This window comes from Paludibaculum fermentans, assembly GCF_015277775.1.
Lineage (GTDB): Bacteria > Acidobacteriota > Terriglobia > Bryobacterales > Bryobacteraceae > Paludibaculum > Paludibaculum fermentans.
Window position 1 is genome coordinate 2,074,543 of record NZ_CP063849.1, and the last position, 230,686, is coordinate 2,305,228.

General features: G+C 62.7%; 186 protein-coding genes, 1 tRNA gene and 2 pseudogenes (2 of these 189 running past the window's edge). 87 read left to right on the forward strand and 102 right to left on the reverse strand.

What is annotated here, in order from left to right:
• The 4 genes from IRI77_RS08235 to IRI77_RS08250 all read right to left on the reverse strand — a co-directional run.
• Positions 1-322, reverse strand: the beginning of a protein-coding gene (locus IRI77_RS08235) for a tetratricopeptide repeat protein (protein WP_194451593.1). The gene continues 458 nt to the left of window position 1, outside the view; only the first 322 of its 780 coding nucleotides appear in the window; its start codon is at positions 320-322; its stop codon lies beyond the left edge, outside the window.
• Positions 323-345: 23 nt separating this feature from the next.
• Positions 346-2,832: a transglycosylase domain-containing protein gene (locus tag IRI77_RS08240; RefSeq protein ID WP_194451594.1), complete on the reverse strand. Its 2,487-nt coding sequence runs from the start codon at positions 2,830-2,832 to the stop codon at positions 346-348.
• Positions 2,833-2,869: 37 nt separating this feature from the next.
• Positions 2,870-3,310, reverse strand: a complete 441-nt coding sequence (locus IRI77_RS08245) for a hypothetical protein (RefSeq protein WP_194451595.1) — start codon at positions 3,308-3,310, stop codon at positions 2,870-2,872.
• Between the two features lie 65 nt (positions 3,311-3,375).
• On the reverse strand, positions 3,376-4,287 hold the full coding sequence (locus tag IRI77_RS08250) for a proline dehydrogenase family protein (protein ID WP_194451596.1): 912 nt from the start codon (positions 4,285-4,287) through the stop codon (positions 3,376-3,378).
• Between the two features lie 159 nt (positions 4,288-4,446).
• Here IRI77_RS08250 and IRI77_RS08255 point away from each other — a divergent pair, with 159 nt between their 5' ends.
• Positions 4,447-4,737: a hypothetical protein gene (locus IRI77_RS08255; RefSeq protein WP_194451597.1), complete on the forward strand. Its 291-nt coding sequence runs from the start codon at positions 4,447-4,449 to the stop codon at positions 4,735-4,737.
• Here the strand turns inward: IRI77_RS08255 and IRI77_RS08260 are convergent, their stop codons facing one another.
• Complete coding sequence (locus IRI77_RS08260; RefSeq protein ID WP_194451598.1) at positions 4,738-7,008, reverse strand: heparinase II/III domain-containing protein; 2,271 nt, start codon at positions 7,006-7,008, stop codon at positions 4,738-4,740. It lies immediately after the preceding gene.
• Between the two features lie 121 nt (positions 7,009-7,129).
• Between IRI77_RS08260 and IRI77_RS08265 the strand changes: the two genes are divergently transcribed.
• Entirely contained in the window at positions 7,130-8,341 is a 1,212-nt protein-coding gene (locus IRI77_RS08265; protein ID WP_228486642.1) for an amidohydrolase/deacetylase family metallohydrolase, read from the forward strand.
• Between the two features lie 104 nt (positions 8,342-8,445).
• Here the strand turns inward: IRI77_RS08265 and IRI77_RS08270 are convergent, their stop codons facing one another.
• The 4 genes from IRI77_RS08270 to IRI77_RS08285 are packed head-to-tail and all read right to left on the reverse strand — an operon-like array spanning position 8,446 to position 10,714.
• A complete protein-coding gene (locus tag IRI77_RS08270; protein ID WP_194451600.1) occupies positions 8,446-8,976 on the reverse strand; it encodes a GNAT family N-acetyltransferase in 531 nt (176 codons plus the stop codon).
• Positions 8,973-9,251, reverse strand: a complete 279-nt coding sequence (locus IRI77_RS08275; protein ID WP_194451601.1) for a type II toxin-antitoxin system TacA family antitoxin — start codon at positions 9,249-9,251, stop codon at positions 8,973-8,975. The genes IRI77_RS08270 and IRI77_RS08275 overlap by 4 nt, the downstream gene beginning before the upstream one ends.
• A gap of 48 nt (positions 9,252-9,299) precedes the next feature.
• Positions 9,300-10,445, reverse strand: coding sequence for a YncE family protein (locus IRI77_RS08280; protein ID WP_194451602.1), 1,146 nt, complete (start codon positions 10,443-10,445; stop codon positions 9,300-9,302).
• Complete coding sequence (locus tag IRI77_RS08285; protein WP_194451603.1) at positions 10,442-10,714, reverse strand: hypothetical protein; 273 nt, start codon at positions 10,712-10,714, stop codon at positions 10,442-10,444. The genes IRI77_RS08280 and IRI77_RS08285 overlap by 4 nt, the downstream gene beginning before the upstream one ends.
• Positions 10,715-10,744: 30 nt before the next feature.
• Between IRI77_RS08285 and IRI77_RS08290 the strand changes: the two genes are divergently transcribed.
• The 9 genes from IRI77_RS08290 (at position 10,745) to IRI77_RS08330 (ending at position 21,337) form a co-directional block, all read left to right on the forward strand.
• Positions 10,745-11,578 carry a hypothetical protein gene (locus tag IRI77_RS08290; RefSeq protein WP_194451604.1) on the forward strand — a complete coding sequence of 278 codons (834 nt, stop codon included), beginning with the start codon at positions 10,745-10,747 and terminating at the stop codon, positions 11,576-11,578.
• Positions 11,579-11,619: 41 nt separating this feature from the next.
• Positions 11,620-12,645 (forward strand): rod shape-determining protein, encoded by a 1,026-nt coding sequence (locus IRI77_RS08295; protein WP_194451605.1) that lies wholly within the window; start codon positions 11,620-11,622, stop codon positions 12,643-12,645.
• A 33-nt stretch (positions 12,646-12,678) separates the two neighbouring features.
• Positions 12,679-13,854: a rod shape-determining protein MreC gene (locus tag IRI77_RS08300; RefSeq protein WP_194451606.1), complete on the forward strand. Its 1,176-nt coding sequence runs from the start codon at positions 12,679-12,681 to the stop codon at positions 13,852-13,854.
• Positions 13,851-14,387: a rod shape-determining protein MreD gene (mreD, locus tag IRI77_RS08305; protein ID WP_194451607.1), complete on the forward strand. Its 537-nt coding sequence runs from the start codon at positions 13,851-13,853 to the stop codon at positions 14,385-14,387. Before IRI77_RS08300 ends, mreD begins: the two co-directional genes overlap by 4 nt.
• Positions 14,388-14,396: 9 nt before the next feature.
• Complete coding sequence (gene mrdA, locus IRI77_RS08310; protein ID WP_194451608.1) at positions 14,397-16,298, forward strand: penicillin-binding protein 2; 1,902 nt, start codon at positions 14,397-14,399, stop codon at positions 16,296-16,298.
• Positions 16,298-17,389, forward strand: a complete 1,092-nt coding sequence (rodA, locus tag IRI77_RS08315) for a rod shape-determining protein RodA (RefSeq protein WP_194451609.1) — start codon at positions 16,298-16,300, stop codon at positions 17,387-17,389. Before mrdA ends, rodA begins: the two co-directional genes overlap by 1 nt.
• 293 nt (positions 17,390-17,682) lie before the next feature.
• On the forward strand, positions 17,683-20,310 hold the full coding sequence (locus tag IRI77_RS08320; RefSeq protein ID WP_194451610.1) for an Rne/Rng family ribonuclease: 2,628 nt from the start codon (positions 17,683-17,685) through the stop codon (positions 20,308-20,310).
• Positions 20,311-20,319: 9 nt separating this feature from the next.
• A complete protein-coding gene (locus tag IRI77_RS08325) occupies positions 20,320-21,162 on the forward strand; it encodes a hypothetical protein (protein ID WP_194451611.1) in 843 nt (280 codons plus the stop codon).
• 85 nt (positions 21,163-21,247) lie between these two features.
• Positions 21,248-21,337: transfer RNA gene (locus tag IRI77_RS08330), tRNA-Ser, on the forward strand.
• Between the two features lie 450 nt (positions 21,338-21,787).
• Here the strand turns inward: IRI77_RS08330 and IRI77_RS08335 are convergent.
• On the reverse strand, positions 21,788-24,958 hold the full coding sequence (locus IRI77_RS08335) for a TonB-dependent receptor (RefSeq protein WP_194451612.1): 3,171 nt from the start codon (positions 24,956-24,958) through the stop codon (positions 21,788-21,790).
• Between the two features lie 394 nt (positions 24,959-25,352).
• Here IRI77_RS08335 and IRI77_RS08340 point away from each other — a divergent pair, with 394 nt between their 5' ends.
• Complete coding sequence (locus IRI77_RS08340) at positions 25,353-26,630, forward strand: hypothetical protein (RefSeq protein WP_194451613.1); 1,278 nt, start codon at positions 25,353-25,355, stop codon at positions 26,628-26,630.
• Positions 26,631-26,647: 17 nt separating this feature from the next.
• Here the strand turns inward: IRI77_RS08340 and IRI77_RS08345 are convergent, their stop codons facing one another.
• Positions 26,648-27,250, reverse strand: a complete 603-nt coding sequence (locus tag IRI77_RS08345) for an FtsX-like permease family protein (protein WP_194451614.1) — start codon at positions 27,248-27,250, stop codon at positions 26,648-26,650.
• A gap of 52 nt (positions 27,251-27,302) precedes the next feature.
• On the opposite strand from IRI77_RS08345, the gene IRI77_RS08350 reads away from it, so the two are divergent.
• The 5 genes from IRI77_RS08350 (at position 27,303) to IRI77_RS08370 (ending at position 36,692) form a co-directional block, all read left to right on the forward strand.
• Positions 27,303-27,956, forward strand: coding sequence for a LysE family translocator (locus IRI77_RS08350; RefSeq protein WP_194451615.1), 654 nt, complete (start codon positions 27,303-27,305; stop codon positions 27,954-27,956).
• Between the two features lie 79 nt (positions 27,957-28,035).
• Positions 28,036-30,690: an ADOP family duplicated permease gene (locus IRI77_RS08355; protein WP_194451616.1), complete on the forward strand. Its 2,655-nt coding sequence runs from the start codon at positions 28,036-28,038 to the stop codon at positions 30,688-30,690.
• Positions 30,691-30,711: 21 nt separating this feature from the next.
• Positions 30,712-33,351: an ADOP family duplicated permease gene (locus tag IRI77_RS08360; protein ID WP_194451617.1), complete on the forward strand. Its 2,640-nt coding sequence runs from the start codon at positions 30,712-30,714 to the stop codon at positions 33,349-33,351.
• Between the two features lie 21 nt (positions 33,352-33,372).
• Positions 33,373-36,012, forward strand: a complete 2,640-nt coding sequence (locus IRI77_RS08365; protein WP_194451618.1) for an ADOP family duplicated permease — start codon at positions 33,373-33,375, stop codon at positions 36,010-36,012.
• 221 nt (positions 36,013-36,233) lie between these two features.
• Positions 36,234-36,692 carry an EF-hand domain-containing protein gene (locus tag IRI77_RS08370; RefSeq protein ID WP_267239391.1) on the forward strand — a complete coding sequence of 153 codons (459 nt, stop codon included), beginning with the start codon at positions 36,234-36,236 and terminating at the stop codon, positions 36,690-36,692.
• A gap of 11 nt (positions 36,693-36,703) precedes the next feature.
• Here the strand turns inward: IRI77_RS08370 and IRI77_RS08375 are convergent, their stop codons facing one another.
• A complete protein-coding gene (locus IRI77_RS08375) occupies positions 36,704-37,939 on the reverse strand; it encodes a mandelate racemase/muconate lactonizing enzyme family protein (RefSeq protein WP_194451620.1) in 1,236 nt (411 codons plus the stop codon).
• 89 nt (positions 37,940-38,028) lie between these two features.
• Positions 38,029-39,510 (reverse strand): UbiD family decarboxylase, encoded by a 1,482-nt coding sequence (locus IRI77_RS08380; protein ID WP_194451621.1) that lies wholly within the window; start codon positions 39,508-39,510, stop codon positions 38,029-38,031.
• A gap of 160 nt (positions 39,511-39,670) precedes the next feature.
• On the opposite strand from IRI77_RS08380, the gene IRI77_RS08385 reads away from it, so the two are divergent.
• A complete protein-coding gene (locus tag IRI77_RS08385) occupies positions 39,671-40,351 on the forward strand; it encodes a hypothetical protein (protein ID WP_194451622.1) in 681 nt (226 codons plus the stop codon).
• A gap of 70 nt (positions 40,352-40,421) precedes the next feature.
• On the opposite strand, the gene IRI77_RS08390 is transcribed toward IRI77_RS08385, so the two are convergent.
• The 7 genes from IRI77_RS08390 to IRI77_RS08420 form a co-directional block, all read right to left on the reverse strand.
• Positions 40,422-41,090 carry a BON domain-containing protein gene (locus IRI77_RS08390; RefSeq protein ID WP_194451623.1) on the reverse strand — a complete coding sequence of 223 codons (669 nt, stop codon included), beginning with the start codon at positions 41,088-41,090 and terminating at the stop codon, positions 40,422-40,424.
• Positions 41,091-41,302: 212 nt separating this feature from the next.
• The gene (locus tag IRI77_RS08395) at positions 41,303-42,040 is read right to left on the reverse strand and encodes a pseudouridine synthase (protein ID WP_228486643.1); all 738 of its coding nucleotides are present in this window, start codon (positions 42,038-42,040) and stop codon (positions 41,303-41,305) included.
• Entirely contained in the window at positions 42,040-42,855 is an 816-nt protein-coding gene (locus tag IRI77_RS08400) for an alpha/beta hydrolase (protein WP_194451624.1), read from the reverse strand. The genes IRI77_RS08395 and IRI77_RS08400 overlap by 1 nt, the downstream gene beginning before the upstream one ends.
• A gap of 50 nt (positions 42,856-42,905) precedes the next feature.
• Positions 42,906-44,222, reverse strand: coding sequence for a cytosine permease (locus IRI77_RS08405; RefSeq protein WP_194451625.1), 1,317 nt, complete (start codon positions 44,220-44,222; stop codon positions 42,906-42,908).
• Between the two features lie 60 nt (positions 44,223-44,282).
• Positions 44,283-44,669: a hypothetical protein gene (locus IRI77_RS08410; RefSeq protein WP_194451626.1), complete on the reverse strand. Its 387-nt coding sequence runs from the start codon at positions 44,667-44,669 to the stop codon at positions 44,283-44,285.
• Between the two features lie 28 nt (positions 44,670-44,697).
• Complete coding sequence (locus IRI77_RS08415; RefSeq protein WP_194451627.1) at positions 44,698-45,201, reverse strand: anti-sigma factor family protein; 504 nt, start codon at positions 45,199-45,201, stop codon at positions 44,698-44,700.
• A gap of 191 nt (positions 45,202-45,392) precedes the next feature.
• Positions 45,393-46,070: an RNA polymerase sigma factor gene (locus tag IRI77_RS08420; protein ID WP_194451628.1), complete on the reverse strand. Its 678-nt coding sequence runs from the start codon at positions 46,068-46,070 to the stop codon at positions 45,393-45,395.
• 224 nt (positions 46,071-46,294) lie between these two features.
• Here IRI77_RS08420 and IRI77_RS08425 point away from each other — a divergent pair, with 224 nt between their 5' ends.
• The 3 genes from IRI77_RS08425 to IRI77_RS08435 all read left to right on the forward strand — a co-directional run bounded on the left by IRI77_RS08425 (position 46,295) and on the right by IRI77_RS08435 (position 48,015).
• The gene (locus IRI77_RS08425; RefSeq protein ID WP_194451629.1) at positions 46,295-46,618 is read left to right on the forward strand and encodes a HesB/IscA family protein; all 324 of its coding nucleotides are present in this window, start codon (positions 46,295-46,297) and stop codon (positions 46,616-46,618) included.
• 101 nt (positions 46,619-46,719) lie between these two features.
• On the forward strand, positions 46,720-47,634 hold the full coding sequence (gene murQ, locus IRI77_RS08430) for an N-acetylmuramic acid 6-phosphate etherase (protein WP_194451630.1): 915 nt from the start codon (positions 46,720-46,722) through the stop codon (positions 47,632-47,634).
• Positions 47,635-47,646: 12 nt separating this feature from the next.
• The gene (locus IRI77_RS08435; protein ID WP_194451631.1) at positions 47,647-48,015 is read left to right on the forward strand and encodes a rhodanese-like domain-containing protein; all 369 of its coding nucleotides are present in this window, start codon (positions 47,647-47,649) and stop codon (positions 48,013-48,015) included.
• Positions 48,016-48,020: 5 nt separating this feature from the next.
• On the opposite strand, the gene IRI77_RS08440 is transcribed toward IRI77_RS08435, so the two are convergent.
• From IRI77_RS08440 to IRI77_RS08510, 15 genes are all read right to left on the reverse strand, one after another.
• Positions 48,021-48,254, reverse strand: a complete 234-nt coding sequence (locus IRI77_RS08440) for a hypothetical protein (RefSeq protein WP_194451632.1) — start codon at positions 48,252-48,254, stop codon at positions 48,021-48,023.
• A 97-nt stretch (positions 48,255-48,351) separates the two neighbouring features.
• Positions 48,352-50,325: a hypothetical protein gene (locus IRI77_RS08445; RefSeq protein WP_194451633.1), complete on the reverse strand. Its 1,974-nt coding sequence runs from the start codon at positions 50,323-50,325 to the stop codon at positions 48,352-48,354.
• Positions 50,322-51,254, reverse strand: coding sequence for a DmsE family decaheme c-type cytochrome (locus IRI77_RS08450; protein WP_194451634.1), 933 nt, complete (start codon positions 51,252-51,254; stop codon positions 50,322-50,324). Before IRI77_RS08450 ends, IRI77_RS08445 begins: the two co-directional genes overlap by 4 nt.
• Positions 51,255-51,354: 100 nt before the next feature.
• Positions 51,355-52,005: an outer membrane beta-barrel protein gene (locus IRI77_RS08455; RefSeq protein WP_194451635.1), complete on the reverse strand. Its 651-nt coding sequence runs from the start codon at positions 52,003-52,005 to the stop codon at positions 51,355-51,357.
• A 124-nt stretch (positions 52,006-52,129) separates the two neighbouring features.
• Entirely contained in the window at positions 52,130-55,138 is a 3,009-nt protein-coding gene (locus tag IRI77_RS08460) for a hypothetical protein (protein ID WP_194451636.1), read from the reverse strand.
• 353 nt (positions 55,139-55,491) lie between these two features.
• Positions 55,492-56,412 carry a type II secretion system F family protein gene (locus tag IRI77_RS08465; RefSeq protein ID WP_194451637.1) on the reverse strand — a complete coding sequence of 307 codons (921 nt, stop codon included), beginning with the start codon at positions 56,410-56,412 and terminating at the stop codon, positions 55,492-55,494.
• A gap of 3 nt (positions 56,413-56,415) precedes the next feature.
• Complete coding sequence (locus tag IRI77_RS08470) at positions 56,416-57,393, reverse strand: type II secretion system F family protein (RefSeq protein ID WP_194451638.1); 978 nt, start codon at positions 57,391-57,393, stop codon at positions 56,416-56,418.
• 5 nt (positions 57,394-57,398) lie between these two features.
• A complete protein-coding gene (locus IRI77_RS08475; protein ID WP_194451639.1) occupies positions 57,399-58,748 on the reverse strand; it encodes a CpaF family protein in 1,350 nt (449 codons plus the stop codon).
• A gap of 97 nt (positions 58,749-58,845) precedes the next feature.
• Complete coding sequence (locus IRI77_RS08480; protein ID WP_194451640.1) at positions 58,846-59,988, reverse strand: AAA family ATPase; 1,143 nt, start codon at positions 59,986-59,988, stop codon at positions 58,846-58,848.
• Positions 59,989-60,097: 109 nt separating this feature from the next.
• Entirely contained in the window at positions 60,098-61,504 is a 1,407-nt protein-coding gene (locus IRI77_RS08485) for a type II and III secretion system protein family protein (RefSeq protein ID WP_194451641.1), read from the reverse strand.
• Positions 61,505-61,509: 5 nt separating this feature from the next.
• Positions 61,510-62,448: a Flp pilus assembly protein CpaB gene (gene cpaB / locus IRI77_RS08490; protein WP_194451642.1), complete on the reverse strand. Its 939-nt coding sequence runs from the start codon at positions 62,446-62,448 to the stop codon at positions 61,510-61,512.
• Between the two features lie 217 nt (positions 62,449-62,665).
• Positions 62,666-62,932, reverse strand: a complete 267-nt coding sequence (locus IRI77_RS08495) for a hypothetical protein (RefSeq protein WP_194451643.1) — start codon at positions 62,930-62,932, stop codon at positions 62,666-62,668.
• Positions 62,929-64,569 (reverse strand): hypothetical protein, encoded by a 1,641-nt coding sequence (locus IRI77_RS08500; protein ID WP_194451644.1) that lies wholly within the window; start codon positions 64,567-64,569, stop codon positions 62,929-62,931. Before IRI77_RS08500 ends, IRI77_RS08495 begins: the two co-directional genes overlap by 4 nt.
• An 86-nt stretch (positions 64,570-64,655) precedes the next feature.
• Positions 64,656-66,215 carry a hypothetical protein gene (locus IRI77_RS08505; RefSeq protein WP_194451645.1) on the reverse strand — a complete coding sequence of 520 codons (1,560 nt, stop codon included), beginning with the start codon at positions 66,213-66,215 and terminating at the stop codon, positions 64,656-64,658.
• A gap of 85 nt (positions 66,216-66,300) precedes the next feature.
• A complete protein-coding gene (locus IRI77_RS08510; protein ID WP_194451646.1) occupies positions 66,301-67,551 on the reverse strand; it encodes an MgtC/SapB family protein in 1,251 nt (416 codons plus the stop codon).
• A 68-nt stretch (positions 67,552-67,619) separates the two neighbouring features.
• Between IRI77_RS08510 and IRI77_RS08515 the strand changes: the two genes are divergently transcribed.
• On the forward strand, positions 67,620-68,054 hold the full coding sequence (locus IRI77_RS08515; protein WP_407674038.1) for an LIC_13387 family protein: 435 nt from the start codon (positions 67,620-67,622) through the stop codon (positions 68,052-68,054).
• Positions 68,055-68,078: 24 nt separating this feature from the next.
• On the opposite strand, the gene IRI77_RS08520 is transcribed toward IRI77_RS08515, so the two are convergent.
• From IRI77_RS08520 to IRI77_RS08530, 3 genes are all read right to left on the reverse strand, one after another.
• Positions 68,079-68,453 carry a hypothetical protein gene (locus tag IRI77_RS08520; protein WP_194451648.1) on the reverse strand — a complete coding sequence of 125 codons (375 nt, stop codon included), beginning with the start codon at positions 68,451-68,453 and terminating at the stop codon, positions 68,079-68,081.
• A gap of 97 nt (positions 68,454-68,550) precedes the next feature.
• Entirely contained in the window at positions 68,551-71,805 is a 3,255-nt protein-coding gene (locus IRI77_RS08525) for an FtsX-like permease family protein (protein WP_194451649.1), read from the reverse strand.
• Entirely contained in the window at positions 71,802-72,458 is a 657-nt protein-coding gene (locus IRI77_RS08530) for an ABC transporter ATP-binding protein (RefSeq protein WP_194451650.1), read from the reverse strand. Before IRI77_RS08530 ends, IRI77_RS08525 begins: the two co-directional genes overlap by 4 nt.
• 552 nt (positions 72,459-73,010) lie before the next feature.
• Between IRI77_RS08530 and IRI77_RS08535 the strand changes: the two genes are divergently transcribed.
• Positions 73,011-73,166 carry a hypothetical protein gene (locus IRI77_RS08535; protein ID WP_194451651.1) on the forward strand — a complete coding sequence of 52 codons (156 nt, stop codon included), beginning with the start codon at positions 73,011-73,013 and terminating at the stop codon, positions 73,164-73,166.
• On the opposite strand, the gene IRI77_RS08540 is transcribed toward IRI77_RS08535, so the two are convergent.
• Complete coding sequence (locus tag IRI77_RS08540; protein WP_194451652.1) at positions 73,167-74,579, reverse strand: DUF1501 domain-containing protein; 1,413 nt, start codon at positions 74,577-74,579, stop codon at positions 73,167-73,169.
• The gene (locus tag IRI77_RS08545) at positions 74,576-77,635 is read right to left on the reverse strand and encodes a DUF1553 domain-containing protein (RefSeq protein WP_194451653.1); all 3,060 of its coding nucleotides are present in this window, start codon (positions 77,633-77,635) and stop codon (positions 74,576-74,578) included. Before IRI77_RS08545 ends, IRI77_RS08540 begins: the two co-directional genes overlap by 4 nt.
• Positions 77,636-77,788: 153 nt before the next feature.
• Between IRI77_RS08545 and rsgA the strand changes: the two genes are divergently transcribed.
• Positions 77,789-78,655 (forward strand): GTPase RsgA, encoded by an 867-nt coding sequence (gene rsgA, locus IRI77_RS08550; protein WP_194451654.1) that lies wholly within the window; start codon positions 77,789-77,791, stop codon positions 78,653-78,655.
• A gap of 15 nt (positions 78,656-78,670) precedes the next feature.
• Here rsgA and IRI77_RS08555 read toward each other — a convergent pair whose 3' ends face one another.
• The gene (locus IRI77_RS08555) at positions 78,671-80,374 is read right to left on the reverse strand and encodes an arylsulfatase (protein WP_194451655.1); all 1,704 of its coding nucleotides are present in this window, start codon (positions 80,372-80,374) and stop codon (positions 78,671-78,673) included.
• Positions 80,375-80,405: 31 nt separating this feature from the next.
• Here IRI77_RS08555 and IRI77_RS08560 point away from each other — a divergent pair, with 31 nt between their 5' ends.
• The 3 genes from IRI77_RS08560 to IRI77_RS08570 all read left to right on the forward strand — a co-directional run bounded on the left by IRI77_RS08560 (position 80,406) and on the right by IRI77_RS08570 (position 84,811).
• Positions 80,406-82,865 (forward strand): ABC transporter permease, encoded by a 2,460-nt coding sequence (locus IRI77_RS08560; RefSeq protein ID WP_194451656.1) that lies wholly within the window; start codon positions 80,406-80,408, stop codon positions 82,863-82,865.
• 66 nt (positions 82,866-82,931) lie between these two features.
• A complete protein-coding gene (locus IRI77_RS08565; protein ID WP_194451657.1) occupies positions 82,932-83,951 on the forward strand; it encodes an ROK family protein in 1,020 nt (339 codons plus the stop codon).
• Between the two features lie 251 nt (positions 83,952-84,202).
• Positions 84,203-84,811, forward strand: a complete 609-nt coding sequence (locus IRI77_RS08570; protein WP_194451658.1) for a hypothetical protein — start codon at positions 84,203-84,205, stop codon at positions 84,809-84,811.
• Positions 84,812-84,902: 91 nt separating this feature from the next.
• Here IRI77_RS08570 and IRI77_RS08575 read toward each other — a convergent pair whose 3' ends face one another.
• Positions 84,903-86,249 carry a serine hydrolase domain-containing protein gene (locus IRI77_RS08575; protein WP_194451659.1) on the reverse strand — a complete coding sequence of 449 codons (1,347 nt, stop codon included), beginning with the start codon at positions 86,247-86,249 and terminating at the stop codon, positions 84,903-84,905.
• Between the two features lie 194 nt (positions 86,250-86,443).
• On the opposite strand from IRI77_RS08575, the gene IRI77_RS08580 reads away from it, so the two are divergent.
• Positions 86,444-86,740 carry a hypothetical protein gene (locus IRI77_RS08580; protein WP_194451660.1) on the forward strand — a complete coding sequence of 99 codons (297 nt, stop codon included), beginning with the start codon at positions 86,444-86,446 and terminating at the stop codon, positions 86,738-86,740.
• Positions 86,741-86,758: 18 nt separating this feature from the next.
• On the opposite strand, the gene IRI77_RS38475 is transcribed toward IRI77_RS08580, so the two are convergent.
• Entirely contained in the window at positions 86,759-87,784 is a 1,026-nt protein-coding gene (locus tag IRI77_RS38475; protein ID WP_323745331.1) for a peptidoglycan-binding domain-containing protein, read from the reverse strand.
• Positions 87,785-87,877: 93 nt separating this feature from the next.
• Positions 87,878-88,357 (reverse strand): hypothetical protein, encoded by a 480-nt coding sequence (locus IRI77_RS08590; RefSeq protein ID WP_194451661.1) that lies wholly within the window; start codon positions 88,355-88,357, stop codon positions 87,878-87,880.
• Positions 88,358-88,489: 132 nt separating this feature from the next.
• On the opposite strand from IRI77_RS08590, the gene IRI77_RS08595 reads away from it, so the two are divergent.
• The gene (locus IRI77_RS08595; RefSeq protein WP_228486644.1) at positions 88,490-89,797 is read left to right on the forward strand and encodes a Gfo/Idh/MocA family protein; all 1,308 of its coding nucleotides are present in this window, start codon (positions 88,490-88,492) and stop codon (positions 89,795-89,797) included.
• Positions 89,798-89,801: 4 nt separating this feature from the next.
• A complete protein-coding gene (locus IRI77_RS08600; protein WP_228486645.1) occupies positions 89,802-91,232 on the forward strand; it encodes a glycoside hydrolase family 140 protein in 1,431 nt (476 codons plus the stop codon).
• A gap of 9 nt (positions 91,233-91,241) precedes the next feature.
• Here the strand turns inward: IRI77_RS08600 and IRI77_RS08605 are convergent, their stop codons facing one another.
• The gene (locus IRI77_RS08605; protein ID WP_194451662.1) at positions 91,242-92,402 is read right to left on the reverse strand and encodes an EF-hand domain-containing protein; all 1,161 of its coding nucleotides are present in this window, start codon (positions 92,400-92,402) and stop codon (positions 91,242-91,244) included.
• Positions 92,402-92,755 (reverse strand): PadR family transcriptional regulator, encoded by a 354-nt coding sequence (locus tag IRI77_RS08610; protein WP_194451663.1) that lies wholly within the window; start codon positions 92,753-92,755, stop codon positions 92,402-92,404. The genes IRI77_RS08605 and IRI77_RS08610 overlap by 1 nt, the downstream gene beginning before the upstream one ends.
• Before the next feature lie 244 nt (positions 92,756-92,999).
• Between IRI77_RS08610 and hisI the strand changes: the two genes are divergently transcribed.
• Genes hisI through IRI77_RS08660 form a run of 10 tightly spaced genes read left to right on the forward strand, consistent with a single transcriptional unit; the run spans position 93,000 to position 100,411 of the window.
• A complete protein-coding gene (gene hisI / locus IRI77_RS08615; protein ID WP_194451664.1) occupies positions 93,000-93,368 on the forward strand; it encodes a phosphoribosyl-AMP cyclohydrolase in 369 nt (122 codons plus the stop codon).
• Between the two features lie 22 nt (positions 93,369-93,390).
• Positions 93,391-94,260 (forward strand): ATP phosphoribosyltransferase, encoded by an 870-nt coding sequence (hisG, locus tag IRI77_RS08620; protein ID WP_194451665.1) that lies wholly within the window; start codon positions 93,391-93,393, stop codon positions 94,258-94,260.
• Between the two features lie 9 nt (positions 94,261-94,269).
• Positions 94,270-95,511 carry a histidinol dehydrogenase gene (gene hisD / locus IRI77_RS08625; protein ID WP_194451666.1) on the forward strand — a complete coding sequence of 414 codons (1,242 nt, stop codon included), beginning with the start codon at positions 94,270-94,272 and terminating at the stop codon, positions 95,509-95,511.
• On the forward strand, positions 95,504-96,553 hold the full coding sequence (gene hisC, locus IRI77_RS08630; protein WP_194451667.1) for a histidinol-phosphate transaminase: 1,050 nt from the start codon (positions 95,504-95,506) through the stop codon (positions 96,551-96,553). The genes hisD and hisC overlap by 8 nt, the downstream gene beginning before the upstream one ends.
• Positions 96,550-97,227, forward strand: a complete 678-nt coding sequence (locus IRI77_RS08635) for an HAD-IA family hydrolase (RefSeq protein ID WP_228486646.1) — start codon at positions 96,550-96,552, stop codon at positions 97,225-97,227. The genes hisC and IRI77_RS08635 overlap by 4 nt, the downstream gene beginning before the upstream one ends.
• Positions 97,224-97,814, forward strand: a complete 591-nt coding sequence (gene hisB / locus IRI77_RS08640) for an imidazoleglycerol-phosphate dehydratase HisB (RefSeq protein ID WP_194451668.1) — start codon at positions 97,224-97,226, stop codon at positions 97,812-97,814. The genes IRI77_RS08635 and hisB overlap by 4 nt, the downstream gene beginning before the upstream one ends.
• Positions 97,811-98,404 carry an imidazole glycerol phosphate synthase subunit HisH gene (gene hisH, locus IRI77_RS08645; protein WP_194451669.1) on the forward strand — a complete coding sequence of 198 codons (594 nt, stop codon included), beginning with the start codon at positions 97,811-97,813 and terminating at the stop codon, positions 98,402-98,404. The genes hisB and hisH overlap by 4 nt, the downstream gene beginning before the upstream one ends.
• Positions 98,405-98,406: 2 nt before the next feature.
• The gene (gene hisF, locus IRI77_RS08650; protein ID WP_194451670.1) at positions 98,407-99,171 is read left to right on the forward strand and encodes an imidazole glycerol phosphate synthase subunit HisF; all 765 of its coding nucleotides are present in this window, start codon (positions 98,407-98,409) and stop codon (positions 99,169-99,171) included.
• On the forward strand, positions 99,168-99,869 hold the full coding sequence (locus IRI77_RS08655; protein WP_194451671.1) for a 1-(5-phosphoribosyl)-5-[(5-phosphoribosylamino)methylideneamino]imidazole-4-carboxamide isomerase: 702 nt from the start codon (positions 99,168-99,170) through the stop codon (positions 99,867-99,869). The genes hisF and IRI77_RS08655 overlap by 4 nt, the downstream gene beginning before the upstream one ends.
• On the forward strand, positions 99,866-100,411 hold the full coding sequence (locus tag IRI77_RS08660) for an exonuclease domain-containing protein (RefSeq protein ID WP_194451672.1): 546 nt from the start codon (positions 99,866-99,868) through the stop codon (positions 100,409-100,411). The genes IRI77_RS08655 and IRI77_RS08660 overlap by 4 nt, the downstream gene beginning before the upstream one ends.
• A gap of 24 nt (positions 100,412-100,435) precedes the next feature.
• On the opposite strand, the gene IRI77_RS08665 is transcribed toward IRI77_RS08660, so the two are convergent.
• The 8 genes from IRI77_RS08665 to IRI77_RS08700 form a co-directional block, all read right to left on the reverse strand.
• A complete protein-coding gene (locus tag IRI77_RS08665) occupies positions 100,436-103,462 on the reverse strand; it encodes a lamin tail domain-containing protein (protein WP_194451673.1) in 3,027 nt (1,008 codons plus the stop codon).
• A gap of 96 nt (positions 103,463-103,558) precedes the next feature.
• On the reverse strand, positions 103,559-104,434 hold the full coding sequence (locus IRI77_RS08670; protein WP_194451674.1) for a sugar phosphate isomerase/epimerase family protein: 876 nt from the start codon (positions 104,432-104,434) through the stop codon (positions 103,559-103,561).
• Between the two features lie 19 nt (positions 104,435-104,453).
• Positions 104,454-105,086 carry an HAD family hydrolase gene (locus IRI77_RS08675; protein WP_194451675.1) on the reverse strand — a complete coding sequence of 211 codons (633 nt, stop codon included), beginning with the start codon at positions 105,084-105,086 and terminating at the stop codon, positions 104,454-104,456.
• Positions 105,083-106,987: an ATP-dependent zinc metalloprotease FtsH gene (gene ftsH, locus IRI77_RS08680; RefSeq protein ID WP_194451676.1), complete on the reverse strand. Its 1,905-nt coding sequence runs from the start codon at positions 106,985-106,987 to the stop codon at positions 105,083-105,085. Before ftsH ends, IRI77_RS08675 begins: the two co-directional genes overlap by 4 nt.
• Before the next feature lie 115 nt (positions 106,988-107,102).
• Complete coding sequence (gene tilS, locus IRI77_RS08685) at positions 107,103-108,491, reverse strand: tRNA lysidine(34) synthetase TilS (protein ID WP_194451677.1); 1,389 nt, start codon at positions 108,489-108,491, stop codon at positions 107,103-107,105.
• A 34-nt stretch (positions 108,492-108,525) separates the two neighbouring features.
• Positions 108,526-109,440, reverse strand: coding sequence for an MBL fold metallo-hydrolase (locus IRI77_RS08690; RefSeq protein ID WP_194451678.1), 915 nt, complete (start codon positions 109,438-109,440; stop codon positions 108,526-108,528).
• Between the two features lie 74 nt (positions 109,441-109,514).
• Positions 109,515-110,285: an SRPBCC family protein gene (locus IRI77_RS08695; protein WP_194451679.1), complete on the reverse strand. Its 771-nt coding sequence runs from the start codon at positions 110,283-110,285 to the stop codon at positions 109,515-109,517.
• Between the two features lie 11 nt (positions 110,286-110,296).
• Positions 110,297-110,923 (reverse strand): winged helix-turn-helix domain-containing protein, encoded by a 627-nt coding sequence (locus IRI77_RS08700; RefSeq protein WP_228486647.1) that lies wholly within the window; start codon positions 110,921-110,923, stop codon positions 110,297-110,299.
• A gap of 138 nt (positions 110,924-111,061) precedes the next feature.
• On the opposite strand from IRI77_RS08700, the gene IRI77_RS08705 reads away from it, so the two are divergent.
• The 6 genes from IRI77_RS08705 to IRI77_RS08725 all read left to right on the forward strand — a co-directional run bounded on the left by IRI77_RS08705 (position 111,062) and on the right by IRI77_RS08725 (position 119,177).
• Entirely contained in the window at positions 111,062-111,595 is a 534-nt protein-coding gene (locus IRI77_RS08705; RefSeq protein ID WP_194451680.1) for a hypothetical protein, read from the forward strand.
• 143 nt (positions 111,596-111,738) lie between these two features.
• Positions 111,739-112,872: a hypothetical protein gene (locus IRI77_RS37925; RefSeq protein ID WP_228486648.1), complete on the forward strand. Its 1,134-nt coding sequence runs from the start codon at positions 111,739-111,741 to the stop codon at positions 112,870-112,872.
• Complete coding sequence (locus IRI77_RS08710) at positions 112,869-114,095, forward strand: glycosyltransferase (protein WP_228486649.1); 1,227 nt, start codon at positions 112,869-112,871, stop codon at positions 114,093-114,095. The genes IRI77_RS37925 and IRI77_RS08710 overlap by 4 nt, the downstream gene beginning before the upstream one ends.
• A 384-nt stretch (positions 114,096-114,479) precedes the next feature.
• Positions 114,480-116,039: an ATPase domain-containing protein gene (locus IRI77_RS08715; RefSeq protein ID WP_194451682.1), complete on the forward strand. Its 1,560-nt coding sequence runs from the start codon at positions 114,480-114,482 to the stop codon at positions 116,037-116,039.
• A complete protein-coding gene (locus IRI77_RS08720) occupies positions 116,036-118,162 on the forward strand; it encodes an ATP-binding protein (protein ID WP_194451683.1) in 2,127 nt (708 codons plus the stop codon). The genes IRI77_RS08715 and IRI77_RS08720 overlap by 4 nt, the downstream gene beginning before the upstream one ends.
• Positions 118,163-118,493: 331 nt before the next feature.
• Entirely contained in the window at positions 118,494-119,177 is a 684-nt protein-coding gene (locus IRI77_RS08725) for a PEP-CTERM sorting domain-containing protein (protein WP_194451684.1), read from the forward strand.
• Between the two features lie 2,776 nt (positions 119,178-121,953).
• Here the strand turns inward: IRI77_RS08725 and IRI77_RS08730 are convergent.
• The 6 genes and pseudogenes from IRI77_RS08730 to IRI77_RS08755 all read right to left on the reverse strand — a co-directional run.
• A complete protein-coding gene (locus tag IRI77_RS08730) occupies positions 121,954-122,376 on the reverse strand; it encodes a hypothetical protein (RefSeq protein ID WP_194453948.1) in 423 nt (140 codons plus the stop codon).
• Positions 122,292-122,714, reverse strand: coding sequence for a transposase (locus tag IRI77_RS38595; RefSeq protein WP_194451685.1), 423 nt, complete (start codon positions 122,712-122,714; stop codon positions 122,292-122,294). The genes IRI77_RS08730 and IRI77_RS38595 overlap by 85 nt, the downstream gene beginning before the upstream one ends.
• Before the next feature lie 143 nt (positions 122,715-122,857).
• Positions 122,858-123,544, reverse strand: a complete 687-nt coding sequence (locus tag IRI77_RS08740; RefSeq protein WP_194451686.1) for a hypothetical protein — start codon at positions 123,542-123,544, stop codon at positions 122,858-122,860.
• Positions 123,532-126,801: an RHS repeat-associated core domain-containing protein gene (locus tag IRI77_RS08745; RefSeq protein ID WP_194451687.1), complete on the reverse strand. Its 3,270-nt coding sequence runs from the start codon at positions 126,799-126,801 to the stop codon at positions 123,532-123,534. The genes IRI77_RS08740 and IRI77_RS08745 overlap by 13 nt, the downstream gene beginning before the upstream one ends.
• A 90-nt stretch (positions 126,802-126,891) precedes the next feature.
• Positions 126,892-127,638, reverse strand: coding sequence for a hypothetical protein (locus tag IRI77_RS08750; RefSeq protein WP_194451688.1), 747 nt, complete (start codon positions 127,636-127,638; stop codon positions 126,892-126,894).
• Positions 127,629-128,408, reverse strand: a pseudogene (locus tag IRI77_RS08755) (RHS repeat-associated core domain-containing protein); the annotation flags it as partial. The gene IRI77_RS08750 and the pseudogene IRI77_RS08755, both read right to left, overlap by 10 nt.
• 201 nt (positions 128,409-128,609) lie before the next feature.
• On the opposite strand from IRI77_RS08755, the gene IRI77_RS38320 reads away from it, so the two are divergent.
• Positions 128,610-128,963 (forward strand): alpha/beta hydrolase, encoded by a 354-nt coding sequence (locus IRI77_RS38320; RefSeq protein ID WP_194451689.1) that lies wholly within the window; start codon positions 128,610-128,612, stop codon positions 128,961-128,963.
• The gene (locus tag IRI77_RS38325; protein ID WP_194451690.1) at positions 128,960-129,421 is read left to right on the forward strand and encodes an alpha/beta hydrolase; all 462 of its coding nucleotides are present in this window, start codon (positions 128,960-128,962) and stop codon (positions 129,419-129,421) included. Before IRI77_RS38320 ends, IRI77_RS38325 begins: the two co-directional genes overlap by 4 nt.
• Here the strand turns inward: IRI77_RS38325 and IRI77_RS08770 are convergent.
• The 4 genes from IRI77_RS08770 to IRI77_RS08785 all read right to left on the reverse strand — a co-directional run bounded on the left by IRI77_RS08770 (position 129,385) and on the right by IRI77_RS08785 (position 132,023).
• On the reverse strand, positions 129,385-129,651 hold the full coding sequence (locus tag IRI77_RS08770; protein WP_194451691.1) for a hypothetical protein: 267 nt from the start codon (positions 129,649-129,651) through the stop codon (positions 129,385-129,387). The two genes, IRI77_RS38325 and IRI77_RS08770, sit on opposite strands and share 37 nt — an antisense overlap.
• A gap of 79 nt (positions 129,652-129,730) precedes the next feature.
• A complete protein-coding gene (locus IRI77_RS08775; RefSeq protein ID WP_228486818.1) occupies positions 129,731-130,426 on the reverse strand; it encodes a transposase in 696 nt (231 codons plus the stop codon).
• Between the two features lie 356 nt (positions 130,427-130,782).
• Positions 130,783-131,631: an IS3 family transposase gene (locus IRI77_RS08780; RefSeq protein WP_267239392.1), complete on the reverse strand. Its 849-nt coding sequence runs from the start codon at positions 131,629-131,631 to the stop codon at positions 130,783-130,785.
• A gap of 23 nt (positions 131,632-131,654) precedes the next feature.
• Positions 131,655-132,023 carry a transposase gene (locus IRI77_RS08785; protein ID WP_194451694.1) on the reverse strand — a complete coding sequence of 123 codons (369 nt, stop codon included), beginning with the start codon at positions 132,021-132,023 and terminating at the stop codon, positions 131,655-131,657.
• A 294-nt stretch (positions 132,024-132,317) separates the two neighbouring features.
• On the opposite strand from IRI77_RS08785, the pseudogene IRI77_RS08790 reads away from it, so the two are divergent.
• Positions 132,318-134,042, forward strand: a pseudogene (locus IRI77_RS08790) (IS1634 family transposase).
• A gap of 124 nt (positions 134,043-134,166) precedes the next feature.
• Here IRI77_RS08790 and IRI77_RS08800 read toward each other — a convergent pair.
• The 7 genes from IRI77_RS08800 to tkt all read right to left on the reverse strand — a co-directional run bounded on the left by IRI77_RS08800 (position 134,167) and on the right by tkt (position 146,826).
• Positions 134,167-134,967 carry a hypothetical protein gene (locus IRI77_RS08800; RefSeq protein ID WP_194451697.1) on the reverse strand — a complete coding sequence of 267 codons (801 nt, stop codon included), beginning with the start codon at positions 134,965-134,967 and terminating at the stop codon, positions 134,167-134,169.
• An 11-nt stretch (positions 134,968-134,978) separates the two neighbouring features.
• A complete protein-coding gene (locus IRI77_RS08805; RefSeq protein WP_194451698.1) occupies positions 134,979-140,057 on the reverse strand; it encodes an RHS repeat domain-containing protein in 5,079 nt (1,692 codons plus the stop codon).
• A gap of 60 nt (positions 140,058-140,117) precedes the next feature.
• Positions 140,118-140,513 (reverse strand): hypothetical protein, encoded by a 396-nt coding sequence (locus tag IRI77_RS08810; protein WP_194448977.1) that lies wholly within the window; start codon positions 140,511-140,513, stop codon positions 140,118-140,120.
• Entirely contained in the window at positions 140,510-140,857 is a 348-nt protein-coding gene (locus IRI77_RS08815; protein WP_194451699.1) for a hypothetical protein, read from the reverse strand. The genes IRI77_RS08810 and IRI77_RS08815 overlap by 4 nt, the downstream gene beginning before the upstream one ends.
• Before the next feature lie 845 nt (positions 140,858-141,702).
• Positions 141,703-143,265, reverse strand: a complete 1,563-nt coding sequence (locus IRI77_RS08820; protein WP_194451700.1) for a carboxypeptidase regulatory-like domain-containing protein — start codon at positions 143,263-143,265, stop codon at positions 141,703-141,705.
• Positions 143,262-144,401, reverse strand: coding sequence for an MSCRAMM family protein (locus IRI77_RS08825; RefSeq protein WP_194451701.1), 1,140 nt, complete (start codon positions 144,399-144,401; stop codon positions 143,262-143,264). Before IRI77_RS08825 ends, IRI77_RS08820 begins: the two co-directional genes overlap by 4 nt.
• Positions 144,402-144,735: 334 nt before the next feature.
• A complete protein-coding gene (gene tkt, locus IRI77_RS08830) occupies positions 144,736-146,826 on the reverse strand; it encodes a transketolase (RefSeq protein WP_194451702.1) in 2,091 nt (696 codons plus the stop codon).
• Positions 146,827-147,712: 886 nt separating this feature from the next.
• On the opposite strand from tkt, the gene IRI77_RS08835 reads away from it, so the two are divergent.
• On the forward strand, positions 147,713-148,069 hold the full coding sequence (locus tag IRI77_RS08835) for a hypothetical protein (protein ID WP_194451703.1): 357 nt from the start codon (positions 147,713-147,715) through the stop codon (positions 148,067-148,069).
• Positions 148,070-148,557: 488 nt separating this feature from the next.
• Here the strand turns inward: IRI77_RS08835 and IRI77_RS08840 are convergent, their stop codons facing one another.
• Complete coding sequence (locus IRI77_RS08840) at positions 148,558-149,088, reverse strand: hypothetical protein (RefSeq protein WP_194451704.1); 531 nt, start codon at positions 149,086-149,088, stop codon at positions 148,558-148,560.
• A 715-nt stretch (positions 149,089-149,803) separates the two neighbouring features.
• Between IRI77_RS08840 and IRI77_RS08845 the strand changes: the two genes are divergently transcribed.
• The 3 genes from IRI77_RS08845 (at position 149,804) to IRI77_RS08855 (ending at position 154,879) form a co-directional block, all read left to right on the forward strand.
• Positions 149,804-151,555, forward strand: coding sequence for an ankyrin repeat domain-containing protein (locus IRI77_RS08845; protein WP_194451705.1), 1,752 nt, complete (start codon positions 149,804-149,806; stop codon positions 151,553-151,555).
• 278 nt (positions 151,556-151,833) lie between these two features.
• The gene (locus IRI77_RS08850; RefSeq protein WP_194451706.1) at positions 151,834-152,178 is read left to right on the forward strand and encodes a PadR family transcriptional regulator; all 345 of its coding nucleotides are present in this window, start codon (positions 151,834-151,836) and stop codon (positions 152,176-152,178) included.
• Positions 152,171-154,879 (forward strand): ABC transporter permease, encoded by a 2,709-nt coding sequence (locus tag IRI77_RS08855; RefSeq protein ID WP_194451707.1) that lies wholly within the window; start codon positions 152,171-152,173, stop codon positions 154,877-154,879. The genes IRI77_RS08850 and IRI77_RS08855 overlap by 8 nt, the downstream gene beginning before the upstream one ends.
• 102 nt (positions 154,880-154,981) lie before the next feature.
• Here IRI77_RS08855 and IRI77_RS08860 read toward each other — a convergent pair whose 3' ends face one another.
• Positions 154,982-156,442: a LamG domain-containing protein gene (locus tag IRI77_RS08860; RefSeq protein ID WP_194451708.1), complete on the reverse strand. Its 1,461-nt coding sequence runs from the start codon at positions 156,440-156,442 to the stop codon at positions 154,982-154,984.
• A 249-nt stretch (positions 156,443-156,691) separates the two neighbouring features.
• Between IRI77_RS08860 and IRI77_RS08865 the strand changes: the two genes are divergently transcribed.
• Positions 156,692-158,503: a winged helix-turn-helix domain-containing protein gene (locus IRI77_RS08865; protein ID WP_194451709.1), complete on the forward strand. Its 1,812-nt coding sequence runs from the start codon at positions 156,692-156,694 to the stop codon at positions 158,501-158,503.
• A 69-nt stretch (positions 158,504-158,572) separates the two neighbouring features.
• Here the strand turns inward: IRI77_RS08865 and IRI77_RS08870 are convergent, their stop codons facing one another.
• Positions 158,573-158,740, reverse strand: coding sequence for a hypothetical protein (locus IRI77_RS08870; RefSeq protein ID WP_194451710.1), 168 nt, complete (start codon positions 158,738-158,740; stop codon positions 158,573-158,575).
• A gap of 979 nt (positions 158,741-159,719) precedes the next feature.
• Between IRI77_RS08870 and IRI77_RS38600 the strand changes: the two genes are divergently transcribed.
• From IRI77_RS38600 to IRI77_RS08910, 8 genes are all read left to right on the forward strand, one after another.
• Complete coding sequence (locus IRI77_RS38600; protein WP_407674109.1) at positions 159,720-159,905, forward strand: DUF2934 domain-containing protein; 186 nt, start codon at positions 159,720-159,722, stop codon at positions 159,903-159,905.
• A gap of 16 nt (positions 159,906-159,921) precedes the next feature.
• A complete protein-coding gene (locus IRI77_RS08880; RefSeq protein WP_194451712.1) occupies positions 159,922-160,305 on the forward strand; it encodes a hypothetical protein in 384 nt (127 codons plus the stop codon).
• A gap of 219 nt (positions 160,306-160,524) precedes the next feature.
• On the forward strand, positions 160,525-160,971 hold the full coding sequence (locus IRI77_RS08885; protein WP_194451713.1) for a response regulator: 447 nt from the start codon (positions 160,525-160,527) through the stop codon (positions 160,969-160,971).
• 456 nt (positions 160,972-161,427) lie between these two features.
• The gene (locus IRI77_RS08890; RefSeq protein ID WP_194451714.1) at positions 161,428-164,697 is read left to right on the forward strand and encodes a CheR family methyltransferase; all 3,270 of its coding nucleotides are present in this window, start codon (positions 161,428-161,430) and stop codon (positions 164,695-164,697) included.
• Positions 164,694-165,314, forward strand: a complete 621-nt coding sequence (locus tag IRI77_RS08895; RefSeq protein WP_228486650.1) for a response regulator transcription factor — start codon at positions 164,694-164,696, stop codon at positions 165,312-165,314. The genes IRI77_RS08890 and IRI77_RS08895 overlap by 4 nt, the downstream gene beginning before the upstream one ends.
• Before the next feature lie 1,289 nt (positions 165,315-166,603).
• Positions 166,604-167,401: a nucleoside phosphorylase gene (locus tag IRI77_RS08900; protein ID WP_194451716.1), complete on the forward strand. Its 798-nt coding sequence runs from the start codon at positions 166,604-166,606 to the stop codon at positions 167,399-167,401.
• Positions 167,402-167,521: 120 nt separating this feature from the next.
• Entirely contained in the window at positions 167,522-168,115 is a 594-nt protein-coding gene (locus IRI77_RS08905) for a methyltransferase domain-containing protein (RefSeq protein WP_194451717.1), read from the forward strand.
• A gap of 311 nt (positions 168,116-168,426) precedes the next feature.
• Entirely contained in the window at positions 168,427-168,867 is a 441-nt protein-coding gene (locus tag IRI77_RS08910; RefSeq protein WP_194451718.1) for an ExbD/TolR family protein, read from the forward strand.
• A 166-nt stretch (positions 168,868-169,033) separates the two neighbouring features.
• Here IRI77_RS08910 and IRI77_RS08915 read toward each other — a convergent pair whose 3' ends face one another.
• On the reverse strand, positions 169,034-170,269 hold the full coding sequence (locus IRI77_RS08915; protein WP_194451719.1) for an alpha/beta hydrolase-fold protein: 1,236 nt from the start codon (positions 170,267-170,269) through the stop codon (positions 169,034-169,036).
• Positions 170,270-170,718: 449 nt separating this feature from the next.
• On the opposite strand from IRI77_RS08915, the gene IRI77_RS08920 reads away from it, so the two are divergent.
• Both IRI77_RS08920 and IRI77_RS08925 read left to right on the forward strand, forming a co-directional pair.
• On the forward strand, positions 170,719-171,303 hold the full coding sequence (locus IRI77_RS08920) for a hypothetical protein (RefSeq protein ID WP_194451720.1): 585 nt from the start codon (positions 170,719-170,721) through the stop codon (positions 171,301-171,303).
• A 133-nt stretch (positions 171,304-171,436) separates the two neighbouring features.
• Positions 171,437-171,817: a hypothetical protein gene (locus IRI77_RS08925; protein ID WP_194451721.1), complete on the forward strand. Its 381-nt coding sequence runs from the start codon at positions 171,437-171,439 to the stop codon at positions 171,815-171,817.
• A 111-nt stretch (positions 171,818-171,928) separates the two neighbouring features.
• On the opposite strand, the gene IRI77_RS08930 is transcribed toward IRI77_RS08925, so the two are convergent.
• The 3 genes from IRI77_RS08930 to IRI77_RS38605 form a co-directional block, all read right to left on the reverse strand.
• The gene (locus IRI77_RS08930) at positions 171,929-172,351 is read right to left on the reverse strand and encodes a putative toxin-antitoxin system toxin component, PIN family (protein ID WP_194451722.1); all 423 of its coding nucleotides are present in this window, start codon (positions 172,349-172,351) and stop codon (positions 171,929-171,931) included.
• Positions 172,348-172,647, reverse strand: coding sequence for a type II toxin-antitoxin system Phd/YefM family antitoxin (locus IRI77_RS08935; RefSeq protein WP_194451723.1), 300 nt, complete (start codon positions 172,645-172,647; stop codon positions 172,348-172,350). Before IRI77_RS08935 ends, IRI77_RS08930 begins: the two co-directional genes overlap by 4 nt.
• Before the next feature lie 322 nt (positions 172,648-172,969).
• Positions 172,970-173,107, reverse strand: a complete 138-nt coding sequence (locus IRI77_RS38605) for a DUF433 domain-containing protein (protein WP_194451724.1) — start codon at positions 173,105-173,107, stop codon at positions 172,970-172,972.
• Between the two features lie 568 nt (positions 173,108-173,675).
• On the opposite strand from IRI77_RS38605, the gene IRI77_RS08945 reads away from it, so the two are divergent.
• The 4 genes from IRI77_RS08945 (at position 173,676) to IRI77_RS08960 (ending at position 177,980) form a co-directional block, all read left to right on the forward strand.
• Complete coding sequence (locus IRI77_RS08945; RefSeq protein ID WP_194451725.1) at positions 173,676-174,113, forward strand: GntR family transcriptional regulator; 438 nt, start codon at positions 173,676-173,678, stop codon at positions 174,111-174,113.
• Complete coding sequence (locus IRI77_RS08950) at positions 174,106-175,002, forward strand: ABC transporter ATP-binding protein (RefSeq protein ID WP_194451726.1); 897 nt, start codon at positions 174,106-174,108, stop codon at positions 175,000-175,002. Before IRI77_RS08945 ends, IRI77_RS08950 begins: the two co-directional genes overlap by 8 nt.
• A 12-nt stretch (positions 175,003-175,014) precedes the next feature.
• Positions 175,015-176,583 (forward strand): hypothetical protein, encoded by a 1,569-nt coding sequence (locus tag IRI77_RS08955; RefSeq protein ID WP_194451727.1) that lies wholly within the window; start codon positions 175,015-175,017, stop codon positions 176,581-176,583.
• Positions 176,584-177,515: 932 nt separating this feature from the next.
• Positions 177,516-177,980, forward strand: coding sequence for a hypothetical protein (locus IRI77_RS08960; RefSeq protein WP_194451728.1), 465 nt, complete (start codon positions 177,516-177,518; stop codon positions 177,978-177,980).
• 11 nt (positions 177,981-177,991) lie between these two features.
• Here IRI77_RS08960 and IRI77_RS08965 read toward each other — a convergent pair whose 3' ends face one another.
• The gene (locus IRI77_RS08965) at positions 177,992-178,453 is read right to left on the reverse strand and encodes a hypothetical protein (protein ID WP_194451729.1); all 462 of its coding nucleotides are present in this window, start codon (positions 178,451-178,453) and stop codon (positions 177,992-177,994) included.
• Positions 178,454-178,926: 473 nt separating this feature from the next.
• On the opposite strand from IRI77_RS08965, the gene IRI77_RS08970 reads away from it, so the two are divergent.
• The 7 genes from IRI77_RS08970 (at position 178,927) to IRI77_RS09000 (ending at position 187,264) form a co-directional block, all read left to right on the forward strand.
• Complete coding sequence (locus IRI77_RS08970; protein ID WP_194451730.1) at positions 178,927-179,577, forward strand: hypothetical protein; 651 nt, start codon at positions 178,927-178,929, stop codon at positions 179,575-179,577.
• 22 nt (positions 179,578-179,599) lie between these two features.
• Positions 179,600-180,685 (forward strand): toll/interleukin-1 receptor domain-containing protein, encoded by a 1,086-nt coding sequence (locus IRI77_RS08975; RefSeq protein ID WP_194451731.1) that lies wholly within the window; start codon positions 179,600-179,602, stop codon positions 180,683-180,685.
• A 446-nt stretch (positions 180,686-181,131) separates the two neighbouring features.
• Positions 181,132-181,992 (forward strand): restriction endonuclease, encoded by an 861-nt coding sequence (locus IRI77_RS08980; protein WP_194451732.1) that lies wholly within the window; start codon positions 181,132-181,134, stop codon positions 181,990-181,992.
• Between the two features lie 1,308 nt (positions 181,993-183,300).
• Positions 183,301-184,758, forward strand: a complete 1,458-nt coding sequence (gene gnd, locus IRI77_RS08985; protein WP_194451733.1) for a decarboxylating NADP(+)-dependent phosphogluconate dehydrogenase — start codon at positions 183,301-183,303, stop codon at positions 184,756-184,758.
• A 25-nt stretch (positions 184,759-184,783) separates the two neighbouring features.
• Complete coding sequence (locus tag IRI77_RS08990) at positions 184,784-185,866, forward strand: sugar kinase (RefSeq protein WP_194451734.1); 1,083 nt, start codon at positions 184,784-184,786, stop codon at positions 185,864-185,866.
• A gap of 181 nt (positions 185,867-186,047) precedes the next feature.
• Entirely contained in the window at positions 186,048-186,605 is a 558-nt protein-coding gene (locus IRI77_RS08995) for a KdsC family phosphatase (protein ID WP_194451735.1), read from the forward strand.
• Positions 186,602-187,264, forward strand: a complete 663-nt coding sequence (locus tag IRI77_RS09000) for a DUF5612 domain-containing protein (protein ID WP_194451736.1) — start codon at positions 186,602-186,604, stop codon at positions 187,262-187,264. Before IRI77_RS08995 ends, IRI77_RS09000 begins: the two co-directional genes overlap by 4 nt.
• 88 nt (positions 187,265-187,352) lie before the next feature.
• On the opposite strand, the gene IRI77_RS09005 is transcribed toward IRI77_RS09000, so the two are convergent.
• The 9 genes from IRI77_RS09005 to IRI77_RS09045 form a co-directional block, all read right to left on the reverse strand.
• Complete coding sequence (locus IRI77_RS09005) at positions 187,353-187,499, reverse strand: hypothetical protein (protein ID WP_194451737.1); 147 nt, start codon at positions 187,497-187,499, stop codon at positions 187,353-187,355.
• A gap of 259 nt (positions 187,500-187,758) precedes the next feature.
• Positions 187,759-188,133, reverse strand: a complete 375-nt coding sequence (locus IRI77_RS09010) for a zf-HC2 domain-containing protein (RefSeq protein WP_194451738.1) — start codon at positions 188,131-188,133, stop codon at positions 187,759-187,761.
• A gap of 105 nt (positions 188,134-188,238) precedes the next feature.
• Complete coding sequence (locus IRI77_RS09015; RefSeq protein WP_228486651.1) at positions 188,239-188,958, reverse strand: RNA polymerase sigma factor; 720 nt, start codon at positions 188,956-188,958, stop codon at positions 188,239-188,241.
• A 1,071-nt stretch (positions 188,959-190,029) separates the two neighbouring features.
• Positions 190,030-190,863, reverse strand: a complete 834-nt coding sequence (locus IRI77_RS09020; protein WP_194451739.1) for a DUF4159 domain-containing protein — start codon at positions 190,861-190,863, stop codon at positions 190,030-190,032.
• A 76-nt stretch (positions 190,864-190,939) separates the two neighbouring features.
• Positions 190,940-191,563, reverse strand: coding sequence for a hypothetical protein (locus IRI77_RS09025; RefSeq protein ID WP_194451740.1), 624 nt, complete (start codon positions 191,561-191,563; stop codon positions 190,940-190,942).
• A 104-nt stretch (positions 191,564-191,667) separates the two neighbouring features.
• A complete protein-coding gene (locus IRI77_RS09030; protein ID WP_194451741.1) occupies positions 191,668-192,018 on the reverse strand; it encodes a hypothetical protein in 351 nt (116 codons plus the stop codon).
• Positions 192,019-192,083: 65 nt separating this feature from the next.
• Positions 192,084-193,625, reverse strand: a complete 1,542-nt coding sequence (locus IRI77_RS09035) for a hypothetical protein (RefSeq protein WP_228486652.1) — start codon at positions 193,623-193,625, stop codon at positions 192,084-192,086.
• 187 nt (positions 193,626-193,812) lie between these two features.
• Positions 193,813-195,006, reverse strand: coding sequence for a response regulator (locus IRI77_RS09040; protein WP_194451742.1), 1,194 nt, complete (start codon positions 195,004-195,006; stop codon positions 193,813-193,815).
• Between the two features lie 225 nt (positions 195,007-195,231).
• The gene (locus tag IRI77_RS09045; RefSeq protein WP_194451743.1) at positions 195,232-196,101 is read right to left on the reverse strand and encodes a TIGR00266 family protein; all 870 of its coding nucleotides are present in this window, start codon (positions 196,099-196,101) and stop codon (positions 195,232-195,234) included.
• Between the two features lie 143 nt (positions 196,102-196,244).
• Between IRI77_RS09045 and IRI77_RS09050 the strand changes: the two genes are divergently transcribed.
• Positions 196,245-198,491, forward strand: coding sequence for a hypothetical protein (locus IRI77_RS09050; RefSeq protein ID WP_194451744.1), 2,247 nt, complete (start codon positions 196,245-196,247; stop codon positions 198,489-198,491).
• On the opposite strand, the gene cas6 is transcribed toward IRI77_RS09050, so the two are convergent.
• Positions 198,403-198,849, reverse strand: coding sequence for a CRISPR system precrRNA processing endoribonuclease RAMP protein Cas6 (gene cas6 / locus IRI77_RS38610; RefSeq protein WP_407674111.1), 447 nt, complete (start codon positions 198,847-198,849; stop codon positions 198,403-198,405). The genes IRI77_RS09050 and cas6 overlap by 89 nt on opposite strands.
• 78 nt (positions 198,850-198,927) lie before the next feature.
• Between cas6 and IRI77_RS37935 the strand changes: the two genes are divergently transcribed.
• Entirely contained in the window at positions 198,928-199,323 is a 396-nt protein-coding gene (locus IRI77_RS37935; RefSeq protein WP_228486653.1) for a hypothetical protein, read from the forward strand.
• Here the strand turns inward: IRI77_RS37935 and IRI77_RS09060 are convergent.
• Complete coding sequence (locus IRI77_RS09060) at positions 199,290-202,403, reverse strand: hypothetical protein (RefSeq protein ID WP_194451746.1); 3,114 nt, start codon at positions 202,401-202,403, stop codon at positions 199,290-199,292. The genes IRI77_RS37935 and IRI77_RS09060 overlap by 34 nt on opposite strands.
• Before the next feature lie 234 nt (positions 202,404-202,637).
• Between IRI77_RS09060 and IRI77_RS09065 the strand changes: the two genes are divergently transcribed.
• Both IRI77_RS09065 and mqnC read left to right on the forward strand, forming a co-directional pair.
• Positions 202,638-203,492 carry a menaquinone biosynthetic enzyme MqnA/MqnD family protein gene (locus IRI77_RS09065; protein WP_194451747.1) on the forward strand — a complete coding sequence of 285 codons (855 nt, stop codon included), beginning with the start codon at positions 202,638-202,640 and terminating at the stop codon, positions 203,490-203,492.
• Positions 203,467-204,501: a cyclic dehypoxanthinyl futalosine synthase gene (gene mqnC / locus IRI77_RS09070; protein ID WP_194451748.1), complete on the forward strand. Its 1,035-nt coding sequence runs from the start codon at positions 203,467-203,469 to the stop codon at positions 204,499-204,501. Before IRI77_RS09065 ends, mqnC begins: the two co-directional genes overlap by 26 nt.
• 86 nt (positions 204,502-204,587) lie before the next feature.
• On the opposite strand, the gene IRI77_RS09075 is transcribed toward mqnC, so the two are convergent.
• The 4 genes from IRI77_RS09075 to IRI77_RS09090 form a co-directional block, all read right to left on the reverse strand.
• Positions 204,588-206,951, reverse strand: coding sequence for a hypothetical protein (locus IRI77_RS09075; RefSeq protein ID WP_194451750.1), 2,364 nt, complete (start codon positions 206,949-206,951; stop codon positions 204,588-204,590).
• Between the two features lie 127 nt (positions 206,952-207,078).
• Positions 207,079-207,306 carry a hypothetical protein gene (locus IRI77_RS09080; protein WP_194451751.1) on the reverse strand — a complete coding sequence of 76 codons (228 nt, stop codon included), beginning with the start codon at positions 207,304-207,306 and terminating at the stop codon, positions 207,079-207,081.
• Between the two features lie 285 nt (positions 207,307-207,591).
• The gene (locus tag IRI77_RS09085; protein ID WP_194451753.1) at positions 207,592-208,986 is read right to left on the reverse strand and encodes a M16 family metallopeptidase; all 1,395 of its coding nucleotides are present in this window, start codon (positions 208,984-208,986) and stop codon (positions 207,592-207,594) included.
• Positions 208,983-210,305, reverse strand: a complete 1,323-nt coding sequence (locus tag IRI77_RS09090) for a M16 family metallopeptidase (RefSeq protein ID WP_194451754.1) — start codon at positions 210,303-210,305, stop codon at positions 208,983-208,985. The genes IRI77_RS09085 and IRI77_RS09090 overlap by 4 nt, the downstream gene beginning before the upstream one ends.
• Positions 210,306-210,371: 66 nt before the next feature.
• On the opposite strand from IRI77_RS09090, the gene IRI77_RS09095 reads away from it, so the two are divergent.
• The 4 genes from IRI77_RS09095 (at position 210,372) to IRI77_RS09110 (ending at position 213,859) form a co-directional block, all read left to right on the forward strand.
• Positions 210,372-211,664, forward strand: a complete 1,293-nt coding sequence (locus tag IRI77_RS09095) for an amidohydrolase family protein (protein WP_194451755.1) — start codon at positions 210,372-210,374, stop codon at positions 211,662-211,664.
• The gene (locus IRI77_RS09100; protein WP_228486654.1) at positions 211,661-212,848 is read left to right on the forward strand and encodes an amidohydrolase family protein; all 1,188 of its coding nucleotides are present in this window, start codon (positions 211,661-211,663) and stop codon (positions 212,846-212,848) included. The genes IRI77_RS09095 and IRI77_RS09100 overlap by 4 nt, the downstream gene beginning before the upstream one ends.
• A 90-nt stretch (positions 212,849-212,938) precedes the next feature.
• Positions 212,939-213,568: a hypothetical protein gene (locus IRI77_RS09105; protein ID WP_194451757.1), complete on the forward strand. Its 630-nt coding sequence runs from the start codon at positions 212,939-212,941 to the stop codon at positions 213,566-213,568.
• Positions 213,569-213,859, forward strand: coding sequence for a winged helix-turn-helix domain-containing protein (locus IRI77_RS09110; RefSeq protein WP_194451758.1), 291 nt, complete (start codon positions 213,569-213,571; stop codon positions 213,857-213,859).
• A gap of 93 nt (positions 213,860-213,952) precedes the next feature.
• On the opposite strand, the gene IRI77_RS09115 is transcribed toward IRI77_RS09110, so the two are convergent.
• Both IRI77_RS09115 and IRI77_RS09120 read right to left on the reverse strand, forming a co-directional pair.
• Entirely contained in the window at positions 213,953-215,596 is a 1,644-nt protein-coding gene (locus IRI77_RS09115; protein ID WP_194451759.1) for a B12-binding domain-containing radical SAM protein, read from the reverse strand.
• A 124-nt stretch (positions 215,597-215,720) separates the two neighbouring features.
• Positions 215,721-217,085, reverse strand: a complete 1,365-nt coding sequence (locus tag IRI77_RS09120; RefSeq protein ID WP_194451760.1) for a TrpB-like pyridoxal phosphate-dependent enzyme — start codon at positions 217,083-217,085, stop codon at positions 215,721-215,723.
• Positions 217,086-217,277: 192 nt separating this feature from the next.
• On the opposite strand from IRI77_RS09120, the gene IRI77_RS09125 reads away from it, so the two are divergent.
• Entirely contained in the window at positions 217,278-218,609 is a 1,332-nt protein-coding gene (locus IRI77_RS09125) for a sulfatase family protein (RefSeq protein ID WP_194451761.1), read from the forward strand.
• 92 nt (positions 218,610-218,701) lie between these two features.
• On the opposite strand, the gene IRI77_RS09130 is transcribed toward IRI77_RS09125, so the two are convergent.
• Genes IRI77_RS09130 through IRI77_RS09140 form a run of 3 tightly spaced genes read right to left on the reverse strand, consistent with a single transcriptional unit; the run spans position 218,702 to position 222,235 of the window.
• Positions 218,702-220,060, reverse strand: a complete 1,359-nt coding sequence (locus tag IRI77_RS09130; RefSeq protein WP_194451762.1) for a sigma-54-dependent transcriptional regulator — start codon at positions 220,058-220,060, stop codon at positions 218,702-218,704.
• A gap of 1 nt (position 220,061) precedes the next feature.
• Positions 220,062-220,610 carry an archaemetzincin family Zn-dependent metalloprotease gene (locus IRI77_RS09135; protein WP_194451763.1) on the reverse strand — a complete coding sequence of 183 codons (549 nt, stop codon included), beginning with the start codon at positions 220,608-220,610 and terminating at the stop codon, positions 220,062-220,064.
• Positions 220,607-222,235 (reverse strand): sensor histidine kinase, encoded by a 1,629-nt coding sequence (locus IRI77_RS09140; protein WP_194451764.1) that lies wholly within the window; start codon positions 222,233-222,235, stop codon positions 220,607-220,609. The genes IRI77_RS09135 and IRI77_RS09140 overlap by 4 nt, the downstream gene beginning before the upstream one ends.
• 83 nt (positions 222,236-222,318) lie before the next feature.
• Here IRI77_RS09140 and IRI77_RS09145 point away from each other — a divergent pair, with 83 nt between their 5' ends.
• Positions 222,319-223,620 (forward strand): amidohydrolase family protein, encoded by a 1,302-nt coding sequence (locus IRI77_RS09145; RefSeq protein ID WP_194451766.1) that lies wholly within the window; start codon positions 222,319-222,321, stop codon positions 223,618-223,620.
• Between the two features lie 105 nt (positions 223,621-223,725).
• Positions 223,726-225,114, forward strand: a complete 1,389-nt coding sequence (locus IRI77_RS09150; RefSeq protein ID WP_194451767.1) for a VWA domain-containing protein — start codon at positions 223,726-223,728, stop codon at positions 225,112-225,114.
• A gap of 3 nt (positions 225,115-225,117) precedes the next feature.
• On the opposite strand, the gene IRI77_RS09155 is transcribed toward IRI77_RS09150, so the two are convergent.
• Together IRI77_RS09155 and IRI77_RS09160 are read right to left on the reverse strand one after the other, a co-directional pair.
• Positions 225,118-225,804 carry a response regulator transcription factor gene (locus tag IRI77_RS09155; protein ID WP_194451768.1) on the reverse strand — a complete coding sequence of 229 codons (687 nt, stop codon included), beginning with the start codon at positions 225,802-225,804 and terminating at the stop codon, positions 225,118-225,120.
• On the reverse strand, positions 225,779-227,329 hold the full coding sequence (locus tag IRI77_RS09160; protein WP_407674043.1) for a sensor histidine kinase: 1,551 nt from the start codon (positions 227,327-227,329) through the stop codon (positions 225,779-225,781). The genes IRI77_RS09155 and IRI77_RS09160 overlap by 26 nt, the downstream gene beginning before the upstream one ends.
• A gap of 767 nt (positions 227,330-228,096) precedes the next feature.
• Here IRI77_RS09160 and IRI77_RS09165 point away from each other — a divergent pair.
• On the forward strand, positions 228,097-230,502 hold the full coding sequence (locus IRI77_RS09165; protein WP_194451770.1) for a S8 family peptidase: 2,406 nt from the start codon (positions 228,097-228,099) through the stop codon (positions 230,500-230,502).
• Positions 230,503-230,575: 73 nt separating this feature from the next.
• Here the strand turns inward: IRI77_RS09165 and IRI77_RS09170 are convergent, their stop codons facing one another.
• Positions 230,576-230,686, reverse strand: partial view of a hypothetical protein gene (locus IRI77_RS09170; protein WP_194451771.1) — the end only. The gene runs 603 nt beyond the window's last position; the window shows 111 of its 714 coding nt (coding positions 604-714); the start codon falls outside the window, past its right edge; the stop codon is at positions 230,576-230,578.

Sequence of the window (230,686 nt, forward strand, 5' to 3'; positions counted from 1 at the left end):
ACTTCGAGTTCAGCTTCAGGGAACGCTCGTAGTATTTGCGCGCCGTGTCCAGGTCGGACATCTGGTGATACGCAATCCCGACTTTGTTGTAAACAACTGCATTCGGCGGCTTCGTTTCCAGGTAGGTCTCGACGGCCTCCCGGTACATCTTTCGCGCCATGAAGATGTCAGCCCGCGCCTCCGGCGTCAAAGGGGATGCAGCTTGTGGGGGAACCACCGGTTTGGTGTCGCGCACGCCCGCACGGATATCCTGGGCCGTGGCGGCTGCCGGCAGCGTCAAAGCGATGAATACAAAGGAACCGATCAGGCGGTTGGACCACATAAGGCCCTCCTCGATTCAATGGACTACTTAAATATAGCCCGAAACCAGCCGCCGATACCCTTCTTTTCAGGCTTTGGTTGCGGCTGGGCAGGTTTTGCATCTGCAACAGGTTCTTCCGCTTTGGGCCTCGACGGGCGGGATGAGGAGTGCGACCCGGAAGAAGCGGGTGCCTGGGCGGCCGCCGCCGGCTCCGGAGTGTCCCAACTGGCCACCTGGGTCCGGCCGCCGCCGCCGTGCAAATGGCACAAATCCACGGGTTGCGTGCCGGCGATAAAGACCTCGGGCCGCGGATTCGGGCAGGCGCCCGTGGCCAACTGTCCGCTCAACGGGTCGATATCCACCGTCGCAATTCCATCCGGAGCTTCGAACTGCTGGACGCCCCGGTACTCCCGGTAGCGGTGCCCCCGCTTCATGAACTCCGTCCAGATGGGCAGCGCCGCCTGCGCGCCTTCCAGCGGCAGTTCCTGGTTGTCGTCGAAGCCAACCCACACAATACAAAGCAGTTTCGAGGTGAATCCGGCAAACCACGCATCATGCGAGGTACCTGTCTTGCCGGCCGCCGGCAACCCGAAGCCGCGTGCCCGTGCGCCCGCGCCCGTGCCCGACCGCAGCACCTCTTCCATCAGGTTCACCACCATGTAGGCGACACGCGGATCCAACACCCCACGACGCACCGGCCGGTATTCGTGGATCAGCCCGCCCGAGGAGCTGCGGACTTCCTTGATCAGATTCTGCTTGGTGTACACGCCGCCGTTCGAGAAGATCGTATACGCACCGGCAATATCCAGCGGCGTCACTTCATACGAGCCCAGGGCCAGCGCCGGCGTCGCCCGGACGCCCTCCATCCCTGCCCTGCGCGCCAGGTTCGCCACGTTTCCATATCCGGCCATCTCGGCGAACTTCACCGTCGGAATGTTCATCGACTTCGACAGTGCCTGGCGCATGTTCACCAGGCCATAGAACGCTCCGTGATAGTTGCCGGGCTCATACTCCTGCCCGTCGTAGAAGAACGTCGTCGGCTCATCCACCACCTGGGTCACCGGCGTGACCGACGCATTCTGCCCTTCCAGCGTCGTGCTCAGCACGCTCGCGTAGACAAAGGGCTTGAACGCCGATCCCGGCTGCCGCTTCGACAACACCCGATTCAACTGGCTGGCTCCGTAGTTCCGCCCGCCGATCAGTGCCTTGATCTCCGCCGTGTGCGGATCCAGCACCAGCATGGCCACCTGCGCCTGCGGATACTTCTTCTTCCGCTTCGACAGCAGGCTGTCCACCTCGGCCATCCCGATGTTCACGGCTTCGACCGCGTCCCGCTGCAACTTCATGTCCAGCGTTGTATAGATCCTGTACGAACTCGTCTGGAAATCGATGTCCGAGAAGTTCTCCTGCAGGTCGTCGTTCACCAGGTCCACAAAGTACGGGGCATCCGTCGATTCCGCCCCACCCTCCACGACCTTCACCGGAGCCTTGGACGCCTCGATGAACTGCAGATCGGTGATGAACCCGTTCTCCCGCATCAGCTTGAGCACGATGTTCCGCCGCTGCATCGCCCGCTCAGGATGCCGGTAAGGATTGAAGTAGTTCGGGCGCTGGATCAGCCCGGCCAGCAGCGCCGCCTCTTCCAGGCGCAGTTCCCGGATGTCCTTGGAAAAATAGACCTGCGCCGCTTCGCCAAACCCGTGGACGGCGAAACTGCGGTGCTGCCCCAGATCCACCTGGTTCGAGTAGAACTCGAAGATCTGTTCCTTCGTCAGCTTCTGCTCAATCTGCAGCGTAATCAGGATCTCGGCCGCTTTTCTGGAGGCGGTCTTGTCCTGCGTCAGCCACAAATTGCGAGCCGTCTGCATGCTGATGGTCGACGCACCGTACCGCCGGTTCTGCGTCACATCCACCCAGGCCGTCCGGATGATGCGCAGCGGATCGAACCCGGAATGCTCGAAAAACCGCTTGTCCTCGATCGAGATCACCGCGTGCACCAGGATCTGCGGAATGTCCTCGTAGCGCACCAGCCGCCGCTTTTCCCGCTTGCGGTCGAACAGATTGGTGATCAGTTCCGGATCCAGGAAGTACCGCTGCCGCTCCGTGTTATCCCGGTTGGAGATAATCCGCGTCACTGTGCCGCCGCTCAGGAAAACGACGCCCGGTTCGCTGTTGATGTACGCATCGACGCCGGGGAAGATCTCCACGCCGTCCTGCCGCACGTGATACCAGCCCAGCCGGTTGCTGCGCGACTCAGTGTATCCGCGCCGCTTCAACGCGCCCACCAGCTCGTCCGCGGAGAGGCTGTCGCCCACCGCGATCGGTTCCGGCGTGGCAAACAGCTGCGCCGTCTCAGTGAACGGCCCCTCTTTCAGCTTCTGGTCGATCAACCGCGAGTACTTCACCCAGTAGTAGCTGAAAGCGCCGACGAAAACGATGAGGGCGAGGGCGCTGATGCCCAGCAGCGATTTTCCAACAGGATGTAGAAAGAAGCGGACGAGGAGGGCTTTGCGGGGGACCTGTATACGCACGGAAAGTGGATCTCGCCCCTATTGTCGCACGCCGTAATTACTTGCGGCGGCTGTCCAGTTCTTCCAGTTCCTGCCACATATCGCGATGAGCCTTCCACTCCGGAGGCCGTTTGCCCGAGGTGTGAACCTCCGGCTGCTCCAGCGTCCCATGGCCGTACGGGCAGATCGATTCCGTCCTGGGTGGATTAAACAGAGTGGCTTTGCTCCAACTGCCGGATTCCACCGGCATCCGCAAACGCCTGAGGCACGTCCGGCAGCGCCCCTTCTGGTCCCAGACGATCAGGTAGACGAAACTCGCGGCAATCAGCCAGAACAGGAACATCACGCTGGTCCACCGCAGATCCTGGGGAAATGCCTTGACCTGCTGACGCATGAAAGTCTCAGGCGGCGGCATGATCGCTGAGACGCCCCGCCACAGCAGATCCAGCACAGCGGCCCCGGCAACGAGCTTCGCGACGAAGTAAGTCCAGTACTTCATGCGCCTCCTGTCTTCACCCGTTAGACGCTGGCAGGTAGGCGGTAGTTCCGAAAAGACTTGCAAATTCAGGAGCGCAGCAGATTCCGGGCCACAAAGAACGCGTTGGCCGGCCGTTCCGCCAGCCGCCGCATGAAGTAGGGATACCAGGAATCACCGTAGGGCACGTAGAGCCGCAGCCGGAATCCCTGCTTCACCAGCATCTGCTGCAAGTCCCGCCGCACCCCGTACAGCATCTGGAACTCGAACTCGTGCGGCTTCCGGCCCGACCGCGCCGCATGCGCCAGAATCCCGTCGATCATCCGCGGATCGTGCGTGGCCATCGCCGGATAGGCGCCCTCGTCCAGCAGCATCACCGCCAGTTGCAGATACCGCGCATCCACATCCGACTTCTTCGGATACGCCACCTCCGGCGGTTCCTTGTAGGCGCCCTTGCACAACCGGATCGGCACGCCCAACGCGCACATCCGCCGGACATCTTCGTCCGTCCGGAACAGATAAGCCTGCAGCACGCTGCGCATGCAGCCGTACTCGCGCTGGAAGTGCTGCACCAGGTTCAGCGTCCGGTCGACGTACTCGCTGGCCTCCATATCGACCTCGACCCGGCTCCCCATCGCCTGAGCCTTCACCACCAGCGCATCCACATTCCGGCGGCACACGTCCTCGCCCAGATCCAAGCCCAACTGGGTCAATTTAATGGAGATCGTAGCCGGCAGCCCGGAGGCGGCGATGGCGTCCAGAGCCTCGTCGCAGAACCGCCGCGACGTCTCGGCCTCTTCCACCGTGGTCACATTCTCGCCCAGGTGATCCAGCGTCGACATCGTCCCGGCGTTCTGCAGTTCCTTCACCACCCGCATCACGTCGTCCAAAGTCTCCCCAGCCACAAACCGGCTGGTGAGCTGCTGCGCCCGGCTCGAAGTTTCAAACCAATGGCGCAGCTTCTGATGACGGGAGAGGAAGAGAAATGTCTGCCTTAGCATACCTGGAGGTCTCAATTCCAAGGTACACGAGATGAGCACCCACCGCCTCGGGGTGGTGCTCATTTAATCCAGTTTCAACCTCAACGGCAACCGGCCATTTCGGCGCTTTGCACCAAAACAGAGAACCCACCCCTCCGTTTCTCGTATCTTAGGAGTGAGATGATGCGTTTTCTCGGTCTGCTGCTCGCGTTCCTGTTCGTGGTGCCGCTCATCCGGAGCATCCTCGGCTTGCTGGCGCGCGCCTTCACTTCGTTCGCGTTCAAAAACACAAGCCAGCCGGCCGGAGCCAACCCCCAACCGCCCCGCGTCCCGTCCGGCGGAACCCTGCGCAAGGATCCCGTCTGCGGCACCTACGTCAGCGAAGCCCTCGCGCTCAAGCGCGTCTCTTCCGGCGAGACGTTCTACTACTGCTCGGAAGAGTGCAAGAAGAAGCACCTCGCCAAGGCCTGATCACTGGCACGGCTCCAGGTTCCCCAGATTCGGCAGGGACGCCCAGCGGTAAGGCCCGTTCGCCCGGCACTCGATCTTCTTACCGTTCAATCGGATCAGCTTCGCCGCCGGAGCCGTAATCCGCACCGCGCCTTCCAGCGTCCCTTCCATGAATAGATCCACCGTCGCCCCGTCCGCCGACCAGTCCACTTGAATGGGTGTAGTTTGTGACCGCTTCAGCAGCTCCGTCTCCGCGATCCCGGAGAGAAACAACTGCACCGGCTTCCCAAAGACCTGATGCAGCACGGAGAACCGCCCGGGCTCCACATGGATCCGGTCGTTCATCCCTGCCCCGTTCACCAGGAACTCGTTCGGCGCCGGGCTGGAAAACTGTAGGACATAGCCACCCTGGGTCATCGGCTCATAAAGCGCCGAGAACCGAGTCGACACCGCCTGCCTTCGCGCCATCAGAAACGGCACCGGCACCTGCAGGTCCGGTCCCAACCCGGTTCCGGCAATCACGATGCTCTCTGGAGACCCGATCATATGAACGACCGTGCCAAGCTGCTGCTGCCGGATGATCTCCGACCAGTCTGCATCTCCGCGGTTGGCGGCGGGATGGCTCAAATGCTGGTACCCGTTCAGTCGCGACAGCCCAATCGCCTGATCCCAGCGCAAATCTCCGAAGATCTGCCCATAGTTGTGGTACATCCAGTCGAAATGGTGCTGCTTTCCGTCAGCAGCCTTCACGTCGAACAGATCCAGTGTGTACCACGGCGTATGCACCAGCGTCCTTTCCAACTCCACGCCTGGATACGCATCACCCGCCGACACCCGGATCGCAGCCGCCGACGGCAACGCAATCCACTCCAACAGCTTGCCGGTCGCCGCCGCCTGCGGCTTCTCATCCACCGACACCGTGTTGTGCGCGATCGTCATCTTGTCCCAGGTGGCATGCGTCGGAGCCGCGTACGCCTGTGTCCCCGGATCGGCCGCCTGCTGGGCTCCATTCCAGTAACTGTTGATCGTCAGCTTGTCGAAATGCCCGTGACCGCCGCCGTGCGGGCCAAACTTGACGGCAATAACATGATCGTTCTCGCGCACCCGCAAGGTCGCCAAGCCCGCATCCGGCATCAGGTCGCTCACCGCCGCAACCGGCGCAACCTCCGGCAGCGCGTCCGCACCCCAAAGTACAGTTTCCAGGTCGGAACTTGCCTGCCGCGCCAGCGGAACATACCGGCTGTCGCCGAACATTCGATACCCGATGCTGTAGTGCTTGGCATAGGCCGCCAGCTTCACCAGCCCGGAGTCGTTGAAGTTCGGCAAGGTGCCATCCGGGAACACCGCCCGCAGCGGAGCATCCAGCATCTTCCGGAACGCCGCCGCCTCGGGCAACGCCAGCCCGGCCCGTTTCGCCATCTCGATGCTGAGCATCAGCGGCTCCACCGAAAAGAAGTGGTAGCCCCACGAGCCCTCGAACCACGGCCCGTCCGGAGTAATGCTCTCCCGCATCTGGAACTTGAAGCCGCCCGGCCCGTCCAGCGCCGCCCGCACCAGATCCTGATCCCCCACCGTCAACCCGATCGCCAGCAGCGCGCAGTTGTGCCAGCTCTGCCAGTTGCTCTTGCCCCGGTTGTTCCCGGTCAGAATCACCGCCGCATTCTTCAAAACTGAACGTTCGAACCCAATTCGCTCTTCCGCCGTCATCGTGTCCCGCACGAGGTCGTACCCGAACACGAGCGGCACCAGCCAGCTCGCCTCGGACAGCGTCTGCGACATCACTCGCGCGCCGGACTGCGTATTCAACTTGTTGTTGTTGTCATGAATCGGCAGCGTCGGATACAAAACCGTATAAGCGTTCACGATCCGCCGCGCCTTCGCCGCGAACTCCGCCCGCCCGGTAAGCACATATGCCAGCCCCAGATCCCGCACAGCGGCTGCATTGTCGCCATTCCGCTGCATGTAGACCACGTTGTCCACCGGCCAGCCGTGGTAGTCCTTCCCATCGACCGGGCATAGATTCTGCCCCCGAGTCTGCTTCAAGCGCGCACCATGCACCGGACAGACATAGGCGTGCGACCACCCCGCGCCTTCCGCCGGCAGGGCCCACTCCTTCAGCCCGTAGTTCTCGACATGCGCCGCCGGCCAGTTCTCCGCCCTTTGAATCAGCCGCTGCACCACCGGCTGGGCCGAGGCCTGCGCCTTGATGCGCGCCACGTCCGCCCGGTTCAGCAGAAACCGCGGCTCGGCCGCCGCCGGCAGCGTCATCAGAAACAGCAGGATCCAGGCCACGGGACTATCTTAATCCGCCCCAGCCAGCAGGCTACCCCCGGCACGTCTTATATTGGTCCCCATGAGACTCGCGTTGATAGTGTTGGTCGCCGCCTCAGCGTGGGCGCAAACGAGGTACGACATGCTTCTCAAAGGGGGTCGTGTCATCGACCCGAAAAACAACATCAATGCCCTCATGGACGTCGCCGTCAAGGATGGCCGCATCGCCGCCGTCGCCCCCAACCTCCCGGCCTCTGACGCCGCCAAGGTGCTCGACGTTTCGGGGCTGATCGTCACGCCCGGCCTGGTCGACATCCATGCCCACGTCTTCACCTCCACCGGCATCGCCGACGCCTGGGCCGGCGACAACAGCGTCCGGCCCGACGACTTCAGCTTCCGCACCGGAGTCACGGCCATGGCCGACGCGGGCAGCTCCGGCTGGCGCAACTTTGAGTTCTTCAAACTCACCGTCATCGACCGCGCCAAGACCAAGATCTTTGCCTTCATCAACATCGCCGGCCTGGGCATGATGACCAACATCGTCGAGCAGCACCCCGAGGACATGAAGCCCGAGGAGCTGGCCCGGCTCGCGAAGAAGTTCCCCGACGTCGTCGTCGGCGTCAAAACGGCTCACTGGGAATCGCCCGCCTGGACCGCTGTCGACAAAGCCCTCGAAGCTGGCCGCCTGATGAACAAACCCATCATGGTCGACTTCGGCTACTTCAAGCCCGAGCGCCCCTACTGGCAGCTCGTCACCCGGAAGCTGCGCCCTGGCGACATCTCCACTCATGCCTTCCGGGCCACCGTCCCGTGGATCGACGCCAACGGCAAGATCTTCGACTACTTCCAGCAGGCCCGCGCCCGCGGCGTCATCTTCGACACCGGCCATGGCGGCGGCAGCTTCGCCTGGCGCAATGCGGTTCCGGCAACCGCCCTGGGTTTCTATCCCGACACCATCTCCACTGACCTGCACACCGACAGCATGAACGGAGCCATGATGGACATGCCCACTACGATGTCCAAGTTCCTGGCCATGGGGATGCCGCTGAACGAGGTGATCCTGCGCTCCACCTGGCGTCCGGCCCAGGTCATCCATCACGAGGAAGAGGGTCACCTGACCGTCGGAGCCGAAGCGAACATCGCGGCCTTCGCCCTGAACGACGGAAAGTTCAATTTCATGGACTCCGACAAGGGCACCTTCCCCGGCAAGCAGCGCTTCCAGTGCGAACTCACCCTTCGAGCCGGCAAGGTCGTATGGGACTGGAACGCCCGCAGCGGAGTCGACTACCGCACTCTTGGCCCAGCCTATGGAGTGCGCGCCGGCGAGAGCATCGTCCTCCCGCCGCAGCATTAGGGAGAGTTAATTCGCTTCGGTAATCACGGCCGCCACGGGCCGTTCCCCTACCGGGATCATGGTGAAGAGCGGAGCCGATTTCGCCCGCCCCGGGGCAATCGCCCTCACTCCAGCCGGCCCGCCCCAATCAGCGCGGCCTTTATGGTCGCCAGCGGCAACAACAACACCAGCGGCGCCTCCGCCATCGGCACCGCCCCGTAACGGGCGTACCACGCGGCCACTCCTTCGTTTTTGGCGTCAATGAGAAGCGCTACCCCGCCGACCTCCGCAGCCGCCAGAACGCAACGCCGTCCCGCCGCCAATAGCAACTGGCCCCCCAAACCGATGTTCTGGAATCGGCGGTCCACCGCCAGCCGGCCCAATCGGAAACACGGGACGTCGTAGCGCGCCAATCCCCGGCGCACCACCTCCGGTGTCTGGGCATAGCGAACCGATGCGGGACTGACCGAGTAGAACCCCAGGATGGTCTTGTTGTCGCGATCGTCAATCGCCAGAAAGGTCTTGGCTCCGCTCAGTTCATGGCTCTTCCGGGCGTAGCGTTGCAGAAACTCGTCCAGCGCAGGCTCGCCGCACTGGAAACTGTCGCGATCGTGTCGCTTACCGATTGGCTCTTCGTGCCATGACGGAACCGTCATTTCCGGCGCGGCAGCGCCTTGGCCGCCGCCAGCAGCCTCTCGTTCGGCGCCGGCGGGTTCTCCAGAAGGTCCAAAACGCGTAGGCTGTCTCGCTCCGAGAGCTCCACCTGTTCCGCTTCCGCAATCACCGACTTCGCCGCCTTCAACGCATGTTGCAGAACGAACTCCGTCAGGTCGGTGTGCTTCAGCGCCACGGCGCGCAGCAAAGTAACCTTATCCCGCGGACGAATCCGCAGGGACATCCGGCTGTTGTCTTCCACTGGTGTCCTGGGCATGGCAGGCCTCTGTACGCATTCAAATTGTACGAATGCACTCGGCCGGGGTCAACCGACCCCCTCGGTAATCACGGCCGCCACAGGCCGTTCCCCTACCGGAATCATGGTGAAGAGCGGAGCCGATTTCGCCCGCCCCGGAGCAATCGCCGCAATGCGAATGACCGCCAGGTCGCCAGACGCCCGATTCAGCACCAATGCGTACTGCTGGTCGGGCGTCACTACGATGGTGCCCGGATCCATGCCCACGCCCGTCACCGCCACCACCTTCTGCGTGGCCACGTTGAAGACCGTGATCGAACCCGCCTCGGGGTTTGCCACAAACAGGTAGTTCGCCACCGAAGGAGCTTCCGGTTGTGAGGAGATCGCCATACTGCCCGGCCTGCGTCCGCTCAACGAAGTTTGAGCGATCTCGGTGCGGTAGACGTAGGCGATCACCACGGCGTCCCGGCCCGGTCCGGTCAGGAACAACTGCCCGCCGTCGGGCGTCATGCACATGTGCTCGGGACTCAGCGCCAGCGGCAACTGGGTCACAATCACACGGTTTGCGGTGTCGACGAAAGTCAGCCGGTGCGCCGCGCTCTCGGCCACAATCACGAGCTTGCCGTCGCTGCGGAAACGGACTCCGCCCAAGCCTGGTTCGAGCGCAACCGGCGGCAGCGCGCGCCCGGCGGCAAGGTCCACCAGAACGAGGGAGCCGTCCTCCAGCGTCACCGCGCCCAGGCCCGTCTGCTTGGACAGATCGAAAGCAACCGGAGGCGCCGGCAGCGCAATCGGCTTCCCTGCCCGGAAGGCCGTCAAGTCCAGCGGCGTCAATTGCGCCGGATCCTGCATGAGGCACCACAGCTTGCCGCCCTGGGCCAGGGCCGCCAAGGGCACGCCCGGCAGTTTCAAGCCCCGGGTTCGCTTCCTGGCCTTGGTGTCAATCTCTTCCAGGGTCTGGCTCTTCGGCGCCAAGGCGTAGATTAGGGCTTGCGCCGGATCCGGATGGCGTACCAGGGCGGAGGGGGGAGCCGGCAGTTCGATCCTCGACTTCACGGCGAAGGCCATCAGGTCGACCGCCGCCACGGCAGGGGTCCCTGCCGTCGCCACAAAGGCGAATCCGCGATAGCCGGAGCCGGGCTGCGTATTGCAGCCGGTGAACAGGGCCGCTGTGCCTGCAAGGCCGCCACCCAGGATGGTACGCCTGGAGATCACAGGAAGGCGGTCGTCTTGATGCCGGAGATGTCAAAAGTGCGGCGGCAGCGAGGCTGCTTGCACTGCGCCTTGTCGTCGAGCAAGACCATATAGCTCTGCGCTTTGGCGAACTTCGCCCGGTCCCGCTCATCGGCGCCGCCCGGCAGCCGGTCTTTCTTGGTTCGCACCAGCCAACGCAACGGATAGTCATCCATGACGCGGCAGTACGGACAGTTCAGACGCGCCGCTTTGGTCGCCTGGGATTCGGAGTAGAATAACCGCTCGTCCACAACCCTTGATCATCGCACAAAATAGAAGATGTGACAGCCTCTGCCATCGTTCTCACCGCCGCCTTACTTTCGTGGCGGGCCGACATCGAAGCCAAGTCCGGCACGCAGCTCTACGTCGCCGTGGTGGAACACGACGACGCGGCCAACACCTACACCCTGGACCGGGCTACGCCGAACCGGGCTCAGTTCGCTTCCTATCTCAAACAGGAGGGCTTCCTCGACCAGTTCAGCCGCATGTATTCCGTCATGATCCATCACAAAGAGGAGGGCCGGAACGCCTTCCTGGTGATGCTGAACGGAGCGCGCCGCAAGGAGTGGTCCGGCAACGAGGAGGCGCTGCTGGCGCACGAATTCGGCCATGCCTGGATCAAGGCGGAAGGCTATCCAACGCCTATCTTTGTCAACAATCGCTGGGCCTGTGTCGGCATCCACGCCGGCGACATCACCCAGCACGTCCTCATCCGGACCGAGATGGAGCGGCGCGGCATCGACCACAAAACGTTCTGGCTGAAATCGCTGGAAGAGGCGTCGAATCAATTGGAAGCCGGCCCGCCGCCGCCGGAAAGCGACCGTTGCCGGCGCGTCCAGCAGGTGGCCCAACTGGTCGACATCGCCCTGGGCCTGAAGCCCGGCGAATGGGTGGGCCAGGAGAAGTACGAGCAGCGCGTCCACAAGGCCATGCCCGAGGTGGAAGGCACCACCCGCGAGGTGGTCGAATACATGCGCAAGCACAACATGGTCAACCGGGATGAACACCGGGAAGCCCTTAAATTTGTGTTTGAAAAACTCAAGGATCTCGCTTACGCGCGAACGAACGACTATCGGGTCTATGTTACGCTCAAGAGGTACCCGCACGTCACGTGATGTGGTGCGCCCAACAGGGCGCCAGTAAATCATTCCACGACATGAACATCCGCTCGCTTTTCAGCCTTTTTTCTTCGGACCTTGCTATTGACCTGGGGACGGCCAACACTCTGGTTTTTGCCCGGGGCAAGGGGATTGTCGTTAACGAACCTTCGATCGTCGCCATCAACAAAACCAACGGCGAGGTCGAGGCGGTAGGTAAAGAAGCCAAGGACATGCTGGGCCGCACGCCCGGCAATATCGTGGCCATCCGCCCCATGAAGGACGGCGTCATCGCCGACTTCAAGGTCACTGAGCGGATGCTGAATTACTTCATTCAGAAGGCCCACGGCCGCAAGATGCTCGTCCACCCGCGCATCGTCATCGGCGTCCCCAGCGAAATCACACAGGTGGAAAAGCGGGCGGTCATCGACTCCGCATATCGCGCCAAAGCCAGTGAAGTCCACCTGGTGGAACAGGCCATGGTCGCCGCCATCGGCGCGGGCCTGCCCATCACGGAACCTTCCGGCAACATGGTGGTCGATATCGGCGGCGGTACCACCGACGTGGCCGTCATCTCCCTCTCGGGTATTGTGTACGCGCGCTCAGTGCGCGTGGCCGGCAACGAGATGGACGACGCCATCATGCAGTACTTGAAGAAGAAGTACAACTTGCTGGTCGGCGAGCGCACCGCGGAATCCGTCAAGGTTCAGGTCGGCAGCGCCTTCCCTCTGGACAAGCCGCTCACCATGGAGATCAAAGGGCGCAACCTGATTGAAGGCGTCCCGCGCACCATCCTCATCAACGATGAGGAGATCCGCGAAGCCCTGGGTGAATGCGTGGCCACCATCATGAACGCCATCCGCGTCGCCCTGGAACGCACTCCGCCCGAACTCAGCGCCGACATCAGCGACCGCGGCATCGTCCTCACGGGCGGCGGCGCCATGCTGAAGAATCTTGACCGCCGCATCCGCGAAGAGACCGGACTGCCCGTTTCCATCGCGGAAGATCCGCTGGCCAGCGTCGTGCTCGGCACAGGACGCATGCTGACCGATTTCAAACTCCTGCGCCGGATTGCGATCGAGTAGTTCCTGGGCGGGCCGCTCGCTCTGACTTAGGCTATGGAAACGTTCCTCAGCCGTTACCGCAACCTGAGCGTTTTGCTGGCGCTCATCGTGGGGCAGTTGTTGTTGCTCGCTTACCAGGTAAAAGCGCGCGAAGACGTGCGCCTCATCCGCCTGTGGGCGGTCACGGCGGTAACACCCCTGGCCCGTGGCATCGAGTGGGTGCGAGGCGGCACCGGCGGCTTCTTCACCGGCTACATCTTCCTGCGCGACGTCCAGGCGGAAAACCAGCGGTTACGGCAGGAAGTGGGCCAGATGAAACTGCGCAACCAGTTCCTGACGGCCGAACTGACCACCGCCGATCGCGCCAAGGCTTTGCTCGAATTCCGCAGCCGCATTCCTTCCAAGACCCTGCCCGCGCGCGTCATCGGTACCGGCACCGGAGCCAATTCCCGGGTCGTCTTTGTCGATCGCGGCTCCAACGATGGCGTGAAGCGCGGCATGGCCGCCATTACGCCGGACGGCATCGTCGGCAAGGTGGTTGCGGCCTATCCGATGGCTTCGCTGGTGCAGTTGATCACGGAGCAGGGTTCGGTTGCGGGCGTCGTCTCGCAAAAGAACCATGTCCGTGGCACCCTGAAAGGCCAGGGCACCACCAACTGCATCGTGGATTACGTCCAGAACGAGGACAAACTGGAGCCGGGTGAATGGTTCTACACCTCCGGCGCCGACCGGATCTTCCCGCGCGGCCTGCCCGTGGGCCAAGTCAAGATGGTGCGCGAAGGCCGCGGCGGCAAGGAAGTCGTCGTCACCCCCAGCGCCGTCACCGGGTCAGTGGAAGAGATGCTCATTGTGATCGATGGCGTGCAGGGCCTGATTCCGGAACCGGAGACGCCGGCCTCGCCGCAGATCAGTATCCTGCCCGCTCCGCCGCCGATGCCGGGTGAGGATCAGCGCGTCGCACCCAGTGCCGCCGGAGAAGCGGCCGGCGCCATGCAGACCGACGCCGACAAGCTCAGGGATAAATACCGCCGCATCGGCGAAAGCCAGGGGGTGGACATCGGGTCTCCCGGTCCGCTGGCCGACTTCAACCGCAACCCGCCGGCCCAATCCGCACAACCGGCACCGAATGCCGCCACCACTCCGGGCGCTCAGCCGCCGGCCGGTGCCCGCACGGCACCTGGCGCGCAGCCCCCTGCCGCTCCTAAACCGCAGGAGCCCCGTAAGCAATGACAGAGTACGATGACCGGATCCTCCAGGCAGGCCCGCGCAAAGCCAAGATCTCCCATTTCCGTCCGGCGGCATACATCATCATTCCGCTCATCGCGATCCTGTTTCAGGTGTACGTCCCGCGTTTCGTCGATTTCCTGTCCTATCTCGAGCTTCCGCTGCTGGTGGTGGTCTACTTCTCGCTGATGCGCCGCCAACCGGTGGCCGGCGCCGTGATCGGGACGGTGATCGGGCTGGTCCAGGACTCGCTGTCGCAGCACCCGCTAGGGATGTTCGGGATTGCCAAGACGCTGGTGGGCTACTTCTCGGCCTCCATCAGCATGCGCTTCGACGTGGAGAACAACGCGCTGCGGTTCATCCTCAGCTTCTTCTTCTTCCTCTTCCACCAGGTCGCCTTCTGGGTGTTCGCGCGCGGGTTGCTGGGCCAGAATCTCGAGCTCCAGATCCCGCAAAGCATCATCTTTGCTTTCCTCAATGCCGTAGTAGCCGTCCCTCTGTTCCTGATAATGGATAAACTGAGGGTTGAGGAACAGTAAGGAACTCACGTGAAACTGATTCCGCAGGAACGGCAGCCCGATGCGTCGGTCACCCGCCCACTGATCCGCGACGACACGAAATTCGCCGCCGGCAAGATCGCGGTATTCCAGTACTTCGCTGTCTGCGTTTTCGTCTTTCTGGCCCTGGGTTACTGGGACCTGCAGGTCCGCAACGAGGAGTTCTACCTCGAAAAGGCCTACCAGAACCAGATCAAGAGCCTGCCCATCCCTGCCCCGCGTGGAAAGATTGTCGATCGCGACGGCCGTGTCATCGTCGACAACCACTCCTCTTACCGGCTCATCCTCTCGCGCGACAGCCTGCGGGAAGAGCATGTCATTCCCATCGCCGCGGGCCTCAACCTGGACGCCAACGATCTCTCCGCCAAAATCCGCCGCTTCCGCCGCCAGCCGACCTACTTCACGATTCCGTTGAAGGAAGAGCTGACCGCCGACGAACTGACCTTTGTCGAAGCCCACAAGGGCGCCGACTCGTTCCCGGAGATGGAGCTGATCAAATCTCAGTTCCGGGTCTACCCCAGGGACGGCGTGGCCGCGCACCTGCTGGGGTATGTGGGTGAAATCAACGAACCCGAGCTGAACTCCCAGGAGTGGGCCAACCACAATCCCGGTGACGTCATCGGCAAGTCGGGCATCGAGCGCTTCTATAATGAGCAGCTCACCGGCGTGGACGGCCAGCGGCAGGTGCGTGTCGACAACCGCATGAACACCAGGGAGGTTTTAGGGATTACCGAGGCGCAGCCCGGCAAGGACCTGAAGCTGACCATCGACCTCGACCTGCAGGTGGTGGCCGAGCTCGCCATGCAGAACAAACGCGGCGCCGTGGTGGCTCTGGACCCGCGTACAGGTGAGGTACTGGCCTTCGTCTCCACGCCTGCGCCCGACCCCAACCACTTCGTCGGACGCATCGATGCCAAGGAGTGGGCCGCGCTGGCAACCGACCCGTATAAGCCGCTGTTCAACCGCGCGCTCGCGGCCCAGCAGGCGCCCGGATCGACATTCAAACCCATCATGGCGCTGGCCGCGCTCGAGGCCGGCATCATCGACGAGAACTTCACGGTTCAGTGCAACGGCGGCGCCAACTGGTATGGCCGCTGGTTCAAATGCCACAAAAAAACCGGCCACGGCACGGTAAATCTGAAAACCGCCATCGCGCAGAGCTGCGACGTCTTCTTCTATGCGGTGGGCAATAAACTGGGCATCGACAAGATCGCAGAGTATGCCGAGATGGCCGGCCTGGGCCACAAGACCGGCATCGACCTGCCGGGTGAGAAGGAAGGCGTCGTGCCCTCCTCAAAGTGGAAGATCCGCACGCAGCGGGAAAAATGGTACGCCGGTGAGACCATCTCCGTTTCGGTGGGCCAGGGCGCGCTGACCGTCACTCCGCTGCAACTCGCTCACGCCATTGGCGGAATTGCCACGGGCGGAGTCTGGATGCGGCCGCACGTGGTCAAGGAAGAGGCGGGCAAGGCAGGCAAGCTGGAACCGGCCCGCAAGGCGCAGCTCAATCTGGACAATGTAAACAAGGTGATCGCCGGCATGTATGCCGTGGTGAACGAGTGGGGTACGGGGTCCATGGCGCACATCCCGGGGATCGAGCTTTGCGGCAAGACCGGCACCGCCCAATTGGCTTCGAATGATCTGTTGAAGAGCCGCGACATGGGTGAAGCGTTCCGGGATAACGGCTGGTTTGTCGGCTTCGCCCCGCGCAACTCCCCAGAGATTGTGGTGGCTGCTTTGTATGAGAACGGCGCCCACGGCGACAGGGCTTCGTGGATTGTGCGCGACGTCGTAAAAGCGTATTTCGACAAGAAGGCACGGTTGAACAAACTGCAGCAGCCCACGCCCGGCGTGGCCAGCCTGCTCAGCCGGCCCGGGGAGATTGCCCGCTAGTGGCCAGCTACCGTTCGTTGCGTGATCTCGACTGGCCGCTGTTGGCCGTCACTCTCTCTATCTGCGGACTAGGGATACTCCAGATTTACAGCGCCACGCTCGACACGGCCTGGCGTTCCGCATGGTGGAAACAGCTGCTGTGGTTGGCCGTGGGCTTGCTCATGATGTGGTTGATGACCAAGATCGACTATCACACCTTACTTGGTCAGGTTCCACTGCTTTACGGCATCACTTTGACTTTATTAGTGGTTACTCCGTTGATTGGAAGGCTGGTGTGGGGTTCGAAGCGCTGGATCCCGGTCGCCTTCGGCTTTAAGTTTCAACCTTCGGAGTTTGCCAAACTAGTGATAGTATTACTGGTAGCCCGGTATCTGACCGAACTGAAGAGCGACCGGTTGGAGGTTCGGGATCTGCTGAAGCTAGGGGGACTGGTAGGACTTCCATTCACCCTGGTGGCAGCACAGCCGGATCTTGGCACGTCCCTGACGTATGTGCCGATCCTGTTGATTGGGCTGTATTTAGGTGGTGTCCGCTGGCAGCATGCGGCGACTGTTATCGCCCTTGCGGCCGTGCTGATGCCGGTTGGCTGGTTCTTCCTGAAGGACTACCAGCGAGCCCGTCTGGAGACGTTCATCGACCCGATGAAGGATCCGATGGGTAAGGGGTACCAGGTGATCCAGTCGAAGATTGCGGTGGGTCATGGAGGGATTTGGGGTTGGGGAGTCACACACGGCTCTCAGACTCAGCTTCGGTTCCTGCCTGTGGCTCATACTGATTTTTTGATTTCGGCTTTCGCCGAAGAGCATGGGTTTGTCGGCATTCTGGTCGTGTTGGGGCTGTATTTCCTGCTTCTGATGCAGATTGTGCAAAATGCACAAACGGCGCCAGACCGGGCTGGAATGTTCATCTGTATGGGAGTTTGCTCGCTGTTGCTGTTCCACCTTCTGGTGAATGTGGGGATGGCAGCGGGGCGGATGCCGGTCACTGGCATTCCGCTGCCCCTGATGAGCTACGGGGGATCGAGCATGTTGTCGGTGTTTATGATGCTGGGCCTCGTTAATAACGTACGGCTACGGCGATTTGTTTCGTGACGCGATATTGAGTGAGTGGGCCGGAAGGGACGTCCCTCCGGCGCCAGGTGACAATTCAGCATGTTTTCGAGAGCGGTTTTGTAGAAGCCGCCGCTGTGTATTCGTCTCCGGACGCGAATAGCTCTGGAATGATCGAGTTGCAGTCTTGGGAAGAGAAGAGTTTCTTGAATTGAACGGCGCGCACGGGGCCGATTTCGAACCCCGGGTTGTAGCGCTCCACCTGAGCCCGAAGGTTGGACCCAGTCTCTCGAGTTCCTCCACTCCCGTCGCGCACGGAGAGCGGAGGTTGTTTGATGTCATCGAAAGAGCTGGTGATCAGCCAGAACCGCCACGAGAGCAAGGTGGCGATTCTCGAAGACGGCCAGTTGGTTGAAGTTTTCTTCCAACGCGCCAACGAATATTCCCTGGCCGGCAGTATCCACAAAGGCAGGGTAACCCGCGTTCTTCCCGGCATGCAGTCGGCTTTTGTCGACCTGGGCCTGGACCGCGACTGTTTCCTCTACGTCTCGGACTTCTTTGAAGAGAATGCCGACGAGATCGACAAGGTTGGCGACGAGCGCCGAGGCGGCCGGGAACGGGAGCGCGAAGGCGACCGTGACCGCGATCGGGACCGTGATCGAGGCGGCCGAGGCCGCGATCGGGACCGGAACCGCAGCCGCGAACAGCATGCCCCCGCCCCGGTGGAAGCCGCGCCTGTCATTGAAGAGTTTGAACCCGCCGAGGTAGTGGAAGCCGTAGCCGCCGCTCCGGAAGCCGTGGCCGAGGCGCCTGCCGCCGAAGGCGACGCCGCCGCTGATAAGAACAATCAGGACCGTCGGGGCCGCCGCTCGCGCCGCCGCCGCCGTGGTGGACGGGGTTTCCCGGATTCCAAGTACGCCACCGCTGGTGAACCAGGCAACGAGCCGGTCGACGAAGTCGAGCCGGAGATTCCAGAACCGGTCGCGGCTGAGATCGAACACGAAGCGGAACCGGCGCAAGCCGCTCCCATTGAGGAAGTCGTCCTGCTGCCGGGTGAGTCGCTCGCCAAGTACCGTCGGGCCCCTCGTCCCGAACCGGCCCCCGTGCCGGTGGTGGCCGAAGCGGCGCCCGTGCAGGAAGCTACACCCGAACCCGAGCCGGAACCGGAACCCGAGCCCGAAATCATCCATGAGCCGATCGACCTGGACGAGTTGCAGGCCGCGGCCGAAGAAGCGGCCGACCAGGCAGCCGAACAGATCCTTGACCGGGTGGAAGAGATTGAGCACCGCGCCGAAGTAGCCGAAGAAGCGGTCAGCCAGGAAGCGGAAACGGTCGAGGAAGCGGAAGAAGAAGAGGACGACGAACCCGCCGCCTCCGATTCCGAAGAGACTGAGATCGAAGCGGTGGACGATCACGAAGACGCGATCGCCGCCTGCGAAACGGAAGCTATCGAGCCGGCCGAAGGCGAAGCAGCGGAAGTGGTGGAAGGCGAAGTCTCCACAGAAGAACCGCAGAATCAGAGTGCAACGGTCCGCGAACAGAGCGGCCGGGCTCCGCACCGCATTTCGCGCCGCATGCGCCGCCGTGGCCGTGGCGGCCGTGGCCAGGAAGCGCCGGGTACGGAAGCGCCGCTGGAAGCCGCGCCGGAAGCCCCGGTGGAGCGAGTTGTCGAGCGTCCGGTGGAGCGGTTTGAAGCCCGCCAGCAGCAGCAGGCGCCGCCGGAACGGCGCGATCGTGAACGCGAGCGCGAGCGTCCGCCCATCCCATCGATTGCCGACCTTCTACGCGAAGGTCAGGAAATCATCGTCCAGATTGCCAAGGAACCGTTGGGCCAGAAGGGTGCGCGCATCACTTCGCACATCGCCATGCCCGGCCGGTATGTCGTGTATATGCCGACGGTTGAACATCTTGGCGTTTCGCGCAAGATTTCCACCGACGAAGAGCGGCAGCGGCTGAAGCGCATCCTGCAGAAGCATCGCGAGGGTGTGGCCGGCGGTTTCATCATGCGTACGGCTGGTGAAGGCCGCAGCGAGGAAGAGATCGCGGCCGACATGCAGTTCCTGGCCGCCCTGTGGCTGGACATCAAGCAGAAGGCTGAAAAGCGGCGCGCTCCGGCCCTGCTCCACCATGACGTGGAAGTGGTGCAGCGGCTCATCCGCGACCAGCTCACCGACGGGTTCAAGGCCATCTGGGTCGACAACGAAGATCTGTACGAACAGGTGCTGCATTCCGTCGAACGGCTGGCTCCGGCCCTGCTCCCGCGGGTCAAGATGTACACCCGGCCCGAGCCGATCTTCGACGCCTTCGGCATCACGCAGGAGCTGGAAAAGGCCCTGCGGCCTAAGGTTTGGCTGAAGTCGGGCGGCTACATCGTCATCAACCAGACCGAGGCGCTGGTCGCCATCGACGTCAACACCGGCAAGTATGTCGGCAAGTCGAACCGGCTGGAAGACACCATCGTCAAGACGAACCTCGAAGCGGTGAAGGAAATCGTCCGCCAGATGCGGCTGCGCGATCTGGGCGGCATCATCGTGGTCGACTTCATCGACATGGACGAGCGCAAGAACCGAGCGAAGGTCATGCAGGCGCTGGAAGAGGTCATGCGGATGGATAAGGCTCCTTACAAGATCCTTCAATTCAATGACTTCGGCCTGGTCGCCATCACTCGCAAGCGCGTCAAGCAGTCGCTGGAACGGGCGCTCTGCTCGGCCTGCCCCACCTGCGAGGGCGCGGGCTATGTGAAGAGTGTCGATACGGTGATCAGCGAGATCCTCACCCAGGCGCAGAAGTACGCCAAGGTTGTGGATACCAAGGACGTCGTGCTGCGGGTGAACCCCGAAGTCGCGAAGGAGATGAAGTCGGTCTCCAACCAGTATCTGGAAGAGCTGGAAGAGATTCTGGGCCGTCCGGTGCTGGTGAGCGCCGATCCGTTATTGCACCAGGAGAAGTTCGACCTGGCGTAAGCTATCAGGGTGAAGAGATTCGCCTTTTGTGTGATCCTGCTGGCCGCTGCGAGCATCGCTCTCAGCGGCCAGCGGCTTTTGGTATACAGCGAGTTCCAACGGGTGAAGCCGGATGGCGAAGTGGTCGCGGCCGACCGCGTCGAGCACCGGCGCGAAATCCTCTCTCCTGCTGTCCTCCGCAACGCGTACACCACCTTGCGAGTGGTTGTCGAGTCGCCGCCCGGCCAGCCGTACCATCTCTATGTCGGGCAGAATCCTGACGATACGGTTCAATGCACGCTCTACCAGGAGGAGTACACCCGGGTCGGAGCGGAATGGGTGCCGGACAAGGTGCGGATGGTGATGCTGCCGCACAGCGCGGTGCTGGGGACTGACCAGAAGGTTCAGACCTACCTGCTGGACGTCTGGACGCCCGAGTCCACGCCCGCGGCCCGTTTCCGCCTGGAAGTGCAGTTGAATGTGGGGGACCGCTGGATCATCTACCCCATGGAAGTACGGGTGATGAAGGAGGCCGGTCCGGGCCACACGCTGCCACCGGAAGAACTGCCGCCCCTCTCGCCCCGTGTGGACGAGGCGGTGAAGGATTCGGCCTGCGATTTCCTGCAGGACACCCCGGCGCAGGGCGCCGGCGGCATGATGGGACGCACCATGGCGTTTCTCATCCGGAACGTGCGCCAGGACCTGCGGCTGGCCCAGTCGCGGCCCAAGGCGGATGTCCAGGAATTGTTCCTGCGCTTGTCGGGATTCCCGGCGGTCGACGCCCTCTGCAAGGGTAGCCAACCGGCTCCGGCGGGAGCCGAATGGTGGCTACGGGTTCGTGACAATTTCTACCAGGGACTACCGGTTCGGTAAGCCCGGCATGATACACTAGCAAAGAGCTCGCAATGATGCCTTGATGGCGCGGATAGCGCCTCCCGAAGGGCGTCAAAGCACCCCAGGAGAGGTGGCCGAGTGGTTGAAGGCGCACGCTTGGAAAGCGTGTATACGGGAAACTGTATCGAGGGTTCGAATCCCTCCCTCTCCGCCAGATAAGAAGTAAAGTTCGAAATCCTCACTCTAAAACTAAAGGCTCCCCGGTTCTTCCGAGGAGCCTTTCTTCTTTGCCCATTCTTCCCGACAAAACCCTCGAAGGCGGCCTCAATCCCGGTCCTTCTAAACTCAGCCTCCCATCCGTGTGTATCTGTGTCCATCTGTGGCCCAATGTCCGAGTTCCACGAACGAGAAGAACCTCTCACCTATTGGAGCGCAAATCTTAGCCACAGATGAACACAGATGTACACAGATTGCCAGAAGGAGGGAGTAACGGGAGAGGCCGGGTGACCCATGCTGAATGGCTTAAACTTTCGTACTCGTCCATCGCGGAACTTCTCCTTTCGTGTGCTTGGCGGCTCACGTATCGGAGTTTCCGCGATGGACTCCTTGAATTGTCAAACTGCTACTGCCTCCCCGGCAGAGCCGGGGGGCCTCTCAATTTTGGCTAGAACGTCAGGCGCGCACCAAACTGGACCACTCTGGAGCCGTTGCGCGAGGTGATGATGCCGACGCTGGCCGGAACGCTGATGTTCGTGCCGGGATTGCCCAGGTTGGCGTGGTTGAGGACGTTGAACGCCTCACCCCGCAGTTCCAGGTTGATCCGCTCGGTCAGCGAGGTCATCTTGAACAGGGCGGTATCCCAGTTCACCGAACCGGGTCCGGTGATGCTGTTCGGCGCCGAGTTGCCAAACGTGTAAGCAGCCGGCACCGCATAGGCTGCCGGGTTGAACCACTGCAGTTCGTTCTTGAGGGCGGCTCCGGGATCGCCGACAATGTCGGCGCGGCCGCTGGGCCAGCCGGTCTTGTTGCTGTTGAACGAGACGGAGAGGAAGTTGCCGCTGGCGAAAGTGGCAATGCCGGCTACCTGCCAGCCAGAAACCAGCTTGTTGGTGATGCCCGACACGTTGGACAGCCAGGGCTTGCCCTTGCCGACGGGCAACTCGTAGATGTAGTTGGCCACCAGGTAGTTCTTGACGTACTGGGAGCTGTTGCCGCGGTCCAGCCGGGTGTTGGTCCAGGTGGTGGGCAAGGCTCCATCGTAGGGTCCGCCCAGCGCGCGGGTGAACTGATACTCGGCTCCGAAGCTGAGGCCGGAAGCCGTGCGGCGGGTGGCGCCCAACTGGAGCTGATTCAGGGCCAGGTTGCGATCCGACTGGTAGTAGTAGATGTTGCCCCAGGGCTGGTAGGCGCGGCGGGGTTGGACGGCCAGCGAGGACGGCAGCGGATCGTTGATATTCACGGCCTGTACGAAATGGGTCGCTTTGCTGCCCACGTAGGAGGCGCGGACGGCGGTGTTGCGCACCGGTTCCCACTCCATCGTGTAGTTCCACTGCTGGGAGTAGCCGATGCGGAAGTTCTTGTCGACCGCGTACAGATTGGGCGGGCTGCTGGTGGAGGACGAACCGGTGCCGGCCCAGGGATCGGACCAGGTCAGGTTCGGCACGCCGGTGTTGCTGCCCAGGAAGGTCTGGGAAGCGCGGAAGGGCGGGTTCAAGCCGAGGTCGCGCAGGTCGACGGCGCCGTCGTATTCACCCATCACGTTGTAGTAGATGCCGTAGGCGGCGCGGATGACGAGCTTGGCGCTGCCGAGCGGGCGGAACGCCATGCCGATGCGCGGGGCGAAGTTGCGGCTGCCCAACTTCATGTAATTGGAGCGGTCGAGGCCGAGCTTGGCGGCGTCCACCACCGGGACGACTCCGGACCAGATGGGATCGGCCGTGCCACTGATGACCGCCAGGGCGTTGGAGCCGCGATCCCAGACGGCGAGGTCGTTGTTCTTTTCCCAGGGAGACTGGTAGTCGTAGCGGAGGCCGACGTTGACGGTCAGCCGGTTGGAGACGCGCCAGTCGTCCTGGGCATAGGCGGAGAAGCGGTAGTTCACGTCGTCGAGGACGAAGTTGCTGGTCGCCCGCGAGCTGGTGGAGATGTCGCCCAACAGATAGTCGCTGAAGGAGTTGCCGGTGTAGCGGCCGTCGAAGGCGAAGGAGCCGCGATAGGGCGAGGAGTTCTGGCGGTTGACCACATCGACGCGAGCGAAGTCGATGCCGAACTTCAGGCTGTGCTTGCCGCGCTCCCAGCTCAGGTTGTCGGAGAACTGGCGCTGGTGGTTGACGTCGCCGGAGCCGGGCTGATCGGAAAGCGTCTGGAAGCCCGTCATGGAGATGGTGGGCAGTCCGCCCAGGCCTTCCAGCGGAGGCGTGGCGCCGGGAATGATCTTGCTGGGATCCAGATCGTGATTCTGGGGCATGCGGTAGTCTTCCCAGTAGTTGAGACCGACGCGGGCGACATTGGCGATGGTGGGGGTGATGACGCGCGTGTATTGGGCGGCCAGGTTCTTGCTGCTGATGCCGAAGCCGTCCCAGTTACCGAAGGGGACTCCGCCGCCGGCCGTGCTGTAGGGTCCGTTCTTCGTCCAGAAGTAGCGGACAGAGACCATATCCCGATCGGTGATCTGGTAATCGCCGCGGGCGGAGTAGCGGTCGTTGGGCTGGTGCTGCGGGACATTGGCGACGAAGTTCGTGCCCAGGCCGGCAGTGCCCTGCCCCGGCTGGTTCGGATCCGGCATGTACTTCATGAACTGCTGGGAAACCGAACTGATGCGGTTGGAGGGGATGATGTTGCCGGCGAAGGGTGTGCCGCCATTGAGAGGATCCTTGATCACGGTGGTGGGCAGCAGGTTGCTTAGGTCGCCGGTCTTCATGGCCGCGCGCGGCATGGACATCTGGGTCGTGCTGGACTGGACCAGCCTGAGCCCTTCAAAGGATCCAAAGTAGAACAGTTTGTTCTTGATGGCCGGGCCCCCGACGGAGCCGCCGTATTCGTTGCGGTTAAAGGGCGGTTTGGCCAACAGTTGGGCCGAGTGGGTCTTGGCGGTGGCGACGGCGTTGCGATTGAATTCGAACAGGGTGCCGTGGACCACGTTGCCGCCGGACTTCGAGGCGATGACGACCTGCGCGCTCTTGCCGAACTCGGCCGGCGCGGCGTTGGCGATGACCTTGAACTCGGCTACGCCGTCAAGGGAGAGCATCTGGCCCAGCAGGCGTTCGCCGATGGCGTCGTCGTTCGAGACACCGTCAACGGTCTGGCCGGTGCCGCCGCGATAGGCGGCTCCCGCGATGGCCGGGTTCGAGCCCGCCTGCTGGACACCCGGAGCCATGGCCATCAGGCCGTTGATGCCGGTGCGGCCGTTCAAGGGCATGGAGCGGACCTGGTTGCTGTCGACCACGTTGCCGACGGAGGAGGTCTCGGACTGGACCATCGGCGCTGTGGCTTCGACATCGAGGGTGGAGGTGACGCTGCCCACTTCCAGTTGAAAGTCGATGCGCGCCGTCTGGTTCACCAGGAGGACGATGCCGCGCTTGGCCACACTCTTGAAGCCGCCGGCGCTGGCGGCCAGCCGGTAATTGCCGGGAATCAGCCGTTGAAATACGAAGTCGCCTTCGTCGCCCAGAGTGCGGACTTCGGTGATGCCGGTGCTTTCATTTGTTAATTCGACGCGGGCTTGCGGGATGGCGGCGAGGGTCGGATCCGTCACGCGTCCCACGATGGTGCCGGTTGTCTGGGCCCATAGGGTCGCCGATGCGAGATACACGCCCCAGAGCCATACCCTGCTCATGGATTTCATGGTGTAGTCCTTTCGTGGTGGTCGCAACTCGGGTGCTCTGCGAATGCGCGCGGGGCGATGCCGCACGGGACGAGCCGTCGATCAACCTGCAAAGACTGAGGGACCTGCTCCACGCGGGCACAAAGGAAAGACCCCGGCATAAACCGGCACTACTGCAATTCTGGGCCTTTTCCTACACCCGAGTTCAGTGGTTCACGGTGCATTTCACCGTCAAACGCATGCTATACTCTTGAAAGTAAAGACCCCCTTCGCGGCTATCCTGCCTCGGCGGGGTCCAGGTGAAGGTTACCAGTAACGGTCCCGTTAGCCCCTGGACAAGCGGTTCCGAGACGCGCTGAGGTGTGGACCGGGATGGTCCCGGCCGAAAGCTGCAAGGATTGGTTTGATGTCGACTTCCTCTGGCGCCCGAGATGCCCTCAATCCGACGGACCGGGCCAGAGTCGAGAGCGATCCCCGCTGGGCCGTCGTGCAGCGCATCCTCGCCTCCCCCGGATTCCAGAAGTCAGCCCGCCTTTCCGCCTTCCTGCTGTACGTCTGCGAGCGAGCCATCCTGGGCCGGGTGGACGAGGTGAGCGAGCAGCACGTCGGCAGCCACGTCTTCGAGCGGCCACCCGACTACAACGCCAGTGAGGACAACATTGTCCGCTCGCACGCGCGGCTGCTGCGGAAGAAGCTGGACGAATACTATGCCGACGAGGGCAGCCATGAGGCGATTCGGATCCAAATACCCAAGGGGGCCTATCTACCCGTCTTTGGTACAGTATCGGATCCGGTGCCGGAGGCGGCGCTGGAGATCGCGCCGGCGGTGCGCCCACGCCCTGACCTGCGCCGGTGGGCGGGCGTAGTCCTCCTGGTGGTGATCGCGGGCTACGCGCTTTACCGCTGGACCAGGCCGTCGCGCCCGCAGATCCTGGTGCGCCAGTTCTGGGGCCAGGTTTTTAGCGCGGAGCGGCCGACGATGGTGGTCTCTTCCGATACGGCGCTGGTCCTCTTCGAAGGCTATACGCACAGTTCGGTCACGCTGAGTGAATACCTCGCCCGGGATTTCTGGCAGAAGTTCCAACCTCAGCCGGACATTCAGGGGAACTGGATTTCCGGGCTGCGCGACCGTCCGTTCACGAACAACGTCGACCTGAGCTTCTGCTGGCGGCTGGCGCGGCAGCCGGACATCGATTTCCGGCGGGCGGTGGTCCGGCCGGCTCGCGAACTGGGGATGGCCGACCTAAAAGGATCCAATGCCGTCCTGATTGGAGCGCGCCGCGCCAATCCCTGGGTGGAGCTGTTCGACCAGAAGAACAACTTCCAGGGCCTCTTCACCGAAGAGATCCGGGACTACATCCAGAACCGGGCGCCGCACGGCTCGGAACTGCCGCTGTACCGGTGGAGCCGGGGGGCTAGCGCCACCCACTCCTACGCACTGATTGAGTTCAATCGCGGGCTGACCAGCAACGAACACGTCCTGATTCTCTCGGGGCTGAACACGCCGGGTACGGAAGGCGCGGCCGATTTCCTGCTGAACCCTTCGACCCTGGGCCGGTTCCTGGAGACCATCACGCTATCGGACGACCGCGTGCCGCATTTCGAGCTGCTGCTGGGCGTCGACAACATCAATGTCACGGCCCCGCGCGCGGAAGTCATGGCCTATCGGGTCCAGAAAGACTAAGCGGCCAGCCCGGAAGATTACTCGTGGCGAACGGCCAGTAGGGGGTCGATCCTCGTGGCCCGGTGGCCGGGCAGGAAGCTGGCCGCCAGCGAGACCAGCAGCATCAGCAGAGCCACGCAGGCAAAGGTGAGCGGATCGCGCGGGCTGATGCCGTAGATCAGGCTCGCAAACAGCGGTCCGGCCGCGAATCCGGCGGCAAATCCGGCGGCGATGCCGATGCCCGACAGGCGGAGGCCCTGCCCCAGGATGAGGCGCAAGGCGTCCCACCGCTGGGCGCCGATGGCCATGCGGATGCCGATCTCGCGGGTCCGGTGAACCATTGTGTAGGAGATGACACCGTACAATCCGACGGCGGCCAGGATCAGGGCAATCAGGCCGAGGCCGCCCACCACGGTGGCCGCCAACTGCTGTACATACATGTTTGAGCGGACGACCAGGCCGAGGGTGGAGAGGGTTAGCACGGGCGCCCGCCGCAGTTGCCGGAAGGCGTAGCGGGCGTCCTGGGCGATCACCTCCAGCGCGTGGCCACTCCCCATTTCGCGGCTCCTTTCCGCCAGCAAAGTCTGATTCCCGAACTGCCGTTGCGCCAGGTAGCGGGCTTCGTCAAGCGGCCGGTGCATGTTGTTACAGCGGACGATTACGTGCGAATTGGTCAACAATGGAAGGACGCCCATGCAACTGCTGCCTCCGCCCGCAGAACTGTTGATCTTCGTCACCGCCGCTGTCGTGCTGTTGGTGATTCCAGGACCGGCCGTGCTGTATATCGTCGCGCGCAGTGTGGACCAGGGGCGGCGGGCGGGCTTCGCTTCCTGCGCCGGGATCTCCTCGGGCGGGCTGGTGCATGTGCTGGCGGCGACCTTTGGCCTCTCTGCTCTGCTCGTCTCGTCCGCCATGGCGTACTCTGCCGTGAAGTATGCAGGGGCCGCGTATCTGATCTACCTCGGGATCCGCAAACTGCGGGAGAAGCCGGTGACCGGCGAGGTTGGCCATGCGGCACCGGCGAGCCTGCGCAGGATCTACGCGCAGGGGGTGGTGGTGCAGTTGTTGAACCCTAAGTCAGCGCTGTTCTTCTTCTCGTTCCTGCCGCAGTTTGTGAGCCCGGCGCGCGGTCCGGTGATGCCGCAACTGCTGGCTTTGGGCCTGCTGTTCGCCGCCATGGGGTTTGTGAGCGACTGCCTGTGGGCGTTCACGGCCGGAACGGCCTCGGGGTGGTTGCGCGGCAATCCGGCGTTCCTGAGGCACCAGCGGTATGTGTCGGGATCGGTCTATATCGGGCTGGGCCTGGCGACGGCGGTGAGCGGCTCGCGAGCGTCGATCCGCCACTGATCGGCGCAACTTGTTACAGCCCTCTTACTCAGACAGCTATATACTAGGACATCTGAGTATGAGGACAAGGTAACAGGGCATGTCATTCTGGACGCGCATCACGAATGTCTTCCGCGGAGAGCGGTTGAATCGAGACATCGACGAAGAGTTGGAAGCCCATGTGGCGGAGGCGGTGGTCGAGGGCCGGAATGAAGCCGAGGCCCGGCGGGCGTTGGGGGCCGCACTGCGGCTCCGCGAGGAGAGCCGCGATTTGCGGCTGCTGCCATGGCTCGATTCGCTGCGGGCGGATGCGGTGCTGGGGTGGCGGCAGTTGATGAAGCGCAAGGTCACTTCCGCTTCCGCGATCCTCTCGCTGGCGCTGGCCATCGGCGCCTGCACGGCGGCCTTCCGGCTGGTGGACGCCTTATTGTTGCGGCCGCTGCCGGTGGCCGAACCCGAACGCCTGTTTGCCGTCTCCTATGAGAAGCCGGGACGGGACGGACGGCCCGGTGTTTACGACAGTTGCTCGTATCCGATGTTCCAGCGCTGGCAATCCGCCCTGAATGGTCAGGCGGAACTGCTGGCGATCTCCTACCCCCAGCGGGTCGACCTGGCGTACGGTTCAGACCAGGAGATGGAGAAAGCCCACCGGCAGTACGTTTCAGGACGGCTGTTCCCTGCCTTCGGACTGCGCCCGGCGTTGGGCCGCCTGCTCTCAGAGGACGACGACCGGAAGCAGGGCGCGAGCCCCTACGTGGTGCTCTCATACGATTACTGGCAGCGGCGCTTTGGAGGGGACCCGGGCGTGATTGGCCGGAGCCTGCGCCTCGACGCCGGTTTCTTCACCATCGCCGGGGTCGCGGAGAAGCGTTTCACTGGGGTGGAGCCCGGCACGGTCACGGATGTCTTCGTGCCCATCACGATGAAGAACCCGGCCTCTCTGGGCAGCGCCAATTCATTCTGGTTCCACACGATGGTGAGATTGAAACAGGGCGGCGCGGCGGAACCCGTGCGCGACCTGCTTGCCGCTTCCTACAGAGCTTTTGAGGAGGAACGGCTGAAAGGTTCGTTCCAGGTGGCCAAAGCGGGCCCCGTGGTGGAGGCGACGCTGAACCTCGAACCGGCAGCGGCGGGCGCTTCGCGTATGCAGAGGGAATACCGGCGCCCGTTGACGGCGTTGAGTGTATTGGTGGCGCTGGTGCTGTTGATCGCCTGTGCGAACGTGGCGAATCTGATGACGGCGCAGGGGTGGGCACGAGGACGCGAGATGGCGCTACGCGTGGCCATCGGCGCGGGCCGTGGCCGGCTGGTGCAACTGGTCCTGGTGGAGGGCGCGTGGATCGCCGGGCTGGCGGCGGCAGCGGGTGGTGTATTCGCGGCGTGGTCGGCGCCGTTCGTTGTGAGCATGATCAATCCGCCGGACGATCCGGCCAGGCTGGTGCTGCCCGCGGATTGGCGGGTGTTCGGATTCAGCCTGCTGCTGACGCTCACGGTGACGATTCTGTTTGGAGCGATCCCAGCACTGCGGGCGGCGGCGGTGCACCCGGCCGGCGCGTTGAAGGGCGGCGCGGATCCGCACTCGCGACGCAGGGTGATGAATGCACTCATCGCCGCGCAAGTCACGTTCTGCTTCCTTGTCCTCTTCGTGGCCGGGCTGTTCGCGGCCACCTTCGACCGGCTGAACCGGCAGCCTGTCGGCTTCTCTCCTGATGGGTTGCTTGCGCTGGAAACAGTGGCATCGAGTCCGCAACTGCCGGCTTTTTGGAACCAGGTGGCCGACCGGCTGCGCTCAGTGCCTGGCGTGGAGTCCGTTGGAATTTCGGCCTGGCCGATGCTGACCGGCGAGATGCGGAACCACCGCATTTCCATAGGCGGCCACGCACCGGGGGACGCACTGGGCTTCACGCTGGCGGTTTCGCCCGGCTGGCTGGAAACGATGCGGATCACGATGCTGGGCGGCCGGGACTTCCGGCGCGAGGAGATGGACCCGAGCGTCGCGATCGTCAACGAGACGTTTGCCAGGCAGTTTTTCCAGGGCGAGAACGCGCTGGGCAAGTCGTTTGAAATGATCGAGGGCAAGGGCGTGCGGATCAGGGTACAGATTGTCGGCCTGGTGCGCGACGCAGCCTACCGCAACCTGCGGGAATCCATGCTGCCGGTGGCCTACCTGCCGTTCCAGACGACCGACCAGGAGGGCGCGCCGGCGCCGCTGACCCGGGGTACTTTCCTGGTGCGCAGCAGCCGCCGGGCGTTGATGGAGTTGGCTCCGGTACTGCGGCAAGCCGTTTCCAGCGAACGCAGCGAGTTCCGGGTCAGCAATCTGCGGACGCAGGCGGAGATCGTGCGGAGCCAGACCGTCAGAGAGCGGCTGCTCGCCATGCTGGCACTATTTTTCGCGGTGGTCGCCCTGGTGCTGGCGGGCGTCGGGTTGTACGGCGTGATGGACTACACGGCGCTGCAGCGGCGGCGCGAGATCAGCATCCGCATGGCGCTGGGCGCACGCGGAGGCGATATCGCGGTCCGGGTGACCTCGCAGATCTATTCGATGGTGGCGGTGGGCGCCACGGCCGGGCTCGCATTGGGCGTGGCGTCGGTCGGTTCCCTTGAATCGTTGTTCTACCAGGTGAAGGCCACTGATTTGCCGGTACTGGCCTTTCCGTCCATCGCACTGTTGGCCGCGGCGTTGCTGGCCTCGATGCCGGCTGTCGTCAGGGCGGTCCGCACCGATCCGGCCAGGACGCTGAGGGCGGATTAGGTAGCCGGGAAAGGAATCTCCATGTCGTTCTGGTTGCGGCTGTCGAACGTGTTCCGCGGAGAGCGGTTGAATCGCGAGATCGACGAAGAGTTGGAGGCGCACGTCGCCGACGCGGTGGCTGAGGGCCGGAATGTAGCCGACGCCCGGCGCGCGTTGGGGGCCGCACTGCGGCTCCGCGAGGAAAGCCGCGATCTGCGGCTGCTGCCATGGCTCGATTCGCTGCGGGCGGATGCTGTGCTGGGGTGGCGGCAGATCAGGAAGCGGAAGGTCGCTTCCGCGGCGGCGATTCTGTCACTAGGCTTAGCCATGGGGGCGTGCACGGCGGCGTTCCGGATCATCGACGCACTGCTGTTCAGGCCGCTGCCGGTGGCACATCCAGAGGAGTTGTACGCGCTCCAGCGCTCCGGCTTCGGGTTCACCGGCAAGTTCGAGACCGACGACGGCTGGGCGTATCCGGCATTCCGCCTGATGGCGGAGGCGGTGCGGGGCCGGGCGGAGTTGCTGGCGTTGGGCTCTGTCGAGCGGGTGGATGTGAGCTTTGCATCTGAGGACGACATCGAGAAGGCCAATGTGCAGTATGTCTCGGGGCGGATGTTTGTGTCGTTCGGGTTGCGGCCCGCGGTGGGGCGCCTGTTCGGCGGCGCCGAGGACGATCTGTCGCAGCCACAGCCCTATGCGGTGCTATCGCACCATTACTGGACGCAGCGCTTCGGAGGGGCCGCCGACGTGGTGGGCCGGAAGGTGCGGATCGGGACGAAGGTCTTCGAGATTGTAGGTGTGTCGGGTCAAGGGTTTACAGGTACCGAGCCGGGCTCGGAGGCCGGCATCTTCCTGCCGGTGACGATGCACACCGGAGCACGGGAGGCGGGCTGGACCTGGATGCGAACGCTGGTGCGGATTCCGCCCGGCACGGCGCCGGAGCAGATTGTTGCCCGGGTGGCCGCAGTGTCGCGGGCGTTCGAAGAGAATCGGGCGAAGGGCTACCGGGGCCTCACGCCGGCAAGCATCCAGCGGTTTCTAGACCGGAAGGTTGAGATAAGACCCGTGTGGGCTGGGGTGTCGTCGCTGCAGAAGGAGTACCGGCGGGCGCTGCAGGCGATGGCGGTGCTGGTGGCGCTGGTGTTGCTGATCGCCTGCGCGAATGTGGCAAATCTACTGGCGGCGCAGGCGGCGGCGCGCGCGCGGGAGATGGCGTTGCGGGTCTCCATCGGCGCCGGGCGCGGCCGGTTGGTGCAGCTTGTGCTGGTGGAGAGCGGCCTGATGGCAATATTGGCGGCGGCGGCGGGCGGCGCATTCGCGGCCTGGGCCGCGCCGTTTGTGGTCTCTCACATCAACCTGCCCGACGATCCGGCACAACTGGCGATGCCGGTGGACTGGCGGGTGACGGGGTTCGCCTTTGCGCTGACGGTGCTGGTGGCGTGCCTGTTCGGGCTGGCGCCGGCGCTGCGGGCATCGGGGGTGCAACCGGCCAGCGCGCTGAAGGGCGGCTCGGATCCGCACTCGCGGCGCCGGCTCATGTACGGCCTCATCGCGCTGCAGGTGACGTTCTGTTTCGTGGTGCTGTTTGTTTCCGGGCTGTTTGTGGAGACGTTCCACAAGCTGTCGGAACGGCCGATGGGCTTTGTGCCCGACGGGTTGCTGGTGGTGGATGCGACGCCGAAGCAGCCGCAGCTTCCGGTGGTGTGGGAGGAGCTGACCGGGCGGATCCGGGCGTTGCCGGGCGTAGAATCGGCGGCGACGTCCTGCTGGCCGCTGATCGGCGCCATTGGTTGGAACGGTTTCGTGTCGGTTCACAATGGGCCGCCAAGCTCCGTGCCGGCGTACATGCTGGCGGTGTCGCCGGGCTGGCTGGAGACGATGAAGATTCCGCTTCTCGACGGCTCGGACTTCCGGCCGGACGCCGTGGCGCCGGGCGTGGCGATCGTCAATGAGACATTTGTGAAGACCTTCTTCCCCGGCGAGCGGGCATTGGGCCAGACGTTCCGGCGAGTCAGCGATCAGTTCCAAATTGTGGGGATCGTGCGGGATACGCCGTACCAGGGGCTGCGCGCGCCGACGCCGCCGTTGGCCTTTTTCCCGCAGCATGAGCTCGACAAGAAGGGCGAGTTGCGGCCGGTGCGCAGCATGTCGTTCTTAGTGCGGGTGAAGGGGGATGCGCCGCTGGGCCTGGCGCCCGCGTTGCGTGCGGAGCTCGCCCGGGCGCGGCCGGATTTCCGCGTGACCAACGTCCGAACGTTCCAGGAGATACTCGACGGCCAGACGCTGCAGGAGCGGCTGCTGGCCCTGCTGGCGCTGTTCTTCACTGTGGTGGCGCTGCTGCTGGCGGGCGTGGGGCTGTATGGCGTGCTGGATTACTCGGTGCTGCAGCGGCGCAAGGAGATCGGCATCCGCATGGCGATCGGCGCGCGGGTGGGCGACATTGGGCGGCTGGTGACGGGGGCGACGCTGCGGATGGTGCTGGCCGGATCCGCGGCGGGCGTTGGGTTGGGTTTGGGCGCGGCGCGTTGGATTGAGTCGCTGCTGTTTGAGGTGAAGGCGTCGGATCCTCGGATGCTGGTGCTGCCGTGGCTGGTGATTGTCGTGACGGCGCTGGTGGCCTCGATGCCGGCTGTCGTGAGGGCGGTCCGCACCGATCCGGCCAAGACGCTGAGGGCGGATTAGGTAGCAGGGAAAGGAAACTCCATGTCGTTCTGGTTGCGTCTGTCGAACGTGTTCCGCGGAGAGCGGTTGAATCGCGAGATCGACGAAGAGTTGGAGGCGCACGTCGCCGACGCGGTGGCTGAGGGCCGGAACGAAGCCGAGGCCCGGCGGGCACTGGGGGCCGCACTGCGGCTCCGCGAGGAAAGCCGCGATCTGCGGCTGCTGCCATGGCTCGATTCGCTGCGGGCGGATGCGGTGCTGGGGTGGCGGCAGATCCGCAAGCGGAAGGTCGCTTCCGCGGCGGCGATTCTGTCACTGGGACTGGCGATCGGCTCGTGCACAGCTGCCTTCCGTATCATCGACGCGCTGCTGCTGCGGCCTCTGCCAGTGGAGCGTCCGGGCGAGTTGTACGCGTTGACGCGCACGGGCTTCGGCTTCGACGGGAAGTTCGACGTGTCCTACGCCTGGGCTTATCCCTCCTTCCAATTGATGTCGAAGGCGGTGCGGGGGCAGGCGGAGTTGCTGGCCCTCGGGTACGTCGAGCGCGTTGATCTCACTTATTCGACGGATGGGGAGATGGAAAAGGCCAATATCCAGTATGTCTCGGGGCGGATGTTCCCGTCGTACGGTCTGCGGCCGGCAGTGGGCCGCCTGTTCAGCGGCAATGAGGACAACATGGCGCAGCCGCAACCTTTCGCCGTGCTCTCCTACGATTACTGGTCGCGGCGTTTTGGGCGGGATCGCGGCGTGGTGGGCCGGCAGCTGCGCATCGGCGAGAAGGTTTACGAAATTGTGGGGGTATGCGGCGAGTCGTTCACCGGCACTGAACCGGGCAGGGTGACCGGTGTATTCCTGCCGGCGACGATGTATGCAGGCGCAAGAGAAGAGGGTTGGACCTGGCTGCGGACCATGGTCAGGATTCCTCCAGGCCAAGCGTTGGGACCGATCCGCGACAGGCTGGCCGCGTCATCGCGAGCCTTTGAGGAGAATCGGGCCAAAGGGTTCGAAGGAATAACGCGCGCAAACATCCAGCGGTATCTCGACCGGACGGTTGGGCTGCAGCCTGCCTGGGCCGGGCTGTCCAACCTTCAGTTGGAATACCGACGCGCCCTGGGCGCCATGGCCGTGCTGGTGTTGCTGGTGCTGCTGATCGCGTGTGCGAATGTCGCCAACCTGATGACCGCCCAGGCGGCGTCACGGGCGCGGGAGATGGCGCTACGCGTCTCGATTGGCGCGGGCCGCGGCCGCCTGGTGCAACTGGTGCTGGTGGAGAGCGGCCTGATCGCGGTGCTGGCGGCCCTGACCGGCGGAGCGTTCGCCACCTGGGCGGCTCCCTTTGTCGTCGGCAGAATCAATCGGGCGGACAACCCGGCCCGGCTGGACATGCCGGCGGACTGGCGGGTGATGGCCTTCGCCTTCGCACTGACACTGCTGGTGACCGGCCTGTTCGGACTCGCCCCGGCGCTGCGTGCTTCCGGCGTGAAACCGGCTGCCGTTCTGAAGGGCGGCTCGGATCCGCACTCACGGCGGCGGTTAATTCATGGTTTGATCGCGCTGCAAGTCACCTTCTGCTTTGTCGTGCTGTTTGTTTCCGGACTGTTCGTGGAAACCTTCCGGCTCCTTTCGGAGAGGCCGACAGGATTTGCAGCCGAGCGGCTGCTGGTGGTCTATGCAACGCCAAAGCAACCCCAGCCTCCCGCTGTGTGGGACGAACTGGCCCGGCAATTGAGGACAGTGCCGGGCATCGACGCCGTGGCGTCGTCTGCCTGGCCTCTGTTGGACGGCATGGCCTGGAACAACTTCGTGTCGGTGCATGGTGGTCCACCGAGTTCCGAGCTCGCCTACTTCCTGGCCGTCTCACCCGGCTGGATGGAGACGATGAAGATCGCATTCCTGGAAGGATCGGACTTCCGGCCGGATGCCGCGTCGCCTGGCACCGCGATCGTAAATGAGACGTTCGTCAAGACTTTTCTCCCGGGAGAACGGGCGCTGGGCCAGACATTCCTGAAATTCCGCGACCGATTTCAGATTGCCGGAATCGTGCGGGATACCCCCTACAAGGGACTGCGCGGTCCAGTGCTACCGCTGGTCTTTGTCCCGCAGCATGAACTGGACAAAGATGGCCAACTCATGCCGATCCGGCAGATGGCGTTTCTGGTCCGGACCCAGAGCGACCGGCCGTTTGCGCTGGCCGGGTCCCTGCGTTCGGAGATGCGGCGGCTGCGGCCGGATTTCCGTGTCACCAACATCCGCACGCAGCAGGAACTGATTGAGGGGCAAACCCTGCGGGAGCGGCTGTTGGCCCTGCTGGCGGTCTTCTTTACCGTGGTCGCGCTCTTGCTGGCCGGGGTGGGGCTGTACGGGGTGCTGGACTATTCGGTGCTGCAGAGGAGGAGGGAGATCGGGATCCGGATGGCGATTGGAGCTCAGGCGGCGGACATCGGCCGGCTGGTGACTTCGGTGTCGTCGAGGATGTTGCTGGCCGGTTCGGCGGCGGGCATCGTTCTAGGTCTGATATCGTCGCGGACGATGGAATCGCTGTTCTACGGAGTGAAGGCGACAGACCCGAGGATGCTGCTGCTGCCCTGGCTCGTGATTGCCGGGACTTCGATCATCGCGGCGGTACCCGCGGTGATCCGGGCGGTGCGCACCGATCCGGTGACGAGCCTGCGGATGGAGTAGGCGGCCAAAAAGCTGGCAGGTCGCTGACTTTACACGACTTAACAATACGAAGGGTCAATTCGGCTCGAACTCATCGGGGCCTCGTCGACAAGAAGGGTAGAGAAGCTCCGATCCAGACACGATCCGCCTTCTCGGAAAGATTGAGCAGTTCCATGATCAGTTTCGTTGGAAGCGCAAATTCAGCATACGATTCACTGTCCTCGACGGAGACGCGTTCGAAGATGGTCGATCAGATGTTCGAGAAAGTTGACGTGAACCGGGACGGCAAGATCACGAAGGACGAACTATCGAATTCGATCGAGTCCGACTCATCCGCCAGCAGCAAGAAACTCAGTGCAGACCAGATCTTCCAGGTCCTCGACTCGGGCGGCAAGGGCTACATCACTAAGCAGGATGCAGCCGACGGCCTGGAAAAGATGGCCCAGAAGATGGAGCAAGGAGGCGGAGCCCCGCCGGCCGACGGGGGGAAGCAGGGGTCCGGCGGCTCAGGATCCGGCGGCGGCAGCTCCAGCAGCACCACCTCCTCCTCTTCGAGTAGCGAAGTCTACGACCCGAAAGACACCAATCAGGATGGAAAGGTCTCGATGCAGGAAGAGGTCGCCTATGCCTTGAGCCAGTACACCAAGGCGGAGAAGCTCCAGACAGCCCCGCAGGAGACCTCGACGACGACCTACGCGTAGCCCGGGCCGTTCTACCAGTTGGTCACAGACCCATCCGGCCGCCGGTAGATCGGCGTCGGCTGGGTGTTCTCCGTGATCTCCGCCAGCAACGTGAGCTGTTTGGTGTCGACCTCCACGCCAAGACCGGGCCGGTCGTTCGGCCATAGCTTGCCGTCGCGGAAGTCGAATGCCTTGGGCAGGTAGGGCGTGCCGCTGATGGCCACGCGCGGCAGCATCTCCATCAGCGCGGGTCCCGAGAACGAGCCGCACAGGTGGACGAGGGCCGCTTCGGAGATGGGTCCTGTAAAGTGCGGGATCAGGCCGACGTAGTGCGTTTCGCACAGAGCGGCGATCTTGACGAACTCCGTAATGCCGCCGACATTGGGCACCGTGGCGCGGCAGTAATCGATGAGGTGGCCTTCGATCAGCTCGTTCATGTCCCAGCGGGAGCCGAACTGCTCGCCCACGGCGATGGGTACCTTGGTCAGCCCGCGCAGGGTCTTGTAGACCGCCGGGTCTTCCGAGCGCACCAGATCCTCGACGAAGTAGGCGCCTAGTCCTTCGATGAGCCCAGCCAGGCGCACGGCGTCGGTCATGTCGAAGCGAGTGTGGAAGTCCACCGCCCAGCCGCCGTCCTTCCCTGCCCCTTCGCGCGCATCGCGGCACATCTGGGCGGTGCGGTTCACCATCTCGAAACGGTCGTAGGGCTGGCTGTCGGCCGGGCCGACGCGGAAGGCGCGATAACCGTCCTTGATACAGGCGGCGGCGGTTTCCTTCAGCGTGGCTTTGGGCGGATAGCTGGTGGCATAGCACTCGATATGTTCGCGGGTGAGGCCGCCCAGCAACTGGTAGAGCGGCACGCCGAGAGCCTTGGCCTTGAGATCCCACAACGCCATGTCGATGGCGCCGAGGGCATGCAGCTTCTCGCGGCCGGCCGGATAGAAATAGCCACGAAACAGGACCTGCCAGATCTCCTGGATGCGGAAGGGGTCCATGCCGATGATGGCCGCCGCGCACTGCTCCAGCGTGTCCTTGGCGCCGCCTTCGCCGATGCCGGTGAGTCCGGCGTCGGTCTCGATCATCACCACGTTGGTGCTCTGGTTGAAGAGACCGGGCACCTTGCTCTTGCGCAGCGCCGCGTCGCCGCCGGTGCCGTAGTAGAGGACGCGTTTGATCTTCATGCCGGACTTGCGCGCTGGCGCCTGGGCGGCCGCGGCAAGGGACGAGGCTCCGGCGGCTGACGCGCTCAGGAACGATCTGCGTTTCATGGATTCAGCTCCTCCAACGGATGATGCGGACGAGGCACGGGGGCTCCGCGAACAGATCCGGCCTTATATATCTATCGCAAATCGTACAGCTATGGGAGGAAGCGTTTCAGGTCGACGTCAACGAACTCGGCGCGGCGGAAGCGCTCCTTCAAACGGTAAGGCACCGTGCAGTCGAAGATCGTCTTGCAGGAGGTGGCGTCGGCCGGAATGCTGGGGCTGAAGTCAGGCGACTGGGAAGGGTCCAGCGGATGGCAGCGCACACCGGGAATGAAGATGGTACTGACGTCGCCCTGGTAGCGCGTGGTCATCGCCCACAATACGTCGTTGGTGTCGTACAGATTCACGTCTTCGTCCACGAGGATGACGTGCTTGAGTTCGGGAAACGCCGCGAAGGCAGTGAGGGCGGCCTGCCGCTGGCGGCCTTCGTCGCTGGGCGCCGACTTCTTGAATTGCAGGATCGCCAGGTACTTTCCGCCTCCGGCGGAGTGGCAGTAAACACCCAGCAGTTTGCCCGGCATGCTGTCGTTCACCAGCTTCAGAATGCTGGCTTCGGTCGGAATGCCGGCCAGGTTCACGTGCTCTTCGCCCGGTCCGATGATGGTCTGCAGGATGGGATGAAGACGGTGCGTGATGGCTTTGATCCGGATCAAGGGCAGCGACGGCTGCGCCTTGCCCAGATAGCCCGGGAACTCGGGCATGCAGAAGCCGGTGTTCGTCTGCACATCTTCGCGGATCCGCTCATGCGGCAGGATCTCGCCTTCCAGGACGATCTCGGCCCGCGCGATGGCCTTGGCGTTGACCGAGACGCACTGCACCAGTTCCACCGGGCGGCGCCGTAACCCGCCGGCAATGGTCAACTCGTCGAAGCCGAGCGGCGTAGTGGGCGGTTCGAAACAGGCCGCGAGATAGACGGCCGGATCCAGCCCCATGCTGATGGAGACCGGCAATGCCTCGCCCCGCGCCTCAGCCTTGATGCGAAACGCGTCGATGTGGCGGCCGGGTACGAAGTAGACGCTCAACAGATCGGGTCCCTGCAGGCAGAGGCGGTGGATGGTGACGTCGGATTCGCCGGTCTCGGGATCCTCGGCGCGGATGAGGCCCATGTTGAAGTAGGGGCCGGCGTCCTTCAGGGTATTGGTGGGCGCGGGAATGAGGGTGCGGAGGTCGAAGGGCGGATGCAGGACCACCTGCTGGCAGGGCGCATCGGAGGCGGGAATGACGACGGGCGTGTGCGGATGATTCAGGGCGTCCAAGAGGTCAAAGGGCAGGCGCTCGACCGTGCTGTTCAGCAGCAGGGCGGTGCGCAGGCGGCTGGCCAGGACGCCGGTTACCACGGGCATGGTGTAGCCTTTCACCGATTCGAAGAGCATGGCGGGGCCGATGCGCGTGGGCGGCATGACGGGCGTGCCCGCGCCCACCAACCGGTAGACGCCGGCGAGTTCGGCAACGGGATCCACGGGTTCACGCGTCGAGACGAGTTGCCCCGGGATCGAGGCCAGGAACTCAAGGGCGGACCGAAGGTCCACAATATCGGTGGCCCGCGAAACGGATGGCGCAACGCTCGTCGGCATATGAGATTCTCCCGCCAGCTGGCGGCCCATCTGTTCCGGCCGCCCAGTCACTACCATCTTAAGGAAACGGAGCGCCACTGGAGCGCTCCGGCGGGCCTTTCAAAAAGTGCAACCCGGCGGGGCGGCGTTCGTCCTTCGATATGATAGTTTGTGAGCAGCAATGAGAATTGAACCCGCCGTCCGTGCCGGTGTTTGCGTCATCGGCGTCACCCTTACCGCGTTTTGTCTCGCCGCGCAGCCTCCCAGTGAAGTTGAGCAGCCGATGAAGTACGTTCTAAAAGAAGCCCAGCCTGTACCGCCCAGGGCGGCCCCAGCCGACTATTCGGCTGCGGGCAAAGCAGGCAAAGTCACCATCGCGGCCGACTTCACGGGCCACGGCTTCCCTGGCCCCAGCGGTGTGATGAATTCGGAAGAATACGTCATGGTGGAAGTAGGGTTGTACGGCGCGCCGGGCGACCAGTTGAACATTTCGATCGACCACTTCTCCCTGCGGATCAATGGGAAGAAAGTGCCGCTGCCCAGCCAGCCGTACGGCCTGGTGGTGAAGTCGCTGAAGGACCCGGATTACGAGCAGCCGAAGAAGCAGGAGTCGAAGTCGAGCATCGGCGGCAGCGGCGGCGGAGCCCAGGGCGACCCGCCCCCCATGCCAGCCAAACTGCCTATCGAGGTCGTGCGGTCCATCACGCAGCGTGCCCAGAAGGCGTCGCTGCTGGAAGGCGAACGGACCCTGCCGCAAGCCGGGCTCCTGTATTTCCAGTACCGGGGCAAGACCGAAAAGATTCAGACCGTCGAACTGCTGTACGACGGCCCGGCCGGCAAGGCCACGATCCCGCTGCAGTAGGCAGATCCGTCCAGATACAGGAAAGGCTCCCCGAGTCCACCGGGGAGCCTTTTCCGTTGTGTAGGCTGGATTACTTCTTGACCTTGACGGCCTTGGGCTTGCTGGGGTTCGTCACCTGGATGTGGTTTTCCACCGAGAAGACGCCAGGCACGCTGTTGGCCTGCATCACCGCCACCTGCTGATCGGCCGCATTGTCCACGACTCCATCCAGCGTGACATTGCCGTTGTTCACGATGATGTGAATCGGATGCCAGCCGATGGGCGGATCGTTGGTAATGCCGCCAGCCACGCGCGCCGGGCTGATCCACAGCGGGGTGCCGCGGCCGGGATTGTAACGGCTGAGAATCGGGTGATAGTAAATCGCCACATAGGTGCGAGCGCGAATCACGTCATCATTCGGAGACAGGGACAAGACTTTAATCTCGTTCATCACATTGGTGACGCCTTCAATCTTCTTCACCACGCGCTCCGCTGAATCTTTCAAGATCGGCCGGGACGCGAAACCTCGCAATGTTACCGTGTAGTCCTTAATCTGGTAAGTGATGCTGTCGAAGACACCGTAATCAGTGAGCGACAGAATCTCCTTCTCTACCTGGCGGGCCATCTGCAGTACCGACTGCGGAGTCTGCGTTTTCTGGGCCGCCGCGATGGGATCCTCATCCTGCTTCTGTGCAAAGGCAGGGGCGACCCACAGCATGGCAGTGAGGGCGCCGCCGATTAGAGCTTTCGTGCTTTTCATGCTTTCCTCCTCTGAGCCAGCCCAATGCTATCTGGTCTCACACCCTTGAGATGAACGCATTGATAACTAGGTTTCGATAAAGAGATCCGGATCCGCATCGATTAGGGAGGCGGCCGGGCGATGAAAACAGAAAGTTAGCAGAATCGCGGATGTAAGCGGTTTTATTCCGCCCGCACCGGAATAACCGGCTCCCGGATCAGGGTGGATTCAGATTATCCGCGGCGGAAGCGCCCGGGCGTCGAAGGGCCGCGCTTGACGGTGGCTGGATCCACAAGCCGGCGGCCCGGTACGCCCTCGATGAGGGGGGTGTTCCTGACGGTCGCCGCATTCCGGGCGGGCTTGGCCAGGGCAATCAACTCGGCGCCAGTGAGGTCGCGCCAGACGCCGGGCGCCAGGCCCTCGATGGTCAGCTTGCCGATGCCCACGCGGACCAGTCGCAGCGTCGGCAGGCCCGCGGCGGCTGTCATGCGGCGTACCTGGCGGTTGCGCCCTTCGGTGAGGATCAACTCGAGCCAGGCGGTCGGAATCAGGCGGCGGAAACGGATGGGCGGATCGCGCGGCGGCAGCGACGGCTCGCCCTCGAGCATTCGTACCTGGGCAGGACGGGTCTTGCGGCCCTGGATCTCGACGCCCTGGCACAAGGCGGCCACGGCTTCCGGAGTGGGCGTCCCCTCCACCTGGGCCCAGTACGTTCTGGGATGCTCAAAGCGCGGATCGGTCAGGCGATGTTGCAGCGCGCCATCGCTAGTGAGCAGTAGCAGTCCTTCGCTGTCCGCGTCCAACCGGCCGGCGGCAAACACGCCGGGCACGTCGATGAAGTCCTTCAACGTCGGACGGCCGGTGCCGCTCTCGTCGGTGAACTGGGTCAGCACCCCGTAAGGTTTGTAGAACAGCAGGTGGCGGTGCGGCTGAATGTCCTTGGAGTCCATTTCGGTCTTCCGTACGGGCATTAGCGCAGTTCCCGCTTCAGCCACTCGACAACCTTGGGCTTCCAGGTGTGCCAGGCGGGATCCTTCTCCATACCCTCCACGCCGTGCGGAGCGCCTTCGATCAGCAGCACCTCACAGCGCGCGCCCGCAGCCTTCATCTGGTCGCACATAGCGGGCGACTGCTGCCACGGGACAGCCTTGTCCGCCGTGCCGTGAATGAACAGGAAGGGCGGCATCTTCTTATGGATGTAAGTGGCCGGTGAGGCGGCCTTGTAGGTGGCGTCGCTGCCATCGGGCAGGAACTGCTCGAGGTTCTTCGATTTGCCGCGCTGCTGGTTGATGAGCGGCAGATCATTCAGACCATAGAAATCGACTACCGTCTTCACCTTGACCTTGCCGCGTGCGCCCGCCAACGCCACCAGGTGCCCGCCCGCCGATTCGCCCATGAGGGCGATGCGTTTGGGATCGATGTTCCACTTCTTCGCATTGGCCTGGACCCAAGTCACCGCGGCTTCCACATCTTCCACCGCCGCCGGGTATTTCCACTGCGGCGCCAGACGGTAGTTGATGGTGAACCAGGCGATGCCCGCGTCGGTCAGAGTGGGGAACCACGGATTGATGTACGTCCGCTTGGTGCCCGCGTTCCACCCTCCGCCGTGCACCAGGATGACGGCCGGCTGCGCCTTGGCGCTGGCCGGGATCCACGCATCGAGGGTGAGCGAGACCCCGGCCGGCTTGGCGAACTCGACATCCTTCAGGTCAGTGGCGGCTGGTGGCGGAGCGGCCCACAACGTAGAGCAAGCCAGCAGGACGAGGGCGGCGGCATGGAGTTTCATTTGGGTCCATTGTGCGCCGCCGGGCCCGGCCGGGTCCAGTCGGACCCGTGCTAGCGCGGCATCGCGACGGTCTTCGGCTCCAGGCCGGCCTTGGCCAGCGCCGCGTAGACCACGAAACCGGTGATGAAGCTGTAGAGCACCGCCGGCTGCGAGAACTCCTGCACTTCCTTGCTCACCGGCAGGAACGGGATGATGCCCACGAAGAAGCCCACGGCCCAGGCGCCGTAGCCGGCCCAGTTGATGCCTTCGCGCGGACCGGCCCACTTCTTGCCCGAGAGGAAGTAGTCGGCGGCCATGGCTCCGCAGATGGGGCCGAATGAGGCTCCGACGATGGTGAAGAAGCCGACGAGGTTCTCGGCCACGCCACTGACGGCCAGGATGATGGCAACGGTCATGCCCGCCATGGTCGAGCCCATGCGCGAGACGCCCGGCAGCATGGTGGAGAAGCTGTTGCCGGCGATGAACGACGAGAAGCAGGCGGGCGGGATCGAAGCCAGCGTGAACAGGAAGAACATGGCCGTGGCCAGCGGTCCGCCGATGCCGGAAACCACGGCGTCGTAGTTGTAGCCCTGGACGTTCGGCATCATCACGCGGGCCCCGGCGACCGAGACCAGCGGGAGTCCGCCGGCAATCATGATGGCGGCGACGATGCCCACCAGTCCGCCCCATTTCACATCGCTGGTGTTGCGGGCGTTGCTGCCGAAGTCTGTGCCGGCGGCTCCGGCTGTCGCGAAGAAGCCGATGACGATCTGCAGCAGCATCGTGAAGGCGACGAACGAGTTCGGCTCGGACGGCACGTGACCGGAGATGCCCGGCGAGACTTTCACGAAGACGACCAGGATCATCAGCAGCGGAATGAAGTTTAGGAACGTGGCGATGCGCGCGACGTACTGGATGCCCATCACCCCGATCCACGCCATCAGGTAGCCCCAGATGACGCCCGTCACAATGAACGGCATGGTCCCCGCCTTGGCCTCGATGCCCAGCGCCGTCAGGACGAACTTCGTGGCAAAGAACGTGCCCACCGCCAGCCAGCCCACCTGCAGCAGGCCCATCAGCAATCCGGGCATGGCGTAGCCGCCGCGCGTGCCGAACGTGGAGCTGCCGATCACGTACAGCGGGTACCCGGTCTTCATGCCGAGGATGGCCGGCACATAGTAGTACAGGGCGTAGCTCAGCAGGCCAGCCGCGGCCAGGGCCAGCAGGCAGACCGTCAGTGTGCCGCGCGTGATGGTTCCGGCGGCGATGGAGTTGTAGAAGGCGATCCAGAGGAAGACGCCTGCATAACTGGGAGCGGTGTTTTTGTACCACGGGGCCCGATTCGAGACGGGGTTGGGTACGGCTTTGGAGAGGTAGTCAGGCAGCATACAAGGCTGCCGAATCTTATCAGAACTTCGAGTGGAGTGCGCGGGTGATGCGCGGACAGGCTAATGGATGCGGGCCGAGAGATTAGTCATCATCTTCTCGAACTTCACGCGCTGCTCCGGCGTGAGCACATGCGTGATGCGCTGTTTGCCATCGGAGCGGAAGTCGTCCATCTGGCCCTGCAGGTTCTGGTAGTAGAGGACGAACTCGTCCAGCACGGTCTCAATCTGTACGGCCTGTTCCGGTGTGAGGTTGAGTTCCTTGCGCATCATCTCGAGCGTCAGCTCGCGGCCGCCCTCTTTCCAATATGGCCCGGAAGCGGGCCGGTTGGCTGTCAGGCGCACGGTCAGCGCACCGGCTGCCGCGCCGCACAGGAAGATGGTCAGCAACAACATCACGATCCTGGGGTTGTGCCAGGAGGGCCGGTTGTCGGCAAGACTGGATCGCACACTCACCTTGAAATAATACTCCCCGCGGCTAGTCGGACGAGACGGGCAGAGCCGAAGCGGTGGCGCCGGTACTGTAAGTCGCCAGGTTCACCAAAACCACTTCGCGATCGTGGCGAGGATCGTCGCCGCTGGCATGCGGCAAATCGTAGCCGGCCATGATCGTCATGGGATCGCTCTCGGTCGCTGTGGAGCTGGAATTCGTCTGGAACACAGCCGAGGTGAGGACTACGAACAGAGCCAGTGAGGCGTACATGAGCCGTTTGCCGAAGGCCGGCTCCAGGAAAATAGACCAGAACGAATTGCCGGTTTGGGCTTCGATGCGATCCATGACCCGGGCGTAGAAACCCGGTGCCGGCTCGGCATCCGCCGGGGCACGCAGCGTCCGGAGCAGGGTCACCTGTTCAACCAATTGACCCACTTCGTCCCGACACTCCGCGCACACGCTCAGATGACGTTCCAGACCCTGGTATCGATGCGAATCCACCTTACCGGAGAGGAAGTCTTCAAGTCCGTCCTCGATGGGCTGATGCATAACCGTCTTCCCTCAAAAGTATCCGTTGCTCGGACTCCTGCTTAGGCCGCTGGTCTCTTTCCCTGCACCGTCCGGCTCATGTCGCCCGGTCCGGCCGCCAACGTGCCGCCGCTTTCAACCCCGTGGGGAACTAAACCCCTTGGGATTATCATACCCGGACCACTCGTGGTTGCAAGTGGTTCCGGTGAATCCTATTCCGCTGTCAACCGGGCCCCTGAACCCCGGGTAAGCCTTTGCGCCGCCTTCAATAGCTTCTGGCGAGCGCGAAATAACTTCACTTTGATCGTATTCTCGTTCATACCAGTCATTGCCGCCAACTCCTCAACGGAATGACCTTCCACTTCTTTAAGCATCATCAGGTTCCGGTCTTCCTCGGAAACCTTCGATAAAAGCTTGAGCACCAGGTCGCGCTTGGCAAGGGTGTCATCGGCGGCGGGCGTACCATCGGGCTCGCTGCGCTCCATGCTCACCGCGTCGTCTTCGCTGAAATCGCTCTCGTATACCAGCTTCCGGACCTTCTTCTTGCGCAGGTAGTCATAGCATTCGTTGACCGTGATCTTGTAGACCCAGGTGAGCAGGCTGCTGCGGAAGTCGAAGCTGTTGATCGAGAAGTAGACTTTGGTGAATACTTGTTGAGCGATATCCTCGGCGTCGTTGCGATTGCGCAGTATGCCGAAGATGATGGAGAAGACCTTGGACTGGTAGCGTTCGACGATTTCGCCAAAGGCGAGTTGGTCGCGCGCCTGGACTCGTTTGACCAGTTCAGCTTCTTCGGTCTTGCGGTAATCCACTCGCGTTTTACCCTGACGGGAGGCCTTTGCCATTACCCCGGCATCGGGAAGCGGTAGCACGCCGGTGTAGCTGCTCATACGCCCTAACCGACGCACGCCATCCGAGTCCGGTTTCAATTGATTCCGTTACGTTTGAGTCACTTCGGCGCTCACACCGGCGCCGATGGAATCAGGATGTGTTTAACATAGCAGATCCACGCACCCTTTGGCTCGCCGGCCGCATCTTCTATAATGAAAACGTGCACCGGATCCCGTGCTACCATGAGGATTCCGGACTAAAGTGTAGGAGGTCGACTAACGCAATGATTACATTGACCCAGACGGCTGTCGGCAAGGTGAAGGAAATCCTCGACGCACAGGAACCGAAACCCGAAGGGCTCCGCATCTCGGTGGTCGGCGGCGGCTGCTCAGGCTTCAGCTACTCCATGGCCTTCGAGAACGCCCCCGGCATGCTCGACAAGACTTATAAGTACGGCGACCTGAAGGTGTTCGTCGACCAGGCCAGCATGCTCTACCTGGACGGCGCCGAGGTCGACTACGTGGAAAGCCTGGAAGGTTCGGGCTTTAAGTTCAATAACCCGCAGGTGAAGTCCACCTGTGGCTGCGGCTCCAGCTTCAGCGTCTAATCCGGCGCGGCGGGCCGTTTCAGTGAAGGATCCAAGGGCGTGCGGGACCAGTCAGGTTCCGTGCGCCCTTTTTCGCGTCCGCAGTGCTCCAGGAGTTGTTCATGCCCAACGCCCCCCAGCCCGGCCTTGATCTCGGCCACCTCATGACCGAACAGATCAATGCCGCCTCGGCCGGTCTCGATACGCTACCCACCGCTGAAATGCTGGCGGTCTTCAACCGCGAAGACCAGCGGGTCGCCCAGGCCGTGGAGCAGGAACTGCCCCACATCGCCCAGGCTGTCGACGCCATCGCCGGCGCAATCCGGACCGGTGGGCGGCTCTTCTACATCGGCGCCGGCACCAGTGGCCGGTTGGGCGTGCTGGATGCCTCGGAGTGTCCGCCCACCTTCAACGTCCCCGCCGGACTGGTGGTGGGACTGATTGCCGGCGGCGACACGGCCCTGCGCAACGCCGTGGAAGGCAGTGAGGATTCCGGGCCGGCCGGACGCGCCGACCTGCAGGCGCACGGCTTCACGAAAGCCGACGTCCTGGTTGGGATTGCCGCCAGCGGACGCACGCCCTATGTCCTGGGCGCCATGGCCCTGGCCAACGAACTCGGCGCCGTCACGGTTGCCATCGCGTGCTCCCCAAACTCCGCGATCGGCGCCGCGGCGAAGATCCCCATTGAAGTGCTTTCCGGACCCGAGGTGGTCACCGGCTCCACTCGCTTGAAGGCAGGCACCGCCACCAAGCTGGTACTGAACATGCTCTCTACCGGAGCCATGGTCAAGCTGGGCTACGTCTACTCAAACCTGATGGTGAACGTCCAGCCGACCAACGAGAAGTTGCAGGACCGCGCCATCCGCATCGTCATGGCGATCAGCGGCCTCGACCGCGAAGCGGCGGCATCAGCCTTGGCCGCCTCAGGGCGCGATGTCCGCCTGGCGATTGTCATGGGCAAGCTGGGCCTGTCGCGCGAGCAGGCAGCCGAAAAACTCAAAGCCAGTGGCGGGCGGGTGCGCGAAGCAATCGGTTAGAATCGGGGAGTCATGAAGCACGCCACTGGATTCCTCGCCATCGTGAACGATGCGAAAACGCGCGTCCGGGAGATCGACATCCCGGCCTACCTCGAGATGCAGCAGGCCGGCACGCCGCACATCCTGATCGACACCCGCGAGCAGAGTGAGTGGGCCGCCGGACACATCCCCGGGGCCATCCACCTGAGCAAGGGCATCATCGAGCGCGACATCGAGGCCCAGGTGCCCGACACCGGCGCCACGCTGGTTCTGTATTGCGGCGGCGGCTACCGCAGCGCCCTGGCCGCCGACAACCTGCAGAAGATGGGCTACACCAATTGCATCTCGATGGATGGCGGCTGGCGTGGCTGGACCGAGCGGTCCCTGCCCGTCGAAAAATAGCCGGCTCAGTACGCTTTGAGCAGCGTGATCAGCAGGCGGTAGCCGATGTGTGCCAGGGCGCCGACCTCCAGCACGCGCACGAAGAACACCACCCGCTCGTTCATGAACTCGAAGCGGATGAATAGCGCGCAGACAACTGCCACGTAAACGACGTAGGGATTCAGAACCAGCTCGTACGAGTTCAGGTACAGCACCAGCATGAGATAGAACAGCAGGGGCCAGCTGTTCTCCAGGCGCATTCTGAAACGGCTCGTGCCGATCCAGGTAGCACCCATTAACAGCCCGAAGGTCGCGAGCAGCCCAAAGTTCCCCATACGCCAAACCCAGCCACACCAGCTAGAAAGTCCATAATACGCTGGTGTAGCCTGTGTTTGCGCGGTAATTCTGCAACGGCAGGAGATCTTCCCGGTAGCGGTAATACTGATACCCGGCGTTCCACCGAAGCTTGGGAAGAATCTTTACTGAGATGCGGGCCAGGGGCGCATCAAACTCCATGGGGAACGTCTGGACGGAACGCAGCAGCGCCAGCGTCGACCCGCCCGGCGTATTCCCACCCGCATCCCGAGTGAGGCTGAGGCCGGCATACAGATCCACCCGGCTCCTGATCGAGAAATGGGCGCCCAGGTGCCCGGTGTGGAGATTGCTGAGGAACAAAGACTGGTCGCCATTGATCTGTGTCGAGGCCAGGAAGTAGGCCAGGCCGGTGGCCGTGTAGGAATGCAGCTTCGAGTAGCCCGCATCCACTGAGACCCAGTCGCGCGGCGTCCATGAGCCGTCAAACGAGTACTGCCGGGTGCGGGCGCTGTGCGCGAACAGGGATGTGGAGTTGTTGTTCGTGTACGACCGCGCCAGCGCCGAGAGCATCAGCGGTCCATGCCGGTACAGGGCTCGCGCCGAGACGGCATGGTAGTTCTTCTCGGAGGTCGGGAAGAACGGCCGGTCCTGCCGGCCCAACTCGCCATCCACCGCCACGGTGAACGGCTTCCAGGGTTTCAACCGGATGCCGGCCACGCCCGCATTCAGCTTGTTGGTCTGTTCCGTACGCACGGCAAACGGGAAGTTCTCGACCGTCACCTGCTCCACACTGCGGATCTGGCGGTTGGAGTACTGGTAGCCGCCGCGAAACGTGATCCACGGCTTCGCCTGGTATTGCGCGTCCGTGGCATTGGTGATGTTGCGGATGCCCAGGTAGTCGAAATTGACGTAGGTCGTGGTGAGGGAGGCGTTCTCCAGCTCAACGTAGGTCGAGTCGCCCTCCATGCGCGTGGAGTGGAACCCGGTGTGATTCGTGATCGTCAGCTTGGAGGTCGGAAACAGGCTGAGTGTCAGGTTTCCGGTGGCAATGGGGCGCCGCGCGTTGCCGCTCACCAGCACCTGCCGGTTGCGTGCGCCGCCAAAACGATCGGTCCCCAGAGCGGTCTCATCCAGCGCGAAATTGCGGCTGCCGGCCGACCATGAGAATCGCCCGTTCACCGCCCAATGCTCGCCCTTCTCACGGAACAGGTTCAACCGGAACGATGGCGTCGTGCCCTTGTAGGGGTTGGTGCGCTGAAAGTCTGTAAGTTTGGTGCGGTCCACCGGGTTATTGCCGGCCGAGGCGCCGTCCAACGAGACCGGCATCTCCTCCCGGTAGAGCTCCCACGACTGCATCCAGTTCACCTTCACTCCCAACAGCTTCAGCTCGTTCCCATAACGAAACTCGTTCTGCCGCCGGTGCACCTGGGCGAACAGCGGAAACTCGTCGCCCCGGACGTCGAACACGTTCACGGTTGTCAGCGCGGCGCCCTCCTGCAGGTTCCGGCTGAAACCGAGGAAGAAACGGACGCTACCCTGCGGGAATAGGGTGAAATCGTGATCCTGCATCTGGCGGTTCGTGTCGATGGCGTGCTGGCCGTTGGCCACAGCCAGCGCGGGATTGAAGTACTCGCTGGAGCGCCAGACGAGGTCGTATCGGTACAGTCCGTTCTTTGAGATGCGGAGGTTCGCGAACTGGTAAGGATCATTCCCCAGCCCTTGCGTGGACAGCACCAGTTCGTCCATCCAACCGCCGTGCCCGTCCCGCGAACGAAGCGCCAGGCGGCTGCCCAGCAACCGGATTCCGTTGCCGTAGTTCACGTCGCTGCGGTACTTGCCGAGATTCCCGTCGACGTCGCGGAACCGGTAGCCCAGTTCCCACGACTGCAGCAGGTTGTAGTTGCCGTAGTTCACGCCGCGCGCTTCCCCCACCTTTTCATCGGTGGGCGCGACCGGCGGCTGCGCCCACAGCAGGCAGCCGCAGCCCAAAACCATGCCCCAAAGCCGCGTTCTCATCGCAGGAACCTCTGATCGGCGTTGGAGCCGTGGATTCGAATGTGGCACGTCGTACAGTTCCGGAATCGCGGGTCGGCCATATTGTGGGTTGGCGGCGTCAGTTGCACGCCGTCGGCGTCGCGTCCAAACGAACCCGCTCCGTTGTGGCACTCCAGGCAGACGGTGAACATGACCGGCCGCTTCAGCATCCTGGCGTTGGCGGTGCCGTGCGGCACGTGGCACGATGCGCAGCCCTCCACCCTCACTGCCGGGTGCTCAAAGGCGAACGGCCCACGCTTGTCCGTATGGCACTTCAGGCAAGGCTCCTCGTTGTTGAGAGCCGTATCGACCATGCGCGGCCGGGCGCCCATGCTCCAGTTGGCGGCGTTGGCCCCGTGCGGATTGTGGCAATCCGTACAGTTCATGAAGCCTTCGTTGACGCGGTGCTTGAAAGGCTGCGAGAACTGCGCCCGCACGTTGCCGTGGCAGCCGTAGCACACCTCGCGCTGCTCCTTGGCCAGCAGGCCCTTCTGCGACTTGGATTTGTGAATCGAGTGGCAGGAGTTGCAGCCCACGGAGGCCAGCGAGTGCGACGAGCGCCGGATGTTGGCCCGGCCCAGGCTCTCGGCGTGACAGCGCAGGCAGGTATCCAGCACCTGCTTGGGCTGCATCACGGAGAAGGCCGAGATCTTCGACTTGTCGCCCTTCGCCGCGACGTGCTCGCTACCCGGACCATGGCAGCCCTCGCAGCCCGTCTTTTCGGGAGGTTCCTTGCCGCTGCTGATTGTCTTGTAATGCGGATTACGGTAGAAATCGACGGAGAGGCCCGGGTGGCACGTCTTGCACACCGCGCTGCCCACGTATTGGGAAGCCGCCAGCGTGGTCGCCGCCCCGAGAGAAATCTGTGCCGCCGTCGCCAGCAGCCTGATCCACCAACTGTTGCCCGCCATGCCTACCTCAATAGACAAGGCCGGATCGCGTGCGGAACACGATCCGGCCAAAGTCTCTTAAGTTGTACGCCAGTTCCAGCCGGCGAGCGCCGGGCTTCGCCTACCAGACGTAGGAGAGGGACACCGTGGGGACGATGTTGAATAGCCAACCGCCCAGGCTCCCGGTGACAGGAGTAATGACGTCCGTGGGCATCTCGTTGAAGTAGCCGCGAACTTCGCCACGCAACTGCATGTGGGGGCTGAGCGCCACGCGCACGCCGCCGCCGGCCGTCACAATAGGCTTCCACTGGCTGGTGTTCGTCAGCACAGCCAGGTTGCCCAGCGGCTGCAACGCCACAGCGGACCCGGTGCCCGTGAACTGCTTCATACCGCCGCCCACCAGAAAGTACGGCCGGAACTTGGCTTCCTTGTTCTTGTTCGTGTAGATGTGCACGTCGTAGTGAATCGCCTGCGAACGGCCGCCCATGGTGTAGCTTTTCCCCAGGCCTGCCAGTTCCATCTGATTCGACATGTACGAATACCGGACTTCACCGCCCAGCCGGCCGCCGATCTGGCCGACAAAGCCGCTGAAGCTGTATCCGGGCTTGAACTTGGCGCTGATATCGCCCGATGGCGTTGTCAGCGTCTTCGAGTTGTACAACGAGGCGCCACCACCCACCCCGACTTCAAAACGTTGTCCGTATGCCACTGACGACATTAGTGTAATCATGCCCGCGGCGATCATCAGCGAAACGATCCTGGAACGAAACATAGCGATCCTGCTTTTTTTCTTGTTTTAATGTTGATGCGAGCCAGGCCCGTCACCCGCTGTGAAGCCTGGCCGAAGTCCTGGCGGAAAGGGCAGTGGAGCGGCAACCCACTCCACTGCCACCGGTCTAGTCAATGACTCGGACGTTGACTGAGCTCGAATACCCACCCTGCTGGATCTGCATGGTCTGATTCATGCCCTTGGGCACCTTGAACGGCACCGTCACCTTGATTTCGTAGACACCCACCTGGCCCGATACCAGCTGTGAGGCGACCACCGGCAGTCTGTAGCCGTTGATCGTCACGCTCGGATCGGTCAGCACGACCGGCGCATCCGCCGGAGCCGGCGTACCGGCCGGAATCTCGGGATTCGTGATACCCATGCCGGTGAGGTAGATCACCAGCTCGTCGTTGCTGCGGATGGGATTCGAAGGAGTCACCACTTCGCCGTTCGAGGAACGAACCACGGTGGGCACTTCGTAGTCGGCGGCCAGGGTGGTGCGGAACACGCTCGGCGCGTTGGGCAGCACCGTCAGATTGTAGTTGTCGCTGACGCCGCCGGGCGTCCGCAGCACCATCGTCACATTGCCTTCCGCCTGGAAGGGCAGTTGAGCGTTGATCTGCGTAGGTGAAACCATCAGCATCGGGACAGAGAGCCCGTTGACCGACAGGCAGCTTTCGCCCAGCGCGGTCGGCAGCGGAATTTCCTTGGTCGCCAGGTTCGTGGCGCTCAGGTTGCTGCCCTGCACGATGATCAGGCCGCCCGGAGCCACCGCCGTGGTCCTGTCAGCAGCGTTCACCACACGATCGATCTGCGGAATCGCGACGGCTGAGTCGTAGTTCCAGGCCAGAATCGTGAAGCCGGAGGTCGTCAGGTTCACCAGGGCCGAGCGGTCTGGCAGGGTGGCCAGGGTGCGCGTAAAGACGGCGCCGGTCGAGCCCAGCACGGGAGCTTCCACCATCCGCGTGGAATTGCGGCCCATGCCGCTGGCCAGATCGACCCGCTGAATCACGCCAGGGCTGTAGGAATTCGCGGCGCCGGTCCGGTAACCGGTCTGATCGATGAACACGAAGCCGGAGGAACTGCCCACCGCGGTGTCAAACTCAGCTACGGGCACCAGCGAAGCGTTGAACAATGTGGTGCCGATGACGAACTGATTGAAGCTGGAAGCCGCGAACGCGCCGCTCAGGGCCGTGAAGTCCTGCCGCGAAACCGTAAACGCATCCGAGTTCGCGTTGTACAGCAGCACATGCCCGTCGGACATGGCCGCCATGATCGAACTCCCGTTGGCGGAGGCAACCAGTGCCGTGTTGAGGGCGATGCTGTTTTCGTAGACGCCCAGCGTCGGCAACTCGGTCGCCGTGCGGCTGAACAGATCCACGCGATCGATAGTGTGTTTGGGGCCGGCAACGCGCGTTGCCGCCAGAATCGCATTGGCCGAAGCCGCCAGCGTGCGGGGATAGTGCCCGAACGGGAAGCGGATGGGCGCCTGCTGCTCCAGCGTCTCCAGGTCGTAGACATTCGCATACTGCGAATTGTCGTTACCCACCAGCAGCAGCTTGCGGTCGAACGTCAGCGCCATTGACGTGGGCGTATTGCCCGTGCGCAACGTCGCGATCTGTGTGTAGTTGCTGCCATCGAACACCAGCACCTGGTTCGTGTCCTGGCGCAGGACGAAGAAGCGGTTGCGGAACGGATCGGCCACGATGTCCACCAGCTTGCCCGGAACATTCTGGAACGTGCCGCGCTGGTCGGGATCCTGCAGATTGATCAGCAGCCGGACGGACGAAGGGATGTTCACGGCCGTCGCCGATTTCACCGAGATGGTTGCCGTCAGCGTCCCGCGCTGATTCTGGAACGAGCTCGGGTCGATGGCCACTTTCACCGTCATCGGCGTTTTGCCGCGGCTGGGCGAAATGCTGACACCAGAAGAGTTGCTCGAAAGCGAAAAGTCGGTCTGCCCACCGCTGGGATCGACAATCGTGAGTTCCTTGGTAATCACACCCTGGCTGCAGAAGCTGTTGCGGAACACCAGGTCCGGCTGGGCCGCCACGACTCTCGGACTGCCGGCCAGATTGCCTACCGGCAGGATCATGACTCCACTCTGCGAGAGTGCGTACATGGTCGACCCGTCGGAGGACAGAATGCCCTTCCCGGCCAGATGCTCGGGCAGCTTGATCTTTTCGCGGACTGCGAGATTGTCGGCGTCGACGATGGTCAGAACCGGCGCGGGCAGGGTCGTGTCCGGCGTATTGTTGGTGTTGCCGGAACCGGTGCCCGTATCCGTGGTGGTCACGGCCTCCGGCACTTCGGCGTAAACGATGCCGCGATCGGAATCGATGGCGTGCGAACCAACGTCCAGCAGGCCTCTCGGATTCGCAAACTGGTTGGTCACGCTCACACGGTCGAACATCGCCCAGCCGGCCAGGTAATAGGAGCCGTCCCGGGAGACGCTGATGGCCCGGGGACCCAGCGGCGGAACCGCCACATATCCACCCGAGCTCACTGTGCGCGTCGAGACGTCATAGGTAAACAGAATTGTGTCCGTGACACCGTGAATCACCAGACCGTCGCCCGACGCCTGCACCGAGGCGCCCACAATCTCAGTCGGATAATTCGCCGGCGGCTGCGGCAATGTCTTCGCCGTCACACCCGCGATCGTGTCCAGCACACGCATGGTGCCCAACTCCGGATCGAACAGGAGGAACTGCGAGCTTGTCACAACTAGCGCCTGGCCGTCGATCCCGAAGGCGACGCCAAACGGCGGGTCAGCCAGGGAGAAGGTCTGCTTCGCCCGGCTGTCCAGCTCAATCACCGAGAGCGCATTGCGCGGAGTGCTCGGAGTCGTGAAATTGCCGTAGTGCCCTACCACCAGGTAGCGGCCATCCGGCGACAAGGACAGCGAACTCGGCTGCGAGGCCACATTGATCGACCGCGTCAGTTCGCCAGTCTGAGCCGAAACAACGTCAACCCGGTTCGCGGTGAAGTTCGCAACGTACAACAGGCCGCGAGGTTCATCGAGAACCAGGTCGGCGGAAGCACCTCCGAGCGCAACAACCTTCCCGAAAGTCTGGCCCCAGGCGCTCGTTGCCAGGACCATTCCGATTGCCGCGATCCACCATCTTGACGTACGCATCGTACTCTCCCTCACTCCACAAAAATCGAACAAATTTTATCCGGTCAAATCCAGCGGTCATGGCCCAGCCTCCGGCCTTCCGGCTCTCTCCCGGCCAGAGCCATGCCCCGCTGGATCGCATCCAAGTCTTTTGCCTCAAGTTCCGGGTGTACCCGGTTCGAGGCCCAGGCAGGAATCTACTCGTCGGATTCCTTGCCCTTGCGGCGCATGATAATGACGCCGAGAAATACAACGGCCAGAACGGCGCAGGCCACGCGAACGAGTGAAGTCGTTTCCATTTGAGATTTCTCCTTTTCCCTATCCCGCGAACAACCAAATTAAACTTCGTGAGGCTTCTCTTTGAAAGAGACCACTCACACGCCAGTCATCATGGGGATCAACTCCCGCATGATCTTGACAGCCACCGGTCCAACCGTCACCACGAACAATGACGGCAAAATGCAAAAGAAGATCGGGAACACCAGCTTGACGCCCAGCTTGGCCGCCTTCTCCTCGGCGATCTGGCGCGCCTGGACTCGCATGAAGTCCGAATGCGCGCGCAAGCTCTGCGCCACGCCCGTACCGAAGCGGTCCGCCTGAATCAGGACGGCGACCAGCTTCTTCAAATCGTCAACAGCCGTACGTTCCGCCAGGTTGCGCAACGCTTCCGGACGCCTCTTGCCGGCCTTCAGCTCCAGGTTCACCATGGCGAACTCTTCGCTGATCTCGGGGTGCGCGTGCTCCAGCTCCTTGGCTACCTGCAGAATGGCCTGATCCAAACCAAGTCCTGACTCCACGCAGACGACCATCAGGTCGAGCGAGTTCGCCAGGCCGCGGCGAATCTCTTTCTGCCTGCGCCGCGACATCAGCGACACATACTCGTTCGGCCCGAAGAAGCCCAACCCGGCAGCGGCCAGCACGGCCGCGCCTTTGTTGAAGCCCTCGGCCGAGGAATTCCAGACCACCGCGGTCATGATGAGCGGCAGGGCCACTCCCAGGACGACCTTTGCTCCGTAGAGCATCCGCAGCGAGTTCGGCCCTCGCATGCCAGCCCGCATCAGCCGGCGCTGCATCACCGAAACGTCCTTGGGTGACGCCGGCAACACCGTGCCCAGCCGGTTCAGCATGTCCCGGAACACCAGGCTGGGGTGCGTTGGAATCTCCTCTTCTGAGTTGATGCCGCCGCCCGTCACACGCTCAATCGCTTCCTTCGGCCGCAGCCAGAGCTTCATCCCCAGCAATGCGATCCCGATCGCCACCGCCAGAAAGACCACGAAACTGAGAATCATTGCCATGGACTAGACCTCGATATTCACGATCTTCTTGATGATGAGATAGCCGATAATCTGCAGCCCGACCGCGCCCAGCGCCATCATGTTGCCCACTTCCTCGCGCACAAAGAAGGTCACATAGTCGGGATTGACCAGGAACATGATTGCCGCCACCGCGCAAGGGATGGACGAGAGAGCCATGCCCGTCATGCGGCCGTGCGCGCTGATGGCACGGATCTTGCCGCGCAACTTGAACCGTTCGCGGATGACGTACGCCAGTTTGTCCAGAATCTCGGCCAGGTTGCCGCCGGTGCGCTTCTGCAGCAGCACCGCCGATACGAAAAAGTGAACGTCCAGCGAAGGCACCCGGACAGCCAGCTTCTGCAGCGCCGCATCCAGCGGCAGGCCAAGGTTGTGCTCCTCAAAAGTGCGCCGGAACTCGCCCGCCAGCGGCTCCTGAAACTCACGGTGCAGCATTTCCAGGGAAACCGAGAACGCGTGCCCGGCTCGCATCGAGCGGGCCACGAATTCCAGACTCTCCGGAAACAGTTCTTCGAACTTGTGCAGGCGCTGTTTGCGCTTGTGCGTGACGTACATCAACGGCAGGAATCCGGCGGCCAGCGCCGGCAACACGGCCAACGACTGGAAGCGGGCCGGCAGGAACAACCACCCCGCGGCGAAGCCGGCCAGGAACAGCGCCAGGCACATGTGGATCAGCCGCGCCACTTTCCATTTCAGGCCCGCCTGGTCCAGCAGCGTCTTCAACCGGTCCTGCAACTGGTAGCGATGCAAGACCCTCAGGACGTACTTGCCTGTGATCTTGTCCTCTTCCGTGATGAGGGGGATCGCCGACTTGTCGCCCTTCTTGCCGCGCCCCAGCCGGTTCGTGCCCAGCAGCCGGTTCTTAATCTTGTCCGCATCGGCGCTCTTGAAGGCGTTGGACAGGATCCACCAGCCGCCGGCGACAGCAGCCCAGATGACAAGAAGGATGAGGATGAAGTTCATGATCCTCAGATCTCCACTACTTCGTCGAACAGGTCAGGCCGCAGGCGAATGCCGGCCGCCAGCAGCTTCTCGTAGAACTTCGGCCGGATGCCGGTCGCCGCAAAGCGGCCCAGCACGCGTCCCTCGGGCGACAGTCCGCGTTTTTCAAAGACGAAGATGTCCTGCAGCGTCACGACTTCGCCTTCCATGCCCGTCACCTCGGTAATGTTCGTCACCCGGCGCGAACCATCGCTCAAGCGCGCCGCCTGCACCAGAACGTGCACGGCGCTGGCGATCTGCTGGCGGATGGAGAGCAGCTGCATGCTGGCGTTGGCCAGCGAAACCATCACTTCCAGACGGCTGATGCCGTCGCGAGGTGAATTGGCGTGGATGGTGGTCAACGATCCGTCGTGGCCCGTGTTCATGGCCTGCAACATGTCCAGCGCTTCCGCGCCGCGGACTTCGCCAACGACGATCCGGTCCGGACGCATACGCAAGCTGTTGATCAACAACTCGCGCTGGCGGACCGCGCCGTGGCCTTCCAGGTTCGGCGGACGCGTTTCGAGGCGGGCCACGTGCGGCTGCTTCAGCTGCAGTTCGGCCGCGTCCTCAATCGTAATGATGCGTTCCTTGGGATTGATGAAGAAAGAGAGCGCGTTGAGCAGGGTCGTCTTACCGGCGCCCGTACCACCAATGATGATGATGTTCAGGTGGGCCTTTACGGCCGCTTCCAGCAGCTCCATCATGCCGCGAGTCAGCGCCTTCTTCTCCACCAGGTCAGCCGGCATCAGCTTGTCCTGGGAAAAGCGGCGGATGGACATCAGCGGCCCGTCCAGTGCCAGCGGCGGAATAATCGCGTTGACGCGGCTGCCGTCCAGCAGGCGGGCGTCGACCATCGGCGTCGATTCGTCAACGCGGCGGCCCACCTGGCTGACAATCTTGTCAATGATGCGCAGCAGGTGCTGGTCGTCGCGGAAGGTGACGCTGGTCAACTCCAGCAGGCCCTTGCGTTCCACATAGACCTGCTTGCTGCCGTTCACCAGGATGTCCGAGATGGTCGGATCCTGCAGCAGCGGTTCCAGCGGGCCCAGTCCGAAAACTTCGTCCAGGACCTCTTCGCAGATCTGCTGCTTCTCCAGCGCGCTCAGCAGCGTCGGTTCGCTGTCGATCAGCGAGATCAGCGCCGAGCGAACCTCACCCCTCACCCGCTGGTTGTCGATTGTCGCCAGCGCTTCGAGGTTGATCTTGTCCAGCAGCTTCCGATGCAGGGTGAACTTGAGTTCCTGATACTCCGGCTTCAACGACGATTTGGGCTTCCCGGCATTCTTCAGAAGCCGTTGTTCCCAGGAGATCGGCTGAGCCGGTTTTTGATCCATCGTCGGAATCATGCTGGTCCTCTAAGATTCTTTCCGGGCAGCGTCTGCTGCCTACTCCTAATAGATCGGCCACCCTCGCAAAAAACTTGAGAGGCCATTACCCCTCCGACAGCGCCGGCTTCGTTTCCATTACTCCGGAGCCGGTCTTCTTGTCGCTCTGCCCCAGGCCCGCGATACGAGCCGAGAGCTGTTCAATGCTCCGGCCCAGGTCACAATCGGCCGGCAGCGGTTCAGCCCGCGTCACCACTTTGTGCAAAGCATAGTAGTCGTTCGGAAACGACGCGAACACCGAGCACGTGAAGATCTTCTCCATGTCCGCGGTCGAGATGTCGGCCTTCCGGTTCACCCGGTTGACCACCATCTGAAACCGGTCCTTGCCGTAGCCCAACTGGCCCAGCATGGCGACGGCGCGCCGGGCAAGGTGCAGGCTGGGCAGCTCCGAAGTCGAGACGAGATACGATTGATCCGCCTCCGACAGCACAAACAGGCTCAGCCGGTGGAATACCGTGGGCAAGTCCACCACCACCCAGTCGTAGAGCATGCGGGCATACTCCAGGACGTCGTGCAGACGGCTGAACTCGATCGAATCCGACATGGCCGTATCCGGCGCCGCCAACACATCCAACCCACCTGCGTTCACTACAAACGAGGACCAGAGACCCGGATCCAACTGCTCAGACCGTTCCAGGGCATCCATCAGCGAGTACGTCGGATTCACCTTCAACGCAAACGCAATCGACCCGCTCAGGATGTCGAAGTCCGCCAGCAGCACCCGCTTCCCGGTCATCCGCTTCAGGCAGTATGCCGTCTGCGTGGCCAGCGTCGAGGCCCCGGATCCAGGCTTCGCCGACGAGAACGTGATCACCTTTCCGAAGTCCTGCTTGGAGTGGCCCTCAGGCTCCCGCATGCGGCAGATCCGCGCCGTTGCTTCCTTCTGCGCCGCCACGTCGAACGGCTCATACAGGAACTCACAAGCCCCTGCCCGCAGGCTCTGAATCAGCACCTGGGGATCGTTGTCGTTGTGGACCCCGATCACCTGAATCGCCGGCTGGAAACCAGCGATGAACCGCATCAGCCGGAGCGCCACATTCAGATCTGTGGCGACATCCAGCAACACGACCTCAGGTTGTATCTGCCTCAACCGGATCTCCAGCGTCTGCTCCATCGGATAGCTCTTCAGCTCCGACAGAACCTCGAAAACCCTGGATTCGGCAAGCGACAACTGAAGGCGTCGGGCCATCTCGCGGTCCTCTGCTATGAGCAGAGCCGTCAATGATGGCTCTCGAACTGTGCCACGGCCCTTCATGCGATCTCCAACATGTGTGTTTGTACGCGTCTCGGCCGCGGTGTTACTTAACTGGTGCGGTCCGCTTCATCGCATCCTTCTGGATCTGGGCCGGATCACCCTTGATGATCTTCGCGCCCGAACCGGTGTTGGACGATTGCGGCATACCGTTCGGCAACATCATCGGATTCAGGAAGCCGCCCGGCAGGCTCGGCATCAGTTTCTGATCCGCCGCGTTAAGCGGTTCCACAAACTCAGGCGTCACCAGCACAATCAGTTCCGTCTTCTGGCGGTTCTCATTGCGGCTCTTGAACAGCTGCCCCAGCAGCGGGATGTTGGCCAGGCCCGGCATCTTGGCAAATACTTCATTGGTGCGGTCATCCACCAGCCCGCCAATGATGAAGCTCTGCCCGGGTCCGAGTTCGATCGTCGATTCCACACGGCGAGTCGCCAAGGCGGGAATCACGAATCCGCTCACCGACACGGCGTTCGCCAGGTCGATGGTGGAAACCTCAGGCTTCACGTACATCTTCAGCGTGCCGTTCTCGGTCAGCGTCGGATTGAACGTCAACCGGATGCCATACTCGCGGAACTGGATCGTCACCGCGCCCGAATTCGCGCCGCCCTGCAGCACCGGAACCGGGAACTCGCCGCCCACCAGGAAGCTGGCTTCCTTGCCGTTGCTCGTAATGAGATTGGGCTCGGCCAGGATCTGGAGCATGCCCTGCTGTTGCAGCAGTTTCACAAACGCGGCCAGGTTCAGGTCCGGCCGGAACGCGAAGACGTTGAGCGCGTCCGTAATGCTGAACGAATTCTCCCCACCGATCGAGTTCGCCTTGATTGAGCCAAACTGGCCCGTGCCGACGCTGCCCACCGTATTCAGGGCGCCCAGCGACGTAAGGTTCACCGCGAACTGATTGGAGTAGTTCCGGTTCAACTCGGCAAACTTCACCCGCAGCATCACCTGCTTCTCAATCGGCCCGGCCTTCACCCTCAAATTGTTCACCACGCTCTTGGCCATCGGGGTGATATAGGCCACAAGCCGGTCGACCACAAGCTGGCTCGACACTGTACCCGTGATCGAGATGGTGTCCTTGGCGCTGGCTACCTGGATGTCTTCCTTCGGGAACGCATCGCGGATCAGCTTTCGTGCCGGCTCCAGATTCTGCTCCACATTGATGTTGTAGAAGTTGCGCTGTCCCGACTTCGCCCAGATCACCAGCGTCGCGGCGCCAAGACCCTTGGCGTGCAGCAGGATCTCCCGCGTGGAAACAGGCACGTAGTCCACTACTTCCGGATTCGACGTCGAGATCCGGTTCACATCCTCCGGGTAGTCGATGACCACGCTCTTGCCCAACGTGACGCGGATGTCTTCCGCCCCACCCTGCGCGTGCAGAGCCTGTGCTCCGGATACCACGATAATGGCCAGCCCAACGGCCAGGCCAAGCGCGAGTTTGACGATTCGTTTCATGGCGCTTACTGGTTCCTTCCGGCGTCGTCGTTCGATTTCTTGCTGGCTACGTTCTCGACTCTCTTGTCGATGCCGCGAATCGTAATGATCTGGTCAGGCACAGGAGCCGGTGGCGGAGCGGCCACGGGCGTGGCGGCCACGGCCACGGGCTGCGGCCGGGGCCGGGGCCGCCTGGCCACCAGTCCATCCGGATCGTCCGAGTTCTGCCCATTCCCGCCACCTGTCATCCGGCTGTGGCTGCCATATAGGGTCGAAAGGCTCAGCCCTTCCGTCTTCTCGATGTTCTGGTCGCCGCCGTTGCGCAGCACCAGTTGGATGCGGCCTTCATTGCCGGCCAGCGTCAACAACTCAGCCTGCTGCGGCGTCACCAGCACGGTCACGTTCGGCGCGTCCACCGGCTTGCCCGACTGGTCGGTCTGCATCATCTGGCCCGATGACAGCACCAGGATGTTCTGCAGCACCGTCTTCGTCACCGTCGTCCCATTGCCCGGCGGATGGCCCGTGATCAGCACGTCCACGCGCATTCCAGGCAGCACGTAACCCGCCACGCCCACCACGTCGTTGACGCGAACCGTCACGGCTCGCATACCGACGGGGATGATCGGCGCCAGGCCTACGCCGCTGCCGCGCTGCGCCAGGCGGCCTTCGCTGATCGGCTCTTCAGCCAGGATCGAGGACACCACCGGACGGTCCAGCACGTCTTCCGGCTTGCTGAACGCACCCTTGGGGAACGCCTGCACTGGTACCTTGATCACCTTCACGTCCGCCGTCTTCACGGTGAGGCCCACCGGCAGCGGCCGCGCGGCGATTACCATATCTCGCAGGTCGCTGACCTCCTGCTTCTTTGGGCCGTTGGCCCGCGAGGTCATCTGGTAAAAGATGCTGCTGACAACCAGAGCAAACACCAGACTCACCCCGAGTACTGTTAGAAACCTGCGATCCATTTTCTTGCCTCCTGATCCATGGCCTTGACCGTCGCCGGTATAAGGCGCTTTGCCATCCAATTTCGATGTCCAGCCCCGTGGGCCGTGGATCGTGTCTCCACTCCACCGCGTTGCACCATCGATAGGCCCGCGGAGTTAAGCTGCCGGACTCCACTTCCGGCTCGCCTCCACAGTGCCAGCGGGCAGCCTGTACCACCGGCCGCCTCCATCGCCTTCATCACATACGCCTCCGGGAACGTCCGCTCCGCGCATACTCGGAGCGCCGCTCTCTGACAGGCTCCAGCGGTCCGGGCAACAATGGCCCCGCCGCAAAGCCCGTCGCCAGCGCGAAGGAGATCAAATCCTCGCCTGAGGGCAGCCGCCATTCGCAGTCCGCCGCCATGCCGCGAGCCACTACATTCGCCAGTGGTGCTTCCATCTCCAAACGGGATATCGCCGTGCCGGGGGTCATCAACGTCTCCTGTGCATCTTTCGGCTGTCTCAAGGATTTTCATTAGCCCCCGCATCCGTGTTTTCAATCCTGGCCCGGGCCTCTCCGACCCCCTCCGCCGCACGCCGCCGGAACACGATCGCCTTGCCGTCGTCTTCCACCACCTGCCACTCGCCCGATTCCTTCAAAACCGTCGCCAGCGGCGATTTCACCTTCAGCAGGGCCGCCGTGAAGCCGTACTTCCGCATCACGTCCCGCCAGCGGTATTCCCCGGCCATCATCTGCGCGTATTCCTTCGTCAGCGCCTCGCCGTAAAAGTCACTGCGCCCGTCGAAGAACACCTTTTGCTGCGGATAGAACTTGTAGATCAGGTAGTCCGCCCATTGGTCTTCCGTCGCCACCCGCGACGTCTTCAGCAGGTCCGCGTGCCGCGCCGCCATCTTGGTCGGAAACCGGAAGCTCGGAAAATCCGTCGGCCAAGGGATCGGCAGAATCGGCAAGGCAATCAAAATAAAGGGGATCACTGCCCAGACGCTGGTCCGTTGCAGGCCCGGCTGCGCCTCGCGCGCCAAACCCTGCAGAATCCCCAACGTCGACTTCTTCCCTGCTCCGCTGGTCCAGGCCATCCAGGCTCCCTGGATCTCATCGGCCAGAAACGGCAAAGCCAGGGCTACAAAAATGGGAATATGCCGGGCCGACACTAAGGAGGAGTGCGCCCAGAACAGGATCAGCAGCGGCCCGACGAACTGCTTCCGCCGTAAGGCCCACCCGGCCCCCACCAGCGAGGCCAGCATGATCAGCTCGAACTGCGACATGTTCTCTGACCGGAAGCTCGGCGACTGGAACTCGCTCACCATATCCTTGATCCAGCCGACGCTCAGGTACTCCGCCATGTGGGCATGCAGCCGCCACCCATACGGGTTCAGCAGCGACGCCCCCACACAGGCCGCAGCCAGCAGAAGATAGCGCTTTACCGTCGCCCATTGCGCCGTTCCGAACCACGCCTCCAGCGCCGTCCCCACCGCCACCAATCCCAGAATCGAGATCAGCGCCAGCCACCCGCCATGCAGATTCGTCCACACGGCCGTCACCGGCACCAGCGCCCAGATCCACTTCGTCGGCTTCTTCAGATCCGCCTGGATCAGCCAACTGCACCCTGCCACCAGCAGCAGCGTCCAAAGATGCGGACGCGCCAGCAGATGCACCGTGGCCGACCCGAAGCCCATCAAGGCAAGCGGTAATGCAATGAAAACATTAGCCCCACGCCACACCATGTGGCGGAAAATCAACCCGCAGAACAAAGCCGAACAGAGGATGCCGAACAGCAGCACGCCTTTCATCCCCGCCGCCGAATGCATCAGCGAGAACAGAATGTCCGACAGCCACTCCCACGCAAACCACGCCTGGCCCGGCTTTGTGAACGAGAAAATGTCGCCGCTGACAAACTGGCGGTGCTGCAGGATCCAATCCCCGGTCCGGATGTGCCAGCCCGTGTCGCCATCAAAGAGCAACAGGCCCGTGCCGCCGTCCGCCAACCCGAAGAACCAGAACGGCAGCGACACAAACAGCAGGTCGAACAGCGAGGGCCACAGCCACCGCGCCAGGCCGCCCTTTTCCATCGCACCGATCCCGGTTCCCGGCACGGGCAGCGCCGCGCTCTGTCCCGCCATGGGATTGCTGGAAGTGGCCATGTGACCGCGAGATCCTCCTGAGGCTGGGACCTGAGAGGTCCCTCAGGTTTAGATCGGCGCGGAGAGCGGAAACAATTAGCCCACGGCTACTTCCTGGGCAGAAAGAATAGGGCCTTCTTGTCCTCGTCCGCCAGCCGCCATTCCGGCGCCTGGTTCAGGACGCTCGCCAGCGGACTCCGCCGGTCCACTAGAAATGCCGTAAACCCATACTTCTGGGTGAGTTGCCTCCAGTTGTAAGGGGCATTCAGCAGATTGCAGTAATCCCGCGCCAGCTTCTCGCCATAGAAGTCGCCGCGCCCATCCACAAACACCTTCTGCCGCGGAGACGACCGGTAGATCAGATAGTCCGCCCATTGATCCGAGGTAAACACCCGCGCCCGCGCCAGCTCCTCCCGGTGCCGCTCCACCATCTGGATCGGGAACGACTCCGCCGTCAGGTTGTCCGGCCACCGGATGGGCGCCCACGGAACCGCCAGAAACGGCAGCACGGCCCATGCACTCGCCCGTGCGATCGCCGGCTGCGCATCGCTGGCCATCCCCCGCAGAATCCCCGCCATCGACTTCTTCCCCGCCCCGCTAGTCCAATCCCGCCACAGCCGGCCCAGTTCCTCCGCCACCGCGGGCAGCGCCAGCGTCAGGAACAGGGGAATATGCCGCGCCGAGACCAGGCTCGAGTGAGCCCAGAAGAGAATCAGTACGGGCCCCACCAGTTCCTTGCGCCGCACCATCCGGCTCACCGCCAGCAGCGAGCCCAGCAGCACCAGCTCGAACATCATCATGTTCTCTGAGCGGAACACCGGAGACTTGAACTCGTTCGTCAGCTCCTTCACCCACGCCGCGTTCAGGTACTCCAGGACATGCGCATGCAGGTGCCACGAGTACGGATTCACCAGCGACGCCGCCAGGCACGCGCCCGCCAGCCCGGTATACCGCCACACCGTCTTCCATTGCGCGGCACCCAGCAGGGTCTCGGCCGCCTTCGCCGCCGCCACCAGCCCCAACACTGCCACCAGGGCCAGCCAGCCGCCGTGCAGATTCGTCCAGAGCACGGTCAACGGCACCAGCAGCCAGATCCGCCGGCCCGGACTCTTCAGATCCCGCTGGATCAGCCACCCCGACAGTGCCAGCAGCACCATCGTCCAGACATGCGGACGCGCCAGCAGGTGGACGCTCGCCGCTCCAAAGCCCAGCATCGCCAGTGGAAACGCGATGAAGATGTTGGCGCCCCGCCACACCATCTGCCGGAACAGCAGCGCCAGGTACACGGACGACAGCGCAATCGTCAGCAGCACCAGCCCCTTCATCCCCAGGGCCGAGTGCAGCCCCGAATACAGCACGTCGCTCAGCCACTCCCACGCAAACCAGGGCTGCCCGGCCTTGCTGAACGAGAACAGGTCCTCGCGCACAAACTGCTTGTGTTGCAGGATCCAGTCGCCCGTGCGGATGTGCCAGCCCGTATCACCGTCCGACAGCAGGGACGACGCCACATCACCCGAGAGTCCGAAGAACCACAGCGGCAGCGCCACCACGATCACGTCGAACAGCGACGGCCAGAGCCAGCGCCGCCAGGCGGAGACCCTCGCGGCCGGCATCGGCGCGCTGAGCGTGCCCGAGTCATGACCAGGTGTCGAAATGTAAGTGGACATGGCGGGGCGCTCGTCTTCGCGGACCGCATCCGGCGCCCGCTATCTATCCAGATCGGCGCCCGGCCCGCAAACGTTTAGCCTGCCATCACCATTGCACCAGCCACACCGCCGCTCCGGTCACGTACATGGCGGCAAAGCCGATCGCCACGCGCAGCCCAAAGGCGCGTCCGCCGCTCGAATAGGCCACCACCGCCTTGAAGATCGCATTGGCCGTCAACGAGATCAGGACGCCCGCCACCGCCAGCCACGACGCCGTCTGTCCATCCCGCAGCAGGCCGCTCAAGGTGAAAGCGATCGCATCCACATCCACCGAACCGCCAATCGCGCTCGATGCCAGCAAGCCCGAAGTGCCAAACTCCGTCGTCATCCCCCGAGCCACCAGCCGCACCAGGGCAAACAGCACGCCGAACTGGATCGCCGGCAGCAGCCGCAGCGGGTTGCTCAGCTTCACCGCATCCGGAGCCGGCACCGACGGAGCCGTAATGCCCCGCCTCAACCAGTACGTCGCCGCCACTCCGGCCAGCGTCATCACGCTCAGCAGCGGGACACACGCCAGCGCCAGCGGACCTCCGGCCAGCCACAACAGCGCCGCCACTCGCGGAAACTGCACCGTATTCGCCAGTACCGTCGCCATGGCCAGGCTCCGGATTCTCTCCGGTTCCTCATGTGCCTGCCGAGCGAACGCAGTCGTCGCCGCCGTCGTCGACCCGATCCCGCCCAGCACCGCCGTCAGCGGCAGCCCCCGCTCCTCCCCCAGGAACTTCTGCAGGAAATACCCCAGGTAAGAGATCGAACAGACCAGAATGACGAAAATCCAAACCCGGCGCGGTTCAAAGAACGCGTACGGACCATAGCTCCCCTGAGGCAGCACCGGCAGGATCACGAAAATCACGGCCAGGAAGCGGAGTGTGTCGAAATACTCACCCTCCGTCAGCGATTCCAGGAAGAACTTGCGCAGCGGCTCCCGGGCATCCAGGAACAGCGCCAGGATCACGGTCAGCGCAATCGCCAGCTCAGACCCCCAACTCAGCCCCGGTGTCGCCGTCAGCACACACAACAGAAAGGTGACCACCGCCACGATCTCGGTCGTGATGCCCGTCCGGCCCGGGGTCTGGATCCGGAAAATCGCCACCAGCGCCGTAAACGCCAGCAGCGCCGTGCACGTCAGCCAAGGCACATTCAAGATGCCGCACACTCCGCCGGCCAACCCGATGCCGATGAAGTCCCGCAGCCCCGCGTGCCGCTCCTTCCGGTCAGTCTCCCGTTCGATGCCGACGATCAGTCCAATCAGCAGCGACTCCCCCATCGCGATCCAGGCCGGAGGTAGATGATCCATAGCTTCCGGCCCTATTCTGCCTCATCCTGGCTTGAAAATGCGACCCCTTCTGCTCTACCCTTGGTTCGATGCAAGCTCCACTGTCTCTTCGCGTTAGCGCCTGGGTACTGTTTGCCATGGGTTTGGCCCATACCCTTGGCCATATTGCGCTGCTCAAGCAGTGGCGCACACCGCCTGACCAGAAGACACACGTCCTGGTCACGACCATGAACACTTTCATGCTCGGCGACTATCCCATCGACCGCAGCATGACCAGTATTTATCTGGGCTTCAGCCTGTTCGTGGCCGCAACGCCGATGATGATGGCCGCGCTCGTCCTGGTGGCGTCCAAAGCGATGCAGGACGACCGCCCGAACCTCCGCCGCCTGACGCGCATCTATCTGTCCGGCCTGCTGGTGCTATCGGCCATCTCCATCAACTACTTCGTGTGGCCGCCCACCATCTTCCTGCTCACCGCTTTCGGCTTCGCCGCCTGGGCCATGGCCGGGCTGCGCAAGGCGTAGCCCAACGGAATCTCGTAACGGGACTTACTGTTCGCGAGGCAGCCTGCGCGCCTCTTCACTAGCCCGCCTGGCTTCTTCCCTGGCTCGACGCGCCGCTTCCCTCGTCTCCTGGCGCGCCTGCTGCGCGGCTTCCCGCACGGAATCCCGCACTTCCTTATGCGCCTTCTGCGCCTCGATCTTAGCCTCCCGCGCCGCCTTCGCCAGCTCTTCCTGTGCTTCCCGAGTCGACGAGTTCACTTCCCGCGCCGCGTCCCGCACTTCGTGCGCAGCCTCCCGCGCCGCCTGCCGAGCTTCCGTCGCAGCGTGCCGAAAATCTTCCCGCGCGTGCTGGCGGTCGTGCCGGGAGCAACCCCACACGCAGCCCAACAGCGGAACCATGAGGATAAGCAGGATCTTCACTCTCATCTCGCTCTTCTCTTTCATACGCACGGCCGGCCGGAATTGTTCGGCCCGAATTTACCCTAAACGCAATCCCAAAGGTACACTCCGGATTCTACTATTCCACCCGCAGCGAACCAACCATCGGCATCCGTACCGCCGCCCGCGCCGTCACCCACGCTCCGCCCAAACCGCCCCCAAAGACTACTACCAGCGCTCCAAACATTCCCAGCACCGGCCAGCCCGAGCCCTCCCCCGCCAGTGCCGGACCCACCGCCACCAGCGCACTCAGGAACCCCGCCAGCAAACCCGCCGCCAATACCGCACCCGTCTCCATCAGGATCATCCTCGACAACTGCCGCGGTTCATACCCCGCCGCCCGCAGCATCGCGAACTCCCGCCGCCGCTCCCACACATTGCGCATCATCACGACCCCCAATCCGGCCGTCCCAAGCAGCAAGCCCAGAGCCCCCAGCACCTGGAACGCGCTCAGGTACGTGTTCTCCACCCGGTGATACGCCGCCAGCCGCGCCCGCGCCGGTCGCACCGCAAAGCCATACCCGCTCAGCGCCTTCTCCAGCGGACCCGCCGCCTCCAGCGGACCCTGCAGCAGAAACACCCGCCAGCCCGTCACGTGCGGAAACAGCCTCACGAAGTTCTTCTCGCTGATCAACAACTCGCTCTGGAACACACTGCCCTGCAGCGCCGCCACCAGCCTCAACCTCAACGGAGGAGCCCCCTCCCGCGCCACCTCCACCTCATCCCCTACCTTCTTATGCAGCACGTACGCCAGCGAATTCTGGTCCACAATCGCCGGAATCGTCCCGCCATTCATCTGTGATTCCAGCAACAGCCAGGGATTCGCCTGCGTCTCGGCCGATTCGCCCGTCGACGCCGTAAACTGAAATCCGTTCGCTTGCAGGAAACTCACCGGCACGCCCAGGATCCGCGGATCCTTCGGAATGTACAGATTCAATCCGCTCACGTCATCGCCCGGCCGCAGCCGGAAGCGCGCCCACTTCAGCGGCCCCGCCGCCTGCAGCCCCAACTGCTGGACGCCCTGCCTCGTCCCCCCGTCGTACACCAGCGGAGCCTGCGACTCCGCATACAGCGCATACCCGCCCGTCCCCTCCAGCGTCTCTTTCTGCCGGAACGACTCCATCGCCACCAGCAGGAACGCACACGGCGCAATCAACGCCAGGCTCAGCACCGTCCGCCTGCGCCGCCACGACAGGTTCCGCAACGCCAGCCGGAACAACGCGCGCTTTCCGGGAATCGCCACCAACGACGGATAAGGCTGCCGCAGCAGCCAGTCCATCCAGATCACCAACGATGCCAGCAGGCTGGCGCCCGCCGCGAAAAACCCGGCCCGCGACGCAATCGTGCGCAATAGCGAGAGCCCGATCAGCCCGAATGCCAGCAGCAGCGTCGCCCAGCCCACCAGCCTCAGCCACCCCGGAGCGCCCTGCTCCGCCGTCTCCTCAATATGGAACGCCTTCGGAGCCAGGCCTTCCCAGTTGCGCATCGACATCCAGACACCCAGCGCCGCCGCCAGCGCCCCGGCCAGTGCGCCCTCCGTCAGCAGCCGCCCGTGCAGGCTCAAATGCAGAAACTGCGTGCCCACCGCGCCATTCCACCAGTTCCGCAAACCAATCAGGATCCCGGCCGCATAGAGGGGCGCCAGCACCACACCGGCCACCACGCCCGCCCCCACCACCACCAACCCTTCCACTTCGAACAGGCCCCGTAGCGAATCCGGCGGAAACCCCAGCGCCAGCAGCAGCCCGGTCTCCCGGTCCCGATGCTCCACCCCCAGCCGCAGGATCAGCACCATCACCAGAATCGCCGCGAACACTAGGAAGCAACTGAAATAGGCAAAATACTCGCCAAAGTCGGTCGACCCCGCCGCCGCCTCCAGGCTCTGGCGCCGCACCGCCTGAATCGTAAACAACCCGGCCAGCGGATCGATCTCCGACCGCAGCAGGTTCCGCAATTGCGGCTCGTCCTGCATAAACCGCACCGACGTGTACGACCCGAACCGCGTCCCCCACAACTTCCGCCCGGCCTCCAGCGGGATCCACGCCTTCGGTGTCGTCCGGAACAGATCCCAATACATCTGGTCGCGCGGCCGGATGCGCCGGACGTCCATCGCAAACGGGGCCGCCCACTTCGCCATCAGCTTCTGGTCGGTGAAGCCGGGCATCGGCGGCACAAAGTCCCTGTCCGCCGCCAGCCCCACCATCGGGACGATGCCGGCCAGCTCGAACTCCGCCTTCGTCTGCCTCGGAGCCCAATTCGACTCGCCGGCCGCGAACTCCAGCGTCACCGTGTCCCCCTGTTTCACCCCCAGGTCCACAGCCGCCCAATCGTTGATCAGGATCGCCGGCTTCTTCGTCTTTGGCAAAGGCTTATCGTGATGGATCTCCGCCATCGAGGCATCATCCAGGGCCGCCACCACCGAATAGGGAATCGAATGTCCGCCCGCCGCGATCGTCCTCACCCACGACACCAGCGACGGCCGCGCCAGCACACCCAGCTCCTTCGCCGTATCGATCGCCCGGTCCGCCATCCGGTCGTCCAGGATCGTGCTCTCGTTCTCCAGCACCATCTCGTCCGTCGACGCGCGATGCCGCAGCCGCAACCCCACATCCTCCATCTGGAAACGGGACTTCAACCGCGCGGCCAGTTCGGTGCCGCCGCCCGACCCGGCCAGCAGCACCAGGTTCACCTCGTTCGGAACCCCCAGTTCATATTGGAGCCAGCCCAGGGGCACGAACACCGCGCGCACGACGCCCTGCTCCGCCTGCAACGAGAAATCGCCCAGGCTCTCCGGCTGCACCGCCTGCGCCACCTTCACCTGCAGCACCGACGCGGTGACGTCCTTTGTACCCTGCGGAGCCTCCCGCGGAATCGTCACGGGCTTCTCCACCAGCAGGGAGATCCCGACACCCGCCGCCGCGCCCAACTCAGCGGCCAGCGCCGGGCTCAGATAGGCTTCACCGCCCGCCGGCGCATGTCCAGCCCGCCCGTGGAACTGGTAGAAAGAGTCGTCGACCCCATACACCATCACGTTCGCGCCGCGCCCGGAGAGGCCCATCGACGCCCGGCCTTCCGCCGCCACCAGCCCGCAACTCCGCCACTCCGGCCGGAACAGCCCGGCCACCTGATGCCGGAAGTACCCTCGGGAAGTCAGCGCGTACTCCGTCGCCCCCAGCCGGTGCGTCACCAACGCTCGCAGACTCTGGCGCACGGAATGGCCTGTCAGCAGCGCGCCCGTGATCACAGCCGTGGCCGCCGCCGCGCCCAGCGCCGCCGCCAGGTGCGACCTCCGGTAGAACACCATCGATCGCCACAGGTACTTCAGCCGCGTCACAATCGGCCATCCGTCAACAGCACCCGCCGCGACAGCTTCGACGCAATCACCTGGTTGTGCGTCGCCAGCACCAGCGAGACGCCATATTCCTGGCGCAGCTTCTCCAGCAGCTCCGCCACCTCGTTCGCCGGAGCGCTATCCAGGCTCCCGGTGGGTTCGTCGCACAGCAGCAGCTTCGGCCCGCGCACCATCGCCCGCGCCACCGCCGCCCGCTGCTTCTCGCCCGCTGAAAGCCGGGCCGGCATCTCATTCAGCCGCCCGGCCAGCCCCGCCTCTTCCAACAGCTTCCGCGCCCGCTGCGGACCCATCGTGTCCTCCGGCCCGATCATCAGAGGCACCATCACGTTTTCCAACACCGTCAACTGCGGCAGCAGACAGTGGTCCTGGAACACGAAGCCCACCTGCTCATTCCGGAACTTCGCCTGCCCGGCATCGTCCAGGGCAAACGGGTCCACTCCGCCCACCTTCACCGTGCCGCTCGTCGGGCGGTCCAGCGTGCCCAGGATCTGCAGCAGTGTCGACTTCCCGCTACCCCCCGGACCCACCACCGCCACCCCTTCGCCGTCCCCTAACTCCAACGTCACGCCGCGCAGCACCTGCACCGCTCCACCCGGACTTTCGAAGGTTTTGGTCAGCTCTCGCACTTCGAGCATGAAGATCCTCGCCGCGGAATGGCCGCGTCATTCTGGCCAATACGCCGATTCGCTCCGCTTATGTTAGCGAACCCCCGGCGTCGCGCGCAGCCGCTTCACCGCTCCTGCGGCAAAAAGATGTCGCTCTTCACCTCGCCCCGCTCGAATACAATCTTGTCCGATTTCGGCGACCACGTCGGATACCGCAATAATCCGCCAGCGAGCCGTTCTCCGTCAGCCGCCTCGACTTCTTACTGCGCCGTGAAGTCCAGAATAGATTCCACACGCCGTCGCACAACCCTGTGTACGCAACCCGGGGCCCAGCCCGCCGGCCAGGCGTGCCCACCCTCAGTCGCAAGCCCACCTGGTAGATACTCGCCGTGCCCTGGTCGCCCTGGCTCACAAAGTGCAGAGTCCGGCTGCGGGTCGAATAGGACATCGCGCCCCCTCGCCCTCGACCGACCACAACTCCGGCCAGACGATCCGCGTGGCGCTCATAAAGAGGATGCGGCCATCCTCCGTCCAGATTGATGGGCCTCAGCCTCTAGTCATACGGGCAGCAGTTCCGCCCGCTTGGCCAGAATCCCCTGGCTGCAAATTGGGTTCGTCCGTCTCAATCACCAGCAAGCGGGCATCCTGCCCGGCACTCGCCCGGAGGACGGCCTGCTGGCCACTCGCCACTTCAGCCGGGTGTACGTGCTGGGCGATCGCGTCGCGTTCGAGCCCTAGCTACTTCAGGATCCCGTTCACCACCGAGGCTTTCTCTACGCCGGTGAGGCGTTGGTCCAGGCCCTGGTACTTGTAAGTAAAGGTTTCATGATTGATCCCGAACTGATGCAATAACGTGGCTTGCAAATCACGCACATGCACCGGATCCCGCACGATGTTGTAGCTGAACTCGTCCGTCTCGCCGTGCACCGTGCCGCCCTTGATCCCGCCGCCGGCCAGCCACAGGCTGAAGCACCTGGGATGGTGGTCGCGGCCGTAGTCCTTGTCCGTCAGCTTGCCCTGGGAGTAAATGGTGCGCCCGAATTCCCCGCCCCAGATCACCAGCGTGTCGTCCAGCATCCCGCGCTGCTTCAGATCCTGTACCAACGCGTACGAGGGCTGGTCGACATCCTTGCACTGCGAAGGGAGGACCTCCGGCAGGTTTCCGTGGACGTCCCACCCGCGGTGATAGATCTGCACAAACCGCACTCCGCGCTCCATCAGGCGGCGAGCCATCAGGACGCTGTTGGCAAACGTCCCGGGCTTCTTCGCGTCGTCCCCGTACAGCTTGTAAGTCGCTTCGCTCTCTTTACTTAGGTCAGTTAGTTCAGGTACGGACGACTGCATCCGGAACGCCATCTCGTACTGTTCGATACGGACCCGCGTTTCCGGATCGTGCAGCCGGTCGAACTCCATCTGGTTTAGCTGGCCCAGCCCGTCCAGCATCTTGCGCCGGACCTCCGGCGGCACCCCGTCCGGGTTATTGATGTACAAAACCGGGTCGCCAGCCGCGCGCAACGCCACACCGGAATACTGGCCCGACAGGAACCCCGAACTCCACAGCCGCGCCGAGATCGCCTGGACGTTCGCCTTTGGATTGGAATGGGTTGCGTTCAAAACGACAAATGTTGGCAAGTCCCGATTCATGCTGCCCAGGCCGTAGGCGATCCATGATCCAATACAGGGCTTGCCGGCGATCATAAACCCGGTCTGGATGAACGTCATCGCCGGTTCATGGTTGATCGCTTCGGTGTGCATCGACCGGATGATGGCGATGTCGTCCGCCATCTTGCCCATATACGGCAGCAGCTCACTGACATAAGCGCCGGACTGCCCGCACTGCTTGAAGTTGAATACCGACGGCGCGATGGGGAACCGGCTCTGGTTCGAAGTCATCGTGGTCAACCGCTGGCCCTGCCGGATGGAGTCCGGTAAGTCCTTATCGAACCACGACTTCATCGTCGGCTTGTAATCGAAAGTCTCCTGCTGCGGCGGAGCCCCCACCATATGCAGGTAGATGGCCCGCTTCACCTTCGGCGGGAAGTTCGGCAACTGCGGCTTGGCGGCATCGGCGCTGAGAAGCTGCTGCAATGCCAGCGCACCGAAACCCCGCGCGCCGCCGGCCAGCAACCGCCGTCGAGTGATCTCGTTCATTTCGTCAGCACCTCGTCCAGATTCATCAACTGGTTGGTCACCATCGTCAACGCGGCCAGCTCCACAACCGGCACCGCCGGATCGGCTTTGCTTGCGCCGACATGCACCAGCTTCGTAGCGTCCGCCGGCTTGGTGTCGTAATACTTTAAGAATTCCTTGTAAGATGCTTTGACTACAGCTATTTCATTGTTGCTGAATGGCCTGTCGAGCAGGTTCAGGGCGACGTAGCTCAGCTGCCGGTCGACATCCGACTTGGCGCTCTCCATGGCTCGAGTGGCCAGCGCCCGGGCCGCCTCCACAAACTGCGGATCATTCATCGTGACCAGCGCTTGGAGCGGCGTATTCGTCCGCTCGCGCCGGACCGTGCAGGTCTCCCGCGTCGGCGCGTTGAAGATCTCCATCGACGCCGGCGGGGCGCTGCGCTTCCAGAACGTATAGAGGCTGCGGCGGTACAGCTTATCGCCGCTATCCTCCTTATAATTCCTGGTGTTACTGCCGTCCATCGCAACCGCTTCCCAAACCCCGGAGGGCTGGTAAGGCCGCACGCTCGGACCGCCGATGGTCGGCGTCAGCAGCCCACTGGCCGCCAGCGCGTAGTCGCGAATCATCTCGCCTTCCATGCGATAGCGCGACCCGCGGGAGAGTAACCGGTTCTCCGGGTCCTTCTCCAGTTTCTCGGGTGTCGTCACCGCCGCCTGGCGGTAAGTCGAAGAGGTCACCAGGAGCTTGAAGAACTTCTTCACATCCCAGCCATTGTCGCGGAACTCCACCGCCATCCAGTCCAGCAAGGCCTGGTTGACCGGACCCTCGCCCTGCGACCCGAAGTCCTCTGCTGTCTTCACGATACCGTCGCCAAACAACTGCTGCCAGAAGCGGTTGACCGTCACCCGGGCAGTTAGAGGATTCTCGGGCGACATCAGCCACTCAGCCAACCCCAGCCGGTTGTGCGGCATGCTGCTGAGCATGGGCGGCAGCACCGACGGAGTATTGGCATCCACCTTGGCCCGCGGCTGATCGTACATCCCTCGATACAGGACATGTGCGAAGGGCTTCTGGTCGTTGCGCTCCTCCATGACCAGTGAGATCGCGTCACGCTTCCGGATCGCCCGGCGTTCCATGTCCAAATCGTGAAGCTCTTTCGATGCAGCCTGATACACAGTGTCTTCATTCAGGCGGTTGAACAGAGCGAGGGAGGCGGGTTCGCCGGGGTTCAAGAGGGAGGCCTCCTGCAGCGACAGTGCCTGGTTGAAGATGCGGAAATCGGCGATCGCGCCATCTTCATCCCGCTTCGGATTGCCCAGTTTCAGTGGGACATCTGCCTTAAAGCTTCCGTTGATGGTCGCGCCTGCATCTCGCTGTGTACCAATCTCTTTCTGATTCAGAAAGAAGCGCACTCCCAGCGCCGCGCCGGTTCCGTCATAGGCCATCACAAGGTGGTTCCAGGTGCCCGGAATCACCTGATCCAGGTGGCCGCCGCGAACCTCCATCGACTTCCCTTCATCCCCATAGAACCGCATACCCACCACACGTCCACTGACAAACAGCATCCAGCCGCGGTTCTTCTCTTTGGTATCCAATTGAGCAGCAATGGTATAGGTACTCTCGCCTTGCGGGTAGTAGAACCACGCGCTCAAGGTGAACGGATCCTTGACGTCGAGGGGCACCGGCGACAGTTCGAGCTGCGAGTTCGGCCCAAAGTGCAGGGCCGTCCGCCCCGGCCAGGGTGATCCTCCGAGCGACAAACCCTTTGCAAATGGCATGTTAATCGCAGCTCCTTCAGACTGCACTTGAATTGCGCCATTTGGCTCCACGGCCAGTCTTGCCTTGGAGGGACCCGGCTGAGCACTACCCGTCAACGCCTGCCGCCGGTTCGTCAACTGCTCGACCAACTGGGCTTCACGGCCTCGGATGGCATCCCAGCGCGGCCGGTCCTCTTCCTTCGGCACCACCACAATCGGCGGCGTATCCGAGATGTTGCCATCCATGATGTTCTGGGTGGTATTGCGGAAGAACGCGCCCAGGGCATAGAAGTCCTTGGAAGGAATGGGGTCGAACTTATGGTCGTGGCAGGTCGCGCAACCTACGGTCAGGCCTAGGTATACGGCTCCGATCGTGTCGGCCCGATCCTTGGCATAGATGGCATCGTACTCGTCAATGATGATGCCGGCCTCGTTCGTCGTCACGTTGCAGCGCTGGAAGCCGGTGGCGATCTTCTGCTCCAGGGTCGGATTCGGGAGCAGGTCGCCCGCCAACTGCTCCTTCGTGAAGCGGTCGAACGGCATGTTGGCGTTGAACGCCTGAATCACCCAATCGCGGTACGGCCAGATCTCACGGTAGTTGTCGATGTGGATTCCGTGGGTGTCCCCGTAGCGCGCCGCGTCCAGCCAATAACGGGCCCGGTGCTCGCCCCAACGAGGGCTTCCCAGATACTTATCTACTAATTTTTCGTATGCGTTAGGCGATGAATCTTCAACAAACGCTTCGACCTCCTCCGGTTTCGGAGGCAAGCCGGTGAGATCCAGCGCCAACCGCCGGATGAGGGTTCGCTTGTTGGCCTCCTGAGCCGGAGCCAGCCCCTGTGCTTCCAGTTTCGCTAACACGAATTGATCGATAGGGTTACGGACCCACCCGGTATTTTTGACCGCAGGCAGATCCACCTTGACGGGCGCGGAATAGGCCCAATGCTCTTTCCACTCGGCCCCCTGCTCGATCCAACGCTGCAGCGTTTCTTTCTGCTCCGCGGTTAAAGTCTTATGCGAGTATTCCGGCGGCATCCTCTTTGCAGCAATCGGGTTATTGATTCGCTGCAGAAGTAAACTCGCCTTTGGGTTCTTCGGAACGATCACCGTGCCGTTTTTGCGCTGCGAAAACGCCCCTTCGCGGGTGTCCAGGCGCAGTCCCGCCATACGCGTGGTCCGGTCGTTGCCGTGACAGTGGAAGCACGCGTCCGACAGGATCGGCCGCACCTCCTTCTGGAAGTCGACCGGCTTCGGCGGCGTAGCAGCATGGGCGCCGGCCGCCCAGAGCAGAGCGATAACGCAAACAGTGCGTGTCATGGAAGATTGGGGTACGGATAGTATATCGCCACTCTCAGTGAAATGAGATATTCTGTGACTTGCCTTTGTCGGTCATTGTCCTCTAACTCGAAGCGGCTGAATCCCTCCCCGGATTCCTAACGAAGCCTGCGGTGTCTTTCGAGGACAACTCCATTGCTTTCCACATATGGCTGGTCGCCCGAGCGGGCTGACCAATTCGCAGAGTGGCATCTGCGCGGCTGCGTGCCCGGCCGCGTCCTGCGCCAGGAGTACGGCTCCTGGCTCATCCTGCTAAGTGATACAGAACATTGGGTCCGTCACGCCCGGAAGGGCTTGGCGCCGGTGACCGGCGACTGGACGGCCGTCCGCTCCACGCTCGACTGCGTGGAAGCGATCCTGCCCCGACAAAGCCTGATCGAACGCAAGGCGGCCGGCAAACGGCCCGAACCGCAACCCCTGGCGGCCAATGTCGACTTGGCCTTCATTGTCATGGGGTTAGACCATGACTACAACCTCGCCAGGCTCGAACGCTACCTCATCCTGGTCGAGACCAGCGGAGCCCGGGCCTGCATCGTGCTGAACAAAAGAGACCAGCACCCGGCTCCGGATGCCTGCGTCCACGCCACCCGCGCAGTAGCCCGCGGCGCTGAGGTGGTACGCCTCTCTGCCCTGCAAGACGATGTACCTGCCCTGCTCGGGGGCGTATTGGGGCTGGGTGAGACGGCCGCCCTGCTGGGCTCCTCCGGCGCAGGCAAGAGTACGATCACGAACCAGCTATTGGGTTCGAACGTTCAATTGACCCAAGCGGTGAGAGAGGACGACAGCCACGGCCGGCACACGACCACCCGGCGGGAGCTGCATCTGCTGCCACAAGGTTGGTTGCTGATGGACCTGCCCGGCCTGCGCGAGGTGATGCCCTGGACGGACGAACACGTCGAGGTGCGGTCGTCCAAGCTCAAAGCCGAGCTCGAGGAGCTGCGGGCGAAGCGGGCCATGAGGAAACGCTTCCTGCAGTACCGTGACACAAAAAGCCGGTGGTAGCGGTGCGGTTCACCGTCACTTTGCGGACGGTTTGCCGGTGCGAAGTTCGAGGTAGTGCGCTCCGATGCGGCGGCCGGCGAGCTGGAGGCTTCCCTCTATGTTCGCCGGCCCCTGGGGGAGGACCACTTTCGACAGGACGACCTGTGTCGCTCCGGCCGGCACGGGCACCTCCTGCCGGACCGAGCCGCAGGTGAGGATGGCGGTCGCATCCTGGGTCGTCGGGGGAAAGCGGAGCGTCACTTCGAACGTTGTAGTACTACGTACGTCGATTTCATAGTGACCCAAACCGTCCGCATTCCAGGAGGCCTGCGGTCCCCGCCAATCCTGACGCGAGAGGATCACCGGATTCTCGTGCGGCGTCCCGACAAAGATACGCGGCGGAGCGTAGCCGCGTTCGGCCGAGACGTCGGCGAACCAGGCGTCGTATTGATAGCGGAGCTTGCGGGCGATCGCGGGTTCCGCAGCGGCCAGGTTCTTCGATTCGCCCGGGTCGTTGGGCAGGTCGTAGAGCTCCGGCTCCCGCTTATCGGTGCCGACCAGCTTCCACCTGTCGGTCAGCACCGCGCAGTTGCGGAACGCCTCGGGAGCATCCCCGCGGTGCCATTGGAAGTAGAGCGACCGCTCGACCGGCGGCGCAAGCAGGGACCGGCCGTCGATCTTATGGTCCTTGGGCGGCGGCACTCCGCAGGCGTCGAGCACCGTCGGCAGGAAGTCGATGTGGGCGGCAATGCGCGCGTCCTTCGTACCCGGCTGGATCTTCGCGGGCCAGCGCAGGAAGCTGGGCACCCGGATTCCGCCTTCATAGGGCGTCGTTTTCAGGCCGCGCAGTCCGGCGTTGAACCGCGGCTGCTGGGGCCCGTTGTCGGTCATGAACCAGAGCAGCGTGTTCTGCTCCAGGTTCAGCCGGCGCAGGTGCTCCATCAGGCGGCCGATGTTCGAGTCCAGATTCGCGACCATGCCATAGATCCGGGCCGTCGTGTCGTCGAGGCCTGCTTTGCGGTAGGGCTCCGCCCACTCCTCCTTGATCTCAAGCGGGGTGTGCGGAGCGTTTGTGGAGATATAGGTAAAGAATGGCTTTCGCCGGTTCTTCTCAATGAACTGCAGCGCCTCGTCGAAGAAGATGTCGGAGCAGTAACCCTTGCGGATGGCGCGCCGGCCGTTGAGTTCCAGCGGCGGATCGAAGTAGCCGGTGTTGGGTGGCGAGGCGGGCTGGGCCAAGCCGCCGCCGCGCAGGGTGAGGGCGGTCTGGAAGCCCTGATCCATCGCGCGCAAGGGGTAGTTGTCGCCCAGGTGCCACTTGCCGAACAGGCCAGTCTGGTAGCCGGCCGCCGCCAGCGACTCAGCCACGGTGACTTCACTGGAGTGCATCATCGAGCGGCCGAGGTAGGTATCCACCACTCCGGTGCGGTAGTTGTAGCGGCCGGTCATGAGGCACGACCGCGTGGGCGAGCAGACCGGCATGACGTGAAACCGGGTGAACTGGACGCCCTGCTGCGCGATGGCGTCCATATTCGGCGTGCGCAGGTTCGGGTTGCCGTGCAGCGAGACGTCGCCGTAGCCCTGATCGTCGGTCAGGATGAAAATGACGTTCGGACGGGCAGGCGCGGCCTTGAGGACAGCCGGGGCGAAGGCGGAAGCGAGGGCGGCACGGCGGGTGAGCATTTTCGACAACGATACCACCGGGACGAGGCGGGTGTAGATATCCGCATTGTTTCGCATACTAACGACTTCCTGATACGTCTAAGCCGGAATGGAGAAGCTGATCAAAGACGTTCGCCATGCCCTGCGCATGCTGGCCCGCAGTCCTGGCTTCACGGCGGTGGCAGTGGCCGCGCTGGCCTTGGGGATTGGCGCGAATACCGCGATCTTCTCCGTGGTCAATGGGATCCTGCTGCAGCCGCTGCCCTACAGCGAACCCGACCGCATGGTGCGCCTGGCGATGAAGTTTCCGGACGGGAACGGCTACTCCATCTCCATCCCGAAGTACGTCACGTGGAAGGCCAACACGCCCGGCTTGGGCTCCATCTGCGCGTACAACAACACCGGCCCGGGGCTGAACCTGACGGGCGGCAGTACGCCTGAACAGGTGAAGGGGATTCACGTCTCGGCCGGCTATTTCCAGGTTTTCGATGCCGCTCCCGCGCTGGGCCGGGTCTTCTCGGCTGAGGAAGACCGGCCCAATGGGCCGATGCTGGCCGTGCTGAGCCACGGCCTCTGGCAACGGCGCTTTGGCGGCGACCCGTCGGTGATTGGACGCGTGCTCGTCATGAATGGCGAGGCCTACTCGGTGATCGGCGTGCTGCGCCCCTCGTTCCGAGCCTATCCTCCCGCCGAAATCTTCCTGCCGCTGCAGGCGGATCCGAACTCCACAAACCAGGGCCACTACCTTTCCGTGGCGGGCCGGCTCAAGCCGGGTGTGCAGATTGAGGCGGTGCAGGCCCAGATGGCGGCGGCGGCGGAGCGGTTTCGGGCCACGTTCCCGAAGTCGATCGGCAAACAGGAGTCAGCCACGGCCGAACCGCTGGGCGAGGCGATGGTGGGCGACGTGAAGAAGCCGCTGCTGATCCTGCTGGGGGCGGTGGCGCTGGTGCTGCTGATTGCGTGCGCGAATGTGGCCAATCTGCTGCTGGCGCGAGCGACGCACCGGTCCAGGGAGGTGGCGATCCGGGTGGCGCTGGGCGCGGGCCGCTGGCGCATCATCCAGCAACTGCTGACGGAGAGCATCCTGCTGGCCCTGATGGGCGGGGGAGCCGGGTTTGTACTCGGGGCGTGGGGGGTGCGCGGGCTGATCGCGTTGAGCCCAACCGGCCTGCCGAGAGCCGAGGAGTTCGCGCAGTCCACCGTACTGGACTGGCGGGTCCTGTTATTTTCGCTGGTGGTGGCCATGGGTACGGGCATCCTGTTTGGACTGTTCCCTGCCCTGCAGATCTCGCGGACCGACGTGCACGGAACCTTGAAGGAGGCTTCGTCGCGTGCGGGCACCGGCCGCCGGCACTGGGCCCGGAACACGCTGGTGGTGACCGAGATCGCGCTGGCGCTGATCCTGCTGGTGGGCGCGGCGCTGCTGATCCGGACCTTCACGGGGTTGAGGCAGGTGCAGGCCGGGTTCAATCCGCATCAGGTGCTGGCGTTCGAAACATCGCTTTCGGGTTCAAAGTACAAACAGACGGCCCAGGTGGAGCAGTTATCCCGGGAGGTGGTGCGGCGGCTGCATACGGTGCCGGGCGTGACGTCGGCGGCGATTGTGCCGTTCCTGCCGTTGGAAGGCGGCTTCGGCCTGGGCTTCACGGTTGTGGGGCGGCCGCTGGAAGGCGGGGCGGAGTCGACTGGCGGGGCCACCTGGATGTACGTGTCGGATGAGTATTTCAAAGCCCTGGAGATCCCGGTAGTGCAGGGGCGCGCGTTTACTGAGCGGGATACGAAGCTATCGACGCCTGTAGTGGTGGTCAACGAAGCCTTCTCGAAGCGGTTTTGGAAGAAAGGCAGCCCGATGGGCGAGCGGATCGACATCGGCCGGGGCATGGGGCCGGATTTCGCTGAAGAGCCTCGCGAGATTGTGGGCATCGTCGGGGATGTGAAGGAGCGCGGACTGGGCAGTGACGCTCCGCCGGTGATGTACATCCCGCTCTCGCAGTTGAAGGACAGCTTCATGGCGCTGAACAACTCGATGGCGCCGCTGAGTTGGGTAGTGAAGACGTCGGTGAATCCGCTGACGGTGAGCGCGGCCGTGCGGCAGCAGGTGTTGGAGGCCGACAGCGGCGTGGCGGTGGCGCATGTGCGGGCGATGACCGATGTAGTGGGCGAATCGACGGCTCGGGAAGACTTCAATATGACCCTGCTGACGCTGTTCGCGGCGATTGCGCTGCTGCTGGCGGCCATCGGGGTGTATGGCATGTTGTCTTACTCGGTGCAGCAGCGGGCGCAGGAGATCGGCATCCGCATGGCGTTGGGCGCGCGCGGGGCGGATGTGTTGAAGATGATTGTGCGGCAGGGCATGTTGCTGGCCGGGCTGGGTGTGGTGATCGGCCTGGTGGGTGCATTTGGGTTGTCGCGCCTGCTGGCGTCGCTGCTGTATGGGGTGAAGCCGCAGGATCCGCTGACGTTCGCCGTGGTGGCGGGTGTGCTGCTGCTGGTCTCGCTGGTGGCCTGCTGGATTCCGGCCTGGCGGGCGATGAAGGTGGATCCGGTGATCGCGCTGCGGTATGAATGAGACCCCTGAGTCCTGCTACTGTGTAGAATTCGGGTACTGATTTCATTTCAAACCGAGGTAGCAGCGATGCAGGTAGTAGCAGGCGTGGACCTTGGCGGCACGGCCGTCAATTACACTCTGATTAACGCGGAAGAGCAGTTTTTGATCGACGGGTTGCAGGAGCATCCGGCGCGATCGAAAGAGGGTCCGGAGATCTGCCTGCAGCAGATCGTGGACGGGCTGCATATCGCGGTGGAGAAGCTGGGCCTGACGATGGACAACGTCGCCGTGGTGGGCCTGGACACGCCGGGTCCGGCGAGCGCGTCGGGCGTGCTGAGCGCGGAAGGCTCGACGAACTTCGTCCACGCGAACTGGGCGTCGTATGACATCCGCGAGAATCTGGCACTGAAGCTCGGCAAGCCGGTGTCTTACCTGAACGACGGCAACGCGGGCGCGCTGTGGGGCCATTTCTCCCTGTTTGGCGGGAGTTCGGGGTCGACGTCGATCTCGGCGATTGTCGGGACGGGCCTGGGCGGCGGCGTCATCATCGAAGACAACGTGGTGAAGGGCCGCAAGGGGTTCGGCGGCGAACTGGGCCACGTACTGATCCCTTACCAGAGCATTCGCGGGATTGAAGGCATTGTGCCGCAGTGCAATTGCGGACGCGTCGGCGATCTGGAAGCGCTCTGCTCGCTGACGGCGATTGAGAAGACGTTCCTGCCGTATTTCTTCCAGAAGTTCCCGGGTCATGACCTGGAAAAGCTGGGCGATATTCACAAGGCGGCGAAGGCGGTGCGCGGGCTGGCCGAGAAGGGCGACCCGATGTGCAAGGAGATCTTCCGGGTCCAGGCCCATGCGCTGGGCGTATTCTTTGACGAGATGGTGAATACGTTCGATCCGGATGCGCTGATTGTGGGCGGCGGAGCCATTGAGACTTCGGTCGAGTTCCAGCAGTGGTTCATCTCAGAGATCCGCGCCGGCATGCCGGAACAGCGCGCTGAGCAGGCGGATATCCCGATCCATATCATGCCGAATGGGGATACGGCCGGAGCCCGCGGGGCCGCCGTCGAAGCGTTAAAGATTGCGCGGCAGGGTGGACTGATTTAGTCTTTCACCAATTTGAATGACGGCGCGGCGGCGGGATGACTCGCTTCCGTGCCGTTTGTGTTTTCAGGAGACGGCGGAGGGACTTGGCCTGGGACGACGCCTGGTTTCGTAGCGAAAACCGCGCTTGCCATACTCTTTTATACAATTACAGACGCGTTCACCAATTTTGTTACATCTCGTATTTATTTCGTGAATATTCGATGGAACACTACAGGATTCGGGACGGTAATCCGATTTCTTGGGGTGTCGCTATGTCCTACATCGAATACGTAACTTCCGGCGATCCTGCGAATGATGTCCTGCCCGAGCTGGCGCGGACCAACCAGTTCAGCATGGAGGATCTGCAGCAGAACCGGGCCGGACGAATCAGTGATGCGCAGTGGATGCGGCTGCTGTTCCGCTCGCTGCGGCCGGTGCGCTACACCGGCGGAGCCCTGCTGGGCTGGCTGTTCTGCTGCTTTATCGTGAAGGCCCTCGTGCCGGATATTATCTTGACGATTGCGTCCTATGTGGGCGCAAAGGGCATCGGTATTATTTTCGGAGGCGCGACACTGGCCTGTGTCGGCGCATTTCTGGTGTCGCTGTTCAGCAGTGCGCGGACCATGTCCCTGCTCGTGTTCGACCTCCGGGACGGGAAGGCGGTCTGCCTGGAAGGGCGCGTCAGGCACAGCCGTGAGGAGGAAGAGGGCTTGGGAATGGCGCGCTTTCACGGCGAAAACCATACGAAGCATTGCTATGTCGTCAAGGATGATTACTTCGAAGTGGACGAGGATGCGTTTAAGGCGTTGCCGGACGGGCTGGTGGCGCGGGTGTATCACACGCCTCGGAGTAAGTTGCTGCTTTCGATTGAGCCGAGGTAAACGGGTTGGCTGCTCGCCTGACGGCTGGGGGGCTTTCGGGGGCTCCACCGCTTACGGACGTGCGCGGCTCAATAGGCTGGGCGGCGTGGGGTTACTCGAGGGCGGCCAGGATCGACGGCAGATAGCGATTGGGATCCCAAGTGGCTCCGGTGCGGGTGAGGCCCATGCGGACCATCACCAGATGATAAGTCGGCACGATGATTACCAGTTGCCCTTCATAGCCCTGGAACGAGTAAGTGTCGTCCGGCAGGAGCGGCCACTGGCGTTCATTCTCTGAGCCGCGGTTCAGCCAGACGTGGGCTCCATAGCTGCCGTGGGGCGCGGCCGGGGCGGGGGTTGTCGCAAATCGGGTCCAGCCCTCCGGCAGCAGCCGGCGGCCCTGCACCATTCCATCGTCCAGGAACAACTGGCCCAGGCGAGCCCAGTCGCGGGCGGTGGCGTAGGCGAACGAAGAGCCGACGAAGGTGCCGCTGGGGTCGACTTCCAGCATCATGTGGCGGGCGCCGATGGGATCGAACAGCGCCTGCCTCGGAAAGTTCCAATAAGCCTGCAGGTCACCGTGGAAGGTGTCCCGGAGCAGACGCGACAGGATATTGGTGGTCCCGCTCGAGTATTGCCACTGCGTGCCGGGCGCGGCCTCCAGCGGCATGTCAGCGGCGTAGGCTCCGGCGTCCGGCTGGCGGAAGAGCATGTTGAGGGCGTCGGCGGGCAGGGCGGTCCGGGTTTCGCGGAAAGCAAGCCCGCTGGACATGCGGAGGAGTTGCTCGGGCGTGATGGCGTGGCGCGGGTCGGAGGCGCTGGCCCATTCCGGGACCGCGGCGGGCCGGCGGATATCCAAGGCTCCGTTGGCTGTTCGCAGGGCGAGCAGGGCGTTGGTGATGCTCTTGGCCATCGACCAGGAGAGCAGCGGCATGTCGCGGTGGAAACCGGGGGCGTACCGCTCGGCTATGAACTGTCCGTCGCGCATGACAACGACCGCGCGGGTGCGCAGGGCGTGAGCGCCGCCCGGTTCCTCGAAGGCCATCTGGAGAATGCCGTCGATGTTACTGGGCGGGAGAGGGGTCTCCGGCTGCGGCGGCGGCGCGGGTTCAGGCAGAGGCTGGGCGCGTAGTGCGGCTTCGGTGACTCCGTTGAGCAGCGTGCAGCTGAGTCCGGGACGATGGATGGCGCGGCGGGTCCAGAGTCCCAGCAGCGAGACGGAAGCGGAGGCTGTTTCGACAGAGAAGCGCTGCAGCGGGGCGAGCGGGTTGTCCGGGCGGAGGTCCTGCTCGATCACAGCCTGGGGCGTGCGGCGCGAGAGGAAGACATCGGAACAGAGCGTTTTGGCGGCGACGGCGTTAGCGGTGGAAGCGACGGAATGAGCGACGAAGCCAAGGGCCGCAAGGGTGAGAACGAGGGCGGCGAGCAGTGCGTAGCGAAGTGTAGGCCGGCTAGGCATGAGCTTCCAGGACCGATGACAGCATTGAAGTCAGGTTAGCATCGGGGCGTGCCACGGCTCTGCCGGGCAGCGATGCTGAATATGCAAGCCGGAACCGAGAACCAAAGTTGGGACTAAGTACCAGTACCCGTTACCCCGCCTGCTCCATTCCGGACTATCAGGTAGACGGCATATCCTCAAACAGGGTAATTGCAATGTCTGAGAAACGTGAAAAACAACGCCGGACTTCAATAGGCAAGGTTCGATTGGCCTGGGTGGACAATGGCGGCGCCTACTATCAGGAGAAGCCCAATCTGCTGAATTGCTCCGATTCGGGGATTTGCGTCATGCTGACCCGGCGGATCGCGCCGCAGACGTTGGTGGGTGTGCACTCAGAAGATCACGGACATATCGCAAACGCGGTGGTGCGGCACGTCACCCAGCACGGGCTGCGCTTCCGGATTGGCTTGGAATTTCCCTCAGAAGTAGCGGGCGGCCTCAGCAAACTCTAGTTGTTGGGCCTGCCGGCACTAGTGTTTCAGCAGGGAGGCCCAGGTTTTAGGTCCGACAATGCCGTCCTGAGTCAGGCCGCGGACGCGTTGAAAGTTCATGACGGCCTCTTCGGTTTTGGGTCCGAACTTACCATCGACGACGAGGTGCGCCCCGGCCGCATTCAAATGCTGCTGGAGTTGAACGACGTCGGTGCCGGCCGCACCGTAATCCAGCACAGCCATGACGGAGCGCCCCGAGCCGAAGCCCGAACCGCTGCCGGACCGGCCGGGAATCGCCGTGGATTGCGGCGGGATGGCGTCTCCGACGAGATGGCGTCCTATTTCCAGTGCGACGTGGACGTGATCGGTATGTCCGCCGATGCGTTTGGGGTCCACAGGACGTCCGTCCTGCAGCCAGATATTCAGCGGCGCGAAGAAGAGTTCAAAGATGGGACCGCGCGGGCGGCGGGCGATGGGCAGCAGGACCTGGGCGACTTTCGGGGCGTCTGAGTCACCCACGCCGTAGTCGCGGGCGAGGCCGCGGTAATGGTACGACCCCGGCTCGTGCTTGCCGCCGTTGGTTTGTTCCTGTGTAGGCGGCCCAATGCGAACGGAGCGCCGGTGGAGGAACTCGTCGATCTCCTGCCAGGGTTGGGTGAAGGTCTTTGGCGCGCGGCGGGTGGTCTTGTGCGTAATCTTGTGCGCGGCGGCGGGTCCGGCCTGATTCTTCGGCATGTGGCGGCCCGGTACGAGCGCCGCGTGGCAGTGATCCATGTGCCCGCCGATGCTGCCGCCGGGTACGCGATTGCCGTTGACGTACCAGATGTTGAGCGGCCCAAAGAAGAGCTCCGCCAGCGGTGAATGGCGCATGCGCGCGATGGGATGCAGGCAGCGGGCGACAGCGGCGGCATCGCTGTCGTAGAGGCCGTAGTCGCGAGCGGTACCGACGTAGTGGTAAGAGTTCGTGGCGTGGCCGCCACCAGTGGTTTGCCCCGTCGTGGGCGGACCGATGCGCACACCGTGGGCGCGCAGATAGTCGTCGATCTCCTTCCAGGCATCAGACATGATTCCCCCTTGTTCCCCCAGGCGGCACAATGGCCGCGCCCTGCCCCATTCACGCCGGCCGTTCCGAGACTGGTCCAGCCGTCCCCAGATTCACTAGTCGCCGTTCAGGAAACTGACGAAACGCCAGCTTCCATCCGGCTGCTGTTCAAACGCCGCGCGCCACTGACGGTAGCCATCCTTCGCCGCTTCCGGCGGAGCGAGTTTGACCTTACCCTTTAAGCCCCACTGCGGCGGCGGCGTGTAGTCGACGATATCCTTGGCCGCGATCTCCTGCAAGGCATCCCAGCCTTTGATTTCAGAACGCCCCCAAAACTGGAAAGCGTTATCCGGGGTGGGTGTTCCATCACCGAATGTGTATTCAAATTTCCCAGACATCAGCGGGCGCAGGCGGACCGGGTCGCGCGCATTGACGGCTTTCCGGAATTCCGCTTGAAATGACTCCCAGGAAGCCGGGGCCGCGGCTGTCTGCCCGGCCGGTTTACCGGGCGCCTGGGGCGCCGTGGAGCAGGCGGAGAGAAAGACAGCCAGCATCAGGCCGCAGATCGAGGGCTTCATGATGAGGGAGAATAGCACGACTCGGCGCGAGCCCCAAGGATTTTACGTAAACCCGCACAGGTGCGACGGGGGTTGTGTTGCCGTGGATACACAGGTTGCACTAGGCTGGGCTAAAGCACGCCGAAGCGCGGCAATACCAAGGAGATAGAGATGCCAGACGAAACACAAATCACAGGTGCGACCCGGCGGGAATTCGTGGCCACGGCGGCGGGTGTGGGCCTCGGCTTGACAGCCCTGCAATACAAGGCGATGGCGGCTCCAGGCGCCAGTGACAAGATCCGTGTGGGCTTCATCGGATTGGGCGGCCAGGGCACAGGGCGGCTGAACGAATTCCTCAAGCATCCGGACGTGGAGGCGGTGGCCGTCTGCGACGTCGACCAGAAGCATGTGGAGCGGGCGGCGGGCATCGTGGAGAAGGCGCGCGGTGTGAAGCCGGAGATCTTCCACGACTACCGGAAGCTGCTGGAGCGCAAAGACATCGACGCCGTGATGGTGGGCACGCCGGATCACTGGCATGCGCTGCCGACCGTGCAGGCGTGCCAGGCCGGCAAAGACGTCTTCGTGGAAAAGCCGCTGTGCTACTCCATCGGCGAAGGCCGCGCCATGGCCAATGCGGCCCAAAAACATTCGCGTGTGACGCAGATGGGCAATCACATTCACAACGACCTGCCGAACTACCGGCGCGTGGTGGAGATGGTGCAGTCCGGCAAGTTGGGCAAGATCAATCGCGTCTACTGCGCCATGGCGAGCGGCGAAAAGTCGCTGGGCAAGCCGGCCGACACGGCTCCGCCACCCGAGCTCGACTACGATTTCTGGCAAGGACCGGCGCCGAAGCGGCCGTATAATCCGAACCGCTCCCATTTCACCTACCGGTATTTCTGGGATTATTCCAGCGGCTATTTCATCGACTTCTGGTGCCACTACGCGGACGTGGCGTACTGGGCGCTGGACCTGAAGGCTCCGAAGAATGTCTCGGCGGCCGGCGGACGCTGGCTGGTGGACGACAACGCGGAGACGCCGGATACGCTGGAAGTTCTCTATGAATACCCGGAGCTCGTGCTTTCCTGGACATTGCATCCCAAGGGGCGGCCCGGCTACGAGCACATGGGCAGTTGCGTGATCTTCGAGGGCACGGAAGCGACGCTTGTCACGAATTACAACCGGAATGAGATCTGGGCGAAGGGGAAACTGGCTCCGGATTTTCCACGGCCCGAGCCGAGTATCCCGAATTCTCCGGGCCATATCCGGGAGTTCCTGGATGCCGTCAAGTCGCGCAAACCCACCACCTGCAACATCGACTACGGTTACCGGCTGACGAAGGGTGGGCTGCTGGGTGTGATCGCGTTCCGTACCGGCGAGCGCATCTACTGGGACGATCAGAAGGAGAAGATCATCGGCAAATCGAAGGGGCATGACCTGGTCTCGCGGAAGTACCGCAAGCCCTGGAAGTTGAGCTAGACCCATGCGAGCCGCGGTATGGGCTCCGATCGTATTGATGGCCGGACTGGCGGGCGGGTTGGTTGGACAGCCCGCCGCTCCGTTCTCCCACGGGCCGTTGATGGTTTCCCAGAATCACCGGTTTCTGCAGCATAAAGATGGCACCCCGTTCTTCTGGCTGGGCGACACGGGCTGGCTGCTGTGCCAGCAGTTGACTCGCGAAGAGGCGGAGAAGTATCTGGCCGACCGGAAGGCGAAGGGCTTTACGGTGATCCAGGTGATGCTGCTGCATACGGCGGCGGACCGCAACGCGTACGGGGCTCCGGCGCTGGTGGAGCGGGATCCGGGCAGACCGGCCGAGAAGCCGGGCCATGCGCAGGCGGGCTACGACTACTGGGATCACGTGGACTGGGTGCTGGCCGCGGCGGCACGCCACGGCCTGTATGTGGCGATGGTGCCGGCCTGGGGCACCCTGGTGAAGAAGCGCGAGTTGAACGACCAGAACGTGGCGGCGTATGCGGGCTGGCTGGCCGCGCGTTATAAGGACCGCCCGAATGTTATCTGGATGACAGGCGGCGACATCCAGGGCGATGTCCATCACGAGGTCTGGCGCAGGATGGGCCAAGCCCTGCGCCATGGCGATCCGCATCACCTGATCACGTTCCATCCGTTCGGGCGGACGCGGTCGGCGACATGGTTCCACAACGACCCGTGGCTGGACTTCAATATGTTCCAGTCGGGCCACCAGAGCTACGAGCAGGACACAGAAGGCCCCGATCCCAAGGGTGAAGACAACTGGCGGTATGTCGCCGAGGACTACGCGCTGACGCCGGTGAAGCCGACCATCGACGGCGAACCTTCGTACGAGCAGATCCCACGCGGCCTGCACGACAAGGCGCAGCCCCGCTGGAACGAGAACGATTGCCGGCGGTATGCCTACTGGTCGGTGTTCGCGGGCGCGTTCGGGCATACCTACGGCGACAACTCCGTCATGCAGATGTTCAAGCCGGAGGACAAGGATCCGTCGTTCACGCCGAAGAAGCCGTGGTACGAGGCGCTTGACGATCCAGGCGCGAGGCAGATGCAGTACCTGGCGAAGCTCGTGCGTTCGAGGCCGTTTTTCGAGCGCGTGCCGGACCAGAGTGTCGTAGCGGGCGAGAACGGGGCACGCTATGAGCGGGTGGCCGTCACTCGCGGCAAGGCCTACCTGTTCGCGTACACCTACACCGGCCGGCCCTTCGAGTTGAATCTCGGAGTGCTGCCGGGCGAGAAACTCATGGGCTGGTGGTACAGCCCGCGGGACGGCAAGTCGAAGTCGATTGGACTGCTGAAGAATGAGGGAGTGAAGAGGTTCACGCCGCCCGGCACGCCGGCCGAGGGGAACGACTGGGTACTGGTGCTGGATTCCGTACAGCAGGGCTTCCCTGCCCCGGGCACGGTGCTGAGCGGCGACTGAGCGAGGGGTTCAGCGCATCTTCGTGGTGACGATGGGAGCCAGCGGCCACTCGTCCATGGTGATACGGCCGTCGTGGTTCCTGTCGAGTTTTCGCAGGACGGCGGGCGCATTGCGCATCTCGTCTGAGGAGATTTCGCCGTCGTGATTGGTGTCCAGGGCCTGGAGCAGCGGGTGCAGGCGGACCAGCGCTGCTTCAGAATCCGACGCTTCCGCACTTTGCACGATATCCAGCGTGTAGGAGCCCTCGCCGCGTTGCCGGAGAATGCCGTATTCGGCTGCGGTACGCGTGGGGTAGAGGGAGCGCTCGGCGCGGGTCTGCGAAGCTGGAGCCCCAGGACTGGCCGGTGCCAGGGCCGCTTGCTCGCCTGCGGGCGGCGGAGCTGTGGAAGCGCGAACCGGCGCGAAATAGTCGTCCGCGGTCAGGCGGCCATCGCCGTTGCGATCCATGGCGTGCAGCGCGGCTCCGGCGTCCGCGATCTCCTCGGCTGAGACGACCCCGTCGTGATTGGTGTCAAAGGTCCGTGGGGACAGCGCCAGATACACGATGGAGCCTCCTGTCCGGGCCGCGGCCTGGGCCGGTGGCGGAGCGGGGGTCCAGGTCGCCGCAGTGGCTTCGCGCGGAGCCGGTGGGCGCGGCTTGGAGAACGCGTTCTCATAGAAACGCAGGATGCGTACCCAGACGGAGTCGGTCCCCACGTCGCTATGGTTCGAGGAGCGGCCGCCGCTGGCGCCGCCCCCAAACGCGATGGCCGATTGGCCGCCTTCCACACCAAAACCGGCGGAGCCCGCCACGGCGCGATTCGAGCCGGAGAATGTGGTATTCCAAGGTCGGCGGCCCTGCCCGTGCCCTAACGCGAAGCCCACCAGCGCAAACGCGGCCAGAGCCACGAGTCCGCCATTGAACAACGCGCTCTTGGGTGGCATCGACTGATCGGCGCAGTAGAAGACCGGCACTCCGTCGCTGGAGGCCAGCGGCGCGGACTGCGGCTCGGGTTCGTTCTCGCGCAGCAGCCACTGGCGGCCGAGCGAGACGCAGGCGTCGCTGAAGAGCGGCCAAGGCCGGCCGGAGCGGGCCGTTTCGTCGTAGATCGAGAGCATCTCATCGCCATAGCGCGTGCGGAACGTGCCGGGATGGAGACGCAGTATTTGAACATAGAGAGACCGCAGCATCACGCCCTCCCGAATTTCGTGCGCGCCAGGCGGAGCTTGGCCGCGTGCACGATCGCTTCCATCCGTTCCACCTCGGCGCTGAGCACTCCGCGGCCCAGCGAGCCCAGACGATAGTACCGGCGGCGCGGGTCGTCGTCGCCTTCGCGGGCTCCGGCCTCTTCGACGAGACCCTGCGTGGTGAGCCGCTGGAGATTGTCGTAGAGCGTACCGGGGCCAAGCTTGTACTGGCCATTCGACTGCCGCGCCACCTCCTGCATGATGGCGTATCCGTGCAGTTCGCCCGCGCTCAGCGCAAGCAGGATGTGCAGCGACGCCGGAAGCAGCGGCAGGAACTTCGTGGGATCCGGTTTCATGGCTCGGCTTCCGTTATATCGGAATCCGAGTGAGATGACAAGCAGTTTAATGCGGAAGCTGGAAAGAATGCGTTATACTGGCATTTCATGCAGTCAGCTCGGAACATCGCCCGGCATCATCACCATCATCATGGGGTGGGCGGGCGTTCTTTGTCCTGAGCGAGGCAGCGCAGGAAAAGATTCAGAGCCCGCCCGGTCCGGCCAGGACCAGGCGGGCTTTTCGTTTGCTGGAGTAATCGACACTATGGATCTCGACTTCAATAAGACCGGCGGCATGATTCCCGCCGTTGTCCAGGATGTGACCACGGGCCGTGTACTCATGGTCGGTTTCATGAACGAGGAAGCGTTTCAGAAGACCGTGGCCACGGGGCTGACGACCTTCTATAGCCGCAGCCGCAACAAGCTCTGGACCAAGGGCGAATCGTCGGGCCACACGCTGGTGGTGAAGTCGATCCAGACCGATTGCGACAAGGATTGCGTGCTGGTGCAGGTGGAGGCGCAGGGACCGGGCGTCTGTCACGAAGGCTACCAGTCGTGCTTCTTCCGGACCCTGGAAGAGGGCGAGTGGAAGATCACCGAAGCACAGACCTACGATCCGAAAGCCGTTTATTAACGCCAGGAAAGCGCACACACCCATGAAACTCAAACTCGGCATCCCCAAGGGCTCACTGGAACAGGCCACCGTGGATCTGTTCCGCCGCGCCGGATTCAATATCACCACCTCGTCCCGCTCCTACTTCCCGTCGATCGACGATCCGGAAGTGGAGTGCATGTTGATCCGCGCGCAGGAGATGGCCCGCTACGTCGAAGACGGCGTGCTGGACGCCGGCCTCACCGGACGCGACTGGGTGATTGAGAACGACTCGGAAGTGGAAACCGTAGCCGACCTCATCTACGCCAAGCAGAGCTTTGGCAAGGTGCGCTGGGTGCTGGCCGTGCCGGAAGCCTCTCCGGTGAAGACCGTGAAGGACCTGGAAGGCAAGATCATCGCGACCGAACTGGTGGGCGCGACGAAGCGTTACCTGGCCGCCAACGGCGTGACCGCCAAGGTGGAGTTCAGCTGGGGCGCGACCGAAGTAAAGCCTCCGGAACTGGCCGACGCCATCGTGGAAGTGACCGAGACCGGCAGTTCGCTGCGCGCGAACAAGCTGCGCATCGTCGAGACGGTGATGGAATCGAACACCCAGTTGGTCGCCAACAAGTCAGCGTGGGCGGATGCCTGGAAGCGGCAGAAGCTGGAAGACATGCGGATGCTGCTGCAGGGCGCCATCAACGCGCTGGGCAAAGTGGGGCTGATGCTGAACGTCAATAAGGAGAATCTGGAGGCGGTGCTGGGTGTGCTGCCGGCCCTGAAGAATCCGACGATCAGCCCGTTGAGTGACGGCCAGTGGTTTGCCGTGAACACGATTCTCGATGAGTCGACCGTGCGCACCATCATCCCGCGGCTCAAGCAGGCGGGCGCGGAAGGCATCGTCGAGTATCCGTTGAACAAGATCATTCTGTAGGAGCCGCGCATGCTACGAATCGTCGAATCCAGGCAGGCCGGGCGGTTGCTGAAGCGGCGCGCGGCGCGGATGACGGAGGCGGAAGAGGCCGTACGGCCGATTCTGGACGCAGTAAGAACTCGCGGCGATGCCGCGCTGCTGGAGTACGCGCAGAAGTTCGACAAGCTGACCCGCAAGAGCGTAGCGGTGCCGGGCGCGGAACTGCAGGCAGCGGCGTCCCGCCTGTCGCCCGCGTTTCGCAAAGCGGTCACGACCAGCGCGAAGAACGTCAAAGCCTACGCCAAGCTGCAACTGCCGCAGGTGAAGAAGACCCAGCCGTCGCCGGGGTTGAAGCTGAGCCAGATTGTGCGGCCGCTGGATTCGGTGGCCGCCTACATTCCGGCGGGCCGCTATCCCCTGCCCTCCACGGTGATCATGACCGTGGTGCCCGCGCTGGTGGCGGGCGTCGAGAACATCATGGTCTGCTCGCCGCGGCCGGTGGACGAGATCTTCGGTACCGCCTCGATCCTGGGCGCGACACGGGTCTTCGAGATGGGCGGAGCGCACGCCATTGCGGCCTTTGCCTACGGCACGAAGACCGTGCCACGCGCGGACCGCATCGTGGGTCCGGGCAACATCTATGTGGCCGCGGCCAAGAAGCTGCTGGCCGGCGAGGTGGGCATCGACTTCGTTGCGGGCCCGACGGAGATCCTGATCATCGCCGAAGAGGCAAACCCCGCGTGGCTGGCGGCCGACATGCTGGCGCAGGCGGAGCACGATACCGACGCATCGGCGATCCTGCTGACGACTTCGCGTTCGCTGGCCGAAGCCGTGGTGGCCGAAGTCGAGAAACAGCTCCAGACACTGCCGACCGCCGCCACCGCGCGGGTCGCGATCGATAAGAACTCGGCCGTGATCCTGGTGGCCGATTCGGCCGAGGCGGTGGAACTGTCGAACCGGTTTGCGCCGGAGCATCTGTCGATCCACGACGCGAAGCTGCTGCCGGGCATCCGGCATGCCGGCAGTGTGTTTGTCGGTGCGACGAGCCCGGAAGCCGCGGGCGACTACGCGTCGGGTCCGAACCATGTCCTGCCGACCTCCGGCGCGGCCCGGCTGCGCGGCGGGTTGAGCGCGGCCGACTATGTGAAGGTGATCTCCGTGCAGGAACTGTCCGGCAAAGCCCTGCGGGCGCTGACTCCGGCCATCACAACGCTGGCAAGGGCCGAGGGTTTGGAAGCGCACGCGCGGTCAGTGGAGGTGCGCAATGCCTAAGCCGAGACCGGCCGTGGTGGAGATGGCTCCGTATTCGCCGCCGGCGTCGGGCCGCGACGGCAAGCTGCGCCTGGACTTCAACGAGAACACCGTCGGGTGTTCGCCGAAGGTGCTGGAACTGCTGCGCGCGAAGCTGAGCGAAGAACAGTTGACGGTCTATCCGGAATATGAGGCGGCTCGGCTCGCCCTATCGGATTACTTCCAGGTGCCGCAGTCGGAGTTCCTGATCACCAACGGCACCGACGAAGCGATTCAGGTGTTGATCAATACGTATGTCGATAACGACGACGACGTGATCGTGCTGCACCCGTCTTATGCGATGTACCGCTTCTATGCCGAAGTGGCGGGCGCGAAGGTGCGCGACATCCCTTATCGCGCCGGTGATCTGACGTTCCCCATCGATGAACTGATCGCGGCGATCCGGCCGGATACGAAGGCGATTCTGGTCTCGAATCCCAACAACCCGACGGGGACGGCGATCGGGATCGGCGACATCGTCCGGATCCTGGCTGCCGCGCCCAATGCGGCAGTGCTGATCGACGAAGCCTACTACGAGTTCTACGGCGTGACGGCGCTACGGATGACAGACCAGTATCCGAATCTGTTCGTGAGCCGCACGTTCTCCAAGGCCTTCGGCATGGCAGCGCTGCGCGTGGGCTGCCTGTTCTCCCAGAAAGAGAACGTACAGTACATGCACAAAGCGCAATCGCCTTACAGCGTAAACCTGCTGGCGGCGATTGCGGTGCGCGCGGCGGTGGAAGATCGGACCTACGTCTCGAACTACGCCGCACAGGCCGTGGAGGCACGCGAAGCGCTCTATCGCGGCTTCGAGAAACGCGGCATCGCCTACTATCCCAGCCAGGCGAACTTCGTGCTGTTCCAGGCCGGCGCGCAAGCAGTCCCGGTGCGTGACGCACTCAGGGCGCGCGGCATTCTGGTGCGCGACCGCAGCTACGAACTGGCAGGCACGGTGCGCGTGACCGCCGGTACCACCGCCCAGGTGGCGCGGTTCTTCCAGGCACTGGACGAGGTGTGGAAGTGAAGGACTCGCTACTCGTCTTCGACATGGACGGAGTGCTGGCCGAGGTCGGCGATTCGTACCGCGAGACGATCGTACAGACCGTTGCCCACTTCACCGGCCAGCAGGTGGCGCGCGAACGAATCCAGGACTACAAGAATCAGGGCGGCTGGAACAACGACTGGGCGCTCTCCCAGCGACTCTGCCAGGACCTCGGAGTCGACGTCCCCTACGAGGAGGTGATCGAACGCTTCAACCTCATCTTCCTGGGCGACGACTTCAACGGACTGATCCTGAAAGAACAGTGGGTGCCGCGCAACGGCCTGCTGGAGCGGTTGAGCGAGCGCTACGACCTCTCCATCTTCACCGGCCGTCCCTTGAAAGATGCCGCGCACACGCTGCGGCGCTTCGCCTCCGGCATCGTGTTCTCGCCGATGATTACGATGGAGAGCGTGACGGAGCACAAGCCCGCGCCGCAGGGGCTGCACCTGATCCGGGCGGAACGTCCCGATGCGAAAATGTTCTATGTGGGCGATACGGTGGACGACGCCCGCAGCGCGCGTGCCGCCGGAGTCCCGTTCATCGGCATCGCCGCGCCGGCCAATCCCCGGCATGCGGAACTGGTGGACGTACTGAAATCAGAGGCCGCCATCGCCGTGCTGGATGACATCAATCAGTTGGAAGGAGTTCTGCCATGAAGCGCACAGCCGTCATTGAACGCATTACGAAAGAGACGCAGATTCGCGCCAGCCTCACCATCGAGGGCAAGGGCCGCTACGAGATCTCCACCGGAGTGCGCTTTCTCGACCACATGCTGGAGCTCTTCTCCAAGCACGGCGGCTTCGACATGTCGCTGATCGCGCGCGGCGACCTCGACGTCGACCAGCACCACACGGTGGAAGATGCCGGCATCGTGCTGGGGCAGCTTTTCTCTAAGGCGCTGGGCGACCGCAAGGGCATCAACCGCGCCGGTTACTTCGTCCTGCCAATGGACGAGACGCTGGCCGTGGCCGCAGTCGACCTGGGCGGGCGTCCGTATCTTGTCTACGAAGACCGCGTAAAGACGCGCCTGGTGGGCGACCTGCAATCCGAACTGCTGGAAGACTTCTTCCACGGCTTCACCACCCATGCCGGCGCCAACCTGCACGCCAAGATCATGCACGGGCGCTCGAACCACCACAAAGTGGAAGCGATCTTCAAGTGTTTCGCGCGGGCGATGAAGTTCGCCTGCTCGAAGGACGCTCGGCTGAAGGACGAACTGCCATCCACGAAAGGACTGCTGTGATCACGGTCGTCAATTATGGTGCGGGCAATTTGCGGTCGGTGGAGAACACGCTCGGCGAGATCGGGGCGACCTATCACCTGACGCAGAGCGCGGCGGAGATCGAAGCGGCGGAGAAGCTGATCCTGCCCGGTGTCGGCCACCTCGGACAGATGATGCGGGCCCTGGATGAACTGGGCCTGCGGGACGCTCTGGTGCGGAAGGCGAAGTCCGGCGCACCGTTCCTGGGCATCTGCCTCGGACTGCAGGCAATGTTCGAGGGCGGCGAAGAGGCTCCGGAACAAAAGGGACTCGCATTGTTTCCAGGGCAGGTCGGCCGGTTTCCGATGGACGCCCGGGTCCCGCACATGGGCTGGAACGAGATCGTGCCGCTGGGCTCCCCGCGGCTGCTGCGCAACATCGGCCCGAAACCGTATGTCTACTTCGCGCACAGCTACTACTGCCCGCTGAGCGAGGCCACCGCCGCCACCTGCCACTACACCCGCGACTACACGGCGGTGCTGGAGTCCGGCAACATCTTCGGCGTGCAGTTCCATCCGGAGAAGTCCGGACCGCTGGGCCTGAAGATCGTCAAGAATTTCGTGGAGCTCTGAACATGCTGGCCAAACGCATCATTCCCTGCCTGGACGTGACCGGCGGCCGCGTCGTGAAGGGCGTCAATTTCGTCGGGCTGCGCGATGCCGGTGATCCGGTGGAGCTGGCCGACCGCTATAACGAACAGGGCGCCGACGAACTCGTCTTCCTGGACATCACGGCCTCTTCGGACGGCCGCGACACCATGGTGGACGTCGTGGCCCGTACGGCGCGCAAAGTCTTCATCCCGCTCACGGTGGGCGGCGGCATCCGCGAGGTGGAGGACGCCCGGCGCATCATCCACTCCGGCGCGGACAAGGTGAGCGTCAACACGGCAGCCGTGCGGCGGCCGGAGCTGATCACCGAGGTCAGCCACGAGTTCGGCGCCCAGGCGTGCGTCCTGGCCATCGACGCCAAACGCAACAGCAAGGGCGGCTGGAATGTCTACACCAAGGGCGGCCGCGTGGACGAAGGCATCGACGCGGTGGAGTGGGCGGCGCGCGGCGAAGCCCTGGGCGCCGGCGAGATCCTCCTCACGTCGATGGATACCGACGGCGTGCAGGACGGCTTCGATTGCGCCCTGACCCGCGCAGTGTCACGCGCCACACACATCCCGGTGATCGCCTCCGGCGGCGCGGGCACGCCCGAACACTTCATCCGCGTCCTGACCGACGGCGAAGCTGACGCCGCACTGGCCGCCTCCATTTTTCACTACGGCACATTTACCGTGGATCAGTTGAAAGCCGAGCTCGAGAAGGCCGGCATTCCGGTGAGGAGAACCGCTTGATTATTCCGTGTATCGACCTGCAGGACGGCAAGGTCGTTCAACTGGTACAAGGCCGCGAGAAGGCGCTGGAAGGCGCCGCTCCCCTGGAGATGCTGGAGCGTTTCCGCGACTTCCCGGAGATCCAGGTGATCGACCTGGACGCCGCCATGGGCCGCGGCGAGAACAACGCAATTGTCGAGATGCTGGCCGGCAAGGCCCGCTGCCGCGTGGGCGGCGGCGTCAGGACTCCTGAGCGCGCCCGCACGCTGGTGGAATGCGGCGCCGACACGGTGATCGTCGGAACGTCAGCGTTCACACAGACGGGCGTGAACCATGAACTGCTCTCGGCCATCTCGCAGGAAGTCACGCCAGAACGCGTGATGATCGCCATCGACACCAAAGGCGGCCGCATCACGGTGAAGGGCTGGACCGCCAGCCTGGACCTCACAGCCGAGCAGGTGATCGCGCAACTGGAGCCCTACTGCGGAGCCTACCTGGCGACCTACGTCGACAAAGAAGGCATGTTGCAGGGCACCGACATCGATTGGTTCCGCGGCTTGCGCGCCGCCACGCGGAAGAACATCACGGCCGCCGGCGGCATCACCACGCTGGACGACATCCGTCAGTTGACTGCGCTCCAAATTGATTGCGCCCTGGGCATGGCCATTTACACCGGCCGCCTGGATCTGAAAGAATTGGCAGCGTTGAACGCCCAATGAAATTGAAGGCCTGCATTGCCGATGTCGAGACAACAGGTCTCAGCAACACGACGGACGAAGTAGTCGAACTGGGACTCGTCCTGTTCGAGTTCGACCATATCAGCGGAGAAGTCTACGGAGTAGTGGACGAGTACACCGGCCTGCGCGATCCGGGCCGCCCGATCCCCGCCGGCGCCACCGAGGCGCATGGTCTCACCTGGGACGATGTACGCGGCAAGGCCCTGGACGACGCAGCGGTGCGGAGCATCTTCGCCCGCAGCACCATGATGATCGCCCACAACGCGCGCTTCGACCGCGGCTTCATCGAACGCATGTACCCCGAGACGCGCCGCCTGCCCTGGGTCTGCTCGATGGACGGCGTAGCCTGGCGCAACAAGGGCTTCCGCTCCAAGGGCCTGCAGGAACTGCTGCGCCATCACAACATCGTGGCCGAGGCGGCGCACCGTGCGCTGGACGACGCCCGGAATACACTGCTGCTGCTGTCGCAGAAGCAGGGCGACGGGCGAACCTATCTGGCCGATCTGCTCGCCCGTGTGAAGTAGACTCCACCTCAAACCGCGTCCCGGCTAGAACGATCCGGTCACCACTTTGGGCGTATAGCTGATCGCGTATGGACCCGTGTTGCCGAACCGCACGCGGACGCTCACCGGTGTGCCCGCGGCCAGCGCGTTGCGCGAGACCACCAGGTAAGGACTCCCGGCGATGAGCCCGTCGGCGTTCAGCAGCGTCACGCCCGGCGGCAGATTCGTGAACTGCAGGTAGACCGGGCCGGCAATCGGAGCAGTCCCGTTATTCAGTACCCGCACGGCGCCCGTGGCGACACGGTCCACCGTGCCGAAGTTCAGGCGGGTGGCCGCGAGACTGCATTGGGCCGTGACATCGACCGTGTCAGGCAACCGCAGGTAGGCGACTTCGCCATCGTGATCGGAAAGCCGCTCCGGCCGATTCGGATCGTTGCGGTAGCTCTCCGGGAAGTCGGCGTCCACATGCGCGACAGCAAACCGGGTGAGCCGCTGCATCAGGTGGCCGTTGGCCAGCATGTGGTCGAGCGACTGGGCATTGCCGTCGAAGCTGTAGCTGTAGCGGCCCTCGGCCGGCAGCGTGTCCTCCAGCTCAAACAGATCGGGATTCAGGAGATCAGGACTGGCCAGCACGACCTGAGACAAGGGCGCCGGAGTCCCCTTGATCGTCCCGATAACATCGACGTAGCCATCGCTGGCGCTGAAGGCGTTGAAGTCGCCCAGCAACAGAATGAGTTCGCCGGGATTCGCCTGCTGGCGCGACTGCACCAACCCCGACAGGTACTCGGCCTGTGCGCGGCGCTTGGCGCGGATGCGGCCGCCGTCGGCCGGATCGTCCACCCCGGTGAGCGAGCGCAGATGGTTGGCGATGATCGTCACGGGCAGCGCCGTCGACGAACCTGCCTTATTGACCCGAACACGCAGCACCAGCGGAGGGCGGTCGTTCAACAACGCCGGCGTGCTGCTGCCCGGATCCTGGTAGGTGGTGTCCTTGCCATACTGCACAACGTCCACCACGGCGACCTTCGTGGACTTCACCAGGAAGCCGACATCGATCCCGCCGACGTCGTTCCCTTCCACCAGGTACGCCTGATACCCGGGATTCGCCTGCCCTTGCGCCACCGCATCCGCATTGACCTTGGCCGCGACGCTTTGCAGCGTGGAGAGGTTCTCCATCTCGGCCACGCCCAGCACATCGGGCGATTTCATGACGTTGCGGACCAGCAAGGACAGCTTGTTGAGCCGGTTGTTGAACGCGGCCTGTGTCAGCGCGACGTCACTCACCGACGGGTCGTTCACCGTATCGAAGAAGCGCTCCACGTTGAGGCCGCCCACAGTGAACTCATCCGCCGCGGGATCGGGCACGGGCACGGCCGCAGCCACGCCGGACACCGCTGCGTTCACGCCGGCCTCGGGCAGCAGCGTGTAAGTCCGCAGGCCATAGTCGAGCACGCCCACCAGACCCGCGATGGTGGCGCCGGAAGTGACCTCCAGCAGCGCGGCGCCGGGCTGGGCTCCGCTATCGATCCGGATCCTCTCGGGGTTGCCGTCAAAACGCGGCACGCAGCACGGCGAGCCCGCCGGCAGCGGGTCCGGCACCTGGACACCCGCTTCGCGGAAGGGCCGTTTCACACCGGCCAGCACGCCATAGAAGACGCCGTTGGAGGTGGAGGTCGCCGCCGCTTCGTTGACGCTGCCCTGGGTGGGCGACACGGCGGTGAGCGAGTCGATGCGCACCCGCATGCCTTCGTACTTCTCCAGGTTGTCGAGGCTGTTCACCAGCGTGTCGGCGGCGGTGATCGTCACGGCCGGCGGCACCGTGCCCGCGCCCATGAGCGTAACTTTCGGCGAGCCCGCGATCTCGGTCATGGAAGGGCTGGACGGATCACTGGAGGGAACATACTCCTGCACCTGTCCGCTCACGCACACGTCGTTGCCGATCGCCGCCGCGCTCGGAGGAGCGCTGGACGTGAAGACGAACACGCCATCGGAGGTCGCGGGGTTATTGTCGCCCGGAGCCGGCGACTGCACAAAGAACCCATTGGTCCGCAGGCCGGTGACGACCCCGCGCGTAACCACGTTCCGCCCGGTGACCGGCGAGGTGGCGGTGCTGCCCTGGATCTGCCAGATCTCATGGGTCAGGCTGCACGTCGGAATGTTCGAATTGACGGTGAGAGTAAACGTGCCATCGGAGGAGTTGGCGGGGTCGGCCGCATCAGTCGCACGGACGCTGATGTTGAGCGTGGCCGCGCCCGTAGGCGTGCCGGAGATCAAGCCGCTGGCCGTCAGGCTCAAGCCAACCGACGGCAGCCCGCTGAGCGCGCTCCAAGTGTAAGCGCCCGATCCACCCGCAGCCGCAAGCTGCTGGCTGTAAGCGGCGCCCACCGTGGCCTCCGGCAGCACCGCATCCGTCAGGATCCGCACCGGGGTACTCACTCCGCACAACTGCGTGGGCGAGGCCGCATTGCGCGGCGCCGGAGCCCCCGTACTGAAGTCGGCGGCATTGTTGTTGGTATCGACGCACCCCGCTCCGGCCCGGAACAAGGCAGTGGTGTTGCTGGCCGCGGGCGCTGGTCCTGCGCCCTCGTAGTAGTTCGCCGTGCCAAACCCGACAAGATCGAGGATCCGCGCCACCGAGGCCGCACTGCACGCAGCGCTGCCGCCATTGCAATCGAGCGCCGCCGTACCCGAAACCAGCGCCACCTTCCCGCCCGTCGCCGAAAGGTTGATCGTACCCGTCAGGTCGGGAGCCGGCAGGTCCGCCCCGGTGGTGCCCGAGCTCATCTTCACCAGGAAATACTGGCCCGCGTTCAGCGACCCCGACAGCAGGGTGATCTGGCCGCTGGTCGCTCCGAAGTTCCCTGTGCCGGTCGCGCTGGTGTACTGCAGCGACAGGCCATCCAGCGGCACGGTCGAGGATCCGGGATTGAACAGCTCCACATAGTCGCTATTCAGCGGAGCCCCGCTATTCCCGCCCCCGCCGTACACCTGGCTGATGACGACCTGGGCATGGGCGGAAGCGGCTAGGAAGGAGAGGAGCAGGAGGGAGGAGGCGGTTTTGAGCGATGACATAAGAGTGGGCCGGACAATCCAGGGAACAGGACGCCGGCAGAGGGAAAGGCTGCCCGCGGCGCGCCGGCCTCGCCGCGGGCGATTCGGTTCAGACGGCTAGACGCCGTAGTCGAGCAGCGCCTTGCGGCCCAGCTTGATGCCCTCGAGTTCATCCAGCTTGCTGCCTTCAAACTCGATGCCGATATAGCCGGAGTACTTCGACGCCTCAACGACCTTCAGCATCTTCGGGATGTCGTAGACCTCTTCGGTGTTGTTCGGTCCATCGAAGTGGCACTTGAAGCTGGCGCCCTTGGCGTAGGTCATCAGCTTGGTCACCGCAGCGTAGCGGTCGATCTCGGTGGGGAAGTTGCCGAAGTCGGGCAGGGTGCCGAAGTTGGGCAGCGACACTTTCTTCATCAGCGAGAGCACGACATCGGGATTCGACGAGATGCCGCCGTGATTCTCGATGATGATGTTGATCCCCGCGGTCTTGGCGTAGCCGCACAGGGCCGTGAAGCTCTCCGCGCAGTAGCCGAGGAAGGCTTCGATCTCCGCCGGAGTCGTGGGCTGCTTCTCCGGGTACATGTTGGTGCGGATGGAGTGGCACCCCACCTCGGCCGCGGCGTCCACCCACTTGTGGTGGTTCTTGACGGCCTTCATGCGCTGGGCCTTGTCGGAATGGCCCATCATGCCTTCGTCATCCACCATGATCAGCACCGGCTTGGTGCCCGTGTCCGCCATGCGGCGCTTCAGCCTGGCGATGTAGCCGGCGGTGGGCGAACCCCAGAGCGTGTTCACGAACTCCAGGCCTTCGCAGTTGTTTTCCTTGGCGATGCGGGGGAAATCGAGATTCGTGAGTTTGCCCTGCTGGATGGCCTTGTGAATGGACCATTCGGCCAGGGATACCTTGAATCGGCCAGGGGCGGGGGCGGCTAAACCAGCCAGCGGAGCGGCCAGGAGGGAGGAGAGGAGATGACGGCGGGAGAGGGTCATAATCGTTCGCTGAGAACGATTATGACACCAACTCTTTTGGATGAGAGACCCAGTAATCGGGAGCATGCGAACGCATGGCGTCGTGGTCGCCGTAGCCCCACGCAACACCACATGTCTTGACGCCGGCGCGGCGGCCGGCTTCCATGTCCGGAGCGGCATCGCCAATCATCAGGCACTCTTCCGGCCTGACCCCGAACAGCTCCAGGGACTTGGTGATCACGTTCGGCTCGGGCTTCGACGGGAACCCGTCGGTGCCCTGCACGTGGTTGAAGTGCGAGACCAGGCCGAACTGCGTCAGGATCGCGCGCGCCGTGTCGCTGCTCTTGGTGGTGGCCGTCGACTTCAAGCCGCCCAGCGCGGTGAGCATCTCCGGCACGCCGTCGTAGATGCGGGTCGTGCGATGCTTCCGATTCAGGTAGATCTTGCGGTAGCGCGCCAGCAGTGCTTCATTCTGCTGGCGCGTATTGTTGGGCAGTACCTCTTCAAAGAGGTCGAACAGGTGGAAGCCTACAAAGCTGCGAAGGTAGGCTTCGTCGAGATCAAAGACGCCTTCGGCACCCAAGGCTTCGCGAACCGCGCCGCAGATATCGGACGCGGAGTCGAGCAGGGTGCCGTCGACGTCAAACAGGTATACGCGGTAAGGAGGGATCACGCCGGTTGCGGACGCTCCCCGTCAATCAGCGGCGGATTCGCGCGCCGGACTTCAGGCCGCAGCACTTCCTGGTGGCCCTCATCCGGTGACTCGCCCACAATCGCGGACTTGCCCGGCTTCCCGGCGAGAATCGCCTTCACTTCTTCACCGTCGATGGATTCGCGTTCCAGCAGGGCAATGACAATCTGCTCCAGCGCCCAGCCGTACTCTTCAATGATCGAGTGCGCACGCTTGTCGGCGTCCTCGACCATCTCCTGGACGGCCTCGTCGATCTTGATCGCCGTGGCTTCGCTGAAGTCGCGATGCTGCGCGATTTCGCGGCCCAGGAAGATCTGCTCGTCCTTCTTACCGAAGCTGATCGGACCCAGGCGGCTCATGCCGTAGTCGCACACCATCGCACGGGCCAGTTCCGTGGCCTGTTCGATGTCGTTGCGGGCTCCGGTGGAGAGTTGATGCGTGTAGCGCCATTCACCCAGGCGGCCGGCCATGCAGACCGTCAACCGGGACTCCATCTGAGCCTTGCTGCGGTTCAGCACGTCGCCCGTCGGCAACTGCATGGTGATGCCCAGCGCGCGGCCGCGCGGGACAATCGAAACCTTGTGCAGCGGGTCAGCTTCCTTGATTAGCGCAGCCACCAGGGCGTGGCCGGCTTCATGGTAAGCCGTGACCTTCTTGTCTTCTTCCGTGAGGATCATGGAACGCCGTTCGGCGCCCATCATGACCTTGTCCTTGGCCAGTTCGAAGTCCGCCATGGTGACGACCTTGCGGTTCTGGCGGGCAGCCAGCAGCGCGGCTTCGTTCACCAGGTTGGCCAGGTCGGCGCCGGCAAAACCGGGGGTGCCGCGGCCAATCACCGAGAGATCCACGTCGTCCGACAGCGGAGTCTTCTTGGTGTGGACCTTCAGGATCATCTCCCGGCCCTTCACGTCAGGCAGGCTTACCACCACGCGGCGGTCGAAGCGGCCCGGACGGAGCAGGGCGGGATCCAGCACGTCGGGACGGTTGGTCGCGGCCACGAGGATGACACCCTCGTTCGACTCGAAACCATCCATCTCCACCAGCAACTGGTTGAGGGTCTGTTCGCGTTCATCATGTCCGCCGCCCAGGCCCGCTCCGCGGTGCCGGCCGACAGCGTCGATTTCGTCGATAAAGATGATACAGGGCGCGTTCTTCTTGCCTTGTTCAAAGAGGTCGCGGACACGGCTCGCGCCGACGCCGACGAACATCTCGACAAAGTCGGAACCCGAGATCGAGAAGAAGGGAACGTTGCCTTCCCCAGCGATGGCGCGGGCCAGCAAGGTCTTGCCCGTACCGGGAGGTCCGATGAGCAGGACGCCCTTCGGGATGCGGCCGCCGAGCTTCTGGAATTTCTGGGGTTCGCGCAGGAATTCAATGATCTCCTGCAGCTCTTCCTTGGCTTCTTCCACGCCGGCGACGTCTTTAAATGTCACTTTCTTCTGCTGCGAGCTGTGCATGCGGGCTCGGCTCTTACCAAAGCTCAAGGCCTTGTTGCCGCCGCTCTGCATCTGCCGCATCATGAAGACCCAGAAGGCCAGCAGCAGGACGAAGGGAATCGCATTGATCACGACGGTGATCCAGGTGCTGGAGCTGTTGTCCTTGATGCGCACCACCACGTTCTTCTCGCGCAGCAGGTCATACACTTTGTCGTAGCCCAGCGGCACGACGGTGTGTAGAGGGGTCTTATCGTCCATCTGCCCGCGGACTTCCGTGCCTGCGATCTCGACTTCCTTAACGCGGCCGGCCTCCACCTGTTTGAGAAAATCAGTGAAGGACAAGTCCTGCACGGTCCGGGCGGTGTTCTGCTTGACCACTGTCCAAAGCAGGATGGCCACGCAGACCAACACGACCCAGAAGATTGCTGTTTTGACGTTCGAGTTCATTCCCTCTCCAACGCGCTTAGAACCGGTTCAACCGATTGTAACGCTATTACTTCAGACGCATTCCGCGGCCACTTTGATTCACTGGCCGTCCGTAACTTCTACTTTGGAGCCCACTTTACCCGCGAATTCCCTCAACCTCACCCACTCGCAATACACGCCGAGTGCCTGGACCTGCTGCCGCCCAGGCGGCTGCTCCAAACCTCCGAGCCCAAACGATGCGGCCCTTCGATACGATCATCGGCCAATCCGGCCGGTTCCATGAGGGCACCCGCTCCGACTGCATCAGGTGCTTCAACTTCACCGGTCTGTCCCGCCCTACTGGTTGATACGTATCACCAGCGTGCAAGTTCCTAAGGATCAGAGGAAAAGACAGACGATCGAAATCCAACCAATCTCTGCCTACATTATATAGGCATTCCGCGCCGTCCGCCGGGGGTGGGCAAACGGTTGCGTCCTCAACCACTTCCAGCGTCACCGGCCCGGCTGAGGCACGGCCGGGTTCCGGCAAGCCGATCGCCCAATCGGCCGCCCGCTCCAGTTCCGGCGGCGCCAGCCTGAGCCATTCAAACGATCGCCGCGCCGTCACGCCCGGCAACACCGCCTGCCCCTCCCCATCCGCCTGCAGGACGAGCCGCAGCAACCGCTCGACATGCTCCTGCGTGAAACGCCTCAGCGAACCGGCCGTCCGCTCCAGGCCCAGCCGCAGGACGCGCCGGATCAGGGCCGGATGCAGCCGCCGCAGCTCTATCGTGTTGAAAATGTACGGATTCTCTCCGGTGATCGAGCGGCGGAAGGCGTCCTCGACACTCTCGCGCCAGTAGTCTTCTTCTGAGGCCGCGATCGAGGCCAGCCGCGCCAGCGCCCGGCCGGAACCGGCGCGCACGTGCTCCTCCAGATCGGGCAGGATCCGCTGCCGCAGGACATTGCGACGGAAACGAAGGTCAAGATTCGACGAATCTTCTCTCCACCACAGCCCCTGCGAGCCCAGCCACTGCCGGACCTCCGCCCGCTCTACCTCCAGCAATGGCCGGATGAGGCCCTCCGCCGTGACCGGCAGAATCCCGGCGAGCCCGCCCGGTCCGCTGCCGCGCACCAATCGAAAGAGCACCGTTTCCGCCTGGTCGGAGAGCGTATGCCCGGTCGCCACCCGGCTCAAGCCCAGAGTCCGGGTGGCCTCCGCGAAGAACCGCTGCCGCGCCCGCCGCGCTTCCTGTTCCAGATTGCCGTGGGTCGTGTCGAGTTCTGCGCGCTGGATGGTCCAGGGCAGGCCCCACTCCTCCGCCAGGGACGCCACAAACGCGGCATCCCCGTCTGATTCCGCACCCCTGAGTCCATGATTCAGATGTAGGATATGGAGCCGGAACCCCAATTGGCCCGCCAGCGCCCGCAGGACTCCCGCCAGGCACACTGAGTCGGCGCCGCCGGACACGGCGACCCCGGCCACGTCACCCTGCCGCAGCATCTGGTATTTCCCGATGGTCCGCGCGACACGTTGCAGCAGCATCGTGCCTCCATTGTAGAAGGGCACCCCGCTCCGCTTAGTTGTGCTTCGTGAAGCCGACGTTCTTCTGCCCGCTCAAGCAGTTGTAGATGGTGTCGATCCAGCCGTCGGTGGTGATGAACGCGCCGGACCACTTCTGCCACGCCGCCAGCGCCTTTTCCTTCTTCAAGTCATTGGCTGACTTCCCGCTGTCCATGCCCTGTTTCACCACGTCCCGCGTCTCCTTCAGCATCTTCACGAACTCTCGGACGTCGTCGATCGATGCGATGGCCCCGTGCCCGGGGATCACCTTCACATTGGCCGGCAGCAGGCCGATCGCCTTTTCCATGGCGTCGATCATCCCATCGATACTGCCGCCGCTGTCGACATCGATGTAGGGAAAGCCATACCGGACGAAGTCGTCACCCATGTGGACCACGTTCGACTGCGGGAAGAAGATGATGGAGTCGCCGTCCGTGTGACCCGAGGGGAAGTGCAGCGCCCGGATATCCTCGCCGTTCATATGAACCGTAACGTCGTGTTCAAACGTGACCACCGGCAAGGCGCCTTTGGGCTGCACCGGGTTGGCCGGCTTGCCGGGCGGCGTAGTGCCCTGCCCCATCAGGCGCTTGCGAACATTGTCCTGGGCAATGATGGTCGAGCTGCCGCCGAACTCCAGATTGCTGCCCGTGTGATCGCCGTGATAGTGAGTATTGATGACAAACCGCACCGGCTTATCAACGATGCCCCGGAGAGCCTCGCGGATCTTGCCGGCCAGCGGCGCGAACTGGTCGTCGACAATGACAATGCCATCCTCGCCGGCCGAGACGCCGATATTGCCTCCGGCGCCTTCCAACATATAGACGTTGCCGGCCACCTTGGTGACCTTCATCTGCACCTTGCTGAAATCCTGCTGCTGGGCCACCAGCGGACAGACAGCCAGGAGAACTCCCACCAGACTCGTGAATCGCATGGGAGAAATCATCGCGCGTACTCGAGGAATTCACAAGGGGCCCGCTGGACCATGCGCCAGCGGGCCCCTTGCCATCAACTCGCCTTGGCCAGCCGCTCAGTCAACTCATCCCAACCCTGCAGCAGCGTATCGGCCCCGGCCGCCGCCTCGCCCTTGAGGTACCAGGTGTTGGTGAGGGCCGTCGTGTCGCCCCACTTCTCGGCAAAGAGCCCCACCGTCCCGCCGTGGATTGAATCCAGCCCAAGAATCAGGTAACCCGGATCCTTCTGGAAGACGATGGCTCCGGAGACGCTGGCGCCGCCGGGTAGTGTGGCCTTGTACTGCCCGGATCCGGTCTCCTCATAGGCAAGGGCCGCCTTCAACTCCGCCATCAACTCGGCCGGCGGGCGCTGGATCATTGCCATTTTGTTCACGGTTTGCGCAGGCAGTTCGCGCGTGTTTTCGAGGTCGTGCCGCAGTAGTTGCAGGAAGGAAGACCAGCCCCCGCCAGAGGATTCGTACTCATTGTCGAACGAGGCGTCCGCCCCGAACCCCGAATGCACCAGCCGCAGCGTTGTCTTCCCCGCCCCACCTTCGATGAGGAACTCCACCACACGCGGCCCCTTCGCCCCGTGATCCTCTGTCCAGGCCAGACGCTTGCCGGGTTCCCAGGCCGTGATGGGCGCCGTACCCTCCATGCCCGGGCCCCAGGAGATGGTCACCTTGCCACCCTCGCCGGGTTCCACCCTCGCAATCGGCGCGAACCAGCGCGTGATCTGGTCGCCCTCGCTGATCGCCTTCCAAACCTGTTCCGGTGTCGCATCGATCTCTACACTCAGATCGAGATTCCGTTTGCCTTCGCTCATGCCTTCCTCCCTTAGTCGAGTTGTGCCCCCTCGGGGCCGTCGTCCTGCTGTTTCGTGATGGCTGGATAAGCGCCGGCGACAAACCGGAAGATCCGGCCTTCGGGCGACGCCGAGTCGTGATAGCGCGCGGTCAGCCGCGCCAGGGCCGTCGTCAATTCTTCCGAAAAGGCATGACGGTCGGCCGCATTGCGGAAACGTACCTCGGTCTCTAGCGTGAGGGTCGACAGCCGCTGGCCCGCCCGGCGCGACCGCAAGCCCAGCACCGCCAGATCGCGAATGATGCGAGCCGCGGCCGCAACCAGATAGGCGGCGGAAAAGCGGTCGCGCTGCACCTCGGGCGTAGCGCCCAGCTCGCCCAGTGCTTCGGGGCTGATGAGATAGGACTGGGCCGTCGCCTGGACGATCCGCTCCACGCAGTTCCCTTTGCGCCGCTCCTCGACGAAGCACAGGAAGCCCTCTTTCTCGAGTTCGCGCAGGTGATAGTTCACCTGCTGCCGCGGCAGATCGATGTGCCGGCCAATGGAGGAAGCCGACTGCGGCTCCCGCAGCTCGTGCAGGATCCGCAGGCGCACAGGCTGCATCATGGCAGCCGCACGGGCCGGATCGCGGACTATTTCGAGCTGGGGCAAGGCCGCCATGGATCCGTTCCAGTTCAGCACCGAATACTTTTCTTGTCAAGACGAATATGTACGTCGGTAGGCCTCTCGACGAACGGCTCCATGGATTTGGCTCCGATTTGTCATCGAACTGGAACGGTTTGCTACTAGCCTGATGGCTTGACCTCCCCGCGGCAGACTGAGAGCCTGGGCGTCGCCTTGCGGCGCACGCTGAATGAGCCGGCGGACGTACTCTGGTCCGGTTGGCATTGGAAGGCCGCCCTGCTGAGTGCCACAGTCCGGGCGCTGCTCTTCCTGGCCGCCACCTTGAGATCGGGTTGGCGCGCCGCGGCCGGTGCAATGGCCGTGGAGTTCTTACTGAGGGTGGCCACCACAGGATTTTGCGGGGCCGTCACACAGTCGTTGCGGCATGTTCAACCGGCGTGGCACGGGGCGATGGTGAGCCTGGTGGCGCTGCCCTTGGGATTGCAGGTTTTGGAACTGGTCCTGCACATCCTGCGCGGCACGCCGCACTGGCGGACGGGGCTTTGGGCTTCGACGGTCTTCACGATTCTGTCAACGCTCTTCCATCTGCATTGCACACGGCAGGGCGCCTACCTGACGGGCGCCGGCGGGACTTCGCTGCGAGACGATCTGCGGCGGACTCCGGACCTGGTGGCCGGGTTTCTGCGCGTCGGTCTGTGGAAGGGATAAGCCATCCGCTTGGAACAGAAACAGGCCGCAATGTTTCCGCAGTTTCATCGATTCTCCATCAAGCTGCAAGGACCCTTCGCTGATCCTGGTCCAGATGAGTGCGCGGCGCGGCCGGCCTGATTCGCGGCGCCGAGGGAGGTAGAGTGAACCGGACCAGAATGGACCTGCACTGGCGCGAGCCCAAGGCGGCGGCGCGGTATCGGCGAGGCGTCTCGCTGCACAGCCACACGATGCACTCGCGGGAAACGTTGTCGTTCATTCCCAGGCATGTGCCGCACATTCCCGTGCTCGGCCCCCTGGTGAGCGCACAGGAGCGGCGGTATCGCGAGCGCACAGGCCGGGCTCTCGACTATACGAGAGCCTGGTGGACGCCTCCGCTGGGCGGCCCGCAGGCACTGGAACTGGAGACCCGGCAGATCACTGAGAAGCTGGGCCTGGAGGCGCTGGTGTCCTTGACGGACCACGACAACATGGACGCTCCCAGGCTGTTGACCGTGGTGGAGCCGTCCAGGATCGTGCCGCACTCAGTGGAGTGGACGGTGCCGTTTGGGCCGTCGTTCGTGCATCTGGGCGTCCACAACATTCCACATGGCCCGCTGCCGGCACTGGAGGCGGGCATGCGCGAATATACACAGAGCCCGGACCCGGCGCTGCTGGCTGGCCTGCTGGAGGAGTTGAGCTCCGCCCGCGAGACGCTGGTGGTGCTGAACCATCCACTTTGGGACGAGGCGTGCATCGGGGCGGCGCGCCATGCGGCGTTGATCGCGGGCTTCCTGCACAGGCACCGCGGCTGGATCCATGCGCTGGAGTTCAACGGGCTGCGGCCCTGGAGCGAGAACCGGGCGGTGTTGGATCTCGGCCTGGACTGCGGCTTGCCTGTAATCTCCGGCGGAGACCGTCACGGTTTGGAACCGAATGCGGTGGTCAACCTGACCCACGCGGCGACCTTCTGTGAGTTTGTGGACGAGGTGAGGACACACGGCGCCAGCCACATGCTGGTGCTGCCGCAGTTTCGCGAGGCGTTCCTGCTGCGATGCTTCGAGGTGCTGCGCGACGCGCTGTGCCACCTGCCGGATGCGGCGGGCCGCGAGTCGTGGGCGCAGCGAGTGTGGTTTCAACCGGAGCAAGGCGAGCCGGTGACCATCGCCGAGTTGTGGGGCGGCGAAGGCCCGGCCGTGGTGCGCTACTTCGTGGGCCTCGTACAGTTGTTCAGCAACTCCAGGGTGCACGACATGGTGCGCGCAGCGCTGGCCGGCAGCGAGGAGGCGGCCCTGTGATCCCGCGGGTCGCGTTCTTCACTGACAGCTTCCATGAGGTGAACGGCGTCGCCTTGACCAGTCGGAGCCTGCACGAGTTTGCGCGGCGGCGTCAGTATCCGTTCCTGTCGATTCACTATGGAGCGAAGGCCGCGCTCGAAAAGCAGGGTGAGTTCTGGATCGCGGAGTATGAGCGCAGCCGTTGGCGGCTGGGCCTGGAGCGCGACCTGTCGTTCGACCTGCTTTGCTGGCGGAATCTGCCGGCCGTCTTGAAGCTGTTGCGTGAGTTTGAACCGGATGTGATCCACGCCACGGGCCCTGGCGATATGGGGTTGCCGGCAGCCTGGCTGGCGCATCGGTTGGGTGTGCCGCTGGTGCTGTCGTGGCATACGAACGTACACGAGTATGCGGGCCGGCGATTGCGGCGGATGCTGCAGGGTTGGCCAGGCTCACTGGCCGGGCGCGTGGACGAGCTTGGGGAGCGGGCCGCGTTGGCGCTGACCGCGCGTTTCTACCAACTGGCGCGCGTGCTGCTGGCGCCGAGTCCGGAATTGTGCACGTTGCTGCACGAGCGCACCGGGCGCCCGGTGCGCCTCATGAGGCGCGGGAGCAACCCCGAGACGTTCCATCCTTCCCTGCGCGCACGGCCCGTGGAGGCGGACGAGGTGCTCATCGGGTTCGTGGGGAGGCTGTCGCCGGAGAAGAATGTGCGGCTGCTGGCTGCTCTGGAGGAGGCCCTGGAACGGGTGATGCCAGGCCGCTACTCCTTCCTGATTGTCGGGGACGGCAGCGAGCGCGCATGGCTGGAGTCGCGGTTGCGGCGGGCCCGATTCACCGGAGTGCTGCGCGGGCCTGAGCTGGCCCGGGCCTATGCGGATATGGATCTGTTCGTGTTTCCTTCGGAGACCGACACATACGGGAATGTTGTCGTCGAGGCCATGGCGAGCGGAGTCCCCGTCGTGGTCACGGGACGAGGGGGTCCGCGGTTCCTGGTGCGGCCGGGTGAGACGGGCCTGATTGGCGCGACCCGGGAAGCCTTTGTCGAACAGGTTGTCAGGCTGGCGCTCGACAACAAACTGCGCTGGGGGATGCGGCAGCCGGCGCGAGAGTTTGCGGAGAGCCAGTCCTGGGACCGGGTGTTCGAGGGGGTGTACGCCGCGTACGGCGAGGCTGTCCTGGGACAAAGGATGGCCGAGGAACGGCTGGGTGGCGGTGGGCGGTCAGCCCTGCCCGAGGAAATTTGAGAGTCAGGCGGGAATCCCCTTGCCGCCTTGCCGGTGACGCCCGGGCGTCGCCTGACCAATATTTGCCAGCGCCCGATTGGGCGTACGGCCCAATCCTCGGCGACCGTGGGCAGATGCGGGTTTGCCGCTCCAGGCTCCCTTCCTGAGGAGATCACAAGCGCAGGCCGGCTGCATCAATCTCGGCCTATTCCTCCGTTAAGTCACTGAGAGGCAACGGCGGCCCGGCTCGCAATTCGGAGAAATTGCCAGGATTCCGCCAGACATTCCCACATTGACCCTGCTGGATTTCCCGTGCCCGGCGCTGGCCGCCCATTGCAGCGGAACCCGAGCGGGCGTCCACGTGCAGCTTGTGGGGGGGACGCCTGCTGGGCGCCGGAGATGTTCATGAAGACAGCGTACGAAGGGACGGCGGACAAAGTGGTTCAGACTGGTATTTGCGGCCTGGATGAGCTCCTGCTGGGCGGGATTCCGAGGTCCAATGTGATTCTCGTCGAAGGAACAACCGGCACGGGCAAGACCCTGCTGGGTACCGAGTTCATCTACCGCGGGATTACCGAGTTCAACGAGCCCGGAATTATCGTCGTCTTCGAAGTCAGCCCCGACAAGCTGATCCGGGACGCCGCCTCGATGGGCTGGGAGCTGGCGGCACTACAGGAGCAGCACAAGCTACAGATCATCTTCACCAGCCCCAGCGTCCTGGATCAGGAGCTGCAAGCGGTGGATAGCCTGTTGCTGGAGACAGCATCCGAAATGGGGGCCCGCCGGATCTTCATCGATGGCATCGGCCTGCTGCGTCGATCGCCCCTGATGATCGGCGCAATCACGGCGGCCGGACCAGGCTCCTACCGGGAAACGCTCCAACAGCTCCTCGAAGGGCTCGACCGGGTGCATCTGACGACGATGCTCTCCCACGAAATCGGGACCTCCCCCGATACGCTGATGACGCTGGAATCGGCAGGCGCCCTGGCCGACACGATCATCCGGCTGCGGCGAACGCTGTTTAACCGGCGAATCCTGCGCAGTGTGGAGATCGTCAAGAGCCGCGGCCAAGGCTATGACCATGGAGAGCACTCCCTGGAAATCGTGGACGGCAAGGGCCTGCAAATGTTCCGCCGGGTCCAGGCGCCGCTGCGCCTGACTCTCGCCCAGCCCACCTCCAAGGCGCGGCGCTCGGCCATCGGAGTGGAGGCGCTGGACACATTGCTGGGCGGCGGAATCCTGGATGGGTCCACCACCATGGTGGTCGGACTTTCCGGCGTGGGCAAGACCGTCCTGGGCACGCAGATCCTGCGGCAGGGAGCGATCAACCTGAATCTGAAAGGGCTGCTGATCTCACTGGATGAACACCCCGCGCAGATTGTCCGCAATGCTGAAACCATCGGCCTGGATCTGCAGGCCCAGATCGACAATGGCACCATCCACGTCCTTTTCGACAGCCCGCAGGAACTGAACATAGACGTCCATTTCGCCAAGATCGTGCGGACCATCGAGGAGCACAATATCCAGCGCATGGTCATCGACGGCATGACGAGCTACAGCACGGCCCTGGTCGACCAGGGTGTCTACCGCGACTTCTTTCATGCGCTAGTGGCGTACAGCAAGCACAGGCTGATGACAACCTTCTTCAGCTATGAGAACCCCGAGTTTCTGGGGCTCTCGTCCTTCATGCCGGATTTCCCCGTGAGCTCGATTGTGGACAACATCATCCTATTGAGCCTCGTGGAGATCAACAGTTCGCTGCGCCGCTGCCTCACGGTCGTGAAGTCACGGGGCAGCAAGCACGAGATCGATAGCCGGGAGTATGTGATCGGACAAGGCGGCATCACGCTTCTACCCTTCGACGAGCAGGTTGCCAGTGTGCAGCCGCTCTCCAAATACTCCGGCATCCTGAGCCGGGCTCCGAGCCGGCTGACCGTCCCGGTCCTGCCACTGAACAAAATATGAGTGCACACCGAGCTCCCTTCGGCCTCACCCCTGGCGCGGCTGAGATCCTCAGGGCAGATGCCAGCCTTTCCGAGGAGGAGTATGGCTATGTCCATCTCTCTCCGGAATGGCGTGCCGAGCTGTTGGATCCGGCCGGCTGGACCACGGTGCTGGAGACGTTTGCCCGCACCATGAAACTGGCCGTGGCACTGTCCGACCCGGAGGGGCGCCTGCTGGGCGAGTGCCACAATCCGCAGCCCGTTTGGACCCTGGCGCAGAGCGGCCAGGGGAAGTCCGGCGATTCCGTGTGCCCCTTCTGTCTATTGAGCGCCGGGCAGCACTGCCGAGCGGCCGAAGAGGCCCTGAAGACAAATGGCGTGTCGATGGTGCAGGACCAGGCCGGACTGGCTCATATCGCGGTGCCTCTGTGCCTGGGCAGCCAGCACTTGGGCACGCTGATTGCGGGGCAGGTCTTCTGCCGCTACCCCGAGCCTTTGCGGCTGCAACGGGTGGCCAGAGACCGGCAGGTCTCGCCGCAGGAGTTATGGGCAATGGCGATCCACCAGGTACCCATAGCGCCGCCCACGCTTCAGCTGTATGCGGGCTTGCTGATGGCGCTGGGCCAGGCGTTTCTGGGGCAGCGCTATGCGGCGATCCTGCAAAGACGACTGGCCCAGACGAGCCAGCGGTACCGCTTGTTCTTTGACGGCGTCAAGGACTACGCCCTGCTCACGGTGGACCCGACCGGCCGGATCACCAGTTGGAACAGTGGCGCGGAGCGACTGTTTGGCTACCGCGAGGGCGAGGTGATGGGCCAGGACGCCAGCCTTCTTTCGGCCGCCGACGGCGTGCCCGCCGAGGGACTGCAGCAGCCGATGTCCGAGGCGGATGCTTCCGGCTGGGTGGAATGGGAGAGCTGGCGCGTGCGGAACGACGGTACGCGCTTCCTGGGCACCAGCGTCCTGGCTTCATTGGGACACGGCGAGACGCGAGAGTACGGAGTCTTGATTCGCGATGTGACCGAGCTCCGCCGCTCCGCCCAGGAACTGCAGCAGGCCCAGAAGATGGAAGGCATCGGGGTTCTGGCCGGCGGCATCGCCCACGACTTCAACAACCTGCTGACGGGCGTCATGGGCAGCCTGACGCTGGTGAAGGACAACCTGTCTCCGGACGACTCCGCCTATCCGATCATCGAGATCGCTGAGCGCTCCAGCGTCCGGGCGGCCGAACTGGTGGCGCAGTTGTTGGCGTATGCCGGCAAGGGCAAGTTCGTGATCAGCCGCTTCGACTTGTCGGCGCTGATCTCGGAGATGCTGCCGCTGATTGCCGCCAGCATCCCCAAGACGGTCCGGATGGAACTCGAACTCAAGCCGGAGCTGCCCTGGATGGAAGCGGACGCCAGCCAGATCCGCCAGGTGGTGATGAACCTGATCATCAACGGCGCGGAGGCGATTGGCGAGGAAGGCGGCACCGTCCGGGTGACAACCGGCCTCGTGGGCGAGGGAGCGGACATCTTCCTGCAGGTGAAGGACACGGGATCCGGCATGAGTGAGACCACGAAGGCCCAGATCTTCGACCCGTTCTTCTCGACGAAGTTCACCGGGCGCGGCCTGGGGCTGGCCGTCGTATCGGGCATTGTACGCGGCCACAAGGGCGCATTGCAGGTGGATAGCATTCCCGGCAAAGGGACAACGTTCACGGTCTCCTTCCCGGCGGTGCCGGCGGGTATCCTGCGGGTGGCCGATGCGCCGTTGTCGAAGGTTCCACGGGGTACCGGAACGATCTTGATTGCCGACGACGAGCCGTCCCTCACACAGTTGGCCGGACTCATTCTGAAGCAATCCGGGTATACCGTGCTGGTTGCCGCGGACGGACACGAAGCCGTCGACCTCTTCCGGCAGCATGCGGGAGAGATCCGGGCGGTGTTGCTGGACATGACCATGCCCGTGATGGGCGGCCAGACGGCATTGGGATTGATCCGGGCGATCCGGCCCGAAGTGCCCATCGTGCTATCGAGCGGATATAGCGAGACGTTCGCACGCGAGGAACTGGCCAGCGAGGTGACGGCCGGATTCCTGCAGAAGCCGTACACCGCAGCCCAGCTTTTGAAGGGCATCCAGCAGGCGATCCAGCAGGACCACTAGCCGCCACAGCGAGAGAGAGAAACAGGGAGGGGGACGGTCCGTCCCGACCGAGCTACCTTGAGAAGCCAGCGCGTGCATCAGCACTCTATCCCGCCACTGGACGGCGGTCCGCGGTGTCCAACCGAGAGCCGTGCAGGCAGGCTGGTCACAGCCCCCGCCAGCTCCGCCAAGCCCTCCTTGTCTGTCGCGAAGCGTCTCTTTGCGGACGTGGCAGGGTGGTTGCGCTCCCGCAAACAAGCCAGCATTAAAATATTTTCATATAAAACGGTAGTACTAGTACTAACGCGTGTATACTCGGGCTGGATCGATAGATCCGTCTCACGGAGGATCAGTGAAATTCAGTCTCGCCCGCCTCTGTTCGCAGCACTTGCTGTTAGCAGTTTGCCTGTTGCTGGTAGTAGCAGCAGTACCCAGTCATGCGGCAACCGTTGTTCTTTACCCTTTCAGCGCGAACTTCAGCGCCAGCGTCGTTGGTTCCGGGGTAACGGAGAACCTGGATACCTCCCACATTCTGTCTGGCACCAGTGTTGGCAACGACGGCTTCGGCGTGGTGCTGGAGGCCTATCCGAATAGCGGCAGTACATCGGCGGGCCTCGCACTGATCAACAACAGTTTCTTCGCTGTCACGCTCGGCCTCACGCCGGTGACGTTAGGCCAACTGCATGTGGCGTATGAAGTCGGCAAGGGCGGATCCTCGGACCCGCGCGGCTACTTCGTTCGTTCCAGCCTGGACGGTTACACTTCGGATCTCATCAACCAGGTTTTGCCGGGGGGCTCAGCGGCCGCACCCGCGCTGCAGTCTTTCGATCTCGATGCGTCGGCAGAGAATGCCATCACCTTCCGGTTTTACCTCTACACGCCGAATCCCGGAGGCAATTCCGTGGATTTCCGGAACCTGCTGGTCACCACTTCCTCCACCCTGCCGAGTGGCAACCCGGTCCCGGAGCCCACAACTTGGGCATTGAGCGGACTGGGGCTGGCCGCCGTGGCCGCCTGGCGCCGCCGGCGAGCCTAGCCGGATGGGGCCGAGGTCGCGCAACTGGACCTCTGTCGCCACAGGCTGTTCGTAGAAGCGAATCCATTTGGATGAAAACTCCGGGCTCCAGGGCCCGGAGTTTCTGTTTCATGACCCGAACTCCGGCCGGCTGCCCGGCAACCCGGGAGGGGCTTTCACGGTGCCACTGCTCCTGCGGGATGAGGGGCGGCAGCGGGCAAGAGGCACGCGGCGCGACTGTGCCGACGCCGGTGCGCTGCCCGAGTCTTGTGAAATTGACCGGAGAGCCCGTCCCGACCGGGTGCCTCTGTCCAATGACCGTGTGCATCGGCGCTTTCTTGCCGGAGTGCCCCCATCGACCTGTCAGCCTGTGGCGGCAGCCGCGCGGACGCGTTCGCACCGAAGCCGGTCTCGCGGGACTTCCACCAGGAACTGCCGGGGTGGGGCGGAAAGAGGGAAGTGGGTTTGTTCCCTCAAATTCGGCGGTGGGTTCGGGGACGGCGGGCTGGCTGGCCGCCGGTTCCGGAGCCGATGGGTTTGTTCCCTCAAAAATTGCGGTGGGTTCCGGCGGGACGGGCTGGCTGGCCGGCGGTTCCGGAGCAGATGGGTTTGTTCCCTCAAAATTCGCGGTGGGTTGGGTGGCTTCGGACCCGGACGGCTCGCAGGAGGCCAGGAGTTCGGCGAAGTGGTCCAGGCCGGTGGGGGTGGCGAGGATGGCGGCTTCGACGCGGCGGAGGCGCAGCTGGATCCAACCGGCGTAGCGATTGAGGGCCTGAATGAAGCCGTGCTGGCGGAGGACCCAGTCGCGGGCGATGTCCTCGTTGCCGCGGCCGTATTCGAGTCCGGCGTTGAAGAGGGCGCGTTCGCGGCTCTCGTGGAGGGTGAGGTGGCCCTGGAGCATGTGCCACTCGTACGTGAGGTCGCGCAGGGTGGGATCGGCCAGGTTTTGGGTGCGGGCCTCGGCGAGGGCTCGGAAGTGGGCCTCGATGCGGGGCGGCATGCGGTGGTCTTCGCTGTAGGCTCCCGTGCGGCGGGCGTTGTCGGAGACCTTGGCTTTGCCGGCGGCGGTGCGGGGGCCGGTGGATTTGCGGGCGTTGGCTCGGTTGGCAGCGAGGCGCTTTTCGGAGATTTGGGTCAGGGGCATGGGGTGGGTCCTTTCCGGGTTCCTGTTCGGGAGTGCCTTGGGTTCAGTGCACCTGCTGGATGGGGCGGAGGGTCAGCAGGCCGGTGTCCGGGAAGGCGCCAGCGTCAGGTACGGGGCTGTTCATGTGAAATATCCTCTATACCCATTCTTAGGGGGCGTGGACCAAGGATCTAGGAGAGGAATGTCTGCAATTGGCTGATTGCATTGGAGAAGATTTTTTTGATCGTCGTGTGATGAAAGAAGCTCAATGTGGCAAAACGGGGGAATACTGCGGGGGAAGGCGGAGCTTCGTGAGGAGGGTGTGGGGGTGGGCTGGAATGCGGAGTGAGCGGCTGCTCGCTCGTGAGGTCGGCGGCCTTGACTCGCTGCCCTTCAAGATCGCGACCCGTCCCAGTGGCCATTTCGATGGGTTAAATGCGTACTCCGGGATACTTTATGGTCTAAGGATGGGTGTGATTGTGCCCTGTATGTTATTGCATTCAGGCCAGTTGCTGGACTGTAGAGGACGAACAGGTATCCGGACTTCGAGCGGGCAAGCGTCGGACGGCGAGTGGACTGAGACTGTAAGGCTTTCCTTTTCAATGGCTTGTGGATTGGTACACTTCATGGGCGTGCATATCGGCAGAATGCGTATGGCCTCCAACAGGATCTTGATATCGGCAATCTGCTTATCTGCGGCGGGAGAGACGGCGTATCGAGCGCGGTGTCTGGAGTCAGATACGAAAGCCATGGCGATCCTAGCCTCCGGGAGATCTTAGCACGTACGCAGCACGGGGACGTCCTGTCATTTGGCGAATCGCCGGCAGTACGGGGGCACGGGGACGGCACGGGGACGTCCTGGTCTGTCGCTTCGCGAAATGCCGCAAAAGCATCCATTCTCGACGGTAATGAATGACAGGCGAGGCTTCCTCAGGTTGTCTACCACGAACTGTGCGAATATGCCGGCAAGAAGCTCGCATGGCGGCTGCTCCTCGCCAGGACTTCGGCTGCTGAGAACAGCACCCCGTCAGTTTGGATCACCAGGTCTGGTAAGGCTTCCGATATTGGAATTCTGGAGATTCCGGTATTGAATATCTGCGGAAGAAAGCGAGCGTGACAGACGAGGACGTCCACCATCCACGGTCCTGAGCCGTGATGCGGGCAATGACGTGCAGGCGCTCTACCGCAGCTCAACTAAGTCAGGAACTTTGTCAGGAACTCCCACTCTGGCCCTGTGGGCCGCGCCAGTAAACCTAAGGGAGCCTCTGCCGATGCCGGAGTCCTTGAAATCCTCCGAGACTCTCCATTCCGAGAGTGCACTGGAGCCTCGGGATGGCCGCACCGGGCTCCCGCCACAAACGGGAACCGCGAACCAGTCCATTCTTCAATGACTCCCTAATTACCACTCCCACGCAGATGAGCTATCAGCCACCGGCATGCGGTGCGGCAGCAGGGCGAAGTTCTCGCGTTGATAGATCGGCTCAGATTCTCGGCAAGAAACCGAAACCGGTCGATCGCGAGCCCACCGCCATGGTTCTCGTTTCCAGCATCTTCAGGCAGATTCCGCATGCATTCCCTCGCAGCGAGCGAGCCTCGCCCGCTGGCCACGAGCGCCCACTCCCCTTCGCGGCACAACCGGTTGGAGCGCCGGCTGGTCCGCGGCGTCTTCCCTGGCTACATGCCCAGTAGCGAATTGCCTGACGGCACGGGCTGTTGCGCCAGGTCCGTGCGTTCGAAGAACTGGAACATCAGCCACAATCCCAGCAAGGCGGCCGAGAGGGCCAGTCCGGCCAGGACGGCTCCGTTGGCAGGCAGCAGGTGAACCGCCCACGGAGTCAAAGCCACGCCCGAATGAGTGACGGACTCACTCCAGAAGGGCATCGGGAAGATGAGCGGCAGCAGGGGAGCAATCATGAGCAGGACGAACGTCCCGCCCCGCCAGCCCTGGCCCCAGGAGAAGCCGACCGGCACCAGCGCGATCCACTGCAGGTAGAGCACTATCAGGATGAGCATCACCTGCTCGGCCAGCGCCGCGTGCAGCAGATTCCCGCTGGGCATGCGAATCCAGGGCGCGTCCTGGTTTGCCGTTTCGGCCACCGGGACCGCCCCCACAACGGACAGGAATTGAAACGGTTCTGCCAAAGGTGCCCACAACGACCCCGGCGAGCGTTCAGATACTGTGCGTACCGGCCGTGCACTCGCTGCATGACTTCAGCTAGGACGGGCGCCTCGTGCGGTACGGCAATCAGGTGTATGTGATTGGCCATCAGGCAATAAGCCAGAATCGGGAGGTTGCTGACGGCCGCCTGTTCCCTTAATAAACTCAGGTAGGTCAGCCGGTCACGGCGGGAATGGAACACCGACTGGCGGTCGATACCACGTTGAGTAATGTGATGCGCTACACCGGGCGCAATGAATCGAGCGGATCGAGGCATTCTGATCAATCAGTACGCTGCAGGATGATTATTTCTCATTCAAATACGAGAATGACAGGCCAGGGCGTCCACCCTCCAAGTTTCTGGAGAGTGGTTTTCCCTTGACAACTACTTATCATGGATGTCCCCATTCCTTTCTTTTATCATGGGTTTTCCTGTTTTTTCGATGATCGTGGAGTTGTCCGCTCGAGACGGAGAACAGTGCGAATTTCCACATCATCGCCGCATACATGCGAAATCTTCGCAGCAAGCCATCCTCTCTTCTGTATCGTGCCTTGCAGCAACTCTCCTCTTCTGCAAACGCGAAAGACGCGCCCATACTCATCGCTCACGGATGTCCCCGGCCTTTTTGCAGCGTCGGCAAACTGTGCCCCAGAAATAGGACGGCCTTCTTCATCCTGCACTCTCAGCAAAGCAACGATGTCGGCCGACAGGGCCAAGTGGTCACATGCTCGGTCGTCATATACTACCGACATGCGAGCGCTATTAGGCCATCGTGCTTTTATATTTCTAAGCAGTACGGAGCCACAAATATCATTGCCAACTACTATGTCGATTGGCATTAACGGTCCATCGCAAAAGCGAACAACTCCGTATTTATCACTAATACTCTCATAAAGTGTAGTCCGATGCTCACCAATAAAACCGACGCCAACGCCCGCCATTGGCCTGTGCAGTGAGGAGCGAACGGTCACTTCAAACGCGCAAAAGGATTGACCAAAGGACTGACCTCCTGCGATCCCAACCAGAGCTACATAGAGAAACACACCTCGAGCCACCCAGGTGCAAGGCATTTTGTCGAAATAGACAAGCGTGCTCAATAAAGGCATTTGTGGACAATCTCCAAGTTTGCTTTTCTAGTCTCAGCGTCGCTTGTTTTTTCTATTGTCACTTGATGACGGAGTTCGTGAATAATGATCATTTCACCAAGCTGAGAGGAGCTCAAGCGAGTAAGCAAAGCCCTGTTCATATATCCGAGAAAGTTATATGGACGACCCGTACTGGTTGTTAGATGCGAGAAATCATCCCAGTTATTGTAGTCGAGGTTGATATTAATCGTGCCGAAGCCCTTTGTATTCGCCGCAGCTGGCTTGTCAGCGGGAACTCCGTTATTGACGACTATATTCCCCAGGTGGAGGTAGTTGAATTTCAACCTGTCGAACCATTTCTGTGCCGCATCAGCACTACTAAAACCGAGCAATTCGAAGCAGTCCTTCTTCCCGAGATCAGCACGCGCGCGCTGGGTGGCGGCGAACGCACTGTATGGAGGATCCGGCTCCTCAGCAGGAGCCGGTGACGGCTCGTATCCGGGTGTCCCTCCCCCGGGGCAATACTCAAACATCGGGTCACATTCAAATGGGTCGCAACTCTGGTACTCGGCGGGACAAGGCCCTCCGGGAGCTCTCATATTCAATCCCCGTGGATCTAGATAATTCACCGGGTCATTCGCCACATACGCATACATATTCCAACTTTGAGGATTCTCCCCCATTCTGATTCCCTGATATGGATCCGCCGTTGTGAACCGCCCAAACTGCGGTGAGTAATATCGATTCTGAGCGTAATCGAGGCTACTAACCCCGTCCCGGGTATATGTCGCAAACTTCTCGCGGTCAGCGCTGGCGTTCCCCGACTGCTGTTCCCCATAGGGGTAGTAGCTCAAGGACTCAGTCCCGCTTTTCACCACACTCCCGAGTCTGTCGGTCACCATGGAGTTTGCTCCGCTGCCGATCAACCGGCCAGAGAACCAAACCCGGATCGACGCCGACGAGAAGTACTTGTGCCCGTTCGCCTTCGTGCCTCGCTGGTACACGCCCAGCAACTCTCCTCCGAGGCCGTAAAAGAACGTCTCCACCGTTCCCGTCGGGCGCGTGATCTGAATCCGCTGATTCGCTGCCGAGTACATGTACCCCTCGGCTCCGTTGCCCGTCGTCACGGTCGCCATCCGGTTGAAGAGGTCGTAGGTCGCCGTGCCCGAACCGGTCCCGAAGCCCGTCATGTTTCCGTTGGCGTCGTAGGTCATGCCTGTTCCGGTCATCCGGTTCGTCGCCGGGTCGACAGTGAATACGGCCGACGGCCCCGTGCCCTTCGTCCTGTTCTGCTGCAGGCGATTGCCAAAGCCATCATAGACCCACTCGAGGCCCCACTCCGGTCCCGTCGTCGAAGCCGCGATCAAACGCCCCAACTGATCGTATTGATAGGAGACCTCTTCGCCACTCACGTTGTCTTTCCGCGAGGTGATCCGCCCGTCGTTGGCGGTCGCCGAGTATCGATACTCGATGTTCGATCCGCGCCCTGACGCCTGCGTCAACTGTCCCAGACCGTTGTAGGTGAACGACTCAGTGTCGGAGGTCCCATCCGGCTTGTACACCACCATCTGGGTAATCTGCGCAGCCGCATTTCGCAGCGCACCGGCCCGACTGCCGGGCGCAATCGGATATGTAGAGTCGCGTAAGGCCGACACTCCCATTGGGTCGTAGAAATAGGTCAGGGTCCGTCCCGTCTCTGCTACTGTCCCATTGAGGTTGTAGACATCTGGATACTTCATGGACGCCATGCGCCCCTCGGTGTCATACGTGTAGTTCGCCTCCAACGGTGTGTCGTTGTTCTGGAATTCCACTTTCTTCTTCGTGATGAGACCGCCCACCGAGTATTCGTACGTTTCCACCACTGGACCCAACGTCACCGTGCTCAGCCGCCCCTGCGCATTTACACCATTGTCGTAGAAGTAGGTCGGCGACTGGGTGTAGTCATAATTCGTCCATCCGACTGGCTTCACATACACGCCCACCAGCCGGCCATAGCCGTCTCGCCCGTACATCGTCACGACACCTGTGGCGTCCGTCTTCGTTGCCACTTGGCCATCCGCCCCGTAGGTGTAGGTAGTTGTGCCTGTTTCCGGCTGAATCACGCTCGTCAACTGGAACAGCGAATTGTAGTTAAACGTGCGAGTCTGCGTCGTCGCCCCGCGCGTCATCGTCACGGTCCGGAGTTGATTGAAAAGATTGTAGGTATAGTCGGTTTCCACCTCCTGCGGCTCGCTACCTCCCGGGATATAGGCCGGATTCGGTTCGGTCACGTGCACCAGGTTGCCAAAGGCATCCATCCTGTATTTCTTCCAGATCGGCTTATTCGTATCCCGAACCGGCGACGTCACCTTCACTGTATTCCCTTCGTAGAGGTAAGTGGTCTCCCCCGCGCCATCAGGCAGGGTCACTGTCACCGTTCTGCCGCGTCCATCGTAGGTGTACTCCGTGTACTTCGGTGTCACACCCGGCACGTAGGGCATAGAGACTCGCTTCAGTTTGCCGGTGGGCGAGCAGGCACAGGGCGCATATTGCGTGTCCTTGATCGAGAGAGTCGAACCAGTGACTCCAAGTCGGGTCTGGACCACTCTGCCGAATCCATCGAAGTCCGTGGAGGTGATGCCAACCGCGGAACTCGAGCTGGTTGTGTTGGTCCAGTAGTTATACTCGGTAATCCCGCCGTGCGCATTTGTGGCCGTCGCTGGCCGCTGGATGGAATCGTAGGTAAACGACGACGTCGCTCCGTTCGCGCCGGTCGTCTGAGTCAACCCAAGCATCTGGTTCCACTGGTAAGAGGTGGCGAGATTCGTGTTGTTGTTAGGCGTCGTCACCGCGGGAAGGGCATATTTCGTAGCCGCCGTCAGTGAGAACGCCACCTCCTTCGAGGTCAGCGGCTCTCGCGACCGGATCACGTTGCCGGCGATGTCGTAACTGACGCACACATTGGGCTTGCCTAACTGGGAAACCCAGGTCGGCAGGCCGCGATCCGTCTTTGTTGTTCCAAAGGCTGAATCATGGAAGGTGATACCTGTCGCATCGGTCAACGCCACGCTGGAACTGCCGCAATCCGCGCTGCCCGCGCCGTCGTACTTAAACTGGGCCGAAGTCACCGTCTGCGTTCCCGCCGTCACCCCGACGCTCTGCACGCGGTCATACATGCCCTGGCTCGCCATGGTGGTATCCATCACCTTCCAGGCGCGCCGGGCCGGCGTGGTCAGATCCCCGTAGTCATACTGGCGCTCTTCCGTGGCATTCAAGTATCCGTCGCGAGTGAATTCCACCTTGGACACCTTTTCGTTGCTGGTGCCTGGGTCGAGCCTGGTGGACGTCCCCTTCCACCGTTCCGCTCAGTTGGATCCCGCATCCGCAACTTACTTGTCGTTATGGACGTTCTCTTTCTTCAGGCTCGGCCACCACTGCTCTAGCATCTGAAGAGTCTCGGAAGCCCCCTTTACGATTCTCGCATCCGGATATTTCCTTAGTTTATCGAGAAGCTCTTTGGTATTTTCCGGAGAAGACAATATACCGGATGCGTATGCGGACGGCCACAGACCACTTACAAAGGCTTCGACATCAGCTATCCCTACAGGAACTAGCAACAATTCACTAACACAACGCCCCGGCGACATTCCACGGCAAAAACCAGGCTCATGAGCCCCATTCCACACTTCCAAATTATAGCGTGCTACATCTCCAACGGATCGATATATGCCAGCTTCGGCCCTCAGGAAATAGATCCTCCGTTGACCAGCGACGGGAATATAGGCCGGCACTCCTGCACCGACATCACTTTCTTCACTCAACTCGAACAAATAAAACTCCATCGGATTCGCAGGGATCGCGCCTTTGATTTCTTGCTCAACATCGATACGGATTCTGGTCAATTCGGTTTTTACTTGAGCATCGCCATGTGACCTCTGAGGCTGACCAATCTTATCCACCGAGAGCACCCGGCCGAGGACAATTAGTGGAGCCGCAGAGGCACGCTGCAGCCACTTCTCGAATGATAGCTGCCTCTCTGATGTCTGCCATTGATCGCGGAGCTGAGCGGGATGCGAACAGGCGGCCATTTGCCCAAAAATCACAACCCCTGCGATAATGTCGCGACCTATGGGCATGGCGTGTAAGTCCCCGGGATCAGTTTGCCGCTGGAATCGATCTTCCCACCAATGTCGCCATTTATAGAAACGTACCCGGGGTGTTTTTCGATGGTCAATTCCTGTCGATCACCACCAAAGGCGCCCATCACAGGAACTCCAACTGATACGCCATTAATCATCGCCGTGAAAGATTGAGTCGAATACTGATTCGGCTTACCACCCAAAACCGAGTGCGTGTCTATAAATAGACCTGGAGCCGAAGAAGATGGTGAGTCTGGTCCAGTATTGGGAAGATCTCCACGAACATGCTCCCAGATTACCGCCGGGTATCCCATCGGGGAGGGCATTCCTTCCTCCATAAATTTAAGGCGATACGTAATCTCCCTTGTGACGACCCCGCCCGGCGTCGTTGGGACATGATAACAATCTGCCGGATTACTCCCAAGCCCCTCCACCACTAAGAAGTAGGTACGAGGTTTTTTGAGGATAATTGATGATGCTTCCAGGAAATCAGGCATCATCATCGCAAGGAAGCCTCTGCCGCCGATGGCTTGACCGCCTCCGCCACTTGGCTCTTCGTCTCCGCCGATGGGTCCGCCAATGGTCCCGCCCCTCATCTCCGCTACCGAACGCCACAGGCCGAGGGGATCATAGTAATTGACTGGATCATTTTCCACATACGAATAGCGATTCCAGCTTTGAGGATTCGAGGCTCGCCCACTCGCCCTATAAGGGTCCGCCGTGGCAAACCGCCCAAACTGCGACGAGTAATAGCGGCTCTGAGCGTAATCGAGGCCGCTTAGTCAGGGTCAACTTCTGGAGCGGTCCCAAGGCCGACATGGAAAACAAGCGGATGGCTTCTGACCTTCACTACGCCGCCGCTCGCTCCGGGCCTGCACTACTATACGGTCATCGTCGACGGCGCCGAAGTCAGTGACCCCGGCAGCACGGCGTATTTTGGCGGCAGCAAGTGGGCCAGCGCGGTAGAAGTGCCTGAGGCCGGAGCCACCTACTACTTGCCACAGGATGTTCCGCACGGGCAGGTGCGCGAGATCTGGTACAACTCCAAGGTCACCGGCACCTGGCGTCATGCTTTGGTCTACACGCCCCCGGGCTATGACGCGCAGATCAAGGAACGCTACCCGGTGCTCTATCTCCAGCACGGCGGCGGCGAGGACGAGTCCGGCTGGACACGGCAGGGCAGAGCCAATTTCATCCTCGACAACCTGATCGCCGCCCGCAAAGCAAAGCCGATGCTGGTGGTGATGGCGAACGGTTACGCGCGCCGCGCCGGCCAGACGGTGCCCGATCTCCGCGGAAAAGGGTTTGGCTCCCCGAGATGAGAAAGGTGATGCAGGACATGATGACGGCGTTCGAGGACGACGTCACCCAGGCGCTCATCCCGTACATCGATTCCAACTTCCGCACCCTGACCACGCGCGAGCATCGCGCCATGGCCGGTCTCTCCATGGGCGGCATGCAGACCTTCCACGTGACCTTCAATCACCTCGACCTGTTCACCTACATCGGCGGCTTCAGCGGAGCGGCCAATGCCTTCGCGGCGGGCAGCGACAAACTCGACACGAAGACCGCGTTCAATGGAGCCATGGCCGACCCGGCCGCCTTTGCGAAACGCGTCCACCTGCTCTGGTTCGGCGTCGGCACCACTGAGCCGGAGCGCATGCGGCAGGGCATCCAGAAACTGCACGCCTCCCTCGAGGAGGCCAAGATCCAGCACGTCTACTACGAGTCGCCCGGCACGGATCACGAATGGCAGACCTGGCGCCGCGACCTCCAGTAGTTCGCCCCACGGGTGTTCGTTGTTGTGGAATCCACTTTCTTCTTCGTGACCAGACCGCCCACCGAGTATTCGTATGTTTCCACAACTGGGCCCAACGTCACCGTGCTCAGCCGCCCCTGCGCATTCACGCCATTGTCGTAGAAGTATGTCGGCGACTGGGTGTAGTCGTAATCGGTCCAGCCTACGGGCTTTACATGGGAGGGGGACGGCCTGACTCGCCCCAACGCCATTATTGCACTCGTGATTCATGCCGATGCCGTACGGCTTGGAGGCTGAGCGCGGATGAGCAGAAGGGTTCATTGCCACTGGTCAACAGGCGGCCAAGGTCCGCGCCTCTTCGTGAGGGTGACTGGTCCCTTCGGCGCCTGGCGCTTTGCGCGCCTGCTGCTGAAAGCGAACGCTCTCGCGAAACGACTCATCACCAAGGGGTTGGCCGGCGTGTGTCGACTGCCGAAGGCGGCGATACTCCGCTTCCGGCTCCGGCATCCCAAACAACTGCCGCCAATTCTCGACTCCTCCAGACCGCCGGAAGAACTCCATATCGAGGAGACGGCGGCGGTCGTGGCCGCTGAAATGAGCCTCCGCGCTCGACCACTCGTAGTCGACCGGTTGCTCCGCCAGGCCTGCCCGCATAGGATTTGATTCGACATACCGGATGGCGGTCCAAAGATGAGAAGGACCCATCGGACAGGAATAAAAGCGGTTCTGCCAGAGATGCCCGCAGCGAGCGCGCCGGGCATTGAAATACTGCGCGAAGCGACCATACACCCGCCGCAGCAGGATGGCCAGGGAGTCCTCTTCCGGAGGGACCGCGATCACGTGTATGTGATTGGGCATTAAGCAGTAAGCGAGAACCGAGACGTCCGCAAAGCCCGCCTGCTCACGCAGGAGATCCAGATAAACCAGGCGATCGGTCCGAGTACGGAAGACAAGTTGGCGCGCGGTTCCGCGCTGAGTGATGTGGTGGGCCGCGCCGGGCGCAACGCATCGGGCAATCCGGGGCATTCTGATGACAAAGTGCAGATGGGCCTGCTGAATTCTCAAGCAAAACTCGGTTGGGACGGGTCAGTGGACCGCCCCCCGTTCGTGAGACACGGAGTTTTGGGACAGGTTACCGTTCGCCGACAAATCATTGCCAGCATTTCTATTCTCAGGCATGCTTATCCCGGCTGGTGAAGCGGCGGTGGGCTCTGCTGGAGAGCACCCCACCAAGGAATAACCGGCCGGGGACTCATCGGAACGATGGGCCAACGTGATCCTCCCGTCGCGTTGTTCTCTGGGCTGCGGGGCCGACCTTCGGGAGGCGGTTCCCGCCCCCAGTGTTGTGCTTCGGCTTCGCCTGCTCGGATCGATAGATCCCCTCATGCCTTGTAAAACTCAAGCACGGCCGCCAGCGGTGCGGCCGAACTGTTGAGTTCCTCGAACTTCTCAGGAGTACTGTATCCCAAAGAGGAGTGCAGCCGCCGCTTGTTGTAATACTCATTCAGAAAGGGCCCTATCTGAGCCTGCAATTCTTCCATATTGCGGTAGGCTTTTCCATTCACCTCCTCGGCCTTGAGCGTTTTCATGAAGCTCTCACAGGTGGCGTTGTCCCACGGGTTGCGGGCTCGGCTCATGCTCGGCACGACTCCATGCTTCTTCAGCGCCTTGTAGTAGTCTTCTGTCGCGTACTGAATACCGCGGTCAGAATGGTGGACTAATCCGGCTGCCGGCTTACGAGCCTCCAGGGCTTGACATAGCGCCTTCAGCGCCATTTCGGACTGCAAGGAACGGCTCAGATTCCAGCCGATGACTTTTCTTGACCAGGCGTCCAACACCACGGCCAGAAAGACGAATTCACCTTTCAGTCGGATGTATGTGATGTCGGCTATCCACAACTGATTGGGGCCCGTTACTTTCATTCGAGCCGCCAGATTGAGGTGGATGTGCAGTCCATGCTTGCTGTCCGTGGTCGGCGGCCGAAACGCCTTGCGCCGAACCGCGAGCAGATTATCGAGCCTCATCAGACGGGCGACCCGCTTGCGATTGACCAGCCGGCCTTCGTCCTTCAACTGGCGCGCTACCCGCCGGTAACCGTAAAAGCGATTCGCCAGGGCGATGCGCTGGATGTGATCCCGAAGCTCCATTTCTTCGCTGTCTGGCTCAGCGGCCTGCCAGGCCCGGTAGTAACCGGCCCGGCTGACCCGGGCCAGCCAACACATCCATTCCACCGTCAATTTGCCTTGCAGCGAAGCTACTGCCCGGATTTGGTCGTAGACTCCACCTCGGAAATCGCCTCGCGTTTCCGGCGTCGTTCCTCGATGTGCTGCAAGGCACCTCTGAAAAAATCCAGTTCCTGCGCTTGCCGTGCAACCAGGAGTTCCAAAGACTCCACCTTGCGACGGAGTTTCTGTTCTGCGGGAGACTCGGGTTCTGCCGGACGTGCAGCCTTGCCGGAGCGCTTCAGATCGGCCGCCAGTTGCTCGGCCTGGTCTTTCCAAAGGTAAAGGAACTTGCGACGAATGCCGAGATCCCGCGCCAACTGCGTCACGTTGGTGCCGGCCTTCATTCGTTCCAGAGCGTCTCGCCGGAACTCCGGCGAGTATTTGAGCGGTCGGGGCATAGGAGTTCACCGTTCGATTCATTGTGTCCCCTTTGACCGTGTCTCAGATTTGGGGGGCAGTCCATCAGGCTGACCCCCTCTTGCGGTCATTCATGGCGGTGGGCCGTGTTAGCCTCCCTTCCGCAGTTTGAAGCCCGAAAGCACTAATTTCTGCCCTATCCGAGAGCAGAAACCGGCCGAGACAAGGAGTTGGTGTTTTGTTTTCAGCGGCCAGTGCCGACACACCAATTCGGAGGCGCGTGTAGTGACGACCAACCCACTTGAAAGCTCGGCGATTATCCGTAGGATGGCCGTATGTACCTGCGGCGCTGCTATCGGCAGAAGGATGGCAAGCGCCACGCCTATTGGGCGCTGGTAGAGTCCTATCGCACCGAGCGCGGTCCGCGTCAGCGTGTTGTCGCCTGGCTCGGCCAAATGGATGAGAAGGGACGCTTGGGGGTTCATCAGCAGGCCGAGGATCCCCCAAGTGTCCGGCAGCAAGGCTTGTTCGAGCGACAGGAACCGGAGTGGGTCGAGGTCGACCTGCGTCGCGTCGCGGTGGAGCGGAGCCGGCAGTTCGGCGGAGTTTGGTTGGGCCTGGAGCTCTGCCACCAATTGGAGCTGACCGACTTTCTCCAACGCACGATACCCTCCGGCCGTGAGGATGTTGCCTGGGCTGTCATGTCTTTGGTGCTGGTGTTGGGCCGTCTTTGCGACCCTTCCAGTGAACTCCACCTGGCCGAGCAGTTCTACGAATCCTCAGCGCTCAGCGATCTGCTGGGCGTCCCAGCCGCCAAGGTCAACGATGATCGGCTCTACCGTGCCCTGGACCGGCTGTTGCCACACAAGAAAGCGTTGGAACAGCATCTGAAGCAGCGGCTGGGCGAGTTGTTCGACCTCGACTACGACCTGCTGCTTTATGACGTCACCAGTACTTACTTTGAAGGAGCAGCGGAAGGCAACGAACTGGCGCAACGCGGCTACTCACGCGATCACCGGCCGGACTGTAAGCAGGTGAACATTGCCTTGGTGGTGAGCCGTTGCGGTATGCCGCTGGGCTACGAAATCTTTGCCGGCAACCGGGCCGATGTGACAACGGTGGAGGAGGTGGTCGAACACATCGAGGCGCTATATGGCAAGGCGAACCGGATCTGGGTGATGGACCGGGGCATGGTGAGTGAAGACAATGTCGAGTTCCTGAAGAAGGGTGGGCGCCGCTACATTGTCGGCACACCGAAGGGCATGCTGAAGCGGTTCGAACAGGAGTTGTTGGCCAAGGAGTGGAAGCAGGTGCATGCGGGCTTGGAGGTCCGGCTGTGCCCGGCTCCGGCGGGCAAGGAAGTGTTCATCCTCTGCCGCAGCGCGCAACGGACGGAGAAAGAGCGAGCCATGCACGATCGATTCGAGAAGCGGATCGAGGAGGGCTTGCAGAAGATCGCGGCGGCATGCCAGAGGGGGCCGCAGAAGGTGGGTGCGATCGAACGGCGGGTCGGGCAACTGTTGGGTCGGAACACGCGGGCGGCGGGGTTGTTCAAGGTCAGCGTGGAGGCAGGCGAAGGTGGGCGCGTGCGGTTTGCGTGGGCCAAGAATGAGGAGTGGCGGGAGTGGGCGCGGCGAAGCGAAGGCTGTTATTTGCTGCGCAGCAACGTGATGGATTGGAGTCCGGAAGAACTGTGGCGGGCTTACATTCAGCTGACAGAAGCTGAGGCCGCGTTTCGGATCCACAAGACGGATCTGGAACTGCGGCCGGTGTAGCATCAGAAGCGGTCACGGGTGGAGGCGCACATTCTGGTTTGCTTCCTGGCTTACGTGCTTTGGAAGACGATGGCCCAACGCTGTCGGCAAGCTGGGCTGGGCCAGGAACCACGGAGCGTGTTTGAGGAACTGGCCGGCATCGCGATGGTGGACGTGGTGATGCCGACCAGAACCGGGGTAACGATTCGCAAACGCTGCATCAGTCGGCCGACGGAGCATCAGGCAATCCTGCTCCAGAGGCTCGGACTGAGCCTGCCTTCTTCAATGGAAAAACACACATTGTAGTGACGACCAGCGCATATCGGTGTTGAAAACAAAGGTGTTTATTCACCGAACTGCGGAAGTCGGGTTAGGCTTTCCCCCTCTCCCAGTTCCCGAAGTCCTCCATCGCGTCGCGACGACGTCAATACTACTTATCCGGTGTGCCCATTCGCGGCGCACCGCCCTCCGAAGAATATACTGTGCATAGGGCCGATTCCGGCGGGGGCGATGGCACGCGGCAGACCATTGTCTTGGAGTTGTAGTACTCAAGGTGACTTGGCGGGAGGAGACCGGGTTGGAAGGGGTCAAACACTGGAAACGCCGCGTCGTTGATGAACCACGGATTGTTCCTCACTTTGATCCATATCTGATCGAAAGGCAGTTCGCCCAGCATCGAGAGCAGTCGCTTTCCGGTGAGCTCATTCAGTGGCTGGTCTGTTTCAATCCAAAACTTAATATTCTGTTGTCGCATCGACGGGACGCTGGTCACGTTTATTCTTAGGATACGCTCCGCTCCATTTTCCGTCAGTAGTCCGTCTTCGCTCCTCTTGCCGAATGCGATCCGGCGGACCTTTCCGTTGCCCATACGGATCGAAAGCAGGCCAACTCCACGCACGGCGACAAGACTAGCAAACCTCCAGTCCTCATTGATTCGCGCGTCGTACTCCTTCTTCCATAACAGATATGGCACGTCGTTCACAATCTTAGCATTCCAAAAATAACGCAATTGCCTCTCGTCAGTGGCATAGAATACATTAACAATGGGGCATTTTGCTTCTCGGAGAAGTTTACGAGCTGACCGGGCCAGCACTTTCTCCGTGAACCGCTCTTTCGGAATTATAATGGTTGCGAAGTAGTGTGACGAGGAGGAACTACTCCCTATAATTCGCTGCCCCTGTAGGATCTGACATAGTAAGATTATCACAACAAATCGAATAGCGAGCTTCATCTATGAGCCTTCTATGGTTTTGGACAATTCGCGCCAAGCCACTGAGTGATCGCTGAACTAGAGGTCTGACCGGAAGATATACTAATCCCTAGATCTTTCGCCAACTCATTATCGTCTTTATTCAAAATAGAATGTAGCGCTTCATGCAGCAGGACCAGATGGGGATCGCCTCCAACTTCGGAAATCTGAGAGAATGCGGCGGTGAGAATGATGTTGTTTGTCATTTTAGTGCCCGCAGCATCTGTCACGGTTAGTACGAAGGCCGTAACGCTCGAATTGGGATTGTTTGCTATCATACTGGCGGCCAACCCTCGAATACTCTGGCTTCCGCTTAGTCGTGGATCCACTTGATTCAACAACAGGAAGCCTTCAGCGAGAGTGGCGTCGTAGAATTTTAAGTTCTGGATGTTTGAGCGAAGGGTCCCCATGTAATTTGAGAGTGCGTTCTTGCATCCGGCAGAAAGGGTGTCGAGTTCGGTCGTCAACCACCCTCGCATCTTAGCGGTCGTCACATCCGCGGATTCTTGCCCTGACAAGATGAGTGGAGGCAGCGCTGGTGCTGCACCCGGCTCCGGCTGTTCAAGTCCAGGGCCAGTGGCAGGCACCCACCAATCGAGGTCGCCGCCTCCTACTTCTGACTGTGAATCCAACCACCCTTGAATGCCAAAGTCGTCGGGCGCACTAAATCTGCACCACCAACACAGTCCACTCGAATCATTGCGATTGATCGGGTCGCTGTCGGTGTACGAATACCGGTTCCAACTCTGTGGGGCCCTTGGTCTTGCGCTCCCACCATACGGATCCGCACTCGTAAACCTCCCCCACTGCGACGAATAGTACCGATTCTGAGCATAATCCAACCCACTAAAACCATCCCGCGTATACGTCGCGAACTTCTCGCGATCCTCCGTCGTGCTCCCCGGATTCTGATCCCCATAGGGGTAGTACCTCAGCGCCTCACTCCCATCCTTGACGACACTGCCGAGCCGGTCCGTCACCACTGAGTTCGCCCCACTGCTGATCAGCCGGCCTGAGAACCACACTCGAATTGACGCTGACGAGAAGTATTTGTGCCCGTTGGCCTTGGTCCCTCGTTGGTACACACCGAGCAGTTCCCCTGCCAAGCCATAGAAAAAGGTCTCAACCGTCCCATTCGCTCGTGTCACCTGGATCCGTTGATTCGCCGCTGAGTAGGCATACCTCTCCACATTGCTTGCATCCAGCGACATCGACACCATGCGATTGTCCACATCGTATGCGCCTGTACCGGCACCGGTCCCAAAGGACTCGATGCTACCATTTGCATCATACGTTACTCCGCCCCCGCTCAACCGGTTGGTGGCCGGATCTACGCTGAACACCGCGGCGCGCCCGCCTTTCGTCACTTCCTGCCTCAGCCGATTGCCGAAGCCATCGTAAGCCCACGTCAGGCCCCACTCCGGCCCGGTGGTTACTGCCTCTATCAGTCTTCCGAGTTGATCGTAGGTGTATGAAACCTCCTCTCCGCTAATGTTGTCTTTTCTCGACGTAATCCGGCCGTCGTTGCCTGTTGTCGAGTAGCGATACTCGATGTTCGAACCTCGGCCTGAGCTTTGCGTCAACTGCCCCAAGGAGTTGTAGGAGAATGTCTCCGTCTCAGAAGTCCCATTGGGCTGGCAGACCACCATTTGGGTCAATTGGCCAGCGGCATTCCTTTGTGCCGTCACCCGCCAACCAGGCGATGTGTAGGTGGAATCCGTCAGCTTCTGCGGGCCCATTGGATCGAAGTACTGATAACCCAGAGTCCGCCCCACCTCGGCCACGGCGCCACTGCTGTTGTAGACATCCGGGTACTTCAAAGAGATCATCCGGCCGAGAGTGTCATACGTATAAAGTGCCTGCAGAGGAGTATCGTTATTCGGGAATGTGACACTCTTCTTGCTTACCAGACCGCCCGCTGTGTACTCATAGGTCTCGGTGGCCGCTCCCACAGCCACGCTGCTCAGTCGGCCTTGGGCATTCACGCCCGTATCGTAGCCGTACGTTGTCGTTTGGGTAGGGTCATCCACCGGCGCCCCTGAGGGTTTGCGATAGATGGCGCCCAACCGTCCGTAGCCATCCCGCACGTAAGTGGTTACATTGCCCTTCGCATCGGTCTTGGTGCGGATCTGTCCATCCGTCCAGTAAGTGTAGGAGGTTGTGCCGGACTCAGGCTGAACCACGCTTGTCAACTGGAAGAGAGAGTTGTAATTGAAGGTGCGGGTCTGCGTCGTCGTGCCCCGCCTCATCGTCACGGTCCGCAGTTGATTGAAGAGATTATAGGTGTAGTCCGTGATGACTTCCTGTGGCTCGCTTCCGCCCACAGTGTATGCGGGGTTCGGTTCGATCACGTGCACCAGATTGCCAAAGGCGTCCATTATGTATTTTTTCCAAATCGGCCGCGTTGAGTCCCGAACCGGCGACGTTACTAGTACTGTATTCCCTTCGTACAGGTAAGTGGTCTGCCCCGCACTATCCGGGAGTGCCACCGTCACCGTCCGACCACGGCCGTCATACGTGTATTCAGTGTACTTTGGCGTCCCGCCCACGGCGTAGGGCCGGGATACCCGCTTCAGCTTGCCGGTCGGCGAGCAGGCGCAGGGCGCGTACTGCGTATCCGTAATCGACAAAGTTGCACTCGGGGAACCGACTCGCGATTGAACTGTTCGGCCGAAACCGTCGAAATCCGTCCCCTGAGATCCGGCATCCGTGGCCACAGCCGTGGAGTTCGTCCAATAGCTGTAGGTGCTCACCCCGCCGTGGGCATTCGTGGTAGTGGCCGGCCGCTGGATCGAATCGTACGTAAAGGACGAAGTCGCCCCATTGGCGCCCGTAGTCTGTGTCAACCCGAGCATCTGGTTCCACTGGTAGGAGGTCGCCAGATTGGAATTGCCGTTCGGAGTCGTCATAGACGGAACGGTGTACTTCGTTGTCTCATTGAGTGTGACCGCCACCTCTTTCGAAGTCGAAGGCTCGCGCGATTTGATCACGTTGCCGGCAATGTTGTAACTCACGCACACGTTGGGCTTGCCCAACTGCGAAACCCAGGTCGGCAGCCCACGATCGGTTTTTGATGTCCCGAAGGCCGAGTCATGGAAGGTGATGTTTGGCGCGTCGGTCAATGCCACGCTGGAACTGCCGCAATCCGTACTCGCCGCGCCGTCGTACTTGAACTGGGCGGTGGTCACCGTCTGTGAACCGGCGGTGACCCCAACGCTCTGGACGCGGTCATACATCCCTTGGCTCGCCATGGTGGTATCCATCACCTTCCAGGCGCGCCGGGCCGGGGTGGTCAGATCCTCGTAGTCATACTGGCGCTCTTCCGTGGCATTCAAATAGCCGTCGCGAGTGAATTCCACCTTGGACACCTTTTCGCTGGTGGTGCCTGGGTCGAGCTTGGTGGTAACCACGCTGGCATACGGATTCTGGTTCGAATTCACCGTCCAGGTGGTTTCCCAGCGGACCAATGCCCGCTGCGACGGGGTCAGGACCCGCTCCTCTTCCTTCGTAGTGAATCCGAAGTATGCGGAGGAGACGCTGTTGTCGAAGTACCAGACGTGGTCGTTCGCGCGGCTGTTGCCGGGATCCACTATGGTCCGGGACAAGTGGCCTGCCGTCGGGACCGAGCCCGGCGCGGTAATCTCATACCAGTATTCGCTGCAGCTCGTGCACATCCGCAGCCAGCGATTATTCACTTCGCGGAACCGCTGCTGATTCCCGTACAGAATGTCGGTGTAGCTCCAGCGCAGCCGGCCGCCACGCGGCATCGTCACGTTGTCCAGTTCGCCGGAATTGTTCGTGGCGTAGGCAAACGTGTGCGATAGGCCGAGGCCCATGTGCGTCACCGTTGTGAGCAAAGTCGTCGTCCCGAAGGTCCCGTACGGGGAGAAAGGCGACTTCAGCGTCTGCCCCGTCGAGTAAGTGAACTCGAACTTCTGATCGGGGGCGATCAAATTCGTGATGCGGATCAGGTGTGGTACGGCATCCGTGTTGTATTCGAACTGGAAAACCGCGCCGAGGTCCTGCGAGGCCCGGATGTCGGCGATCGTGGCAATCCGGCCGCTGGTGGAACCCGCCGGCGCCTGGCTCCCCTGCATGTACTGGATCTTCGTCAGGTTTCCATTGCGATCATAGAGATCCGTGGGATACATCGTTCCGGCGTCGGCCTCGTTACCGCCAGAGAGCCCGTAGAAGCACCAATAGCTGCCATCCGGGAACCAGAGCTTCTGAGTGGAAGCTTCAAATCGAACCAGAGGGCCTTCCTTGGTGCGCCACTTCCCGCTTTCGTTCACATCGAGGTGGTACTCCGCTCCGCTCGGGTCGGTGTAGGTGTAGTGGTGAACCGTGACGGAATCGCTGTAGCTCGGCTTGATCTTCCCGGGCGTCATGATCCAGCCGTAGCCATAACCTATGTCCTGGCCGGAGTTGTAGGTTCCTGACTGGTCCTGCTTCCAGTTCTGGGAGTTGTAGCTGAGGCCCAGAGGCAGTTTCCAGCCGTTTCGACCCACGGCGGTGATCAGAGGCAAGGCGAAATTGACATTCCCGCTGAACAGCCCAATATTCTCGCCTTCGCCGCCCCAATAGGAACTCGTCGGGCGGAGGCCGCGCCGCATCCATTCGGGTCCGCTGTTGGTGGGGACAGTGACGGTCTTGTTGGTTCCAGTGCTCCAGTTGTTATGGAAGTCGACGGCATAGATCGTGTAGGTGTAGGTGGCGGTGGGGGTAACGGTCGTGTCAGTGAGGGGGGTACTCGGGGTCTCCGACAGGTAGGCACCATTCCGATAGAGCACGTAGCGCGCCGTTCCGGTACCGGAGTCGGACGCGCCAGCCCACGAAAGCCCTACGGACGTCGGCTGTGCGCTGACGACAATCGAAGCGCCGCTCACCGGATTCGGGGCTGTGACATCCAATGCACCCAAATCGACGCTGTAGAAACCATTGCCCGTTCCGGCCATGCCGTCAATCCCCAACCCGGAGTTGTAATAATTCGGGAATGGCGTGGTGATCGGGCCCACTTTCAACACATTGTCCAGATACACCAGAACCCCGGATTGCGTTGTTACCGACCTCATCTGCATGCCGTCATGGCAGCCAACCGATTTGGCGGCATGCTGCGTGAGAACGCCTTGATCTCACGACTTCACCACAATGGTGGCCGAGCAGTTGCTGCCGCTGAACACCACGTTGGTCAGGGCAACCTGGATGAACGATCCCTGTGGGTTGTACTGGTTCAGGGAAGTGTCAGTCGATGCTCTGTGCAGATGGCTGTAAACACCCGGTGTATATATACTGTCGCTTGCCGTCAACTTCAGAGTGGAGTGGACTTCGTTTGGACTTGCCGGGGCCAGCATCACGAACACGAAACCCGGCGAGGGGGTTGTCAGCCAGCCTTGCGAGGTGCTGGTCGAGCCGGCGACGGTCCAGTAGGAAGTATTGACTCCACTGGGATTGTTAAAGACCTCGGAATAGTAGTACGTATATGCCCATGCGGGCACGGCGAGGAGGGCCAACAACGCGAGGCGCCTCATTGGTTCTTCCCCCGCGCTTTTGACAATCCGAGAAACTCATCCAGATCGAAATCCGCTTTCTTCTTTCGGATCTCCGTTTCCAGATCCGTTTTATTGGACTTCCCTGTATCGAATGAAACCGCCCCGTCTTCACGAGAGGACTCGATCTCATCCAGAAGCCTCAATGCGGCGGCCGTTGGCCTGCTGGTGCTGAAGACGGCAATGGCCCATTTCCCGTCGTCGCTCACGACAAACTGGTAGTCCAGCACTTCGCGCTGCACCTTGTCAGCAGGGCTCGCGACGAACTTCGGACGCCGCGGGTCGTCAGGCGTCCCCTTGCCTACCAAGGGCACGACGGCGATCACCTTACGCCCGAGAATTCTGGATTGAGCGTGCGTCGGGGGAGAGAATCCGAGTAGAAGCGATAGAAATGCTCCATAAGTCCAGAGGCGTAGGTGCGGCGAAGGCATGGGCAGAAACTATCACGCCAGCAGACAGCAATACAACACCTCTGCTCCACGGCATTCCGTCGACAGACTCCAATTCAATGAATCCAATGGAGAAATGATTCTTCAATCGAATCCTAAAGCAGGCCGATGGCCTGTTGGCCTTTACGCTACCAGCCGACTCAATCCATACGAACTATTCATTAAATCGAAACCAGCAGCAGGTCTTTGTCTTGCGGACTTCCCGATCCGATTGAGCTGCGCCTCAATGACTGTTGACCCGACCGGCCCAGGCCGGCACCGGCGGGCAAGGAGGCCCGCAAGGCCCTCTGGCGGCACTCACCGAACCGAGCCAAGGTGGCGACGGGAAGGGGGACATCCTGAGAGTCTGTCACAATGAAAATCTTCCGAATCTAGAATAAATACGTTTCGAGGACAAGAATATCCGTAAGTTGTTGATTCCTCGTCGCAATTGGTTTATTCCGACAGGCTCCCGTCCCCCTGCGCTGTTTGACGACTCCCCCGTAGTCCCACAGCCCTACTGCGATAAAGGCTTCGACCCAGCGAAGGGCCGGCTGAGTGACAACACCCGAGGTCGTAAGTGGAGACCGCCCCGCGCTGGATTCCGTGTGGATGGAGACCCGTGCACCGTTGGAAGAGAACCGGACAACTGGGTTCCGTTCTCAGGTGGTTGGTGTTGAAAAGGAGTCAGCCTGTCCCCCGCCTCAGCCTCCTTGTCCCCCTCCTGCATGCGGCCCAGGACCTTACTCCGGCTCTACCTTCAAAAGCGGCACTACGAGGGTCTTCCGTTCACCTTCGGCAACCCTTAGCTGTGGCGCACCTGCCCGGTGCTTTTCCATAAGGATGTCTGGCCTCATGAACAGCGGCCAACTGGATGCGTCCAAGGCGAACACGTGGTAGACGCCCGGCGGAACTGAGGTCAGCACGGCTTTGCCAGTTGCATTCGGCTCGGAGTGGAGCGCAGACTCGGCATCCGGAATGGCGCCGCTGTCGGGCAGGAGCGTGACCATCACGGGCGGCAGCCCGCCAGTTGTCGTTTCGAATGTGACCTCGACACGGGCACCTCGCGGACTCAGCACAATGGCCAAGTCCGACACGCCCAGCTCCACCGCAAACCGCCTTCCCGTCAATCTACGTCCTGCCAGCGATACATCCCTCACATACCAGCCTTCCGGAAGTCCTTGGAGCCAGTAATCGCCGATGCCGTCCGTCAGGTTTGCCTGGAACACCCCGTTGCTATCCACATTGACTGGGGACCCGCCCAAATGGAGCCGAAGCTTCGAGAGGTCAGCGCTCCCGGTTCCATCGACCGTAATCCGTCCCCTGATTTCGAATCCGGTGGTCAACTCCAGTTCGATGTTCGAGATACTCTCATCGCGAACATTGAGCGTCAAGGGCTTCGAGGCTCTCCCTGTCTTGGGGTCCGATGCAGTCAGGACGTATGCTCCAGGCAAGGCCTCCAGCTTGAATGTCCCGTCCGGTTTTGAAGAGGCAGCCTGCACCATGGCTGAGGTAGCAAGTCCCAACTGGGTCGTACGCCGGAGGCTCAACGATGGGCCGGTACCAGCGGGCGCCGGTTTGATCTTTCCGCTGATGGTAATTGCAGGTTGGATCTTCAGATGAATATCATTCAACTGCTTCGTTTCCCCCGCTACGGTCTCTACCTGCTGTGCCTGCTCTATGGAGGTCGCATCCGGATAAAGGACGAGTCCAGCGGTCTTCGGCCATCGATAGCGTGAAGAAGTGCCGGCTGCACTTTCTTCGTGGGTGCTGCTGTACTCAACGGCCAGATAGTGTTTCCCGGGCTCCACATCCGCGACACGGTATTGGCCCAGATCATCCGTCACCGCGAACGCGTCGCTCTCATAAAACGGGTCCTGACCCGGTAAGCTCTGCCTCTTTTCCGTCCGGACAATCGCATGACTCACCGGATCGCCGTACTGATCGATGACCCGGCCGGCCACCACACCTAGCGGCATCATCTCCACAGTCACATCAGTTTCGGTCCCCGCGTTCAGTTCAATCCTGGTGCCCATGATCGCACCGCGTGCCATACGGTACCCATTGCGTGCGACGTTCAGGAGATGCCCACCGGCAGCAGGTGACCGCCCGGCGAACACTCCGGCGCGGTCGGTACGGCCAGAGATCCGCCGAGCACGATCTTTGTCCAGCACAACGCTCGCGCCGCCGACCGGGCTCTTGTTGATGCTGTCGACGACATGCACCCGGAAAGCCAATCCGGGCTCGCTCTGTGCGCATATCAGTTGCGTGGCGAGGCAGGCGAAAAGAATCGGAGTGATCTTCATTGCTGTGGCTTTGGTCCGACTATGATGATGAGCTTCCTGGCCGCCGAAGACTCACCGATCTGCAACTTCCAGTCTTTGACTGGTTGTCCGCCCAGCGTCACACTTCGAATGTCCAAGCTGCTGAAGGAGCTATGGAATCGAAGATTGTACTCACCTGGCGCCAATGCAACCGAGAATCTGCCATTTTGGTCTGGGTGACCTGTTTCCATGTGCATTGCGGACAACTGGCCGCTGCGGTTGAAGTAGACTGAGCCGAACTTCAGATCGTGCGGTTGCGAGCCCTCCACTCGGATCTCGGCGTCAATTTTTGGCATGGGGCGCAACACAATGTCGATGTTTTCCAGGTCCCGCCCACGGACTTCCACCGTCGCGAGTCCGAACTTCGGCGTATCAGGATCCAGGGTTTGCGCCGATATCGTGTAGGTGCCTGGGCCGAGGTCCGGGATCGCGAACGTTCCATTCCTTGCGGTGGCGTCGTGGCTGCCTTCGCCGGCGTCCCCCATGATCCAAAGCGATGCCTGTTCCGCGACGCTCCCTCCCTCTGATCGGAGACTACCGCGGATAGTGGCGGGAGGAGCAGGATCCAAGATAAAGTTGATACCCGATAGCGCGGAGCCGGCCTTTACGGGAACTTCAGCAGGCTTTTCCGCCCCTCCGTAATAAGCTGACGCGATCGTCAGCGGCATCGGGTCAAACTCGCTACTTCGCCCTTCACGGTAGGTCCCTCGCACCTGGTAGAGGCCGGGGTCCAGACCGGACAGGCGATATTCCCCCAAGTCATTTGTTTGCGCCGTGCCGGCCACGTCGAGACCACCTCCCGGGGCCTGTGAAATCAGCGCCTGAATCGTTGCGCCCCGCAATGCCTGACTGAGACTATCAGCCACCCGGCCGGTGATGACACCTTGCCGATGGACTTCGATCAGCAGCTCTTTCTGATCTTCGAAATCGGATCGTTCCAATTTGTAAAACCGATTGGTATATCCGGCCCGGTGCGCGATCAATGTGTAGTCGCCGGCCACGAGGCCGGAGAATTGAAACCGGCCTTCACCGTCGGTGAATTCGTCCCACTGGTTCTTGGATGTATAGACTTTAACGGCCGCCCGACGAACTACTTCGCGCGTCTCGGCATCGACCACTCGCCCGAAGAGAGGGGCGCGTGACTCGGGAGCGGGCGGTACCTGTTGCGCTGTCACAGCACAACAGATTGACAGGAGAACGACCAGCCACGTTTTCACTCATGCATAGGATATTTGGAAATCGCCCCCAAACTCAATCACCCAGAGCGTACAGAGGCGAGGGAGGAGGATCCAAATCGCTCACTTCGCGCGCGTTGGGCAGCCGGATTGGTCCCAAAATGGTCGACGTCCGGCGAATCTGGGAGAGGGGTGCCTTTTTCCTATTTCTCTCCTTTTTGGGACCTGGCAGCCCGTGACGGAAGTCGCGCAGCCGCGGGACTCCCGTCGCGGGCTGCTAGAGATTGGCCCATTGGGCCGGATTTTTCGCAATCTGGTTCCTGGCTTCGGTGGCGATGTGCTCGACGGTGAAGCCAAACCAGCCGCGGAGTTCTTTCAGGGGGCCAGAAGCTCCGAACGTCTCCATGCCCAGGCTGCAGCCGCGCAGACCGACATAGCGGCTCCAGCCGAAGGTGGAGGCGGCCTCCACGGAGACGCGCGCGGTGACGGCCGGCGGCAGTACGTTGTCGCGATACTGCGCGCTCTGATGCTCGAACAGATCCCAGCAAGGCATGCTGACGACACGGGCCCGCACGCCGTCGCGCCGCAGCACTTCAAAGGTCTCCAGGCATAGCGCCACTTCGCTGCCGGTGGCCAGCAGGAGGACGTCCGGACGGCCGCCGGGCGTGTCCGCCAGGATGTAAGCGCCGCGCAGGAGACCCTCGGCTGGGGCATATTGTTTGCGGTCGATGACGGGAATGGCCTGCTTGGAGAGGACCAGCGCAACGGGCTGGTGGCGCTGACCCATGACGATTCGCCATGCCGCGGAGACCTCGTTGGCGTCGGCCGGCCGGATGGTCATCAGGTGCGGCGTGGCGCGCAGGGAGGCGAGCTGCTCGACGGGCTGATGCGTGGGGCCATCCTGGCCAAGGCCAATGGAGTCGTGGCCGAAGATGTGGATCACCGGGATCTCCATCAGGCTGGACATCCGCATGGCGCCGCGCATGTAGTCGCTGAAGATGAGATAGCCGGAGCCGAACGGACGCAGACCGCTGAGGGCCAAACCGTTCAGAATGGCGCCCATGACGTGCTCGCGCACACCGAAGTGGAAGTTGCGGCCGGCCCGATGGTTGGCGTCGAAGTCGCCGGCTCCGGGAAAGCACAGCCGGGTGCGGATGGAGGTGCCCAGATCGGCGGAGCCGCCGAGTAGCCAAGGCACGCGCTCAGCGACCTTGTTCAGGGCGATGCCAGAAGCCTCCGAGGTCGCGATGCCTTCCGGATCGGCGGCGAAGGTGGGGAGGGTTGCGTCCCAGCCCTCGGGCAGCTCGCCGTGCAGCAGGGCGTGGAGTTCGGCGGCTGCCTCCGGGTACTGCTCAGTATAGCGGTCCAGCATCTCCATCCAGGCATTCCGCAGTGCGGCGCCGCGCCGGCCGATGTCGCGCGCGAAGTGTTCCCGCACGCCTTCCGGCACAAAGAACTCGCGCTCATCGTGCCAGCCCCAGGCCGCTTTCGCCATGTTTGCCTCGCGCAGGGTGAGCGGGCCGGCATGGGCGGCGCGGGTGTCCTGTTTGCCGGGCACGCCCCAGCCGATGTGGCTATCGATGATGATGAGCGTGGGGCGATCCGCCGTCTGGCCGGCGGTGGTGAACGCCTGGCCGAGAAGCTCGAGGTTGTTGGCGTCGGCCACACGCACCACGCGCCAGCCCTGCGCGAGGAAGCGGTGCTCGACATCTTCGCTGAAGGCGAGACTGGTCCGGCCTTCATTCGTGACGTGGTTGTTGTCGTAGATCCAGCAGAGGTTGGAGAGCTTCAGGTGTCCGGCGAGGGAGGCCGCTTCGGCGGAGACCCCCTCCATCAGGCAGCCATCGCCGCACAAGGCGTAAGTGCGGTAGTCGAATAGCGGAAAACCGGGCCGGTTGAACCGGGCGCCCAGCCACTGGGCGGCGATCGCCATGCCCACGGAGTTGGCGACGCCCTGGCCCAACGCGCCCGTGGTCGTCTCGACGCCCGCGGTGAGTTCGTACTCGGGATGGCCGGAGCAGTGGCTGCCCAGGTGCCGGAAGTTGCGGATGTCGTCCAGGGTGACGGTGAGTTGGCTGCTGCGCTCGCCCATGCGCCGCACGGCCTTCACCCCGCAGAGATAGAAGAGCGAGTACAGCAGCATGGAGGCGTGACCGACGCTCAGTATGAAACGGTCGCGATTCGGCCAGGCCGGGTCCTCCGGATCAAAGCGAAGGAATTCCTGCCAGAGCGTGTAGGCCACGGGAGCCATGGCGATGGGCGTGCCTGTGTGGCCGGATTGAGCGGCATTGACGGCGTCGACAGTGAGGGCGCGGATGGTATTGATGCAGGTCAGGTCAAGGCTGGTATCAATGGATTGGGTCGGCATGGAATGCTCCTGGTGGCGGGCACAAGGCACGCTCGAATTCGGCCGTTCCAGCGGAGCCCGAGCGGGCGGGCGATCGCCCGGGAACGACACCAGCACAGGGGCGCGCGGAGCGAAAAACTGATCAGGCTGAGTGAGGCGGTGCCGTCCGGTTGCCTGGGGAAGATCCGCCGCGTGCCCGGATCGGAAAACGTGTCGAAGCCTGGTTCCCTGGCGGGCGCTGGAATCAGCGGCGCATCGCAGGTCCGAAGAGTTCGTACCCGGTCAAAGGCATCCTCGTCTTCCTCGCTGAAGACCACAGCAGACCGCGGCCACCCCAGCCGGCTAAGGTCCCGGGTGACATTGTTTCCCGGCGACGCCTGCGCTGGAGGGCTGAAGGGGCGTGGTCCACGACTCGGTGGCCGGAAAAGGAACCGGGGCCGGCGGCGCTCCGGGTTTGGAGCCCGTAGTGAAGCCAGCGGGCAACGTGATGCCAAATGCGTGGCAAACGCCTTGTGGCGTGAAGAGGGGTTACCCATAGGGTCTGTTCGTTCCCTTACTTACAAAGCGGCGTGGGCCCGGCTGTCGCCTCTCTCAGCACGCCTGACGCGTTATACGGCGGTCTTACTGTCTACGACCATGGCCGCCCTCTGAAACTCTTCGATGGCCGCCCACACCGAGACCGATTCCCTGCCCCATTTGGGCGAGATCGACCATATTGTGCGCCAGGAAGACATACACAGGTTTCTCGCTGGGATCTGCCTGCCACCAGCCTCTGAAGGCGCCAGGCCAACTCACCGTCCCCGGGCTGCCCCGCCGCATGAAGTCGGGTTGATCGCTCTCCGGTACCACCGAGACGCCCAAACCGAATCCACGTCCCACGGCGAAGGGCCGCTGCCCGAGCAACCATGTGTTCTCGCGCTGGACCCCGGTCAGTTGGTTACTCATCATCATCGCAACCATCGAAGCCATCACGGACCGCGCAGCCGCTGCAGTGGGCCGTCTGACAGGGATGGCTTACACGCTGACTCACGAAGAGCTTCGAGCGAGAGTGGCTTCCGTCACGGCGGGAAGTTACGAGTTCGGCGAGCAATGGCTTCGGGAGGTCGTGAAAGCGGAAGAATTGCCGATGCCGGCCGGCCAGATGGTGCGCGGACTGCACGCTCTTACAGAGGGATTGGTCTTTCAACGGCTATTGACGCCGGAACTGGCCCCCGACCAAGTTATCCGCGCTGCCTTTGGCGCGCTAGCGAAGAAGCAACGCTAACAGCCTCTGGCCGAAGTCGCGCAGCGGGTGGGACTTCCGCCGCACACTGCCCAACCTGGCTTGCTGCAAGATGGCGCGCGAGGTTTGCGTCACAGCGTGCCGCTGGTTGGCATCGCCATGGCCGGGTTGCCCTTTGACGGGAAACGCCCTCGCGCGGAAGTGCTCCGCGATCTTCTTCTCGACTACCGGACCAGCGGCCCGGAGAACGCGCTTCCGTGAACCGGCCGATTCCGTGCTCTCCTGGGCGCGTTTCAAAGGACGGTGCGCTCGATGCAGCCGGCAGGCCGTCCCGTCACCAGGTGCTCCACCACAGGTTACGGATGGGACGCGCGATCGCGCTGCGTCACGTTGCTTTTTGGCATATGCGTTGCATCGGCAGAAGTCGGTGACGAGGGGGCATTGGCGCGGAGGAGGATCCGGAAGCAGGTTATTCACTCGTTATTGCCGGCGGATAGGCGCACCACCGTCCCCTTCCCTTGGTGGCCCGGCTACACGTCGAAAACGCGTTCCGGATGTTGGCGCGCATACTGTATCCAGGCCTCGTAGATCAGGGACTCATCCCGGGCAAGATCGGCTATTGCCTCAGCCCGGGTGTCCAATTCTTTCCCGCGTTCCTGGAGTCCCGATTGATTGAGAATGTCGTATGGGTTGCCATCCGCCTCGGTGCAGTGTGACAGCAGAGGAATCATCAGGTCCCTGGCTTCGGCAAAGCATCCTGCCAATTCGTGCAGTCCGAGTTCTCTAAGCCCCGCTTCCGTTGCCGCGACCAGGCCGGGTTCCCCGAAATTGCCAAAGTGCCACGTGATGCTGTCGAGAGCGAGACTGATATCGAGCCAGTGGGTCGCGGCCATAGCCCTGAGCCCGGGTGAAAGGTTCGCGATATTTGCCGCGAAGGCACCATCCTCGCCGTAGGGATCGCCGCTGGCACGCTCTGTCAATATGCGCTGTATCGCTTCCAAGAGATCAGCGTCGCTCAGTTCGAGCACTTGCCAAGTCCGCCGGCTGCTGTCTGCGTCCATTCACGCATTTTATACAACTTGATGCGTACAGCCGGCCGGTGATTTCCCTCAATAGCACTGACGAGACTGTGGTCGAAGCTACGTCTTTGCCGGAGGCTTTGCCGCCGGAGAAGAGTCCCCCGGATTCTCGATCCTTGCCGCACTCGGAGAATGGCTACGATTGGGAATTGGCTAAGCAAACGTCCAGGTGTTTACATGCGGGTCTCACCCACCTACGACTCGAGGATCGGCCTCGGCAACCGTTGGCCCGGACGCTGGATGATTCTGCTCTCCAGCGCTGAGTCTCCAAGCACCCGGTGACCACGCATTTTCGGGAGAGGATCCTGGCGATTGCCTGCGTCCGGCGCCCCCCGCTCGGGGTCTCCCCAGGCGGCGAGCAACTCGCTCCGCTCCGGTTCGACGGGCAAACTAGAGCAGCCCCACTCACTCACCGTGCCGGGGATCCTCACAATGCCCAGCGCGGACTGGATGCCGGCTCCACAGCCAATGCGGCTGGACCGGGCGGCTCGGGCTTCGCCTCTCTTCCGGCTTGACAGTCTGCCCGGCTGCATCCCAGAATTGATGTCTGGAGCACTTCAGGGTGCCGCCAACTCGCGGAAAGGGCTAAGCCCGCCTGAATCAAGTTCGAATGACGGAAGGAACGACTGTCCTTTCAGCCCGAAAATGCGAGTCATCGGGCGCAACCGGGCTCATTGCCCCATGAAAGGAGGTCGTCATGACCACTGTTCCCGCTCCCGGGCACCCCTCCATCGAGAACCTGAGGAAACAGGCCAAGACCTTGAAGAAGGCCTGGCAGGATCGCGAACCAACCGCCCTGCTCCGCATTCGCGCCGCGCATCCGCGCTTTGCCTCCGCTTCCGAAGCGGAGCTTGCCGCCGCGCCGCCCAAGCTCACTGATTGCCAACTCGTCATCGCGCGCGAGTCCGGCCATCCGAGCTGGCGCCACCTGCTCGTTTGGGCGCAGACCGCCAACCAGGATCTGGCCCACGAGTTCGTCAGCCTGGCCTGTCTCTGCTACGACGATCCACACTACGACCACCGCTCGTTACACGCCCGCGCGCATACGTTGCTGCGAAAGAATCCCTGGTTGGCGGAGGCGGACATCTGGGCCGCGACCTCGGCCGGCAATGCGGAGGCGGTGCGGTCCATGCTGGCCTCCTCGCCGGAGTTGGTGAACCAGCCGGGTCCTCACGGATGGGTACCGCTCATCTGCTGCTGCTACTCCCGCGTCAAGCCGTTGAGGCGGGCACACTCCACGCTGGAGGTGGCGCGTGTGCTGCTCGATCATGGAGCCGACCCCAACGCCTTCACCATGAAGGGCAACGCCGATGAGCGCCTGGACCAGACCGCGCGCCGCTTCACCGCGCTGACCGGGCTGTTTGGCGGCGGCTCCACCGGACTGGAGAACCAGCCTCCGCACCCGCGCTGGCGCGATCTGGCGGAACTTCTCCTGCAACGCGGAGCCGATCCCGCCGACGAAGAAGCACTGGACCATGGCCACTTCGACAAGCGAGGGTGCCTGGAGCTTCTGCTGCGCCACGGGCTAACCGCCGAGGCTCCTATCCAGCGCTCAACTACCGCGCACCGGCTTGCCGCCGGCACCATTCTCGGGCGGGCCCTGTGCCTTGCCGCGCGTCTCGGGCAGTCCGATACAGTCGGCCTGCTTCTCGCGCACTCGGCCCGCGTTGATGAGGAATTCGAAGGACGGACCGCGTGGGCGCACGCGATGCAGCGGGGCCACATGGACATCGCCCGCACACTGGAAGCGGCTGGAGCCGTGCCGGCCGCCCTGGAGCCCGTCGAGCAATTCGTGGCACTCTGCATGGCCGGCGAGGCGGAGGGCGTGCGCGCCCTGATAGCCGCCCATCCGGGGCTCCTCGACCAGGCGCCCAAAAACATGGTCATGCGCGCCGTCAACTCGAAGCGCAAAGAGGCGGTGATTCTGGCGCTCGACCTCGGGTTCGATCCCAACTGGCTGGAAGACAACGCCCCCCTGCACAGCGCCGCCTGGTCGGGCAATGAGGAGTTGGTGCGGACGCTGCTGGCGCGCGGCGCCTCGCTCACGCTGAGGGAACCCTGGTACGACGGAACGGCGATCGGCGGCGCGGAGTTCTTCGCGCACACGCGTCTGCGCGACAGGCTGCTGGACGAACCCGGCATCTGCCTGTTCGACGCGCTGGAGTTCGGCCGGCTCGACCGCGTGGCGGACATCCTAGCCCGCGATCCGAAGGCGCTCGACCACCCGTTCGCCCAATGCCTCTCGCGGCCTCCGAAGCCGGAAGACTGGGTCACGCCCCTGGGACGGATGGTGGAGCGTGGCAATACCGAGGCCGTCCGGGTCCTGTTGCTCCACGGTGCGAATCCGGCTGTGGGCCTTCCGGACGGCCGGCCCCTGCTGCAGGTAGCACGGGCCCAGCGCTTCCCGGCCATCGTGGAACTCCTGGAACAAGCCGGCGGATCCGAATAGGCCTCCCGACTGGGTCAAGAGTGGTGCGCCTTCAGCCGCAGCCCGTAGCGGATCCTTCAGCGGCACCGTCAGCAGTTCGACCGGGTCGCCGATCTTCGCGCAGACGGCGAGGAAGGCCGGCCTTCCGTCCGGGGACGGGATGGCCGCCTGATCGCGTGAACCCAGCTTCCACTCCACTTTCCCTTGCCGTCTTTCCCGGCCAGGAGCAGGCTTGGGGTGGCGCACAGTTTACTTGACCAACTTGGAAGTCGTGAGTACGATATGTGGGAGAGCAATATATGGCAACCAAATCAATTGACGCCGAGTGGAAGAAGGGGAGCGCGGAGTTGTTGATCCTTTCGTTGCTGGAGGGTATCCCGCGGCATGGTTACGAGATCAGCAAGCTGATTGAGCATCGCTCCGAGGGAGGCATCCGGTTCCATGCGGCGTCGTTGTACCCGTTGCTGTACCGGCTGGAGAAGCGTGGCTGGATTCAGGGGCGTTGGGTGGAGAAGAGCGGGCAGCGGCGGCGACGGTATTACCAACTGACGGCCACTGGCGTGAAAGTGCTGGCAGCGCAGCGCGAGGGATGGCAGGCGTTTGTAGCGGCGATTGGCCGGATCACAGGAGTCGAAAATGCCTGACTGGCAACAACTGATTCGTGAGCAACTGGCGAGCCTCCACCTGCAGCCGGAGCGTGAGGCGGAGATTGTCGAGGAGTTTGCGCAGCATGCCGAGGATCGTTACCAGGAACTGCGCAGCGGCGGGCAAGAGGAAGCCGAGGCGGTGCGGATCACGCTGGAAGAGCTGAGCGACCGGGAGACGCTGACGAGCGGACTGCATGGCGTGGAGCGGCGGGAAGCGCGCGACCGGGTGCTGCCGGGGAGCGGTTTGTGGAGGGACGTGCGATATGGATTCCGCAGCCTGCGCAACAGCCTGGGATTCAGCCTGGTCGTCATTGCGGTGCTGGGCATCGGCATTGGCTCGAATGTAGCGATGTTCACGGTGGTGGATGCGGCATTCCTGCGGCCGCTGCGGCTGCCCGAACCGGAGCGGCTGGTGCAACTCCAGGAGACGCCCCCCAGTGGCGGCAGCATGCCCGTCTCGTATCCGAATTTCGTCGACTGGCAGAGGCTGAGCCAGTCGTTCGAGTCGATAGCGATTGGCGGCTCATTTGAGGAGACGCTGCGGCAAAGCGGCGGCTACGAGCGGATTCGTGTCGGGTATGTGTCGGCGGACTTTCACAAGACGTACGGTGTCCCGCCAGCGATCGGCCGCGGCTTCGCGGAGAGTGACGACCGGGCGGGCGCCGAGCCCGTCGCGATTCTGTCCTACCGGTTCTGGCAATCGCACTTTGCCGGTGATCCGGGCGTCACCGGGCGCACGCTCCAGATCGATGACCAGATGTGGACGATTGTGGGGGTAGCCGGCTCATTTCAATGGCACCGCGGCGGGGATGTGTTTGTGCCCATCGCGTTCGGCCAGAGCAAGTATGGGCTGAGCATGCGGGAGAATCACAGTTCCACCGGTGTGATTGCGCGGCTAAAGCCCGGGGTGAGCGTGGTGCAGGCGCGGACCGAGATGCAGCAGATCGCCGCACAGTTGGCGAAGCAGTATCCAGGCGCCAACGGGGGCAACAGCGCCAGCGTGGTTCCGCTGCGGGAGTTCATGAGCGGCGGCATCCGGCAGCCGGCGTTGCTGATGTTCGGAGCGGTGGGCTTGCTGCTGTTGATTGCCTGCGCGAATGTGGCGGGCTTGCTGCTGGCGCGCGCCGCGGTGCGTCAGCGGGAGATCGCGATCCGGACCGCACTGGGCGCGAGCCGTCTGGAACTGGTGAGGCAGCTTCTCACGGAGAGCCTGTTGCTGGCGCTTGGTAGCGCGTTGACGGGGCTGGTGGTGGCGCGATTGAGCTTCGAGTGGCTGTTGACGGTGTTTCCGGCGGCGGAGAGCCTGGGCGGAATCGGGTTGGATCTGCGCGTGCTGGCGTTCTCAGTGGCTGCGGCGGGCCTGACGGCGGTGCTCTTCGGGTTGGCTCCGGCGATCCAATCGACGCGACTGAATGTGGCGCAGGCGATTCGGACAGGCGGCCGGGCGTCGCGCGGCAGTTCCGTGCGGGGGCGCACGCGGAAGCTGCTGGTGGTGGGCCAGGTGGCGATGGCGGTGGTGCTCTCGATTGGCGCGGGCCTGCTGGTGCGCAGCCTGATGGCGGCGTTCCAGACGGATCCGGGGTTCCGGCCAGAACATGTAGTGGCGGTGCCGATCCAGCCGCCCGACCGGAAAACGGCGGACCTGTCGGACAATGCCCGGCTGCTGCGCGAGGTGACGGACCGGCTGGCGGCGACACCCGGGGTGCTGGCGGTGGGCGCGATTGATCAGATGCCGTTCAAGAATGTGGATTCCTACGGTGACTTCTACCGGGATGACCGTCCGGTGCCCGCTCCGGCGGCGATCCCGAATGCGATGAAGGCGTCGGCGACGTCCGGGTACTTTGCGGCCATGGGGATTCCGCTGCTGAAGGGGCGGCTGTTTGTTCCGGCGGACGGATACCTGCCGTCCCTGCCGCGCGACCTATCCCGGGTTCTGGCGTATCTGCGGACCGTGGAGATGGCGGCGGTGATCAACCAGACGATGGCGAGCCGCTACTGGCCGGGCGAGGACCCGATCGGCAAGACTTTCCGATTCGGGCCGCCGTCGATGAAGGGGCCGCGGGTGAGGATCATTGGCGTGGTTGGCGATTCGCGGCAGCACGGGTTGGACCAGCCGATTGAGCCGCAGTACTATTTCTCGGCGAACCTGTTCCCGATTCTGAGCGCCACGATTGTCGTACGGACCTCGCGGGAGCCGGCCGAGATCGGGTCGCTGATCCGGACGATCGTGAACGAGAACCAGCCGGAAGCGATGGTCACGCAGGTGGAGACGCTGGAGACCATGATGGATCGAAGCCTGGCGGGGCGGCGAAACAATGTGCTGTTGTTGGGCCTGTTTTCGGCGATTGCGCTGCTGCTGGCGGCGTTCGGGTTGTACGCGACGATGGCCTATACCGTGGCCCAGCGGACGCAGGAGATGGGTTTGCGGATGGCGCTGGGCGCGGCGGCGGCGGATGTACGCGGCTTAGTCGTGCGGGAGGGTTTGGTGCTGGCGGGCGCAGGTGTGGCGGTTGGCCTGTTGGCGGCCGTGGTGGGCGCGCGTGTGCTGGCCAGCATGCTGTATGGAGTGGCGGCGACGGATGCGACGACCTATGCGGGCGCGGCAAGCCTGATGGTGGCGATTACCTTGGCTGCGAGTTATGTGCCGGCCTGGCGAGCGAGCCGGGTGGATCCGATGACGGCGTTGCGGAGCGAGTAAGGTACGTTTGACGGAGACCTCGATCGGCCAGGCGATCGCCAGATGGTCGCTTTAGCTGCGCGAGGTCCCCGCCTTTCGATCATGCCGCCAGCGGTGATTTCCTCAGAAGTCGCCGCGCGCTTTGCCGCCCGCTGGGATGGAGGTGATGGCCGTCCCGTTGAAGCGGAGTCCCAGCACGCTGACGCTACCCGTGAAGTTGGTTGGTTTGGTCACCGCGAACTGGACGGTGCCCCGATTGCCTGCGAACTGCTCGAGGCCGGGCAGCGATCGCAGGGTGGTGGCCAGTTTTCCGAAGGGTGGCAGGTCAACCGAAGCGGTGCCGATCACCTTCCCGTTTTCGTCGGTCGCCGTGATACCGACTGTCGTCGCTACCGGACTGGGATTCAAAATGGCGGCGGCTGAGATAAGGCTGTTCCTGTCGTCATAGACCAGCATCTGGAACTGGCCGCCGACACCCGCGAATTGCACCACCGCCTCCTGATCGGGCGCGCCGGGCGTACTCTGCCGGAACACGCCGTACCCTGTAATGCCCACCGGCAAATAGGCCGTTACGTAGCCTTGCACCAGGGATCCCACATTGGGAGCCTCAATGACCGCGGAAGCGCCTGGCTCCAGGTGGATCGCCTGGGAACTGCCTCCAATCGACGGCACGGTCATCGGTTTGCCGTCGTCGCCAGTGAAGCTCACAGGAATTGTCAACGCCGCGGTGCTGGTATTGGAGAAGTAGAGCGCCGAAGCCCAGCCGCCGCCAAAGGCGAACTGACCCAGGATTCTCCTGAGCCCTGGCGCGCCCAGCATCAGTTGCAGGTTCTGTTCCGGCGTGAGCACCGTGCTGAAGACCGCAACCTCGTTTACATTGCCTTCAAAGGCATCGTCGCCGTTCGCGGCGCCTCCGATCGTGAAAGGCGCCGAGCTTTGGATGGGGCCGGCGCTGATGTTATCGACGACCGTGGTCATGGCAAGCGGCACGCCGTCGGAATAGAGCCGAACGCCACTCGCCTTGCCGCTGCCGTCGTAGGTCGCCGCCACCAGATGCCAGCCTCCGTCGTTGACCGAGATCGTGCTTTCCACGCTCAGTGTGAGGTTGTCGCCCGAGACGAAGACCAGGGCCAGCCTGCCGCCTGCCTGTGGAGCCCCCAGGCTGCCGTTGTCCACGAGGAGGCCCCAGCCCGTGGCCGCCTGCGGGTCGAACTTGGCGGCCACAATCATGTCTCCAGGCGTTTGCCGAATTGTCCTGATCCAGGCCAGGATCGTCATCGGGTGGAGCGCGTCGAGATTCAGGGCGGAACTGGAGGGCGCTGGTATCGTCACGAAGGATGGGCCGGAACTGTCGAACACCGCGGCGGGCGCGGCTCCGCTCCCTAGCGGCCCCACTGCGCCAGTGAAGGTCAGGTTGCTGCCTGGGGAGCCCGCGGCGCCATGGCCCGAGGCATCGTTGGCGTTGCCGTGCAACGGCCAGTAGCCGATTGGCTTCATCGCCAGCAGGTCAGTTGAAAACTGAGTTTGAGCGGCCAATAGCGGCGCCACCGAGAGCGCCAGAACCAACTGCGCAAAACGCATCATGAACCCCTCCTGCCTCGTGGATGACGTTGACCGTGGCTCCAGTCCTCATATGAGGCGAATTCAGGACCGGTCCCAACGGCTGCGACTCTCACCTCTTGAGGCAGCCGGCAGCAGGTGTGCCCGCCATGCCGGCCGCTGAGAGTGCAGCCCCCGGAGGACCTAAGTATACTGGGCAAAGATCCGACTGGTCCCCTGGATTCCTCCTGAAATTATTCTGAAGAAACTCTCGTCCGCGCGGATGTGCTTGATATGGCACGTTGTTTCGAGTTTGGAGACTTTCGCCTCAACGAACGGGAAAGAACGCTCCTGCGTGCGGGAGTGCCGGTGAAAGTAACCCCCAAAGCCTTCGATGTGCTGTGCGTGCTGCTTGGCAGCGGCAACACGCTGGTGGAGAAGGATACGCTGCTGCGCATGGTATGGGGCGATGTCCACGTCGACGAGGCGGTGCTCGCCCGGGCCATTTCCGACCTTCGCAAGGCGCTGGGCCAGACCGAGCGGCAGGAGTGGATCGAGACCGTACCGAAGTTCGGTTATCGCTTTGCGGCCGAGGTGCACGCACCGCGGATGGAAGCGCCGGGGGAAGCGAGCCCGCCTGGAAAGTCGCGGCTGTGGTTACAGGCCACCGTCCTGGCGATCATCCTGGTGGCGATCCTGCTGGCTTGGGGCGCCACACGGCCAGGCAACCGTATTCACCGGCTGGCGGTGATGCCCTTCCAGGTTGTCGGGGGACCGGCGCACGACGCTGCTCTCAGTGTCGGCCTGGCCGATGCCCTGATCACGCGGCTCAGCAACCTCGACGGCCTGGTTGTACGTCCGTTGTCCGCCGTCCGCCGCTTCGAACTGGATCCCACCGACCCGTTACAGGCAGCGAAGCAGTTGGATGCCGACGTCGTGCTGGAAGGCACCGTCCAATTCAGTGAAGGTTCCGTGCGGGCGGGCATCCGGCTGATCCGCGCCACGGACGGCAAAGCCCTTTGGGCGGAGAGCATCGAATCGCAGGCCAACAGGCTGTTTGCCCTGGAGGATTCCATCGCTGAAGAAGTGGCCGCCAAGCTCGCCCTCCACCTGCAGGCAGCGTCTCTCCCAGGCGGCACCCCGCGCCGCGAACTGAATCCCGAGGCGCACCTGCTTTATGTTGACGGCCGATACGAATGGGGCAAGCGGTCCCGCGAGGGCCTGGAAAGAGGAGCCGCCTTCTTCCGCCAGGCAATCGAAGCGGAACCATCTTATGCGCGGGCATTCTCCGGACTGGCCGATTGCTACCTGTTGTTGGGCGCATATGGCTACTACCCCCAATTGGAGATGCTGCCGAAAGCCAAGGTGACAGCGCTGCGAGCCCTGCAACTGGACCCGGACCTGGCCGAAGCGCATGCCACGCTGGGGCTCATCAACGAAAACCTCGACTGGGACTGGAAAGAAGCGGAGCGGCAATATCGCGAGTCGATCCGGCTGGCCACCAACTACTCCACCGCGCATCACTGGTACGCCGAGTTTCTGTCGATTCTGGGGCGATTTGAAGAATCGGGCAGCGAGTTTGCGCGTGCCCGCGAGATCGATCCCATCTCACCCATCGTGCAAGTCGACGAGGCGCAGCTGTATTTCTTTGAGAGGAACTACGGCCGCAACCTGGAGCTGTTGGAACAGGTCGCCCGGCACGAGCCCTCGTTCGCGCTGGCGAGGGAGCGCATTGCCTTCACTTACATGATGCTGGGCCGGGAGGAAGACGCATTCCGCACAGCCATGACGCTGCCCGACTGCGCGGCCAACACCGGAGACTGCCGCCGCATCTGGACCGCCTGGCTGCCGCGGCGCGACGCGTCCGCTGCCCGGGCCGCACTGCAGCAATTGGAAGCCGACGCCCTCGCGGGCCGCGTGCCGCCGCATGTGGTCATGTTTGGGCACCTCCGCCAGACCCACGAGAAGGAGGCGCTAGACTGGCTGGATCGCATGGCGAGCAGCCACGCGGTGTGGCTGATCACGGCGAAAGTGAATCCCATCTTCGACCCGGTTCGCCAACATCCCAGGGCCAAGGCAGTGCTCGCCAAGCTGCATTTGATGTAGCCGGCTGGCCAGCGACCCTAGGAACTTCTGCCACTGGCTGCCGGCTATTGACGTGCCCAACCTGAACGATTACGCCACGGCGTGACTCATTTGCCGGCGGCTCTGCTCGCAACGCCTGCAGAGCTTGGCGGACTTGGCCATGAATTCGCCGCTGCTGTCCAGCCGCTCGCCTTCCTCCGCACACGCCAGACACAGCGTTGCGCAGATCTCGCAGTACTGGTGGTGGTAGTCGCTCATGCGGAGAAGGAAATCCGCGCTGGTGGCACAGGCCTGCGCACTATCAGCAAGCAGCCGCTGGTGCTGGGGGGCAGCGTGTTCCCCGCCCCCATCAGGCAGTGCTTCATGGTTCCCACGCAGACAGGGTGACAGCGCAGGCAATTCTTGGCGCAATCGCGCATGCCCTGCTCAGGTGGCTATTGTGAGGCATCTTGTTTCTCCGATTCTCTGTTCGGTGTTTGATCTCCCTCTGAACAGATGGCGAATGCCATCACTTCCCGGCGATCGCCGTTCTGGGCTAGGTGGATGATAGACCGGCGGAACTGTAGAACAGCGAGGGTGGCTTTGTCTGAGTTCCCGGCTGATTTCTCCCAATTGGAGGCCAGGTTTTGGTCATTCGTGCTGGGACGGGTCCGGTTGAAGGGCATCCCGGGTTCGCAGGGCCTTGCCCCTTAGCACACGGACTTCCGTCACAGCCTCCTGGACTAGAGTACAGTTCTTTGCCCTCGAGGGTGAATAGTAATGCCCTCGCGGCAGGCTTACGATTGAGCCTCACGAGTAATGGTCACGCTCGAATGATGTACGCAGTCAACGAGCACAACTGAAAACCGAATGCAGCAGCTTGCGGATTGAAGTACCTAAAGAGGCATGAAGTATGGTGCAACACTACCAAATCGATACTCCGACCCTGGTTTTGACAGTCGAGGGGATCGCGAGAATGCTAATTACTATTCCCAGTGACTCGGTAATTGAAGTGCCGCGAACACTTTACGGCCGGCAGGGCCTCATCGAAGTGCAATTCAACGGCACGACGGTGCTGATGTTTGCCGAGGATATCAGGCAGCGAGGAAGACGAGTGTCAAAGGTATCTGCTGCGAGGCAGTCCCCCAATGAACAGGAGGCCTAGGTCATGCCGAAAACTCTCAGCCAGCAGATGATGGCCGCGGAGGATGGAATTCTCGGCCCGGCGCATCAGGGAATCCCTCACTGGACCACCGGTATGGACAACATTCCGGACGACAGTCGGATCGGGGGATGCAGTTACAAAGAAATCGCCGCCCTCGCGTACCAACTCTGGAACAGCCGGGGGTGCCCCATCGGCTCCCCGGAGGAGGATTGGTGCCGAGCCGAGAGATGGTTACGAACGAAAGGTATAGTGCAGAGCGATCCGCCCTCCTCTGAATGAAGGACCTCCGGCCTATTTGGGCAAGTGGCGCGGACGGATATGCACGATCCGTCCGCGCGGGCCGGAAGCCGCCGTTGTTGAGCAGAAAGAACAACGAAAGGAGAACATAGTGAATCTTCCACGCGATCAGCGACTGGAACTTGAGGAATCGTGGCGATCGAAGCTCCAGGCTGCATCGGTCCGCTTTCATGCCGCCACTGAAAGGTACAGGCGCATGCTTGAGGAGCACAGCGACGAGCTGGCGATGATGCCGGCATCCACCGATGCCGTGGTGCGGGCATTGCAGGAGGAATCGGAGGCCCGGGTCGAATACGGGCGCATTCTCCGGATGTTCACCGACTTAACGATGTACGACAAATTCCCGGAAGGAGAGTCGGCTGCCGCCTCGGGCAGGAGGTAAGGATTTGTTGCTTTCGGCACTCGGAGCCGAAAGAGGTGGCGCTGCGAGGCCGGGTCCTTTCGGAGGCGATCCAGCCGGTCCAGCGCCACCAGGCGGGGGTGCGCGGTGGCTTTCGCGAGTGGACGGGAGAAGAGGCCGGTGGACTCGCGGTTCTGTGTGCCGCGTCCGGCGAGGGGACTGATGACCAGTGAGACCCAGAGCAGACGGAAGGACGAGCCAATGGTGCAGATTCTGCTCGTCTCGGAAGCGGGCGAGGATCATGAGTCCTTTAGAGAGCTCCTTGCCGATCCAGCTTGCGGGCTGCCTGGGGACGGCCCGTGGGTCCTGCGTTCCCGTCATTCGATCGCTTCCGCGCTGGCCGTGCTGGAGGGTCACCCCGTCCCGATCGTGCTCTCGGCGTGTGAACTTGGGTCTGACACGTGGAGAGAGATGCTGGACGCGCTCGCGGCATTTTCCCGTCCGCCTTTGCTGATCGTGATCTCGCGGCTTGACGACGAAGGGCTTTGGGCAGAGGCTCTCAACCTGGGGGTTTATGACCTGCTCGTGAAACCCTTCGACGCAGACGAAGTCGGGCGGATCCTCGGTCAGGCGTGGCGGCGCTGGGCGGAGCGTGACGAAGCCGAAGCGGCCAAGAGTCCTCGATACAAGACGGCTCATGCTTCCTGAGGGATCGGCTTGCCTGGGTAGCGGCCATCCCGACTTTCCGGTCTGGAGTGGGGTTGGCCGAAAAAGGAAGAGGAGAGCCGGCCGGGGGATCGGCTGCGGACGAGGGCGTCCGCCTTACTCATGGTGCTAAGCCTTGGCTTTGGAGTGGGGGGTGGTTGCGAAGTCATCGCTGCCGAGAACACTGGGACGGCCCCTGTTTTCACCGCAACCTTTGCCTTGTCTCCATTTACGGGTTTCTCCGAATTGAATTCACCGTCTTCTGAGCGCGTAGAAACGCGCGGCAGAGTGCGCCTGCAGGCGAGCAATAGACGCAACATTGGCATTCCCCTACCGCTATTCCCAGGACTCCGGCCCGGCAGAGGTGAATAAAACCTTAGGTGCGCAGTCAAAGTTGACGATTCTGTACTATTATAAAAACCATCGCAACCTATGACTGCGGAGCAGCCATTGAAAGCAATGCCGGCGGTTGTGGGAATCGGCGCAGGGCCCGGCGGTCTGGCGCCTCTCAAGGTGTTACTTGAGCACGTACCGGCCGATAGCGGACTCGCCTTGGTCATCGTGGCCCAAGTGCCCGCAGATCAGGGAGCGCCGCTTGCGGACTTGCTGCAGCCGCACGCGCGCTTTCCCGTTGAGGAGGCCAGCCAGGCAACCCCGATCGAACCGAATCGCGCCTACATCATTCCGGCGGACGCGGACCTGATGGCGATTCAAACCCATCTGCGGTGGACCCCGCTGGAGGAACGGCGGCGGGAGCGTGCGCCGATCGACCATTTGCTGCGCATGCTCGCCGGCACGTACGACGGCCATACCATCGCAGTCATCCTCACGGGCAACGGATCGGACGGCACACTCGGCATTCAGGATGTGAAGGCCAACGGTGGCGTGATCATCGTGCAGGACCCCGCCGAGGCTGAATACGGCGGGATGCCGAAGAGCGCGATCGCGACCGGCCTGGTGGATCTGGTGCTGCCGGTGGTGGAGATTCCTGAACGGATTCTGCGCTATGTGCGTGCGCGGCCTAGCCTGCGTGTCCCGGCAGAGACCGAGGTGGTCCCCCAGGGTGAGACGTTTCTGTTGAGCAAGGCATTGGCGGTTCTTCAAGCGCGGACCGGCCGTGACTTCAGCCGGTATAAGCGGACGACGATGCTGCGCCGAATTGCCCGGCGGATGCAGTTGAACTCAGTGGAAGATCTCGCGACGTACGTGGAGAGGCTGCAGGAGCAACCGGAGGAAGTGCGTGCCCTGGCCGAAGACCTTCTCATCACGGTGACACGCTTTTTCCGGGATCCTGAGGTTTTCGAACGGCTGCAACGGGTGGAAATGGAACGCCTCTTTACAGGAAAAGGGCGAGCCGACAGCGTCAGGGTGTGGTCCGTTGGCTGCGCCACCGGGGAAGAAGCATACAGCCTGGCGATGCTACTGGTGGAGGAGGCGGAAAGACACGAAGTCCCGCTCCGCATCCAGTTGTTCGCCTCGGACCTGCATAGCCGGTCCCTGGAAAAGGCTCGCGAGGGCTTCTATCCGAGCGAGATTGCGACGGATGTGGGCGCGGAGCGTTTGCAGAGGTTCTTTCAACGGGAGGCTGGCGGCTATCGCGTCCGGAAGGAACTCCGCGAACTAGTGGTGTTCTCTTCCAACAACCTGCTGACCGACGCGCCATTTTCCCGGCTGGACCTGATTTCCTGCCGCAATCTCCTGATCTATCTGGAGCGGGAACTGCAGCAGGAGGTCATCGAGCTGTTCCATTACGTGCTGAGGCCTGAGGGACTACTGGTCCTGGGCTCCGCCGAATCGATGAACCCAACGGAGCTGTTCCAGGAGGAGGACGAGAAGCTATGCCTTTTCCGGAAACGCAGCGTTCCGTCCCGACGGCCCCGGTTGCCGGTCTTTCCGTTGACCCAGGCACGTTTTTCAGGGAGCGGCGGCGCATCCGCCGAGATTCCCGGATTAGCCACTGCGCATGGCAAACAGCACCAGCAGATGGTCGAGAAGCATGCCCCCCCCAGCCTGCTGGTGGGAGCGGACAACCGGGTACTGCACCTCTCGCCGAACGTGAGCCGTTACCTGCTGCGTCCCGAGGGGGAACCGACACAGGATGCCTTGGAGATGGTGCGCGAGGAGCTTCGGCCTGAGCTCCAATTGGCGCTCGAGGAGGTGAGAGCAAACCGGGCGAGCTACGATTCCAGGCCGATTGCCGTGCGCTTCGACGAACAGAAAATTCCGGTCGTGTTGAGAGTGCGTCCCTCCCTCGAGAGCGAGGAAGAGGGGTTGGCCCTCGTGATTTTCGAGGAGCGCGAGCGCTTGAACCCGACAGAGGAAGGCCGCAAGCCGGGGTGGGCGGACGTACAACAGATTGAGGATCTGAAGCAGGCACTCCAAACGGCTCAGCAGAGCCTGGCGGACATTACCGAGGCGTATGAGAGCGGCAAGGCCGTCATGAAGGCATCGGCCAAAGACCGGCAGTCGACCACCGAAGAGCTGAGGTCCGCCATGGAAGAGCTGGAGACTTCGAGGCAGGAGCTCCAGAGCATCAACCTGGAGTTGCAGGCGGCCAACCAGAAGACCCGGCGCAAAGTGGAGGAACTGGATTTGCTCTCGAGTGACCTGCAGAACCTGCTGATCTCCACCGACATTGCGACGTTGTTTCTGGACCGTGATCTGCGAATCCTGCGATTTACGCCGAAGCTCGGCGATTTGTTCAATGTCCGCGGGAGGGACCGTGGCCGGCCCATCTCGGATTTGACGCACCGCCTCGGTTATGACGACTTGCGGCGGGATGCGGAAACCGTGCTCGGCGGGCTTGTTCCCGTCGAACGCGAATTGCAGGATGATGCCGGGAAATGGTACCTGACGCGCATCCGTCCCTACCGAGATAGCGATGATCGGATTAACGGGGTTGTCGTCACCTTTGTCGACATCACGGACCGCAAGGATGCCGAACGCATGCGTCTTGAGATCCAGGCGAGACAGCAGGCCACCGCGACCGAACAAGCGATACGCAAGAAGGAAGCGGAACTGGCTCGTGTTTCCAGGACGCTGATGGTGGGGGAGCTGGCGACTTCCATCGCGCACGAAGTCAATCAGCCGCTGGTCGGCGTGATCACGAATGCGCAGGCGGGCCTGCGCTGGCTGGAGGGGGCAGCTCCCAATATCGACGAGGCGAGGCAGTCCCTGGAGCTGATTGTGCGGGATGGCAATCGAGCGGGCAATGTGATCCAGCGGGTTCGGGCATTCGTGAAGAAGGAGAGCAGCGGAGCAGCAGCTCTCGATCTCGGCCAGGTGGTTCGAGAGACGATCACGCTGCTGGAATTTGACATGGAACACAAAGGAATCAGCCTGGTTCTGGACATCTCTGAGGGGTTGCCGTTGATCCACGGCGATCGCACCCAATTGGAGCAAGTCATTCTGAACCTGGTGATTAACGCAGTTGAAGCGATGGCCGGTGTAGAGGACCGGCCTTGTGAGTTAGTGGTGAGTGTGAAGAGCGCAGGCGCGGCGGGTGTTCTGGTTGCAGTCGGCGATTCCGGCACTGGGATGGATCCGAACCACATCGACAGAATTTGCGATGCCTTCTTTACGACCAAAGCCAATGGCGTTGGGATGGGGTTGTCCATTAGCCGATCCATTATTGAAGCTCACGGAGGGAGAATATGGGCAACTCAGAACGACGGCCCGGGATTGACCGTGCAGTTCAGCTTGCCGGTGGACGCCACGAATCCTCGGTGAACCCAGAGGAAGCCACGGTGTACGTGGTCGATGACGATGTATCGGTGCGAGAGGCGATCAGGAATCTGTTGCGCTCGGTTGGCCTGAAGGTGGAAAGCTTCCGAACGGCGCAGGATTTTCTTGTGAGTGATCCGCGCGGCCTGGGGTGCCTGATTCTGGATGTGCGGCTGCCCGGTGCGAGCGGCCTGGAACTTCAGCGGCAGCTCATTGAGAGGAACCGCGAGATTCCAATTATCTTCATCACGGGGCACGGAGATATTCCCATGTCGGTGAAGGCGATCAAAGCGGGCGCGGTGGAGTTTCTCACCAAGCCCTTCCGCGATCAGGATCTGCTGGATGCGGTTCAGCAAGCCATTGATCGCGATCTGGAGAGGCGGAGCCGGGAACAGGAGATGTCGGACCTGCGGGAGCGGCATGCCTCGTTGACGCCTCGGGAGCTCGAGGTGATGAGGTTCGTGGTTCGCGGGCTCATCAACAAGCAGATTGCCTCCGAAATGGGTGTGACGGAGTCGACTGTGAAGATGCATCGGGGGCAGTTGATGCTGAAGATGAAGGCGGAATCGCTGGCGGACCTGATTCGGGCGGCGGAGAGGTTCAGCCAGGCGGAAGAGGGGTGAGGGGGGCTGTTTTGAGGACGCGGGCGTAGCCCATCGCTTACGCTCCGGGACAGGGGAGGGGCGGGCAGGCTACGGGGCGGGTCCTTGTGGTTGACCATGGGTTCGACCGCGGACCAGGGGGTCCGCCTAACTGTACGGGTGCCGGGGTAGAGGAGCGTGGTTCGAACTTTGGGGATTGCTGGGGTTTTGGGGCCTCCGGGGAAGTGGTTTGGGTGTCCGTGGCCCGATCCTTTCCAGTCGCGATTCGCAGCAGGGTGGGGACCCCTACCTGACGGGTCGGGGTTCGGAGAGTGATCGGTCCCCGGCGGTGGTGCTGCGTTGAGACTTCCTCTGGTTTGGCGGGGCTTTGGGCCATTGGGCCGGAGTCCTTGGCGGGACTTCCGCCTCGAACCGCTGTGGACGGAGGCCCCGCCTGCATCGACCACTCCGAACGATTACGCCACGGCGTGACTCATTTGCCGGCAGCTCTGCTCGCAACGCCTGCAGAGCTTGGCGCACTTGGCCATGAATTCGTCGCTGCTGTCCAGCCGCTCGCATTCCTCCGCGCACGCCAGACACAGCGTTGCGCAGATCTCGCAGTACTGGTGGTGGTAGTCGCTCATGCGGAGAAGGAAGTCCGCGCTGGTGGCACAGGCCTGCGCACAATCAGCAAGCAGCCGCTGGTGCTGGGGGGCAGCATGCTCACCCCCGCGCATCAGGCAGTGCGTCATGGTTTCCACGCAGACAGCGTGACAGTTCAGACAATTCTCGGCGCAATCGCGCATACTTTTGCCCAGGTGGCCATTGTGAGGCATCTTGTTTCTCCGATTCTCTGTTCGATTTTTGATCTCCCTCTGAACAGATGGCAAATTCCATCACTTCCACCGAGCCCAGTTACCTGTCGCTTACCCACACTGTAGGTGGATTCCCTGAGCAGGGCAACCGTATCGCGTGGAATGTGGTGAGTGGGAGAAAGTATTGGAGTCCCGGGCGTGAGTTGCGGACAGCTGCAGCCGGGGGCTAAGCCCATCGCGGAATTAGACCTGGACGACCCAGTTTCCAGTGGTTTCACAGGGTATGCGTCTCGTGAACGTCGGCCGGGGCGGTCGAAGAATCGGGACTCGCATTTGTCCCAGAGGCCATTTCGGCGATTTGATTCCGCCAGGATGTGAGCCAAGGTTCGGCAAAATCCGGTGAAACAGGCCAGGCTGAGGTGCACCCGAGAGGCATCCGGCACTGGCCAGGGCAAGCCGACGTTGCCTCTCGACCTACATTGGCGGTCAGGCAACTCCGGCTACTATGGGAGTTCCATGCAAGCGAAGGTCAACCTGCCGCTGTTGTGCCACGATCTCGAGGCTCCGGCGGCATTCACGGCAGAAGGGCTGGTCCAGTCCCTCAGAGCAGCGCGCAGGCTGGCCGCAGTCCCGGTTCCTCCCATTTGCGTCCTGGATTTCGACGGCGACCTGACCGACTGGCTGGTGCGCCACCGACTCGTCGAGCCCTTCGAACCCTGGGCCTGCTTTCACACCACGATGTACTGGTTTGAAGCAGAAGGCATCCGCTGCGGAATCATCGCCCGCACGATCGGCGGACCGTACGCTGTCCTAATTGCCGAACAACTCCATGTCTGCGGCGCGCGCTTGATCCTTGGGCTCACCTCGGCGGGCCGTGTCTCACCGACACTGCCCCTGCCGAGCCTGGTCATTCCGACGAGCGCCGTGCGCGACGAAGGAACCTCGTTTCACTACCTGCCGCCGTCGGCCCTGGTGGGTGCGCCCACTCCGGTGAACGATCTGCTGGCCGAAGAACTCCGTCCCCTGGGGATCCCGGTCGCTCAGGGCTGTGTCTGGACCACGGACGCGCCCTATCGCGAGACCGAAGACGACCTCCAGAAACATGCCAACGGCGGAGTGCTTGCGGTCGAAATGCAGACGGCCTCCCTGTTCGCGTTCGCAGCGGCAAGGGGAGCCCGTGTCGTAGTGGTCGCCCACCTGACGAACGCAGTCGACCACCAGGAGGAGCAGTTCGACAAGGGCACGGACGAAGAATCGTTCCTGCTGCTGAAAGCCATGCTTCGCGCGGGCAGGCGCTTTCTGACGGCGCAGTGAGAATGAAACTCAGGGAGCCTGAGCCCATTCGTCCATGGACGCTGCAGGCGTTCGCGGCGGACGGGATCCGGTGAATTCCAGCACTGGTGCCGGACTTCCGGTTTGCGCAAGACTGGAAGCGTGGCAAGTGATCCAGTGAGTCTGCGCACCAGTGTTCGAGAAGCGTATTCCAGCGCTTCAACCGATCCGACAGCACGCCATCCATTCCCGATCGGGGCGGAGTTTGCGCGCAGCCTGGGATACCCGGATGCGATCCTGAACTCGATTCCGGGCGGCTCGCTGGAGAGCTTCGCCGGAGTTTCCAATGTCTCCGTCTTCGCCTCCCTGCCGGAGTCGAGCACGGTGGTGGATCTCGGCTGCGGTTCCGGCTTGGATACTTTCATTGCAGGCCAAAGGGCCGGTTTGCGGGGCCACGCAATTGGTATCGACTTCAGCGAAGCGATGCTGCGCCGCGCCAATGAGTCGTGCCGCCGGCTCGCCTTGAGCAACGTGGTTTTCGTCCAGGCCTCGGCCGAGCAGTTGCCCTTGCGTGATGCGTCAATCGATCACGTCCTGGTTAACGGCATCTTCAACCTGAATCCCTTTCGCGACCAGATTTTCCTCGAACTTGCGCGGGTCCTGAAGCCCGGAGGCTCTGTCTTTGGAGCGGAGCTGATCCTGCAGGCCCCGCTGGAAAGCACCGCTCGAACCGGAGCGGCCAACTGGTTCTCGTGAGTGGCCGGCGCGAAGGAGGCGGTCGCTTTCTGTGATGAGTTCCGGCAGGCCGGTTTCCGGGACGTGAAGATCGTGCGGACCACTCGGAACGCAAGAACCAAGAACCCAGCCGTGCTGGCCGCGGAGATTGTAGCCATCCGCTGAACGCGGCCATTCCGGATCGGCACCGAACGGGATCTGTGTTTGGCGGAGCACTCCGTATCGCCTCGGAGCGAAACCGCTGCCACGGAGGCGTCCGCCTGCTTCTGCCGAATGCTCCGTAGAAGCCTGGCAGGGCACTAGACCCAGCCCGCTGGTGTCTGCAGGTGCATATGCAGAGGCGTTTGCTACTGATGGCGGCTGTAGCGGCGGTCCTGCTGTGGCTGCGAATGCCGCACGGGTCTTCGCACAACCATCAACCGGTTGGACAAGAGGTGAGAGTTGCCTCGGCTGTCCCCTGCTTCGGGCGGCTGCCAGCAGGCGAATCCGTGCGGGTGGTGCGTCGCGGCAGAGTGATCCTGCGGACGGAGGAGATGCCGTTGGACGAATTGGATGCTCGTCTGGCGGCCAGCTTCCGAGATCGCACACAGCGGGTCGTATTCCTGCGTGCCGAAGAGGGACTCCGATTTCGAGATATCGCTGAGGTCATCGCGACCGCGAAGAAGCATGCCGACTACGTAGTGCTGGTCTCACCCAAGACAGAACTGATACTGCGGTCACAGACCGGGCTCTGCCGCGACCCTCACATCACATTCCCGGAGATCCTGATGTGAAGGCGGTGGTCACGGCGCAGTTTCGGAGGATCCGGAGGAGGGGGCACTGCTGCCTCTCACAAATTGAACATTGCGCGGCCGGGGTGCGGTGGAGGGTGGGACGTCCTAGTGAGCTGGCGGACGTCCCTGTTCCACGCGAGATTTGCGGCTGTGCCTGACTGAGCCCCTACTTCTTCTGTGCCGCAGCGATGGACTTCTGTGCCGCGGCCTGGAAGAGCCGTGGCGCGAAGTCCTGGAGGTCGCGGCGCCAGGTCTGCCATTCGTGATCCGTGCCGGGCGACTCGTAGTAGACGTGCTGGATCTTGGCCTCCTCGAGGGAGGCGTGCAGTTTCTGGATGCCCTGCCGCATGCGCTCCGGCTCAGTGGTGCCGACGCCGAACCAGAGCAGGTGGACGCGTTTCGCAAAGGCGGCCGGGTCGGCCATGGCTCCATTGAACGCGGTCTTCGTGTCGAGTTTGTCGCTGCCCGCCGCGAAGGCATTGGCCGCTCCGCTGAAGCCGCCGATGTAGGTGAACAGGTCGAGGTGATTGAAGGTCACGTGGAAGGTCTGCATGCCGCCCATGGAGAGACCGGCCATGGCGCGATGCTCGCGCGTGGTCAGGGTGCGGAAGTTGGAATCGATGTACGGGATGAGCGCCTGGGTGACGTCGTCCTCGAACGCCGTCATCATGTCCTGCATCACCTTTCTCATCTCGGGGGAGCCAAACCCTTTTCCGCGGAGATCGGGCACCGTCTGGCCGGCGCGGCGCGCGTAGCCGTTCGCCATCACCACCAGCATCGGCTTTGCTTTGCGGGCGGCGATCAGGTTGTCGAGGATGAAATTGGCTCTGCCCTGCCGTGTCCAGCCGGACTCGTCCTCGCCGCCGCCGTGCTGGAGATAGAGCACCGGGTAGCGTTCCTTGATCTGCGCGTCATAGCCCGGGGGCGTGTAGACCAAAGCATGACGCCAGGTGCCGGTGACCTTGGAGTTGTACCAGATCTCGCGCACCTGCCCGTGCGGAACATCCTGTGGCAAGTAGTAGGTGGCTCCGGCCTCAGGCACTTCTACCGCGCTGGCCCACTTGCTGCCGCCAAAATACGCCGTGCTGCCGGGGTCACTGACTTCGGCGCCGTCGACGATGACCGTATAGTAGTGCAGGCCCGGAGCGAGCGGCGGCGTAGTGAAGGTCCAGAAGCCATCCGCTTGTTTTTCCATGTCGGCCTTGGGACCGCTCCAGAAGTTGACCCTGACCTTGGCGGCATCCGGCGCCTTGAAGCGGATCTCGACGCGTGAATCGTTATCGACGCGGGGATACTGTGCATCGAGGACATTCGATGTCGCGGGTTTGAAAGTGCCCGAGTCCTGCGCCAGGCAGGTGCCGGCGAAGGCCAGGACCAGACTTGCTAATGCCGTCAGCCTCATGTTTATCTCCAGATCGAATTCAGTAAGAGTGGACGCCGCGGGCGAGGTCGCTCGGGTTTCCTGGATGACATCGTATTCCACTGGAGCGCGGAATGCCAATGGGGTGGGTGAGGGCGCCGGGGGGACGGGCGGGACGGACCGGTGCTCGGCGGTGGAGGATCGATGTACCGATTCAGTTGGGGAGGGGGCTGAGCTGGTTTCGAGAACGCACCAGGAGTGCCGGGCTGGAGCGAACACTGTTCCGCGGTGAGAAACGCCGGTCACTTCGAGGAGCGGCCAAGATCCTGTTGCCTTTCCAGCCGCCAGGCGGTGGGTGCCGTCACGCCGACTTGCAGAGAACCGGTCCCTCCGGACCTCCTCTCGCCCCGATGCCCACCCAGGTTTCATGGTGAGACATATCGGGTGATTGCCCTACCCGATTGTCGCCATGGTCTGCCGATTATGGACCCATGCCGTCAATCAGTTCCGAACCCTATCAGATCCCAGTGAACCGCGAGGGGACCAGCGAGCGGATTCTGTATCCGGGGCGGCTCCGCATGCTGTTCCTCGCCGTGGCCTGCTCGGTTGTTGCGCTCATCGGCCTTGGCGCGCGCGGCGGCGGATGGCTCCTGGGATTGCTGGCCGGTATCGGCGCCGTCATCTCCTTCACCAGTCTCCTGCCGAGCGCTGCCTGGCTGAAGCTGGATACCCAGGGCTTCACGTACCGGATCGCGTTTCGCACGCACCAGTACAATTGGGCCGATATCCAGTCGTTCGCGGTCCTGACCAGGCGCTATCTGGGCATCATCCCGATCAGCCGAAGTGTCTGCTTCACGTTCACCGCGGAGCACAAGAAGACCAAGAGCCTTTTGCTGCGGATGGCGACGGTGATTGCCCGCTTCGACGGTCAGTTGCCGGACAACTACGGAATGAAGGCCCGCGACCTGGCCGCGCTGATGGAGATCTGGCGGCTGCAGTCGGCGAGCAACGCGGTGGCGCCGGACCTGGCGCGGTTCCGGAGTGCAAGTTTTCCCGGAGTGAATCGCGTTTCGTAGGCTCGGAGCTGCCAGGGGACGGCGACTCGGCCTTGTGTGGGAAATCGTGTCCATCGCATGCAGGCATGGTGGCCAGCGACTGCGAGGCCGGGCCCCAGGACTACCCGCACTAAGGGTTTAGACTGAAACCATTATGAAGGGACGTACAACTGCCTGGCTCCGCAAAAAGGCCAAGCGCGGCTTCCGCGGCTACCCCATCGCCACGGTAGCCTTCTATGGACCGACGGGGGATTTCGCCACAAAGGTGGTGGCGTCCATCTTTCCCGACGAAGGAAGCGACCCCGCTGCGATGGAGCGCTGGTTTACCCAGGACACGGACGTGCGCACCGATGCGGAGATTGGCGAGCAGGTGATTGCGTTTGTGAGGGGGCATGCCGCCCTGTCGATTGTAGTGACGGACGGGATCATCGGCTGCCCGCATGAGGAAGGCATCGACTACCCGGATGGAACCTCATGCCCGAAGTGCCCAAACTGGGCGGGGCGGGACCGGTGGACGGGTGAGCGGGTTCACTGAGGGGAGGGACGCGCGGGCTGGCAGGAGACGGGGCTCCACTTAGAGGCCTGAGCTATCCGTATGGACTCTGGAGGAGCAAAGGGAAGCTCGTCATTCCTGCCCTTCCAGGGTTCAAGGAATCAGGTGCGGAGCCACGACGTCAAGGAACTCGCGCGACGAGATGACCTTGGTCTTCTTCCAGAATTTCGGAAAATGCTTCTGATTGCCGGTTACGAGGTAATCGGCCCGCGCCGAATCCGCGCATTCGAGGAACTTATTATCGTCCAGGTCTTTCGTCACCAGGAGCGGGCGGGCCGGCTTGACGAGGTGAGCCTTGCTCCGTATGAGTTCGAGAAGTTGTTGGCGAAGCCCCTTGCGAATCTTGAGTTCCGGCCGCGCCAAGACCTCGCGGTATTCGTCGAGAATCGCCTCGGAAATGTACAGGGCCGCCGGCTTCGTAGTAGCAAGGAGCAGAACGGACCGCGGGATCCCGCTCGGATTGAGGGCAGCCGAGACCAGGATGTTGGTATCGATGACTAGGCGGAGCGGAATCACGCAGGCTTGCGCTTTTTGGCGCGCGTCGCCTGGATGACCTGTTCAATCTGCCGCGACGAGAGCTTGTCTGTGCCCTTCTGGCGCGATTCTTCTCCGATGAGCCTGAGCACCTCCGGCTCCGGTGCCGCAAGCCGCACATAGTCGCGGATGCTCAGAAGCACGGCCCTCGGTGTCCCGCGCTTCTCGATGACGAGCGAGCGGTGCTCGTTTTCCACCCGGCGCAGTAATTTGCCGAAGCCGGTGCGGGCGGTCAGGGCCGAAACGACGATGCTCTCATTCTTGTCGGTGGGCTGCATGGGAAGTGTCCATTTCAATTATCCGAAGTGTACAGTTGATCCGCAAACGCGTCGAGACGTGTTGAGACGCCAGGCGGTCCCGCAGGCGCACCCGTTACCCCGCTTCTTCCCCTGCCCGCCGGCCTCCGCGCAAGGCGAGCCGCTGACGTCCGAGGCATGAGGCGAGGGACTGCAGCTGGGCGCTGTGGACAGAGAGCGCGAGGCCATCTGGTTTCCGAGAAGCAGAGCGTGCGCGCGGTCTTGCGGCCAGCCCGACTCGGGCGGCGTGCTCATAAATGGCCCGAAAGTCATCCCGTTCCAAATCGGGATAGTCGAGAATGATCTAATCCTCACTCTCACCGGCAGCGAGCCAACCGAGCACATCCCACACGGTGATCCGCGGATTTCGGATGCAGGGCTGGCCGGACCTTTTGCCGGGTTCAATTGTGATGCGCTTATCGTCCACGATCTTCACCTTCATGGTAACGCCGGCGAAGTTGCACGTCACTACCACTCAGGCGCCAATGACACCACTGGACCGCCTCCCTCGCTGGCAACTTCCGTCGGCCAGCACTGTGCGGCCGTCTGGCGCCTTGGCCCTCATCCTCCTAGCTCCGATTGCTGCCTTCCTGGGGCTGTCGCGTTGCCATCGCATCCAACGCGCGGCAGTTCGCCTCTACGCCGAGGAACGATTGGCGTAACCACAGTGCGCCCGGCAGTTGGCGCTTTGTGCGTTTGGGTGATCCGTCCCAACGGCTGTTTTGCCGCAGAGAATGAGTATGCTTAGGCACAGTATGGCCAATATCCGGGACGCTGGCGGGTCCGATAGGCGGCTTATATTCCGCTGCTCACACAGACGAACCCGGCACGGAGCGGCACCGGATCAATCCTAAATACATGCTCGATAGTGCGGTGGCTGAACTACTACGCTTTGCACTTACACGCACTTACGAAAGGTACGCGCCAGGCAGCCCACCTTCCTCTAACTTCTTCCCTTTCCTTAGGCTTCCTTCAGAAAGTGTGTTGACAGCCACTGCACAAGTGATATAGTGCTCTATATCACTTCCATGCAGTTGAATGTTCATCCCGGAGCCGAAGTCCCCATCTACCGCCAGATCATGCGGCAGATCACCGAGGCTGTCGCCGGAGGCCGGCTGCGGCCCGGTGACAAGCTCACGTCCCATCGCGACCTGGCTGAAGAGCTGGTGATCGCTCCGCTGACGGTGAAGAAGGCCTATGACGAGTTGGAGCTCGCCGGGCTTATCGAGACCGTCCGTGGGCGGGGCACCTTTGTCGTGGAACGGCCGCCGCTTCAGAGTCCGGACGAGCGGCGCATCCAGTTGCGGGAGCACGCGCGGCACTTTCTCACCCAGGCGTTTCTGGACCGGCTGAGCTGGCAGGAAGCGCTGGAGGTGCTGCAGGAAGCGCGCACGGAAATCGAGGGCGCGCAGGCGTCCCAGCAGGAAACGGAGCAAAACCATGAATAGCGTTCTGGAGTTCATTGGCGTCGAACGAGCGTACAAACAGGGCGTGCCGGTGCTCGACGGGATCACCTTCTCGATGGCCGCCGGCGAGGTAGCCGGCCTGCTGGGCCGCAACGGCGCGGGCAAGACAACCTTGATCCGCATCGCCATGGGGATGTTGAAGCCGCAGGCCGGGCAGGTGCGCGTGTTCGGCCTCGATCCGGCGCGCGACGCGGTGGAGATCAAGCGCCGCCTCGGCTTTGTGGCCGAAGACCAGGTGCTGCCCGCGTGGGCCCGGGTCCAGGAGCTGATCGACTTCCACCGCTACCTGTTCCCGCGTTGGGACGAGGCTCTGGAACGCCAGTTGGCCGAGCGCTTCGAGCTGCGCCGCGGCGAGAAGATCAAGAACCTGAGCAAGGGCCAGGCGCGCCAGGTAGCGTTGCTGCTGGCCGTCTGCCACCGGCCGGAGTTGCTGGTGCTGGACGAGCCCGCCGGCGGCCTGGATCCCGTGGTGCGGCGCGAGTTCCTGGAAACCTCCATTGAACTGCTGAACCGCGAAGGCACGGCCATTCTCTTCTCCTCGCACCACATGGGCGATGTGGAGCGGTTGGCCGGACGGGTGGTGCTGCTGGACGGCGGCAGGGTCCGCATCGACAGCGATCTGGATCAACTGCGCGAACGGCACTGCGTGGCGCTGGTGTCGAAGGGCGCTGTGTCGAGTGCGGCGGTGCTGGAAGAGATGCCAGGCTGCCTGCGGGCCCGAACGCAGGGCGAGAGCTGGCACGCGGTGTTCGCGGGCGATCCGGCGGAAGTGGAGCAGCGCATCCGTCTGGGCCTGGGCTCGAACGGGGTGCGCTGTTCGCGCGTGCCGCTGGAGGAGCTGTTCATCGAGTTCGTAGGCGCGCAGCAGTAAGGGAGCAAAGCCATGCTGATCTGGAAACTGATTCTTGCCGATCCGGCACGGCGGCTGGTTGCCCCGCTGCTGTGTCTAACTTTCCTCCTGAGCGTTAGTGCCGCGCTGAGCCATAACGATTTCATGCTGGGCATGGGCAAGGTGATCTTCGCCGCGCTGTTCGCCGTGAGCGAGGGCCACCGCCGCGCCGGCATCTATCAAATGTCGCTGCCAATACCGGCGCGCACCCTCTGGGCAGCGCGCATGGCAGTGCTGCTGACACTCTTCTGCGGGCCACAGATCATCATCGTCGCCGTGATGCTGGCGGCCGGGCACCCCTTAGACGCTGCGGCGCAGGGACCTCTGCGTTCGGCCGCGGCCATGGCACTCGGCCTGATGTGCTGGCAGCTTGTTCAATTCCGGCGGATGGAGTTGTCGCGCGGTTGGGCCATCACCGCAATGATCGCCACGCCCTTGCTGGCTGTGGCCGCGGCGCTCACTCCGCGATTGGTACCGGGGTGGACTTACCTGCTGGTCGTGGCGTTCACGGCTGTCCTGGCCTGGTGGCACGCCCAGCGGCTGCCGTTGAACTATGAGACCGCGCCGGATCCAAGCGTCGCGGAGCGGCCGGAGCCAGCCGCGTCCGCCGTGCCGGGGCAACGCCGCGCCTGGCCGCAACGCATATTCTGGAATTCCGTGATGGGTTGGCCGTTCTGGCTATTCGTGCCGGTTCTGGTGTTTCAATCCCTGATGGGCAATTGGCCGCTGTCTGCCTTCTATGCGGTCATCTTCTCCACTGCCTATTGGCGCCGCGTCTCCTGGGTCTTCTCACTGCCTGTCGGCCGCCGAACGCTGTTGGCGTGGCGCGTTGTGCCGGCCCTCCTGCTGGTCCTGGGCTCGTACTGGCTGGCCTTGTGGGTGCCGTTGGCCCGCGGCGGGCTGGTGACCCAGTTTGGGCGGAACCGTCTCGACGTGCCGCTGCTGCTTTGGGAGCGATCTCCCAGCGGAGCCGCGCCGGAGATCCGGGCACCGTGGGGCGAGAGCCTGCATTCGCCAGTGGAGCGCATTCTGGGCGGATGGTTCTACAATCCCTACGCCGTCTCGGCTCAGTCCAGCGCGCGTTTCCGCAACTGGCAATTCGAACGCGCCACTGAGGCCGTCTATGGCCCGTCCCTCCCGGTGGCCGAAACGGCAAACCAGGACGCGCCCTGGATTCGCATGCCCAGCGGGAATCTGCTGCACGCGGCGCTGGCCGAGCAGGTGATGCTCATCCTGATAGTGCTCTACCTGCAGTGGATCGCGCTGGTGCCGGTCGGCTTCTCCTGGGGCCAGGGCTGGCGGGGCGGGACGTTCGTCCTGCTCATGATTGCTCCCCTGCTGCCGCTCATCTTCCCGATGCCCTTCTGGAGTGAGTCCGTCACTCATTCGGGCGTGGCTTTGACTCCGTGGGCGGTTCACCTGCTGCCTGCCAACGGAGCCGTCCTGGCCGGACTGGCCCTCTCGGCCGCCTTGCTGGGATTGTGGCTGATGTTCCAGTTCTTCGAACGCACGGACCTGGCGCAACAGCCCGTGCCGTCAGGCAATTCGCTACTGGGCATGTAGCCAGGGGAAGACGCCGCGGACCAGCCGGCGCTCCAACCGGTTGTGCCGCGAAGGGGAGAGTGGGCGCTCGTGGCCAGCGGGCGAGGCTCGCTCGCTGCGAGGGAATGCATGCGGAATCTGCCTGAAGATGCTGGAAACGAGAACCATGGCGGTGGGCTCGCGATCGACCGGTTTCGGTTTCTTGCCGAGAATCTGAGCCGATCTATCAACGCGAGAACTTCGCCCTGCTGCCGCACCGCATGCCGGTGGCTGATAGCTCATCTGCGTGGGAGTGGTAATTAGGGAGTCATTGAAGAATGGACTGGTTCGCGGTTCCCGTTTGTGGCGGGAGCCCGGTGCGGCCATCCCCGAGGCTCCAGTGCACTCTCGGAATGGAGAGTCTCGGAGGATTTCAAGGACTCCGGCATCGGCAGAGGCTCCCTTAGGTTTACTGGCGCGGCCCACAGGGCCAGAGTGGGAGTTCCTGACAAAGTTCCTGACTTAGTTGAGCTGCGGTAGAGCGCCTGCACGTCATTGCCCGCATCACGGCTCAGGACCGTGGATGGTGGACGTCCTCGTCTGTCACGCTCGCTTTCTTCCGCAGATATTCAATACCGGAATCTCCAGAATTCCAATATCGGAAGCCTTACCAGACCTGAGTGATCCAAACTGACGGGGTGCTGTTCTCAGCAGCCGAAGTCCTGGCGAGGGAGCAGCCGCCATGCGAGCTTCTTGCCGGCATATTCGCACAGTTCGTGGTAGACAACCTGAGGAAGCCTCGCCTGTCATTCATTACCGTCGAGAATGGATGCTTTTGCGGCATTTCGCGAAGCGACAGACCAGGACGTCCCCCGTGCCGTCCCCCGTGCCCCCGTACTGCCGGCGATTCGCCAAATGACAGGACGTCCCCCGTGCTGCGTACGTGCTAAGATCTCCCGGAGGCTAGGATCGCCATGGCTTTCGTATCTGACTCCAGACACCGCGCTCGATACGCCGTCTCTCCCGCCGCAGATAAGCAGATTGCCGATATCAAGATCCTGTTGGAGGCCATACGCATTCTGCCGATATGCACGCCCATGAAAAGGAGAATGTTGGTTCATGCAATTTGGGAGGTGGCCTTTGCGACTGGAAACACTCAGCGGGCGTTCATGGGGCGGTACCGGAGCGAGGCCGTAGTCAATCAGCCAGGGATGAAGATTCAGCGTGACCACATCTACAAGAAAGAAGCGCTCGTTCAGGAGTTGCTTGGCCCATCGCCAAACCTTGACGAGATCCTCGACCACGCTCATTGCTGTGTTGTAACTGAGGAAGAACACAAACGGCTTGGCCATGTAGACGACGCAATCGACGGCTGGGAGAGGTACCGTGCGGCAGGTATCACGGTCTACGACATGGTTGACGAGACAAGCATCGTTTAGGCGGGCACGGCTCACATCGCGGAGGCCGCATGGATCACCTGAAGATGCCAGTCTCGCTCTTGCCGCAGAGGATTGAGTATCCGCTCGTGCTCTTCGGGACTCAGTCTCATTTTCTGAACCCGTCGAATCATGACGTCCAGTTCGATCCGGCGCGCACGCGCCAATTTCATTATGAGGGCGTAGTCGCCAACATCCTTGCAGTTCTCATACGCTCGCCGGATGTCCTCCAGTTTTTGTTTCTCCTCGCGGAGGAGGGCGTCACCAGCAGATTCAACAACAGGAGCAACTGGTGCTGTACTGCTGGCGGAATCCGAAACCGGCGTTGATGGAACCGACGATGAGCACGCAGTCATCATTAGGGCGAGAGCGCCCATCAGAACAACGGAAACGCGAAGCACAATCAGAGTATAGAAGCTATCAGAGAAAGGTGGACGTCCTGGTCTGTCACGCTCGCTTTCTTCGCGGATATTCAATACCGGAATCTCCAGAATTCCAATATCTGAGGCTTTGCAAGACCTGAGCGCCTCAGGCTGGCGGGATGCTGTTCTGAGCAACAGCAGTCCAGGCTGGTGGCAGCCGCCATGCGGACTTCTTGTCGGGAAATGCGCGCAGACGCTCCAAGCTGCCTTTGGCAAGACCAAAGGATCATTCAGAACTGCTGAAAATGGGTACCTTTGCGGCATTTCGCAGAGTGACAGACCAGGACGTCCCTCGTGCTGATGCCTAATGCCACGTGCCGGACGGTGCATGCCGCTGTCGCGGTTCACCAGATCCCTCCACTAGATTAAATGGGGAGGCCAATTTTAAGCCTATCCCGGAACCGATTGTGAATATAATGATTGCTGGTCTGTGATGCAGTTCGTGGAGGCACATCCGTGGGCCCCGGTGGACCAAGGTCAGACGGATTGGCAACTAGGCAGCCAAACACAGGCGATTGGAATCACGTGTGGACACCTCAATTCAGTTGATGCGGCTCGGCTTCGATGGAAAGTGGTCCGCTGAGGAGCTCGGCCAAGCGCTGATCAGCATTGCAGATCTCTACAATTTGCGTCTATTCCTGGAGTACCAGCGAGAAGAGTTCCTCGAGCGCGAGCGCGCCTATGAGGAGCTACTACTCCCACCATCCGTCCGGACTCGTTGGAGGCGCGAGCTATCGTTTCTTGGGCCGCTGGGTCGTGTTTCAAGTCTTGGTTTCATTCCCCAATCACTTGATGGAGCCGAGTGGGCGCGGCTATTCGTACCAGAGGAACGATTGCAAATCCGAAGGATCAGCTACGCTTCTCCGGGCTTCAGCGATTTGGCCGGAATTGGGACAGTTGTTGGCCACCTCAAGGACTTCATTCTCAAACTCGTCGAACGACGCGACCTCCGTACGCAGCGAGAATTGAATGATGAGCGAGCGGCTCTGGAGAACGAACGCATGCGGATTGAAAACGCACGGAACTTCGTGGCCCTTGGCAAAGACCTCGGTTACTCGGAAATGGAACTCCGGGTGCTTGTGGCCTATGTAGATAGGAAGCAAGAACCACTTGTCCGCCTCGCTGACAAGCAGAAACTGAGTAGTGTATCGACACCGGAGTCGAGCAATGAAGAATAGGACCTGAAACTGGGGAGAAGACATGGCTGAATCCGACAAGTCGAAGACTGCCGACGCCGAGCTCTTGCAGGTGAGTGGGTCCACGCCCCTCGTCTTTATAAGCCACGACGCCCGAGATGCTGAATTGGCCGAAGCGTTCAGCAAACTACTTAAGAGTGTCAGTGCCGGAATGATCAAAACATTTCGATCTTCCGACAAGAAGGGAACCGAAGGGATCGACTTCGGCGAGGAGTGGTACAAGCGGCTGATGACCCAGTTGCAGTCCACGTCGGATGTAGTGTGCCTCTTCACCGAGCGTAGCCTTGACCGCCCATGGATTCTCTTTGAGGCCGGAGTGGCTAAGGGAAAGCTAAGCACACCCGTTCTCGGCGTAGCGCTTGGAGTTCCTCTAGCCCGCGTGAGTGCCGGCCCTTTCTATCAATTCATGAACATGGATGACAGCGAAGCGGACCTCACGAAGCTCGTGAATCAGCTTGCGCGGCGGGTCCCGAACCTCGAGCTCGATACCGATGTAGTGACGAGCCAAGTGGCTAATTTCAAAGCCACTGAAGCGGCAATTCTCAAGAAGCTCTCATCGGGAAACGCGAAGTCAGAAGCGCAAGTAGATGTTGATGAGAGCGCTGTAGCGAAGCTGGCGGAGGAGATGAAGGCTTTGCCATCGAGGGTAGCGGAGCGCTTAGCTGAGGTGGGCGATCCATTCAGACGCCGCAGGTTACGGCGATTCCACCCGATGATGTTCGAGGAGTTGATGCACATGTCTGGCGAACCGGGCGATCCTGTCGCAATCCTCATGGCGGCCAGTGTCGTTCGTGAAGACGTGCCATGGCTATACGAATTAGCTATGGAGGCTTACAGGGCGGTGAAGGCCGAGGACACTGAAGCAGTCGAGCGCGAGATGAAGCGACTGCGCCGATTCGCGGACGTGATGGCGCATGGACCATTCATGGAGGAGCTTGGATTTGGGAGTAAAGAAACTCACATGCTCGCGATGGAGTTTCCGCGGGTACTAGAGCATATGTTGATGCGAACGCTCGAGATGCGCAAGTCGCAACGGCCCTTGCGGCGGAGGTCCCAGAAGGCCCGGATGGAGACGGAATCCGGCAAGTGAAATGTGCTACATGCATGCAGTGGAGTCGGATGGCTAATCCACCGGCCAAGCCGTGTTTCGTTCCCAATGTCATTCCGACATACTCTCAGGCAGATGGACATCTGTGAGGTAACCTAGTGCAGTGGATTGTGATGGAGAAGAGGGCGATAGATGGAACCAGAGAAGAAACCCCTCTTTCCTGAGGGCCGGAACGCCCATCGCGAGCGCTCAATCCGTCGGATGCTGAAGCGGCGACTCAAAGCCGCAGGTCCGCCCGGCATCTACGCCGAGCGCGGCCTCCAGGTAACTGGGGCTACGGATCTTCTGGATTAGAATGTGCGCCCGGAAGACATTCTCCATCGTTTGGGATCCGCAAATCCAACGACGACGTGGGTTTACGAGTAATTGCATAAAGCACACCACGCACAATATTATTGAATGAATGTTGATATATATCAGCAACTGCTATGTCTGACCTTACGTTCTTCGAGAAGCAGAAGTTTGAAAAAGTCTTGGGTATGGGAAGTGGGTATGTCCTTAGTTTCAGCGACAGGACATTCGCCCAGTTCGTTCTTGAAAGCACAGGGCTGGACATCGAAGAGGACGAGTATCACGTCAACGGCCGATCTAAGGCGAAGCGCCTTCGAACCTTCTGGCAGATTCAGCCCAATGCTGTTGTCGGAAAACTGCTCTGCGATCTCCTCAACTACAGTGAGGATAAAGGCGCGCAGGCCCAGATTTGCAGATTGATCGCGGGGCGGCTTCTCGCTGGTGAACCTGCGACTAAGAGACAGAACGCCAGCGCGCCAACACCGCAGACTCAGCCTATAGGCCACGCTCAGCATGACCGGTTCGCTACGCTCTTGCGGGACTTGATGAAGCTTCAACCCCACCCGAGGGGATTTGCTTTTGAGAAGTTTCTCGATGAGGTGTTCGCGACCTTCGACCTGGCACCTCGTCGGTCATTCCGGTTGGTCGGTGAGCAAATAGATGGCAGCTTTCACCTTGCCAACGAAACCTATCTGGTCGAGGCGAAATGGCAGGATCAGCAGATCGGGAATCGAGAGCTTCAGAGTTTCGCCGGTGCGGTCCGCACAAAATCAGCATGGGCACGAGGCTTGTATGTAAGCTACTCAGGATTCACGGAAGATGGATTAATTGCGTTTGGGCGCGGAGATGCCACCCGAATTATCTGCATCGACGGATTTGAGCTGTGGCAGATTTTCAATCGCAATCTGAGTCTGACCGACGTGCTAACGCTTAAGACCAGACGCGCTGCGGAAACTGGGCGAGCATATTTCCCAGTGCGTGAGCTTTATGAGCTGTGACTGCGGATTCTGAGCGATGCCGATTATCGGTCTGATCCCTATCTGATCACGATTCCGCGATGAGGCCGAGCCCCACCGGCTAGCGTCGAGCCGACGTCGGCTCTTCGCATCGGACCGCGCCGGACCATCGAACCCGCGGTCCGCAGATCCTCCTACAGGAGATTCGGTTGCCGCAGGTGAGTCGGCCTTTGAATCAGTTGAAAATCGTCCTGCGATTGGTCGCCCAGGGGGGGCTCAACCATCGCCATATCGCTGCCAGTTACGCCGTCGGGCAAGCCACAGGTTCGGACCAGTTCTTACGAGCCCGAGCCCCTGGGCATCGAGACGAGAACATTCCCGGCTGGCGGGACGAGGATTGCTTGCCCCCGTTGGTGGCATCACCGCACGCCAGTACCCCGTTTGGGATTGGAACTCGTAATGTCCCGTTTCCTTGAACCTTTCCACGTTAGTTGCCGTATACTTCCAGTGAGGGTAAACCCCTCCGGAGGTGAAACATGAACCAGCTGACAAGCTGGCTAGTGCCTAGCTTCCGTCTCCGATTGTGCAGGTAGTGCCACGAAAGTTTCAAGTCGCGCCAGGGTACGGCTGAGAGCGCTATCTGCCGGTGAGTCTCGCGAGACACCGCACTCCTGAGGGGGCACCCAATGGAGCCAATTGGAAACCTGGTCGTCGGAATGCCTTGAACCAACCCGAAATGGGAAGGTGATGGATTGGCATAATCCTTGAATGAGGATGAAGTTCCGCCGTCAAGGGGTGGCTCGGAAGCGAAAGGTACCGGCAACTGCTGTTGTGGCGGGAGCCTACGAACACTGAACTGTGTTCTACCCATAAAACGTGCCAGGCCACCCTGAAATCAACTAATCTCCCCCAATGAAAAACTCTGGCCCCAACCGCGTAGCGTGAGCCCGCGCCATAGCCTCCTCTGACATCGATTCTGTCATGGGCAGAACGTAAGGTGCGAACATTGGCTTCAGCATTGCCATCCGCTGCCGGCGCGTGATTTCGCCCCGCAACGCCAACTGGTGTGCCTTGTGCATTAGCCGATCGAGGATCGAGTCGGCTATCGTCATCTCATCGCGGGGCTACGCGTCCCATCTCGCCCTCCGGCACCCAATTCGGATTTTGCTGTATGATAGTCTCGTCCAGTCAACTGACATGGCAATTCTGGACAGTTGTAACCCGCCAGGGCCAGGACGCCAGCAATGGCGGAGCCTCGCCTTTGCTGAAAATCATTCCGTTCTCCGCCGGCCCGCGGTCCCTCTTATCGCCGCGCGGCGGAGGCTATGAAGGCATTCATCAGGAGCGAATATGCAATCCGCAAGTTGTGACATCGGCCTCGTCGGCCTGGCTGTCATGGGCCAGAACCTGGTCCTGAATATGAACGACCACGGCTACAAGGTGGCCGTCTTCAATCGCACAGTCTCCAAAGTAGACGATTTCCTCGCCAACGAAGCCCAGGGCACGATGGTGGAAGGCGCGCACTCGATGGAAGAGCTCGCGAGCCTGCTGAAGCGCCCGCGCCGCGTGATGCTGATGGTCAAGGCCGGCGAGACGGTCGACCGCATGATCGACGCCGTCCTGCCCTACCTCGAAGCCGGCGACATCATCATTGATGGCGGCAACTCCCACTTCCCCGACACCAACCGCCGCACCAAGAGCCTCGAAGAGAAAGGCATCCTCTACATCGGCACCGGCGTCTCCGGTGGCGAAGAGGGCGCGCGCCGCGGTCCGTCCATCATGCCCGGCGGCAATCCGGCAGCCTGGCCGCATGTGAAAGAGATCTTCCAGGCCATCTCGGCCAAGGTGGAAGACGGCACCCCCTGCTGCGACTGGGTGGGCGAGAACGGTGCCGGCCACTACGTCAAGATGGTCCACAACGGCATCGAGTACGGCGACATGCAGCTCATCTGCGAAGCCTACCAACTGCTGAAGGACGGCCTGGGCCTGAATGCCGACGAGCTCCACGAAGTCTTCGACAACTGGAACCAGGGCGAGCTCGACAGCTACCTGATCGACATCACCAGCCAGATCTTCGCCAAGAAGGATGACGACGGCTCGCCCATCGTCGATAAGATCCTCGACACCGCGGGCCAGAAGGGCACCGGCAAGTGGACCTGCCTCAGCGCGCTCGACCTCGGCATGCCCGTCACCCTCATCGGCGAAGCCGTCTTCTCGCGCTGCCTGTCGGCCATCAAGGACGAACGGGTGGCCGCCTCGGCGATCCTGCCCGGTCCGGGCTACGCCGCCAAGGAAGACCGCGCCGCCTTCATTGAAGACGTGCGCCGCGCCCTCTACTGCTCCAAGGTGATCAGCTACGCGCAGGGCTACATGCTGCTGCGGGAAGCGGCCAAGGAACAGGGCTGGAACCTGAACTTCGGCGGCATCGCCCTGATGTGGCGCGGCGGCTGCATCATCCGCAGCCGGTTCCTGGGCAAGATCAAGGACGCCTTCGACAAGAACCCGAACCTGAACAACCTGCTGCTGGACGAGTTCTTCACCAGTCTGCTGGTGAACTACCAGGCCTCGTGGCGCCGGGCGATCATCCAGGCCATCCAGTACGGTGTACCGACCCCCGCCTTCACCACCGCCCTGGCGTTCTATGATGGCTATCGCACGGGCCGTTTGCCGGCGAACCTGCTGCAGGCCCAGCGCGATTTCTTCGGCGCGCATACCTATGAGCGTGTCGACAAGCCGCGCGGCGAGTTCTTCCATACGAATTGGACCGGCCGCGGCGGACGCGTTGCATCCGGCATCTACACTGTCTAAGAGAGGCTCAGCGAGGGAAACTCGAATGAAATATGGTTTGAATATTCTTCCGGAAGGCGCGCTGGACTTCCTGTCCCTGGGCGCCCTGGTCCACCGTCTGGATCCGGGTGTCATCCCGTTCCGCAAGGCGACCGACTGCCACATCCACGTCAGCGGCGGTGAATTCAACTGCGCCGCCAACCTGGCCGACTGCTTCGGGCTCAACACCGGCGTCGCCAGCGCCATGGTCGACTACCCGATCGGCGAACTGATCGCCGAGCGCGTCAAGGCCATGGGCGTGAAGCCCTTCTACAAGCGCTTCAAGCACAACGGCGTGAACGGCCCCAACATGGCCGCCGTTTACAGCGATCGCGGCCAGGGCGTACGCGCGCCTGTCGTGTTCTACAACCGCTGCAACGAAGCGGGCGCCCAACTGAAACCCGGCGACTTCGACTGGCCGGCCATCTTCGGCCAGGGCGTGCGCTGGTTCCACAGCGGCGGCATCTTCGCCGCCCTGTCGGAGACCACCGGCGAGCTGATCATCGAAGGCATGAAGGCCGCCAAGGCAGCCGGCGCCATCACCTCGTTCGACCTCAACTACCGCGCCAAGCTCTGGAACATCTGGGGCGGCCACGACAAGGCGCTCTCCGTTCTCGCCCGCATCGTCGAGCATTGCGACGTGCTGGTGGGCAATGAAGAGGACCTGCAGATGGGCCTCGGCATTCCCGGACCCGAGGTCGCCGCCAAGTCCAAGCTCGATCCCAGCACCTTCTTCGGCATGATCGACAAGGTCGTCGAGAAGTATCCCAAGGTCAAAATCGTCGCCACCACGCTCCGCGAGGTCCATTCGACCAACCGGCATAGCTGGGGCGCGGTGGCCTGGATCGACGGCCAGACCTATGTCACGCCGACAGCCGAGCTCGACGTGCTCGACCGCGTAGGCGGCGGCGACGGCTACGCTTCCGGCTTCTTCTACGGCCTGCTGACCGGGCTCGAGCCCGACGAAGCGGTCCGCTTGGGCTGGGCGCACGGCGCGCTGCTGACCACCTTCCCCGGCGACACCACCATGGCCACCGTGGACATGGTCAAGGCGTTCGCCAAGGGCGGTTCGGCCCGCATCCAGCGCTAGCCATCCAGACGGCAATCCGCCGCCGGACTTCCAAAATCCGTGTGGATCCGTGTGAATCCGTGGCCAGGTAGAAAGGGCCACTGATGGACACGGATCCACACGGATAGTACAGCAACACCCGCCCCAAATCCCGTGCGCTGATAGCTGGCAACTTCCAGTACCCGCAAGAGAGAATTCATCCATGCCCCCAGTCGTCACCCCCGATGTGCGCGAGCGCGCCGCCAAGATCAAGCTGGTCCTGATGGACGTCGACGGCGTCCTCACCGACGGGAAGTATTTCCATGTCCCCAATCCGGCCGGCGGCCTGTTTGAAGTGAAGCTGTTCGACTCCCAGGACGGCATCGCCCTGCAGTGGCTCTATCGCACCGGCATCAAGACCGGCCTCATCAGCGGCCGCGATGCCCAGGCTACGGCCGAGCGCGCCCGCAGCAGCCACATGACCTACTGCTACATGGGCAATACCGAGAAGCTGCCCATCTTCCACGAGATCCTGGCCGACTCCGGCCTCACGCCGGACCAGATCGCCTACCTCGGCGACGACCTCACCGACGCCATACTGATGAAGCGCGTCGGCCTGGCCGTGGCCGTCGGCAATGCCACGCCCGAAGTGAAAGGCTGCGCCCACTACGTCACCAAAGCGGTCGGCGGCTCCGGTGCGTTGCGCGAGGCGACGGAAGTCATTCTCGACGCCCAGGGGCAGTGGGAAGGCATTCTGCGGCATTATGAAGTAATCGCATGAGCCTGGAACGAATCGGCGCCGTCATCTCCGTTGTGAACGCCCCCGGTGTGCTGCACGAGCTCACCGGGATCATCGCCGCCCACAACGGCAACATCCTCTCGGTGGAAATGCTCTCCAGCCCGGATCCGGCCGAATCGCGCATCTACTTCGAGATCGAACTCGAAACCGCGCCCGCCGCCCTGCTGGTGGACATCGGCGCGCTGCCGGCTGTGAAATCGGTGGCCTCTGAGAAGAGCCTGCAGAAGATATACGGCAAGCGGATCATCATCATGGGCGGCGGAGCACAGGTCGGACAGGTGGCCATCGGAGCCATTATGGAAGCCGACCGCCACAACATCCGCGGCGAGCACATCTCCGTGGATACGATTCCCCTGGTGGGCGAACAGGCCCTGGCCGATGCAGTGCGAGCCGTGCCTCGCCTGCCGCGTGCCCGCGCACTGGTCCTGGCCGGATCGCTGATGGGCGGGGATATCGAGAAGGCGGTCCGCGAGGTCCGGGCGCAAGGCCTGCTGGTGGTCAGCCTGAACATGGCGGGCAGCGTCCCCGACGCGGCGGACCTGGTAGTCACCGACCCGGTGCAGGCCGGAGTGATGACGGTAATGGCGGTAGCCGAAACGGCCAAGTTCAGCGTGGAGCGGCTGAAGCGCCGCGTCTTCTAGCAACCCGGTTCCGAACTCCGCCCCCCCCGTTGGGAGGGCGGACGCCCTCGTCCGCAGCCGGTCCCCTGACCGGCACACGATTACCATCTCAGCAGTAATCTTTCAGCGGCATTCCGTTCGGCAGCAGCTCTTCGGCAGCAGCCTTCAGCGGAAGTCCTTCATGATGACGCTGATGACGCTGGCCAAAACGGCCAAGTTCAGCATAGAGCGCCTGCAGCGCCGCGTCTTCTAGCAACCCGACTCCGAACTCCGCACCCCGTTGGGAGGGCGGACGCCCTCGTCCGCAGCCGGTCCCCTGATCGGCTCTCGATGACCGGCAGCCTGTAAGCAGCAGTCCTTCAGCTGCCGTCCTTCAGCAGCAGTCCTTCAGCACCATTCGTTCTCTTTCAGAGGCATTCTTCCTCCGCCTCTCGCCACCCGTACCGCCAACCCTACCTCACCAGAAACACGCAAGCCTCCACTGATTCTGTCCGCAGCCACCAGCCCCGCCCGTCTTACCGGCCCCGGACCCGGTTCCACATTCGCGCCCACCAGCCTTCCGGCTCGGCAGCAGGAGCACCCTCTGGCTCAGCCTCGCTCGCCGTTTCCCCCGTCCCGGGTTCTTCGCCCGAAAAGCTCTTCTCCATCTCCTCCGCCTCAACCTGCATGGCAGCGGAACGAAACACGCCGGCAAACTCTTCTTCCTGTTCGACGGAGTCCAGGCACTTAGCACAAACCAGTAGATGTTCTTCGATCACTTCGCGCGTAACGCCCGACAGCCGGTTCGCCAGATAGTCTTCCATCTCGGCTTCCGTCAGGCACTTGCCAACAGAACGACGCAGCATCAGGCCCTCCTGCGCGCCGTCGTCCTCCCAGCCCAATGAAGTCATGAGCAGCCTCCAAAAGCCAGCGCGCCAAGTCTAGGTATTCAGATCCTAGTATCTCAGCGAAACACTGGGCGGAACAGGTCTAATTGTCGATTCAGAAGACTAGTGTTATCCGCCAGAGGCTCTTCTCAAGACTTTTTCATTAAGCCCGCTGTGCGACAGTCGCCTGCGGCCCAGTTCCCCGAACCTGGCCTTGGCCCTGGACTTAAGCAGCCGGAACTGCGTCTCAGAGAGGCTCATCTCCTCGCAGATCTGCTCCTGCGGTTGCTCGTAGAGATAGAAGCGGGTCAGGATCTCACGGTCCCGCCGAGAGATTCCGCGCAGCACCCGCACCATCAGTTCCGTCTTCTCATCCTGGATGGCCCGCTGTTCGGGATTCTGGCGGATGTCCGGCACCCTTCCGCCCAGTTCCAGATCGGCGAATTCCCGCCGGCTGGTGACGGCGTCGTCGATGAAGGCAGCCACTTGCCGCCGCACCACCGTGCGCACAAAGCCCATCAGCCGCTCCGGTTCGCGGAGTCCGCCGCTCTGAATCGCCTGGACCACAATCAGAAAGGTGTCGTGCACCTTGTCGTCCAACTCCTGTGGTCCCAGGTGCCGGCAGAGATAGTAGCGGACACCCCGCGAAAAGATGCGGTAAAGCTCCTCCATCGCGCCATTGTCGCTGTCCTGGATCCGCTCCACTAGCGCCGCCCATCTCTCTCCGCCGAAGTCGGCCGCCTCGCCCTGGGCCGGCAGCGTATTGGCTTGAGGGGCGGCGGGCACTACACCCATGCCGGGACCGTCTTCGGGTTCCCTATGCGCTCCCTCACTGGATAATCTTGGCATGCAGGTCACTCCTTGCCCACAACGCAATCGGCGGTCTCAAACCGTGGCATGGACCGCCGACTCCTGAACCGAACTGAGATCGCGTCAAATGTCTGCGTCTCTCGATCTGGGTTACGGCCTTCGAACGCTCCCCGAGCGCACTCCGCCCGACTCGGGAGGCAGCCCCCGGCGCCATTCCCTGGTCCGGCAACCACCCCGGGCAGCAGTCCGGCGAGGTCACTCCGCTCATCGCTCTCGGAGACGCCCACAGCATTTTCAATAAATACGATCTTAATGTCCGAATTGATGACGGACTGATTCCTACGAACCAGGGGCGAGCCGGCGGAATCCGCGCACGAGGCCCGGGCACCCCTGTTTCCGGGGCGCACGGAGGGAACGAGGTGCTCCGGTTCCACGCTTTCCCGAAAGTGCGGCCTCGTGTCAATTCCAGCGCGTTCACTGGACACAACCGCCCTTTTACTGTCCGCGCCAGTCAAGGCAGACGCGCCCACAGTGAATTTCGGAAAATGACCGAGGTACGACAGAACGGCGCTCCAAACGAAGATGGGTCCTATCCCTCCGGGGGAGGCTGGCCCCAACTGGACGATGACTTGGGAGTACTGCGACCAGTAGTACTCGCAGAAATCATATCATCATCTTTGCATCAAGGTAGATTAATTTTTGTACTTTCTTCTATTCCATTCGGACGTGTTCTACATGTGGAACTAGTGATATCCCCAGCGAATATTCTCAATACTTCCAGGAGAGAGCACACCGATAAAGAGCAATGCCGCCAGGTCCTCGTTCTGCAATCCCGCCCTGGCACGCTCCACTGCATCGTTGGCCACAGCGGCCAGCCTGATCCGCAATGGCCCGCCAGCAGCGCAATCCCCCTGCATCCCTATGTAAACACACACCATTCTCTAGAAGAAGGAGTGCCTGGAAGCGTCAGGCGGTGCGACTGCGGGACCGGAGCCAAGCCATGCGCTGGGAGGGGGAAAGTGGAGGATCTCAGTCCACTTAAGTGGACGCGGCGCGCCTGCAAAGCCGGCGATACGACGCATGGCACCGGCATAAACCGCTATCTGATAGCTAGTGCGTCATTGAGTAAACTACATAATTCGCGGCGATTCGGATGCCCAGGGCCGAGTACTTCTCGGGATAGGCCGGGGAATCGGCCCACTCCAATGAGTCCCCTATATCCATGTTGAAGCAGATCGCCACCATGAGCCGGCCCTTGTCGTCATAGATGCCCCGCCAATGCGGCTCATAACCGTCGCGTTCATACGTACGCCCGCTTTCCACGAACTGTTCACCGGGAATCTGGTAGCGTTCATCTAAATCGTAAAGTACGTGAAATATCGGATCGCGCGATTCGATTTCGACGATGGGCCTGTCGGGGAAGACACGCTGCATGCTCTCCGCGAAGATGGCCCACTCGCGAGTTCCGTGGAAATCGTCACACATGAAAAATCCACCGCGCAGCAGGTATTCGCGCATTTTCACCACCTGGGCATCGGTGAGGCTCCAGTGTCCGACTTCCACGCCGTACATCCACGGCCAATTGAAGACATCGTCACCGTCATCCAGGTTGACCGGTTGTTCCACTGAGCGCACATGGATGCGGGTGAGCCGCCGCAAAGCGCGCGCGAAGTGGCGGTCGGCCCGCGGATAGTCCATCGTCCAGAAGGAATTGCCCTGCGACCAGTCGCCCATGCCGCCACCTCTTCGGAAGCGGAAGCCGCCCGCCGGAGGATACATCAGGCGCGCAAAGACCCACTCGGATTTCTCGCCGTAGTCGGGGGGCAAGGGGTCATTTTCGTTCTCGAAGCCGGGGAATTCGCGAAAGGGCTTCTGAAAGGCGCAGACCAAGCCTACGCCAAAGACACCCAGGGCTAGGAGCCAGCGAACCGTTCTGAGATTCATGGCCAGTCGTCTAGCCAGAGAATAGCATTCCCGCGCGGCGTTCACGCGGCTGCCCGCCGTGGGGGGTGGCCCGCCGCTAGTCCAGCAGGCTGGGGGAGGACCCGGGAGACGACCGCTCGGCCAGGCCCGGGGCATCCCCGGTCTTGCGCCGCGGCTTGATGCGGATGCGCAGGCGGACCACCAGGCGCGGCGGATCCAGCACCCACCCCCACGCTTGCAACACTGGTTGGGGCAGCGTCATCGGCTGGATTTCAGGCGGCTCGCTATTGAACCGCGCATCGCGAGTGACCATCGTCGAAGACCGCGCACTCCGGCCGCGAACCGGCCGGAAGCTCGCGAAAACCGCCCCGCAATGTTCACAGTGGTGCTTGTTCGCGCCCAACGCGGCTCGCAGTGCCATCATCGTTCCGGTCTGCACCAGGTCTGGGCGCGCATCGGACAGCTCCTGATTCAGGCAACCCGGACACTTCGCGTAGAACAGATCCTTGAACCGCACCGGGTTGCCGCGGAACTTGTACTGGCAATTGCGGCAGCGGAAGCGGTACGAACCACAGAGCTCCATCAGGAAATCGTAGACGCCGCGCGGCTGCCTGACCGCCACGTCGCCGGACGTGCACTCAGGGCAGGAGACCAGATTGTGCTTCGACCGTGCCATGACCGTGGCTGGGCCAGCAGTGACCTTCCCATTGAAAGCAGACACGACCCCTCCGGCCGCATCTCATCAAAAAATTAGCCTACCACCAACGCGCCGAAAGCGGCACCCTGGACACACTATTTGTTGTACGGGCTTCAACTGTGGCGCGGCTAACGCAGCGTCACGGCATAGCGCGACAACTCGCCGCGCAGCATCGACGTGAACGACTCGAAATCGTCCTCGGCCCACACCACATGCTGGAAGCCAATGGCGACGCTCTCGCACCACAGCACGGCCAGCCGCAGCTTTGCCCCGAGCCGGCGAAAAACCCAGCGGTATTCCCCCGTCGAAAGCAGCCAGAAACATTCGGCCTCGCCTTGCCGCTCCAAAGCCTCCAGGGCTTCGCGCAACGCAGCCAGCGCAATGAGGCCGTCGGCCGCGCGCGCCGTCGTAGTGCCCTCTCCGTCATGGAAAGTACAGACCAGGCGTCCAAAATCGTCGTTGTCAAAGGAGAGGCGCATGTTCGTATTTTACGCCTTCCCGGCCCGATTCTCCTGGCCGGGAAGGCACAAATCACCAGCAATCGTTATGGATTCGGACCATTGTGGCAGCTGTAGCAGCCGATCAATGCGCCCTTGGCGAACGTCTTGGTTCCTCGTTCCGTCTGGAAGGAACGCGGAGCCAGGGCCGCCGAAAGCACCGTGCCGCGCAGGTCTCCACCATGGCAGTCGCGGCAGGCGCCGGAGCCCTGCTTCTCCACACGGTCTCCATGCTGGCTCACCCAACTCGCGCCCAGCGGGTGGAGCCCGTGCGGGCCGGCCGTGGACGAACTCGAGAGGGACGCGTGGCACGTGGAGCACTCCGCCAGGGTGCCGGTGTGGCCTTGCAGGCGGGTGACCATCAGGTTGTCGTTGTCGTGCGAGGAGGGATACTCGGCATGCGTCGGGCCATGGCATGCCTCGCACGCGAGCCCGCCGTGGCCGGCGGACGCTTTGTAGAGCACGCCCGTTTTGGTGGCAAAACGGGGATCAGCCGGTGGACGCAGGGGTCCGCCCGCATACGAGAAGGCGTCCCGCTGCCGGATCTGGCCCGCGAATTTGACGGCCGTGCCGGTGTGGCAATTCTCGCAACCCGGTTCGTCGATCCAACCCTTGCGGCCGGCTGCGCCGACCTGGGTCATGCTGCCATGGCAGTTCTGGCACTGCATCCCGGCATTGCCCATGGCGCCGCGCAGGCACTTCGTCACGGAACCCGGATGACAGTTGTAGCAAGCCTCTCGGTCGGCCGCGGTGCCCGTCTCAATGATCGCTGCGTGCTTCCTGTGCAGCACCTGCGTCAGCGGAGTACCCTTGGTGGTTCCCAGGGCGTTTGAGGCGTGGCATCCCGCGCACAGAACAGGCTGGCTGGCCTTCAGCTTGGTGCCGTGCCGTTCGTCGTGCAGCGCGAGAATGTTCAACTTGTAGTCTTTGTTCGGATCCGGGTCAAACGCCCATTGTTTGGGCATCGCCGTGCTGTACTTGGATCCGGATGCATGGCAGTTGGCGCAGGCCATCTCGTCCGAGACGGGCAGCACCACGTCCGCCGTGGCCAGGACTTTATTGGTGGCGTCGCGGGCCGTCAGGCGCATCAGGGGGTAGTAGTTCTTCTCGCCCTTCCCCTTCGGGTTGTCCGGATAGGGCGTGATGGGAACACCTTCTGCCACGAACTGCGCAGAGGTTGCCTGCCAGGTCATGGGTTTCGAAGCGTTGGAGGTTCCTGGCATGGCATGGCCGGCCAGTCCCATCTCAGGTGCAAGAGGAGCAGTCAGTCCGAAGAGCTTCTGCGCATATTGCCAGAAGTTTGTTTTGCCCGCCGAGGAACGATTGATGGATCCAGTGGGGTCGGCGACGGCTTCGTAAGTGAGCCGGATGTTGGTGGGAGTCTTGACGAGTTTCCCATTGGGATCGATCAACTGGGCGTGAAGGTTGTTGTACGGCGGAAGGATGGAGAAAACGGAGTAGTCATTGCCATCCACGCAATGCATTCCGAGATCGTTCCAGCCAACCAGGACATAGCGTCCTTTGCCGGAAGAGGGAGTATCTGCGATGGCGACCGAACACACCGCAAACAGCAATACAACGGCAAACATTGACAATTTAGCAAAGTTTGTCATTCGCAGGTCCCTTTCAAAGTTGGTATGGGACCGCAGATGCACCGCCGCCAGCGAGGTGACATGATTCAGGAAGAATCAGCAAATTAAGGCTTTTGGGATCTGGAAGTAGGCGAATACCTTAAGAAGATATTCAGCACCTTAAAATACTGTATTAGTTCTGTGGCTAGCTCAGGTGCGCGTTGACTTCCGCCAGCAGCACGGAGGCGTGCACCGGTTTGTTCAGGAAGGCGGCCATGCCCTTCTGCCGGCACTGTGCGCGAACCTGGTCAGAGACCTCGGCGGTCAAGGCAAGAATTGGCACGTCGAGGTAGTTCGCCATTTTCCGGATGTGCTCGGTCGTCTCCAGTCCGTCCATGCCGGGCATCTGCAGATCCATCAGGATGAGATGGTACTGGCGGGCGGTGGCGGCCGCAATGGCGGCGGGACCGTCGCTGGCGCAATCGAATTCGAAGCCGCCCTTGGTCAGGATGGCGCTCAACACCTGCTGCGAAATACGGTTGTCTTCCACCACCAGCAACCGGACCGTGTTCGGCCTCGTCTGGCTGCCGCGCATGCTCGAGGTGACCAGTACGGGCTTCGGCAGTTGCAGCGGAATCTCGGCCGTCATCAGGCTGCCGCCGCCGGCGCTGCTCTCCAGCACCAGGTCGCCGCCCAGCAGTTGCACGACGCGCCGCGTCAGCGCCAACCCCAGGCCGATGCCGTTGAACCGGCGCATGCCGCCGTCTTCCACATGATCGAAGGTCTCGAAGACCTCGCGTACGTTTTCCGGAGTGATCGACGTATTGGTGCAGCGCGCGGAGAGGTGCAGGGTGAACTGGCGCCCCATAACGCCTTCCGACTTCGCCTGTAAGAGGATATCCCCGGTTTCCGAGGTCTGGATGGCGTGCTGCGTCAGCAGCGTCAGCACCTGGCGCACCCGGTAAGCATCTCCAATCGCCGTGCGCGGGAGATTGTTATCCGGAAGATAGCGCAGTTCCAGCCCTTTGGCGCGGGCCCGCGGCATATGCTCCGCCGCGGCGTTGTGCAGCGTGTCCTCGAGGTGGAATTCCGCCTCGTCGAGTTGCACACAGCCCGAGGAGAGCGAGGTGTACTCCAGGGTATCGTTCAGCAGGTCGAACAGGCCGTGGGCGCACTGCCGAGCCGCCTGGACGTAGTCTCTTTGCTCGTCGTCCAACTGCGTCTCCAGCAGCAGGTCGGCCATGCCGAGGATGCCGCTGAGGGGTGTCCTGATCTCGTGGTTCAGGCTGGCCAGAAACTGGAGCTTGGGGGTAGAGCTACCCTCGGTCGAATGACCCGAGGCTGCCCCGTTCACCGGTTTCGCGGAAAATGTCGAAAGTCTGAGCCGATTCGGACTCATGGATACCTGAAGGAGTCATCGGCGCCCTTCGGTCGAAAGTTTAGGAGAAACCGACGGATAAGAGCTAAGGCCGGGGACCCATCTTCTGGTCTTCGAGACCGGCTAACCGCTACAGAACGCAAGGCGTCCCGTACTTTTCTGTAATTAAACGGACAGATTGAAATAGTGGCGCAAGGCGCCCGGAAATGCGGTTTTCCGGACGCCCGGCATTCTGGACAATTTAATCTAGTCGTCGCTGTTAAAGAAACCGCCCAGCGACTCGAGCGGGCTCCGCTCGTCTCCGCCGCTGCGCCCCGGCGCCAGTTCGCGGCGCATCTTCTCCAGCGTCATGCTCTGGATAATCACCCGCCCCGGCCCGGTCAACGTGGCCAGGAACAGACCCTCTCCGCCGAAGATGGCGGTCTTGATTCCACCAGCCAGTTGGATGTCGTAATCCACCCCATCGTCGAAGGCGACGATGCAGCCGGTGTCGATCTGCAGCGTTTCACCCGGCGCCAGCGTGAACTCGATGAAGTCGCCTCCGGCATGGATGAACGCGACCCCGGGGCCGGTAATCCGTTCCAGGATGAAGCCTTCTCCACCGAAGAAGCCGGAACCCAACTTCTTCACCAGGGCGATGTCGACGTTCACTGAGCGCTGCGCGCAGATGAAGCTGTCGCGTTGAACCAGGACGGCCTGCGCCGGTTTGAGGTCAAACGCCTGAATCCGCCCGGGATAGGCGCCCGCGAAGCCCACTTCCCCGCCCGCGCCGCCGGCCCGGAAGTGCGTCCAGAACAACGACTCGCCCATCAGCTTGCGCTTCACCGCGCCCCACAGCTTCTGGCCCAGGGTCTCCCCCGTCATCCGCGATTCCCACTGCACACTGGGGGTCTTGTACAGCATCTTGCCGGCCTCGGCAAAGACCTCCTGGCCGGGCTTGAGTTTCAGCCTCGCTACCTGGAGGTTGTCGCCCTGGATCGTGTAGTCCAGCGGTTCGTCCACAGTAACTGGCGTGAATTGAGCACTTTGCGTGCTGCCAGGCAGAATGGCTCCGCAGCGCGCGCAAAACCTGCTGGCGCCGCCCGCCTCAGCTCCGCAACTGGTGCAAAAGGGCATGGAAACTCTTCCTCCGTCTCGGGGTTACCTGATCAGAAGGAGCCACACGGCTCCTTCGCTGGCGCTCACCGCCTCCGCGGTGACATTCTACTACTGGGAGCTATTCCGCGAGTAGGGAGCGGCATCGATAAATGGAACGTAGAATGTCCCGCATTTGTTCAGTATTGTGCTGCTGGCTGCTGCTGGCTCTGCCGGCCGGCGCCCGGACGGGGCCCGTGACCTGTGCGACCGAGCATGGCAACTGGCTGGAAAAGCAGAACTTGCACCGTGTCAGCAGCCGCAACAGGAAAGCCCTGAACCTGCGCCGGGCCGCGGCGTTCCAACAGGACTACGGTGACATCGCGGTGATGGACGATTCGGACGGTGTGATTGCCAGCCGCAATCCGTTCAATCTCCAGGGGAAAACTCTGGAATTCATTCCGCTGATCGGGTCCTCGTCGCCCTATGGCTTCGCGGTGCGTGCGGCGGAGTACGACGCGGCCGCTGCCTCGGCCGGGCAGGTGCTCAGCGGGCTGGGAGACGACGATGCAATCGCCGTGGACCTGCCCATCGCCGTGCCGTTCTATGGCACGCAGCGCGACCGCATCTATGTCCATTCCGACGGCAACGTGACCATGGAACAGCCCGAGGCTGCGTCCGCCGCCCGGAGCCTGGGCCGGCTGAGCTCCGGGCCGCCGCGCCTCGCTCCGCTGTTCGACGACCTGGATCCGACGCAGGCGAACTGCGACGTGCGCGTCTGGACCGGCAGCGACCACGTGGTGGTGACGTGGCGCAATGTGCCCGAGTACAGCGACTACGGGACGGGCGCCCGGCAGACCTTTCAACTGGCGCTCTGGACGAACGGCCACATTACGTTCACCTACCAGCAGGTGGCGGCCAATGACGTCGTCACCGGCATCTCCCCCGGATACCTCGCGGGTGAAACAGAAGTTGTTTCGTTTCTGAACGATACCAGCACATTCTACGGAGCCACGGTTGCCGAGCGGTTCGGCACCACACTCGACATCGACATCGTCCGCGTGGCCCAGCGGTTCTACGAGACGCACGAAGACGCCTACGACTACCTGGCCATCTTCAACACTTCCGGCATTGCCGCCGCGGCCGGTGCGCTGGCCTACGAGACCACGGTGCGCAGCCTGCGGCAGGGGATTGGGGACACACCGGTCTGGGCGGGCGACAGCTACGGCTCCGCCCACCGGCTGCAAGCCGTTCTAAACATGGGGCCTCTGCGCCAATATCCAGCCGATCCCTATGCTCGCGTGGGCAGCCGCGGAGCCATCACCGGCGACAACACCATGACCCTCATCGGCCATGAGAGCGGCCACCTGTTCCTGGCCCTGGCCAGTGTCCGCGACCCGCTGAATCCACTGGCCCGGCCAATGCTGGGGACACAGAACGCACATTGGAGCTTCAACTTCAATTCGGAAGCTTCGCTGCTGGAGGGCAACCGGATTATGGACAACGGCCCGGGGGCCACCAACCGCTTCCTCACCGTGGCCACGGTTCAGGGCTATTCCCCGCTGGATCAGTACCTTATGGGGTTCCGGCCGGCGGCTGAAGTGCCGTCCACCTTCCTGGTGAAGGGCAGCCAGTACTCCAATTCGACCTTCCCGCAAGTGGGGATCTCCATCCGTGGGGAACGGCAGGACATCAGCGTGGACGACGTGATCGCCGCCGAAGGCCAGCGGATCCCAGATTCGACGGTGGCCCAGCGGCAGTTCCGGACGGCTTTCATCATGATTGTGCCCGAGGGGTCGACACCGAATGCGGCGGACATTGCGCAATTGGAGGTCTACCGGGCCGAGTTTGAGCGCTACTACCCGTCCGCGGCGGGCCAACGGGCCTTCCTGGACGCGAAACTGCGCGGCATGATGCGGCTCTCGGTCTGGCCGGCGGCTGGCCTGGTGGCCGGGCAGGCGGCCACGGCGAGCATCTCCATCGGAAGTCCGGCCAGCGAAGACCTGAGCATCGCCCTGGCCAGATCCGCCGATGTACTGGAGGCTCCGGATACCGTTGTGATTCCCAAGGGCGCTTCGTCGGTGGAGTTCCGGGTGGTGGGCCTGGCGCCCGGCGTGGCGGATCTCAGCGCGAAGGCGGCCGATGGCCGGCACGAGGATTCGGCCGCGCGCGTGGCCGTGCAGGCGTCGCCCTCCGATGTACGGTTGGTCAAGTACTATCAGGAAGATACGCTGCTGGTGCTGAAGGTGACCGACCGCAACGAACTGCCATACCTCGGCGTGAAGGTAGTGGTGGAGGGACTGGACCAGGATCTGCGCAGCGACGGCAACGGCTGGATCTGGCTTACCTGGGATCCGGCCCAGACCCTGACGGCCCAAGTGGATGGGGCTCCGTCGACAAAGCTGGTCCTGCCGGGCACGACAACTCCATAACTCCTTTGCCCCAAACGGTTTGGCGGCCAATACCAGTCCACGTGGCGGCCTCCAGCCAGGGCAGGAAGGGACGCAGGGCGCCCTCATATTCGGCGAAGCCGGTGAACCCGCCTAACGGATGAACCTGGCCGGAGCGGCCGCTGCGCCGCTCGGCCTGATGCCAGCTCAGGGCTCCGCCGGTACACCTCACCGCCGCAGCTTCTCGCACCAGTTCTCGAAAATCAAAGTCCAGCGGGCCGGCGCCGTAAAACGAGCGCAGGGCGGAGATGCGTTCGCAGGCGCGCGCGAGCAGGATCGCGAAGGGCGGCGGCTCGGGTCCGGCGTGTGGTTTCAGTTCGGTAGGAGTGATAAACAACACCTGTCGTTTATCGCTGCCGGACGGAAAACCGCTAAACGACAAGTGTTGTTTATCGTCCTCTGGAATGAGACTCAGCCGGTGGGACGCCGTATTCCATTCAATAACTTCCAGCCATTCCAGGCGCTCGAACGCGTTTTGGAACGGAGCCGGGTCGCGGGTGAAGAGATGGAGGTCCAGGAAGAAGCGGGCTCCGGGCTCGAAGGCGGCGCCGTCCAAGTGGTGGCAGCGCAAGGTGAAGGGGCGAGGACGGTCGCGCAGGCCACTGGGTCCCTGGGTCGCGGACGGACGGAAGAGCTCTTCGGGGAGTTGAAAGCCGAGGGCGCCGCGGAAGCGGTTGGAGGCGGGGGTGGGAAACCGGAGAAACCGGCGGGCGCAAAGAGAAAGGCGGCAGGCCAGGATATCGAGATCCACGCCTGCCGCCATGAGGACTACCGAACCCGCTACCGGGCGATGACGACGTACGGCCGCACCTGAATCGTGGAAGATCCAGGCGGGATGAGCGTCGGCGTGCTCTTGTACACGATGTTTACGGTGTAGGTCCCATTGTTGAGCGTGGTGGGTACCTTGACCTTGACGCGCCAGACACCGGGCTTATCCGGATCCAGGGTGGAGGAGACCACCTGGGCCTGGGTGGCGCCGGTGCCAAGCAGGAGGTAGGCGAGGACGTCGCCGGGTATGGGCGCTTCGCTGCCGGGAGCGAGGCCGTCGTCCGGAAGACCATCAAAGTTCCCGTAACCGGTGAGGAAGACGGTGAGTGTCTGATCGATCTTGGCGGGCTTGGAGGCCGAATTCTCCGAACCGTCCTGGTTGAGTGCCATGGCGGGGCCGGTCGTGTAGATGGCATCGCCCTGGAACATGATGCCAGGAGAGATGGGAGACATGGAGATGCGATCGAAGCCAAGGATCTGTCCGGTGCTCACCTGGCGAACCAGGAACTCCGCGGTACCGCTGGGGGCGGTGCCCTTGGGCACGATCAGGGTCACGTTATCGGTGGCGGCCTTAGTGAGGGGGGCGTTGACGCCATTCACCAGGACCTCCACGTCGCCCAGGTTGGTGGGCAGGGGTGAACCGGAAGCGGAAGCCCCGTCGGCGGACAGGGTGGCGCCCTGCACGCGCAGCTGGCCCAGCATGGCCGGCGCCACGCGGCTGAAGCCGTTCGCCGCGTTGACGACCGTGAGACGCGGATAGTACATCGTCAGGCGACTGGCGGAATCCATTACCATCGGGTTCCCACGGCCATCCAGGACGACGCCGCGCGGGCCGGCCACCTGGAGGCTGAAGTTGGAGGCGATGCTGCCGGAGCCCAGCAATTCGGCGTAGCTCGGGAACCTCATGATGCGGTTGAGGTTGCTGCTCTCGGCCACCCAGATGGCCTCTGTCTTCGGATCGATGGTGACGGAGATGGGAACGCCCACCGCGCCGGCTGGCAGCGCGAACTGGGAGGGCAGGCCGTCGGAGTAGGCGCTATTCACGTCATCCCAGATCTGGATGCGGGAGTTGCCGGTGTCGGCGACGAACAGGCGGCCAAAGCTATCAATGGCGATGCCGCGGGGCGAGTTCAACTGCTCAGCCAGGTTGCCGGCGGTGTAGGAGGTGCCGTCCACCTGCCCGAAGACGATATCGGCGGTCTGGCCGCTGACCGACGGCTGCTTGAAGAGCAGGACGCGGTGCAGGCCCAGGTCGGCGACAGCCAGGTTGCCCTCGGGCGTGAAGGCCAGGCCGCTGGGCAGGTACATGCGGTCGCGAGCGACCTGCGTCGCCACGGTGGAGGTGAAGTCAGGCGCACCCAGGACGAGGTCGGGCGTCAGCAGGCCATCGGTGCGGGTGAAGGGATTGGGGTAGCGCAGGACCCGGCCGTTGCCGGTATCGGCAACCCAGACATTGCCCTGGGGGTCCACTTTCACGTCGGCGGGGATATAGAGGCCATCCGGACCCGGCGTGGCGGGATTGTTGAAGGGCGAGTTGACCAGGCTGCGGTAGGAGTCGACCTGGCCGAGGATGACGTCGGCGCGGCTCTGGTTCGTGAAATTCCGGGCATCGGCAAAGCAGAGGATCCGGTTGTTGCCCGTGTCCGCGATGAAGAGGCGCGGGACGTCCGAGGTCCGGTCGATGGCGACAGAAGGACCGATGCTCACGCCAATCGAAGGGATGGTGCCGCCGGAGAACTCAGAGCCCTCGATGAAGTTGGGCGCCTTGAAGGGGAAATCGAACTGGCCCAGGATGCGGGTGGCGGCGCCAAAGGTGCGGGCGGCGGAGTCAAATGGCCGCACGGTGACGCGGTGGTTGCCGATCTCGGTGATGTAGATCTCTCCATTCGCGTAGGCGGCGGCGACCGGAGCGTTGTAGCCCCAGGGATTGGGCTCGAGGTTATCGGCCGTGTTCTGGTAGCGGGTGCTGAAGTCGTTCTGGCCGTACACATTCGTCATGTGCGGGGAAAAGACGCCATTGGGGAGATCCTCGGCCGGCCAGGACGAGGGCGGATCGTAGCGCACAATGCGGTGGTTGAGCGAGTCGATCACGAACAGGTTCTCGCCGATGCAGAAGAGGCCGCGGGGCCCACCGGTGAAGACCGCATTCTGAACGGTGGTGCCGGCGAGCGAAAAGCCAAAGGTGAGATCGTTGACGGCAGGCAGGGCCGGGGCACCCTTCACCGCGGCGTAAATGCCCAGGATGCGGGAAGCGGCCTTGCCGTTGGTGAACGGGGGGCCCCACACGAGCACGCGGGCGAGGTCGTCGGCGAAGTAGAGATTCCCGTTGGAATCGAAGGTGAGCGGTCCGCCGTAGCGGATGGTCGTCTTGCTGAGTTGGTCCGTGGCGCTGCTATAGCGTCCGGCGTTCGCGACCACCGTATTGAAGTCGGTCTGGCCCAGGACCAGGTCGGCCGAGATCGAGGCGGTTCCGCCATCCACATTGGAGGGGCCGGTGACGTCGCCGGTGGTATAGCGCAGGATGCGGTGGTTGCCTGAGTCGGCCACCCAGAGATTGCCGGAGCCATCGACGGCGAGGCCGGCGGTTTGGATTCCGCCCGAGCCCAGATTCGTCTTGAGGGTGGAGGCGGTGGGTGCGGCGTTGGCGGTTGAGCTCTGATTCGCGAGATTGGACTTGAGATCGGGCTGGCCGATGACCAGGTCGGGCTTGATGGCGGTGCCTGCATCGAGGGACTCGAAGGGCCGCCGGAAGCGCACGATCCGGTTGTTGCCGGCATCCATGACAAACAGGTAATCGCCGATGATGACGACGGAACTGGGCGTGCGCAGACCGCCGCCGTAGTCCTTCAAAGCCTGGAGGTCATACACATTGGTGGAGCTCTCCGAGATGCGGACAGCGGCACCGTAGGGGACGGCGGAATCGAAGTCTTTCTGCCCGATGACGAGATCAGCGGGGGCGCCGCTGGTGAAGTTGGCGGAATCGCGCCACCCGAGGACCCGATGGTTGCCGGTGTCAGCCACATAAACCGCGGCGGGCGAGGAGGCCGCATCGACGGCAACGGAATAAGGCGAGTAAAGCGACTTCGCTTTTGTCCGGTTTGGCGAGGAACTGGGCGGATATAGCATTTCTCCCACCCGGGTGGGGAGGAATGCCTGACCGAATATCTTCGTCGGCTTGGTGTTGAAAACGACCTGGGCCGAGGCTTGTACTCCGAGACTGGCCAGAAGGCCAAAAGTTGCGAGCAAGTATTTGTTTTTCATGACCTTAATGGCGAAGTCGCAGCTCCGCCTTTGTACACCATAACATGCATTCCCTGTCTTTGCCAGTGGCCCCCCACCCAAGGACAGGACTGCCGCCGCATGATGGTAAACTCGGATTTGCTCCTCCGTTCTGAAATCCGGCGCAAACCCAGGGTCTGCGCCGTCAGTTACTTAAACACAGCCCCCCTGGTCTGGGGTGCGGTGAATGGTCCCCAAAAAGGACTGCTCGATCTGACCTTCGCGGTGCCCTCCATTTGCGCGGATCGCGTCGTCGAAGGCGATGCCGATATCGGCCTGGTGCCGGCGATCGAGATGGCCCGCCATGGGTTGGAGATGATCCCGATCGGGATTGCCTGCCGCGGTCCGGTGCGCAGCATTCTGTTGATCTCTGACCGTCCCTTCGAAGAGATCCGGACGCTGGCGGTGGACTCCGGTTCCCGCACGTCGGTGCAACTGGCGCGCGTCATCCTGGCTCGAAAGTTCGGCGTCTCTCCGACGATCCTCACGATGGATCCGGACCTGGTAGGCATGCTGGAGTTGGCGGATGCGGCGCTGATCATTGGCGACGCGGCGCTGGCGCTGGACCCGGCTGAGATCGACATGCCGTGCCTGGACCTGGGTGAGGAGTGGGTGGAGATGACCGGCCTGCCGTTCGTCTTCGCGGCGTGGTCCGGGCGGAAAGAGAACCTCAAGCCGGAGCTGACGGAACTTCTGAAGGCATCTTGTCTGTACGGATTAGGTCAGTTAGACACTATCATTAAGGAAGAGGCGGACCGCAGGGGCTTTTCCGAAGATCTGGTGCACCAATACCTGACGCGGAATATCTGTTTCCTTCTTGGCGACGAGGAGGCTGCGGGCCTGGCGCTCTATCTCGAGTATGTGCGGGAGTTGGACGGCGCCCCGGCGGCCGTCACGGAGACTGGAATCCATGATCAAACCACAGGAAGCCGTTGATCTTTTCGAGAGTGACGACCTGATCGGGATCGGCATGGCGGCCGATGCGGTTCGGCGGAAGCTGCACCCTGAGGGTGTGGTGACCTACATCATCGACCGGAATATCAACTACACGAATTTCTGTACGGAATACTGCAGTTTCTGTGCGTTCTACCGGCCGATGGGGCACAACGAGGGCTACGTGCTGCCGATCGAGACGATTCTGGACAAGATCCAGGAGACCGTCGACCTGGGCGGGACGGGTGTCCTGATGCAGGGCGGGCTCAACCCGGACCTGAAGATCGAGTGGTATGAGGACATGCTGCGGGCGATCAAGGTGAAGTTCCCGCAGGTGTGGCTGCACTGCTTCTCCGCCCCGGAGATCACCTGTATTGCGGAAGTCAGCGGTTTGAACCTGCGGGATACGATTGCGCGGCTGCGCGACGCCGGGCTGGATTCGATTCCGGGCGGCGGCGCCGAGATTCTGCACGACGACGTCAGGAAGCGGATCAGCAGGTTGAAGTGCGGCGTGGACGAGTGGGTGGCGGTGCACAAGACGGCGCACCAGTTGGGGATGCGGACAACGGCGACGATGATGTTCGGCTGCGGCGAGACGCTGGAGCAGCGGGTGCATCACCTGGAGATCGTGCGGCAGATCCAGGACGAGACGGGTGGGTTCACGGCCTTCATTCCGTGGTCGTTCCAGCGCGAGAACACGTCACTGGGCCGGTTTGTGAAGGAAGAGGCGACGGGCGTCGAGTACCTGAAGACGCTGGCGATCTCGCGGCTCTATCTGGAAAACATCATCAATGTTCAGTCGTCGTGGGTGACGCAGGGGCTGAAGACGTGCCAGGTGGGGTTGAAGTTCGGCGGCAACGACGTGGGCAGCATCATGATCGAGGAGAACGTGGTGAGCGCGGCGGGAGCCCGGAACAAGGCATCGGAAGAAGAGCTGCGGCGGATCATCCGCGGAGCCGGGTTTGTGCCGAAACAGCGCGATACGCTGTACCGGACCTACTTCCTGAACTAGACTCGTTGGGACATTTTGGAAAGTGAAAGGGCGGTCACCGGAAGGCGACCGCCCTTTTCACTTCTCCAGGTGACTGACGGACTTCGCTAGAACGCAATTTCGAAAGTCGAGCTCTGGCCGCCGTCGGGGTTGAAGACGCGGAAGCGCCAGGTGCCGGTGTAAACCAGGCTGACGGGCAGCGCCAGGATGCAGCGATTGATTCCCTTGGAGTCGAGCTGGCAGAGGGGCGTCAGGCCCGTGAGCTGGTAAGGATCGCCCACGCCCGGCCAGATGGTGACGCTGAGGCCGTTCTGCAGATTCTGCCCGGTGAGGGCGAAGGACGGGCTGACCGTATAGCCGGAAAGGGCTGGCTGGCTGACGCCATCGAGTACCGTAATCGGGAAGACGTTGGATTGGGTCCCGTTGGGGTTATCGATCTGAATGTCGTAGGTCCAGGGCTGGGAGAAACTGGCGGTGATCAGGAAGCCGGTGGAGCTGACGAACTGAACCTGGGCGGGATCCACATCGAAGGTGGCCGCGGTGCCGGACGGGGGGTGCGGCGTGACATGCACCTTCAGGCCGGGCAGGAAGCCGCCGCCGTTGATGGAGAGCGTCTGTCCGGTCGCGGCGGCGCGCACCGGAGCGGGCGAGATGGAGGAGATGGTGGGCGATTCGGGCGCGGGATCGACAGTAATCGTGTACAGATTGGACAAGGAACCGTCCGGGTTGGTGACACGGAGGGTGTAGTTGCCGGTCTGGGGGAACGAGGCGGCGATGACGAACGAGGAGAACGAGACGCCCTGGATCTGGTCCGGTGTGTACTGAACGAAGGTGGTGTCGGGCGCGGTCAGGGTCGCGCTGAGCCCGGAGATGAAGTCTCCACCCTGCACGAGGAGCGAGCGCACATTGCCGCTGGCGGCGAGGGGGTTGGGCGCATGGCTGGAGATGAGGGGCGACGATGGGCCGGGAGTGCCGATGCGGATGGGGAAGTAGTCTGACTTGGCGCCATCCGGGTTGATGACCTGCAAAAGGTAGGTCCCGTTGTCATCGAAGCTGCCCAGCACGTCAAAACCGGCGGCGGTGACGGTGGAAGGGTCGATCTCCTGGGCCGGCGCGGTGAAGCCGTGCGGTGTGAGCCAGACGGCCTTCAGGCCCGGCTTGAAGTTCAGGCCATGCACCGTGACAGCCTGCAACTGTCCGGATTGCTGGAGGACCAGCGGCGAGTAAGCCAGGATGACGGGGGCCGTCGACACCGCGGGTACGTTCAGAACGAAGCTCTTCGATTTGGCGCCCGAGAGCGCGGTGAACTGCAGGGTGTAGTTGCCGGGGGTGGCGAAGCTGTAGACGACGCTGAAGGCGGAGGCCGAGAAATCAAAGAACTGATTGCCGGCGAGGACAGAGAAGCCGCCGTCCGGACGCAGGATGGAGAGGCTGAGGCCGCCGTCAAAGCCGCTGCCGAGGACGGTCAAGGTGACACTTTGCGGGGAGGCCACCACGGGTGCGGGCAGGACGGAGGAGATCTGTGGGCTGGCGCCACCAGCGCCCACCTCGAAGGAGAGTGCGCCGGTCTGGCCGCCGTCCGGGTTGGTCACGCGGAGGGTGTGGGTGCCCGGTTCGGCAAAGGTCGTCACGAGGCTGAAGCCGGTGGGCGTGACGTTCCGGATGTAGCTGGGGCCGGCGAGCACGCTGGTGCCGGCGGAGGGATTCGTCAGAGTGGCGGCGAGTCCAGGCTGGAAGCCGGAGCCCGAGATGGACAGGAGCTGGATGTCGGCGGAGACGACGGGCGACGAAGGGTTGATGCCCGTGAGTTGGACCGCGGCCTGGCTACGGGTGACGGCAAAGGAGAACGACTTCGACTGAGCGCCGTCGGGATCGGTCACCCAGAGTCCATACTGGCCTACGCGGTCGAGCACCAGGTGCATGTCGAACTGGTTGGCGGTGAGGCTGGTGATGCGCAGATCCTGCGCGAGATCGTTGCCGCCGCCCGGCAGGGAGACGTAGACCGAGAGGCCGGTGCGGAAGCCCGAGCCGGTGACGGTGACGGACTGTTCCTTGGCGCCGACCAGGAGACTGCCGGGGGCCACGCCGGTGATGGTGGGCTCGGGTTTCTCCGTCACGGCCAGTTTCTGGGCATTGGATACGCCGCCATCCGGATTGGTGACCTGGACTTGGTAGTCGCCCGCAACCGGGAAGCGCGAGATGAACTGGAAGCTGTTGGCGGCAACCTGGCTGATGCGGCTGGCCGCGAGAAGGGTGGTGCGGCCCGCGGGATCGGTCAATTTGACGCTGAGGCCGCGCTGGAAGCCGGAGCCGTAGACCGCGATGGACTGGAGGTCGACCACAGAGACGGTGGCAGCCGGGGCATAACCGCTGATGCTGGGGGTAGACGCCCCAGGGAGGGCCTGTGGCGCGAGGGCGCAGGCCAAAAGCACGAGCGAAGAGCCGAATTGCCGAGTTAACTTCCGATTCATGACAGTCCTCCACCAGCCGGGCATCGTGCCGGAAAGGCCGATGTCTCCGTTGAGCGTGAACACACGCCCTTACTTCCGGTTCATCGGCGTTTGGCGGGGAACTCTATAGTGTGGACGCGGACCTAGGTTAAAACTCGGAGTGAAGCACGGCAAACGCCTGTTCCGCCTTGGCGAGAATGCCGCGCTCGAACATTGATTTGCGTTGGTCCTTGGTGGCGAATTCGAAGAAGCGATGACCGCAGTGTTTGCAGCGGAACGGGTGGCGGAAGCCCATGGCCAGCAAGCGCTCCCAGCCGGTTTTGTAGTTGGAAGGGCGGATGGCACGGCTGGTGCACTTTGGGCACTGTAATGTCATGCTGTCTCCAAGTTACGGCCAGGGACAGGGTACAAACAAGGCACAGCAGTACCTAAATGGGTGGAGGTTGTACCGGTACGGGGTGGGGTGGTTGCGGGGGTGTCCGGGGCTTTTTGGGCCCCGGGACGGGGTTGGGTTGGGGTGGGTGGTCGGGTTGGGGGGGTGCTGTTTTGCTGTCCGCTCCCTTACGGTCGCGGTTCAATGTGGTCGCGGCTCAATGTGGTTGCGGCTCAATGTGGTTGCGGCTCAATGTGGCTGCGGGGCGGTTTGGGGCCGCGCTTGGTTTTAGAAGGATGGGGGGTCGAAGCCGGGTTCCTTGATTGAGAGAACCTTCATCTTTGGCGCGTACTTCTTGACGGAGTCCTGAATCTTGGAGGCGTTGCCTAGCAGGCAGAATTGCAGGTTCAGGTCGCGGTAGTACTTCTTTGCGATCACGTTTGCTTCTTCCAGCGAGATGGCGTCGATGCGGGAGAAGTAGTCGTCGATCTCGCCCTTGTTCAGGCCGTAGATCTCCATTTCCCCGATGACGCTGGCGAGCTGGTCGGCTGTTTCCAGGCGCTGCGTCGGGAAGCCCCCTTTGATGTAGGCCTTGGCGGAGGCGAGCTGGGCGGCGTCGATGCCCTGCTCCGACAGCTTCTTGAGGACATCGAGCGCCATGTCGACGGCCTTTTCGGTGGTATCGGTGCGGGTGTAAGTGCTGATGATGATGGAGCCGGTGTGGCGGTCCTGTTCGAGGATGGAGCGGGCGCCGTAGGTGAGCCCGGAGTTCACACGCAGGGCGTCGTTCAGCATGGACGTGAAGCGGCCGCCGAACAGGGTATTGAGGACCATGAGCGGGACGCGGTCGCGGTTGGTGCGGTCGATGCCGGGCATTCCGATCTCGAAATAGGTCTGGGTGGCGTCGGGCTTGTCGACCAGGAGGAGGCGGGCGGAGTCGAATTTGGGCGCGGCGAACTTGCCGGGCTGGAATTCAGGACCGGCCGGGAGTTCGCCAGCGAGTTTGGCGAGAACGGGTCCGAGTTTGGCGGGATCGAAGTCTCCGGCGGCGATCAGGATCAGGTTCTTGCCTGTGTAGTTCTTCTTATGGAAGGCGATGATTTCGTCGCGGGTGAGGCGGGTGAGGGACTCCTCGGTGACGCTGCCGGAGCGGTGGTAGGGGTGCGCGGCAGGGTAATAAAAGGCCTCGTAGTAGCGGCCGATGGCGGCTCCGGGGTTGTCCTTGATGGAGCGCAGGCGGTCAGCGGCCTGGGCGACCACCTTCTTGACCTCGGGTTCGGGGAAAGAGGGGTGGAGGAGGACGTCGGAGAAGATTTCGAGGGCGCGGTCCTGGGTGCGGGCCATGTACTCAGTGAAGAGGAACGAGGCCTGGCGATCGCTGCCGCCGTTCAGGTTAGCGCCGATGGAGTCGAGGTCGAGCGAGACCTGCTCGGAGGAGCGGGTGGGTGTGCCGCGGCGGACGAGTTCGGCGGTGAGGGCGGCGATCCCGGTGAGGTTGGCGGGCTCGGCTTCGACGCCGCCGCGGAAGATGGCGCGGACGGAGACGAGCGGCACGTCGGGCTTCTTCAGCAGGATGAGGGTGGCTCCGTTGGGCAGGGTCTGCTTGGTGTAAGGCGGCAATTTGGCCTGGCCCTGCAGGCAGGCGGCGGCGAGCAAGAGGGAGACGATGAGACGGCGGTTCACTTGGAGCTCTCCTTGGCGGGCGTGTTGTCGGGGATGAGGGTGGCGACCGTGCGGTTCTTCTCCTGGAAGTACTTGGCGGCGACGCGCTGGATGTCGGCGGGTTTGACGGCGTCGAGTTCGGAGGCGACGGAGTTCACCTTGTCCCAACTGCCGTTGAAGACTTCGTAGCGGCCGAGGAGGTTGGCCTTGCCGGCGATGGTCTTGAGGCCGCGGTAGAACTGGGCGAGGATCTGGTTGCGGGCCTTGTCGAGCTCTTCGGGGGTGACGCCCTTGGCGGCCAGCAGGTCGAGCTCCTCGTAGAGGGCCTTTTCGGCTTCGGCGGTGGTCTTGCCGGTGCGGACCTGCATGGTGAAGAGGAAGAGGGTGGGGTCGAGCGACTCCTGCGTGCCGCCGTCGACATTGAGGACGAGCTGGTCCTTCTCGACGAGGCGGCGATAGAGGCGAGAGCTGCGGCCGGTGGTGAGCAGGGCTTCGATGAGGTCCAGGGCCGGCTGGTCAGCGTCACGGGTGCTGGGCACGTGGTAGGCCATCATCAGCATCGGCAACTGGGCGGGGCGGCGAACGGAGATGCGGCGCTCGCCGAGCTGTTCGGGCTCCTTGGTGCGAACCTCGGGCGGCGGCGCCTGGCGGGGGATGGGTTCGATGTACTTCTTCGCGAGGGCGATGATCTCTTCGGGAGTGACGTCACCGGAGGCGATCATGACGCAGTTGTTGGGGGCGTAGCCCATCTTGAAGTGCGCCTTGAGGTCGTCCATGGTCCAGGCTTCGATATCGGAGGCCCAGCCGACGACGGGCCAGTGGTAGGGGTGGGCGATGATGGCGGAGGCGAAGAGCTGCTCGTAGAGGACGCCGAAGGGGTTGTTGTCGACGGACGTACGGCGTTCGGAGTAGACGACGCCGCGTTCGCTCTGGATGATCTTGGGATCGAAGGAGAGGTCGCGAATGCGATCGGACTCCATGTCGAACATGAGTTCGAGGGCGGACTTGGGGAACCAGTCGGTATAGACGGTGACGTCGTGGGAGGTATAGGCGTTGTTGCTGCCGCCGTTCTTCTCCATCATGTTGTCGAACTCTTTGGGACCGAACTTCTTGGCGCCGTTGAACATCATGTGTTCAAAGAAGTGGCTGATGCCGGTGGTGCCGGGGCGTTCGTTGCGGGAGCCGATCTTATAGAAGAAGTAGAGGGCCACGTTGGGGACGTCGTGGTCCTCGTGGACGAGGATTTTCATGCCGTTGTCGAGGGTGTGGGTGGTGACCTTCACATCCTGGGCGGCGAGGGTGCAGGCGAGGAGCGCACAAAGCGAGAAGAGACGGCGCATACTCCATAAGGTAGCAGCACTGCCAAGAGGTGGCGCATGTTACCTTAATCTCATTCCTTTGAGCTTATGAGACTCGCTATTCCCTTGGGACTTCTGCTGGTGTGTGGGCTATCGGCCCAGACCACGCCAGTCGCGTTTACCGGCGCGCATATTATCCCGATTGCCGGCAATGAGATTTCGAATGGCGTCCTGGTGGTGCAGAACGGAAAGATCGTCGCGGTAGGCGCGACGGGCTCCGTGACAATCCCCGCGGGCGCGCAGCGTGTGGACGCAACGGGCAAGGTGATCATGCCCGGGATTGTCGATTCGCACAGCCACATCGGGTCAGTGGAGGGGGGCGATGGCAGCGCTCCGATCCAGCCCGAGGTGCGGGTATTGGATGCCGTGAACGTGCGGGCGACGACCATGCAAAAGGCACGGTCGGGCGGCGTGACGACGGTGAATGTGATGCCGGGGTCCGGCCATCTGTCGAGCGGACAGACGCTGTACCTGAAGCTGCGGCCGGGCAATACGATTGACGACCTGCTGATCAAGCTGCCGGACGGGCGGATCGCCGGCGGGTTGAAGATGGCGAACGGCACGAACCCAAGGCGCGCGGCTCCGTTTCCAGGAACGCGGGCGAAGTCGGCCGCGCTGGTGCGCGAGCAGTTCATCAAGGCGCAGGAGTACAAGGCCAAGATCGCGGCGGCGGGTACGGATGCGTCGAAGCTGCCGGCTCGGGATTTGAAGCTGGAGACACTGGTGGAGGTGTTGGACGGCAAGCGCGTGGTGCAGTTCCATACGCACCGGCATGACGACATCCTGACCGTGCTGCGGCTGGCCAACGAGTTCAAGTTCCGCGTGGTGCTGCATCACGTGAGTGACGGCTGGATGGTGGCGGACGAGATTGCGAAGGCCAAGGTGCCGGTGTCGCTGATCGTGGTGGATTCGCCGGGCGGCAAGCTGGAGGCGAAGGACATGAACATGGCCAGCGGCGCCATTCTGGAGAAGGCCGGCGTGATGGTGGGCTTCCACACAGACGACGGTGTGACGGATTCGCGGCTGTTCCTGCGCGAGGCTGCGCTGTCGGTGCGGGCCGGGATGTCGAGGGAGAAGGCGCTGTACGGGATGACGATGGCCAACGCGCGGATCCTTGACCTGGATGCCCGGGTGGGTACCCTGGAAGCAGGCAAGGATGCGGATTTCCTGTTGATGAGCGGTGATCCGCTGAGCGTGTACTCGCATGTGCTGGAGACCTGGGTGGAGGGCGTGAAGGTGTTCGACCGCTCCGACCCCAAGGATCATCTGCTGGCCGTGGGCGGCTACGGAGCCAGCAGGAACGATGAGATCTACGTGGACGAATGCGAGGTGGAGCGTTGAAACGGATTCTAGTATTGCTGGCGGCCCTGGCGCCGATGGCGAGTGCACAGATCGCGATCCAGGGCGAGACGGTGTATACGATGGCCGGGGCTCCGCTGAAGAACGCAGTGGTGCTGGTGCGGGATGGCAAGATTGAGCGCGTGACGGCGGGCACGGCGCCGGCGGGCTACCAGGTGATCAAGGCCAAGGTAGTGACTCCGGGGCTGATCGACGCGCATGCGGTGCTGGGGTTGAGCGGGTATCTGAACCAGCCGCAGGACCAGGACCAGATTGAGAACAGCGCGCCGATGCAGCCGGAGCTGCGGGCGATTGATGCGTTCGATCCGAAAGAGCGGCTGATCGAGTGGGTACGCGGGCTTGGCGTCACGACGATTCATACAGGCCATGGGCAAGGGATTCTGATCTCCGGGCAGACGATGATCATCAAGACGAATGCGGAGACGGCTGATCAGGCGATGGTGCCGGCGGCGATGATCGCGGCGACGCTGGGCAATGATGCACGGGCGGGCCAGGGGAAGTCGCCGGGGACGCGGTCGAAGATGATCGCGATGCTGCGGGCTGAGCTGATCAAGGCTCAGGAGGCGGCGAAGAAGGCCTCGGACAAGGACAAGAAGGACACGGCGCGGGACCTGCGGCTGGAAGCGTTCGTGAAGCTGATCAATCGCGAGATGCCGCTGCTGATTACCGTGCATAAGGATAATGACATCCTGACGGCGCTGCGGCTGGCCAAGGAGTTCAACCTGAAGGTGGTGCTGGATGGCGTGGCGGACGCCCCGGAGGTGTTGGCGCAGATCAAAGCATCGGGGTATCCGGTGATCCTGCATCCGACGATGCAGCGGTCGAGCGGCGATGCGGAGAACCTGAGCATGGAGACGGCGTCGAAGCTGGCAGCGGCTGGGGTGCCATTCGCATTGCAGAGCGGGTTTGAGGGCTACGTGCCGAAGACCCGCGTGGTGTTGTGGGAAGCGGCACTGGCGGCGGCGAACGGGCTGGCGTTCGACAAGGCGCTGGGCAGCATCACGATCGACGCGGCCCGGCTGCTGGGCGTGGAGAAGCGCGTGGGCTCGCTGGAAGCGGGCAAGGACGCGGATGTGGCGCTGTATGACGGGGATCCGTTTGAATACACGACGCACTGCGTGGGCGTGCTGATTGACGGGAAGGTAGTTTCGGACACAGTCCGGTAAATGTTCAAAGAGGGGGGCTTGACGGCCTCTCTCTTTTTGCGCATACTGGTTTGCGACACAGACTGGTTTGCAACTGACGGAGATAAGACTATGACGCAGTATCCGAATCTGAAGGAGATTGAAGACCGGCCGATGCGGTCGTGGAACGTGGACGGGCTGCAAGAGTTGATCATGGGGGTCCTGTGGATCTTATGGGGCGGCCTGTGGCTGATCGGGCAGGAGTTGCCGAAGGGCAAGCTTTACCAGGTGTACTGGCTGGTGGTGCCGGTGATGCTGGCCTTGAGCGGGTTTGCCGGGAACTGGGTGGTGCGGCGCTTGAAGCAGCGGGTGACGTTTCCGCGGTCGGGGTATGTGGCGTTGCGAGAGCCGACCCGGCGGGAGCGGATTGGGACGGCGGTGCTGGCGATTGTGGTGGCGCTGACACTGGCGGCGGTGATTGTCCGTGGCAGGCCGGAGGCGGTGGAGCACATGATTACTCCGGTGGTGGGGGTGATCCTGAGTTTGTCGTTCGTGGTGGCGAGTTTGAAGCAGAGGGCTCCGCACTTCCTGGTGCTGGCCGGAGTCGCGCTCGCTTTGGGGATTGCGCTGGGGGCGCTGCGGACGGGTTGGATGTCGTTGAACTGGCTATTCGTGGTACTGGGTGTGGTGGCCGCCATTTCGGGGGCGATCCGGCTGTCGCGGTTTGTGCGGGAGAATGGCGTGCCGGTGGAGGGCGCATAGATGAACGACCTCGACCGCGTCATTCACGAACCGGCGCGGCTGCTGATTGTCGCCCTGCTCGCCAGCGTGAAGGAGTCTGATTTCCTGTGGCTGCAGAAAGAGAGCGAATTGACCAAAGGGAATCTGTCGAGCCACCTGGCGAAGCTGGAAGAGGCCGGGTATGTCGAGGTGGAGAAGAGCTTCCGGGGGAAGATTCCCTTGACTGTGCTGCGGTTGACGAAGGACGGGCGGGCCGCGTTTGTCGAATATAAGAAGCGGATGAACGGGTTGTTGGGGCGGGCTGGGGCGTGAGCCCCTGCTTGCGGCAGTAGGTTAGGGTATCCGCTCTCTTACGATCGCGGCTCCGTTTGCGGTGCGGTTCCGTTTGCAGCGCGGCTGAGTTTGCTAGACGCTGGCCCAGTTGCGGCGTTCGATGAAGGTCTCGGGCTCGTAGGTGACACCGCGGTCGAGACGCTTCTCTTCGCGGCGGGTGAGCCAGAGCATGATGGGGCCCAACAGCGTTCCGGCGGCCGTTGACCAGGATCCACATTCCTTGCGGATATCCTGGCGCAACGTATGGATGTGGGCCGATACGGTGGCGTTGGTAACTTTCAAGTGCCGCTCCATCGCCCAAAGCAGGGCGGAGTAGGACGTGCGCATGGTGGCGGCTTCGCGTTCGAAGCGCTGGCGTACGCGCAGATCGGGGTGCAGCCGGTATTTGCGGATGCCTTCCAAGGTGGTGCGGCAGATGCGGTAGAGCGAGGGTCCGTTCAGTTCGAAATCCCGTCCGAACGCATTGTCCAGGAAACGTTTGGACTCATCGAGCGAAATGTGGGGATGGCGCCAGTTGAACTTCCACTGGCCGTGCACGTCGGCGAGGTCGACATCGATCATGCGGCCTTCCTCGGTCATCTGCGCGTGCAGGGGCGTGCCCGGCAGCGGCGTGTAGAGCATGAACTGATGGAAGTCGGTCTCGTGGGCGCAGGCGTAGTCGATTTCGCTTTCGATGTTCTGCGGGGTGTGGTGTTCCATGCCGACGATGGAGGAGCCGAGGACGCGGATGCCATGCGCGCGGAGCTGGTGTGTCAGCGACATGGTGTCGGAGCCGTTGAGCTTGGAATAACCGGAGAGCGGCGATTCCAGGCCCATCCAGATCCAGGAGATGCCTAATTCGATGAGCTCCTCCATGGTGTACTTCTGGATGGCGTTGGCGGACGAGAAGACGTAGAGTTCCCAGCTCTTGCCGGCCTTGCGCATGCAGTCGAGCAGTTCCATGGCCCGCTTGCGATGCAGCAGGAAGTTCTCGTCCATCACAAAGAAAGAGTGAAAGCCGTGTTTTTCCTCGGCCTGGGCCATGGCGTCGTAGATCTGCCGGCCCGTATCGAAGAAGTTGATGAACTTGCCCTTGCCGCCGAAGAAGGCGGAGGTGGTGCAGAAGTTGCAGCCCATGGGGCAGCCGACCGAGGGGATGATGGTGGCGGCGGTGGAGCCGATGTTGCCGGGCAGTTTAAGCCCCATGACGCGATGGCCGAAGCCGGAGGCGATCTGCGGATGCACGACGGGCAGGGTGGGGTCCTGGTCGAGGAACGAGCGCATCCAGCCGACGCCTTCGCCCTTCACGATGTGATCGGCGTCGAGCATGAGATCGAGGCCCGGAATGGCCGCGATATGGCCGCCCACGACGATGGTGGAGTGCGGCGACAGACGGCGCACGATCTTACACATCTCGCGAACCTTGCCCACGTTGACGATGATCGAGCTGATGCCGACGACGTCGTACTGGTTCTCTGTGAGTTCCCGCTCAAAGTCCTCACGCAAGGGAAAGTCGAGGACCGTGGACGGATTCTCGATATTCCTCTGGATAAACATGATGCCCCAGGAGCGGTGGAAGATGCGCAACGAATAGGGACCCTGGGCCCGGGTCACCTGATTGTGGTAGAGCTCCATCGGGTTGATGGAGCGGCTGCCGTACTGGTCGTCCTGCGCATAGGGTCCGAATACGGAAGTCAATAGAACGCGGGCCTGACGGCCCTTCGGATGAGTGGTCATTTCAACACTTCGGTGAAACAGAGTATTAGATCTGTTTCCACTTTGATGCTAGCACCGGCACCCCATCCAGCAGCCCAAGAATCAGGCCCGCGATTGTAATACTTTTGTCGCCGGAGGGCTGTGTTTATTCAGGTACGGAGGGCAGGCCCGCCAGCGCCATGGCCAATTCGTTGTCTTCGTACTGGAGGTCAGTCAGCTTACCGGCGAAGTAATCCGTGTAGGACTGCATATCGAAATGACCGTGACCGCTGAGGTTGAAGAGGATGGTTTCGGCCTTCCCTTCGGCCTTGCAGCGCAGGGCTTCGTCGATGGCTCCGCGAACGGCGTGGTTGGCTTCCGGCGCCGGCAGGATGCCTTCACTGCGGCCGAAGAGGACTCCGGCTTCGAAGCAGGCGAGTTGATGGTAGGACCGGGCCTCGATGAGTCCCAGCTCCGCGCAATGGCTGACCAGGGGAGCCATGCCGTGGTAGCGGAGGCCGCCGGCATGGAAGCCAGGGGGCGTGAAGGTGCTGCCCAGGGTGTGCATCTTCGTGAGCGGGGTGAGGTGCGCGGTATCGCCGAAATCGTAGGCGTACTTGCCCTTGGTGATGGAGGGGCAGGCGGCGGGTTCGACGGCGAGGATGCGGGTCTTCCTGCCGCCGCGCAGGGTCTGGCCGATGTAGGGGAAGCTGATGCCGGCGAAGTTCGAGCCGCCGCCGGTGCAGGCGATGACGACATCCGGGGCGTCGCCGGCCATGTCCATCTGGAGCATGGCTTCCTGGCCAATGACGGTCTGGTGCAGCAGGACGTGATTGAGCACGCTGCCGAGAGCGTATTTGGTGTCGTCGCGCTGCGCGGCGACTTCCACGGCTTCACTGATGGCGATGCCGAGGCTGCCTGGGTGATCGGGACGTTTTTCGAGAATCGCGCGGCCAGAGGCGGTCTCGTTGGAAGGGGACGCGATGCAGCGCGCTCCGTAGCTCTCCATCAGGGCCCGGCGATAGGGCTTCTGATTATAAGAGACGCGGACCATGAACACCTCAATCTCCAGGCCGAAGAACGCGCCGGAGAGCGCCAGGGACGAGCCCCACTGCCCTGCTCCGGTTTCGGTGGAGATGCGCTTCACGCCGGCTTCCTTGTTGTAGAAGGCCTGGGCGATGGCGGTGTTGGGTTTATGGGAGCCGGCGGGGCTCACGCCTTCGTACTTGTAATAGATCTTGGCCGGAGTGTCGAGCGCCTTTTCGAGACGGCGGGCGCGGTAGAGCGGGCTGGGGCGCCACTGGCGATAGATGTCGCGAACCGGAGAGGGAATCTCGATCTCACGTTCGGTGGAAACCTCCTGGAGGATGAGACTCATGGGGAAGAGCGGCTCGAGGTCGGCCGGGCCCACGGGCTGCATGGTGCCGGGGTGGAGGACCGGCGGCGGCGGGGTGGGCAGGTCAGCGACCAGGTTGTACCAGTGCTTCGGGATCTGAGTTTCGTCGAGGATGTATTTGACGGTGTCGGACATAAGGTACTCCAGGGATGGGTTGAAGGGGCAGTTTATCAAGTTGAGGCCGCCTGAGGGGCGCGGAGTGGGCCGATTTGCATCGCGGCGCGGCTTCTGGTGTGCTGTTTCTGAGCTTCGCGTATGATTCACACCCCTTCTCCATTCAACCGCCGTAGCGCTCTTCGCCTTTTGGGTGGAGCCTCGGCGAGCGCTTTGGCGTCCGGCCAGACACGCCGGCCGAACTTCCTGGTGATCGTGACGGACGACCATGGCATCGGCGATGTCGGGTGTTTCGGGCAGAAGGAGGCGTTGACCCCAAACCTGGACCGGTTGGCGTCGTCGGGCGTGCGGTTCACGCAGTGGTACTCGAATGCTCCTGTGTGTTCGGCCTCGCGGGCCGCGATTCTGACGGGCAAGTACCCTGACCGGACGGGTGTGCAGGGCGCGCTGCCGTCGCAGCCGACGTTTGATGTGCCGGGGCTGCGAAGAGGGGAGATCACCTTCCCTGCCCTGCTGAAGCAGGCGGGCTACGGCACGGCGGCCTTTGGGAAGTGGCATGTGGGCAGTGCGCCGCAGAGCCGGCCAATGGCGCAGGGGTTCGATCAGTTCTTCGGGTGGTACTCGGGGTGGCTGGATGCGTACTCACACCGGTATTACCAGTTGGGCTCGGCTCCGGGCAAGATCTTCCACGATCTGTGGCGCAACACGGAGGAGGTGTTCGAAGAGCCGGTGTACATGACGGAACTGCTGGCGCGCGAGGCTTCGGCTCATCTGGCGAAACAGCAGAGGCAGCAGCCGTTCCTGATGTACCTGGCGTTTGGCGCGCCGCACTACTCGATGATGGCTCCGAAGAAGTACCTGGATCGATTTCCGGCGTCGATGGAGCGCGACCGGCGGACTCACCTGGCGATGGTGGCGGCTGTGGATGACGCCGTGGGCCTGTTGTTGGATCAATTGCGGCGGCAGGGCCTGGAGGAGGACACGGTGGTGTTCTTCCAGGCGGATAACGGCGCGACGCGCGAGGTGCGGGCATCGAGCACGGCTCAGCCTTATACAGGCGGCAGCAACGGGTCGTATCGTGGGTACAAGCTGGGGCTGTTCGATGGCGGGATGCATGTGCCGGCGATGCTGCGGGCTCCGGGCTTCGTGCAGCCGGGCCAGGTGTGGGAGCGGCCGTTGCTGTCGATGGATCTGTTGCCGACGTTTCTGTCGATGGCCGGTCAGGCGGGCCGCATTCCGGCGGGTGTGGACGGGCAGGACATTCTGCCGGTACTGCGCGGGGAAAAACAGACGCACGAAGATATGTTCTGGAGTTTCAACAAGGAACGCGCGTTGCGGCAGGGGGACTGGAAGCTGATTGTAAATCCTCCGGCGTTTCCGGGGGAGGAGACCGGCGAGAAGGTGTGGCTGTCGAACCTGGAGGCGGATCCGGGCGAGAAGAGGAATGTGGCCGGGCAGGAGAGAGAACGGGTACGTCAGATGCTGCAGAAGATCCGGGGCTGGGAGAAGTATGTCGGGATTCCGGGGGAGGCCGTGGTTGAGTAGGGAGAGCCCGCGGGCCTCCTCGGTTGGTTGGTTGGAGCCTTTCGGTATCTCCCCCGCTCACTCGCGATCGCGGCTCTGCTCGCGGCGGGGCGCTAGCGCGGGATCTCGTATTTTTTGATTTTCTCGTACATGGTGGAGCGGTCGATGCCCAGGGACGACGCCGCTTCCTTCACGTTGCCTCCGGTGCGCTGCAGGGCGGCCTGGACGGCCTGGCGTTCGAGGTCCTGCAGGGTCATGTTGGCCGGGACGCTCCAGGCCTTGCGCTCCTGCATGGTGCGCATCAGGAAGCCGAAGTCGTCCTCTGTGAGCAATTGACCGCGGCAGGTGACGATGGCGCGCTCGATGGCGTTTTCGAGTTCGCGGACATTGCCGGGCCACTCGTATTCGAGCAGAACTTTCATGGCGCCTTCCGAGATGTCCTGGATGTCCTTGTTCAACTCGGGTGAGAGCCGTTGCACCAGATGGCGCGCCAGCAGGGGCACATCCTCGCGGCGTTCGCGAATGGGCGGGATGCGGATCTCGATGACGTTGAGGCGGTAGTAGAGGTCGTCCCGGAAGCGGCCCTGGCTGACCTCCTCGGCGAGATCCTTGTTGGTGGCGGCGATGACACGGACGTCCACCTTCACCTCCTCCGAACCGCCGAGGCGATAGAAGCGGCGCTCCTGCAGAACGCGCAGAAGGTCGGCCTGGAGCTTGGGCGAGATGTCGCCGATTTCGTCGAGGAAAATGGTGCCGCCGTCGGCCAGTTCGAATTTGCCGCGAGTGCGTGCGCCGGCTCCGGTGAAGGCGCCTTTCTCATAGCCGAAGAGCTCGGATTCCAGCAGCGTCTCGGCCAGCGCCGCGCAACTGACGGAGATGAACGGCTTGTCGGCCCGGTCGCCTGAGTAGTGCACGGCACGGGCGATAAGCTCCTTACCGGTGCCGCTTTCGCCGCGCACCAGTACCGTGCTGCGCAGGCCGGCCACATCCTGCACGAGCTGCAGGATGGCGAGCATGCGGGGGTTCTTGGTGATGATGTCGTGGAAGTCGTACTGGCCGGTGAGGCGCTTGCGCAGAATGGTGTTCTCCAACTGGAGATTCTTCACTTTGATGATGCGGGCCACCACCAGCGAGATCTCTTCCGGATTGCAGGGCTTGACGATATACTCCTGCGCGCCTTCCTTCATGGCGGTGATGGCCGTGTCGACAGTGGCGTAGGCGGTGATGATGATGACGGGCGCTTCCGGGTGGAGCTTGCGGATCTCCATCATGGTCTCGATGCCGTCCATGCCGCCGGGCATTTTCAGGTCGATGAAATAGATGGCGTAGTCGGAAGCGCGGGCGGATTCCACGGCGCGTCGGCCGGACGATGCTGTATCCACGTCATAGCCGTCTTCGCGCAGCCAGGCGGCGAGCGACTCGCACATCACCTCTTCGTCATCCACAACCAGGATCTTCCACACGGCTTTCATGTCAGTCGTACCTCACTTCTTCCAGCCGTTCCTGCAGAACGGGCCAGCAGCCTTCGCAATACCATTCCAATTTCGAGTCCACCTGCGGCAGGTTGATGGACAGGCTCATCGCGCAACGCGTGTCGGGACAGTGGATCAGCCCGAACGTATGGCCGAGCTCGTGCATCGCTTCCTTGCGCGCGCGGCCCAACAACGCGGTTCCGTCCGGTGCCATTCCATAGAATTCCTGCCGCAGCCTGGCGGCCGAGACCACGGCCGCGCGGCCTTTCAACTGCGCCTGTCCGAAGACAAATGTCAGCATCGGGATGAACAGATCGCTCTCGGTGACACCCAGGATGCGCGAGACGCCGGACGGTGCCCGTTCGAGCAGCAGTTTGAGCATCGTCACGGAACTCATCTGGCCTCGCGCGCGGTCGTACCCATCCAGGGGCACGGGCAACTGCATACGGCGCACGACCGGCAATCCAATCCGCTCCTCCACGCATTCGGCGATGGTCCTCATCAGTGACTCCTCGACCTCGCCGAGCGAGGCCAGACACAGGCCGCTCACACGACAGGCTCCGCTGGCGCGGCCGCCGGCTTCACGGCGGATTCCATGGGGATGGTCACCGTGAAGGTCGCGCCCTCGCCCACGGTGCTCTTCACGTCGATCTCGCCGTCGTGCGCCTGTACGATGCCGTAGATCACCGCCAGGCCCAGGCCCACACCCTTGCCTTCGGGCTTCGAAGTGAAGAAGGGATCGAAGATCTTGCTGAGGTTCTCCGGGCTGATGCCTTCGCCGTTGTCCTGCACCAGCATTTCGACGCACTTCTGGTCGGCCGCTACCCTGGTGCGAACCAGCACTTTGCCGCCGCCCTTGCTCTGCGTGGCTTCGGCCGCATTCAGGACCAGGTTGAGCACCACCTGCTGCATCTGCGAGGGGTCGCAGGAGACGGTGGGCAGATCGGCCGGGAGATCGACCTCCACCTCGGTGTCGCAGAGTTTCAGCTTGTGGGCCGCCAAGGTCAGGGTGGAGCGGATGATGCGATTCAGGTCGGCCGGTGTGCGCTGGGGCTTCGAGCGGCGGGAGAAGGCGAGCAAGTCAGAAACGATACGGCCCACGCGCGCGGTTTCGGTGGCCACCTGGCCCAGATACTTGCGGAAATCGGCCAGCCGGTTGGGCGGCACGCCGTCGTCCTTGAGAATGCGCTGCATTAGCATGGCCAGGTTGAGGACGCCGGAGACGGGGTTGTTGATCTCATGGGCGACACTGGCCGCGAGTTGCCCCAGCGAGGCCAGGCGATCGTTGTGGAGCAGTTTCTGCTGAGCCGCCTTCAGCTGCTGGGTGCGGTCCTCCACCTTCTTCTCGAGACTCTGGGTGAACGTGTTGATCTCGTCCATGGCGCCCTGCAGGCGGTCGCGCATCGTGTTGAACGAGGTCACCAGGGCGTCCATCTCTTCGCTGCTGTGGCTGATGCGGATGGGCGTGCCGAGCTCCATCTCGCTGACGGCGTGCGTGCCTTCAATCAATTCACGGATGGGCACGCCCACAAAATAACGGACGAAGAAGAAGATGAAGACGGCGGTGAGGAGGATGGTGATGCCGGTGGTGACGACAGTGTGCTGCGTCATGGCCGCCTCTTCCTGGCGGACGGGATCGAGGCTCAGCGCCACATCCAGGACACCCAGGACCCGGGTGCGCGCGGGGTGAGCGTGGCAGTCGGCCTGGCTGCAGGAGGCTTCGTTGTAGATGGGCGTCACCATGTTGAGCGAGTCGCGCCCGTCGGTGCCGCTGTAGATGCGGACACGGGAAGCGGGCGCCACTTCCACCTTCACCGGCATGGAACCGTGGCAGGCGACGCAGGGTTGCTCGTTCACGGTCATCAACTGCGCGTTGTCGCCCTTTTTGGTGGAGAACATCAGGCGGCCTTCGCGGTTGAACATGCGGATGCGGTCGACACCCTGTTTGGCGGCGATGACGCTCATGATGTCGTAGGCGGCCGAGCGGTGGTCGTCCTTCATGGCGTGCCAGGTGGCGCTGGTGATGCTCTTGGAGAGCTGGTCGGCCCCCAGAATCATCGTTTCCAGGGTGTGCTGATTCTGGACGCGCAGGTACACGACTCCGGCCACGACGTTGATGAGGATCACGATCACTGTCAGGGAGACGATCAACTTGCTCGACAGGCGGCGTGGCATGACAGTTCCATCCTTGAAACGATTACAGAGTTTCACCTCCATTATGCTGCAAACGGAATCCGGCTATACTACGGGCCGATTGTATGCAGCGCCGTACCTTCTTCACCGCCGGCCTGGCGGCCGCATGCCCGGCCATTCTGACGGCCCAGGCAGGCTCGTTTAAAGAGTTGAGCCGGGCCATCGATGCGATGCCGCTGGTAGACTCGCACGAGCATCTGCTGCCGGAATCGGAGCGGTTGGAGTTGAAACCAGACCTGTTCCTGCTGGCTTCGCACTACCTGAACAGCGACATGGTGAGCGCGGGAATGCCTACGCCGACACCGAAAACGTGGGCGGAGTTTGAGCCCTGGTGGCAGGTTTCGCGCTTCACGGGGTACGGGCAGGCGTTGAGCATTGCCATCCGGGACATCTACGGGATCGGTGAGATCAAGGCGGCGACCCTGCCGCGGATCAATTCCGCTATCGCCGAGGCGAACAAACCGGGTTTGTACAAGCGGATTCTGAAGGATCGGATGAAGCTGGATTACGCGGTCCTGGACGACTACTGGCACGGCGATCCGGTGCGGCCGGACGGCGAGTATTTCGTGCTGGCGCGGAAGATGGACTGGTTCTGCTCGGCGGCGAAGGCGGCGGACATCCGGCGCATGGAGGAGGTGACCGGCACCTCGATCCCGGACGTGAAGGGGTTGAAGCGAGCCGTGGAGAAGCGGCTGGACCAGAGCCTGGACGCCGGACTGGTGACGATCAAGAGTACGCTGGCCTACAACCGGCCGCTGCGCTTTGAGGTGGTCCCGGAGGCCGACGCGCAGCGGGATTTCGACCTGTTGATGAAGGAACCGCAGAAGCAGGCTCCGCGGCGACTCTCGGATCACATCTTCCACCATGTGTTGCAGTTGGCCGACGCGCACAAACTGCCGGTACAGATGCATACGGGGCTGCAGGCGGGCAACGGGAACACGCTGGAGAACTCGCGGCCCACGCTTTTGAATAACCTCTTTGGTCTCTATCCAAAGGTAGTTTTCGATCTCTTCCACCTGGGCTGGCCCTGGATGGAGGAGGTGGCGGCCCTGGCGAAGATGTATGCGAATGTGACGGCGGACCTGTGCTGGGTGCATATCATCACGCCCACTGGAGCGCGGCGCGCATTGCACGAATTGATCGACACCGTGCCGCTGAACAAAATCCTGGGCTTCGGCGGCGATTACCGCTATGTGGAGCTCAGCTATGCACATGCGGTGATGGCGCGGCGAAATGTCGCGCAGGTTCTGGCCGAGAAGGTGCAAAGCCGGGAGATGACGGAGGCGGAGGCGCTGAACGCGGCGCGCCTGATCCTGCACGACAATGCCGCCCGGCTCTTTCCGCGGCCCAAGCCCAGGCAGGCCTAGAGCGGCACAAACTGTAACGCAAATCACGCGGAAGACGTACAATTAATGGGTTCGTCCGGGCTTTTGGGGATCCGGGCAGCCGTTGTGTTCTCTGGAGTCACCACAGTGCGCCTGGCAAGTCTTCTGGTCCTATTACTCGCCTGCGCGGCCGCCCAGCCGGCGGACGACGGCAATGTCACCTTCAAGAGCGATGTTTCCCTGGTGCGGGTGGATGCCCAGGTGCTCGACCGCGACGGCCGGGCTGTGACCGGATTGCGCCGGGAGGACTTCGTCCTGACGCAGAACGGCCGGCGGGTGGACGTTCGCAATTTCGCGCGGGAAGAGATGCCGGTGGACGTGATCGTGCTGCTGGACGTCAGCGGCAGCATGCGCTCGCACGTGCAGCGCATGGCCGACGCGGCACACGACGCGCTGCGGGTGCTGGGGCCGGACGACCGGGTGGCCATGATGGTGTTCGACCGGTCATCGCGGGTCCGCCTGCCTTTCCGCAGCAACAAGGACGAAGTGGAGCGCGAGTTCGAGAGCCTGCTGCGCAGCGAAACCTTCAATGGCGGCACGGACATCACGCGGGGCCTGCTGGATGCGGCGAGCTACATGCGCAAGTCGGCTCGCAAGGATGCGCGGCGGGCCATCGTCATCATGACGGACGACCAGACGGAGAAGGACCGCAGTGAAGAGCGGGTGGGCTCGGCGCTGGCCGAAGCCGATACGGTGCTGAGCGCGATTATCGCTCCGGACGCGATGAGCAGCCGTCATGGCGGCTATCCGCAGGGCGGCGGGCAGTATCCTCCCGGCGGCAACCGGCGCGGCAATTCCTGGCCGCGCGGGGGCTCGATTCCGGACATCATCTGGGGTGGCGGCGGCGGACGCATTCCCGGCGGCGGCGGCGGACGGATTCCTGGCGGTGGCGGCATGGGTTCACGAACACAATCGGCGGGCACCTCAGAGATTGCACGGGAATCCGGCGGCGACAGCATGAGCATCTCGGACGCGTCCGCTTTTGAGACAACACTCGCACGCATCCGGCAGCGCTATGCGCTGTATTTCCAACTGCCGCCCGGAACGAGGGCAGGAGAAGACAACCGGATTCAGATCGCGTTGGCGGATTCGGCGCGGTCGCGCTATCCCGGCGCCGATATCCGCTACCGGGGCAACTACCACGCGCCGGCGAATATCGACCCGGCGGCCCAATCCGATGCCACCGTGGTGAGCCAGTCGCAGTCGCCCGCCTCCAACGACGCGCCGGCCGCGAGCAGTGCGCCCTCTGAGCCGGTCCGGCCGCGGCGCCGCGTGGTGCTGGACGACTCGACGGGTCCTCGGGGCCCGAATCCGAATGTCGGCGCTCCGGCGGAAGGAACGAGCACGCCTTCCGTTGCGGAGAAGCCGGCTCAGCCGGCTGCATCGAGCACGGAGAAGAAGGGTTGGCGGAAGGCGAATCCGTCCGACAACCTGCCGGATCCCGAGCCCGCCCCCAGCGTGAAGAAGAAGCAGTAGCGGCTAAGTGGCGAAGCGATAGCCGGAGCCGCGCACGGTGCGGATGTAGCGCGGAAACTGCGGGTTTTCCTCTATCTTCTGGCGCAGCCAGGCCACGTGGACATCCACCGTGCGGGTGGAGATGTCCGACTGGTATTCCCACACGTTCTTGAGCAGTTCCTCGCGGGAGATCACCTTGCCGCGGTGATCGATCAGATAACGGAGCAATTGCAATTCCTTGCCGGCCAGGCTGACGGGCGAGCCATCCTTGAGCAGTTCCGCCTTTTCAAAGTCCACCTGAACGGAGCCAAACTGGAAGCGCAGTACCGCGGGGAAACTCTCCTTGTGGACGCGGCGCAGCAGCGCCTCCACCCGCGCCAGCAGTTCGGAGGGATCGAACGGTTTGGTCAGGTAATCGTCAGCGCCGAGCTTGAGGCCGACCACACGATCGATCACCTGCGATTTTGCCGTGAGCATCAGGATGGCGACGTCTGAGCCTTGCTGCCGCAGTTCGCGGCACACTTCCAGCCCATTCTTCCCAGGGAGCATGATGTCCAGGATCACCAGGTCACACTGGCCTTCCCGGGCTTTGGCGAGACCGGACAGGCCGTCCATCGCCGTGTCCACCTCGTGGCCTTCGGCCGCCAGTAAATCAGAGAGCGTGAGCACCAGGCCCGGCTCGTCTTCAATGAGCAGTATTCGCGAACTCATTCCGTTGGCCGGCAGGAACGGTGGGGAGGTGCAGCACGAATTCCGCGCCAGTGCCCGGCCCGCTCCTTACCGAAACATTCCCTTCATGCGCTTCCGCGATTCTTTTGACCAGGCTGAGGCCCAGTCCCGTTCCATGGATTTGATCGTCGATGGCTTTCTTGCCACGATAGAACGGATCGAAGATCTGGTCGATCTCGTCGGGCGCCACGCCGGCGCCGCGGTCAGCAACCCGGATTTCGACAGTGGCACCGTTCTTGGCGTTGGCCAGAGCCGCTGTCAAGCCGATCCAGCGCCCTTCGGCACCGTACTTGGCGGCGTTTGTCAGCAGATTCTGAATGGCATGTTTCAGCGCGATGGGGTCGCCCAGCACGGGCGGCAGATCCGGGTCGATCGTCTGCTCCAGCACGCAGCCGGACTTGTCGAGAATGGGCGAAGCGGAGGAGACCGCGGCGTCCAGCAGGCTGCGCACATCCACTGCCTCACGTTCACCGATGGCCCGGCCCGCCTTGGCATTGGCGAACCGCAACACCTGCTCCACCATCGCGGTGAGTTTCTCGGCTTCCTCGCGAATCAGGTTACCGTAGCGCTGCACCTGCTTCTCGTCGCGAACCAGTCCGCCACCCAGATTGTGACCCGCCGTGCGAATCACCGTGAGCGGTGTTTTGAGTTCGTGCGAGACGCCGGTGATGAATTCCATCTGCATATTCGCCAACCGCTGGGCACGTTGCGTATAGCGCACCAGCATCGTGATGGCGGCAACCATCAATAGAAGAACACCGGAAGTGACCGCCAGGTTGCGCCAGCGCACCTGATTCACGACCGCTTCCAGGGAACCGGACCTGTGGCGGACCGACATCACCCAGCGGCCCCACTCCGGCGGAGACTCGCGCGGCCCGCCTGAACCGCTCCCCCCGCCAATGCGGCCGCCCGGCCAGGCGACGCCGGACTCCCTCGCCCGGTTCATGGCCGCGCGCCGCATCACCTGCTCAAACTGGACGTCCATCAGGTTCGTGCTGGCGTCGGCCTTGGCGCCGATCCTCGCGGTCTTGTCGCCAGTGGAGCTGAAAATGAGCTGCTCGGGATGATCGCGCAGGGTCACTTCCACCTGGTATTCAGGGGTTGCACTGCCAAAGAGGTGCCGGCTCAACAGCTCAGGGAGAAGCTCCTTTTGCACCGTCTCCAGGTCGAGTTCAATCACGAGCCACTCCAGGCTGAGCCGGAAGAAGTCGTCGCGACGCAGATCACGAAAGTCCGCACGAGGCTCGCCGGGCCGTGGTTCGCGGGACAGGCGAGGCTCGCCAGGCAGGCCCATCTCCCGAGGCTGGCGCGGCCCGGCGGGTCCGCCATTATTGGGAAACCGGACTCTCGGGAGCTCGACCACCGCGGATTCCGCGCTGCTGCCGGCCCAGAACGGCCGACGGCCGCCGAACTCCGAGCGATTCAACTGGGACTCGAGGCGGGCGCGCAGGGAGGACCACTCAGCGGGCCATTCGACTGCACGGAACGTGCCGTCTTCCATGTCCATTTCCCGCAACTTCAAGGTTGCACCGGCGGGCGTGGCCACCAGGATGCGCCGGAACAGGTGCGGGTGGCGAGTCGATTCGCGCCAGTGCGCATAGCGCGCGGCATAGTCCTGCTCGCGCTGGCCGGGTTCCATGGGATCGCCCGAGACGAGGGCCGAACACGCAGTCTGCAGCTCGGAGTTGAAGTCCTGGCTCACGCGGCGAAGCCCGGTGCCGAGGCTCTCTTTCAGCCTGGCCCGCTCGGCATAACTGACCTGCGAGATCCAGTCAAACTGAAGCCAGCCCAGCACGCCCAACAGCGCCGCCAACAGGCCCACGAAGAGCCACGACAGCAGCGCCTGCCGCTTGTTCTTGTGCAGGTCCATCATAAAGATACAGCCTAGCCGAGGACCGTCTCTCCCTTGAGGATAGCGAATCCCCACAGGAGTGCCCCTCATTGGCAGGTAAATCCTAAATCAAGATTGTTAAGGACATCAAGCAGCGCCTGGTGTGCGGGGGCTGCGTCGCGGGGGCGTGTAACGCAGTCAACCTCTCTCGCATCAGAGCATTATGGCGGTTCTGGTGCGGCGCGGCGGCATGAGTGGGGGCGTTTGCATATCTTTACCTCAAAACTGAGACGCAAACGGCGCGGCTCGCGTCACAAGTTGCAGCCGGCAACCCGGAGCGGCCTTTTGGGTTCAATCCTTTGAAATCCAAACAGGCCGGTTGAAGGCAACCGCGCATTTGGCCGATGTATTCCTAAAGTCCCAAGCGAAGATCCACAAAAACCATGAAACGGAACTCGATTCTCCTGGCCGTCTGGCTGGCACTGGCCCCAGGGCTGTTCGCGGAAGTACTCCCCGGCCGCTATATCGTTGAACTCACTACGGAACCGGTGACCGACCACATGACCAGGGTCCGGGGCCGGCGCGCCGATCTACGCGGTACAGAGGCAGAGGCGCACCGCACGCGAGTACGTGGTGAACAGACCGCAATGCGGGGCAATATTGAACGGCGTTCCGGCATCGTGCTGGATTCCGTGAATACGGTTGCCAACGCGATGTTCGTCCAGGCGGACGCAGCCACGGCGGCGCAGCTCGCCCAGATGCCTGGAGTGAAGCGCGTGGTTCCGGTAAGGATGCTGCACCGCGTGCTCGATCGCGCCGTGCTGCTGCACAAGGTCAGCGATGTCTGGAGTCAGTTCGGCGAAAGCAATGCCGGCGCGGGCATAAAGATCGGCATCATCGACACCGGCATCGAGATCACCCATCCCGCTTTCCAGGACAGTTCCCTGACGGTGCCGGATTCGTTTCCTCGCGCCAACACGGTCTTCGACCTGAACTACACGAACAACAAGGTTATCGTCGCGCGCAGCTATGTGAATCTCCTGCAATACCGCGATGTCGACTACACCCCGCGCGACCATGTGGGCCACGGCACGGCTCTGGCCACCATCGCCGCGGGTGTACGCTCACAGGGCCCGCTGGCCACGATCCAGGGCGTCGCGCCTAAGGCATTCCTCGGTGTTTATAAGGTCTTTGGAACACCTGGCTACAACGATTACGCCTCCGACGATGCCATCATCAAGGCCTTTGACGATGCCGTCGCCGACGGGATGGATGTCATCAGCCTCAGCGTCGGGGACGACTTTGCCCCACGCCTGTCAGAGGATCTTGATGTGGCGGCGGTGGAGCGCGCCACGCAGGCCGGTGTCATTGTGGTCATCGCCGCGGGCAACAATGGCCCGGGCCTGAACACGATCGGATCTCCAGCCACCGCTCCTTCCGCGATCTCAGTAGGCGCAACGACCAACGACCGTACGTTCGCCTCCAGCGTCGAAGTCTCGGGCCTCAGCTCGTACGTGGCCTACAACGGCTACACAACGGCCGGGTCGACGCCTGTGACGGGAACCCTGGTGGATGTCGCCACGCTTGACGGCAATGGCCTGGGCTGCTCTGCGTTCCAATCCGGCAGCCTGAGCGGCAAGATCGCCCTGATCCAGCGCGGAGATTGTTACTTTGAAGACAAGCTGAACAACGCCCGGAATGCAGGCGCCGCGGGAGCGCTTGTCTATATGCGCGACACGGCTCCAGACCCCATCTACATGAGCGTTGGCGCGGCCACCCTGCCGGCCCAGGCTGTCAGCTATGGCGATGGAGTGGCGATCAAACAGGCGCTCGCCGGCCAGGCCGGTCTCTCCGGCACGATGCACTTCGATGTCGGCAGCGTGCCCATCACGGCAAACCGCCTGACCGACTTCAGCGCGGCCGGGCCCAGCGTGGACGGCGGCATCAAACCGGAGATCGTGGCTGTCGGCAGCAACTTCTACACAGGCACGCAGACGCTGGATAACTACGGTGACATGTACGATTCCAGCGGCTACATCCTGGTGGACGGCACCAGCTTCTCCACTCCGTTTGTGGCCGGCACGGCGGCCCTTCTCAAGAGCCTGCATCCCGGGCTGACGGTGGACCAGTACCGGTCGATGATCATCAATAACGGAGCGGCGGCCTCCAACATGACCGGCGGAGCGGCGGGCGTCCAGCAGGCGGGCGGCGGATTGGTGGATGCCAGCGCGGCCGTGAATACGGCCGTCACCGCGTATCCCGCCACATTGCCGCTGGGTACGGGCGGCAGCGAGGTCCAACTGGGCCGCACGCTCACGCTGACCAACATCAGCGGCAGCAAGGACACCTTCACGCTGGCGGCCGACGGTGGCAGCGACCAGTTCCAGGCATCGATCGCGACGCCAACGGTGGAAGTCGAGGCGGGCGCTTCCACGGATGTCACCGTGGCATGGAACGGCTCGGGCATGACGGCCGGCGCCTATCAGGGCGCGATCACGATCACATCGAACAATACGGGCAAGACCTCGCGGGTGCCGTATTGGTTTGATTCCTCGACGGGCGCCCCGGCCAGCATGAACATCATGTACAGCGCGGGCAGCGTGAGCCGGAATCGCACCACGACGGTGTACTTCCGGGTGCTGGATGCCGCGGGCACGGCGTTGAGCTCGGCAAATCCTGCAATTTCCACTATTTCCGGCGGCGGCGCCACAGGCCGGGTGGTCAACTACGACTCCGACTGGCCAGGCATGTTCGCGGTCACGGTGCGTGCTGGGTTCAATCCCGGGGACAACGTGTTCCGGCTACAGGCCGGCGACATCACCCTGGATTTCACAATCACGGGAAACTAGACCTGAAGTGGAGAAGGCCGGCAGGGGTGGCTGCACCCATCCTGCCGGCCTTTTCCATTTGGAGCGGGAGTGTCTAGTCGAGAGCGGCGATCTCGCCTGGCAGGATCCGACGCGTGCGTGGCAACAAGCCCCTGACGCTCATCCAGCCCACCAGTGCCAACACACTGACAAACGTAACCAGTTC

What these genes read in the sequence shown, in the direction of transcription:
- IRI77_RS08245 (WP_194451595.1), bottom strand. Translation starts at nt 3,310, where the DNA reads ATGAAGTACTGGACTTACTTCGTCGCGAAGCTCGTTGCCGGGGCCGCT.
- IRI77_RS08250 (WP_194451596.1), bottom strand. Translation starts at nt 4,287, where the DNA reads ATGCTAAGGCAGACATTTCTCTTCCTCTCCCGTCATCAGAAGCTGCGC.
- IRI77_RS08255 (WP_194451597.1), top strand. Translation starts at nt 4,447, where the DNA reads ATGATGCGTTTTCTCGGTCTGCTGCTCGCGTTCCTGTTCGTGGTGCCG.
- IRI77_RS08265 (WP_228486642.1), top strand. Translation starts at nt 7,130, where the DNA reads ATGCTTCTCAAAGGGGGTCGTGTCATCGACCCGAAAAACAACATCAAT.
- IRI77_RS08270 (WP_194451600.1), bottom strand. Translation starts at nt 8,976, where the DNA reads ATGACGGTTCCGTCATGGCACGAAGAGCCAATCGGTAAGCGACACGAT.
- IRI77_RS08275 (WP_194451601.1), bottom strand. Translation starts at nt 9,251, where the DNA reads ATGCCCAGGACACCAGTGGAAGACAACAGCCGGATGTCCCTGCGGATT.
- IRI77_RS08295 (WP_194451605.1), top strand. Translation starts at nt 11,620, where the DNA reads ATGAACATCCGCTCGCTTTTCAGCCTTTTTTCTTCGGACCTTGCTATT.
- IRI77_RS08300 (WP_194451606.1), top strand. Translation starts at nt 12,679, where the DNA reads ATGGAAACGTTCCTCAGCCGTTACCGCAACCTGAGCGTTTTGCTGGCG.
- mreD (WP_194451607.1), top strand. Translation starts at nt 13,851, where the DNA reads ATGACAGAGTACGATGACCGGATCCTCCAGGCAGGCCCGCGCAAAGCC.
- IRI77_RS08320 (WP_194451610.1), top strand. Translation starts at nt 17,683, where the DNA reads ATGTCATCGAAAGAGCTGGTGATCAGCCAGAACCGCCACGAGAGCAAG.
- IRI77_RS08335 (WP_194451612.1), bottom strand. Translation starts at nt 24,958, where the DNA reads ATGAGCAGGGTATGGCTCTGGGGCGTGTATCTCGCATCGGCGACCCTA.
- IRI77_RS08340 (WP_194451613.1), top strand. Translation starts at nt 25,353, where the DNA reads ATGTCGACTTCCTCTGGCGCCCGAGATGCCCTCAATCCGACGGACCGG.
- IRI77_RS08345 (WP_194451614.1), bottom strand. Translation starts at nt 27,250, where the DNA reads ATGCACCGGCCGCTTGACGAAGCCCGCTACCTGGCGCAACGGCAGTTC.
- IRI77_RS08350 (WP_194451615.1), top strand. Translation starts at nt 27,303, where the DNA reads ATGCAACTGCTGCCTCCGCCCGCAGAACTGTTGATCTTCGTCACCGCC.
- IRI77_RS08355 (WP_194451616.1), top strand. Translation starts at nt 28,036, where the DNA reads ATGTCATTCTGGACGCGCATCACGAATGTCTTCCGCGGAGAGCGGTTG.
- IRI77_RS08360 (WP_194451617.1), top strand. Translation starts at nt 30,712, where the DNA reads ATGTCGTTCTGGTTGCGGCTGTCGAACGTGTTCCGCGGAGAGCGGTTG.
- IRI77_RS08365 (WP_194451618.1), top strand. Translation starts at nt 33,373, where the DNA reads ATGTCGTTCTGGTTGCGTCTGTCGAACGTGTTCCGCGGAGAGCGGTTG.
- IRI77_RS08370 (WP_267239391.1), top strand. Translation starts at nt 36,234, where the DNA reads ATGGTCGATCAGATGTTCGAGAAAGTTGACGTGAACCGGGACGGCAAG.
- IRI77_RS08375 (WP_194451620.1), bottom strand. Translation starts at nt 37,939, where the DNA reads ATGAAACGCAGATCGTTCCTGAGCGCGTCAGCCGCCGGAGCCTCGTCC.
- IRI77_RS08380 (WP_194451621.1), bottom strand. Translation starts at nt 39,510, where the DNA reads ATGCCGACGAGCGTTGCGCCATCCGTTTCGCGGGCCACCGATATTGTG.
- IRI77_RS08385 (WP_194451622.1), top strand. Translation starts at nt 39,671, where the DNA reads ATGAGAATTGAACCCGCCGTCCGTGCCGGTGTTTGCGTCATCGGCGTC.
- IRI77_RS08390 (WP_194451623.1), bottom strand. Translation starts at nt 41,090, where the DNA reads ATGAAAAGCACGAAAGCTCTAATCGGCGGCGCCCTCACTGCCATGCTG.
- IRI77_RS08395 (WP_228486643.1), bottom strand. Translation starts at nt 42,040, where the DNA reads ATGCCCGTACGGAAGACCGAAATGGACTCCAAGGACATTCAGCCGCAC.
- IRI77_RS08400 (WP_194451624.1), bottom strand. Translation starts at nt 42,855, where the DNA reads ATGAAACTCCATGCCGCCGCCCTCGTCCTGCTGGCTTGCTCTACGTTG.
- IRI77_RS08405 (WP_194451625.1), bottom strand. Translation starts at nt 44,222, where the DNA reads ATGCTGCCTGACTACCTCTCCAAAGCCGTACCCAACCCCGTCTCGAAT.
- IRI77_RS08415 (WP_194451627.1), bottom strand. Translation starts at nt 45,201, where the DNA reads ATGCATCAGCCCATCGAGGACGGACTTGAAGACTTCCTCTCCGGTAAG.
- IRI77_RS08420 (WP_194451628.1), bottom strand. Translation starts at nt 46,070, where the DNA reads ATGAGCAGCTACACCGGCGTGCTACCGCTTCCCGATGCCGGGGTAATG.
- IRI77_RS08425 (WP_194451629.1), top strand. Translation starts at nt 46,295, where the DNA reads ATGATTACATTGACCCAGACGGCTGTCGGCAAGGTGAAGGAAATCCTC.
- murQ (WP_194451630.1), top strand. Translation starts at nt 46,720, where the DNA reads ATGCCCAACGCCCCCCAGCCCGGCCTTGATCTCGGCCACCTCATGACC.
- IRI77_RS08435 (WP_194451631.1), top strand. Translation starts at nt 47,647, where the DNA reads ATGAAGCACGCCACTGGATTCCTCGCCATCGTGAACGATGCGAAAACG.
- IRI77_RS08440 (WP_194451632.1), bottom strand. Translation starts at nt 48,254, where the DNA reads ATGCGCCTGGAGAACAGCTGGCCCCTGCTGTTCTATCTCATGCTGGTG.
- IRI77_RS08445 (WP_194451633.1), bottom strand. Translation starts at nt 50,325, where the DNA reads ATGAGAACGCGGCTTTGGGGCATGGTTTTGGGCTGCGGCTGCCTGCTG.
- IRI77_RS08450 (WP_194451634.1), bottom strand. Translation starts at nt 51,254, where the DNA reads ATGGCGGGCAACAGTTGGTGGATCAGGCTGCTGGCGACGGCGGCACAG.
- IRI77_RS08455 (WP_194451635.1), bottom strand. Translation starts at nt 52,005, where the DNA reads ATGTTTCGTTCCAGGATCGTTTCGCTGATGATCGCCGCGGGCATGATT.
- IRI77_RS08460 (WP_194451636.1), bottom strand. Translation starts at nt 55,138, where the DNA reads ATGCGTACGTCAAGATGGTGGATCGCGGCAATCGGAATGGTCCTGGCA.
- IRI77_RS08465 (WP_194451637.1), bottom strand. Translation starts at nt 56,412, where the DNA reads ATGGCAATGATTCTCAGTTTCGTGGTCTTTCTGGCGGTGGCGATCGGG.
- IRI77_RS08470 (WP_194451638.1), bottom strand. Translation starts at nt 57,393, where the DNA reads ATGAACTTCATCCTCATCCTTCTTGTCATCTGGGCTGCTGTCGCCGGC.
- IRI77_RS08475 (WP_194451639.1), bottom strand. Translation starts at nt 58,748, where the DNA reads ATGGATCAAAAACCGGCTCAGCCGATCTCCTGGGAACAACGGCTTCTG.
- IRI77_RS08480 (WP_194451640.1), bottom strand. Translation starts at nt 59,988, where the DNA reads ATGGCCCGACGCCTTCAGTTGTCGCTTGCCGAATCCAGGGTTTTCGAG.
- IRI77_RS08485 (WP_194451641.1), bottom strand. Translation starts at nt 61,504, where the DNA reads ATGAAACGAATCGTCAAACTCGCGCTTGGCCTGGCCGTTGGGCTGGCC.
- cpaB (WP_194451642.1), bottom strand. Translation starts at nt 62,448, where the DNA reads ATGGATCGCAGGTTTCTAACAGTACTCGGGGTGAGTCTGGTGTTTGCT.
- IRI77_RS08500 (WP_194451644.1), bottom strand. Translation starts at nt 64,569, where the DNA reads ATGGCCACTTCCAGCAATCCCATGGCGGGACAGAGCGCGGCGCTGCCC.
- IRI77_RS08505 (WP_194451645.1), bottom strand. Translation starts at nt 66,215, where the DNA reads ATGTCCACTTACATTTCGACACCTGGTCATGACTCGGGCACGCTCAGC.
- IRI77_RS08510 (WP_194451646.1), bottom strand. Translation starts at nt 67,551, where the DNA reads ATGGATCATCTACCTCCGGCCTGGATCGCGATGGGGGAGTCGCTGCTG.
- IRI77_RS08515 (WP_407674038.1), top strand. Translation starts at nt 67,620, where the DNA reads ATGCAAGCTCCACTGTCTCTTCGCGTTAGCGCCTGGGTACTGTTTGCC.
- IRI77_RS08530 (WP_194451650.1), bottom strand. Translation starts at nt 72,458, where the DNA reads ATGCTCGAAGTGCGAGAGCTGACCAAAACCTTCGAAAGTCCGGGTGGA.
- IRI77_RS08540 (WP_194451652.1), bottom strand. Translation starts at nt 74,579, where the DNA reads ATGAACGAGATCACTCGACGGCGGTTGCTGGCCGGCGGCGCGCGGGGT.
- IRI77_RS08545 (WP_194451653.1), bottom strand. Translation starts at nt 77,635, where the DNA reads ATGACACGCACTGTTTGCGTTATCGCTCTGCTCTGGGCGGCCGGCGCC.
- IRI77_RS08555 (WP_194451655.1), bottom strand. Translation starts at nt 80,374, where the DNA reads ATGCGAAACAATGCGGATATCTACACCCGCCTCGTCCCGGTGGTATCG.
- IRI77_RS08560 (WP_194451656.1), top strand. Translation starts at nt 80,406, where the DNA reads ATGGAGAAGCTGATCAAAGACGTTCGCCATGCCCTGCGCATGCTGGCC.
- IRI77_RS08565 (WP_194451657.1), top strand. Translation starts at nt 82,932, where the DNA reads ATGCAGGTAGTAGCAGGCGTGGACCTTGGCGGCACGGCCGTCAATTAC.
- IRI77_RS08570 (WP_194451658.1), top strand. Translation starts at nt 84,203, where the DNA reads ATGTCCTACATCGAATACGTAACTTCCGGCGATCCTGCGAATGATGTC.
- IRI77_RS08575 (WP_194451659.1), bottom strand. Translation starts at nt 86,249, where the DNA reads ATGCCTAGCCGGCCTACACTTCGCTACGCACTGCTCGCCGCCCTCGTT.
- IRI77_RS08580 (WP_194451660.1), top strand. Translation starts at nt 86,444, where the DNA reads ATGTCTGAGAAACGTGAAAAACAACGCCGGACTTCAATAGGCAAGGTT.
- IRI77_RS38475 (WP_323745331.1), bottom strand. Translation starts at nt 87,784, where the DNA reads ATGTCTGATGCCTGGAAGGAGATCGACGACTATCTGCGCGCCCACGGT.
- IRI77_RS08595 (WP_228486644.1), top strand. Translation starts at nt 88,490, where the DNA reads ATGCCAGACGAAACACAAATCACAGGTGCGACCCGGCGGGAATTCGTG.
- IRI77_RS08600 (WP_228486645.1), top strand. Translation starts at nt 89,802, where the DNA reads ATGCGAGCCGCGGTATGGGCTCCGATCGTATTGATGGCCGGACTGGCG.
- IRI77_RS08605 (WP_194451662.1), bottom strand. Translation starts at nt 92,402, where the DNA reads ATGCTGCGGTCTCTCTATGTTCAAATACTGCGTCTCCATCCCGGCACG.
- IRI77_RS08610 (WP_194451663.1), bottom strand. Translation starts at nt 92,755, where the DNA reads ATGAAACCGGATCCCACGAAGTTCCTGCCGCTGCTTCCGGCGTCGCTG.
- hisI (WP_194451664.1), top strand. Translation starts at nt 93,000, where the DNA reads ATGGATCTCGACTTCAATAAGACCGGCGGCATGATTCCCGCCGTTGTC.
- hisG (WP_194451665.1), top strand. Translation starts at nt 93,391, where the DNA reads ATGAAACTCAAACTCGGCATCCCCAAGGGCTCACTGGAACAGGCCACC.
- hisD (WP_194451666.1), top strand. Translation starts at nt 94,270, where the DNA reads ATGCTACGAATCGTCGAATCCAGGCAGGCCGGGCGGTTGCTGAAGCGG.
- hisC (WP_194451667.1), top strand. Translation starts at nt 95,504, where the DNA reads ATGCCTAAGCCGAGACCGGCCGTGGTGGAGATGGCTCCGTATTCGCCG.
- hisB (WP_194451668.1), top strand. Translation starts at nt 97,224, where the DNA reads ATGAAGCGCACAGCCGTCATTGAACGCATTACGAAAGAGACGCAGATT.
- hisF (WP_194451670.1), top strand. Translation starts at nt 98,407, where the DNA reads ATGCTGGCCAAACGCATCATTCCCTGCCTGGACGTGACCGGCGGCCGC.
- IRI77_RS08660 (WP_194451672.1), top strand. Translation starts at nt 99,866, where the DNA reads ATGAAATTGAAGGCCTGCATTGCCGATGTCGAGACAACAGGTCTCAGC.
- IRI77_RS08665 (WP_194451673.1), bottom strand. Translation starts at nt 103,462, where the DNA reads ATGTCATCGCTCAAAACCGCCTCCTCCCTCCTGCTCCTCTCCTTCCTA.
- IRI77_RS08670 (WP_194451674.1), bottom strand. Translation starts at nt 104,434, where the DNA reads ATGACCCTCTCCCGCCGTCATCTCCTCTCCTCCCTCCTGGCCGCTCCG.
- ftsH (WP_194451676.1), bottom strand. Translation starts at nt 106,987, where the DNA reads ATGAACTCGAACGTCAAAACAGCAATCTTCTGGGTCGTGTTGGTCTGC.
- tilS (WP_194451677.1), bottom strand. Translation starts at nt 108,491, where the DNA reads ATGCTGCTGCAACGTGTCGCGCGGACCATCGGGAAATACCAGATGCTG.
- IRI77_RS08690 (WP_194451678.1), bottom strand. Translation starts at nt 109,440, where the DNA reads ATGCGATTCACGAGTCTGGTGGGAGTTCTCCTGGCTGTCTGTCCGCTG.
- IRI77_RS08695 (WP_194451679.1), bottom strand. Translation starts at nt 110,285, where the DNA reads ATGAGCGAAGGCAAACGGAATCTCGATCTGAGTGTAGAGATCGATGCG.
- IRI77_RS08700 (WP_228486647.1), bottom strand. Translation starts at nt 110,923, where the DNA reads ATGGCGGCCTTGCCCCAGCTCGAAATAGTCCGCGATCCGGCCCGTGCG.
- IRI77_RS08715 (WP_194451682.1), top strand. Translation starts at nt 114,480, where the DNA reads ATGAAGACAGCGTACGAAGGGACGGCGGACAAAGTGGTTCAGACTGGT.
- IRI77_RS08720 (WP_194451683.1), top strand. Translation starts at nt 116,036, where the DNA reads ATGAGTGCACACCGAGCTCCCTTCGGCCTCACCCCTGGCGCGGCTGAG.
- IRI77_RS38595 (WP_194451685.1), bottom strand. Translation starts at nt 122,714, where the DNA reads ATGCCTCGATCCGCTCGATTCATTGCGCCCGGTGTAGCGCATCACATT.
- IRI77_RS08740 (WP_194451686.1), bottom strand. Translation starts at nt 123,544, where the DNA reads ATGCCTTTATTGAGCACGCTTGTCTATTTCGACAAAATGCCTTGCACC.
- IRI77_RS08750 (WP_194451688.1), bottom strand. Translation starts at nt 127,638, where the DNA reads ATGCCCATAGGTCGCGACATTATCGCAGGGGTTGTGATTTTTGGGCAA.
- IRI77_RS38325 (WP_194451690.1), top strand. Translation starts at nt 128,960, where the DNA reads ATGAGAAAGGTGATGCAGGACATGATGACGGCGTTCGAGGACGACGTC.
- IRI77_RS08770 (WP_194451691.1), bottom strand. Translation starts at nt 129,651, where the DNA reads ATGGCGTTGGGGCGAGTCAGGCCGTCCCCCTCCCATGTAAAGCCCGTA.
- IRI77_RS08775 (WP_228486818.1), bottom strand. Translation starts at nt 130,426, where the DNA reads ATGCCCCGGATTGCCCGATGCGTTGCGCCCGGCGCGGCCCACCACATC.
- IRI77_RS08785 (WP_194451694.1), bottom strand. Translation starts at nt 132,023, where the DNA reads ATGCCCCGACCGCTCAAATACTCGCCGGAGTTCCGGCGAGACGCTCTG.
- IRI77_RS08800 (WP_194451697.1), bottom strand. Translation starts at nt 134,967, where the DNA reads ATGAAGCTCGCTATTCGATTTGTTGTGATAATCTTACTATGTCAGATC.
- IRI77_RS08805 (WP_194451698.1), bottom strand. Translation starts at nt 140,057, where the DNA reads ATGAGGTCGGTAACAACGCAATCCGGGGTTCTGGTGTATCTGGACAAT.
- IRI77_RS08810 (WP_194448977.1), bottom strand. Translation starts at nt 140,513, where the DNA reads ATGAGGCGCCTCGCGTTGTTGGCCCTCCTCGCCGTGCCCGCATGGGCA.
- IRI77_RS08820 (WP_194451700.1), bottom strand. Translation starts at nt 143,265, where the DNA reads ATGAAGATCACTCCGATTCTTTTCGCCTGCCTCGCCACGCAACTGATA.
- tkt (WP_194451702.1), bottom strand. Translation starts at nt 146,826, where the DNA reads ATGCCGACCCAATCCATTGATACCAGCCTTGACCTGACCTGCATCAAT.
- IRI77_RS08840 (WP_194451704.1), bottom strand. Translation starts at nt 149,088, where the DNA reads ATGGACGCAGACAGCAGCCGGCGGACTTGGCAAGTGCTCGAACTGAGC.
- IRI77_RS08845 (WP_194451705.1), top strand. Translation starts at nt 149,804, where the DNA reads ATGACCACTGTTCCCGCTCCCGGGCACCCCTCCATCGAGAACCTGAGG.
- IRI77_RS08850 (WP_194451706.1), top strand. Translation starts at nt 151,834, where the DNA reads ATGGCAACCAAATCAATTGACGCCGAGTGGAAGAAGGGGAGCGCGGAG.
- IRI77_RS08855 (WP_194451707.1), top strand. Translation starts at nt 152,171, where the DNA reads ATGCCTGACTGGCAACAACTGATTCGTGAGCAACTGGCGAGCCTCCAC.
- IRI77_RS08860 (WP_194451708.1), bottom strand. Translation starts at nt 156,442, where the DNA reads ATGATGCGTTTTGCGCAGTTGGTTCTGGCGCTCTCGGTGGCGCCGCTA.
- IRI77_RS08865 (WP_194451709.1), top strand. Translation starts at nt 156,692, where the DNA reads ATGGCACGTTGTTTCGAGTTTGGAGACTTTCGCCTCAACGAACGGGAA.
- IRI77_RS08870 (WP_194451710.1), bottom strand. Translation starts at nt 158,740, where the DNA reads ATGAGCGACTACCACCACCAGTACTGCGAGATCTGCGCAACGCTGTGT.
- IRI77_RS38600 (WP_407674109.1), top strand. Translation starts at nt 159,720, where the DNA reads ATGGACAACATTCCGGACGACAGTCGGATCGGGGGATGCAGTTACAAA.
- IRI77_RS08885 (WP_194451713.1), top strand. Translation starts at nt 160,525, where the DNA reads ATGGTGCAGATTCTGCTCGTCTCGGAAGCGGGCGAGGATCATGAGTCC.
- IRI77_RS08890 (WP_194451714.1), top strand. Translation starts at nt 161,428, where the DNA reads ATGCCGGCGGTTGTGGGAATCGGCGCAGGGCCCGGCGGTCTGGCGCCT.
- IRI77_RS08900 (WP_194451716.1), top strand. Translation starts at nt 166,604, where the DNA reads ATGCAAGCGAAGGTCAACCTGCCGCTGTTGTGCCACGATCTCGAGGCT.
- IRI77_RS08910 (WP_194451718.1), top strand. Translation starts at nt 168,427, where the DNA reads ATGCAGAGGCGTTTGCTACTGATGGCGGCTGTAGCGGCGGTCCTGCTG.
- IRI77_RS08915 (WP_194451719.1), bottom strand. Translation starts at nt 170,269, where the DNA reads ATGAGGCTGACGGCATTAGCAAGTCTGGTCCTGGCCTTCGCCGGCACC.
- IRI77_RS08920 (WP_194451720.1), top strand. Translation starts at nt 170,719, where the DNA reads ATGCCGTCAATCAGTTCCGAACCCTATCAGATCCCAGTGAACCGCGAG.
- IRI77_RS08925 (WP_194451721.1), top strand. Translation starts at nt 171,437, where the DNA reads ATGAAGGGACGTACAACTGCCTGGCTCCGCAAAAAGGCCAAGCGCGGC.
- IRI77_RS08935 (WP_194451723.1), bottom strand. Translation starts at nt 172,647, where the DNA reads ATGCAGCCCACCGACAAGAATGAGAGCATCGTCGTTTCGGCCCTGACC.
- IRI77_RS38605 (WP_194451724.1), bottom strand. Translation starts at nt 173,107, where the DNA reads ATGAAGGTGAAGATCGTGGACGATAAGCGCATCACAATTGAACCCGGC.
- IRI77_RS08950 (WP_194451726.1), top strand. Translation starts at nt 174,106, where the DNA reads ATGAATAGCGTTCTGGAGTTCATTGGCGTCGAACGAGCGTACAAACAG.
- IRI77_RS08955 (WP_194451727.1), top strand. Translation starts at nt 175,015, where the DNA reads ATGCTGATCTGGAAACTGATTCTTGCCGATCCGGCACGGCGGCTGGTT.
- IRI77_RS08960 (WP_194451728.1), top strand. Translation starts at nt 177,516, where the DNA reads ATGGCTTTCGTATCTGACTCCAGACACCGCGCTCGATACGCCGTCTCT.
- IRI77_RS08975 (WP_194451731.1), top strand. Translation starts at nt 179,600, where the DNA reads ATGGCTGAATCCGACAAGTCGAAGACTGCCGACGCCGAGCTCTTGCAG.
- IRI77_RS08980 (WP_194451732.1), top strand. Translation starts at nt 181,132, where the DNA reads ATGTCTGACCTTACGTTCTTCGAGAAGCAGAAGTTTGAAAAAGTCTTG.
- gnd (WP_194451733.1), top strand. Translation starts at nt 183,301, where the DNA reads ATGCAATCCGCAAGTTGTGACATCGGCCTCGTCGGCCTGGCTGTCATG.
- IRI77_RS08990 (WP_194451734.1), top strand. Translation starts at nt 184,784, where the DNA reads ATGAAATATGGTTTGAATATTCTTCCGGAAGGCGCGCTGGACTTCCTG.
- IRI77_RS08995 (WP_194451735.1), top strand. Translation starts at nt 186,048, where the DNA reads ATGCCCCCAGTCGTCACCCCCGATGTGCGCGAGCGCGCCGCCAAGATC.
- IRI77_RS09000 (WP_194451736.1), top strand. Translation starts at nt 186,602, where the DNA reads ATGAGCCTGGAACGAATCGGCGCCGTCATCTCCGTTGTGAACGCCCCC.
- IRI77_RS09010 (WP_194451738.1), bottom strand. Translation starts at nt 188,133, where the DNA reads ATGACTTCATTGGGCTGGGAGGACGACGGCGCGCAGGAGGGCCTGATG.
- IRI77_RS09015 (WP_228486651.1), bottom strand. Translation starts at nt 188,958, where the DNA reads ATGCCAAGATTATCCAGTGAGGGAGCGCATAGGGAACCCGAAGACGGT.
- IRI77_RS09020 (WP_194451739.1), bottom strand. Translation starts at nt 190,863, where the DNA reads ATGAATCTCAGAACGGTTCGCTGGCTCCTAGCCCTGGGTGTCTTTGGC.
- IRI77_RS09030 (WP_194451741.1), bottom strand. Translation starts at nt 192,018, where the DNA reads ATGCGCCTCTCCTTTGACAACGACGATTTTGGACGCCTGGTCTGTACT.
- IRI77_RS09035 (WP_228486652.1), bottom strand. Translation starts at nt 193,625, where the DNA reads ATGTTTGCCGTTGTATTGCTGTTTGCGGTGTGTTCGGTCGCCATCGCA.
- IRI77_RS09040 (WP_194451742.1), bottom strand. Translation starts at nt 195,006, where the DNA reads ATGAGTCCGAATCGGCTCAGACTTTCGACATTTTCCGCGAAACCGGTG.
- IRI77_RS09045 (WP_194451743.1), bottom strand. Translation starts at nt 196,101, where the DNA reads ATGCCCTTTTGCACCAGTTGCGGAGCTGAGGCGGGCGGCGCCAGCAGG.
- IRI77_RS09050 (WP_194451744.1), top strand. Translation starts at nt 196,245, where the DNA reads ATGTCCCGCATTTGTTCAGTATTGTGCTGCTGGCTGCTGCTGGCTCTG.
- IRI77_RS09060 (WP_194451746.1), bottom strand. Translation starts at nt 202,403, where the DNA reads ATGCTATATCCGCCCAGTTCCTCGCCAAACCGGACAAAAGCGAAGTCG.
- IRI77_RS09065 (WP_194451747.1), top strand. Translation starts at nt 202,638, where the DNA reads ATGATGGTAAACTCGGATTTGCTCCTCCGTTCTGAAATCCGGCGCAAA.
- mqnC (WP_194451748.1), top strand. Translation starts at nt 203,467, where the DNA reads ATGATCAAACCACAGGAAGCCGTTGATCTTTTCGAGAGTGACGACCTG.
- IRI77_RS09075 (WP_194451750.1), bottom strand. Translation starts at nt 206,951, where the DNA reads ATGAATCGGAAGTTAACTCGGCAATTCGGCTCTTCGCTCGTGCTTTTG.
- IRI77_RS09080 (WP_194451751.1), bottom strand. Translation starts at nt 207,306, where the DNA reads ATGACATTACAGTGCCCAAAGTGCACCAGCCGTGCCATCCGCCCTTCC.
- IRI77_RS09090 (WP_194451754.1), bottom strand. Translation starts at nt 210,305, where the DNA reads ATGCGCCGTCTCTTCTCGCTTTGTGCGCTCCTCGCCTGCACCCTCGCC.
- IRI77_RS09095 (WP_194451755.1), top strand. Translation starts at nt 210,372, where the DNA reads ATGAGACTCGCTATTCCCTTGGGACTTCTGCTGGTGTGTGGGCTATCG.
- IRI77_RS09105 (WP_194451757.1), top strand. Translation starts at nt 212,939, where the DNA reads ATGACGCAGTATCCGAATCTGAAGGAGATTGAAGACCGGCCGATGCGG.
- IRI77_RS09110 (WP_194451758.1), top strand. Translation starts at nt 213,569, where the DNA reads ATGAACGACCTCGACCGCGTCATTCACGAACCGGCGCGGCTGCTGATT.
- IRI77_RS09115 (WP_194451759.1), bottom strand. Translation starts at nt 215,596, where the DNA reads ATGACCACTCATCCGAAGGGCCGTCAGGCCCGCGTTCTATTGACTTCC.
- IRI77_RS09120 (WP_194451760.1), bottom strand. Translation starts at nt 217,085, where the DNA reads ATGTCCGACACCGTCAAATACATCCTCGACGAAACTCAGATCCCGAAG.
- IRI77_RS09130 (WP_194451762.1), bottom strand. Translation starts at nt 220,060, where the DNA reads ATGAAAGCCGTGTGGAAGATCCTGGTTGTGGATGACGAAGAGGTGATG.
- IRI77_RS09140 (WP_194451764.1), bottom strand. Translation starts at nt 222,235, where the DNA reads ATGCCACGCCGCCTGTCGAGCAAGTTGATCGTCTCCCTGACAGTGATC.
- IRI77_RS09145 (WP_194451766.1), top strand. Translation starts at nt 222,319, where the DNA reads ATGCAGCGCCGTACCTTCTTCACCGCCGGCCTGGCGGCCGCATGCCCG.
- IRI77_RS09155 (WP_194451768.1), bottom strand. Translation starts at nt 225,804, where the DNA reads ATGAGTTCGCGAATACTGCTCATTGAAGACGAGCCGGGCCTGGTGCTC.
- IRI77_RS09160 (WP_407674043.1), bottom strand. Translation starts at nt 227,329, where the DNA reads ATGGACATGGAAGACGGCACGTTCCGTGCAGTCGAATGGCCCGCTGAG.
- IRI77_RS09165 (WP_194451770.1), top strand. Translation starts at nt 228,097, where the DNA reads ATGAAACGGAACTCGATTCTCCTGGCCGTCTGGCTGGCACTGGCCCCA.